This window comes from Alcanivorax sp. DSM 26293 (assembly GCF_900107995.1).
GTDB lineage: Bacteria > Pseudomonadota > Gammaproteobacteria > Pseudomonadales > Alcanivoracaceae > Alcanivorax.
The window spans coordinates 1-225,521 of sequence record NZ_FNUM01000004.1 but is presented as its reverse complement, the minus strand read 5'-3'; the positions used below and the strand labels follow the sequence as shown (position 1 = coordinate 225,521).

220 protein-coding genes, 1 tRNA gene and 5 pseudogenes (1 of these 226 running past the window's edge) are annotated in these 225,521 nt (G+C 58.2%); 130 read left to right on the top strand and 96 right to left on the bottom strand.

The features are described 5' to 3' along the window. Positions 1 to 671, top strand: partial view of a GMC family oxidoreductase gene (locus tag C4S63_RS09520; RefSeq protein WP_035248738.1) — the end only. The gene continues 931 nt to the left of window position 1, outside the view; the window shows 671 of its 1,602 coding nt (coding positions 932-1,602); its start codon lies off the left edge, out of view; it ends in the stop codon at positions 669 to 671. A 146-nt stretch (positions 672 to 817) separates the two neighbouring features. Here C4S63_RS09520 and C4S63_RS09515 read toward each other — a convergent pair whose 3' ends face one another. From C4S63_RS09515 to C4S63_RS09470, 10 genes are all read right to left on the bottom strand, one after another. After that, on the bottom strand, positions 818 to 1,702 hold the full coding sequence (locus tag C4S63_RS09515; RefSeq protein ID WP_007149555.1) for a metal-dependent hydrolase: 885 nt from the start codon (positions 1,700 to 1,702) through the stop codon (positions 818 to 820). Positions 1,703 to 1,743: 41 nt separating this feature from the next. Continuing rightward, entirely contained in the window at positions 1,744 to 2,610 is an 867-nt protein-coding gene (locus tag C4S63_RS09510; RefSeq protein WP_007150445.1) for an SDR family oxidoreductase, read from the bottom strand. 10 nt (positions 2,611 to 2,620) lie between these two features. After that, positions 2,621 to 4,132, bottom strand: coding sequence for an NAD(P)/FAD-dependent oxidoreductase (locus C4S63_RS09505; protein ID WP_008930244.1), 1,512 nt, complete (start codon positions 4,130 to 4,132; stop codon positions 2,621 to 2,623). After that, entirely contained in the window at positions 4,129 to 5,085 is a 957-nt protein-coding gene (locus C4S63_RS09500; protein ID WP_103917427.1) for an alpha/beta fold hydrolase, read from the bottom strand. Before C4S63_RS09500 ends, C4S63_RS09505 begins: the two co-directional genes overlap by 4 nt. A gap of 174 nt (positions 5,086 to 5,259) precedes the next feature. After that, a complete protein-coding gene (locus tag C4S63_RS09495; protein ID WP_103917426.1) occupies positions 5,260 to 8,340 on the bottom strand; it encodes an Ig-like domain-containing protein in 3,081 nt (1,026 codons plus the stop codon). A 34-nt stretch (positions 8,341 to 8,374) separates the two neighbouring features. Continuing rightward, the gene (locus tag C4S63_RS09490; RefSeq protein ID WP_063509526.1) at positions 8,375 to 9,736 is read right to left on the bottom strand and encodes an OmpP1/FadL family transporter; all 1,362 of its coding nucleotides are present in this window, start codon (positions 9,734 to 9,736) and stop codon (positions 8,375 to 8,377) included. 334 nt (positions 9,737 to 10,070) lie between these two features. Next, positions 10,071 to 11,714: an NAD(P)/FAD-dependent oxidoreductase gene (locus tag C4S63_RS09485; RefSeq protein ID WP_007149384.1), complete on the bottom strand. Its 1,644-nt coding sequence runs from the start codon at positions 11,712 to 11,714 to the stop codon at positions 10,071 to 10,073. Next, a complete protein-coding gene (locus C4S63_RS09480) occupies positions 11,711 to 12,670 on the bottom strand; it encodes an alpha/beta hydrolase (protein WP_008930239.1) in 960 nt (319 codons plus the stop codon). The genes C4S63_RS09485 and C4S63_RS09480 overlap by 4 nt, the downstream gene beginning before the upstream one ends. Positions 12,671 to 12,708: 38 nt before the next feature. After that, positions 12,709 to 13,536, bottom strand: coding sequence for an SDR family oxidoreductase (locus tag C4S63_RS09475; RefSeq protein WP_008930238.1), 828 nt, complete (start codon positions 13,534 to 13,536; stop codon positions 12,709 to 12,711). Beyond that, positions 13,533 to 14,477: a metal-dependent hydrolase gene (locus tag C4S63_RS09470; RefSeq protein WP_008930237.1), complete on the bottom strand. Its 945-nt coding sequence runs from the start codon at positions 14,475 to 14,477 to the stop codon at positions 13,533 to 13,535. Before C4S63_RS09470 ends, C4S63_RS09475 begins: the two co-directional genes overlap by 4 nt. Positions 14,478 to 14,658: 181 nt before the next feature. Between C4S63_RS09470 and C4S63_RS09465 the strand changes: the two genes are divergently transcribed. Next, on the top strand, positions 14,659 to 15,264 hold the full coding sequence (locus tag C4S63_RS09465) for a TetR/AcrR family transcriptional regulator (RefSeq protein WP_035233472.1): 606 nt from the start codon (positions 14,659 to 14,661) through the stop codon (positions 15,262 to 15,264). A gap of 56 nt (positions 15,265 to 15,320) precedes the next feature. Here the strand turns inward: C4S63_RS09465 and C4S63_RS09460 are convergent, their stop codons facing one another. Then, entirely contained in the window at positions 15,321 to 16,367 is a 1,047-nt protein-coding gene (locus C4S63_RS09460; protein ID WP_103917425.1) for an AraC family transcriptional regulator, read from the bottom strand. Between the two features lie 122 nt (positions 16,368 to 16,489). Between C4S63_RS09460 and C4S63_RS09455 the strand changes: the two genes are divergently transcribed. From C4S63_RS09455 to C4S63_RS09440, 4 genes are read left to right on the top strand one after another with little or no spacing between them, the layout of a single operon-like run. After that, the gene (locus C4S63_RS09455; RefSeq protein WP_008930234.1) at positions 16,490 to 16,810 is read left to right on the top strand and encodes a 2Fe-2S iron-sulfur cluster-binding protein; all 321 of its coding nucleotides are present in this window, start codon (positions 16,490 to 16,492) and stop codon (positions 16,808 to 16,810) included. Positions 16,811 to 16,824: 14 nt separating this feature from the next. Next, positions 16,825 to 18,237 (top strand): cytochrome P450, encoded by a 1,413-nt coding sequence (locus C4S63_RS09450; RefSeq protein ID WP_035248723.1) that lies wholly within the window; start codon positions 16,825 to 16,827, stop codon positions 18,235 to 18,237. Beyond that, positions 18,237 to 19,892, top strand: a complete 1,656-nt coding sequence (locus tag C4S63_RS09445; RefSeq protein ID WP_035248722.1) for a GMC family oxidoreductase — start codon at positions 18,237 to 18,239, stop codon at positions 19,890 to 19,892. The genes C4S63_RS09450 and C4S63_RS09445 overlap by 1 nt, the downstream gene beginning before the upstream one ends. Positions 19,893 to 19,950: 58 nt before the next feature. Next, a complete protein-coding gene (locus C4S63_RS09440) occupies positions 19,951 to 21,222 on the top strand; it encodes an NAD(P)/FAD-dependent oxidoreductase (RefSeq protein ID WP_231866109.1) in 1,272 nt (423 codons plus the stop codon). 681 nt (positions 21,223 to 21,903) lie between these two features. Here C4S63_RS09440 and C4S63_RS09435 read toward each other — a convergent pair. Beyond that, positions 21,904 to 22,569 carry a TetR/AcrR family transcriptional regulator gene (locus C4S63_RS09435; RefSeq protein ID WP_035248720.1) on the bottom strand — a complete coding sequence of 222 codons (666 nt, stop codon included), beginning with the start codon at positions 22,567 to 22,569 and terminating at the stop codon, positions 21,904 to 21,906. A 162-nt stretch (positions 22,570 to 22,731) separates the two neighbouring features. On the opposite strand from C4S63_RS09435, the gene C4S63_RS09430 reads away from it, so the two are divergent. The 7 genes and pseudogenes from C4S63_RS09430 to C4S63_RS09405 all read left to right on the top strand — a co-directional run bounded on the left by C4S63_RS09430 (position 22,732) and on the right by C4S63_RS09405 (position 29,940). Then, on the top strand, positions 22,732 to 23,907 hold the full coding sequence (locus C4S63_RS09430; RefSeq protein ID WP_063508267.1) for an acyl-CoA dehydrogenase family protein: 1,176 nt from the start codon (positions 22,732 to 22,734) through the stop codon (positions 23,905 to 23,907). A gap of 56 nt (positions 23,908 to 23,963) precedes the next feature. After that, positions 23,964 to 26,951 carry a peroxisomal multifunctional enzyme type 2 gene (locus tag C4S63_RS09425; protein ID WP_200819534.1) on the top strand — a complete coding sequence of 996 codons (2,988 nt, stop codon included), beginning with the start codon at positions 23,964 to 23,966 and terminating at the stop codon, positions 26,949 to 26,951. Between the two features lie 23 nt (positions 26,952 to 26,974). Next, a complete protein-coding gene (locus tag C4S63_RS09420) occupies positions 26,975 to 28,156 on the top strand; it encodes a lipid-transfer protein (RefSeq protein ID WP_063508269.1) in 1,182 nt (393 codons plus the stop codon). A gap of 148 nt (positions 28,157 to 28,304) precedes the next feature. Then, positions 28,305 to 28,679 (top strand): annotated as a pseudogene (locus C4S63_RS09415) (iron-containing alcohol dehydrogenase); the annotation flags it as partial. Between the two features lie 19 nt (positions 28,680 to 28,698). Beyond that, positions 28,699 to 28,860: pseudogene (locus C4S63_RS09410) on the top strand (integrase core domain-containing protein); the annotation flags it as partial. Positions 28,861 to 29,054: 194 nt separating this feature from the next. Then, positions 29,055 to 29,181: pseudogene (locus tag C4S63_RS17520) on the top strand (LysR family transcriptional regulator); the annotation flags it as partial. Between the two features lie 189 nt (positions 29,182 to 29,370). Further along, on the top strand, positions 29,371 to 29,940 hold the full coding sequence (locus tag C4S63_RS09405) for a LysR substrate-binding domain-containing protein (RefSeq protein WP_231866110.1): 570 nt from the start codon (positions 29,371 to 29,373) through the stop codon (positions 29,938 to 29,940). A gap of 74 nt (positions 29,941 to 30,014) precedes the next feature. Here C4S63_RS09405 and C4S63_RS09400 read toward each other — a convergent pair whose 3' ends face one another. The 4 genes from C4S63_RS09400 to C4S63_RS09385 form a co-directional block, all read right to left on the bottom strand. Further along, positions 30,015 to 30,938: an alpha/beta hydrolase gene (locus C4S63_RS09400; RefSeq protein WP_103917423.1), complete on the bottom strand. Its 924-nt coding sequence runs from the start codon at positions 30,936 to 30,938 to the stop codon at positions 30,015 to 30,017. A gap of 233 nt (positions 30,939 to 31,171) precedes the next feature. Then, positions 31,172 to 31,486 (bottom strand): helix-turn-helix domain-containing protein, encoded by a 315-nt coding sequence (locus tag C4S63_RS09395; protein ID WP_052042919.1) that lies wholly within the window; start codon positions 31,484 to 31,486, stop codon positions 31,172 to 31,174. Positions 31,487 to 31,936: 450 nt separating this feature from the next. Continuing rightward, positions 31,937 to 33,154 (bottom strand): site-specific integrase, encoded by a 1,218-nt coding sequence (locus tag C4S63_RS09390; RefSeq protein ID WP_103917422.1) that lies wholly within the window; start codon positions 33,152 to 33,154, stop codon positions 31,937 to 31,939. 292 nt (positions 33,155 to 33,446) lie between these two features. Continuing rightward, positions 33,447 to 34,310, bottom strand: coding sequence for a YicC/YloC family endoribonuclease (locus C4S63_RS09385; RefSeq protein ID WP_063508272.1), 864 nt, complete (start codon positions 34,308 to 34,310; stop codon positions 33,447 to 33,449). Between the two features lie 148 nt (positions 34,311 to 34,458). Between C4S63_RS09385 and rph the strand changes: the two genes are divergently transcribed. From rph to C4S63_RS09370, 3 genes are read left to right on the top strand one after another with little or no spacing between them, the layout of a single operon-like run. Beyond that, positions 34,459 to 35,175, top strand: a complete 717-nt coding sequence (gene rph / locus C4S63_RS09380) for a ribonuclease PH (RefSeq protein WP_062814910.1) — start codon at positions 34,459 to 34,461, stop codon at positions 35,173 to 35,175. 9 nt (positions 35,176 to 35,184) lie between these two features. Then, a complete protein-coding gene (gene pyrE / locus C4S63_RS09375) occupies positions 35,185 to 35,847 on the top strand; it encodes an orotate phosphoribosyltransferase (protein WP_062814909.1) in 663 nt (220 codons plus the stop codon). Between the two features lie 2 nt (positions 35,848 to 35,849). Further along, the gene (locus C4S63_RS09370; protein WP_103917421.1) at positions 35,850 to 36,467 is read left to right on the top strand and encodes a hypothetical protein; all 618 of its coding nucleotides are present in this window, start codon (positions 35,850 to 35,852) and stop codon (positions 36,465 to 36,467) included. Positions 36,468 to 36,558: 91 nt separating this feature from the next. Here C4S63_RS09370 and slmA read toward each other — a convergent pair whose 3' ends face one another. The 5 genes from slmA to coaBC form a co-directional block, all read right to left on the bottom strand. After that, entirely contained in the window at positions 36,559 to 37,152 is a 594-nt protein-coding gene (slmA, locus tag C4S63_RS09365) for a nucleoid occlusion factor SlmA (protein WP_062814907.1), read from the bottom strand. A 102-nt stretch (positions 37,153 to 37,254) separates the two neighbouring features. Continuing rightward, positions 37,255 to 38,154, bottom strand: a complete 900-nt coding sequence (gene argB, locus C4S63_RS09360; RefSeq protein WP_063508620.1) for an acetylglutamate kinase — start codon at positions 38,152 to 38,154, stop codon at positions 37,255 to 37,257. A 208-nt stretch (positions 38,155 to 38,362) separates the two neighbouring features. Beyond that, positions 38,363 to 40,759 (bottom strand): phosphomannomutase/phosphoglucomutase, encoded by a 2,397-nt coding sequence (locus tag C4S63_RS17610; protein WP_103917420.1) that lies wholly within the window; start codon positions 40,757 to 40,759, stop codon positions 38,363 to 38,365. Between the two features lie 181 nt (positions 40,760 to 40,940). After that, on the bottom strand, positions 40,941 to 41,393 hold the full coding sequence (dut, locus tag C4S63_RS09350; protein WP_062814904.1) for a dUTP diphosphatase: 453 nt from the start codon (positions 41,391 to 41,393) through the stop codon (positions 40,941 to 40,943). Between the two features lie 83 nt (positions 41,394 to 41,476). Next, positions 41,477 to 42,676, bottom strand: coding sequence for a bifunctional phosphopantothenoylcysteine decarboxylase/phosphopantothenate--cysteine ligase CoaBC (coaBC, locus tag C4S63_RS09345; RefSeq protein ID WP_062814903.1), 1,200 nt, complete (start codon positions 42,674 to 42,676; stop codon positions 41,477 to 41,479). A 187-nt stretch (positions 42,677 to 42,863) separates the two neighbouring features. Here coaBC and radC point away from each other — a divergent pair, with 187 nt between their 5' ends. The 14 genes from radC (at position 42,864) to C4S63_RS09275 (ending at position 54,233) form a co-directional block, all read left to right on the top strand. Then, positions 42,864 to 43,538: a DNA repair protein RadC gene (gene radC / locus C4S63_RS09340; RefSeq protein ID WP_062814902.1), complete on the top strand. Its 675-nt coding sequence runs from the start codon at positions 42,864 to 42,866 to the stop codon at positions 43,536 to 43,538. Between the two features lie 161 nt (positions 43,539 to 43,699). Beyond that, a complete protein-coding gene (rpmB, locus tag C4S63_RS09335) occupies positions 43,700 to 43,936 on the top strand; it encodes a 50S ribosomal protein L28 (protein ID WP_035248690.1) in 237 nt (78 codons plus the stop codon). A 21-nt stretch (positions 43,937 to 43,957) separates the two neighbouring features. After that, complete coding sequence (gene rpmG / locus C4S63_RS09330; RefSeq protein ID WP_007151127.1) at positions 43,958 to 44,125, top strand: 50S ribosomal protein L33; 168 nt, start codon at positions 43,958 to 43,960, stop codon at positions 44,123 to 44,125. A gap of 443 nt (positions 44,126 to 44,568) precedes the next feature. Beyond that, on the top strand, positions 44,569 to 44,808 hold the full coding sequence (locus C4S63_RS09325) for a Flp family type IVb pilin (RefSeq protein ID WP_062814901.1): 240 nt from the start codon (positions 44,569 to 44,571) through the stop codon (positions 44,806 to 44,808). A 25-nt stretch (positions 44,809 to 44,833) separates the two neighbouring features. Beyond that, positions 44,834 to 45,286, top strand: coding sequence for a TadE/TadG family type IV pilus assembly protein (locus tag C4S63_RS09320; RefSeq protein WP_062814900.1), 453 nt, complete (start codon positions 44,834 to 44,836; stop codon positions 45,284 to 45,286). Between the two features lie 59 nt (positions 45,287 to 45,345). After that, positions 45,346 to 46,188 (top strand): Flp pilus assembly protein CpaB, encoded by an 843-nt coding sequence (gene cpaB / locus C4S63_RS09315; protein WP_082810715.1) that lies wholly within the window; start codon positions 45,346 to 45,348, stop codon positions 46,186 to 46,188. A gap of 91 nt (positions 46,189 to 46,279) precedes the next feature. Further along, positions 46,280 to 47,350 carry a type II and III secretion system protein family protein gene (locus C4S63_RS09310; protein WP_369826417.1) on the top strand — a complete coding sequence of 357 codons (1,071 nt, stop codon included), beginning with the start codon at positions 46,280 to 46,282 and terminating at the stop codon, positions 47,348 to 47,350. Between the two features lie 4 nt (positions 47,351 to 47,354). Further along, positions 47,355 to 48,545, top strand: coding sequence for a hypothetical protein (locus C4S63_RS09305; protein ID WP_103917419.1), 1,191 nt, complete (start codon positions 47,355 to 47,357; stop codon positions 48,543 to 48,545). Between the two features lie 11 nt (positions 48,546 to 48,556). Continuing rightward, a complete protein-coding gene (locus C4S63_RS09300; RefSeq protein WP_103917418.1) occupies positions 48,557 to 49,717 on the top strand; it encodes a CpaF family protein in 1,161 nt (386 codons plus the stop codon). Further along, a complete protein-coding gene (locus C4S63_RS09295) occupies positions 49,714 to 50,634 on the top strand; it encodes a type II secretion system F family protein (RefSeq protein ID WP_103917417.1) in 921 nt (306 codons plus the stop codon). The genes C4S63_RS09300 and C4S63_RS09295 overlap by 4 nt, the downstream gene beginning before the upstream one ends. Continuing rightward, positions 50,627 to 51,496 (top strand): type II secretion system F family protein, encoded by an 870-nt coding sequence (locus C4S63_RS09290; RefSeq protein ID WP_103917416.1) that lies wholly within the window; start codon positions 50,627 to 50,629, stop codon positions 51,494 to 51,496. The genes C4S63_RS09295 and C4S63_RS09290 overlap by 8 nt, the downstream gene beginning before the upstream one ends. 16 nt (positions 51,497 to 51,512) lie before the next feature. After that, positions 51,513 to 52,184, top strand: coding sequence for a hypothetical protein (locus tag C4S63_RS09285; protein WP_103917415.1), 672 nt, complete (start codon positions 51,513 to 51,515; stop codon positions 52,182 to 52,184). Next, on the top strand, positions 52,181 to 52,453 hold the full coding sequence (locus C4S63_RS09280; RefSeq protein ID WP_062814893.1) for a hypothetical protein: 273 nt from the start codon (positions 52,181 to 52,183) through the stop codon (positions 52,451 to 52,453). The genes C4S63_RS09285 and C4S63_RS09280 overlap by 4 nt, the downstream gene beginning before the upstream one ends. Positions 52,454 to 52,502: 49 nt before the next feature. Then, a complete protein-coding gene (locus tag C4S63_RS09275; protein WP_146063373.1) occupies positions 52,503 to 54,233 on the top strand; it encodes a hypothetical protein in 1,731 nt (576 codons plus the stop codon). Positions 54,234 to 54,419: 186 nt separating this feature from the next. Here the strand turns inward: C4S63_RS09275 and C4S63_RS09270 are convergent, their stop codons facing one another. Then, on the bottom strand, positions 54,420 to 55,613 hold the full coding sequence (locus C4S63_RS09270; protein ID WP_062814891.1) for an acyl-CoA desaturase: 1,194 nt from the start codon (positions 55,611 to 55,613) through the stop codon (positions 54,420 to 54,422). Between the two features lie 172 nt (positions 55,614 to 55,785). After that, positions 55,786 to 57,765, bottom strand: coding sequence for a hydantoinase/oxoprolinase family protein (locus C4S63_RS09265; RefSeq protein WP_103917413.1), 1,980 nt, complete (start codon positions 57,763 to 57,765; stop codon positions 55,786 to 55,788). 136 nt (positions 57,766 to 57,901) lie between these two features. On the opposite strand from C4S63_RS09265, the gene mutM reads away from it, so the two are divergent. The 3 genes from mutM (at position 57,902) to C4S63_RS09250 (ending at position 59,813) form a co-directional block, all read left to right on the top strand. After that, positions 57,902 to 58,711: a bifunctional DNA-formamidopyrimidine glycosylase/DNA-(apurinic or apyrimidinic site) lyase gene (gene mutM, locus C4S63_RS09260; protein ID WP_103917412.1), complete on the top strand. Its 810-nt coding sequence runs from the start codon at positions 57,902 to 57,904 to the stop codon at positions 58,709 to 58,711. Between the two features lie 168 nt (positions 58,712 to 58,879). Next, positions 58,880 to 59,248, top strand: a complete 369-nt coding sequence (locus tag C4S63_RS09255) for a hypothetical protein (RefSeq protein WP_062814888.1) — start codon at positions 58,880 to 58,882, stop codon at positions 59,246 to 59,248. A 28-nt stretch (positions 59,249 to 59,276) separates the two neighbouring features. Next, positions 59,277 to 59,813 (top strand): porin family protein, encoded by a 537-nt coding sequence (locus tag C4S63_RS09250; RefSeq protein ID WP_103917411.1) that lies wholly within the window; start codon positions 59,277 to 59,279, stop codon positions 59,811 to 59,813. A gap of 90 nt (positions 59,814 to 59,903) precedes the next feature. On the opposite strand, the gene C4S63_RS09245 is transcribed toward C4S63_RS09250, so the two are convergent. Continuing rightward, positions 59,904 to 60,659, bottom strand: coding sequence for a TetR/AcrR family transcriptional regulator (locus tag C4S63_RS09245; protein ID WP_231874130.1), 756 nt, complete (start codon positions 60,657 to 60,659; stop codon positions 59,904 to 59,906). A gap of 64 nt (positions 60,660 to 60,723) precedes the next feature. Continuing rightward, entirely contained in the window at positions 60,724 to 61,875 is a 1,152-nt protein-coding gene (hemW, locus tag C4S63_RS09240; RefSeq protein WP_103917410.1) for a radical SAM family heme chaperone HemW, read from the bottom strand. Between the two features lie 139 nt (positions 61,876 to 62,014). Between hemW and C4S63_RS09235 the strand changes: the two genes are divergently transcribed. Continuing rightward, complete coding sequence (locus C4S63_RS09235) at positions 62,015 to 62,464, top strand: YaiI/YqxD family protein (RefSeq protein WP_103917409.1); 450 nt, start codon at positions 62,015 to 62,017, stop codon at positions 62,462 to 62,464. On the opposite strand, the gene C4S63_RS09230 is transcribed toward C4S63_RS09235, so the two are convergent. The 5 genes from C4S63_RS09230 to C4S63_RS09210 all read right to left on the bottom strand — a co-directional run bounded on the left by C4S63_RS09230 (position 62,455) and on the right by C4S63_RS09210 (position 66,373). Beyond that, entirely contained in the window at positions 62,455 to 62,994 is a 540-nt protein-coding gene (locus tag C4S63_RS09230) for a hypothetical protein (RefSeq protein WP_103917408.1), read from the bottom strand. The genes C4S63_RS09235 and C4S63_RS09230 overlap by 10 nt on opposite strands. 222 nt (positions 62,995 to 63,216) lie before the next feature. After that, on the bottom strand, positions 63,217 to 63,804 hold the full coding sequence (gene rdgB, locus C4S63_RS09225) for an RdgB/HAM1 family non-canonical purine NTP pyrophosphatase (protein ID WP_103917407.1): 588 nt from the start codon (positions 63,802 to 63,804) through the stop codon (positions 63,217 to 63,219). A 171-nt stretch (positions 63,805 to 63,975) separates the two neighbouring features. Next, positions 63,976 to 64,566: a methionine biosynthesis protein MetW gene (gene metW, locus C4S63_RS09220; protein ID WP_103917406.1), complete on the bottom strand. Its 591-nt coding sequence runs from the start codon at positions 64,564 to 64,566 to the stop codon at positions 63,976 to 63,978. Then, positions 64,559 to 65,761: a homoserine O-acetyltransferase gene (locus tag C4S63_RS09215; protein WP_103917405.1), complete on the bottom strand. Its 1,203-nt coding sequence runs from the start codon at positions 65,759 to 65,761 to the stop codon at positions 64,559 to 64,561. Before C4S63_RS09215 ends, metW begins: the two co-directional genes overlap by 8 nt. A gap of 96 nt (positions 65,762 to 65,857) precedes the next feature. After that, on the bottom strand, positions 65,858 to 66,373 hold the full coding sequence (locus C4S63_RS09210) for a hypothetical protein (RefSeq protein WP_103917404.1): 516 nt from the start codon (positions 66,371 to 66,373) through the stop codon (positions 65,858 to 65,860). A gap of 90 nt (positions 66,374 to 66,463) precedes the next feature. Here C4S63_RS09210 and C4S63_RS09205 point away from each other — a divergent pair, with 90 nt between their 5' ends. Further along, entirely contained in the window at positions 66,464 to 67,765 is a 1,302-nt protein-coding gene (locus C4S63_RS09205; RefSeq protein ID WP_103917403.1) for an MFS transporter, read from the top strand. A 166-nt stretch (positions 67,766 to 67,931) separates the two neighbouring features. On the opposite strand, the gene trmB is transcribed toward C4S63_RS09205, so the two are convergent. The 8 genes from trmB to ftsY form a co-directional block, all read right to left on the bottom strand. Beyond that, a complete protein-coding gene (gene trmB / locus C4S63_RS09200) occupies positions 67,932 to 68,648 on the bottom strand; it encodes a tRNA (guanosine(46)-N7)-methyltransferase TrmB (RefSeq protein WP_103917402.1) in 717 nt (238 codons plus the stop codon). 165 nt (positions 68,649 to 68,813) lie between these two features. After that, the gene (locus C4S63_RS09195; protein ID WP_062814877.1) at positions 68,814 to 69,593 is read right to left on the bottom strand and encodes a thiazole synthase; all 780 of its coding nucleotides are present in this window, start codon (positions 69,591 to 69,593) and stop codon (positions 68,814 to 68,816) included. A gap of 48 nt (positions 69,594 to 69,641) precedes the next feature. Further along, entirely contained in the window at positions 69,642 to 69,839 is a 198-nt protein-coding gene (gene thiS, locus C4S63_RS09190) for a sulfur carrier protein ThiS (protein ID WP_062814876.1), read from the bottom strand. 8 nt (positions 69,840 to 69,847) lie between these two features. After that, positions 69,848 to 70,216 (bottom strand): DUF423 domain-containing protein, encoded by a 369-nt coding sequence (locus C4S63_RS09185; RefSeq protein WP_082810713.1) that lies wholly within the window; start codon positions 70,214 to 70,216, stop codon positions 69,848 to 69,850. Positions 70,217 to 70,608: 392 nt separating this feature from the next. Then, a complete protein-coding gene (gene rpoH, locus C4S63_RS09180; protein WP_062814874.1) occupies positions 70,609 to 71,472 on the bottom strand; it encodes an RNA polymerase sigma factor RpoH in 864 nt (287 codons plus the stop codon). Positions 71,473 to 71,775: 303 nt separating this feature from the next. Continuing rightward, on the bottom strand, positions 71,776 to 72,804 hold the full coding sequence (gene ftsX / locus C4S63_RS09175; protein ID WP_234999979.1) for a permease-like cell division protein FtsX: 1,029 nt from the start codon (positions 72,802 to 72,804) through the stop codon (positions 71,776 to 71,778). Continuing rightward, complete coding sequence (ftsE, locus tag C4S63_RS09170) at positions 72,794 to 73,477, bottom strand: cell division ATP-binding protein FtsE (protein WP_062814872.1); 684 nt, start codon at positions 73,475 to 73,477, stop codon at positions 72,794 to 72,796. Before ftsE ends, ftsX begins: the two co-directional genes overlap by 11 nt. 211 nt (positions 73,478 to 73,688) lie before the next feature. Further along, positions 73,689 to 74,879, bottom strand: a complete 1,191-nt coding sequence (gene ftsY / locus C4S63_RS09165) for a signal recognition particle-docking protein FtsY (protein WP_062814871.1) — start codon at positions 74,877 to 74,879, stop codon at positions 73,689 to 73,691. 257 nt (positions 74,880 to 75,136) lie between these two features. Here ftsY and C4S63_RS09160 point away from each other — a divergent pair, with 257 nt between their 5' ends. From C4S63_RS09160 to C4S63_RS09130, 7 genes are all read left to right on the top strand, one after another. Next, positions 75,137 to 76,465: a pitrilysin family protein gene (locus tag C4S63_RS09160; protein ID WP_062814870.1), complete on the top strand. Its 1,329-nt coding sequence runs from the start codon at positions 75,137 to 75,139 to the stop codon at positions 76,463 to 76,465. Further along, a complete protein-coding gene (locus C4S63_RS09155; RefSeq protein WP_234999978.1) occupies positions 76,462 to 77,880 on the top strand; it encodes a pitrilysin family protein in 1,419 nt (472 codons plus the stop codon). The genes C4S63_RS09160 and C4S63_RS09155 overlap by 4 nt, the downstream gene beginning before the upstream one ends. Continuing rightward, entirely contained in the window at positions 77,870 to 78,469 is a 600-nt protein-coding gene (gene rsmD / locus C4S63_RS09150) for a 16S rRNA (guanine(966)-N(2))-methyltransferase RsmD (protein ID WP_234999977.1), read from the top strand. The genes C4S63_RS09155 and rsmD overlap by 11 nt, the downstream gene beginning before the upstream one ends. 196 nt (positions 78,470 to 78,665) lie before the next feature. Further along, positions 78,666 to 79,190: a methanogen output domain 1-containing protein gene (locus tag C4S63_RS09145; protein WP_103917466.1), complete on the top strand. Its 525-nt coding sequence runs from the start codon at positions 78,666 to 78,668 to the stop codon at positions 79,188 to 79,190. Beyond that, positions 79,190 to 80,164, top strand: a complete 975-nt coding sequence (locus C4S63_RS09140) for a GGDEF domain-containing protein (protein WP_082810712.1) — start codon at positions 79,190 to 79,192, stop codon at positions 80,162 to 80,164. Before C4S63_RS09145 ends, C4S63_RS09140 begins: the two co-directional genes overlap by 1 nt. Positions 80,165 to 80,345: 181 nt before the next feature. Next, entirely contained in the window at positions 80,346 to 81,221 is an 876-nt protein-coding gene (locus C4S63_RS09135) for a metal-dependent hydrolase (protein ID WP_103917399.1), read from the top strand. A 126-nt stretch (positions 81,222 to 81,347) separates the two neighbouring features. Next, a complete protein-coding gene (locus C4S63_RS09130; protein WP_062814866.1) occupies positions 81,348 to 81,584 on the top strand; it encodes a hypothetical protein in 237 nt (78 codons plus the stop codon). A 13-nt stretch (positions 81,585 to 81,597) separates the two neighbouring features. Here C4S63_RS09130 and C4S63_RS09125 read toward each other — a convergent pair whose 3' ends face one another. Together C4S63_RS09125 and C4S63_RS09120 are read right to left on the bottom strand one after the other, a co-directional pair. Continuing rightward, complete coding sequence (locus C4S63_RS09125) at positions 81,598 to 82,419, bottom strand: mechanosensitive ion channel family protein (RefSeq protein WP_062814865.1); 822 nt, start codon at positions 82,417 to 82,419, stop codon at positions 81,598 to 81,600. After that, positions 82,412 to 85,138 carry an ATP-binding protein gene (locus C4S63_RS09120; RefSeq protein WP_103917398.1) on the bottom strand — a complete coding sequence of 909 codons (2,727 nt, stop codon included), beginning with the start codon at positions 85,136 to 85,138 and terminating at the stop codon, positions 82,412 to 82,414. Before C4S63_RS09120 ends, C4S63_RS09125 begins: the two co-directional genes overlap by 8 nt. A gap of 144 nt (positions 85,139 to 85,282) precedes the next feature. Between C4S63_RS09120 and C4S63_RS09115 the strand changes: the two genes are divergently transcribed. From C4S63_RS09115 to C4S63_RS09100, 4 genes are all read left to right on the top strand, one after another. After that, the gene (locus C4S63_RS09115) at positions 85,283 to 85,690 is read left to right on the top strand and encodes a CBS domain-containing protein (protein ID WP_062814863.1); all 408 of its coding nucleotides are present in this window, start codon (positions 85,283 to 85,285) and stop codon (positions 85,688 to 85,690) included. Between the two features lie 152 nt (positions 85,691 to 85,842). Beyond that, positions 85,843 to 86,331 carry a DUF962 domain-containing protein gene (locus tag C4S63_RS09110; protein WP_062814862.1) on the top strand — a complete coding sequence of 163 codons (489 nt, stop codon included), beginning with the start codon at positions 85,843 to 85,845 and terminating at the stop codon, positions 86,329 to 86,331. A 44-nt stretch (positions 86,332 to 86,375) separates the two neighbouring features. Beyond that, entirely contained in the window at positions 86,376 to 87,134 is a 759-nt protein-coding gene (locus C4S63_RS09105; RefSeq protein ID WP_062814861.1) for an AraC family transcriptional regulator, read from the top strand. Positions 87,135 to 87,147: 13 nt separating this feature from the next. Continuing rightward, positions 87,148 to 88,014 (top strand): crotonase/enoyl-CoA hydratase family protein, encoded by an 867-nt coding sequence (locus C4S63_RS09100; RefSeq protein ID WP_103917397.1) that lies wholly within the window; start codon positions 87,148 to 87,150, stop codon positions 88,012 to 88,014. 212 nt (positions 88,015 to 88,226) lie between these two features. Here C4S63_RS09100 and C4S63_RS09095 read toward each other — a convergent pair whose 3' ends face one another. Then, positions 88,227 to 89,195, bottom strand: coding sequence for an AraC family transcriptional regulator (locus C4S63_RS09095; RefSeq protein WP_103917396.1), 969 nt, complete (start codon positions 89,193 to 89,195; stop codon positions 88,227 to 88,229). A 172-nt stretch (positions 89,196 to 89,367) separates the two neighbouring features. Here C4S63_RS09095 and C4S63_RS09090 point away from each other — a divergent pair, with 172 nt between their 5' ends. The 7 genes from C4S63_RS09090 (at position 89,368) to C4S63_RS17280 (ending at position 95,145) form a co-directional block, all read left to right on the top strand. Beyond that, positions 89,368 to 90,660, top strand: coding sequence for an NAD(P)/FAD-dependent oxidoreductase (locus C4S63_RS09090; RefSeq protein ID WP_062814858.1), 1,293 nt, complete (start codon positions 89,368 to 89,370; stop codon positions 90,658 to 90,660). 1 nt (position 90,661) lies between these two features. Further along, positions 90,662 to 91,582: a bile acid:sodium symporter family protein gene (locus tag C4S63_RS09085; RefSeq protein ID WP_062814857.1), complete on the top strand. Its 921-nt coding sequence runs from the start codon at positions 90,662 to 90,664 to the stop codon at positions 91,580 to 91,582. Continuing rightward, positions 91,564 to 92,502 carry an SDR family oxidoreductase gene (locus C4S63_RS09080; protein WP_062814856.1) on the top strand — a complete coding sequence of 313 codons (939 nt, stop codon included), beginning with the start codon at positions 91,564 to 91,566 and terminating at the stop codon, positions 92,500 to 92,502. The genes C4S63_RS09085 and C4S63_RS09080 overlap by 19 nt, the downstream gene beginning before the upstream one ends. After that, positions 92,499 to 93,296, top strand: coding sequence for an SDR family oxidoreductase (locus C4S63_RS09075; protein WP_062814855.1), 798 nt, complete (start codon positions 92,499 to 92,501; stop codon positions 93,294 to 93,296). Before C4S63_RS09080 ends, C4S63_RS09075 begins: the two co-directional genes overlap by 4 nt. Beyond that, complete coding sequence (locus tag C4S63_RS09070; RefSeq protein ID WP_103917395.1) at positions 93,296 to 94,057, top strand: sulfite exporter TauE/SafE family protein; 762 nt, start codon at positions 93,296 to 93,298, stop codon at positions 94,055 to 94,057. Before C4S63_RS09075 ends, C4S63_RS09070 begins: the two co-directional genes overlap by 1 nt. 275 nt (positions 94,058 to 94,332) lie before the next feature. Further along, a complete protein-coding gene (locus C4S63_RS09065) occupies positions 94,333 to 94,923 on the top strand; it encodes a GNAT family N-acetyltransferase (protein WP_082810711.1) in 591 nt (196 codons plus the stop codon). 9 nt (positions 94,924 to 94,932) lie between these two features. Next, positions 94,933 to 95,145 (top strand): hypothetical protein, encoded by a 213-nt coding sequence (locus tag C4S63_RS17280; RefSeq protein ID WP_146063372.1) that lies wholly within the window; start codon positions 94,933 to 94,935, stop codon positions 95,143 to 95,145. 243 nt (positions 95,146 to 95,388) lie between these two features. On the opposite strand, the gene C4S63_RS09060 is transcribed toward C4S63_RS17280, so the two are convergent. Together C4S63_RS09060 and C4S63_RS09055 are read right to left on the bottom strand one after the other, a co-directional pair. Further along, positions 95,389 to 96,018 carry a class I SAM-dependent methyltransferase gene (locus C4S63_RS09060; RefSeq protein ID WP_062814853.1) on the bottom strand — a complete coding sequence of 210 codons (630 nt, stop codon included), beginning with the start codon at positions 96,016 to 96,018 and terminating at the stop codon, positions 95,389 to 95,391. Continuing rightward, the gene (locus C4S63_RS09055) at positions 96,019 to 97,110 is read right to left on the bottom strand and encodes an alpha/beta fold hydrolase (protein WP_062814852.1); all 1,092 of its coding nucleotides are present in this window, start codon (positions 97,108 to 97,110) and stop codon (positions 96,019 to 96,021) included. 213 nt (positions 97,111 to 97,323) lie between these two features. On the opposite strand from C4S63_RS09055, the gene C4S63_RS09050 reads away from it, so the two are divergent. After that, entirely contained in the window at positions 97,324 to 97,554 is a 231-nt protein-coding gene (locus C4S63_RS09050; protein WP_062814851.1) for a hypothetical protein, read from the top strand. Between the two features lie 45 nt (positions 97,555 to 97,599). Here the strand turns inward: C4S63_RS09050 and C4S63_RS09045 are convergent, their stop codons facing one another. Continuing rightward, the gene (locus tag C4S63_RS09045) at positions 97,600 to 98,298 is read right to left on the bottom strand and encodes an HNH endonuclease (RefSeq protein ID WP_062814850.1); all 699 of its coding nucleotides are present in this window, start codon (positions 98,296 to 98,298) and stop codon (positions 97,600 to 97,602) included. A gap of 264 nt (positions 98,299 to 98,562) precedes the next feature. On the opposite strand from C4S63_RS09045, the gene C4S63_RS09040 reads away from it, so the two are divergent. The 5 genes from C4S63_RS09040 to C4S63_RS09020 all read left to right on the top strand — a co-directional run bounded on the left by C4S63_RS09040 (position 98,563) and on the right by C4S63_RS09020 (position 101,971). Further along, positions 98,563 to 99,174, top strand: coding sequence for a hypothetical protein (locus C4S63_RS09040; RefSeq protein WP_062814849.1), 612 nt, complete (start codon positions 98,563 to 98,565; stop codon positions 99,172 to 99,174). Continuing rightward, positions 99,174 to 99,776: a hypothetical protein gene (locus tag C4S63_RS09035; RefSeq protein WP_062814848.1), complete on the top strand. Its 603-nt coding sequence runs from the start codon at positions 99,174 to 99,176 to the stop codon at positions 99,774 to 99,776. The genes C4S63_RS09040 and C4S63_RS09035 overlap by 1 nt, the downstream gene beginning before the upstream one ends. A 61-nt stretch (positions 99,777 to 99,837) precedes the next feature. Next, positions 99,838 to 100,107, top strand: a complete 270-nt coding sequence (locus tag C4S63_RS09030) for a hypothetical protein (protein ID WP_062814847.1) — start codon at positions 99,838 to 99,840, stop codon at positions 100,105 to 100,107. Beyond that, a complete protein-coding gene (locus C4S63_RS09025; RefSeq protein WP_062814846.1) occupies positions 100,104 to 100,361 on the top strand; it encodes a hypothetical protein in 258 nt (85 codons plus the stop codon). The genes C4S63_RS09030 and C4S63_RS09025 overlap by 4 nt, the downstream gene beginning before the upstream one ends. Then, positions 100,358 to 101,971: a PepSY domain-containing protein gene (locus tag C4S63_RS09020; protein ID WP_062814845.1), complete on the top strand. Its 1,614-nt coding sequence runs from the start codon at positions 100,358 to 100,360 to the stop codon at positions 101,969 to 101,971. The genes C4S63_RS09025 and C4S63_RS09020 overlap by 4 nt, the downstream gene beginning before the upstream one ends. Positions 101,972 to 102,061: 90 nt before the next feature. On the opposite strand, the gene C4S63_RS09015 is transcribed toward C4S63_RS09020, so the two are convergent. Continuing rightward, a complete protein-coding gene (locus tag C4S63_RS09015; protein ID WP_234999976.1) occupies positions 102,062 to 102,970 on the bottom strand; it encodes a fatty acid desaturase in 909 nt (302 codons plus the stop codon). A gap of 130 nt (positions 102,971 to 103,100) precedes the next feature. Between C4S63_RS09015 and C4S63_RS09010 the strand changes: the two genes are divergently transcribed. Continuing rightward, positions 103,101 to 104,120 carry an AraC family transcriptional regulator gene (locus tag C4S63_RS09010; RefSeq protein WP_062814843.1) on the top strand — a complete coding sequence of 340 codons (1,020 nt, stop codon included), beginning with the start codon at positions 103,101 to 103,103 and terminating at the stop codon, positions 104,118 to 104,120. A gap of 54 nt (positions 104,121 to 104,174) precedes the next feature. Here the strand turns inward: C4S63_RS09010 and C4S63_RS09005 are convergent. Next, positions 104,175 to 104,251 (bottom strand) — tRNA-Arg (locus C4S63_RS09005). A 271-nt stretch (positions 104,252 to 104,522) separates the two neighbouring features. Here C4S63_RS09005 and C4S63_RS09000 point away from each other — a divergent pair. The 6 genes from C4S63_RS09000 (at position 104,523) to C4S63_RS08975 (ending at position 110,333) form a co-directional block, all read left to right on the top strand. Beyond that, positions 104,523 to 104,852 (top strand): multidrug efflux SMR transporter, encoded by a 330-nt coding sequence (locus tag C4S63_RS09000; protein ID WP_062814842.1) that lies wholly within the window; start codon positions 104,523 to 104,525, stop codon positions 104,850 to 104,852. A gap of 117 nt (positions 104,853 to 104,969) precedes the next feature. Next, a complete protein-coding gene (locus tag C4S63_RS08995) occupies positions 104,970 to 105,659 on the top strand; it encodes a response regulator transcription factor (RefSeq protein ID WP_062814841.1) in 690 nt (229 codons plus the stop codon). 4 nt (positions 105,660 to 105,663) lie between these two features. Beyond that, a complete protein-coding gene (locus C4S63_RS08990) occupies positions 105,664 to 106,746 on the top strand; it encodes a FecR domain-containing protein (protein WP_103917393.1) in 1,083 nt (360 codons plus the stop codon). Between the two features lie 3 nt (positions 106,747 to 106,749). Continuing rightward, positions 106,750 to 109,344 (top strand): CHASE2 domain-containing protein, encoded by a 2,595-nt coding sequence (locus C4S63_RS08985; protein WP_062814839.1) that lies wholly within the window; start codon positions 106,750 to 106,752, stop codon positions 109,342 to 109,344. A 177-nt stretch (positions 109,345 to 109,521) separates the two neighbouring features. Continuing rightward, entirely contained in the window at positions 109,522 to 109,980 is a 459-nt protein-coding gene (locus C4S63_RS08980) for a cytochrome c5 family protein (RefSeq protein ID WP_103917392.1), read from the top strand. Between the two features lie 2 nt (positions 109,981 to 109,982). Further along, positions 109,983 to 110,333: a cytochrome c5 family protein gene (locus tag C4S63_RS08975; RefSeq protein ID WP_231874126.1), complete on the top strand. Its 351-nt coding sequence runs from the start codon at positions 109,983 to 109,985 to the stop codon at positions 110,331 to 110,333. Positions 110,334 to 110,644: 311 nt separating this feature from the next. On the opposite strand, the gene rep is transcribed toward C4S63_RS08975, so the two are convergent. After that, entirely contained in the window at positions 110,645 to 112,666 is a 2,022-nt protein-coding gene (gene rep, locus C4S63_RS08965; protein ID WP_062814835.1) for a DNA helicase Rep, read from the bottom strand. A gap of 74 nt (positions 112,667 to 112,740) precedes the next feature. On the opposite strand from rep, the gene C4S63_RS08960 reads away from it, so the two are divergent. From C4S63_RS08960 to C4S63_RS08950, 3 genes are all read left to right on the top strand, one after another. Next, complete coding sequence (locus tag C4S63_RS08960; RefSeq protein WP_231865991.1) at positions 112,741 to 113,472, top strand: pseudouridine synthase; 732 nt, start codon at positions 112,741 to 112,743, stop codon at positions 113,470 to 113,472. Between the two features lie 180 nt (positions 113,473 to 113,652). Then, complete coding sequence (locus C4S63_RS08955; RefSeq protein WP_062814834.1) at positions 113,653 to 114,183, top strand: macro domain-containing protein; 531 nt, start codon at positions 113,653 to 113,655, stop codon at positions 114,181 to 114,183. Between the two features lie 118 nt (positions 114,184 to 114,301). Further along, the gene (locus tag C4S63_RS08950; protein ID WP_062814833.1) at positions 114,302 to 114,592 is read left to right on the top strand and encodes an antibiotic biosynthesis monooxygenase; all 291 of its coding nucleotides are present in this window, start codon (positions 114,302 to 114,304) and stop codon (positions 114,590 to 114,592) included. A 244-nt stretch (positions 114,593 to 114,836) separates the two neighbouring features. Here C4S63_RS08950 and C4S63_RS08945 read toward each other — a convergent pair whose 3' ends face one another. Next, positions 114,837 to 115,895: an acyl-CoA desaturase gene (locus C4S63_RS08945; protein WP_062814832.1), complete on the bottom strand. Its 1,059-nt coding sequence runs from the start codon at positions 115,893 to 115,895 to the stop codon at positions 114,837 to 114,839. A gap of 137 nt (positions 115,896 to 116,032) precedes the next feature. Between C4S63_RS08945 and C4S63_RS08940 the strand changes: the two genes are divergently transcribed. The 4 genes from C4S63_RS08940 (at position 116,033) to C4S63_RS08925 (ending at position 119,903) form a co-directional block, all read left to right on the top strand. Next, complete coding sequence (locus tag C4S63_RS08940) at positions 116,033 to 117,061, top strand: AraC family transcriptional regulator (RefSeq protein WP_103917391.1); 1,029 nt, start codon at positions 116,033 to 116,035, stop codon at positions 117,059 to 117,061. Between the two features lie 309 nt (positions 117,062 to 117,370). Beyond that, a complete protein-coding gene (locus C4S63_RS08935) occupies positions 117,371 to 117,859 on the top strand; it encodes an NUDIX hydrolase (protein WP_103917390.1) in 489 nt (162 codons plus the stop codon). Positions 117,860 to 117,932: 73 nt separating this feature from the next. Then, entirely contained in the window at positions 117,933 to 118,688 is a 756-nt protein-coding gene (locus C4S63_RS08930; protein WP_103917389.1) for an SDR family NAD(P)-dependent oxidoreductase, read from the top strand. An 18-nt stretch (positions 118,689 to 118,706) separates the two neighbouring features. Then, complete coding sequence (locus tag C4S63_RS08925) at positions 118,707 to 119,903, top strand: acyl-CoA dehydrogenase family protein (RefSeq protein ID WP_103917388.1); 1,197 nt, start codon at positions 118,707 to 118,709, stop codon at positions 119,901 to 119,903. Positions 119,904 to 120,478: 575 nt separating this feature from the next. Here C4S63_RS08925 and C4S63_RS08920 read toward each other — a convergent pair. Further along, positions 120,479 to 121,966, bottom strand: a complete 1,488-nt coding sequence (locus tag C4S63_RS08920) for a YifB family Mg chelatase-like AAA ATPase (RefSeq protein ID WP_103917387.1) — start codon at positions 121,964 to 121,966, stop codon at positions 120,479 to 120,481. 205 nt (positions 121,967 to 122,171) lie between these two features. Continuing rightward, entirely contained in the window at positions 122,172 to 122,420 is a 249-nt protein-coding gene (locus C4S63_RS08915; protein ID WP_103917386.1) for an accessory factor UbiK family protein, read from the bottom strand. 370 nt (positions 122,421 to 122,790) lie between these two features. Here C4S63_RS08915 and glnK point away from each other — a divergent pair, with 370 nt between their 5' ends. The 3 genes from glnK to C4S63_RS08900 all read left to right on the top strand — a co-directional run bounded on the left by glnK (position 122,791) and on the right by C4S63_RS08900 (position 125,916). Then, positions 122,791 to 123,129, top strand: a complete 339-nt coding sequence (glnK, locus tag C4S63_RS08910) for a P-II family nitrogen regulator (RefSeq protein WP_062814825.1) — start codon at positions 122,791 to 122,793, stop codon at positions 123,127 to 123,129. A gap of 72 nt (positions 123,130 to 123,201) precedes the next feature. Continuing rightward, positions 123,202 to 124,461, top strand: coding sequence for an ammonium transporter (locus C4S63_RS08905; protein WP_063510159.1), 1,260 nt, complete (start codon positions 123,202 to 123,204; stop codon positions 124,459 to 124,461). Between the two features lie 255 nt (positions 124,462 to 124,716). Continuing rightward, a complete protein-coding gene (locus tag C4S63_RS08900) occupies positions 124,717 to 125,916 on the top strand; it encodes a class I SAM-dependent rRNA methyltransferase (RefSeq protein WP_103917385.1) in 1,200 nt (399 codons plus the stop codon). A gap of 120 nt (positions 125,917 to 126,036) precedes the next feature. Here C4S63_RS08900 and C4S63_RS08895 read toward each other — a convergent pair whose 3' ends face one another. Both C4S63_RS08895 and C4S63_RS08890 read right to left on the bottom strand, forming a co-directional pair. Continuing rightward, on the bottom strand, positions 126,037 to 127,002 hold the full coding sequence (locus tag C4S63_RS08895; RefSeq protein WP_062814822.1) for a nitronate monooxygenase family protein: 966 nt from the start codon (positions 127,000 to 127,002) through the stop codon (positions 126,037 to 126,039). 93 nt (positions 127,003 to 127,095) lie between these two features. Further along, a complete protein-coding gene (locus tag C4S63_RS08890) occupies positions 127,096 to 127,713 on the bottom strand; it encodes a TetR/AcrR family transcriptional regulator (protein ID WP_062814821.1) in 618 nt (205 codons plus the stop codon). 163 nt (positions 127,714 to 127,876) lie between these two features. On the opposite strand from C4S63_RS08890, the gene creB reads away from it, so the two are divergent. The 5 genes from creB (at position 127,877) to C4S63_RS08865 (ending at position 132,700) form a co-directional block, all read left to right on the top strand. Beyond that, positions 127,877 to 128,548: a two-component system response regulator CreB gene (creB, locus tag C4S63_RS08885; protein ID WP_103917465.1), complete on the top strand. Its 672-nt coding sequence runs from the start codon at positions 127,877 to 127,879 to the stop codon at positions 128,546 to 128,548. Then, positions 128,545 to 129,954: a two-component system sensor histidine kinase CreC gene (creC, locus tag C4S63_RS08880; protein ID WP_103917384.1), complete on the top strand. Its 1,410-nt coding sequence runs from the start codon at positions 128,545 to 128,547 to the stop codon at positions 129,952 to 129,954. Before creB ends, creC begins: the two co-directional genes overlap by 4 nt. A gap of 307 nt (positions 129,955 to 130,261) precedes the next feature. Continuing rightward, entirely contained in the window at positions 130,262 to 131,629 is a 1,368-nt protein-coding gene (gene creD / locus C4S63_RS08875; RefSeq protein WP_103917383.1) for a cell envelope integrity protein CreD, read from the top strand. Further along, entirely contained in the window at positions 131,619 to 131,900 is a 282-nt protein-coding gene (locus C4S63_RS08870) for a tetratricopeptide repeat protein (RefSeq protein ID WP_103917382.1), read from the top strand. The genes creD and C4S63_RS08870 overlap by 11 nt, the downstream gene beginning before the upstream one ends. 125 nt (positions 131,901 to 132,025) lie before the next feature. Continuing rightward, complete coding sequence (locus C4S63_RS08865; protein ID WP_063510154.1) at positions 132,026 to 132,700, top strand: outer membrane beta-barrel protein; 675 nt, start codon at positions 132,026 to 132,028, stop codon at positions 132,698 to 132,700. A 182-nt stretch (positions 132,701 to 132,882) separates the two neighbouring features. On the opposite strand, the gene C4S63_RS08860 is transcribed toward C4S63_RS08865, so the two are convergent. Next, positions 132,883 to 133,524, bottom strand: coding sequence for a TetR/AcrR family transcriptional regulator (locus C4S63_RS08860; RefSeq protein ID WP_103917381.1), 642 nt, complete (start codon positions 133,522 to 133,524; stop codon positions 132,883 to 132,885). Between the two features lie 132 nt (positions 133,525 to 133,656). On the opposite strand from C4S63_RS08860, the gene C4S63_RS08855 reads away from it, so the two are divergent. Both C4S63_RS08855 and C4S63_RS08850 read left to right on the top strand, forming a co-directional pair. Then, positions 133,657 to 134,811, top strand: a complete 1,155-nt coding sequence (locus C4S63_RS08855; protein WP_103917380.1) for an efflux RND transporter periplasmic adaptor subunit — start codon at positions 133,657 to 133,659, stop codon at positions 134,809 to 134,811. Positions 134,812 to 134,822: 11 nt separating this feature from the next. Beyond that, entirely contained in the window at positions 134,823 to 137,900 is a 3,078-nt protein-coding gene (locus tag C4S63_RS08850; RefSeq protein WP_103917379.1) for an efflux RND transporter permease subunit, read from the top strand. Positions 137,901 to 138,159: 259 nt separating this feature from the next. On the opposite strand, the gene C4S63_RS08845 is transcribed toward C4S63_RS08850, so the two are convergent. Then, entirely contained in the window at positions 138,160 to 138,633 is a 474-nt protein-coding gene (locus tag C4S63_RS08845) for a hypothetical protein (protein WP_103917378.1), read from the bottom strand. 77 nt (positions 138,634 to 138,710) lie between these two features. Here C4S63_RS08845 and C4S63_RS08840 point away from each other — a divergent pair, with 77 nt between their 5' ends. Then, positions 138,711 to 139,724, top strand: coding sequence for a transporter substrate-binding domain-containing protein (locus tag C4S63_RS08840; protein ID WP_197461838.1), 1,014 nt, complete (start codon positions 138,711 to 138,713; stop codon positions 139,722 to 139,724). A gap of 25 nt (positions 139,725 to 139,749) precedes the next feature. Here the strand turns inward: C4S63_RS08840 and C4S63_RS08835 are convergent, their stop codons facing one another. The 4 genes from C4S63_RS08835 to C4S63_RS08820 all read right to left on the bottom strand — a co-directional run bounded on the left by C4S63_RS08835 (position 139,750) and on the right by C4S63_RS08820 (position 143,070). Then, a complete protein-coding gene (locus tag C4S63_RS08835; protein WP_062814812.1) occupies positions 139,750 to 140,433 on the bottom strand; it encodes a hypothetical protein in 684 nt (227 codons plus the stop codon). After that, positions 140,423 to 141,880 (bottom strand): ATP-binding protein, encoded by a 1,458-nt coding sequence (locus tag C4S63_RS08830; RefSeq protein ID WP_062814811.1) that lies wholly within the window; start codon positions 141,878 to 141,880, stop codon positions 140,423 to 140,425. The genes C4S63_RS08835 and C4S63_RS08830 overlap by 11 nt, the downstream gene beginning before the upstream one ends. Positions 141,881 to 141,913: 33 nt before the next feature. After that, positions 141,914 to 142,381 (bottom strand): response regulator, encoded by a 468-nt coding sequence (locus C4S63_RS08825; RefSeq protein WP_231874124.1) that lies wholly within the window; start codon positions 142,379 to 142,381, stop codon positions 141,914 to 141,916. 266 nt (positions 142,382 to 142,647) lie between these two features. Continuing rightward, positions 142,648 to 143,070, bottom strand: coding sequence for a PaaI family thioesterase (locus tag C4S63_RS08820; protein ID WP_062814809.1), 423 nt, complete (start codon positions 143,068 to 143,070; stop codon positions 142,648 to 142,650). 137 nt (positions 143,071 to 143,207) lie between these two features. On the opposite strand from C4S63_RS08820, the gene C4S63_RS08815 reads away from it, so the two are divergent. The 8 genes and pseudogenes from C4S63_RS08815 to C4S63_RS08780 all read left to right on the top strand — a co-directional run bounded on the left by C4S63_RS08815 (position 143,208) and on the right by C4S63_RS08780 (position 152,989). Further along, positions 143,208 to 143,501 (top strand): hypothetical protein, encoded by a 294-nt coding sequence (locus C4S63_RS08815; RefSeq protein ID WP_062814808.1) that lies wholly within the window; start codon positions 143,208 to 143,210, stop codon positions 143,499 to 143,501. 67 nt (positions 143,502 to 143,568) lie between these two features. Next, positions 143,569 to 144,801: a TolC family protein gene (locus tag C4S63_RS08810; RefSeq protein WP_062814807.1), complete on the top strand. Its 1,233-nt coding sequence runs from the start codon at positions 143,569 to 143,571 to the stop codon at positions 144,799 to 144,801. 92 nt (positions 144,802 to 144,893) lie between these two features. Then, the gene (locus tag C4S63_RS08805) at positions 144,894 to 146,114 is read left to right on the top strand and encodes an efflux RND transporter periplasmic adaptor subunit (protein ID WP_103917377.1); all 1,221 of its coding nucleotides are present in this window, start codon (positions 144,894 to 144,896) and stop codon (positions 146,112 to 146,114) included. A 181-nt stretch (positions 146,115 to 146,295) separates the two neighbouring features. Then, positions 146,296 to 149,439 carry an efflux RND transporter permease subunit gene (locus C4S63_RS08800; protein ID WP_103917376.1) on the top strand — a complete coding sequence of 1,048 codons (3,144 nt, stop codon included), beginning with the start codon at positions 146,296 to 146,298 and terminating at the stop codon, positions 149,437 to 149,439. 291 nt (positions 149,440 to 149,730) lie between these two features. After that, complete coding sequence (locus C4S63_RS08795; protein WP_103917375.1) at positions 149,731 to 150,525, top strand: restriction endonuclease; 795 nt, start codon at positions 149,731 to 149,733, stop codon at positions 150,523 to 150,525. 86 nt (positions 150,526 to 150,611) lie between these two features. Then, the gene (locus C4S63_RS08790) at positions 150,612 to 151,583 is read left to right on the top strand and encodes a 5'-nucleotidase (protein WP_103917374.1); all 972 of its coding nucleotides are present in this window, start codon (positions 150,612 to 150,614) and stop codon (positions 151,581 to 151,583) included. A 54-nt stretch (positions 151,584 to 151,637) separates the two neighbouring features. Next, positions 151,638 to 152,197, top strand: a pseudogene (locus tag C4S63_RS08785) (non-canonical purine NTP pyrophosphatase). Next, positions 152,198 to 152,989: an SIR2 family protein gene (locus C4S63_RS08780; RefSeq protein WP_200819532.1), complete on the top strand. Its 792-nt coding sequence runs from the start codon at positions 152,198 to 152,200 to the stop codon at positions 152,987 to 152,989. A 163-nt stretch (positions 152,990 to 153,152) separates the two neighbouring features. On the opposite strand, the gene C4S63_RS08775 is transcribed toward C4S63_RS08780, so the two are convergent. Next, entirely contained in the window at positions 153,153 to 153,596 is a 444-nt protein-coding gene (locus tag C4S63_RS08775; protein ID WP_062815511.1) for a MarR family winged helix-turn-helix transcriptional regulator, read from the bottom strand. Positions 153,597 to 153,691: 95 nt separating this feature from the next. On the opposite strand from C4S63_RS08775, the gene C4S63_RS08770 reads away from it, so the two are divergent. Continuing rightward, complete coding sequence (locus C4S63_RS08770) at positions 153,692 to 154,138, top strand: hypothetical protein (RefSeq protein WP_103917373.1); 447 nt, start codon at positions 153,692 to 153,694, stop codon at positions 154,136 to 154,138. 33 nt (positions 154,139 to 154,171) lie between these two features. On the opposite strand, the gene C4S63_RS08765 is transcribed toward C4S63_RS08770, so the two are convergent. Together C4S63_RS08765 and C4S63_RS08760 are read right to left on the bottom strand one after the other, a co-directional pair. Continuing rightward, positions 154,172 to 154,834, bottom strand: coding sequence for a cupin domain-containing protein (locus C4S63_RS08765; RefSeq protein ID WP_103917372.1), 663 nt, complete (start codon positions 154,832 to 154,834; stop codon positions 154,172 to 154,174). A gap of 187 nt (positions 154,835 to 155,021) precedes the next feature. Then, positions 155,022 to 156,851, bottom strand: coding sequence for an ATP-binding protein (locus C4S63_RS08760; protein WP_082810748.1), 1,830 nt, complete (start codon positions 156,849 to 156,851; stop codon positions 155,022 to 155,024). Positions 156,852 to 157,266: 415 nt separating this feature from the next. Between C4S63_RS08760 and C4S63_RS08755 the strand changes: the two genes are divergently transcribed. From C4S63_RS08755 to C4S63_RS08745, 3 genes are all read left to right on the top strand, one after another. After that, complete coding sequence (locus C4S63_RS08755; RefSeq protein WP_103917371.1) at positions 157,267 to 157,533, top strand: PepSY domain-containing protein; 267 nt, start codon at positions 157,267 to 157,269, stop codon at positions 157,531 to 157,533. A gap of 5 nt (positions 157,534 to 157,538) precedes the next feature. Further along, positions 157,539 to 158,057 (top strand): cytochrome b/b6 domain-containing protein, encoded by a 519-nt coding sequence (locus tag C4S63_RS08750; RefSeq protein WP_062815517.1) that lies wholly within the window; start codon positions 157,539 to 157,541, stop codon positions 158,055 to 158,057. A 328-nt stretch (positions 158,058 to 158,385) separates the two neighbouring features. Further along, entirely contained in the window at positions 158,386 to 159,534 is a 1,149-nt protein-coding gene (locus C4S63_RS08745; RefSeq protein WP_103917369.1) for a zinc-binding dehydrogenase, read from the top strand. 155 nt (positions 159,535 to 159,689) lie between these two features. On the opposite strand, the gene C4S63_RS08740 is transcribed toward C4S63_RS08745, so the two are convergent. From C4S63_RS08740 to C4S63_RS08725, 4 genes are all read right to left on the bottom strand, one after another. Beyond that, the gene (locus C4S63_RS08740; protein WP_160052744.1) at positions 159,690 to 160,502 is read right to left on the bottom strand and encodes a MipA/OmpV family protein; all 813 of its coding nucleotides are present in this window, start codon (positions 160,500 to 160,502) and stop codon (positions 159,690 to 159,692) included. A 16-nt stretch (positions 160,503 to 160,518) separates the two neighbouring features. Beyond that, positions 160,519 to 161,268, bottom strand: a complete 750-nt coding sequence (locus tag C4S63_RS08735) for a DUF1223 domain-containing protein (RefSeq protein ID WP_103917367.1) — start codon at positions 161,266 to 161,268, stop codon at positions 160,519 to 160,521. 194 nt (positions 161,269 to 161,462) lie between these two features. Then, entirely contained in the window at positions 161,463 to 163,070 is a 1,608-nt protein-coding gene (locus tag C4S63_RS08730) for a GMC family oxidoreductase (protein WP_103917366.1), read from the bottom strand. Positions 163,071 to 163,266: 196 nt separating this feature from the next. After that, a complete protein-coding gene (locus tag C4S63_RS08725; RefSeq protein ID WP_063510133.1) occupies positions 163,267 to 163,629 on the bottom strand; it encodes a hypothetical protein in 363 nt (120 codons plus the stop codon). A gap of 226 nt (positions 163,630 to 163,855) precedes the next feature. Here C4S63_RS08725 and C4S63_RS08720 point away from each other — a divergent pair, with 226 nt between their 5' ends. Together C4S63_RS08720 and C4S63_RS08715 are read left to right on the top strand one after the other, a co-directional pair. After that, positions 163,856 to 164,743, top strand: a complete 888-nt coding sequence (locus C4S63_RS08720) for a metal-dependent hydrolase (protein WP_062815523.1) — start codon at positions 163,856 to 163,858, stop codon at positions 164,741 to 164,743. A 220-nt stretch (positions 164,744 to 164,963) separates the two neighbouring features. Then, on the top strand, positions 164,964 to 165,884 hold the full coding sequence (locus C4S63_RS08715; RefSeq protein WP_103917365.1) for a DMT family transporter: 921 nt from the start codon (positions 164,964 to 164,966) through the stop codon (positions 165,882 to 165,884). Between the two features lie 4 nt (positions 165,885 to 165,888). On the opposite strand, the gene C4S63_RS08710 is transcribed toward C4S63_RS08715, so the two are convergent. Next, the gene (locus tag C4S63_RS08710; protein WP_234999975.1) at positions 165,889 to 166,932 is read right to left on the bottom strand and encodes an SDR family NAD(P)-dependent oxidoreductase; all 1,044 of its coding nucleotides are present in this window, start codon (positions 166,930 to 166,932) and stop codon (positions 165,889 to 165,891) included. Positions 166,933 to 167,004: 72 nt separating this feature from the next. Here C4S63_RS08710 and C4S63_RS08705 point away from each other — a divergent pair, with 72 nt between their 5' ends. The 3 genes from C4S63_RS08705 to C4S63_RS08695 all read left to right on the top strand — a co-directional run bounded on the left by C4S63_RS08705 (position 167,005) and on the right by C4S63_RS08695 (position 168,991). Continuing rightward, positions 167,005 to 167,640, top strand: coding sequence for a TetR/AcrR family transcriptional regulator (locus C4S63_RS08705; protein WP_103917463.1), 636 nt, complete (start codon positions 167,005 to 167,007; stop codon positions 167,638 to 167,640). Positions 167,641 to 167,711: 71 nt separating this feature from the next. Beyond that, entirely contained in the window at positions 167,712 to 167,984 is a 273-nt protein-coding gene (locus C4S63_RS08700) for a hypothetical protein (protein WP_103917364.1), read from the top strand. A 161-nt stretch (positions 167,985 to 168,145) separates the two neighbouring features. Continuing rightward, positions 168,146 to 168,991 (top strand): lysophospholipid acyltransferase family protein, encoded by an 846-nt coding sequence (locus C4S63_RS08695; RefSeq protein WP_234999974.1) that lies wholly within the window; start codon positions 168,146 to 168,148, stop codon positions 168,989 to 168,991. A gap of 34 nt (positions 168,992 to 169,025) precedes the next feature. On the opposite strand, the gene C4S63_RS08690 is transcribed toward C4S63_RS08695, so the two are convergent. Beyond that, positions 169,026 to 169,388 carry a DUF6164 family protein gene (locus tag C4S63_RS08690; RefSeq protein ID WP_103917363.1) on the bottom strand — a complete coding sequence of 121 codons (363 nt, stop codon included), beginning with the start codon at positions 169,386 to 169,388 and terminating at the stop codon, positions 169,026 to 169,028. A 125-nt stretch (positions 169,389 to 169,513) separates the two neighbouring features. Further along, positions 169,514 to 170,014 carry a DUF2938 domain-containing protein gene (locus C4S63_RS08685; RefSeq protein WP_103917362.1) on the bottom strand — a complete coding sequence of 167 codons (501 nt, stop codon included), beginning with the start codon at positions 170,012 to 170,014 and terminating at the stop codon, positions 169,514 to 169,516. Positions 170,015 to 170,077: 63 nt separating this feature from the next. On the opposite strand from C4S63_RS08685, the gene C4S63_RS08680 reads away from it, so the two are divergent. Beyond that, entirely contained in the window at positions 170,078 to 170,500 is a 423-nt protein-coding gene (locus C4S63_RS08680) for a helix-turn-helix domain-containing protein (protein WP_062815528.1), read from the top strand. Positions 170,501 to 170,566: 66 nt separating this feature from the next. Here the strand turns inward: C4S63_RS08680 and C4S63_RS08675 are convergent, their stop codons facing one another. After that, positions 170,567 to 171,466, bottom strand: coding sequence for a metal-dependent hydrolase (locus tag C4S63_RS08675; protein ID WP_103917361.1), 900 nt, complete (start codon positions 171,464 to 171,466; stop codon positions 170,567 to 170,569). 119 nt (positions 171,467 to 171,585) lie between these two features. Between C4S63_RS08675 and C4S63_RS08670 the strand changes: the two genes are divergently transcribed. Then, complete coding sequence (locus tag C4S63_RS08670) at positions 171,586 to 172,662, top strand: AraC family transcriptional regulator (protein WP_103917360.1); 1,077 nt, start codon at positions 171,586 to 171,588, stop codon at positions 172,660 to 172,662. 53 nt (positions 172,663 to 172,715) lie between these two features. On the opposite strand, the gene C4S63_RS08665 is transcribed toward C4S63_RS08670, so the two are convergent. Further along, positions 172,716 to 173,117 (bottom strand): MAPEG family protein, encoded by a 402-nt coding sequence (locus tag C4S63_RS08665; RefSeq protein ID WP_103917359.1) that lies wholly within the window; start codon positions 173,115 to 173,117, stop codon positions 172,716 to 172,718. Between the two features lie 216 nt (positions 173,118 to 173,333). Here C4S63_RS08665 and C4S63_RS08660 point away from each other — a divergent pair, with 216 nt between their 5' ends. From C4S63_RS08660 to C4S63_RS08645, 4 genes are all read left to right on the top strand, one after another. Further along, positions 173,334 to 174,293 (top strand): MBL fold metallo-hydrolase, encoded by a 960-nt coding sequence (locus C4S63_RS08660; RefSeq protein WP_103917358.1) that lies wholly within the window; start codon positions 173,334 to 173,336, stop codon positions 174,291 to 174,293. A 238-nt stretch (positions 174,294 to 174,531) separates the two neighbouring features. Next, positions 174,532 to 176,331: an ABC transporter ATP-binding protein/permease gene (locus C4S63_RS08655; RefSeq protein WP_063509816.1), complete on the top strand. Its 1,800-nt coding sequence runs from the start codon at positions 174,532 to 174,534 to the stop codon at positions 176,329 to 176,331. Between the two features lie 104 nt (positions 176,332 to 176,435). Further along, on the top strand, positions 176,436 to 177,308 hold the full coding sequence (gene yghU, locus C4S63_RS08650; RefSeq protein WP_103917357.1) for a glutathione-dependent disulfide-bond oxidoreductase: 873 nt from the start codon (positions 176,436 to 176,438) through the stop codon (positions 177,306 to 177,308). Positions 177,309 to 177,510: 202 nt separating this feature from the next. Next, positions 177,511 to 178,182, top strand: coding sequence for a hypothetical protein (locus C4S63_RS08645; protein WP_103917356.1), 672 nt, complete (start codon positions 177,511 to 177,513; stop codon positions 178,180 to 178,182). A 68-nt stretch (positions 178,183 to 178,250) separates the two neighbouring features. Here the strand turns inward: C4S63_RS08645 and C4S63_RS08640 are convergent, their stop codons facing one another. The 4 genes from C4S63_RS08640 to C4S63_RS17510 all read right to left on the bottom strand — a co-directional run bounded on the left by C4S63_RS08640 (position 178,251) and on the right by C4S63_RS17510 (position 181,493). Then, complete coding sequence (locus C4S63_RS08640) at positions 178,251 to 179,708, bottom strand: YdiU family protein (protein WP_103917355.1); 1,458 nt, start codon at positions 179,706 to 179,708, stop codon at positions 178,251 to 178,253. Between the two features lie 73 nt (positions 179,709 to 179,781). Further along, positions 179,782 to 180,264 carry a nucleoside deaminase gene (locus C4S63_RS08635; RefSeq protein WP_103917354.1) on the bottom strand — a complete coding sequence of 161 codons (483 nt, stop codon included), beginning with the start codon at positions 180,262 to 180,264 and terminating at the stop codon, positions 179,782 to 179,784. A gap of 35 nt (positions 180,265 to 180,299) precedes the next feature. After that, positions 180,300 to 181,154 carry a tyrosine-type recombinase/integrase gene (locus C4S63_RS08630; RefSeq protein ID WP_234999973.1) on the bottom strand — a complete coding sequence of 285 codons (855 nt, stop codon included), beginning with the start codon at positions 181,152 to 181,154 and terminating at the stop codon, positions 180,300 to 180,302. A gap of 24 nt (positions 181,155 to 181,178) precedes the next feature. Then, positions 181,179 to 181,493, bottom strand: a complete 315-nt coding sequence (locus C4S63_RS17510) for an Arm DNA-binding domain-containing protein (protein ID WP_234999972.1) — start codon at positions 181,491 to 181,493, stop codon at positions 181,179 to 181,181. 367 nt (positions 181,494 to 181,860) lie between these two features. Between C4S63_RS17510 and C4S63_RS08625 the strand changes: the two genes are divergently transcribed. Next, a complete protein-coding gene (locus C4S63_RS08625; RefSeq protein ID WP_103917461.1) occupies positions 181,861 to 183,237 on the top strand; it encodes a cytochrome ubiquinol oxidase subunit I in 1,377 nt (458 codons plus the stop codon). Further along, complete coding sequence (locus C4S63_RS08620) at positions 183,234 to 184,235, top strand: cytochrome d ubiquinol oxidase subunit II (protein ID WP_234999971.1); 1,002 nt, start codon at positions 183,234 to 183,236, stop codon at positions 184,233 to 184,235. The genes C4S63_RS08625 and C4S63_RS08620 overlap by 4 nt, the downstream gene beginning before the upstream one ends. Before the next feature lie 100 nt (positions 184,236 to 184,335). Here C4S63_RS08620 and C4S63_RS08615 read toward each other — a convergent pair whose 3' ends face one another. Continuing rightward, positions 184,336 to 185,193 (bottom strand): arylamine N-acetyltransferase, encoded by an 858-nt coding sequence (locus C4S63_RS08615; protein ID WP_103917352.1) that lies wholly within the window; start codon positions 185,191 to 185,193, stop codon positions 184,336 to 184,338. 155 nt (positions 185,194 to 185,348) lie between these two features. Between C4S63_RS08615 and C4S63_RS08610 the strand changes: the two genes are divergently transcribed. Continuing rightward, positions 185,349 to 185,879, top strand: coding sequence for a GNAT family N-acetyltransferase (locus C4S63_RS08610; protein WP_103917351.1), 531 nt, complete (start codon positions 185,349 to 185,351; stop codon positions 185,877 to 185,879). Between the two features lie 56 nt (positions 185,880 to 185,935). Here C4S63_RS08610 and C4S63_RS08605 read toward each other — a convergent pair whose 3' ends face one another. After that, positions 185,936 to 186,829: a haloalkane dehalogenase gene (locus C4S63_RS08605; RefSeq protein ID WP_103917350.1), complete on the bottom strand. Its 894-nt coding sequence runs from the start codon at positions 186,827 to 186,829 to the stop codon at positions 185,936 to 185,938. A gap of 212 nt (positions 186,830 to 187,041) precedes the next feature. Continuing rightward, positions 187,042 to 187,995 (bottom strand): aldo/keto reductase, encoded by a 954-nt coding sequence (locus tag C4S63_RS08600; RefSeq protein ID WP_103917349.1) that lies wholly within the window; start codon positions 187,993 to 187,995, stop codon positions 187,042 to 187,044. Between the two features lie 235 nt (positions 187,996 to 188,230). On the opposite strand from C4S63_RS08600, the gene C4S63_RS08595 reads away from it, so the two are divergent. Then, a complete protein-coding gene (locus C4S63_RS08595) occupies positions 188,231 to 189,136 on the top strand; it encodes a recombination-associated protein RdgC (protein ID WP_103917348.1) in 906 nt (301 codons plus the stop codon). 100 nt (positions 189,137 to 189,236) lie between these two features. On the opposite strand, the gene C4S63_RS08590 is transcribed toward C4S63_RS08595, so the two are convergent. Both C4S63_RS08590 and C4S63_RS08585 read right to left on the bottom strand, forming a co-directional pair. Next, positions 189,237 to 189,791, bottom strand: coding sequence for an ATP-dependent zinc protease (locus tag C4S63_RS08590; RefSeq protein WP_103917347.1), 555 nt, complete (start codon positions 189,789 to 189,791; stop codon positions 189,237 to 189,239). A 71-nt stretch (positions 189,792 to 189,862) separates the two neighbouring features. Next, on the bottom strand, positions 189,863 to 191,356 hold the full coding sequence (locus C4S63_RS08585; protein WP_103917346.1) for an NAD(P)/FAD-dependent oxidoreductase: 1,494 nt from the start codon (positions 191,354 to 191,356) through the stop codon (positions 189,863 to 189,865). 101 nt (positions 191,357 to 191,457) lie between these two features. Between C4S63_RS08585 and C4S63_RS08580 the strand changes: the two genes are divergently transcribed. The 6 genes from C4S63_RS08580 (at position 191,458) to C4S63_RS08555 (ending at position 196,158) form a co-directional block, all read left to right on the top strand. Continuing rightward, a complete protein-coding gene (locus tag C4S63_RS08580) occupies positions 191,458 to 192,267 on the top strand; it encodes a triacylglycerol lipase (protein WP_234999970.1) in 810 nt (269 codons plus the stop codon). Next, the gene (locus C4S63_RS08575) at positions 192,260 to 192,475 is read left to right on the top strand and encodes a DUF1653 domain-containing protein (RefSeq protein ID WP_062815549.1); all 216 of its coding nucleotides are present in this window, start codon (positions 192,260 to 192,262) and stop codon (positions 192,473 to 192,475) included. The genes C4S63_RS08580 and C4S63_RS08575 overlap by 8 nt, the downstream gene beginning before the upstream one ends. 172 nt (positions 192,476 to 192,647) lie before the next feature. Continuing rightward, the gene (locus C4S63_RS08570) at positions 192,648 to 193,997 is read left to right on the top strand and encodes a DEAD/DEAH box helicase (RefSeq protein WP_062815550.1); all 1,350 of its coding nucleotides are present in this window, start codon (positions 192,648 to 192,650) and stop codon (positions 193,995 to 193,997) included. A gap of 176 nt (positions 193,998 to 194,173) precedes the next feature. Next, the gene (locus tag C4S63_RS08565) at positions 194,174 to 194,815 is read left to right on the top strand and encodes a paraquat-inducible protein A (RefSeq protein WP_231874151.1); all 642 of its coding nucleotides are present in this window, start codon (positions 194,174 to 194,176) and stop codon (positions 194,813 to 194,815) included. Then, the gene (locus C4S63_RS08560) at positions 194,805 to 195,329 is read left to right on the top strand and encodes a paraquat-inducible protein A (RefSeq protein WP_103917345.1); all 525 of its coding nucleotides are present in this window, start codon (positions 194,805 to 194,807) and stop codon (positions 195,327 to 195,329) included. The genes C4S63_RS08565 and C4S63_RS08560 overlap by 11 nt, the downstream gene beginning before the upstream one ends. Next, on the top strand, positions 195,316 to 196,158 hold the full coding sequence (locus C4S63_RS08555; RefSeq protein WP_063509803.1) for an intermembrane transport protein PqiB: 843 nt from the start codon (positions 195,316 to 195,318) through the stop codon (positions 196,156 to 196,158). The genes C4S63_RS08560 and C4S63_RS08555 overlap by 14 nt, the downstream gene beginning before the upstream one ends. 95 nt (positions 196,159 to 196,253) lie before the next feature. Here the strand turns inward: C4S63_RS08555 and C4S63_RS08550 are convergent, their stop codons facing one another. The 4 genes from C4S63_RS08550 to C4S63_RS08535 form a co-directional block, all read right to left on the bottom strand. Then, a complete protein-coding gene (locus C4S63_RS08550; RefSeq protein WP_062815553.1) occupies positions 196,254 to 196,649 on the bottom strand; it encodes an endonuclease domain-containing protein in 396 nt (131 codons plus the stop codon). A 201-nt stretch (positions 196,650 to 196,850) separates the two neighbouring features. Then, entirely contained in the window at positions 196,851 to 197,603 is a 753-nt protein-coding gene (locus C4S63_RS08545; protein WP_062815554.1) for an SDR family oxidoreductase, read from the bottom strand. A 208-nt stretch (positions 197,604 to 197,811) separates the two neighbouring features. Next, positions 197,812 to 198,489 carry a histidine phosphatase family protein gene (locus C4S63_RS08540; protein ID WP_063509801.1) on the bottom strand — a complete coding sequence of 226 codons (678 nt, stop codon included), beginning with the start codon at positions 198,487 to 198,489 and terminating at the stop codon, positions 197,812 to 197,814. Beyond that, complete coding sequence (locus C4S63_RS08535; protein ID WP_103917344.1) at positions 198,489 to 199,319, bottom strand: SDR family oxidoreductase; 831 nt, start codon at positions 199,317 to 199,319, stop codon at positions 198,489 to 198,491. Before C4S63_RS08535 ends, C4S63_RS08540 begins: the two co-directional genes overlap by 1 nt. A 137-nt stretch (positions 199,320 to 199,456) precedes the next feature. Between C4S63_RS08535 and C4S63_RS08530 the strand changes: the two genes are divergently transcribed. Further along, positions 199,457 to 200,383 (top strand): LysR family transcriptional regulator, encoded by a 927-nt coding sequence (locus C4S63_RS08530; protein WP_103917343.1) that lies wholly within the window; start codon positions 199,457 to 199,459, stop codon positions 200,381 to 200,383. Between the two features lie 116 nt (positions 200,384 to 200,499). On the opposite strand, the gene C4S63_RS08525 is transcribed toward C4S63_RS08530, so the two are convergent. Next, entirely contained in the window at positions 200,500 to 200,973 is a 474-nt protein-coding gene (locus C4S63_RS08525; RefSeq protein WP_103917342.1) for a helix-turn-helix domain-containing protein, read from the bottom strand. A gap of 115 nt (positions 200,974 to 201,088) precedes the next feature. Here C4S63_RS08525 and C4S63_RS08520 point away from each other — a divergent pair, with 115 nt between their 5' ends. The 6 genes from C4S63_RS08520 to C4S63_RS08495 all read left to right on the top strand — a co-directional run bounded on the left by C4S63_RS08520 (position 201,089) and on the right by C4S63_RS08495 (position 208,676). After that, positions 201,089 to 201,814 carry an SDR family oxidoreductase gene (locus C4S63_RS08520; protein WP_103917341.1) on the top strand — a complete coding sequence of 242 codons (726 nt, stop codon included), beginning with the start codon at positions 201,089 to 201,091 and terminating at the stop codon, positions 201,812 to 201,814. Positions 201,815 to 201,963: 149 nt separating this feature from the next. Continuing rightward, positions 201,964 to 202,554, top strand: coding sequence for a 2-hydroxychromene-2-carboxylate isomerase (locus C4S63_RS08515; protein WP_103917340.1), 591 nt, complete (start codon positions 201,964 to 201,966; stop codon positions 202,552 to 202,554). Between the two features lie 279 nt (positions 202,555 to 202,833). Then, positions 202,834 to 203,841, top strand: coding sequence for a hypothetical protein (locus C4S63_RS08510; protein WP_103917339.1), 1,008 nt, complete (start codon positions 202,834 to 202,836; stop codon positions 203,839 to 203,841). A 408-nt stretch (positions 203,842 to 204,249) separates the two neighbouring features. Further along, on the top strand, positions 204,250 to 207,168 hold the full coding sequence (locus tag C4S63_RS08505) for a DEAD/DEAH box helicase (RefSeq protein WP_103917338.1): 2,919 nt from the start codon (positions 204,250 to 204,252) through the stop codon (positions 207,166 to 207,168). Between the two features lie 182 nt (positions 207,169 to 207,350). After that, complete coding sequence (locus C4S63_RS08500) at positions 207,351 to 207,662, top strand: hypothetical protein (RefSeq protein WP_146063371.1); 312 nt, start codon at positions 207,351 to 207,353, stop codon at positions 207,660 to 207,662. A gap of 189 nt (positions 207,663 to 207,851) precedes the next feature. Next, complete coding sequence (locus C4S63_RS08495; RefSeq protein ID WP_146063370.1) at positions 207,852 to 208,676, top strand: hypothetical protein; 825 nt, start codon at positions 207,852 to 207,854, stop codon at positions 208,674 to 208,676. A 189-nt stretch (positions 208,677 to 208,865) separates the two neighbouring features. Here C4S63_RS08495 and speE read toward each other — a convergent pair whose 3' ends face one another. Then, a complete protein-coding gene (gene speE / locus C4S63_RS08490) occupies positions 208,866 to 209,726 on the bottom strand; it encodes a polyamine aminopropyltransferase (protein WP_062815564.1) in 861 nt (286 codons plus the stop codon). A gap of 207 nt (positions 209,727 to 209,933) precedes the next feature. Here speE and speA point away from each other — a divergent pair, with 207 nt between their 5' ends. The 3 genes from speA to C4S63_RS08475 all read left to right on the top strand — a co-directional run bounded on the left by speA (position 209,934) and on the right by C4S63_RS08475 (position 212,927). After that, positions 209,934 to 211,814: a biosynthetic arginine decarboxylase gene (gene speA / locus C4S63_RS08485; RefSeq protein ID WP_103917335.1), complete on the top strand. Its 1,881-nt coding sequence runs from the start codon at positions 209,934 to 209,936 to the stop codon at positions 211,812 to 211,814. Positions 211,815 to 212,127: 313 nt separating this feature from the next. After that, positions 212,128 to 212,472: a Rieske 2Fe-2S domain-containing protein gene (locus C4S63_RS08480; RefSeq protein WP_103917334.1), complete on the top strand. Its 345-nt coding sequence runs from the start codon at positions 212,128 to 212,130 to the stop codon at positions 212,470 to 212,472. Continuing rightward, positions 212,472 to 212,927 carry a DUF4112 domain-containing protein gene (locus tag C4S63_RS08475; RefSeq protein ID WP_062815567.1) on the top strand — a complete coding sequence of 152 codons (456 nt, stop codon included), beginning with the start codon at positions 212,472 to 212,474 and terminating at the stop codon, positions 212,925 to 212,927. The genes C4S63_RS08480 and C4S63_RS08475 overlap by 1 nt, the downstream gene beginning before the upstream one ends. Before the next feature lie 118 nt (positions 212,928 to 213,045). Here C4S63_RS08475 and C4S63_RS08470 read toward each other — a convergent pair whose 3' ends face one another. Beyond that, complete coding sequence (locus C4S63_RS08470) at positions 213,046 to 213,714, bottom strand: DUF523 domain-containing protein (RefSeq protein WP_103917333.1); 669 nt, start codon at positions 213,712 to 213,714, stop codon at positions 213,046 to 213,048. 38 nt (positions 213,715 to 213,752) lie between these two features. On the opposite strand from C4S63_RS08470, the gene C4S63_RS08465 reads away from it, so the two are divergent. Next, a complete protein-coding gene (locus C4S63_RS08465) occupies positions 213,753 to 214,715 on the top strand; it encodes a 2-hydroxyacid dehydrogenase (RefSeq protein WP_103917332.1) in 963 nt (320 codons plus the stop codon). Between the two features lie 147 nt (positions 214,716 to 214,862). On the opposite strand, the gene C4S63_RS08460 is transcribed toward C4S63_RS08465, so the two are convergent. Then, positions 214,863 to 215,669: an SDR family NAD(P)-dependent oxidoreductase gene (locus tag C4S63_RS08460; RefSeq protein ID WP_103917331.1), complete on the bottom strand. Its 807-nt coding sequence runs from the start codon at positions 215,667 to 215,669 to the stop codon at positions 214,863 to 214,865. An 89-nt stretch (positions 215,670 to 215,758) separates the two neighbouring features. On the opposite strand from C4S63_RS08460, the pseudogene C4S63_RS08455 reads away from it, so the two are divergent. Then, positions 215,759 to 216,016: pseudogene (locus tag C4S63_RS08455) on the top strand (secondary thiamine-phosphate synthase enzyme YjbQ); the annotation flags it as partial. 88 nt (positions 216,017 to 216,104) lie between these two features. Here the strand turns inward: C4S63_RS08455 and C4S63_RS17635 are convergent. Then, positions 216,105 to 216,470, bottom strand: coding sequence for a YecA family protein (locus C4S63_RS17635; RefSeq protein ID WP_103917330.1), 366 nt, complete (start codon positions 216,468 to 216,470; stop codon positions 216,105 to 216,107). 88 nt (positions 216,471 to 216,558) lie between these two features. Between C4S63_RS17635 and C4S63_RS08445 the strand changes: the two genes are divergently transcribed. Further along, positions 216,559 to 216,774, top strand: a complete 216-nt coding sequence (locus C4S63_RS08445; protein WP_103917329.1) for a helix-turn-helix domain-containing protein — start codon at positions 216,559 to 216,561, stop codon at positions 216,772 to 216,774. A gap of 239 nt (positions 216,775 to 217,013) precedes the next feature. Here C4S63_RS08445 and C4S63_RS08440 read toward each other — a convergent pair whose 3' ends face one another. From C4S63_RS08440 to C4S63_RS08410, 8 genes are all read right to left on the bottom strand, one after another. Beyond that, positions 217,014 to 217,265 (bottom strand): HigA family addiction module antitoxin, encoded by a 252-nt coding sequence (locus C4S63_RS08440; protein ID WP_103917460.1) that lies wholly within the window; start codon positions 217,263 to 217,265, stop codon positions 217,014 to 217,016. Positions 217,266 to 217,297: 32 nt separating this feature from the next. Then, positions 217,298 to 217,462 (bottom strand): hypothetical protein, encoded by a 165-nt coding sequence (locus tag C4S63_RS17450; protein ID WP_200819531.1) that lies wholly within the window; start codon positions 217,460 to 217,462, stop codon positions 217,298 to 217,300. 186 nt (positions 217,463 to 217,648) lie between these two features. Continuing rightward, the gene (locus tag C4S63_RS08435; protein WP_103917328.1) at positions 217,649 to 218,401 is read right to left on the bottom strand and encodes a M48 family metallopeptidase; all 753 of its coding nucleotides are present in this window, start codon (positions 218,399 to 218,401) and stop codon (positions 217,649 to 217,651) included. A gap of 5 nt (positions 218,402 to 218,406) precedes the next feature. Beyond that, complete coding sequence (locus C4S63_RS08430) at positions 218,407 to 221,712, bottom strand: type I restriction endonuclease subunit R (protein WP_234999969.1); 3,306 nt, start codon at positions 221,710 to 221,712, stop codon at positions 218,407 to 218,409. Next, positions 221,703 to 222,608, bottom strand: coding sequence for an Abi family protein (locus tag C4S63_RS08425; RefSeq protein WP_103917327.1), 906 nt, complete (start codon positions 222,606 to 222,608; stop codon positions 221,703 to 221,705). Before C4S63_RS08425 ends, C4S63_RS08430 begins: the two co-directional genes overlap by 10 nt. 363 nt (positions 222,609 to 222,971) lie before the next feature. After that, positions 222,972 to 224,237 (bottom strand): DUF6161 domain-containing protein, encoded by a 1,266-nt coding sequence (locus C4S63_RS08420; protein WP_103917326.1) that lies wholly within the window; start codon positions 224,235 to 224,237, stop codon positions 222,972 to 222,974. Between the two features lie 14 nt (positions 224,238 to 224,251). Next, positions 224,252 to 225,070, bottom strand: a complete 819-nt coding sequence (locus C4S63_RS08415; RefSeq protein ID WP_103917325.1) for a hypothetical protein — start codon at positions 225,068 to 225,070, stop codon at positions 224,252 to 224,254. A gap of 124 nt (positions 225,071 to 225,194) precedes the next feature. After that, a partial coding sequence (locus tag C4S63_RS08410; RefSeq protein WP_146063369.1) for an integrase core domain-containing protein occupies positions 225,195 to 225,521 on the bottom strand: 327 nt, incomplete at its 5' end.

Here is a 225,521-nt window from a genome sequence, read left to right as displayed (position 1 = left end):
GCATGTCACCGTTTTTTATACCTCGGCTGATTAGTGCCTTCTACCAGTATTTTCGTCATCGGCGCGGCTTTCTTGCCAGTAACGCGGCGGAAGCAGGGGCTTTTGTCAGCCTGCTCAGCGAGCCGGATCGTCCGGATGCTCAGCTACACTTTTTACCGGCTTATCTTCGAGATCATGGACGTCAGTTGACGCCAGGGTTTGGTTGTACGATTCATGTGTGCCAACTCAGGCCTAAGAGTCGAGGACAGATTCGATTGGCCAATAGCGATCCATTTGCTGCGCCTTTGATAGACCCAAACTATCTTTCTCATCCTGACGATATTCTTGTGCTCCGTGAAGGCGTGAAACTAGCCAGAAAAGTGTTTCACAGTCATTCTTTCAGCTCTGCTTTTGGCGGTGATGACGAACCGGCTTCCAGCGTGGAGAGTGATGACCAGATTGACGCGGATATTCGCCAGCGCGCTGAAACAATCTACCATCCCGTCGGCACTTGCCGAATGGGTAGTGATGAAAAAGCGGTGGTGGATGTCCGTCTGCGGGTAAACGGTGTGAAGGGGTTGCGTGTCGCCGATGCCTCGATCATGCCACTGTTGATCAGTGGTAATACGAACGCGCCATGTATGATGATTGGCGAGCGAGCGGCACAATTCATTCTAGAGGATGCGCAATAAAGATCGGCTAGAGAAAAGCTATGATAAAAGGTGTAATGCCGGAGTTGCATGGAAGCAATTCCGGCATTTTTTTGTGTGTCTTTTAGCAAACGGTGGTGACAGAGTCGTCAACTATTCAGAGGTTCCCTAAACCCCCTTGAGCATTATTATGCCGCCGGATTGCTATACAGCTCATGCAGTTGGCCACCTTCAGCGAACAACTTCTCACGCCACAGTTTTTCCAGCCCTTTGGTGTCATGTTGATCAGGGTGGAAATCCGGCTGAATGAACTCAGGAAGGCGCGAAAGGATTTGCGATACAAACCCGTTACGACCTAGCAAAATATTCAGACCTTTAACATTATCGCTGATGTTGCCGAGCTGGCCGTCTTTGACAAGCATCCAGCTCCAGGTGATGCCCAGCATCGGCAGCAAGACGACCATCGAGGCGAGGGCTGCAGCCACGCGCTCTGTACGGCTGTTACCAATAAGCTCATATACGTCGTAGGCAACAGATTTGTGTTCCAGCTCTTCGAGCGCATGCCACTGCCATATTTTGAGCATTTCAGGGTCTGCCTGGCGTACAAAATTCTCGTCTTCAAGCAGCTGCTCGGCGAGAAGCGCAGTAAAGTGCTCCATAAACGTGGTGGCGGCTAGCCGAGTGCTCGGCGGCAACTTCTCTAGTATGGCCAAGCCAATTTTGACAAACCGATCTGGCGACTGCATGTCATAGCCGTACTCGGCGAGAATCTGGTTCAGCCTGTCGTGCTCTCGTCCGTGAATGGCCTCCTGCCCCATGAAGCCCGATATGGCCGCCCGTAGAGATTCGTCCTTAACCTGACCACGAAAGTGTCTAACGGACTCCATGAAATAGCGTTCACCAGGTGGGAAAAAACCGGAGAGCATGGCAAAGAAAGTCGTTGCTGTGGCATTTCCAGCATAAAAATACTTTGGAATGGAATCCGGAAATTGAAAATTGATATGACGCGGTGGAATGCCCACCAGTGCGCCGCTGAGTTTCTTAATGCTTTTTACCGTATTAGACGAGCGCATATCGCCTCCAATCAATAATGTGATAGTTAAAGAGAAAAATGTCAGGCCATGCCCTGATGCGTTTTTTTATTTTTGCTGCTTTGCTGTTTTTTAAACATAATTTCAAGCAAGCGTTGGTAGCCTGTGGGTATCAGTCTCTGTGTGGTGTCCAGCATGACCGCGTCACCGCCTACCAAAACTCTTCGCCGGTTTTTCCGCACGCCTTTCAGGATGGTTCTAGCGGCAGCTTCGGGTGTGGTCATGGCAATTTTTTCGAACATGCTGGCAATCTCTTCTTTGTCGCCCATGTTCATGCTGCCCATGTCTCCCATGCGACTATTACGCGCGATGTTGGTCTTTACTCCACCTGGATGAACGCAAGTCGCGCTGACAAGGCCGCCCGCGATATCCAGCTCTTCACGTAATGATTCTGTAAATCCGCGAACAGCAAATTTTGCGGCGTTGTAGGCTGACTGGGTTGGAACACCGATAATGCCGAAAACGCTGGAGATATTGACGATATGGCCTTCACCTATTTTCTGGAGATGGGGAAGAAATGCCTTTGTACCGTATACGACACCCCAGAAATTGATATTCATCAGCCATTCAAAGTTTTCATAGCTCATGTTCTCGACGGTCTCACCCAGTCCCACACCGGCATTGTTCATGATGAGATTTACTTTTCCGTGTGTTGATACGGTATCTTCCGCGTATTGATAAACCGCATTTTTGTTGCTGACATCAACAACATGAGTGCTGATGTTGACGGCGTAGCCTGCCAGTAATTCGACCGTCTTCTCTAGGCTTTCTTCGCTGATATCAGAGATCGCTAAGTGGCAGCCTTCTTTTGCTAGAGCAATCGCCGTGGCTTGCCCGATGCCCGACCCGGCGCCAGTGATCGCCGCGACTTTTCCTGAAAATGATTTCATCGTTGCGCCTCTATATTGATGTGTTGCTCAGAAGTTTTTGGACGAGATTGCGTTTCGTTTTATGTAGGTTTGTCGTTTCGAATTTAAGGTGGCCATCATTCATTTTTCCATAACGAAGCGCCGGCAGGTCGTGAAGATAATCGTTGAGGTTTTGCCAAGGATCTTTGTTGCCTTGGCGTGGCAGGCGGTCATCAGCACGTTGAATGTAGCCAGAGCGAAGGTTGAGAAAGTTGACATCAGAGCCACACCCTTCCTCGTCGATAGGGGTCACCTTTTCTGCGCCTGTCTTGCGCATATGCTTGAGAAGCCGACAAACAAATTCGGAGGCAATATCTGCCTTGAGGGTCCAGGACGCGTTGGTATAGCCAAAGACCAGTGCCATATTAGGCACTTTTTCCAGCATTAAGCCTTTGTACATCATGGTGTTTGAGAGATTGACGTGCGTACCATCAACACGTAGCTCTGCGCCGCCCAACATTTGCAAATCCAGACCGGTAGCTGTGACGATAATATCGGCAGGTATCCAATCCCCAGATTCCAGTTTTATACCGGTTTTGGTGACATTTTTTATATGATCCGTCACCACGGAAGCCTTGCCTTCACGAAGCACCTTGAACAGATCCCCCTTGGGAACTGCGCACATTCGTTCCTCCCATGGGTTGTAGTGAGGTTGAAAATGCTTCATGTCGATATCCGGCCCCAGTTGTTTGCGAGCAGCGGCCAGCAGTAATCTGCGGATCGCTTTGGGCTTACGAATCGATAGGTTAAATACGGTTCTCTGCAGCAGGATATTGCGTGTGCGCGCCATGCGGTAAACAAGCATTTCTGGCAGTACTCGGCGCAGGTTTTTCGAGATGAGATCTTGCTCAGGGACGGAGGCAACATAAGTAGGGGAGCGCTGTAACATGGTGACATGCGCAGCGCGGTCGGTCATCGCGGGCACCAGTGTTACGGCGGTGGCGCCGCTGCCGATCACGACAACTCGCTTACCCGTATAGTCGTAGTTATCTGGCCAGTGCTGCGGGTGAATTACGTCGCCGCCAAAGCGATTGATTCCAGGAATTTTCGGTGTGTAGCCGGCGTCATAGTTATAATAACCGGTACAGTTGAGGACAAACCCAGCGGTGAAAACTTCTTCTTCACCGGTTTCCTCGTTCAACGCGGTAACCGTCCAGCGATTGAATTCGCTGCTCCAGTCCTCGGCAGTGACTTTCAGGCCAAAATGAATTTTCTTGTGGACCTGATGATGCTCAGCGGTTTCTTCGATGTAATTGCGAATAGAGGGGCCATCGGCAAGCATCTTGGTGTCTGTCCAGGGCCGAAAGTTATAGCCGAGAGTGAACATATCTGAGTCTGAACGGATACCAGGATAGCGAAATAAATCCCAGGTCCCACCAACGCGCTTGCGTCGCTCAAGGATGCCATATCGTAAATCTGGGCACTTGCGGCTCAGATGACAAGCCGCACCGACGCCTGAAAGGCCCGCGCCAATGATCAGCACGTCGAGATGTTTATGTTTCATGGTGTAAGTCTCCGATCGGTGGAGCGTATGTGGATACATTGCGGGTCAAGGTGCTGAAGAAAGTCCAGTACTGCTCCGGTAAAAATACTGTTGCGGTCACCCGCTACCATATGACCCGCTTGGCCGATCACTCGGTACTTGGCATGTGGCACTAAGGCTAATAGTTCCTGGGCTCCTGCTTCGCTGAGTACATCACTGTGATGGCCGCGGATTAGTAATATCGGTAGTTTGAGTCTGCTCGCTGCACGATTGAGTCGCGCTCGACAGAACATGCCTTCATCTCCTTCAGGGATTACCGCGTGATCGAGAAACGCTGGATCCCAGTGCCAATGGAGGCGGCCATTAGCGTCCTGGCGGAGATTTTTTCGTAAGCCCTGTGCGTTTGATGGTGCTTTGCGTGTTGGGTTATAGGCAGCCACGGCATCTTGAACTTGGCTCAATGTGTCGAACCCGTCAGGGTGGCGGCGCATGAACTCAATCACCCTCCGAACGCCTTTGGTCTCAAGCCGCGGGGCCACATCCACTAATACCAGCCCGCGACAGTCCAAGGGGGGCTCTTCTCCAAGGGCTAGCATGGCCGTCAGTCCGCCCATTGATGCACCAACGATATAGGGTGATGAGGGAAGAGACTCAATGATCGCTCGGAGGTCCGTTACCAGCGCGCTGGCGCTGTAATTACCTTCAGGGCACCACTGGCTTTGACCATGACCTCGTGCATCAATGCAGGTAGCACAGTACCCAGCTCTGGCCAGAGCTGTTGCCGTGTGTGCCCAGGCATGGCGTGTCTGTCCGCCACCATGAAGCAGGAGCACCTGCGGTGATTGCGGATCTCCGAACTGGGTCGCACGAAGAACCAACCCGCCGTTTCCAAGAAATTGTATGTCCCTGCCAGACTCAGCCGAGAAACTTGAAGCGTTCAAGTTGAGCTTTGTGGGGATATCGTGAGGATGCATAGTCATCAATAGATATTTATTTGGCTAAACAACCAAATAGTAGCGTCTCATCAGCTGAAAGAAAAGTCCTATTTGTCGATACAGCTGATCACTTTCCTGTGTGGCTTAAGGGTAGGACATAAAAAAGCCCCCACTTAGGAGGGCATGAAAGTGCATAAGCACAAGGGGAAGATGTTAAAAATCCTTCACCGGCAAAAAGGTGAAGGTAAGGTCAACGCCGAGGGGAGGAACTTCCAGCTCGACACCGGCCAAGCCGATGTTAAGGAGGTCAATTTTGGCCGGTATGGTTAGAGGGTCGGGATTGCGGACTTTCAGAATCAGGCGGCCATCGTCAACAAAGCGCAGGGGGCCTTCCAAGGTGACTCCGGTGATAACCTTACTGCGTATGTCATGGCCGAGCTCAATAATTAGCCGTGGCTCTAACTCTGGCGCATCCACCATGAGGTCAAACGTCGTACTAAACCAGGGGCCATCTGGGGTTTCGGTAATATAGCCCGTAATCGGTTGATTATTTTCGTATGCAAGCCGAAGCACCAGGGGGCCGGTATCTAGTGGTATCGTGATTAACCCCAACGCACGAGCTTCCAGAAATACACTGGTCGTTGGGAGAACGGTAGGGAAGACTTTGGCAATGACGGCGCCGGTGACTTCATTTGACGTCATGGGATCGCTATCGATTAGACGGCGATTGACGCGGACATCCGAGTCATAATGGCTTACACCCGCTTGTAATGCACCTGACCCGACAAAGGCAAACTTCTTTTCCGGGCAATCGTCGCCTATGCTGCAGCCAATGTTGGCATTGGTTATTACACCTGACCTGCTTTTTAGCCTAAGCTGCAGGTAGTTGGCGTCGGCAACTGCTCCGCCGTTACCGTCGGGCACAGCGCCTTGCTCGTTGTCATCTATGCTAAGAGTAGCGTTAACATCTGCGACAGGGAGTGAACGCAAGGATACACGTGTGATGCGGTCATCCTCGCCGGTGACTACGAAATGGTTGATTAGGTCGGGCCCCCCTTCTCTAAGTTTTGGCGCTGTAGAGCTAGACTGAGAAATTTGACGTGTTTGTAGTGGGGCTCCATCAATAGAGCATATGGCATTGGTGCCACAAATTGGCGACGCCTTCTCAGAGTGCAGGGTATAGCGGTAAAGCTCATCAACCTGCCATGCGGTGTCTGGGAAAAATTCGATCCGTTGTTCAAGTACTTTGAAACGACCGTTGATGGGATTCCACGCGTTATTGTCAGCATCGAAGTGTTCAACAACAAATGTTTGCTCATTAACCGTTTCGGTGTCGATACTGCGGCTAAAGATAACCCTGATGCTGAAATCCTTAAAGAGGTTTGGTATTGGATAAAGCGGATCGCTATTTTGCCCGCCGACGCATCGACCATTCCGCCAGTTATCGCGATTACCCGTAAGGATGGCACCGGTTAACGCACATGGGTAACCGGGGAAAACGGCGGCGACAATAGGCGCGCGTAATTCATTGGTGTTGCCATTGGGAAGAACGAAGTCCGGTAGACGAATGTCAAGGGTTTGGTCCTGGTTAAGTTGGTTGCCCTGCGTATCTCTAAGCATACTGGACAGGCTGATCTGGATGTCTTTTCCATGTTGAAGGATATCTCCCCCGATGATGATGGTGGCGCCATCGTGTCGCATTGGGTACGTCTTTACTACATCATCAACAGAAACCTGTACAGCACCGTCAAGGAAAACCGAAGCTGGGTTCAATGGTTTGTTGAAGTTCAGGATAACGGGGTCACCAGGTCTTGCATTGGGTTGGAACTTTTCCCCCGGAGCCCAAGACTGCAGCTGCAAAGGCCGAGTGTCTTGGCTTGGGGTAGGCGCTTGGCGCTGGTTTTGATAGGCCTCCATGCGAAATGAGAGTAGGCCAGATGCCTTCTCCAAGCCCAGTACTTCAGGTTCAACAACACTGACCGCATCCAGTACCAGCACACCATCTTTCACAACGGCTAAACCCGCCACCTGCACATTTAGCAGATTCTGGCTGAGAGCCGCATTGGGCTCTTGACCTGCGGCAGTCATTGCTGCATCCATATTGAGCAGGGCATAGCGGGGGAACGATGGGGAATCACTGAATGGATTCGGGATCAGATACCCATTAGCGTCGCTGAGTATCGTGATGGTGACTTCACCGGTTTCCAGCCCGGACGGTATTTCGCCCAGTATATTGACGTCCACGGGGGTGCCTCGGAGTACGGAACCAGCGGGTACTCGCAGTGGAACGGCATTAGGAAAGTTGGGAGCAAAAGCCAGATCTGCAGCTAGATCCCCGCTCAACCCGGTAAATGATTCATCTCCCAGCACAAAGGATTGTACTGGCACCTGATTGATCGGGTTGCCGGTTAAAGTTGACACTAGTTCAGGTTGCTCAGCTCCAAGGCTACCAACTTTTAGAACGGATGTAGCACGGGGAAGTGTGGTTTCCGGAACAAAAGTCCGATTGTACTCCGGCAACTGTTCACCGGTAGTCTGGGCCCGCAGCCCAGCAATCGTTAATGTGTGTTCCACAGGTTTCAGATCCTGGTCAGGATCCAGTGTCAGGTAGCGGCCCTGCAAAAATAGCGATGCGGGAACCAACTTACCGAGGTTGTCACGAAGTTGAACCGATCCGGTTTCGCCATATGCTGTACTGGCCGGATCAACCGTCTGATTAAACGACATCCTGAAGGTGCTCATGTCGTTGGGATGGCTGGCATCATCAATCGACTCTAGCAATGACGGTTGGTCTAGAGGCGTGGCTGAAAGCAGGGTGAAAGAGCCGCTTCCCATGGTTTGCGATGCGCCGGCTTGACTGCCTGCAGTCCGAAACCGAACGCGGGCCACGGAGTTATCATCAATGGCTCCAAGGCCATCATCGTTGACAACCAGATGGTACGCTTCCGCCGGAGCCAGCCGCGATTGAGGATACAGGGCCAGGCCTCTGCCATTGTCTACCACCTGATAGTCAACCATGACGGTATTCCCATCAGTATCACTGACCAGCTGTAGGCGTGAGTCAATGTCATCAATAACCTCTTGCTCAAGTGCAGAGGAAAATCGCAGGATTACTGGCGCGGTAGCTGGAACCTCGGTCTGGCCAGGATAAGGGTAAGAAAAAATTAATGTCTCTGGTGTGCTCCAGGGATTGCTTACATCGCCCTGATCGCCACCGCACCCGGTCAGAAGGGCTGCTATGGCGACCGCCAGACTAATCAGAAACTGGTGGATTGTGATGGGGTTATTATTCATTGCTCTTCTCCTGGTATTAATCGCATGCCTGTTGTTAAAACTTTAGCGACAGGGAGGAAGAAAATACGTTTATTTCACCATCAGCCCTTACCGTTTCATAAGGGGCTGGATCGGTGGAAGAGTTGATGGAGGTCAATTCGAAATCAGCTTCATCCAGCATTTGATACTGGTAAGCGAAGGAGAGTTCTAATGGCATATCTATTATTGGCGCGCTGGACAGACGGTAGCTGGCACCCAGACCGAAAACCTTTTTATCGGTGTCAAGATAGTTAACGTCCTGGGATCGGCTGGATTTTAAAGGTGAGTCCTCCAGGGCTGCGCCGGCAAAGAGTTTCATGGACTCCGACCACTGATAGCTAACGCCAATTCGGGGAATGGTGATGTCGTCAAACGCTAGATTAGCCTGATCGCGAATAGTATCGTCGGCAAACTCGCTTTCAAGCGCAGACCAATTGTGCTGCTCAATGCCTGCCGTCAATTCGAATTTGCCAACGGGAAGCAAAATGGCTGCGCCGAGAACTTCAGGTTGATAGGTATCAATTGTACTAAGCGCTAGGCTCAGGCCTGGTTCAGGGATAACTCCCGGCACAACCACATTGGCATCCACGGATACCTCATAGCTACTTTCCCCCCGCCAGAAAAGAGCCAGCTCCATCTTATCCATTCCAAAAGGCATGCACTCGCTTGTACCGCAAAACATTTCTCCAGAGCGGATATTGATACCTAGTGCCGGTGATAGGGATGGAGAGGCTTCCAGGGAAAGTTTTTCAGAGTCTGTGTTGCCGCCAAGGTCTGAAACTGCTTCCAGGTTGGCTTTGGCCTGGAGGGTAAGACGTGCTGATGCGCCGACGTCAACGCCCCTCAGGACGTTGCTGATAGCGCCACCAAAGGCGAGATAAAGTGGCTGAGATTCATAGCGTAGAAACTGCCCTTTCTGGCTGGTATTGGCCTGATAGGGCAATAGGTTGGATGTGTATTGGTCTACACCCACGTTCAGGCCAAAGTAAATGGGCTTGTCGATGCTGGAAATGCCGGCGACGCGGCTTTTGAAGCCGATTAATAATAGTTCGGAACTGGTGTCAGAGAGGATATCATTCTCTCGCTCCAAAGGGTCTGTTCCTCCCAGTGATTTGGCACGTAATTCCTGGTCGCCATACTGCACAATGACTCCCAGTTCGCCCTCCGGGGAGCGGGCCATGGCGGCCGGGTTGTAGTACACCGACCAGCTGTTGGATGCAAAAGGACTGAATGCCAAGGCAGTGCCGGCATTCATTGGGCCTAGCCCATAAGTGCTCGCTCCGTCGCCAGCACCGCCAATGGCCAAGCCGGGTGAGAGCAATGCTGTAGTGCACGTGAAGAAAAGGAGAGGTAACCGTTTTGTTTTTTTTGCAGACATTTCAGGCTCCTAAAGGGGGCTGTTCTGGTTATAGATGGTGAGTTGTTCTGATTTTCTGTTTGTTTGGTTAAACAACCAATATTGGTCTCAGGCTTAGCTGTCTGTGTCCATGACTGTAATGACGTTGTGCTCTGGCGCTCCGGTAATGTCACACATTAATGCGTGACGCCCAGTCGTCGTCTATGACGAGATGCCGTGTTCTGTTGCTGACCAGGCATGGGTTATCGAGTGGTGTAACGCCTCCTGGGCAGCGCTAAAGCGCACGGTCAACTGGATCTGGAGAGCTCTGCTGGCGTGACATGTACAAGCAGGCTCCACACTTTCTCTGGCACAGTCACTGAGAATTGTTATCTGTTTGTTTTGCCGGAATGCCCTTCTCTGGCAGCTGGGGATGTGGCTCACAGGCTTGTCTCCCGCCGTCGTGTCTGCTGGGAGTGTGCCCGGCCAGTACACTGAACCGGTAGTGATCCATCGGTAAATGCTTGGCTCGCCACAGCATTTCCAGAGAGGTAGAGGGCCGCAGCATTGGCGCGTCACCATGATGGTCGAAGTAATAACTGTTCGACAGCGCGCAGTTGTGGTTAAGGAACACGGTGTTTTGCTGGCGTTTCTGGATATTGCGGAAATACGCGTCATGGACGGACTGACGTATTTCCACTTGGCTGGCTCCACGTCGGTTGGCTTCGCGAATACAGCGAGAGAGGTGGATGGCATTCCCTTCGACCATCTTGAAGTAAGAGGTGCCGATAAGGGCATAGGGACCGAGCATGATGTAAAAGTTCGGGTAGCCCGGAATGGTCAACCCTTCATAGGCCTGGTAACGGTAGTCATGCCAGAAATCGCCCAAATTGATGTTGTTGCTGCCGATGACGTCGAACGAGGGAATATTTCCTTTCTCGAAGGTTTTGTAACCGGTGGCGAGGATCAAGGTATCGATACGCCGTGAGCGGCCGTCCTGGGTGGTGATGCCGCGGGACGTAATACGCTTGATCGGGGTCGTGACAAGCTCAACGTTGTTTCGGGCAAAGGTTCGGAAATAGTCGTTGGAAAACGTTGGCCTTTTGCACCCGAAGCCGTATTTCGGTGTCAGTGCTTGCCACAGGTCCTGGCGGTTGGGCAGCTGTTCGCGCAGGTTGTTTATGCCCGCCTTTTCACACATGCGAACCAGCCAAGGGGCCTGCCGGTAATATATTGCGGAAAGCACCATCAGGGTTTCGCTGACGGTGTCGGTAGCGCCGCGAAGGCTGCGTTGCAAGCCCGGTACGGTTCGGAACAATACCTTGAGCCAGCCAGGCAGAGTCTGATCCGGCTTCTTCAGCACCCAGATGGGGGTGCGCTGGTAGACGTCAAGTTGACGAGCCTGGCGGGCAATTTTCGGAATCAGTTGCACTGCAGTGGCGCCAGTGCCTATTACCGCTACTCGCTTGTCACTAAGATCAAGGTCATCTGGCCAGCGTGCAGTGTGAATGACATTGCCCTGGAACGTATCAAGCCCTTCAATATCTGGCATCTTGGGTGATATCAAACCGCCACAGGCCGAGACAATATGGCGTGCACTAAGTCGCCTGCCATCCGTAAGATCGATCAACCAGACATGGCTGTCGAGATCAAAACGGGCGCTAGCGACTTCGACACCAAAGCGAATCAGTGGGTAGATGCCATACTTGCTTGTTACCTGTCTTGTATACTGGTAAAGCTCGTTTCCCGGCGCAAAAACGCGAGACCAATTTGCGTTTTGTTCGAAGGAAAATGAATAGGTAAACGAGGTAATGTCGACAGCGATTCCCGGATAACGGTTGTCGCGCCAGGTTCCTCCCACATCCTTGCTTCGCTCAAGGATCAAGATATCTTTGATGCCATCGGCACGCAGCTGGATTGCCGCACCAATTCCAGAAATTCCCGCGCCGATGATAATGACTTCATGATCAGGAGTAACGCTGGGACGAGGGTTATGGATTGCAACAGCAGCCATATTCATGATGCAACCTCAACTATGGCGCTATCGCTAGCATTGACCGTTTGGGATGGGGCTTTGCCGACGTTATTGCTGGTCAGATACTTTTCCAGAATTCGGACGATGGTAGGGAAGTCCTGCTTTGCCTCTGGTAGCAAAAAGGTGAATACGGGCCACACGTGCGGCATATCATCGCGCTCCAGAACCTGCACGGGCACCCCCGCATCTCGCGCGCATTGTGCTGCTGCATGGGTATCGTCGCGCAGACACTCTTCGCTACTGACAGTGAAAAGTAGAGGGGGCAAGCCGGTGAAATCCGCGGTGATTGGTGAGGCATACGGGTGAGCGGGGTCCGCGCCGGCCAGATAGATATCCGTTGCCACCTCAATCATGCCATGGGAAAGCATGGTATCGCTGTCGCTATTCGCCTGTCTGGACATCAGGGTGCCTCGCGCATCCGATGCCGGCGAAATGGCGAGGGCGCAAGCCGGCATTTTCAGCAGCTGATCACGGGCACGCAGCAATGTGACTAACGTCAGGTTGCCTCCCGCAGAGTCTCCCGCAATGACCACAGGGCGAGGGTCTGCGATCAGTTCACGATACACATTAAAGGCGTCATCCGTTGCTGCCGGGAAGGGGTGCTCAGGGGCTAGTCGGTAATCCGGAAGAAAGACCCGCGCATTCAGGGCGTGAGCCAAACGGCCACAAAAGTGGTGATAGGTATCAAGCCGCCCGCCGATGAAGGCGCCACCATGCAGGTAGAGTATGGTGATTTGTGGGTCTGCGGTGCCTAGCCAGTGGCCAGCTATTCCTGCAACCTTGCCTCGCTTGAGTCGCACTCCGCGTGGCAGCAGAGAGGGGGCCAAAGGCGCGTTCATCACCCTGCGAAGATGTCTTACCAGTTTGTCCGGGTCGCGTATATCACGCTTCATGCCGGCGCGAAAAAGTAGCTTCAAAATTGTTGTAGGAATGGAGGCCATATTGAATTCCTTGCGTGTTTCGTTTCCACTAATGCGGTTTAATCAGCCAGCATTCTGTAAGCTTCGCCAATCGCGCGGGCGTATAGTCGTGGCGTCAGGCGTTTCAACCGCCAGGCAAGCCGGCCGTCAATTTGTGGCAGCATGTAAAGCTCACCTCGATCAAGGGCACTGAGGGTCTGTCGGGCCACCTGGTCGGCGTTGGTGAGGGCATAGCGGGTCATCGCTGAACGGGCAAAGTCACGGCGACGTTCAGGCAGGCGCCCATTCTCGACGATATTGGTCGGGACCACGGTTGGGCACAGGGCCGTGATTTTTACGCCGGTACCGGTCAGTTCAGAAGACAGCGTTTCGGACAGGGCCAGCACCCCCGCCTTGGTGACGTTGTAGGCGGCCATTTCCGGGGCGGACCCGAATGCGGCAGCAGAGGCCACATTGATGATGCCTCCATAGCCCAGATCGCGAAGCTGAGGGGCAAAATAATGGCAGCCGTGAATAACTCCCCATAGATTGACGTTCATGCACCAGTGCCAATCTTCAAGTGACACCTCGCCGATTGGGCCACCGAGGCCGACGCCGGCGTTGTTGATTACCAGGGTTACCGGCCTGCCGAGCAAAGGCTCGGCATTTTCCGCCAGGTATGCCATCTGTTTTTCATCGCCGACATCACACCCCAGGGCTACCGCGTGAGTACCGAGTGCTCGCAGGCTGATCGCCACCTGTTCGGCGCGCTCTTCATTGATATCGACACACAGTACCGAACCGCCTCGACGGGCAACTTCGTAAGCAAAGCTACGACCGATGCCGCTACCCGCCCCGGTGATGACAGCTGCCGCCTGAGTTGACGGGTGCAAGGGTTTCTTTTTCATGCCTGCCCCCATGCGGGTTCAGGTTGTGGCGTTTCGAATGTACCGTGTACATTGTTGGCTCGGTGGTCTCTGAGCGCTTGATAGGCCTTATGAGGGTCGCCAGTTCTTTCGTAGGCGCGTTTCCAGATCCGGATTACATCACGGTTATCGTCATCCCACGGGTGGAAAGTGGGGGAGAAATAGGGGGGCACGCCAGCGAGTACCTTGGAAAGAATGCCGGGACGCCAGAACAGGACTTTGGTCATTTTGGCGGCGGACCACAAATTCAGAATTTGACGATCCTTGTAGAGCAGATAGGTCTGGTTGCCGATCATAATGGGGAAGCCCAGGGCAATGGCCAGTAGCATGCCACTGATACGCAGTCGGTAACTGCGGTAGCCACCACCACTGGCATCGACGAAGACGTCATAACTGACGCTCTTGTGCTCGGTTTCTTCGACAAAGTGCCAGTAGAGCATGGCACGCAAATCCGGGTGGGTTTCGTCAAACAGCTCCGGGTGCTCAAGCAGTACCGAGGAAATAATGGCCGTGAAATGTTCAAACGCCGCTGCGATGGAGCTCTGCATATCGTCACTGAGGCGGTGTTGGAGTTGCTTACGGATCAGCTTGAACACGCCTTCAACCTTGTCGATGGGAACCCCGTGTTGCACGCCGATGGCGTTCATTTCATCGTGCTCACGAGCATGAATGCGCTCCTGGCGAATGAATTCTTTAGCTGCGTTCAGCACTTCTGGATCGTCAAGCTTGCCAAGCTGCCGTCTTGCAGAATTCATCACCCAGCGTTCACCGTCGGGGACGGCGGCGAGAATGGCATTCATCCAGTGAGTGGACCACGGGTCGTTGCGAAACCAGTGGCGAGCCACGTTTTCGATGTTCATGGGAAAGTGAATGTCACGGGTTACAACCTCGTCGTAACCAATCTTGCGGTTTGCCAGAGCCATTGGATCGCTCCCAAGTAAAGTGCATTCATTGGACTTTATTTGTATGACCAACCAAATTCAAGATTATAAGGTAGACAGCGTGTTTTTATCTGTATAGATCGAATAGTGCCATCGGCCAGGAAGGCTGGGCCGACTTTAAAAGGAATGCTAGAATCAAAGGCTTACAGCATGGGAGTGCCTTGTGGGAAGAAAGAAAAATCAGGTAACGCCGGTGGCGGAGGCGGATCGAGTGTTTGTGCTCGGTGCTGCAGCTCGTCTATTTCGTCAAAAGGGGTTCGATAAAACCACCGTTAAAGAAATCGCCGAGGCTTGTGGCATGCTGCCTGGCAGCTTGCATTACCGTTACCCCTCCAAGGAAAGCATTCTGGTCGACTTGATGCGCCTTGCGCTTGAGCAAGCGTCTACGGCCTTGTCTGAGGCCATTCGGGGGGAAAGTGAGCCGCTTGAGCAGTTGCGTCAGGGGATCAATGCTCACCTTGAGTTGCTGGTTGGTGGGTCGGATATGGTCTATGTCCTCCTTTTTGAATGGCGCTCCTTGCAGGGCCAGTCACGCAAGGAAATGATTGATCTACGAGACAGATACGAACTTCTTTGGTCTGCTATGATCCAATCCTTGTCCTCTCAAAACCTGATTCGTGCGGATGTAGATCGTGATCTTTTGCGCCTTATCGGCTTGGGAGCGTTAAATTGGGTCGCAACATGGTTTAACGAGGGCGGGCGGTATACCGTAAAAGATATCGGTGACTTTGTGTGGGTGGTAATTAAAGACGGTGTGCTCAAGCGCTAGACGATCTATTGAATGAGAAGTCATGACCAGCGCTGATTGCTGACTGTCAGCACGGCTTATGTGCCCGTCCTTTGTCTGTACTGATCAGGAGTCTGACCAAACCAGCGTTTAAACGCCCGTCTGAAGCTGGCAGTGTCATGATAATTCAACAGTGTAGCGGTTGCTTCGACCGAGAGCTGACTCTCGCATAAATAGCTTGCTGCTTGCCTGGATAGCACTTCATCGCGAATCTTTCTGAAGCTGCTGTTTTCTTTCTTGAGCTTCCGTGCAAGGGTGCGTTTGCTCATGAAGAGGGAGGCGGCGGCTTCATCTTCACTCAGTGTCCCGGGTGGTCGGAAAAGCATCATTTTCTGTAGCCGAGTCCGATAGTCCGGTTCAGGGTTCTGAAGGCGCGCAAGCATGGATTCGCACTGCTGAAAGGCCAGATGATAGCTTTCATGATTGGCTGATGCGTTCGGCTTTCGACATAACTCCATTGCTAATTTTAGTTTGAAGTGATTGCAGTCGAAGTAAACTTTGCCTGGTAAATACTCCCGGTACATGTCCTGGTAGACGGGGGCTGGATGGGGGAAATGAACCTCTGATTCATACAATGGGCGACCTACGATGAACTCGCCAATTTCAAAAAAAGCCTTGATCACAGTATCTGCCAAGCAGCGCTCCACGTCGTTGTCCATCGCTACCTGAAAGCTCACAACACATTCCAGATAATCCTCAGTGTTTTGCAGGTTCACCTGAATAAAGCTTGCTCGCGTAGGCAGGAAAGTGTGAACGGCTTGCAGCGCGGTATAAAGGTCGGGGCTGCTGTTAGCAACAAAGCCCATCACCCCATGGGTTGCCGGGGTGAGGCGCCTGCCCAACCGCAAGCCGAACTCTGGTTTACCGGATAGATCCAAAGCATTACGCAAGATCTGCATCTGTTGGGTTGCGGTGAGTCGACTCTCATCTTTGAGTAATTGCGTAACATCCACATCTGTTTTGCGCAGGAGTCGGGGCAGCTCTCGTGCACTCAGACCAAGTTCACGGGCGATAAGGCGTGAGTAGTTCGATGGGATATCAGCATCCACGCTTTGCAAGCTATCACTCTGCGTAGTTATTGCCATTAGCCTCTCCTCGGAAAGTCATTACTGTCTTTAAATGTCCCCGTCCTGTCAAGAAATGTCCTCGCTGGCATGCCGCTATATAGCCAATCTTCAGGTTAGACATAAATACTAGGAGACGCGCTGTGGGAAAAATTATCTTTATTGAACATGACGATACCGAGCATGTGACGGAATTCAGGGCGGGTTCTACGCTTATGCAAGTTGCGGTTGATAACGCCGTGCCAGGTATCGATGGTGATTGTGGCGGCGAGTGCGCCTGTGGTACCTGCCACATGATTGTTGCCGATGAGTGGTTCGGCAATACCGGAACGGTTGGTGACGCGGAAGAACAGATGCTGTCCATGACCCCGGAGCGGGCGAGAACCTCGCGTCTGGGCTGCCAGGTAGAAATTACTGAGGCGATGGACGGTATGACCGTGCATTTGCCTGAATTCCAGATGTAAGCAGGGAGAAAGCTATGTCAACAAAAACAAGCTCAAGCAACAGTTTGCAGACCAAGGTTTTCAACGTTTCGTCGAAAGTGGTGCCAATGCATTTTCAGATTAAAACCATGAAAATGTTGATGAAGGCAAAGAGAAAGGCCGTGGGTTCTCGCTCCACACAAATGGAGTTTGTCGAAACTCCCCTGCCTGATGTTAGCACCTTGGCACTGGAAGATATCGACACCAGCAACCCTTTTCTGTATCGACAAGATCAGTGGCGCGCCTATTTTAAGCGGTTACGAGATGAAGCTCCGGTACATTACCAGAAGAACAGTCCATTCGGGCCTTTCTGGTCAATAACGCGCTATGAAGATATTTTGTTCGTCGACAAGAGCCATGAACTGTTTTCCTCTGAGCCGCAAATTATTCTGGGTGATCCACCGGACGGACTATCGGTGGAAATGTTTATCGCCATGGATCCGCCCAAACATGATGTACAGCGCCGAGCGGTGCAGGGCGTCGTTGCTCCGAAAAACCTTAAAGAAATGGAAGGGCTGATTCGTTCTCGTGCGGCGGAAGTGCTAGACAGCTTGCCTCTGGATAAACCTTTCGATTGGGTGCCGGCGGTGTCCAAAGAACTGACTGGCCGTATGCTCGCTACGTTGCTGGATTTCCCTTATGAGGATCGTCACAAACTCGTTGAATGGTCTGATCGTTTGTCTGGCGCGGCATCCGCCACGGGTGGAGAATTTACCGACGAAGATGTCATGTTTGATGACGCGGCAGATATGGCGAGGGCGTTCTCCAGGCTGTGGCGAGACAAGGAGGCGCGACGTGCTTCCGGCGAAGAACCCGGTTTCGATTTGATCAGTATGCTGCAGAGCAACGAAGATACAAAAGACCTGATCAATCGGCCGATGGAGTTTATCGGGAATCTGGCGCTGCTTATTGTTGGTGGAAATGATACCACTCGCAACTCGATGAGTGGTGGCGTGCTGGCTTTGAATCAGTTTCCCGAGGAATTTAGAAAACTGAAGGCAAAACCGGAGTTGATTCCGAATATGGTTTCGGAAATCATCCGTTGGCAAACCCCGTTGGCGAATATGCGCAGGGTTGCTACCCAGGATGTTGAGCTTCGTGGTCAGACCATCAAGAAAGGGGACCGGGTGTTAATGTGGTATGCCTCGGGAAACCGGGACGAACGCAAGTTCGAAAACCCTGATCAACTTATTATTGATCGCAAGGACGCGCGAAACCATATCTCTTTTGGTTACGGCATTCACCGTTGCATGGGTAACCGCTTGGCCGAGCTGCAACTTCGCATTCTGTGGGAAGAGTTACTGAAACGCTTCGAGAATATTGAAGTTGTTGGCGAGCCCGAGCGTGTGCAGTCTAACTTCGTGCGGGGCTATTCCAAATTGATGGTCAAGCTGACGGCAAAAAGTTAATGAAATGTCTGAGCGGGGTGTCGCCTGAAGCATTCGATTATGTGGTGGTCGGCGCGGGCTCTGCTGGGTGTGCGGTTGCAAGCCGTTTGTCCGAGAGCGGCCGCTATTCGGTGCTGCTGCTTGAAGCCGGACCTGAGAGCCGCGGTAACCCTTTTGTGAACATGCCGTTGGGTTTCCTGCAGCTGATGTTCAGCCGCCGATTCAATTGGCAGTTCAATACCGAACCGCAGCCCCATATGCATGACCGTGTCTTGTTCCAGCCGCGGGGCAGAATGCTTGGTGGTTCTAGTGGCATGAACGCGCAGGTCTACATCCGCGGGCATGCCTGGGACTACGACGAATGGGCGCGGCAGGGCTGTGATGGGTGGTCATACACTGATGTTCTACCTTACTTTCGTAGATCCGAACATTTCGAGCCGAAGCTGAACCCGGCCGAGGTTGAATTTCATGGCCTCGGAGGTCCGCTCAATGTTGCCGAGCGCCGTTACACCAACCCGTTAAGTGCGACCTTCGTTGAGGCAGCGAGGCAGGCAGGGTACCGGCTCAATAGGGACTTCAACGGTAGTGAGCAGGAGGGAGTGGGGTTCTACTACGCTTATCAGAAAGACGGCATGCGGTGCAGTAATGCGCGCGCCTATCTCGAACCCGCCGAGGAGCGTTCCAACCTGACGGTTCGCAGCGGCGCGCATGTTACCCGTGTGCTGCTTGATGGCACCCGTGCCACCGGTGTCGAGTACCGAAGCGCTAAGGGGCTGGTGCAGGTCAGTGCCGGGCGCGAAGTTGTGCTCTGCGGCGGAACGTTCAACTCGCCGCAATTGCTAATGTTATCCGGCATCGGTCCGCGTGAGGAGCTGTACCGGCATGGCATTGAATTGCGTCATGTCCTGGAGGGCGTTGGACAGAATCTACAGGACCATATCGACGTGTTCGTGCGCGCCAGAACGCGCAGCCGCCAGAGTATCTCGATGCATCCTAGCTACTGGCTAAAGGGCCTGGGGGCACTGCTGCAATACCTGATCGGTCGGCGCGGTGTGCTGTCCAGCAACGGCGCCGAGGCAGGCGGGTTCATCCGCTCCCGGCCGGAGGAGGCGATACCCGACCTGCAACTACACTTTGGCCCTATGCTGTACGCCGATCACGGGAGGGACATGAAGGTCGCAATGAGTGGTTATGGCTACATAGTGATGATCTACGGACTTAGGCCATTGTCGCGTGGGCGGATTGGTTTGCACAGTGCTGATCCGTTCACTGCCCCGTTGATAGATCCCAACTACATGGCCGAATCCGCCGACGTCGAGCAGCTCGTTCGCGGGGTACGTCTGGTGCGTAAGATCTTGGCGCAGCCTGCATTCTGCTTGCACCACGAAGTCGAGATGTCGCCAGGGTCGGAGCTGCAGAATGATGAGGACCTGGCCGCATGGGTGCGGCGTAGCGGCGAGTCCGCCTACCATCCAGTCGGAACCTGTAAGATGGGTGTGGATCCGATGGCGGTGGTCGATTCGCGTCTGCGAGTGCACGGCCTGCGATCCTTGAGGGTAGTTGATGCCTCTATCATGCCGACACTGGTCGGCGGTAACACCAACCAGCCGGCAACCATGATCGGCGAGAAGGGAGCCGCGATGATACTTGAGGATGCTGAGATGCTCAGCAGTTAGGCATCCTGTGCGTGCGCGATCGATATCGCGGCCTCTTGCTCACCTGCGGTGTTGGGATATGAAAATACGCTTCCAAGGCGCACAAAAGAGACAACCTATGGTTAACAAAAAGAAAGATACGACAGTCATCGTTGGTGGTGGACATGCAGCCGGTACGCTCTTGACAGCCTTGCTGCAAAAGAAATATCAGCATGAGGTAGTACTGGTGAGCGATGAGCCTCATCCTCCCTACCAGCGTCCACCTTTGTCCAAAAGTTATCTTGCAGGAGAGGTTGATCAGTCGTCTCTGTACCTGAAGCCGCGTTCGGTGTATGAGAATGCGGGGCAGCAGTTGCGGCTCGGTGTGCGCGTCGAAGGGATCGACCGATACGCGAAAAGCATCAAGTTGTCGGATCAAAGCACATTGAAATACGATCGATTGGTTCTGGCGACGGGGTCACATGTTCGTCGCCTTAAAGCGCCCGGATCAGATTTGAAAGGAATACACTATCTGCATGATATCGCTGACACCGATGCTCTGCGCAATCAATTAGTGCCGGGTAAACGCCTGGTCATCGTGGGCGGCGGTTATATTGGCCTTGAAGTGGCTGCCAGCGCTATCAAGAAAGGTGTTAATGTCACGGTCCTGGAAGCCGCCGAACGCTTGATGCAGCGTGTTACGGGGCCAGAAATGTCCACGTTTTTCTACGCCAAGCACACTGCTGCTGGCGTTGATGTGCGTCTTGGCACGGCGGTAACTGGCTTCGAAGCGGGTGATAAGGGGCGTGTGGCAGGCGTGACCTTGGCCGATGGTGGCAATGTTCCGGCTGATATCGTGCTCGTATCAATAGGTGTCATACCGGAAACTACATTGGCCGAGAACGCTGGCCTACTCTGCGATGACGGTATTGTCGTGGATGAATTTACCCGCACTGATGATCGCGACATCTTGGCAATCGGCGACTGTACCCGCCACCGGAATCTTTTTTTCGAAAAGATGCAACGGCTTGAGTCTGTTGCCAACGCGGTTGATCAAGCGCGTACGGCGGCGGCGACCTTGATGGGCGAGGAGATGCCCTACGATAGCGCACCATGGTTCTGGTCGAACCAATATGACGTCCGCTTACAGATGGTTGGGCTGTCGCAAAATCATGATCAGCGGGTGCTGCGCGGCACCACCAATGATAAGGGATTTGCGGTGTTCTATCTGCTCGAGGGCTCTGTCATTGCTGTTGACGCGGTCAATCTGCCCATTGCTTTCATGGTGGGCAAGCAGTTGGTCCAGCAACGCAAGAGCGTTAGCGCTGACGCATTGAGTAATACGGATATCGAGCTGAAGTCTTTAATCTGAAGCATGCGAAGTGCGATCAGTAACCGGTCATCCTTTCGTGGTATCCCAATAGAGATTCCGGTTTAAAGGAGGGATCCACTGGCATGGCCTCCTTGAGAGCATCGGCTGGGTAAATTGTAGTGAGATAGTTAATTTGACACTACATCTGAATGTACGATCACTCATTGGGGCCTAAGGTGGATGCCTGTGTGGAAAGGAAAATATTATAGAGTGTTGGAGTCTCTTCAGTGGGACGATCCTGGCTGTGCTGGCGATTTTCCATCGTTCGATGACTTGTCGTGAGGGCTGCGATACACTGCTACTCGCTAGGGGTTCGGGCCCCATCTTCAGGTTATTTTTGATGGGCTAACCGTGTTGGGCAACACCTTTTTCGACTTTGTACTTTTATTTAAATCAGCTGGTTAGGCTGTATTTCAGTCCGGCTTCTGTAACCGTACTGAAAGTGTAGTAATTGGTGTAGCCAGCCTCTTCCCTGTCTTGGAAATTCCACTGACTTTGCCCATAAACACCTGTGCATCAGTCGTAGCGATACTCGGGTACCTTTGTATTATTGGCGTATGCTCAACTGAGGATACCCCTGTCTGCCATTATCGCTGCTAGCCAGGGGCGAAATGCTGTGACATATCGAGTATTGGATAAGCGATACGTTGACATAAACATGGCGTGCTGAGATAGCTACCGTCAAACATCAGTCAGCGGTAGATCCCACCTGGGTGGATAAGGGGGCGGTGTCGTTACGCCCGCCCTAGCTCGCAAGTGAAGGGCAAGCGTGTCACACCAAAGCTTCAGATAACGGTCAAACAGCGCCTTGTCCGCAACGATGTGCAGGTCCTGTGCCATGCCGCGCAATAGCCATTGCGTCAACATCATCATCGAGCGCACATCGGTATCTTCCTTGGTGGCCTCCAGGTAGTGATCGGCTGCGTTACCCACGATGAAATAACTGGATGTCCAGACGCGCTGCAAAATGGCGGCGAGTTCCTGATCGTGCTGGCTGGCGGTCAGTAGCTGCATCAACGGGATGTATTCCGGTTGATCAAAGACATTTTTCCAGGCGCCAAAGATCAGCTCTTCCAGTCGGTCCTCAGAGCCGTGCAGCTTGGCAATGGCTTTGCCCAGTTGAATATATTGCTGGCGAATCAGTTGCTCGGCAGCAGCGGCAATCATGGCGGCTTTGCTGTGGAAATGGTGTAGCGGTGCTCCCCGGGAAACGCCAGCGACCTCGATGATGCGACTCACTGTCGTGCCTGCAAATCCGTCCTTCTCAAGACACGTGAGTACCGCCTGGATGATGCGTTCTCGCATGGCATCGCTACGTTGTTCCTGGGTTCGTCGCTGTGCCTTCATGACGTTATCTGCCTGTTGTCGGGTTTGCTTTCTCTGGCGTAGGATGCTGATTCTAAACGATATATAGCTTATGCGCGCGAACGATTAAAAACAAGTTGAACGTACGTATTGTAAGTTATAGAGTTCTTGTCATGTTTATGAATCAACAGTGGAAAACCTGTAATGAGTGACGTGCATGTACCGGCGGCTGTGTCGCCAATGATTCCCCGTACCCTGTTCAATGAAGACCATGAAGCGTTTCGCGCCACCGCTCGACGTTTCTTCGAGACGGAAATTGCCCCTTATCACGAGAAGTGGGAAGAGCAGCAGCATCTCGATCGCGAGCTGTGGAACAAGGCGGGTGAGCTTGGGCTGCTGTGTGCCACCATGCCCGAGGAATACGGTGGCTGCGGCGTTGACCGCCTCTACTCGATGATTCTTATGGAAGAGCAGGCCCGGGTGGGTGATTCGGCCAGCGGCTTTGCGCTGCATTCGGACATTGTTGCCAACTACATCAACAACTTTGGCTCCCATGAACAGAAAAGCCAGTGGTTGCCCAAAATGGCCACCGGTGAAGCGGTCACTGCCGTGGCCATGACCGAGCCGGGTACCGGTTCCGATCTGCAGCGCATCAAGACCACTGCCACCCTTGAGGGTGATCACTATGTGGTGAATGGCTCGAAAATCTTTATCACCAACGGTTACCTCTGTGACATGGCGGTGGTGGCGGTGCGAACCGGGCCGGCGGATCTGGGAGCACAAAGTGTATCCCTGATGATTATCGAGGCGGATCGCGAGGGCTTCTCCAAGGGCAAGCCGCTGAAGAAAGTGGGCATGCGCGGGCAGGACACCTGCGAGTTGTTCTTCGACAACGTCAAGGTGCCTAAGGAAAACCTGCTGGGCGCCGAGGGTATGGGCTTTATTGCCTTGATGAAGGAGTTGGCCTGGGAGCGGATGATGATCGCCATCATCTGTGCGTCGGCTGCCGAGCATGCGCTGGCAACCACCGTGGAATATGTGAAACAGAGGCAGGCGTTTGGCAAGCCGGTGGCGGCGTTCCAGAACACCCGTTTTGAACTGGCCGAGATGCGTTCTGAAATCCAGATTGCGCGGGTCTATGTGGATCGCTGTATGGAGTTGGTGGTGCGCAATGCCTTGTCCCCCGAGGCAGCCTGTGCGGCCAAGTACTGGGTGTCCGATTTGCTCAGTAATGTGGTTGATCGCTGTGTGCAGCTACACGGTGGCTACGGCTACATGCTCGAGTACCCCATCGCCCGCGCCTATATCGACACCCGTGCCAACCGCATCTACGGCGGCACCAACGAAATCATGAAAGAACTCATTTCCCGCTCTATCTAAAGATTTTCCCGGGCTCGCGCGGCAAGTGGGCCCGGGAATGAAAAGAGGAAAGCATCATGGCAGAACGTCGTTTTGATGATCGTGTGGCCATCGTCACCGGTGCCGGGGGCGGGTTGGGCCGCCAGCATGCACTGACCCTGGCCGAGCGCGGCTGCAAGGTGGTGGTTAACGATCTGGGTGGTAGTGCCCACGGTGATGGCAAGTCATCGTCCGCCGCAGACAAGGTGGTGGAAGAGATCCGGGCCATGGGGGGAAAAGCGGTTGCCAACTATGACTCCGTGGAAAACGGCGAGTCGATAGTGCAGACCGCCCTGGATAACTTCGGCACCGTGGACATCGTGGTCAACAATGCTGGCATCTTGCGTGATGTGAGCTTCGCCAAGATGTCGAAGCAGGACTGGGACCTGGTGCTAAAAGTCCACCTGGAAGGCTCCATGAGCGTGACCCATGCGGCCTGGCCGATCATGCGCGAGAAGGGCTATGGCCGCATCATCATGACCACCTCGGCAGCGGGCCTGTATGGCAACTTCGGTCAGGCCAACTACTGTGCCGCCAAGCTGGGACTGGCCGGGCTGGCCAACTGTCTGGCCGAGGAAGGGCGCAGCAAGAACATTCATGTGAATACCATCGCGCCGATTGCCGCCTCGCGGCTGACGGAAACCATCATGCCGCCGAATCTGCTGGAAAACCTGAAGCCGGAAGCGGTCAGCCCACTGGTGGCCTGGTTGTGTCATGAAGACTGTGAAGAGACCAAGGGCATCTTCGAAGTGGGCGCCGGTTACATCAGCAAGCTGCGCTGGGAGCGCACCCAGGGCAACAACTTCCCGCTCGGCAAGGCATTCAGCGTCGATGATGTGGCCCGTCGCTGGGACAAGATCACCGATTTTACCGACGCGGATCATCCGTCCAACGTCAACGAATCCTTCTCGCCGATCCTCGACAACATCAATAATCCGTCTCTGGGCGGCAACGAGTTCATCGATCTGGATGTGGCCAGCAAGGAAAGCGTCGAGCTGGAATCGGCCTATGATGAAAATGATTTGTCGCTGTACGCGCTGAGTGTTGGCGCCGCCCGTGACCCGCTCGATAAAGATGAACTGAAATTCGTCTACGAGCTGGGCGGCAATTTCCAGGCGTTGCCCACCTATGGCGTCATGCCGCAGATCGGCGCGATGCTGAAAGCGGCGAAGGAAGGTGCGCTGACCTTGCCGGGGATGAACTTTGGTTTTGACCGCTTACTGCATGGTGAGCAGTACACCGAGATCAAGCGGCCACTGCCGCCGCATGCCAAGCTGAAACACACCTTCAAATTCAAGAAGGCGCTGGACAAGGACCCGAACGCAGTCGTCACCTTCGCCATTACTTCCACCGACGAGAACGGTAACGAGGTGGCCTACAACGAGATGACCTCGTTCGTGAAAGGTGCCGGTGGCTGGGGCGGTGAGCGTGGCGATTCCGGCGAGATCAATGTGCCGCCCGCCCGCGAACCGGATGCGGTGATCGAGGAAAAAACCGACGCCAACCAGACATTGCTGTACCGCCTGTGCGGTGACTGGAACCCGCTGCATGCGGACCCGGCGTTTGCCAAGGCCTTTGGCTATGACAAACCGATCCTGCACGGGCTTTGTACCTTTGGTTACGCGGGCCGCCATGTGATCAAGGCGTTCAGCAATAACGATGGCCGTTACTTCAAGAGCATCAAGGTGCGCTTTGCCAAGACGGTGTTCCCGGGTGAAACCCTGGAAACACGCATGTGGAAGGAATCCGATAACCGCATCATCTTCGAAACCTGGGTGAAAGAGCGTAACGAGGTGGTGCTGAAGAATGCCGCCATCGAGCTGTTCTCCGAGATTCCGGCAGAGGCGCCGGTGCCGGAGCAGGCTTCCGCCGAGGAAGATTCTGCGCCGCAGGTGGAGCAGGCGGTGACGCCTGACGATGTGTTCGCCGCGGTGGCGACCTACATCGAGCAGAAGCCGGAACTGGTCGACCAGACCGGCACCAGTTTCCTGTTCGAGTTCAGCAATCCGGATCAGCAGTTCTTTATTGACCTGAAAAATGCACCGGGCGCGGCAGGGCCGGGCACGATTGACAAACCGGACGTGACCCTGGCACTGGACAGCGAGCACCTTTCCACCGTGTTTGGTGGCGATCTCGCTGCCGTGCAGAAACTGTTCTTCGGTGGTGAGCTGAAAATCTCCGGCAACGTGATGGCCTCCAACAAGTTGACCGTGTTGCAGGACATGGACCCGAAACTGGCCGAACAGGAACGCGACAAGCGTGTGGCTGACGGTGGTGGTTCACAAGCTGCCGCCGCACCGGTCGAATCGCAGGAGCCGACCATGGCGGATGTGTTCAGTGCCATCGGCCACTTCATCGCCGACAACCCGGACCTGATCGAGAAGACCGGCACCAGCTTCCAGTTTGCGTTCAGCAACCCGGATCAGGATTTCTATATCGATCTGAAGAATGCACCGGGCACCGCCGGGCCGGGGCAACTGGACAAGGCGGATGTGACGCTGGAACTGGATACCAAACATGCGCCGACCCTGTTTGGCGGTGACCTGGCCGCCGTGCAGAAACTGTTCTTCGGTGGCGAGCTGAAGATCGACGGCAATGTGATGGCCTCCAACAAGCTCACCGTGTTGCAGGGCATGGACCCGAAGCTGGTGGATCAGGCGCGGGACAAGCGACTGGCCTCCGGCCAGCCGGACACCGCCGCCGCGCCACCGAAAAAGCAGAAAGAACCGCAGGCGGAAAAAGTGCTGCCGCAGCTGGCGGAAAAATTGTCCGCCATCGGCGGGCAGGGTGGTGTATTGCAGATCAAGGTACAACGCCCTGACAGTGCCTGGTTTATCGACCTGTCCGATTCGTCGCCTGCTGTCTCCAGCGGCGAAAAAGACGCTGCGGCGGTGATGACACTGGACGACGGCAAGCTGGCCGATCTGATTACCGGCAAGGTGGCCTTGCGCGCCCTGTATCAGCAAGGCGACATGCGCGTGGACGGTGATCTGTCGCTGGTACGCAAACTCGAACAAATCCTGTAACACCCGAATTCGGAGAAACGACAATGAAACGTAGAGTGAATGTAATCGGTGTCGGGATGACCAAGTTTGCCAAGCCCGGTGCCAGCGATGATTACCATGTGATGGCAAAGGCTGCAGGCCTCGCCGCCATGAAGGATGCCGGCATCCAGTACAGCGATGTGGAGCAGGCGTTCTGCGGTTATGTCTACGGCGATTCCACTTGTGGTCAGCGCGCCGTGTATGAGCTGGGATTGACCGGTATTCCTGTGGTCAATGTGAACAACAACTGCTCCACCGGGTCGTCGGCCCTGTTCCTGGCCCGCCAGGCCATCGAGGGCGGCTTGGCCGAATGTGTGATTGCGCTCGGTTTCGAGAAAATGGAACGCGGGGCGCTGGGCTCCAAGTTCAATGATCGCGAAAACCCCATGAGTCAGCATGCGCAGGTGATGATGGATGCGCAGGGTTTCAACCAGGCGCCGCCGGCGGCACAGATGTTCGGTGGCGCGGGCCGCGAGTACCGGTGGCAGCACGGCACCAAACGGGAAACCTTCGGCAAGATCGCCGAGAAGGCGCGCCGCCATGCCGGCAACAACCCCTACGCGCTGTTCAACCAGGTGCTGTCGCTGGAAGAAATCATGGCGTCCGACGAGGTGTTTGATCCGCTCACCCGCTTCCAGTGCTGTCCTCCCACCTGTGGTGCCGGTGCGGCGATCCTGTGCTCGGACGAGTTCGCGAAAAAGCATGGCATTGAGAATCCGGTGTATATCGCCGCCCAGGCCATGACCACGGATTTCGCCAGCAGCTTTGACGAAAAATCCATGATCAAGATGGTCGGCTACGACATGACACGCGCGGCTGCAGAGAGTGTGTACGAGCAGGCCGGCATTGGTCCGCAAGACATCAATGTGGTCGAGTTGCATGACTGTTTTACCGCCAATGAGCTGCTCACTTATGAAGGCCTGGGTCTGTGCCCGGAAGGCGGTGCGGAGCAATTCATCTGGGATGGTGACAACACCTATGGCGGCAAGTATGTGACCAATCCATCCGGTGGCCTGCTGTCCAAGGGCCATCCGTTGGGCGCCACCGGGCTGGCGCAATGTACTGAGCTGGTGTGGCAGTTGCGCGGTCAGGCGGACAAGCGTCAGGTAGACGGTGCACGGGTGGCCTTGCAGCATAACCTCGGTCTGGGTGGTGCCTGTGTGGTAACCATGTATCGCAATGACTGAGTACCGTAAAGACTGAACTGTCACATACAGGGTGCCGGCCTGCCGGTTCGCAGGCCGGCTTCCCTGTTAAGGAGGTCCGGGATGAATGCGGTAACGACAAAAAGTAAAAGCAAGGTAGTAAAGGCCAGCTTCTCACCGCGCCGGTCTTGGCTACGCCCACGGCATTGCCCACAACTTCGGCGCCCACTATCACACGCCCCATGGCCTGGCGAATGCCATTGTGCTGCCTCACGTACTCGAATATTCCGCCCCCGCCTGCATTGAGCGCCTGGCCGAACTGGCCCGCGTCAGCGGCCTGGAGCAGGGCGGTGAAACCGATGAAGCGCTGGCAGGAAAATTCATCAAACGTGTCCGCGAACTGAAACAGGAGCTTGGCATTCCCGAGAAGCTGGACGCATTGCGCAGCGAAGATGTTCCCGACATTGCCAGGGCTGCATTGCAGGAAGCGCATTTCAGTTATGCGGTACCGCGCTATATGAATCAGACGGTGTGTGAGGCACTGTTGAAGAAGATGCAGGCCTGAGGTTTTGTGGAAACGGGGACAACGATTTAATCGAACGACATGGCGCGAGTGGCTGGATCTCCACGAGTTCACCTGCGTTGCCCATGCCCAGCTATTAACCACACAGTGGCGGTGGCAATACAATAACGGATGGCCCAATTCGGCCATTGGCGGAGTGCCTCCGGCCCGATTGCTACAGTGACTCTATACTCAAACGAGCGATGAAAAATGGGTGGATTACACCTTCATGGATTGCTTCCTCAGTGAGCCCGTAGAACGATTCTGCTTTCCGTGATAGACGTCGGTGACACGCATGAATCACTAAATCTGGCACCCCTCCGCGCTTCATGCTTTCATGATCAATACCGAATCAGCCATTAGCGCAGCTAATTAGTCATGAAAGAGAACCTGAACGATCTGATCGCCTTTATGGCCGTGGCTCGGGAACAGAGCTTTACCCGCGCCGCCGCCGGGCTGGGTGTGTCCCAGTCCCCTCAGTCAGACCCTGCGTAACCTGGAGGAGCGGCTGGACCTGAAGCTGCTCAACCGCACCACCCGCAGCGTCACCACCACGGAAGCCGGCGACCGGCTGCTGGAACTGGTAGGGCCGGCGCTGGACGATATCGACGCCGGGCTGGCGGAGCTGCACTCGCTCAAGGGCAAACCCGCCGGCACCGTACGCATCACCGCCGATGAATTTGCCGTCTCCACCGTGCTGTGGCCAGCCCTGCAGCCCCTGCTGCGTGACCACCCGGATATCAAGGTGGAACTAAGCGTGGACTATGGACTGGTGGATATTGCCAAGGAACGATTCGATGCCGGGGTACGCCGCGCCGGACTGATTGCCAAGGACATGATTGCAGTACCGATCTGCCCGCCGATCCGCATGGTCGTGGTGGGCTCACCGGACTACTTCAACCGACACACGCCACCGCAAAAACCCCAGGACCTGGTGGCACACAACGCCATCAACCTGCGCCTGCCCACCCAGGGCGGCGTCTTCCCCTGGCTGTTTCAGGTACGCAAGAAAGAAGTGAAAACCCACACGGAAGGACAACTGGTATTCAACAGCATCCTGCAAGTGCTGCAAGCGGCCAAAGACGGCATGGGCCTGGCCTACCTTCCAGAAGCCCTGGCCCAGCCGGGACTGGACGACGGCAGCCTGATCTCCGTGCTGGATCGCTATAGCCACACCTTTCCCGGCTATCACCTCTATTACACCAGCCGCCGCAAGGCCTCCACTGCCTTTGCCATGGTGGTTGATGCCTTGCGCCTTACCTGAGAGCTCTCGAAACCAATCGACCGAATATAAAAAAGGGCGACCAACCTGGCCGCCCTTGATGCTGTCGCGATGTGTTACAAGTGATCCTGATAAAACTGCTGCAGTTTTGCCAACGCCTGATCCACCGCTTGCGGCTGATCGTACAGGTCATAATGGCTGGCACCATCGACCACCAGCAGATCCTTGTTTTTCGACGCCGCACGGCCATACAGCTCGTAGCCATCCCGGTGAGAACCGAAGGCCCCGGTCTTGCTGCCGATGATGACTTGCAGCGGCTGGGTCAGCAGATGCTCAGCCAGATGGAACGCATCGAAGGCCACTGCCGGTGCCAGCCCTGAGAAACGCAGCTTGTTGGGGGAACCCGGCTGCTGCCCGCGCGGCGTGGTGTAGTAATCCACCGCTTCCACCACATCAATATCGGTAATGCCTGCCTGCTCACACTCGTCTTTCGAGTTGGGAATATAGCCGGTGATCAGCGGCTCCGCCCCACGGGCCTCGGCGGTACGCTGCTGGCCAATGGCCTCCAGGGTCTGGATCGCTGCATTCGGGGACATATCCCCCTCGCGCATCAGCCGCCCATAGTTGGCCGCCACCACGGTGCCCACCGCCTTGATACGACGCTCCGTCATGGCCGCATGCACGGCATAACCGCCACCGCCACAAATACCCAGCACCCCGATGCGGCTCTCATCCACAAAATCCTGGGTCACCAGATAGTCCACCGCACAGCGGAAGTCCTCCACCCGGGTCGCCGGGTCTTCCAGAAAACGTGGCTCGCCACCACTTTCCCCCTGGAAGGACGCATCAAACGCCAGCGTCACATACCCAATTTTCGCCAGCCGGGCGGCATAGATCGCACCGGAGGTCTGCTCCTTGCAGCTACTGATCGGGTGCGCACAGATAATCGTGGGGTACTGCCGGGACGCATCAAAGCCTTCCGGGAAGTACAGATTGGCGGCCACATCGACATTACGGTTCTTGAAGCTCACAGCTTTCATGGTCTTACCCTCTTGTGAATCCATTAGGTTGGTCAGTGACTATGGGATTCACGGTAGCAAGCGGGGATTGTTCTGATTAGATGGCAATTTAAGGAAGGGGTTATTAGCTTAGCCAATGAATTAAGGCAGTACTACATTTTCGACACTGCGCTTTACTGCATGATGCAATATCTTCCCAGATCTCTTATTTCGTACCCCAAAGGGGGGTAGGCCAGCTCCATGTCTACGAGCACCTAAACCCCACTCTCAATCGCCAAACTAGACCGCATCATCGCCTTGTCTCGATCTGACGGAGCACCAAAAAGCTTGTGGTAGTCGCGGCTGAACTGGGACGGGCTTTCATAACCGACCAGGTAATCAACGCTGGCCACGTCCTGCTCGCTGAATAGCAGCCGCCAGGCTTCCTGCAAACGCACCCGCTCCTGGAACTGCACCTGGGTTAGCTGGCTGATGGTCTTGAAATGCCGATGAAAAACGCGGGGCTTATATTCGGCATAGCGGTCAGCTCCCCGACTTTGAAAGACTTTTGATAATTCGCATGCATCCAAGTCGTGACCCGACCGATGCGAGTGATGTCGCTGTCTTTCTGCCGATTTGGTGTAACGCCGCCGCCCCCCCCCCAGCGGCGAGCACAACAGGCTCCAACAAATTTCCCTGCGTATAAGCGGCGCCATCTTTTCGCAAGCGGCCAGTATCTTGAGCGGTTATAGATTGACTAAACAACCTGGCTGGCAAAAATGAATCCGAGGCAGAAGCGACAACCTGTGGCGCTAGGGAGCTGGATCAGGTTAAAAGATTATGCATAAGCCATTGGGCGGCGCAGGGTAGCAGGACAGCGATTCGTGGCCACATTTGCTGTTGTGTGATGCAGGCTGCTGATTGTCCAGAGGTGTCCAAGCGAGTCCATCAAAATCCCGATTCTTTGTATAGGTTGTAGTTCAGGGTCTTGGCTTATGGTTGTCGATAGTCAATAAATACAGCCTAAACACACCTGTACATCATAGGTGTATTAAGGCTTCTATGGCGTTGGCTACTCGCTGGTGAGCTATTTTTCGCTCCTCAAAATAATCATACCGATCATAAATCCCCTCAACCCCCTTCAGCTTGTGATTCAAACACCTCTCCGCCACATGGCTCGGCACACCTTCCGCAGCTGCGAGGCTGCGGAAGGTGCGTCGCAGGTCGTGGATGGTGAAGTGTTCCAAGTCGTCCATTTTGTTGGGTGGCTGCACCTTTCGGCCAGGCTCTCGGCCAAATAGCTTGGAAATGGCGCGATTCAGGGTGTCAGGGCCCATGTGGGGGCGTTTGCTGGCCCGCCTGGCAGGGAACACATACGGCGAGCCGCAGGCGTGGCCATGCAGTACCGTTAGCCACTCGATGGCCTGGGTTGGCAGGGGGATGGTGATCGCTGCGCCAGTCTTGCTGCGGTCTTTGGAGAGATCCCAGATTCCGGCCTCGAGGTCGAATTCTTCCCAGCGGGCCTCGCATAGCTCGCTTTTTCTCACGCCTAGCACCAGGAACAAGCAGCAGGCCCGATAGTTGTCTCGACCAAAGCTGCTGATGTGCTCCCGGAAGACCCCAAAGGAATGTTCGATTTCTTCCAGCGTCAGGGTGCGCTCCCGGCTGGCTTCGACGCCGCCGGCGTCGCTGACGGTGAAGGGACTGGCCGGGTTGTTCTGGCACAGGTCCAGTTTGATGCCATGACGAAACAGCTGCTTCATGTACATCAGGGTGTCATTGGCGATGGTGGGGCGGTTGCTGCGCTGAACGCGCTGCAGGACTGCCCGGATATCCCTTGGGGTGACGTCGGCAATCGGGTAGAGGCCGATCACCGGGTGGATTTCTTTCTGGTAGATGCGCTTGGGGATGTTGGGGTGTTTCAGGCGCCGGGACAGATCGGTCTCATGCCAGTCCTGGAAGAGGTCTTTGACGGTGCGGATGTCGGGCTGGACAACTTTGGCCCTTTCCTGGATTGGGTCGGTGCCCGTTCGGATGCCTTGCTTGGTCAGCACAGCGGCTTCCCGGGCGTCACCCAGGGACATCTGGGGGTATTGGCCCAAGGTAATCTCGTGGCGCTTGCCTTGGGCGCTGTAGCGCAGCATCCAGTAGGGCGTGCCTGACTTGCGCACGCAGAAATAGAGGCCGCCACCATCGGTATGCTTCTTGGGGGCCTGCTTTGCCAGGGACTTGATCTGAGTGGCGCTGAGTTTGCTCATTTTGACCTTGTGGCGTTTGAGCCTATAAAAACAGGCTGCCCACCACTTTTTTTTTGTTGATTAAAGAGAAAAATTCTCTGTTATCAATGGTATGCAGGCAGTCTCTTGATGGCTGCCCACCATTTCAGGTCAATATAGGTGTCAGGGAGGGAAAAGTCACGTTTTTGCCCACCATTTTGCCCACCACTTTTGTCTGGATAGTGGTGGATGGCAGTGGATTTCCATGGATTGAGTTTCGAATTTAATTCTTTAAAAACAACGTATTAAATACGATTATGGACTTACCTGGATTTTACTCGATATTCTGGATCTGCTCCCGCATCTGCTCGATGAGCACCTTGAGTTCCACCGCCGCCGCTGTGGTTTCACTGTCCACGGACTTGCTTGCCAGGGTGTTGGCTTCGCGGTTGAGCTCCTGCATCAGAAAATCCAGCCGGCGACCGATGTGGCCGCCCTTCTTGAGGATGCGGCGCACTTCGCTGACGTGGGTCACCAGCCGGTCCAGTTCTTCGTCCACGTCCATTTTCTGGGCCAGCATCACCAGTTCCTGCTCCAGCCGGTCCGGGTCCGGCGAGTCGATCACATCCTGAATGCGGGTACGCAGGCGCTCCCGCTGAGCGTCCTTGATGCGGGGAATGGCGGCTTTGACGATCTCGATCTGGGTACCGATGCCATCCAGCCGGTCGACGATCAGCTGGCCCAGTTGCTCCCCTTCCCGGCGGCGGGTGTCGACAAGGGCTTCCAGGGCCTCATCCAGCAGGGACAGGGACTCGTTCTGTAGCAGCTCCACATCCAGCTGGCGGGTACTGAGAACGCCGGGGTAGCGGAGGATTTCCATGGGATTCACTTGCCCCGGGTGCTGGACGATGTCGCCCACCCGGCGGGACACGTCGGAAAGCTGTTTGACCAGCTCCTCGTTCAATTCCAAGGATGCCTCACTGTCGTCCTGCTGGTAGCGCAGGGTCACTTCCACCTTGCCCCGGGCCAGGGCCTTGCGGCATTTCTCGCGCACGCCGTTTTCCAGGGCGCGCAGCGCATCGGGCAGACGCGGGCTCACTTCCAGGTACCGGTGGTTCACGGCTTTGATCTCCCAGACCAGGCTGTAACCTTCCAGATGACGGTCGGCGCGGGCAAAGGCGGTCATACTGCAGATCATGGGTGAACCTCGAAACAGCTGTTGGGACGGACCCATAGTCTAGACCACAGGGCCCGGTGTGGCCTAATAATGCGCCAGGCAGGCAGACCGGCCCCTGCCTTTGCTACAATGGCGGCCCTTTTGCATTCTAGATACTTCAGGAGTTTCCATGCGTCCTTCCGGCCGAGCCCACGATCAGCTGCGTGAATTGAGCTTTACCCGCAACTACACCGTTCACGCCGAGGGCAGCGTGCTGGTCGCTTTCGGTGATACCAAGGTGCTCTGCACTGCGTCCGTGGAGGAGGGTGTGCCGCGCTTTCTGAAGGGCAAGGGCCAGGGCTGGATCACCGCCGAGTACGGCATGCTGCCCCGTTCCACTCACACCCGTTCCGGTCGCGAGGCATCCCGGGGCAAGCAGGGTGGCCGAACCCTGGAGATCCAGCGACTGATCGGCCGCTCCCTGCGTGCGGCGGTGGACATGAAAAAGCTGGGTGAGCGCACCATCTTCCTGGACTGCGACGTGCTGCAGGCCGATGGCGGTACCCGCACGGCTTCCATTTCCGGCGCCTGCGTCGCTCTGGTGGATGCCTTTACCCACTTGCTGGAAACCAAGAAGATCAAGGATGACCCGCTCACCGGGTTGGTCGGTGCGGTATCCGTGGGGGTCTACAACGACGAGCCGGTGCTGGATCTGGATTATGCCGAAGACTCCAATGCCGGTACCGACATGAATGTGGTGATGACCCAGCAGGGCGGCTTTATCGAGATTCAGGGGTCCGCCGAGGGGGCCCCCTTCACCCGCGAACAGTCCGATACCCTGCTGGGCCTGGCGGAAAAAGGCATTGGTGAAATCATTCAGGCCCAGCAACAGGTGTTAGGTTGGTAAGGACGGACCATGAAGAACTACAAGAAGCACTTTCTGCGTTTTGCCCAGGAGCGTGAGGCGCTCAAATTCGGTGAATTCACGCTGAAATCCGGTCGCAAAAGCCCCTATTTCTTTAATGCGGGCACGTTCAACACCGGAGAGGCCCTGGCCAGGCTGGGTCGCTATTATGCGGACGCCATCGTCGCATCCGGGCAGGAATTCGATATGCTGTTCGGTCCGGCCTATAAAGGCATTCCGCTGGTGGCCGCGGTGGCGGTGGCACTGGCAGAGCACCATGGCCGGGATCTGCCCTGGGCCTTCAATCGCAAGGAAGCCAAGGATCATGGCGAAGGCGGATGGCTGGTAGGGGCACCCTTGCGGGGCCGAGTGCTGGTCATTGATGATGTGATTACCGCAGGCACCGCCATTCGTGAAGTGGCGGCCCTGTTCGAGAAAACCGAGGCGACCATGGCGGGGGTCATGGTGGCGCTGGATCGTCAGGAGTGTGGCAAAGAGCCTTCCGAGGCCGGCAAGGGTCTGTCGGCGATTCAGGAAGTGGAACAATCCCTGGGGGTGCCGGTGGGCAGTATCGTGGCGATGAACGATATTATTCACTGGCTGGAGCAGCAACCGGACAGTGAGCCCATGGTGTACCGTATGCGGCAGTACCGGGAGCGTTATGGAGTGGAATAATAATGAGAAGAATTGCTCTGGTTCTGGTGCTGATGGTGTCTGCGCCTGCCTTGGCGGGTACCGGCCAGCGTGCCAGTGAGCGCATGCCGGAAGGTGCCTATTTTCGGCATTTCAGTGCTGACGGGGTCATGCATCTGAATCGAACCCTGACTAGTGATGCCATTCGCAGCGGTTATCAGCTGCTGGATGAGCATGGCCGCATTCTGGAAGACGTTGAAGGCGTTAACCTGAATGATGAAGAGGCCCGCAAGATGCGCCTTGAGCGCGCGCGCCAGGCCCGTGAAGACAAGGAATTGTTGCGTATGTATGCGGGCCCGGAGGATGCGGTGCGTGCCCGCGATCGCAAGATTGATGCGCTGAACCTCAGCATCAGCTATGAAGAGAACAGCCTGGCCCAGCTGCAGATGAAACTGGATGAGGAGATTGCCGTGGCAGCCCGGAATGAGCGTGCGGGCCGGGAAGTGCCGGAAGTCGTCCAGCAAGCCATTGAGCGACTGAAACGCCAGATTGAGATGACGGAAGAAAAGCTGCAGGAATTTGAAATCGACATTGATGCGGCGAAAAAAGAATTTGCCCCGATCATCCAGCGATTGAAGGAAATCGAGAACGCAGAGTCTTGAACCCGTTCTGCAGAAATCTGCTCCGCAGGCCGGTGATTCGCCGCTCTTGTTCTTCCTGCCGGCGTTGCTTGGCGACAATCCTCCCCCGCCGCTAGTCCTGGTCCCGGAACAGGGTGGGAACCAGCAGTTCCCACTGCGTTTGCCAGTCTTGACTGGGACGGGCCTTGAAACCGGAGCGAACGAACTGGGCAATGCGGCCTTCCACCACCGCCAGTAACAGGTTGGCCGTAATGGTGGGTGTGGCTCGCGTGCGCCTTCCCTCCTTGATTTCCGCCTCGCGCAGCACCTGCTTGAGCTGACTTTCCACCCGATCATAGAATTGCTGGATGCGTTGATGCAGGCGCTCATTTTCGCCGGTCAGGGCATCCCCGGTAAGCAGCCGGGTGATCCCCGGGTTGCGCTCGGTAAAAGCCAGCATCAGGTTCAGGATCTGTTCCACCTGGCTGGTGGCATTGCCATCTTCGGTGATGCGATTGATGCGTGAAAAAATCGCTTCTTCAATAAACTCGATCAGCCCCTCGAACATCTTCGCCTTGCTGGGGAAATGCCGGTACAGCGCCGCTTCGGAGACACCCACTTCCCTGGCCAGGCCGGCGGTAGTAATACGTCCTCCCGGGCCGGCTTCCAGCATATGGGCGAGCGACTGCAGAATCTGCTCTTTTCGCGACGGTTTTTTTTCGGTCATGTAGCGTCGTTCCCTTGTTATATTGTCGACTCTCGCAGAAGCCATGCTTGCCATGGCGACACTTGCCATGTTCGCCATGCAAGCATAGCTGCTACGGGCAACTCAGTTTTTGCTGATCAACGTCCCGATCCCCTGATCGGTAAGAATTTCCAGTAGCACGGCGTGGGAAACCCGGCCGTCGATGATGTGGGCGGTGTGTACCCCGTTTTTCACCGCTTCCAGGGCGCAGCCAATCTTGGGCAGCATACCACCGTGGATGGTGCCGTCCTTGATCAGTTCATCAACCCGTTCGGCGCTGAGGCCGGTGAGGACTTTGCCCTGTTTATCTTTCAGGCCTGCCACGTTGGTGAGCAGAATCAGTTTTTCGGCGCGAAGCACTTCCGCCATCTTGCCGGCCACCAGGTCCGCATTGATGTTGTAGCTGACACCGTTGTCATCCACGCCGATGGGGGCGATAACCGGAATAAAATCGCTGCCGGCAATCAGATCGATAATGGTGGTATCAATGCCCTGAACTTCGCCCACGTGGCCGATATCGACAATTTCTGATGTCTGCAGGGCCGGGTTGTTTTCGTCCTGGGCCTTGAGGCGCATCTTGCGTGCCTTGATCAGTCTTCCGTCCTTGCCAGTGAGGCCGATGGCCTGGCCACCGTTGTGCTGAATCAGGTTGACGATGTCCTTGTTGACCAGGCCGCCGAGGACCATCTGTACCACATCCATGGTTTCCTGGTCGGTGACGCGCATGCCCTGAACAAATTTGGATTCCTTGCCCAGCCGTTCCAGCAGACTGCCGATCTGTGGACCCCCGCCGTGGACGATGACCGGGTTGAGCCCCACCTGTTTGAGCATCACTACATCACGGGCGAAACTGTTTTTCAGTTCGTCGTTCTCCATGGCGTTGCCGCCATACTTGATCACCACCGTGGCGCCGGAAAAGCGCTGAATGTAGGGCAGCGCCTCGATCAGAATCCGGGCGGTATCGTGGGCACTGTTGGTGTCCATTACGTCTCCTTGGGCAGTAGCGTTAGCCGGGAGTTGAAAGTTTAAAGCGCAAAGTTGAAACGCGAAGACAGCACCACGCTAACCGGTAAATATTTTGCTCCGCGTTTTGTGCTTGGTGGAAACGCTGGCAGGGCCTGTCCGAATACGAAACGCCGTGCCCGCGCTTTTCAACTTTGAACTTTCAACTCCTCGACGGCTTGATTCTAACTCAAAACGGTAATTTCAGGGTGTCATCCACAGCCTGCAGATGTTTGCGGAACTGCTCCTTGACCCTTTCCAGGGCGTCTTCGTCGCGGCCTTCAAAGCGGGCTACCAATGAAGGCGTCGTGTTGGAGGCGCGCACCAGGCCCCAGCCATCCGGGAAGTCCACCCGCAAGCCGTCAATGGTGGTGGGACGGCCGCCGGTAAAGTGTTCGGCGCGGGCGGTCAGTGCGTCCACCAGGGCAAATTTGTTCTCCTCGCTCACATCAATGTACAGGGCCGGAGTGGTGAGACCGGTCTTCAGGCCATCGAACACCTGGCCGGCACTGTCATCCTGAAGGGACAGGATTTCCAGCAGACGGGCGCCAGCGTACAGGCCATCATCACAGCCGAACCAGCGGTCGGCGAAGAAGATATGGCCGCTGATCTCGCCAGCCAGGGGCGCGCCGCTTTCCTTCATTTTTGCCTTGATCAGGGAGTGGCCGGTTTTGTACATCATGGGGCGGCCACCGTTCTTGCGGATGATGGCCGGCAGGGCCCGGCTGCATTTGACGTCGAACAGGATGTCGGCGCCGGGGCTGCGTCCCAGAAGATCTTTGGCGAACAACATCAACAGGCGGTCTGGCCAGATGATTTCGCCGCTGTTGGTGACCACGGCGACCCGGTCGGCGTCACCGTCGAAGGCAAGGCCAAGGTCCAGGTTTTCCTGTTGCACGATGCGGATCAGGTCGGCGAGGTTATCCGGGTTGCCCGGGTCGGGGGCATGATTGGGGAAGTTGCCGTCGATCTCTGTGTACAGCGGCGTTACCTCACAGCCCAGTTGCTTGAACAGCTGTGGCGCCAGTTCCCCGCCGGCACCGTTGCCGCAGTCGATGGCGATCTTCAGTGGGCGTGCCAGAACGATATCGCTGGTCACATCGGTCAGGTAGCGGTCAGTGATATCGCGTTCTTCCTCGCGCCCTTTGCCCTCGCTGAAGGCCTTGTTGCGGATGCGCTCCTGAAGGGCGGTGATGCGATCACCATAGAGGGTATCGCCGTTGATAACGATTTTCAGACCATTGTGGCTGGCGGGGTTATGGCTGCCGGTCAGCATGATGCCGCTTCGGGTTTCCAGTACTTCGGTGGCGTAGTAAAGCACCGGGGTGGGCACCAGGCCCAGATTGATCACATCGCGGCCGGATTCCAGCAGGCCCTTGATCAGGGATCGGCTCAGCTCCGGGCTGGACAGGCGTCCGTCCCGGGCTACCAGCACGGTCTGTTGGCCAGCCTCGCCAGCTTCACTGCCGATGGCGCGGCCGAGCAGATAGACGCCCTGGGCGGTAAGGGTATCGCCGGCCACACCGCGGATGTCATAGGCGCGGAAGATACTGTCTGGCAGGGCTTCGCCCTGTTCCTCATCCATCAGCAGAATGCCGTCGTCGCTTTCTTCCACGACGACCAGATCCTCGGATTGCCGTTGGGCTGCCGGCCGATGCGGGCCGCCACGTTTGCGGAGTTTGCCGGCCATGCGCGCCTGGGCGTCATTGACCGTGGCGAACAGGGGGAAGTGAAAATGGTTGCGGGCGCTGACACCGGGTTGGCGGGCCAGTTCGTCGCAGTAACGGACCAGTTCCGCGCAATCCTGCTTGAGGAAGCGGGCCATCAGGCGGTTGACCACCAGCGTGCCAAGTAGCAGCAGTACCACGCCCAGGGCCACAACCAGGGTACTGACCACCATCAGATTGCTTTCGGTGGGCGGCAATGTGAGCGTCACCGAGACGGGGCCGACTCGGGTGTCCACACTGGCACCGGTGTTGCTGCCGGGCTGATTGAACAGGTTGCTGCCGCCGAACTGGACTTGCAACTGGCTGCCGACGGGGGCCAGGTCTTGCAGAAGGCTGGCCAGGTTGCTGAGGGGTAGTTGCAGCAGCAGGGCGCCATTTTGCATCCGCGTGGCTTTCACCAGAATCAGGGTCGGGGGCTGGCCGGCAATGATCACCGGGCCGGGGGACTGACCAAGCCGCACTTCCTTGAGCAGTTCCTGGGCGGTATAGCTGAAATCGTCGGTATTTGCGCCCCGGCGGGGCACCAGCTGAAGGTTGGCATCCGGAACCCACTGGTGATGGCGGGCGTTGAACTCGGCAACGGTGTCGTCGGACAGCGCCTGGTCCACATCGTTACGGCTGGCCAGTAACGACAGCTGCGTCTGATAGTGCTGGATATGGTTGTGTGTCAGCTTGGCAATGGACTGTGCAAGCTGGCTGGCGTTGTCTTGCTGTTGTGCCGCTTCGGCCACCCTGGTCTGATAGAACCAGGTGGCTCCCCCTGCCACCAGGATCGCTACCAGGGTTGCAATCAGTAATGGCATCAGTGGTTTGAAGACGCTGACGTCGGCGCGTTTGTTGTTGTTCTTGTTGTTGCCCATATCCCCTCCGAATTAGACCCGAACCCGTGATTTCAGCGCGGCGCCGGAGGCAAGCCCCTGCCACGCGGCACTACGGTTTTCAGTCGATGATATTCCTTGATGCGGTGTTGCTCCCGGGAATGCCTTTTGACGACGGATTTTCATGCCATTGCTCCACGCTGAAGGCATGGGTTCAGTTGGCTCAGTGGCGGCCGCTGTGGCCGAAACCGCCGCTGCCCCGCTCACTGTTGGTGAAAGTCTCCACCTGTTCCAGTTGCACCTGCATCACCGGCACGATGACCAGCTGGGCGATCCGCTCGCCGGGTTCCACGGTGAAGGGCTGGCTGCCCCGGTTCCAGCAGGACACCATCAGCTCGCCCTGATAATCAGAGTCGATCAGGCCCACCAGGTTGCCCAGCACAATGCCATGTTTATGGCCCAGTCCGGAGCGCGGCAGGATCATGCCGGCATAGCCCGGATCACTGATATGGATGGCCATGCCGGTGGGCAGCAGTTCGGTTTGCCCCGGTTCCAGCAGCAGTGGCGCCTTGACCATGGCCCGAAGGTCCAGGCCGGCGGAGCCGTCAGTGGCGTAATGGGGGAGTGGAATACTGTCGCCCAGTCGGGAGTCGAGCACGCGGTATTGCAGTTTCATGATGGTTCCTGTTGGTCGGGGATCACGCTTCGCGCGCCGGACATCGCGGTCGAGTGATGTCGGGAGTATGGCGCGCCTCAGCGCTAGTCTTTATACCGTATGGCAATCAATTCGATCAGTTGCTTGGCGATCTGCGCCTTCGAGGCCAGTGGCAACACCTTGTGACCCCCGGGCCAGATGACGGTAAGGGCATTGTTGTCGCTGTTGAAGCCCACGTTGCTGCCGGAGACGTCGTTGGTGGCGATCATGTCCAGTTTCTTGTTGACCAGCTTGCCTTGAGCGTAGGCGACCACATCGCGGGTTTCGGCAGCGAAACCCACGGTAAAGGGGCGCTTGGCGTGTTCTGCCACCGACGCCACAATGTCCGGGTTTTTCACCAGTGTCAGATGAATTTCTTCGGTGGATTTCTTGATCTTGTGGTCGGCGGTGACAGTGGGGCGGTAGTCGGATACGGCGGCAGTGGCGACAAAGACATCACATCCTTCCTCCACGGCTTTCATGCAGGCGTCATACATCTCTGTTGCCCGGGTCACGTCCACACGGTCTACCCGGGAGGGGGTAGGCAGATTAACCGGGCCGGCGATCAGGGTCACCCGGGCGCCGGCTTCGGCGGCGGCTTCAGCCAGGGCGAAGCCCATCTTCCCGGAGCTCTTGTTGGTGATGTAGCGCACCGGGTCAATGGCTTCACGGGTGGGGCCGGCAGTGATCACCACATGCTTGCCGGTGAGCAGCTGGTAATCAAACACCTCGGCGGCTTGCTGAAGGATTTCCAGGGGTTCGAGCATGCGCCCGGCACCGACTTCGCCGCAGGCCTGGCTGCCACTGCCGGGGCCAAATATCTTGATGCCCTTCTCCTGAAGGATCAGCAGGTTCTTCTGGGTGCTGGTGTCGGCCCACATCTGCTGGTTCATGGCCGGAGCGATGGCGATGGGGGCGCCGGTGGCCAGACACAGGGTGGCGAGCAGGTCGTTGCCGTGGCCATGGGCCAGGCGTGCCATGAAATTGGCTGAGGCCGGCGCAATCAGCACCAGGTCTGCCCAGCGGGCCAGCTCAATGTGGCCCATGGCCGCTTCTGCGGTGGGGTCCAGCAAGGTGGTGTGTACCGGGTGGCCGGACAGGGCCTGCATGGTGAGAGGGGTAATGAATTCGCAGGCTCCCTGGGTCATTACCACGCGAACCTGGGCGCCCACATCCTGCAGGCGGCGAACCAGATCGGCGGCTTTGTAGGCGGCGATGCCGCCGGTAACTCCCAGAAGAATGCGTTTGTTCACCAGACGATGCATGACGAAATCCTGCGCAGCGATAGCGACGGTTACGGCAGTGGCTTACAGCAGCAAGGGCAAATCACCGGTGCCGTGGAAGCCGGAACCCTGCTATTACATAGGCTGCATAGGGTAGCACTAAGGTATGAGTGCTGCCCACTTCACAATGATATGGAATATCAAGGCGTTACGGGAGAAAGGAAACTCCATGGCAATCACTGACTGGCCCACGGATGAAAGGCCGCGCGAAAAGTTGCTGGTGCGAGGGGCGGAATCGCTGAGTGATGCGGAGCTGCTGGCCATTTTTCTGCGCACCGGGCAGCAGGGCATGACCGCAGTGGATCTGGCGCGAAGCCAGTTGACAGCGGGGGGTGGGCTGCGGGCCTTGCTCGATGCAGGCCCGGAGCGAATGGCCAGGTTGCCCGGCATGGGTGCCGCCCGGCGGGCCCTGTTGCTGGCGGCGCTGGAGCTGGGGCGCCGCTATCTGGCGGAGCCGCTGGAGCGGGGGTTGCCACTGGATAACCCGGAAAAAGCCGGGCAGCTACTTACCGCTCGTCTGCGTGGGCTCCCCTATGAGGTGTTTGCCTGCCTGTTCCTGGACAACAAGCATCGCCTCATTGCCTTTGAGCAGCTGTTTCAGGGCACCATCGATGCGGCGGCGGTTTACCCTCGGGAAGTGGTGCGTCGGGCCATGGAGCATAATGCGTCGGCGGTGATTCTGGCTCACAACCATCCTTCCGGGGTAGCCGAGCCCAGCCAGTCCGACCATGCCATCACGCGCCGGCTGGTGGACGCCCTGGGGTTGATGGATATCCGGGTGCTGGATCATCTGGTGATTGGTGAGGGGGGATGGGTGTCTCTGGCCGCCCGTGGAGCCCTGTAAAGGATCTGGGCAGGGGGCATGCTTGCGGTAAGCCCCTGAATTCTGGTGTACCCGGTGGAATATCCGAGATTTCGCTTGAAACTTGACCGGCAGATTGGTATAAAACGCGCCTTTTCCGGGGCTCTACCGTCCCCCCGCAAGAAGATTTACGGAGCAAGACAATGTCCAAGGTTTGCCAGGTGACCGGTAAGCGCCCTGTAACGGGCAACAGAGTTTCTCACTCGAACATCAAGACCAAGCGTCGTTTCGAGCCGAATCTGCACCACCATCGTTTCTGGGTTGAGTCCGAGAAGCGCTTTGTGCGCCTGCGTGTGACCTCCAAGGGCATGCGTATTATCGACAAGAAGGGTATCGACGCTGTATTGGCAGATATCCGTTCTCGCGGCGAGCGTGTTTAAGGCTAATTAAGGAGCTAACCCATGGCCGGTCCTATTCGTGAAAAAATCCGCCTGGTGTCCTCTGCGGGCACGGGGCACTTCTACACCACTACCAAGAACAAGCGTCTCCATCCTGAAAAGATGGAAACCAAGAAGTATGATCCGGTAGTGCGCAAGCACGTGGCCTACAAGGAAGCGAAGATCAAGTAACGATCTTTTTGCTGCCTGCCTGGCAACGGACATAAAAACCCGGGACTTTGTCCCGGGTTTTTTTATGTCCGGAATTTTTCACAAGGAGAGGGAAAGGCGTGGCATGAGTGGCGCGTGAAGGGCGGAATCGTTGTTCGGGAGAAGACATTTTCAGCAAGATATATACTTACTATCACAAAGTCGCCTGAATGTCTGTCAAGCAAGTGCAATTCTATGCTTTTTAAACGCCGTTCGTCTGTTTTGCAGGCCCGAATGGGGCTTTATACATGCCTTTTGCGACACTCTGGTGCTACGTTTGCACAAACGAGGAGCATCGCAACAAAATGTTACGCAGCAAAATTTGTGATGCAGTTCACATATGCATAGCATTAAAGTAGAAGTTCACTTTTTCGCATATGCATTCACGCAATGTTCATACTAAGGGACGTGCAACGGAGAGCGCTATGAGTACCTTGAATGAAATGTTTCGTTTGTTGATGATCCGCCTGTACACCCAGCTGCCCGGGCGTGCTCGCAACCAGCGTGGCGCCAGTGCGCTGGAGTATATTGTATTGGCTGCTGCCTTGATCATCATTATTGGTGTGGGCATTAACGCTGTAGGTAGCGGTGCGATACAAGACGCCTTCCAAAATTTATTTGATAGTGCAGGCCAAGGTGGTGGTGGCGCCCCAGCGTCCTCTTAGTATCGGCTAGGCCGGAGTTGACCTGATGAATCGGAAAGAGTTCGGAGCAGTAGCTCTAGAGTTTCTGATGCTCTTCCCTTTTGTCATCGCAATGCTTTATGGCGCAGCGGTATATGGATTGACTTTTTTTACCCAGTACCGCATGCAGGCAGCCGTGGATACCGCGGTATCCACGGCGTTGTATGTGGATCGATCCGATATACAGGCCAGTAGCCTTGAGGTTGCAGTAACGCAGCGCGGTAATACTGCGCTGGCTGGTCTGGTGGCGCAGTTGCCGGAAAATTTGAGAGATAAACTGAATACGAATTCAGCCTGCGGGTTGGAAAGCATTGCAGGGGGGGTGCAAGTGCTTAACTGCAGCTTGGTATACCCCAACTATGAAACCAATCCGATAGTGCCGGTGCTCAGTTTTGGTGTGCTGGGGGATTTTCCTCCGCTACCGGCAAGTTTGAGGGTGGAGGCTCGCGCCGCGTTCTGATTGACTGGATGCGGTTCAGCTCAAGAAGCAACATTTGACAGGGATGTTCCGGAGAGAACATGGGATCAAGACTGCTCTACATGCTGCCGGCGTTGGCTGTGGCATTGGTTGCGCTGATACTGGCGCTGGTGGGATTAAGTCGCGACCCGGCACCGTCGCTGGTAGTTCGTGAGGCGTCGCCCGAGGGGCAGGTCCGTGACCAGGAAGCTCCCAGTTATCGGTACTGGGTGGTCACCGAGAGCCTGAATATCGGTGACACCCTCGATGAAGAGGCACTGGCGGTGGTTTCCTCGCCGGCCCCGATTCCCAATGTGCTGACCGCCGATGAAAAGGTGGCAGGCAAGGAATTACGTCAATACGCCCGTCCGGGCGAGCTCCTTTCCCGAAATCACCTTGAACCTGGTGGCACCCTGCCAAGCACCCTGCCCGCAGGGTTTCGTGCCGTGGCAGTGGGGGTCGATGATGTGGTGATGGCAGGTGGTCTGCTGCAGCCCGGTGATCTGGTCGATGTGGTGGTGTCGTTTCAAGAAGCGGACCGGGATGACCCGGCGGCCATGGTGCTGTTGCGGAGCCTGCAGGTGCTGGCGGTGAAAGGGGCCATGGCGGCAGCCAGCAGTGATCAGGACCGCGAGGCCCAGCGTCGCAATAACACCGTGGTGCTGGCTGTGCCCAAGGACAAGGTGCCAACACTGCTGCTGGCTTCTGAGGAAGGCACATTGCGATTGGCGGTACTGGCCAGTGAGGACAAGGCTGCTGACGACAGCGACGAAGAAAAGAAAGCCAAACCGGTTTACTACAAGGATCTGTTCCCGGCGGCCCGCGCACCAGCACCACGGGCGACACCGGGCCAGAAAGTGGAAGTCTATGAGGGATCAGAGTCAAGGAGCACCTATGTGCGTTAAGGGGTTGTGGAAGAGAGCCGGGGCGCGACTGGTTCTGTGGTTCTCCCTGTCGCTTGCCATAGTGGCGCAGGCGGACACTCTGAAAGACACCATGCGAGTGGCTCCCGGGGACCAGAAAGTCCTGAATTTCCCGGAAGCGGTGGCCAAGGTGGCAACCTCGGATCCAACGGTGGCGGCACTGACCGTGACTGGGTCGGAGGAATTGTTGCTGACCGCCAAGGCGGAGGGCTCGGCGGTGATCTCGGTGTGGCTGAGAGGCAAGGCCAAGCCACTGCGCAGCACAGTGGTGGTGGCGACCACGCTGGGATCCTCTCTGCCTTTTGGTACCCAGGTACAGACAGATATCCGTGTGCTGGAAGTCAGTCGCTCGGAGCTCAATCAACTGGGCATGAGTTACAGCAATGTTTTCAATGATGGCCAGTCAGCCGTGGGAATTGCGCCGCCAGGGACCGGGTTTCAGGTGCCAGGGGTGGTGCCGGCCCCTTTGAGTTCCGATGGCTTCAATCTGTTTGGCTTTGGTCCCAATTCGGTTCTTGCCATCAATGCGCTGGAAGCCGGGGGCTTTGCCTATACCCTGGCCGAACCTTCCCTGACCAGCCTGTCCGGGCAAAGCGCCAGCTTTCTGTCCGGCGGTGAATTCCCGGTCCCCATTCGGAGTGACAACACCGGCATACAGATCGAGTTCAAGGAATTCGGTATTGGCTTGAGCCTGACTCCAACCGTGATCGATGCGGGGCAGATTATTCTCAAGGTTGCGCCAGAAGTGTCCGAACTGGATTTTTCTGCGGGGGTGGAAACCGGCGGCGTGGCGGTACCGGGCCTGCGGGTGCGGCGTGCGGAAACCACGGTGTCTCTGGCGCCCGGTGAGACCTTTATCATCAGTGGCCTGGTCAGTCGGAATACCATCAACAACAGTGATCGTCTGCCGGGGATTGGCAATATTCCCCTGCTGGGGGCGTTCTTCCGCTCTTCGCGCATCGAGAAAAGTGACAAGGAACTGGTGATGGTGGTGACCCCTCACCTGGTGACGCCCCAGCAGAGTACGGAGCCGCCAGTGACGTTGCCTGGCGCGGGCTATCACAGCAGTAGTACTGGCTGGCTGGATATGGCCACGGAAAGCCGCCGGGGTTCCCAGCCAATTCGCCACGGCCTGAGCTGGTGATGCTATGAGTGAACATGACATTGTTCTTTCTGTTGTTGACGATGATGGAATCGAGGCCTGGCTGGAGCGGGTGGTGGATGAGCCGTTCCGCCTTGAGCAGGTCAGCCGAAGCGATCTGACCAGGGTGCTGCGCTTGCTGGAGGCCACCACTGCCCATGTGGTGATGGTGGAGATTTCCGAAGCGGATATGGATCAATCACTGGCCATCATCACGGCCCTGACCAGTGCTCGCCCCTGGGTCACCGTTATCACCGTCTGCGCCCGTGCCAACCAGGAATTGCTGCTGCAATCCATGCGTGCGGGAGCGCGGGATTGCTTTGTGGCCGGGAGCGAGGCGGGAGATGTCCGTGACCGCCTGCGCCGGCATCAGTTGTTGAGGGTGGGTCACTATGATGACCAGGTTCGCTCCGCAACCAACAACCTGACCCTGGTCGCGTCAGCCAGCCCGACGGTAGACACCCGCTTTCTGGCACAGAATGTTGCCCTGGGGCTGAACCGCCTGTTTCCCAACGAACGGTGTCTGGCCATTGATACCCAGCCCGCCGAGCGCGGTATTTTCTACCTGGATGTGCACAACGAATACACGTTGGAAAATTTGCTGGCCAGTCCGGAGACCCTTGACGAAACCCTTATCGGTACGGCACTGGAAGAGTATCGGCCGGGATTGCGACTGCTGGCCGGCGGGATTGATAGCCGTGAGCTTGAAGGGGATCGAAGCGCGGATCTGTTTATTGCCCTCAATCATCTGATGCAGATGTTTGATCGTATCGTGATCAATGTGGGCACCCTGGAGAGCCGCCATTGGGTGCGTGCCCTTGGCATTCACGCTAGTCATTTGCTGATCACCATGCAGCCACTGGTGGACCAGGCCCATGCGGTGCGGACCCTGGGCAATGAGTGGCGTTCCCACCTGGGCCGCGACGGCCAGGTTCACCTGGTTGTGGATGGGATGGAAGGCAAGGTCCCGCCGGGACTGGATGAACTGGCAGAGACCGCCGGGGTAAACCTGCTAGGTGGGCTGCCCATGGACTGGCGTCACCGCTTGATGGCCATGAACAGTGGCTTGCCGATTCAGGAGCAATCTCCCCGTTGCCGCTATAGCCGCGGCCTGCAGACCATGGTTAACAAGCTGGAATCACAGCAGGGTGTGAGCGCTGGTGAGAGCTGGTGGCAACGACTGCGTAGCAACGGATAGCAGGAGCGCTTGTGGCGGGACGGATCGACGCAGAATACCAGCAGCTCAAGGATCGCACCCATCGCTGGGTGGTTGAGCGGCTGGATGAGGAAGGCATCGAGGTTGGCAATGCCAGCCGTGATCAGCTTGCGGATTTTATCCGTACGGCGGTGGGGCAGCATATCGCCCTGAACCGGGTGCCTCTCTCAACCCAGGATCTCAATCAGCTGGTCCGCGATACCCTGGACGAAGTGACCGGTTATGGCCCGCTCGAGCCTTTGCTGGCTGATCCGCGCATAAACGACATCCTGGTGAATGGCCCGGACAGCGTCTTTATCGAAGTCTCAGGGGTGCTGCAAAAAGCATCGGTGCGTTTTATCAATGATGACCATGTGGTGCGTGTCATTCGTCGTATGCTGGCGCCCCTTGGGCGTCGACTGGATGAGTCCAGCCCCATGGTGGATGCCCGCCTGCCGGATGGTTCCCGGGTCAATGCCATTATTCCGCCGCTGGCGCTAGACGGCCCCAGTATCAGTATCCGTAAATTTACCGGTAACCATCTAAGCGCCCAGCAGCTGATAGACAGCGGCTCTCTCACCGATGCGTGCCTGGATATCATGGTCAAGGCGGTGGAGTCGCGGCGCAATATCATCATCAGTGGTGGTACCGGTACCGGTAAAACCACCATGCTGAACATGATCAGTCAGTACATTCCTCGTCAGGAGCGCATCCTCACCATTGAGGATTCCGCTGAACTGGTGCTTAACCATCCTCACGTGGTTCGCCTGGAGACCCGCCCGGCCAATACGGAAGGCAAGGGCCGAATCAGTGCCCGGGAGCTGGTTATCAATGCCCTGCGGATGCGTCCCGACCGGATCATTCTTGGTGAGGTGCGTTCCAACGAGATCATCGAATTACTGCAGGCAATGAATACCGGCCACGACGGCTCCATGAGTACGATCCATGCCAACAGTACTCGTGATGCGCTGGTGCGTATCGAGACCTTGCTGGCGGTGAGCGGCTACGAGGCCAGCGAGACCGCCATTGGCCGCCTGATTGGTTCTGCCCTGGATGTCATCATTCAGCTGGAAAGATTGCCGGATGGCCGCCGCCGGGTCAGCGAGGTTGTGGCGCTGACGCCAACGGAAGATGACCTCTACCACATGGACTACCTGTACAGGAGTCAGGCATGAGTGCGGTAGAGCTGCTGGGAATGGCGCAGCTGCTCGGCATTATTGCCGTGGTTACTGTGCTCATGCAGCTCGTCTGGTTCCGCTATCGGCAGCGCAGCTTGCTGACTGAGCGCGTGCGGCAACGTTTGCAGCAGCGTATGGAAATCGGTGGTGAACCCGGTCAGGTGCGAGTGGTGGCGGGTCCGCTGGAACGGCTGTTATTGCGGGCGGATATCCGCCTGTCAAGAGTGCAGCTATCACTGCTTGGTATCATTATTTTCCTGATCGTGGTGATGGTGCTGGCTTCTTCGGGTTTCATTGCAGCTGGTGTGGTGCTGGCGCTGATAGCTGCGAGTCTTTGGATGTACTGGCGGTTCCGTTTCCAGCAGCAACGCCGGATGATTTTTGAATCCCTGCCGGGAATCATGGAATCCACATTGCGCTACATGAGCGCCGGCCGTTCCCTGGAGGCCTCGTTAATGGAGTCCTTCCAGGATGCGCCGCCGGTATTTGCGCCGCTGACGTTCAGGCTGCGCAGTGCGATTGAGGCCGGGCGCGATTACACCGGTTTGTTTGATGACTTTTCCCGGCTTTACCAGGTGTCTTCCCTGGTGCTGGTGTCCATTGCGCTGCGCACGTCCGCCCGGTTTGGTTCGTCGATCCGTCCGGTTCTGGAGCAGGTGGCCACCTCGTTACGCTCCCAGCAGGAGCTGCGCCGGGAGTTCCTGGCGTCTACGGCGGAGACCCGGTTTACCGCCGGCGCCTTTACCTTGCTGCCGTTGGGCATGGCTGCCTACATGATGCTGATAAACGAAAAGTATGCCGAGGTCCTGCTGAACACGGACACCGGGCATACCATGCTGATGATCGCTGGCATCTTGCAAGGGTTCGGTGTGCTGGTCATCTGGCGGATGATCCAGGGGGTGGGCCGTGAATAATGTGCTGCTGATCCTCGCCATCCTGCTGTCGGGTCTCTCCTTGTGGCTGGTCTACAAGACCAGGGACTGGGCATTGCGGGCCCGGGTTAACCAGCGTTTGCAGGATAGTGGCAATCACCGTGAGGATGAGGATCGGGGGTTCTGGTTATGGACACTCTCCAGTGCTCTGACGGAGTCATCGATTGCGTCGGGGGATTATCAGGAAATCCGGCAGGCTCTTGGGGGCATGGGGAAAAGCCGTGAGCAGTCCCAGGTTATTTATCTGTTGTTCTGCTGGCTATTGCCGGTACTGGTGGCATTGGTAGGTTTTCTGGTGTTCGGTCTGCTCGGCGGGCTGTTGGCATCGGCGGCGGGCTTTATTGTGCCGCGGCGGGTGATCCGCGGTATGGGGGCCCAGGCAGAGCTGAGACAGAACCTGGAAGCGGTAGAGCTTTGCCACATGACGCGAATGCTGATGGAGGCCGGGCTGTCCCTTGAGCGTGTAATGCGCATTATCGGTCGCCAGGGGCGTCCCCTTTTGCCCATTCTGATCATGCGAATAGACCGTTTTAACCGGCTCATGAAATCCGGCGCGGAGCGAACCCAGGCACTGGATGAACTGGGTGATAACAAGCGTATCCCGGTACTGCGCAGCTATGTGGTGTTGATGAAGCAAAGCAGTCAACTGGGGGCGGGCGTATCTGCCAGCCTGGACCAGATTATTGAAGAAGCCCAGAACGTGGAACGTAACCGCATTCGAGAGGAAACCAACCGGATTGGTGCCAAGATGACGGTGGTGATGATGGCATTCATGCTGCCGGCCCTGTTTATCTTGATTGGCGGCCCGGCGGTGATTTCCATCGCGGATGCATTGGCACGATAACAAAGGGAGTAACAACATGCGTGGCATGGTTTGGGGAGCACTGATACTGCTGGCGGGATGCGCACACCAGTCAGCGCCGGAGTCGGCCCCGGGAACAGTGGATGTGTCGTCAATTGCCTGCAAGGAAGCACTGCAGCCAGAGCAGCGTGTGGATCTGGAGATGGTCGATACCTTGATGGCCAAAGGACGAAATTATGCGGCGTTGGCGCAGCTGGAAAGCAAACCCATGGGCGCCATTGATCACTGGTTGCGTTATGGTCAGTTGCTGGCCGCCTCCGGCAAGCTGGATTCTGCGGAGCAGGTCTACAGAGCATTGGCCAATCGCTGTGATGATGGCCGCAGCCGTCATGGCCTGGGCATGGTGTTGCTCAAGCGTCATGAAATCATTGCGGCGCTGTCCCATCTGGAGCGGGCGCGCAGCTTGGCACCGGCAACCTCCCAGGTGCGAAATGATTACGGCTATGCGCTGATGCTGGTAGGGCGCTACGAAGATGCGGCTTTCGAGCTGAGAACCGCATTGGAACTGGCGAACGGCAAGGGCCCGGTTCGTCAGAATCTGGCGGTAGCCTATCTGATGACGGATGATCATGGGGGGCTGAAAGCGTTACAGTCCAACTACGGGTTCTCGGATGAGGAAATTGCCTATGCCGAGAAGCTCAGTGAACAGTTCGGGAGGACCCGAAAATGAAGAAACTGGCCTTGATTCTGTTGTTGCCGGGAACCTTGGTGGCGGCGGAGCCTCAGCAAGCATACAGCTTTGGTGTTTCCGGACAGGTTGTCACCAATGAGTCTGAAACGGTCACTGACTGGTTGCTGAACCAGCAGCGAGATTCCCGACCGGCAGGCCAGAGTGAGCTGTCTGCTCCGCTTTATGTGGACACCCAGCGCCGTCTGGCAAATTCCTTCCGTACCGCGATTCCGGACAGTTTTGGTGAACAGACCCGAGACGATAATTAACCGTCTCCGGCAGCGCGGGGCCCTGTCAGTCATCACCCCGCTGTTGCTGTTGATCGTCATTGCCCTCACGGTGATGGCGCTGGATGGCGCACGCCTGTACAGCTTGCGCAGCGACATGCAGGCGCAGGTAAATGTGGCCGCCCAGGCTGCAGCCGGTGCGGCTCAGGCATGCGGTGGACAAGCGCCCAGTACCGCGCTTGTCCAGCAACGCGCATTGGCTGCGGCGGTTGCCCAGGGGTTTGAGGGGTCTGATCAGGACCTGAACGTTCAGCTTGGCGTGATTGCGGATGCCAGCAGTAGCGGTGTGGTGGCTTTCGAGCCGGTGAATCTCATTGAGCGCAGTAATGCGGTACTGGTGAGTTACACCCGCACCGAGCCGATTTCCATGTTGTTGCCAAAGTCTGTATTTGGTGGCATTTCTCTCTCCGTGAATGCGGCGGTTCGCAAGGAGGTGGTGGCCACGGTCAGCGCGGCCGGCGGCACTGTCGGTTTGGGCGGTGATGCCACCTTGCTGGGCAGTCTGCTGGGTGTTGTGCTAAATCAGCCGGGTTTTAGTTTGGACCCGACCGACCTCAACAGTCTAGAAAATGCCACTGTGCAGTTGGGCGATTTGCTGACCGCCACTGGCGTCAATGATCTGGTCGACCTTCTGGGTCTTGATGCGTCTGAACTGGCGGCGGCGATTCGTGATGTGGGCACAGCTACCGCGCCAGTTGCGGATCTGCTGGATAGTATTGTGACTGCACAGGGAATAGAGACCATCAAAGTGGGCGACATTATCAGTGTGGTAGAAAATGCTTCCGTCCCGTCGTCCAGTGAGTTCCCGGTCTATGATCTGGTCATCAGCCTGGTGCTTAATCTGGCTGAGCAGCAGCAGGCTGGAGCCGGTGGGTTGTTGTCGTTGCCACTCAATATTAACAACCTGTCCGTCCCGCTTATTGCCGATATCAATACGGTAGACCTGGGCTTGAATGTGGGCGAGCCACCCACGGTGGCTGTTGGTCCGGCTCGTCAGGATGAGGATGGCGAATGGGTGACCCGTTTTTATGCGCCGGACGTGACGTTGCAGCTATCCGCACAGGTGGAGTTGTTGCCGATCAACTTGGGCCCTCTCCTCTCCCTTTCTCTGGCGGATTTAACCGTTCCGTTGGCGGTGAATGCGGGGGGCGGTGAGGGTCAGCTGATTTCCGCTGATTGTGCTCGGGGAACCTCCAACTCGGTAGAGTTTGGCGTCAACCTTGAGCGTGAAATCGCGCGTATTGTAACCGGGCGGCTGACGGCGGCGGGAGAATTGCAGCCAGAGCGGTTGGAAGCGAATGTTGGTAGGTTGTCGCTGCTGTCCGGGCTGCTGCCTCCCATAGAAGGCATTCTTTACCTTAACGCGGAAGTGGACGGAGAGGTTCCGGGCATTGAAGAAACAGTATTTCTGGATCCGCGTTATGATTTGTATTGTGACCCGATTGAGGGATGCGATCAGTCCCAGTACAACGATTTGGGCGATGGTTTGTCCGGCCTGGATCTGGAAATAACGGTTCATGAAGCGTCGCTGCTTCGAAGTAGCTTCGGCTTGATCAATTTGACGCCGCTACTAGACCCTATTCTGGATCCTGTGCTTGAGTTGTTGAGTGATGTCATATCCAGTCTGGCTGAAGGGTTGATAAATCCATTGCTGCGAACGCTGGGTGTGGGCCTGGGTGGCATCAGCGTCAATGTGAGCGCGGCAAACCAGGATGGAATCCAGCTGATCGAGAATATTGCGGTGGAAGAGCCGGAGCAGTGATCTGCTTTCCCGGCAAAGCCACAAATGACGAGACCCCATGATGTTCAGGCTCGTGTGTATTCGCGATACATCGTTTCGGTTGTGACTTTGCCCGCAGGATATTGAGTCTTGCATGCTTTACCGGGAACCACAAAAAAGGCCGCATTGTGCGGCCTTTTTTGTGGTTCCCGGGAATGGAAGGAAGTATCAGTGCGATACCGCGGCCGGCCGATAGCGGGTCAGCTGATCGGCAAACTCCTGCAGGGCAGCAATGCCGGATTCGCGGGCATCGTGATACCACTGCTCCAGGGCTTCCACCATTTCTGAAGAGTTGCGGCTGGTCTGGGACCAGATGTCCTGCAGGCGCAGGCGGAACTGGTAGATGGCATCCAGGGTTTCATTGCTTTCCGTCAGGGTCTGCAAACGTTTTTTCTGGCCCGGCTTGATCAGGCTGATGTCGCGGTGGAACAGGGCGTGGGCGCGGGCATACAGGTCGCGGGTGGCGTCGCAGGCGCGGGCTTGCTCCTGCTTGAAGACCGGCACGATAACCGTCCTGCGGTAGTTGGCCATCACCTGGAAACGGTGCTGCATGATGCCGCGCAGGGCATCCAGGTCCACTTTGCTGGCGCTTTTCTCGAAAGCGGGTTTGGGGGCGACTTTTTTCACCTTGGCCAGGCCCACCATTTCAAACAGGCGTATCCAGGCCCAGCCCATATCAAACTCGAAACGGCGCACTGACAGTTTGGCAGAGTTGGGGTAGGTGTGATGGTTGTTATGCAGTTCTTCGCCACCGATGAGAATGCCCCAGGGAGAAATATTGCGAGATGCATCCGGGCATTCGAAGTTGCGGTAACCCCAGTAATGGCCGATGCCGTTGATAACCCCGGCGGCGAAAACGGGGATCCACATCATCTGGATGGCCCATACGGTGATGCCGGCGGCACCGAACAGTAGCAGATCGATGACGGCCATCAGTGTGACGCCGCCCATGGGAAAGCGGGAATACACGTTGCGCTCAATCCAGTCGTTCGGACAACCCGCCCCGTATTTGTTCAGGGTTTCCTGATTTTCGGCTTCCTCACGATACAGTTCGGCACCTTCGCGCAGCACTTTCTGGATGCCTTTGACCTGCGGGCTGTGCGGGTCGTCTTCGGTTTCGCATTTGGCGTGATGTTTGCGGTGGATGGCGGTCCACTCAAGGGTGTTCTGGCCGGTGGTCAGCCACAGCCAGAAACGGAAAAAGTGCTTCAGCACTGGATGCAGGTCCAGCGCACGGTGGGCGGAATAGCGGTGCAGGTAAACGGTGACGCCAACAATGGTGATGTGGGTCATGACCAGGGTGATCAGGATCAGGGCACCCAGGCTGGGGGCCAGCAGGCCGTTGCTCAGATAATTCAGCATGAAAATCGCACAAGGTAAAAACGGAGATCCTATTGTGCCCAGTCCGGGTGACAGGCAGAAGACGCCGAATAGGTCAAATTCGGACTTTCGGGCCAAGGGTTGGCCAGGGGCGGATGAACGGTAACAACGACAGGGCTGAAGCCGGGTCGGGTGCCGAATCCGCCTGGCCTCTTCAGGTCCCCGGGCGGGTCAGCAAGAGGTGCCCTTGTGCATCCACGGATGCCTGCCATTGCGGAGCCAGCCAGGTTGTTCCTACGGCTTCAGCGATCAGCGCCGGCCCCTGTATGGTCTGGCCGGGGCCCAAAGTGTCGCGGTGATAAATCGCCACTTGCTGATCCACGCCGGGTAGCCGGGTATGCCGGATTGCCTCGCCAGTGCGGGAAGGCAGTGGTGGCTGGGCGGGCGGGGTGCGTATGGCCTGGCTTTGTACCCGAATATTCACCTGCTGCACCGGCAATGCCAGACGGTGACCGAAGCGCACCTCATGGGCGTCGTGAAACAGCGCTTCCCGTTCTGCGACAGTGGGCTGCCAGGGAACCTGTAACACCGACGATTGGCCCTGATAGCACATATCCACAAAAACGTGATGCTGGATCTGCTCGGCACCAACGCCCTCGCGGATCAATTCCGCACTGCCCTGGCGTTGCAGGGTGGCAATGCGTTCCCTCAAGGCGGTATCGTCGGCGCCATCTGGCAACGCCTGGAGCTGTTCGCGCTTGCGAGGGGCGTACACCAGTCCTTCAGCGGACAGCACGCCGGCCCGGCGGGGAACAAGTGCGCTGCGCATGCCCAGATTGTCCGCCAGGGCGCAGACATGCAGGCCGCCAGCGCCGCCAAAACTGAGCAGGGCAAAATTTGCCGGGTCAAAACCTTTCTGGATGGAAATCACCCGGAGTGCCTGGGTCATGTGCTCATTGGCCAGTGCCAGCACCCCTTCGGCGGTCTCTTCCACACCCAGGCCCAGCTGTGACGCCAGTGTTTTCATGGCATGGCGGGCGGCAGCGGTATCCAGTGTCAGAGAGCCACCCAGAGCGAAGTCCGGCTGCAGCCTGCCGAGCACCACATTGGCGTCAGTGATCGTGACTTGATTGCCGCCTCGGCCATAGCAGGCGGGGCCCGGATCGGCACCGGCGGAGTGGGGGCCCACATGCAGCAGGCCGGCATCATCCACATAGGCCAGTGAACCGCCACCGGCGCCAATGGTATGCATGTCCACCATGGGGACCGCCACCGGATAGGGGCCAATATGGCCCTGCTGGGTAAGACGCAGGTCGCCGTCCAGGAGGGCCACGTCGGTGGACGTGCCGCCCATGTCGAACGTCATCAATCGGGGCTGCCGGAGTTGCTCCCCCAGGCGCCTGGCGGCGGCGAGACCGCCGGCAGGGCCGGAAAGCAGCAGATTGACCGCCAGCCCGGCGGCCTGGTCGGAAGCAATGGTGCCGCCATGGGATTGCATGATGGCCAGAGGCGCGGGGTCTGTGGCCTGCTGAAGTCGCTGCAGATAATCTGCCACCTTGGGGGCCAGCCAGGCGTTCAGCCAGGTAGCCATGCCGCGCTCGTACTCTCCCCGAGTCGGCAGAATGGCATGGGACGCACTGACCGGCAGTCCGGCTACCTCCAGGGCCTGGCGGATGCGTTGCTCGTGGGCGGGGTTGAGATAGGAGAACAGCAGGCACAGAGCCACGGATTGGGGCTGATGAGCGAGCACCTTTTCTACCAGTTGCGTCAGGTCCGCGTCACTGAGCGGTATGACTTCCTTGCCCCGGGCGTCGAGCCGGGCAGGGCTGCCTTCAACCTTCACTGTGTCCAGCATCGAGGGCGGTGGCGTCGGTGTCAGGTTATAGAGCTCGGCTCGGTTCTGACGGCCAATGCGCAGAATGTCTTCCAGCCCCTGATTGGTGATCAGTACTGTGCGTGCGCCTTTGCCTTCCAGTGCCGCATTGGTGGCCACGGTGGTGCCGTGAAGGATGGCCAGCTGGCCCGCGGCCATGGCGTCCTTGAGTCCAAGCTCGGCGATACCTTGCAGGATGGCCTGCTCGGGAGCCGAGGGGGTGGACAGCACCTTGTGGATACGCGGCTCGCCGTCGCCGAGCAGCACAAAGTCGGTAAAGGTGCCGCCGGTGTCGACACCGAGCCAGTAGGAAACGGACATAGCAGTTAATAGTGAACAGTGAAAAGTTAACAGCGACAAACAGGGCGCATCTGTTGGCCCCGGTGGTGCTACCATACCCGAAGCGGGTGAATTTTAACTATTCACTGTTAACTATTAACTATTCACTGCTTTCTTCATGCCCGAATTACCAGAAGTGGAAACCACTCTCAGGGGCATTCGCCCCCACCTGGAAGGCCGCATCCTGAGCGCCGTTACGGTTCGTGAATCCCGGTTGCGCTGGCCTGTCAGTGAGGCGCTCTATGGGCTGAAGGATTGTCCGGTGATCGCCTTGCGTCGTCGCGCCAAGTACCTGCTGATTGAGCTGGAGGCCGGACAGTTGATGATCCATCTGGGCATGTCCGGCACCTTGCGAGTGGTGGACGCGGCATTGCCATTGCGCAAGCATGACCATGTGGATCTGCTGCTGGACAGCGGCAAGGTGCTGCGTTTCAACGACCCCCGTCGTTTTGGCAGTGTGTTGTATCAGCCGGGCGCTGAGCCCCATGCATTGCTGGCGGCCCTGGGGCCGGAGCCGCTGGGTGAGGATTTCCATGGTGACTGGCTGTTCCGTCGCTCCCGGGGGCGAAAAGTGGCTGTGAAAAGCTTCATTATGGACAACGCCACGGTGGTCGGGGTGGGCAATATTTACGCGCAGGAAAGCCTGTTTCTCGCTGGCATTCATCCGTCCCGGCCAGCAGGGCGTATTTCACGTGAGCGTTATCAGCGTCTGGCGGATGCCATCAAGGCTGTCCTGGCTCGGGCCATTGAGGCCGGTGGCACCACCCTGAAAGACTTTACCCGCGCCGATGGCCAGCCCGGCTATTTTGCCCAGTCACTCCATGTCTATGGTCGGGCGGGCCAGCCTTGCTTGCAGTGCGGGACCCTGCTCAAGGCCGATCGTCACGGTCAGCGGAGCACCAGCTACTGTCCGCAATGTCAGCGCTAGGGAAAAGCGCATGGCCTGGGCCTGGCCGTTGGTCATGAATTGACCATCCAGGCTATTGCTGGGCTACGAACAAAGGTGTAGATTGTGATGCAATTGTCGGAATATTAACGACTTAGCTGAAACAATGTCAGCGATACTTTAACTATAAAAATACAAGAGGGATTCACCATGAAGCGAGCAAAGCGCCCGGTAGTGGCATCTGTTCTCGCCTCCACCCTGGTGCTGGGTGCAATGACGCCGCTTGCTACCCATGCCCGATCCATGGGGGACGTGGATAATCGCCCAGGCGAGGTGGCCATGATCGGGGATGCCCTGATTGCGCGCCCGATAATGGCGGCATCTACGGCAGTGGGCTTTGTGCTCTACACTGTGACGTTGCCAGTCAGCCTGTTGGGGGGGAATGAGGATGAAGCCGCAGAGAAGCTGGTGAAAGCGCCAGCCCGAAGTACTTTTCTGCGTTGCCTCGGTTGCACACCGGCCCAGCACGATCAGCTTATGGCTGAGAAAAAAACCAAAGAAGCTCAAGAGAACAAGTAAGCCGGTAGGCTGATTAAAAGGAGTTAATATGAGAAAACTTTGTGCCTCACTGGTGTTGTGCGGTATCGGCGTGGTATCTGCCAACGCCAATGCCGAAGGGTATATTGCTCTGGGTTATGCGCAACTGGATCACAGTGATCGTTCCTTTACCGATGGTGAATTCGATACGGGTAATCTTGTCGCCCGTCTGGGTGCGGACATTTCTCCCTATTTTGGTGCCGAGTTGAGACTGGGTACGACCGTCGTCAAGCATGAAGAGACTTTTCGTGGCGCGGACGTGGAGTACAAGCAGGACTATTTTTACGGCGCATACCTGCGCGTGAAATGGGATAACACGACTTCACTGACGCCTTATGCCGCCTTGGGCGTGGCGGGTGGCCGGGAGCGTCTGGACAGCAACGTTATCTCCGGGCGCGATAACTGGAATGATGTTTCCTATGCCGCCGGTGTGGATATGGATCTGACAGACCGCATCGGCATCAACGCGGAATATACGCAATATCGTGATGACGAATACGATATCAGTATTGACGGGCCTTCCGTTTCGGCAGTGTGGAAATTCTAGCCTGCGGCATCTCCTTGTGAGCATCCTGCATAAAAAAACCCGCTTTCGCGGGTTTTTTTATGCATTCATTAAGTGGCAGAGAGCGGTCGGTTAGCCCAAAGATAGGCAGTGATTTTTGTCGCTGCAAAGATCGCTGAAAAGCGTGCCACAGAGGTCGTCGACTTTTTGGTCGAGCGCACCATCATCAAAGGGGTCATCTGCCAGCGGTTGCCACTGCATGGCATTGAGCTGCAGCTGGATATTGCGCAGCAGCATCCGGTAGGGATCTTTCAGGTCATACATATCCAGAATGCCTTCCGCATGGATCAGGGTGTGCATGCCCATGCTCATGGACCACTGGCCGATGCTGAAAGCCAGTGGCGCCAGGCCATGGGCTTCCAGTTCACCGTCCTTGATCGCGTCCTTGACCACCTGTTCCACCATGCGGCCGATGGGTTGGGTTGCTTCCAGTAGTTGTTCCCGGCGACTGGCGGACGCTGCCTGCCAGACCACTTCGGTCATGACATATTGTTCCAGCCGGAAGTGTTCCGGGTAATGCTGGGCAAACAGGGCATAGGCCACGGCAAAGGCCAGCATCTTGTCACGGGTGCTCAGGTCGGAGTCGGCGACGCGCTGGAAGTAATCCCGGCGGGTGGTGGTCAGTTCCGTGCAGACGGCGATCAGCAGATCTTCTTTAGAGGCGAAATGATGATAAAGGGTGCCGGTGGCAAAATTGCAGCTGCGGGCAATGGCCGCCATTTGAATGCCGAGCAGGCCTTCATTGCACAGTTGCTGGCGAGTGGCTTCGATAAACAGTTGTTCGCGTTCTGCCAGCGCCTGTTCGCGCCCGCTCCGTGTCTTCATCATAGTCGGTATCTATCGTGATGCATGGAAACAATGTTGAATAGCATTGCAGGGTGGTTCAAGCGCTTTACGACAGCGCCTCGGCCAGCCTTGCCAATACCCCGTTCAGGTGGTGCATGCCCTTTTCGGTGCAATGCACTCGCTGATCGGTGATCTCCAGCAAGCCCTGTTGCCGGAGTTCCCCCAGATAATGAGTCCATTGTGCCGCAGGAAGCCCCGTGTTGTCCTCTACAGTCTGTAACCGGACTCCTTCCACCAGTCGCAGCCCGTTCATCAGGGCTTCGAATAGCCGGTCTTCCCTGGCCACGGGGTGATACTGGCGACGGGCCTGCTGCGCATCAGCCAGGTAATCTTCTGGCTTGCGGGTTTTCTGATAGCGGTGAATGGTGCCGTGGCGGGTGTCGGTGATCTTGCCGTGGGCGCCGGCCCCGATGCCCAGATAGTCGCCGAACTGCCAGTAATTCAGATTATGGCGGCAGGCGTGACCGTCCCTGGCAAAGGCGGAGACTTCATAGCGTTGGTAGCCCTGGCTGGCGAGCAGCGCAAAGCCTTCCTGTTCAGTATCGGCCATATGGTCCGGACTTGGCTGATCCGGTGGGGAACGGAAGAAGACCGTGTTGGGCTCGATGGTCAGCTCATACCAGCTCAGGTGAGTCGGTTGCAGCGCCATGGCCTGTTGCAGATCGTCCAGCGCCTGTGCCCGGGTCTGACCGGGTAGTGCATGCATGATATCCAGGTTGAAGGTGGTGAAGCCGGCCTCCCTGGCCTGGTGGGCGGCCTGGATTGCGGCACTGGCGTCATGGATCCGCCCCAGGGCCTGTAGATGGGTGTTATTGAAACTTTGCACCCCGATCGACAGCCGGTTGATGCCGGCTTCGCGAAAGCCGGCGAATCGGCCGGCTTCCACGGTGCCGGGGTTCGCCTCCAGGGTGATTTCAGCCTGTTCACTCAACACCAGCCGTTGCCGGATACCCTGAAACAGCTGCCGATAAAAATCGCCGGACAGCAGGCTTGGCGTGCCACCGCCAATAAAGACGGTTTTCACTGTCCGATCCCCGATCAGCGGCAGGTCCTGGTCCAGGTCCGCCAACAATGCCCGCAGATAAGCCGCTTCCGGCAATTCGCCCCGCTCATGGGAATTAAAGTCGCAATATGGGCACTTGCGTACACACCAGGGCGTGTGGATGTAGAGGGAGAGCGGCGGGTTCTTGAGGGGCATGAGGACAGTGAGCAGTTAAAAGTGAACAGTGAACAGCTAAAATTCACTGGGTTCGGGTATGGTAGCAAACTGCTGGGGTGGAGGTGTGTGTCTTTTGACCTTCGCTGTTAACTATTCACTATTAACTGTTCACTGATTTATGCATATCTGGGTAGATGCGGACGCCTGTCCGCGGCCGGTGAAAGAGGTGTTGTTTCCGGCGGCGCAGCGGGTGCAGATTCCCTGCACCCTGGTGGCCAATCAGCCGGTGGCAGTGCCTCGCTCTCCGTTGATCCGCGCCATTCAGGTGGGGCAGGGATTTGATGTGGCGGATAACGAGATTGTTCGCCGTTGTCAGCCGGGGGATCTGGTGGTCACCCAGGATATTCCGCTGGCGGCGGAAGTCGTGGCCAAGGGGGCGGAGGCAGTGACGCCCCACGGGCACTGGCTGGACAAGGATACCGTGCGCGAGCGTCTCAACATGCGCGATTTCATGGAGGAGATGCGTTCAGCCGGTATGCAGACCGGTGGGCCCAACAGCTACTCCAACCAGGACAAGGGGCGTTTTGCCAATGCCCTGGATCGCTGGCTGGCCCGTATTCAGAAGTAGCTTGTCAGGCCGGCCTGGCCCCAGCTCAGGTCGTCGCCACCGTCCCGGCGCACGTCTTCTCCGGCCCAGCTATGTTGCCAGCCCGCGTGCAGGTCCAGAGCCGGCAGTACCTTCCAGCGTAGTTGTACCCCCGCTTCCCGGTGGTTGGGGCCGTTATAGCCTTCACTGGCATAGCCATCATCATAGGTCTGGGTGAGATACAGCTTGCCTGTCCATCCCGGGGCCAGTTCGCGTTGACTGTGCACGGTCAGGGCGTAGAAAGCTCCGGACGCCTGTTTGCTCCAGGTGCCATCCAGTGACAGGGATAACCAGGGCTGGATCGGTGCAGAAAACCCGGCACCGGTTTCCACGTCGTCCGGCCCCTGTGGATGGAACTGCAGGTAGGTGACGTTGAGATAGGGGCTCCAGCGCTCCACGTATGGCGCGTATTCAACAAAGAGATTGTTTTCCCGGTAATCACTGCCGTTGGCCCAGCCTTGCCATACCCCGGCGGTAACGTCCCGGAGGGTCAGATCAACCCCGGCGGTCACCAGAGGATTGCTGTCCAGGTTGTCCCGGCCTTCGGTGACATAGCGGCTTTGTCATTGTGAATGGAAGGTGCCTTCCAGGCCGCTGCCCTGGGCCAGCGAGGTAGCCAGAGCCAGAATGCTGGCAGCGACAGGCTGCTGTTTTGTCATAGTGGCATCCCTGCAACAAGTGAAAACCATACTAGCAGTCAAGCGCGATATACGGGTGAAGGGGTCTATCGACGCTTACTGCAGGGCCTGGATCAATTGGGCCATGGCCTTGCCCCGATGGCTGAGTGCGTTTTTCTCTTCCGCCGGTAACTGGGCGGCGGTGCAGTTCTTTTCCCTTACAAAAAAGTGAGGGTCGTAACCAAACCCCTGGTCGCCCGCCGGTTCCAGGACAATTTCCCCATTCCAGATGCCCTGACAGATCAATGGCGTGGCATCGTCCTCGTGGCGCATCAGCACGATCACCGCCACATAACGGGCGTCACGGGAGACGTCCGGCGCATCCGCCAGCATTTCCACCAGCAGGGCATTGTTCTTGGCGTCGGTGGCGCCAACCCCGGAAAACCGGGCTGAATACACCCCGGGGGCACCATTGAGCGCTTCCACTTCAATCCCCGAGTCATCGGCGATAGCGGGCAGGCCGGTGTATTTGCTGGCATTGCGGGCCTTGATGATGGCGTTTTCCACAAAGGTGGTGCCGGTTTCCTCCGCTTCCGGAACGGAAAATTCACTCTGGGCCACCACCTGGATATCCAGTGGCTCAAGCAGGCGCTGCATTTCGGCGAGTTTTTTGGCGTTGCCGGAGGCGAGAACGATTTTTTCCATGAAAAACTCCTGACGTCGTTAGCGGCGAGGTTCAAGCTGCAGGCTACAACGCGAATCCGGGTTTCGTCTGTTTTGTCATACAGGAGCCGCGCCGAGAATGTGGGCGCGGCTCCGGGGTTTAACCAAAAAAGAACCTACAATCGCGTTGCAGCTTGAGGCTTGCTGCTGCTTTTAAACCGTAACCCGATAAATCGCAATTTCCCCGAACAGATTGGGCCAGAGACGTGCCAGTAAACCGCTGCGATGGTGGCGGTTGATCACCTGGCGTTCCAGGATGCGGATGTTGCTTTTTCGGCAATGGGTTTCGAAATCCTGCACGGTGCACAGGTGGATATTGGGGGTGTTGTACCACTCGTAGGGCAGTGCGGAAGACACTGGCATGCGCCCCTTCAGGCCCAGGTAGGCGCGGACCCGCCAGTGACCGAAGTTGGGGAAGGTAATGATCGCCTCGCGACCCACGCGCAGCATTTCGTTGAGGACCTGATCCGGGCGCAGTACTGCCTGCAGAGCCTGGGTCATTACCACGTAATCGAAGCGGTGATTCTGGAAGTTGCCCAGCCCTTCGTCCAGATCCTGCTCCAGCACGTTGACGCCTTTTTCGAAGCAGGCCGCCAGGTTGTCCTGGTTGATCTCCAGACCATAACCACGGATCTTTTTGTGCTGTTTTAGATGGGCCAGCAGGGTGCCGTCGCCGCAGCCCAGGTCCAGCAGGCTGGCGTCCGCGGGGATCCAGTCGCTGATCAGGTGCAGGTCATCACGCATGGTTGCCTGCCTCCACAGGGTTTACGCCATTTTCCACCTCGTTGGCGACCCTGTGCATGTAGGCGCCGAACAGCTTGGTGTATTCAGGGATGTCCAGCAGGAAAGCGTCATGCCCCTTGGGGGTGTCGATTTCCGCATAGCTCACATCGCGGCCGGCGTGGACCAGGCCGTTGACGATTTCCCGGCTGCGCTCCGGCGCAAAACGCCAATCGGACGTGAACGACATGACCAGAAACTTGCACTCCGGTTTTGCCAGGGCGGTTTCCAGGGAATTATCGAATTCCCGGGCCGGGTCGAAATAATCCAGCGCCTTGGTCATCAGCAGGTAGGTGTTGGCGTCGAAGTTGCGCGAGAACACTTCCCCCTGGTGGCGCAGATAGGATTCCACCTGGAATTCCACGTCGAAGCCGAAATGAAAGCGACCGGCACGCAGGTCGCGGCCGAATTTCATGCGCATGGCGTCGTCGCTCAGGTAGGTGATATGACCCACCATACGCGCCAGGATCAGCCCCTGCCGGGGATAGGTATCGTGGAGGTAATAGCGACCGCCATGGAAGTTGGGGTCAGTGAGAATTGACTGGCGCGCGACTTCGTTGAAGGCAATGTTCTGGGCGGACAGTTTCGGGGCCGCCGCAATGACTACCGCATGGCTGAGCCGATCCGGATAGTCGATGGACCACTGCAGCGCCTGCATGCCGCCCATGCTGCCGCCGATCACCGCGGCCCAGCGGGAGATGCCCAGCACATCCGCCAGCCTGGCCTGGCTGTTGACCCAGTCCTTTACCGTCATCATGGGAAAATCCGGGCCCCAGGGCTGGCCGGTGTCCGGGTTGATGGAAGCCGGCCCGGTGGAGCCGTGACAGCCACCCAGATTGTTCAGGCTCACCACGAAAAAGCGGTTGGTATCGATGACCTTGCCCGGGCCGATGCAGGTATCCCACCAGCCGGGGCGTTTGTCATCCGTGCTGTGATATCCGGCGGCATGGTGATGGCCGGACAGGGCATGACAGATCAGCACCGCATTGGAGGCGTCGTCGTTGAGGGTACCGTAGGTCTCGTAGACCAGCTCATAGGACGAAAGAGTACGACCGCACTCCAGTTCGAGAGCCGTATCAAAGGACAGCGTTCTGGGCTCGACCAGACCGACGGAGTCTTCGGCAGCCCATGGAGCATCTTGGGGGATCGGTTGCGGCATGATGACTCGCTTGCTAAGGATGCCGCAAAGTCTAAAGCCCGCTCGGTAGCCGTGCAATCGACTACCGGGCGGCAGGGCGTGTAATTTGCCTGTGATTCAGGCCAGGGGAGAGAAATGATCCTCTTCGCCCTGATTGCGGATTTCGATGTGATGGTCCAGAGCCTGATGGACGCGATTGCGTTCATGCTTGCGATCCACATCGATAAGAATCAGATAGTTGCCGTTCTTCACGGATTGCAGGTAGGGGGACAGATGGTGATTGGCATGGGAGATGCCGCGCAGTCCTCCGGCCCAGGCGCCGAAGCAGGTGAAGAACAGGGCGGTGAGTAGCCATACGCCCAGATGGGCGTCCACGCCCCAGGGGTCGATAAAGGCAATGGCATAGCCGGCGATGAGACCGATCAGCAGGCCGCGAGTGGCGCCACTGTAGCCGTTGCTCATGATGTCGGTATCTTCCCAGGGGGTGGTGGCATTGATGCCGTGACGATCCAGCTCGCCCGCATCCCGGGCCATCACGTGGATGCGTTCACCACCGATGCCGGCGGTGTCCAGGCGGGAGATCGCGTTGCGAACCTGTTGCAGGTTGGGGACGAGATAGTAAACCCGATACATACGTCTTACCCTCCGTCGTTATATGTTGGGTTCACGCTAAGCCTGCCACAGTGAGGGCCGGGTCAAAAAGTGATCAAGATGGGGTGAAGCATGGCAAAACAGGATCTTCTCGAGCGCCTTTATGCCCAGGTGGCCAACGAGGAGGATGCGCGAACCTGCAAGGACATCAGTGATGCCGCCTGCCGGGAGGTGCCGGGGAATTTCTTTCGCATCATCAGCGCCAATACCCTGACCAAGATCGGCGATCTGCTGATCAACCCGAAAACCGTGCTGGCCTGGTTGATCACGGCGGTGGGGGCCCCCTCGTCCCTGGCGGCATTACTGGTTCCCATCCGGGAGTCGGGCTCGCTGATTCCCCAGTTGATGATTGGCGCCATGGTGCGCCGCTATCCGGTACGCAAGGGGTTCTGGGCACTGGGGGCGGCCCTGCAGGGGCTGGCAGTGCTGGGGATGGCTGCCGCGGTGTGGATGCTGGAGGGCATGCAGGCGGGCCTGATGATTGTGGGCTTGCTGATCCTGTTCAGCATCAGCCGGGGCTTCTGCTCGGTGGCAATGAAAGATGTGCAGGGCAAATGTATTCCCAAATCCCGCCGCGGTCGCCTTACCGGGTTGTCTGCGACCCTGTCAGGGGCCATTACTTTTGCACTGTCGCTGGTGATTTTCCGGGGGGATTCCGATCCCACCATGGCCTTTTACAGTGCACTGCTGACAGCCGCAGGGGTGGCTTGGCTGATCGCTGCCGTGGTGTTCTTCACCGTGGACGAATTTCCCGGGGCCAGCGAAGGGGGAAATAACGCCTTCAAGGAAGCCGTTGCCAGCCTCGGCCTGCTGAAAAACGATGCCCCTTTCCGGCGTTTTGTTATCACCCGGGCCCTGCTGATGGCGTCGTCGCTGGCCTCGCCGTTTCTGGTGCTGGTGGCCCAGGCCCAGGCCTCGCTGCCACTCCTGCTGGGCAGCTTTGTGCTGGCATCCAGCCTGGCCAGTGCCGTCAGCGCCACCGTCTGGGGGTATATGGCCGATACCTCCAGCCGTAATGTGATGGTGCGCGGTGGCGGGCTGGCGGCGCTGGTCTGTCTGCTGGCCGGCGGGCTTGCCGCCTGGGGGCCGCAGACTGATTGGCTTCACTGGCTCTATCCCCTGGCCTTCTTTGTGCTCGCCATCGCCCATGCCGGCGTGCGCATCGGCCGCAAGACCTACATGGTCGATATGGCCGGTGGTAACAAGCGAACGGACTACACCGCCGTCAGTAATACCGTTATCGGCTTTCTGCTGCTGGCAGTGGGTGCCATCAGTGCCGGGGTGGCGATGTTGGGTAATGACTGGGCCTTGCTGGTGCTGGGGATGATGGGAGCGACAGGGGTCGTCAGTGCGAGATTGCTGAAAGAGGTTTGAGGAAGGCAAGCTTCAAGTTACAAGCTGCAACGCGAGATCCGGTCCGCTGCCAACCCGGCAACATACTGCTCCGCGCGGAAAATCCGTTGGGATTGCGGGCAGAAGAGCGTTTCCGTTCGGAATGGCCTGGCCCGCGCCTTGTAGCTTGAGGCTTGTCGCTTGCAGCTCAGCCCTTCTCAAACAACAGATCCCAGACCCCGTGCCCCAGTTTTTCCCCGCGCCGCTCAAATTTGGTTTCCGGGCGCCAGCTCGGCCGTGGTGAGAACTGCCCGGCGCCGGCCAGGTTAGTGAAGCCGTCGGCGTCGTTCATCACGTCCATCATATGCTCGGAATAGTTTTCCCAGTCCGTGGCCATGTGCAGCACGCCACCGGGTTGCAGCTTGCGTTGCACCAAGGCTACCCAGGCGGGCTGGACGATGCGGCGCTTGTGGTGCTTTTTCTTGTGCCAGGGGTCGGGGAAATAGAGTTGCACCCGGGCCAGGCTGTTATCCGGGATGCACAGCTCGAGAATCTCCACCGCGTCATCGCAGTAGCTGCGCAGGTTGCTCAGTCCGCGCTGCTGGATTTCCATCAACAGGGCGCCCACGCCCGGGCGATGCACTTCAATACCGATAAAGTCCTTGTCCGGATCGGCCTGGGCCATATCCGCCAGGGAGTGTCCCATGCCATAGCCGATTTCCAGCACCCGGGGCACATCGCGGCCAAAAACGGTCTGCGGGTCCAGCATGCCATCCGCCCGTTCCAGGCCAAACTGTGGCCAGAGATTGTTCAGGGCGTTGCGCTGTCCGGCGGTAAGGCGGCCTTCGCGCAACACAAAGCTGCGTACCTTGCGCATGACCTTGCCGGTTTCCGGGTCTTTATCCTGTTTGATGAAGTCGAGCATGGGATTGCCAGGTGAGTTGAGCGGGGGGCGATTGTAGCAAAAACCGTGGCCCGGAGGAGTTCACGTCATCTTGATGAACGGAGGGGGATTATGATCCTGCAAGTCATGGTATTGAAAACCCATTCCCCCTGGCGCCGACTCTCCCCCAAGATCGGCGCCATTTTTTTATCGACTGATACCGTCCAGCGGCGAGGAAGCAGACGCGTAGGCCTTACGGGGCATGCGTCCTGCCAGGAAAGCTTCACGCCCGGCTTCGATGGCTTTTCGCATGGCCGACGCCATCAATACCGGCTTCTGCGCATGGGCCACCGCAGAGTTGAGCAATACCCCATCGCAGCCCATTTCCATGGCAATGGCCGCATCCGAGGCGGTGCCGACGCCCGCGTCCACGATGATTGGCACTTTGGCGTCTTCCATGATCAGGCGGATGTTGTGGGGGTTGAGAATGCCCAGCCCGGAACCGATCAGTGAGCCCAGTGGCATGACCGCCACACAGCCCATGCTTTCCAGTTCCTTGGCCACAATCGGGTCGTCATTGGTGTAGACCATGACGTTGAAGCCATCGTCGATCAGTTCCCGGGCGGCCTTCAGGGTGTGCGGAATGTTGGGGTACAGGGTTTTTTGATCGCCCAGCACTTCCAGCTTGACCAGGTCGTGGCCATCCAGCAGCTCCCGGGCCAGCTTGCAGCAACGCACCGCATCCTCGGCGGAGAAGCAGCCGGCGGTGTTGGGCAGGATGGTGTATTTGTCCGGGCTGATGAAATCCAGCAGGTTGGGCTCATCCGCATTCTGGCCAATATTGGTGCGACGAATGGCCACGGTGACGATCTCCGCGCCGCTGGTTTCGATGGCCTCGCGGGTTTCGTCGAAATCCTTGTATTTGCCGGTGCCGATCAGCAGTCGGGAGGAATAGGTGTTACCGGCAATGGTCAGCAGGTCGGACATGGGGGCCTCGGAGTCAGGTTACTGCGAATGGAATAGGGTCGGGCAGTGTCAGCCACCGCCAATAGCATGGACAATCTCCACCACGTCACCGTCTTTCAGGGTGAAATCGCCATGCTGGCTTTTCGGAACAATATCCCGGTTCACTTCCACCGCCAGCCGGCGGCCGGTTAGGTTCAGTTGTGTCACCAGATCCGCAATGGTGGTGCCATCCAGGGTCAGGGTATCGCCGTTGACGGTAAGCTTCATGATAGAGATCAAACTGCCTTGAACAGGGACCAGGCCAGCATCAGCCAGCCGATGATCAGCGCGGTGCCGCCCAGCGGGGTAATGGCGCCGAGCCACTTCTGACCGCTGAGCACCATCACATACAGGCTACCACTGAACACCAGGGTGCCGGCAAACAGTAGCCAGCCAGCGGTGACCATGCCGCTGGCGCCAAATGCCTTGGCCAGTAGCCCGCATAGCAGCATGGCCAGAGCATGGTAGAAATGGTACTCGCTGGCGGTGGACCACACGGCAAGCATGGAGTCGTCCACGCGGGATTTCAGGCCATGGGCACCAAAGGCGCCGAATATAACGGCCAGCGCGCCGTTCAGGGCGCCGAGTACGAGCAGAATTTTCATGCATTGCTCCGCTGTGGCGGTCATGTCGGGTGCCGCCTCGGGTTGCATAGTGTACCGGAATTATCTCGCCGTCGGGATATTCAAGGCCGCTGTAGGAACGGAGCGTAACGGAGTAACGCACGTAGTGCAGTGCGGCCCGAAGGGTGAGCGCAGCGAATAACACCCCTTGAGGTGCGAACCGGATGTAATGAGGCAGCAACGGCTTAAATTTATTGCAACCGTTCTTGTATAAATCTGTCCAGCCCTGTGATTCCTGATCGCCCTGCGGTCGATTTCCACGCTGGCGCGCGGTTCGCACCTCAAGAGGTGCTCCTACAGGGGGCTAGTGGAACGCGTTGGGGCCTGTAAAAAAGGCCCCTCGAAAGGGGCCTTGCATGTGACTTGCTGCGGAGTTACGCCGCGATGGCGTTGCGCAGTTTCTTGATGGCGTTGTTTTCCAGCTGGCGAATTCGCTCGGCGGACACGCCGTATTCGTTGGCCAGATCCTGGAGGGTGGACTTCTGGTCAGCCAGCCAGCGACGTTCGAGGATGTCGCGGCTGCGTTCGTCCAGTGCCATCAGGGCAGAGCCCAGCTGGCGGCTTTCCCGTTCCTGTTGATCCTGCTCGGCCAGCAGATCCGCCGGATCGCTGTTATCGCTGTGCAGGTAAGCGGCCGGGGAAACCACAGTATTGTCATCATCATCACTGGTGGGGCCGTCGAAGCTGGCATCATAGGCGCCCAGCCGGCCTTCCATTTCCTTGACCTGGGCGGCGGTAACGCCCAGATCGTCAGCCACCCGTTGCGCCTCTTCCATACTCAGGCGTCCCAGCTGTTTCTTCTGGCCACGCAGGTTGAAGAACAGTTTTCGCTGGGCCTTGGTGGTCGCCACTTTCACGATGCGCCAGTTCTTGATGACGTACTCGTGAATTTCCGCTTTGATCCAGTGCACGGCAAAGCTCACCAGACGCACACCCTTGGTAGGGTCGAAACGCTTCACCGCTTTCATCAGGCCCACGTTACCTTCCTGGACCAGGTCGCCCAGAGGCAGGCCATAGCCGGTGTAGCTGCGGGCGATATGGACCACAAACCGCAGATGGGCCAGAACCAGGTTGCGGGCGGCATCCAGGTCCTGCTCGTAGTAATACTGTTCTGCCAAACGTTGTTCGTCGTCTGCGCTGAGCACCGGCACGGCATTAACGGCTCGCATATAGGCGTCCAGGTTGTTACCCGGTACTGCCAGCATAAGCGCCTGTGCCTGAGTGGAAGGGGTTGTCATGCGCGTTGTCTCCTCGTTGAAGACCGATGTCTATCCATGTGTGCCATGATATTAGCACTCGGTTGATTGGAGTGCTAATAGGTAAAAAGGTTCCCGGCGATTAAGCCAGTCGATGGGCAAGTATCGAGTCTAGACCGGCCATGTGAACCGGGGATGAACAAGGAATTGGACTCGGACAAAGGAGCAAGGTTCCGGGGGGGAGGCTGCTGTAGGAGCGGCGCTTGAGCCGCGAACATGCTTGCCACAAGCCGTGCCAGGCATTCGCGGCTCAAGCGCCGCTCCTACAGGGGGGCTGGGGGTAGCTCAGAAATTCGGCTCGATATCGCCCAGGTGCCGGCCCACCGCCAACCAGGCGCCCAGCAGCCCGAGGATGCCACTGAAAGCAGGCAGGACGATCAGGCTGGATGCGGCCATGGCGGTGAGTGATTCATCACTATTGTACAGGGCCAGCAATTCGTCGATGGGCCCGCCCAGCCACCACAATGCCACCTGTACCAGGATCACAGCGGTGGCGCCGCCGGCGAAACCGAAGCAGAAACCGGAGTACAGGAAGGGCCGGCGCACGAAGCCGTCGGTGCCGCCGACGATCTTCACCACCACGATTTCCTCCCGGCGGCTTTCGATGGCCAGGCGGATGGTGTTCACCACCACCAGCACCACGGCGGCGGCCAGGGCCAGGGTGAGGGCCGAAATCAGCCGTTCGCCCAGCTCGATCAGGGCGTGCAGACGGCGCACCCACTCCACATCCAGCTGAACCAGATCCACCCCGTCGGCCTCCGCCAGGCGGTTTTCCAGGGCGCGCAGGGTAACCGGGTCGGTCTCATCCGGGTATACCACGATCAGCGGTGGCAGCGGGTTGTCCGGCAGGGCTTCCAGCACCTCGCCGAAGCCGGACAGGGCCTTGAATTCTGCCAGCGCCTGTTCCCGGGTGATGACCTCGGTGCGGGTAATGTTGTCGAGGCCCTGCCAGTCCCGGGCCAGCTGCCGCTGGCGCTGCTCGCTGATGTTCATGTCCAGAAACACGGACAGGTGGGCATTGCCGTCCCAGCCGCGGGTAATGGCACGGGCATTGTCCAGCAGCACCGCCAGACCGGCGGGCAAGGCCAGGGCAATGGCGATCACCAGGATGGTCATGGCACTGCTGGCCCGGGCCGCGTTGAGCCGCTGCAGCGCATCCCGGAAAGAGTCCTGATGGTGCTGGCGCCAGCTGCGGAAGCGGTCCTGCAGGGAGGTGCGTGCACTGTGGGCGCCGGCCACCCGGCGCACCCGCTCCGGCTTCTGGCGGTTGGCCTTGATTGGAGTGGCGTTCCTGGGCCCCTTGTTAGCTGCCATGGTGCCCCCCTTCATCGCCATCGTGGATTAGTCGGCCTTCACGCAGGGTCAGCAGGCGATGGTTGTAGCGGGCGATCAGGCTCAGGTCGTGGGTGGCAATCAGCACGGCCACGCCTACCCGGGCGAAGTCCTTGAACAGATCCATGATCTCCTCAGAGAGGGCCGGGTCCAGGTTACCGGTGGGTTCGTCCGCCAGCAGCAGCGGCGGCTTGTTGACCACTGCCCGGGCAATGCCCACCCGCTGTTGTTCGCCGCCGGAGAGCATGATGGGGTTGAGCTTTTCCTTGTCCAGCAGACCCACCTTGTCCAGGGCGGCGCGTACCCGCTTGCCGATATCGCTGCGGGCGTAGCCGGCGATGATCAGTGGCAGGGCCACGTTGTCGAACACGGTGCGGTCGAACAGCAACTGGTGGTTCTGGTGAACCATGCCGATCTTGCGGCGCAGCAGGGGAATATGGCGGTTGCCGAACCCGTTCAGGTTCTGGCCTTCGATGAACACCTGACCCTGGGTGGGGCGCTCCAGCATCATGATCAGCTTCAACAGGGTGGATTTGCCCGCCCCGGAGTGACCGGTCAAAAACGTCAGCTGCCCGGCAGGGAGCGTGAAGCTCACCTTGCTGAGTGCGTCTTTGCCATTCGGGTAGCGTTTGCTGACCCGGTCAAACTGAATCATGAGAGTCCTTCGGACAGTTATGCTGTTGTAGAAGCGCGTTCACTGTGCCCTGTGGGTATGAGGCGCGAACAAGCCCGGGTTGCGAGGAGCGAGTTGAAAGTAGCGAAAAGCAAAAGGTTCTGTCTTTTCGAAACTCGCTTCTCGAAACTCGCAACTGTCGGGCTTCGCGCCTCAAGCGCCGCTCCTACGGTGCTATTGGCGAAGGGTGTTGCTACCCCGCCACATCTTCAAACAACGCCTGCACAAACTCTTCCGCATGGAAGGGGCGCAGGTCTTCCAGTCGTTCCCCGACACCGATAAAACGAATCGGTAGACCAGTGCGTTTGGCCAAGGCAAACAGGATACCGCCTTTGGCGGTGCCGTCGAGCTTGGTCAGTGCCAACCCGGTCACGCCGGCGGCATCGCGGAACTGCTCGGCTTGCTGGATGGCATTCTGGCCGGTGCCGGCGTCCAGTACCAGCAGCACTTCGTGGGGCGCGTCCGGAATCAGTTTCTTCATCACCCGGGTGACCTTGGTCAGCTCTTCCATCAGGTTGCCGCGGGTGTGCAGACGGCCGGCGGTGTCGGCGATCAGCACGTCGGCGCCGCGGGACTGGGCGGCCTGGACGGCGTCATAGACTACCGAGGCGGAATCCGCGCCGGTGTGCTGGGCCACCACCGGGATGTCGTTCCGCTCGCCCCACACCTGCAACTGCTCCACCGCGGCGGCGCGGAAGGTGTCGCCGGCGGCCAGCATCACGTTCTTGCCTTCCGCCTTGAAGCGGCAGGCCAGCTTGCCGATGGTGGTGGTCTTGCCGACCCCGTTCACGCCCACCATGAGAATCACATAGGGCTTTTTATCAGCGTCGATCTTCAGTGGCTGGTCAACCGGAACCAACAGTTTGCGCAGCTCGTTCTGCAAGGATTCATAGAGAGCATCCGCATCCACCAGTTCCTCGCGGCTGACCTGGCCGGTCAGCGCCTCGATGATTACATCGGTGGCTTCCACGCCCACATCGGCGACCAGCAGCTGGGTTTCGATTTCCTCGAAAATCTCGTCGTCGATTTCCTTGGCGCCTACCAGCAGGTCTGCCAGGCCCTTGCCCAGACCCTTGCGGGTCTTGCCCAGGCCCTGCTTCATGCGGGTCCAGAAGTTGCCGCCCTCGTCACTGTCATCCGCCGTTTGGGCCTGATTTTCAGCCTGCGGAGCCGGGGTGACAGGGGCCGCTTCCGGCTGGGGCGTGGCCGGAGGCGTCGGCTCGGTTCGGGGCTCTCCGGGGCGGGTCGCTTGCGACTCCGGCTCGGCTCCTGTCTCATTCAGTTCGTCGGCATCCACACCGGTAAACATGCGCTTCCAGAAACCGGTCTTTTTTTCTTCCGGCTTCGGGGCGTTGTCGTCGTCGCGGGAAACTTCGTCGCTCATGTTCAGTCTTATCCAATCGCGAAGAGGGTAAATCGGGCCTCTTCCTTTGCAATGAGGCTGCAAGGACAGGGCAGTAAACCGGTATGCTGGCAGCCTGAGTTCGACAGACTGCCGGCCGGCGATAAATAAAATGCGCCCTCCTGCAGGCTTTGCGTTTGTCTGGCGGGCTTGCAGCAGCCTGACAGCGAACGCGCGGCTATCCTAACACTTCGCTCACGGGGGAGCAGCTTCCGGGGGCGACACAATGAGGACAATGCATGAGACAACTCATGGTGGCACTGGCGGCCATTCTCTGGAGTCTGACCGCCCGGGCCGAGCTGCCCACCCATGCCTTTACCCTGGATAACGGCCTGAAAGTGCTGATCCGTGAGGATCATCGGGCACCCGTGGTGACCGTGATGGTCTGGTTCAAGGCCGGCAGCATCGACGAAGCGCCCTATGAAACGGGACTGGCCCATGTGCTCGAGCACATGATGTTCAAGGGCACCGAGCGACTGGGGCCGGGGGACTTCTCCAAACTGGTGGCCCGCTATGGGGGCAGTGACAATGCTTTCACCAGTTATGACTACACCGCCTATTTCCAGCAGTACGAGGCGTCGCGGCTGCCGCTGGCGCTGGAACTGGAAGCGGAGCGACTGGGCAACCTGAAGATCGACGACGACGAGTTTTACCGGGAGTTGCAGGTGGTGCTGGAAGAGCGCCGCACCCGTACCGACGACAACCCCAATGCCCTGGCCTGGGAAAAATTCCAGGCGGTGGCCCGGCCGGGTACCGGTTATGCCCACCCGATCATCGGCTGGCGTTCGCTGCTGGCCCAGTTGCAGCCGGAGCAGGCGCGCAGCTGGTATGACCGCTTTTATGTGCCGGGGAATGCCACCCTGGTGGTCGCCGGTGATGTGACCCGCGATCAGGTAGAGCCGCTGGTGCGCCGCTTCTTCAGCGATCTGCCCGCCGGTACCACCCCGCCGCGGCCAATACAGACGGTCAATCCTGCCGCTGGCGAGCGGCGTCTGGATCTGGCCATGGCGGTGCAAGTGCCCGCCCTCTACATGCTCTATAACGTGCCTTCCCTGGTCACCGCAGAACAGAAGCAGGACTTCTACGCCCTGACCATGCTCGCCGGTGTTTTGGACGGTGGCATGAGTGCCCGCATCGAAACCGATCTGGTGCGCGGTGAGAAGCTGGTGGCCGGTGCCGGTGCCGGCTACAGCGGCATCCAGCGCGGCGATGGCACCTTTACGCTGACAGCGACTCCCAATCCGGGTGTCACCCTCGAGCAGGTAGAACAGGCTCTGCGCGAGCAGATCAAGACCCTGCAGACCACCTTGCCCAGTGAAGATGAAATGGCGCGGGTGCGGGCCGGCGTGCTGGCCAGCCAGGTGTTCGAAAAGGACTCGGTGATGGGGCAGGCCATGGAGTTGGGCATGCTCAGTACCCTGGGTCTGGATATCGAACTGGCCGAGCAATTTGAGGAACAGTTGGGCAAGGTCACTGCGGAAGATGTGCAGCGGGTGGCCCGCCAGTGGCTGATACCGGAACGGCTGGCCGTGGCCCATGTCGTGCCTGCGCAGGAGGAGGAGCAATGATGCGGTTACCAGCAATCATGGGGGCTGCGGTGGCGGTGTTGATGCTCAGCGCCTGCGCCAGCTTCCCGACCACGGAAAAGCAGGTGGCGGCCAGCGAGCCCCAGGCGCCGCAGCTGGATATCCAGTCCTGGCAGACGGACCAGGGCGCCAAGGTCATGTTTGTGCAAAGCGATGCCTTGCCCATGCTGGACATTCGTCTGGTGATGGCGGCGGGCAGTTCCCAGGATGACGGCTTGCCCGGGGTGGCGTCCCTGACCAGTGCCCTGATCGGCCAGGGTGCGGAGGCCTTGAGTGTGGATGACATCGCCCGGGGCTTTGAAGATCGTGGCGCCAGCTTTTCCTCCAGCAGTTACCGGGACATGGGCATCATCAGCCTGCGAACCCTGTCGGCGGCGGAATATCGCCAGCCGGTGGTGGCGCTGTTCAATCAGGTGATCGGTTCGCCCAGCTTTCCCGAGGAGGCCCTGGATCGTCTGCGGACGCGCGCCATGCAGGGGCTGCGCATGGAGCAACAGGTGCCCGGCCCCCAGGTCAGCAAGGCATTCATGAGCACGGTGTTTGCCGACCACCCCTATGGCCAGCCCAGCGAAGGGACGATGGAGAGCCTGCCGAAGATCCAGCGCCAGCAGCTGGTGGATTTCTATAACACCTATTACGCCGCTGGTAATACCGTGATCGCCATGGTGGGTGACCTGTCCCGCAGTGAAGCCGAGGAAATCGCCGCACAAATCAGTGCGGCACTGCCGGCGGGGCCGGCGGCACCGGAGTTGCCCCGGGCCGAGGCACTCAGCGAGCGGAAACGCGAGCACATCCATTTCCCCTCCGCCCAGACCCATATCCTGCTGGGCAACCAGGCCACCTGGCGGGGCAACCCGGATCACGTGGCGCTGCATGTGGGCAACCAGATTCTCGGCGGTGGCGGTTTCGCGTCCATTCTCACCGATGAAGTGCGCCAGAAACGGGGTTATGTGTACGGCATCGGCAGCGGCTTCTCGGCCATGGCGGCGGGCGGTCCCTTCCAGGTGCAGTTCAAGACCGCCAACGAGAATGCCGATGAGGCGCTGACCCTGACCCTGGACCTGATCGACACGTTCGTTGAAGACGGTCCCAGCCAGGCGCAACTGGAACAGGCGCGGGCCAATATCCTGGGCAGCTTTGCCCTGAGCACCGCCGACAACAGTGACATTATCGGCCAGCTCGGCGCCATCGGCTTTTACGGTCTGCCGCTGGATTACCTGCAGTGGTTCAACCGCCAGGTCCGCCAGGTCACCGTGGAAGATATCCGCGATGCCTTCCGCCGAACCCTGGATGTGGACGATTTGGCCATCGTCAGTATCGGCCCCGAGGCACCACAGGTCCTTGAGGATCAGGACAATGAGAACGGCGGGGAGAAGGACGCGGACAGTGGCGAATAGAGGTTCGACTCGCAAAGGCGGCGCTACCAGCAAGGGGCAGGTGCGCATCATTGGCGGAGAGCGTCGCGGTCATCGGCTGCAGTTCGTGGATCAGGGGGGCGATCTGCGCCCCTCTTCGGACCGCATGCGCGAAACCCTGTTCAACTGGCTGCAGTTCGAGTTGCCCGGCCTGCGGGTACTGGATCTGTTTGCCGGCTCCGGGGTGTTGGGCGCAGAGGCCCTGAGCCGTGGCGCCCAGCGGGCCGTGCTGGTGGAAAAAAAACGCGAACGGGCCGCCGATCTCAAACGTCAGTTGTTGCCCCTGTTCGACGATCGTATCCACATCCACAACGCCGATGCCATGCAGTGGTTGGCCAGCAGTGCCTCGCAGTTTGATCTCGTGTTCGTGGACCCACCCTACGATCTGGGCCTGGCGGAACCGGCCTGTGCCGCGCTGGAATCTCACGGGTTGCTGGCGGACAAGGCCTGGGTCTATGTGGAAAGCCGGCGTCACGGAGAGGTGCCTGTGGTGCCGGCAAACTGGCAGCTGTACCGAGAGAAAAGCGGGGGCGATATTTTTGCCCGTTTGTTTCTTCGTCAGACAGTTTGATTCCCATTCGTCGGTTTCTGACGGGGCAAGCGGACCGGCGGCGCACAAATGGGGGTAAATGGTATACACGAGTGTGACTGTGTGATTGATGTCACAGTAGTGGCGATGAATCATAGATATGAAGCCATTGGGGGAGATGGCTGCCAACGACGGTATCACCAACCCGTCACCGGCTCATGGGAAGACGGGGGCAAATATGGAAAAGAACTTGGAACGGATTCAGGTTGCATCAATCGGGTTGGACAAGGATCGATTCTTGCGCCAGTTGCTGGGCTACCTGGCCGAGTCGTTGCAGGAAGTGACCGGTATGGACCAGGCAGAGGGATTTATCTCTCTGGTGGGCCAGAAAATCGGCGACGAACTGAACGCGCATTATCTTCAATCCCTGAAACTGACCAAGCTGGATCGTCACCAGATTGCCGCCGTGCTGGTGGATCTCAAACGTCGTATCGATGGCGATTTTTATCTGATCCATGCGGACGAGCGACAGCTGGTGCTGGGCAACCGTCGCTGCCCGTTCGGTGACAAGGTCATCGGCCGTCCCGCCCTGTGCATGATGACGTCCAATGTATTCGGTGTGATCGCCGCCGAAAATGCCGGCTATGCCCGGGTGGATATCCAGAAGGCCATTGCCAATGGCGATGGTCACTGCCATGTGGTGGTTTCCCTGGATGGTAACGACATGGAGGCGGGGCGGGAGTATTTTCGCTCCGGGGAGTGATGCCACTTTCTGCGGATTGCCGGGCATTGATCGATGCGCTATCCATGCCGGTGTTTGTGGTGCATGGTGACGGTAGCCTGGAATGGCTGAACCGAAGAGCGAGACAGTTGCTGGCCGGCAGTGCTCCGCAGAGCATCAAGAGTCTGTTGGCCTCCCCTTCGCAAAGTGATGCCTTCCTGCGCGTAATGCGTCGCAACCAGTCATTCTCCCACCTGGCACTGCACCTGCGGGCGCCGCTGCAGGACAGCTACATTGCCAGCACCCGTATTGCCCGAGAAGGTGAGTTTCTCGATTGCTGGTTGCTGGAGCTGTTGCCCCGGCAGCTGGTGGTAGGCGGCATGCATCAACTCTCCCAGATGATCCAGCGGACCACGGCGCTGAAAAGAGAGCGGGCGGTAGCGGAAAAAACCGCGCAACTGGCGCTGACTCAGGCGTCCCGGGATTCCCTCACCGGCATTGCCAATCGCCGGGCCTTCGATGAGTGTCTGGCAGCCGCTCTGGTCAAGGCAGACCAGCAGCAGGACTGGCTGTCGGTAATGATTGTGGACCTGGACTATTTCAAGGCCATCAATGACACCCACGGCCACGACCTGGGCGACCAGGTGCTCAAGCGGGTGGCACGGTTGCTCACTGGTGCCATCACCCGCCGTGGTGATCAGGTGGCCCGCATCGGTGGTGAGGAGTTTGGCGTGTTGCTGCCCGGAGCAGATGTGCATGCCTCTTTGAAAGTGGCCTGGCGGCTGGTGATGACGTTGCGTCAATACAATGCCGGTTGCCCGGCTGGCGACAGTTGGCACCCGGTCACCTTGTCCGTGGGGGTGGCAACCCGCTGTCCCGATCAGAGCATCAGCGGCCGTGACCTGATGCGCCAGGCTGACCGGGGCCTCTATCTGGCCAAGGAGCGGGGCCGTGACCAGGCGGTGCACGCGGTCCCGTCCGCGCAGACCGATCCTCCCCTGGCGGATACCCGCTAGGCAGGCAGGCGACAGCCAGACCGGAGAGCGTGACGGGCAGGAACAACGGATGTGTGACAACACACAAAGGCAGGGCGGTTGCCGGCCATTGCGGGCCACCGGAAACAGGAAATGGCGCAACCTGCACTAGTGTCCCATTTTGCGCTGGCGAATACTGTGAGCCTATGCAGGAGGATTTGCCATGAACAATAAAGCGGTTGCGACGTCGCCGAGCGCGCCTAAAAAACTGAATAACAGTGATATCCAGCCCCGCAAGATGGATTTTTCCTTCGACCCGGCCATGCCCCGGTACTGGTTCGATAATGACCAGTTCAAGACCATTTTGCTGACGGCCCTGTCCTGTACCTTCCCGGAAGGGGAGCGCTTCTTTGTGCGCTCCGTGCGTCATTACCAGAAGCAGCTCCGCGATCCGCTGCTGCGCGAGCAGGTAAAAGGGTTTATCGGTCAGGAGGCCCACCACGGCAACGAGCACGATGCCTTCAACCATTTCATGGAATCCAAGGGTGTCCCCACCCGCAAGGTGGATGAGTTCGTCAATCGCGGCATGCGCTTCATGGCCAAGCACCTGTCACCGCAACGGCAACTGGCCAAGACCTGTGCGCTGGAACACTTCACTGCCATGCTGGCGGAGTTGATGCTGGAACATCCGGAATTTTTGAAGGGCATGGATGAGCGGATGTTGCCGCTCTGGTTATGGCATGCGGTGGAAGAAAGTGAACACAAGGCGGTCGCCTTTGATGTGTACCAGGAGCAGGTGGGCAACTACTGGGTACGCACCTCGGAAATGGCGTTTACCACCCTGGAATTCATCAGTTTCACCATTTTCCACTACCATCAGCTGCGCAAGGGCATGGACGACCCTACCGACTGGCGCTCCGTGCGCGGCGGCGTGAACTGGTTGCTCGGCAAACCGGGTTGGTTGCGAAAACTGGGTAAATCCTACCTGGCCTATTACAAACGGGATTTTCACCCGGCCAAGCGCGACAGCACCTTCCTGCGCAAGCAGGGTTTGAAGAAGCTGTCCCGGATGCTGGATCGATCGGATCTGGCCGGCTGAAGGCGAGCGTAACGGGTTCGACAGAGTGGGCCGGGGGATGACCTTGGGCCCGCTGACCCTGCCCGGGTCTTCATGTTTTCCTGTCGCACAGGCGTGTTACGGTGGCAAGACACCACGGAGGTGTTTATGCGCTGGTTTAAGACCCTGAAAGACATGCTTTTCCCCAATCGTGATCCTCACGATGAGACGCCCGACCCGGAGCGGCGGGACTACCACCCGGCCCATGAAGGAGACACCCCGGAGGATCTCCACCGTGGCCGGCATCGTATCAAGGAGACCTTTACCAGCCACTGGGACCTGGACTACATGCCCCGGGAGGAGCTGGAGGACGTGTTGGCGAAAAACCGGGACGAGAAAAAATAATCGTCCCTTCCGGCTATTGCTGGCTGCCGCCGCGCCGCGGGCGAGGAATCTGCTGTTCCTGAAAGCGCCGGGAAACCCGCACCACAATATCGCTCTGGAAAGCCTTCTCGTAATGCACGTCCAGCACGTAGGCCTTGGAGCGCAGGCGAATGGCGAGCATATCGCCGATCTCCACTTCCTCGATGGCAAAGGACACCGGTTTTTTCAGGTAGGCATAGCGGCTGGTGACAATCACTTCCTCAATAATCCCTTTCGCCACGTCCAGGTCTGCATCCAGGCCCACGTGAAAGTCGGTGACGATCATCATATCCAGTTCCCCGGAGTTGCCGGAGGCCACCACATCGGTGATGAAACGGGAGTTGGGAATGGTCACCAGGTTATCGTCCAGGGTCTGCAGGCGTACGGTGCGCAGACCGATGGAGACGATCTCCCCGTACACATCATCAAAGCTGACCCGGTCACCGACCCGGAAGGGGCGGTCGAACAGCAGCAGCAGGCCGGCCACCAGGGAAGCCGCAATGTCCTTGAGGGCGAAGCCCAGGGCCACGGCGATGGAACCACCGGCGGCCAGCATGAATTCCTTGGGGGGCTGCAGCACGCCGATGATCAGCGCGGCGGTGCCCACGGTGTAGAGCACAAAACCGATCAGGGTGGTGATCTGCAGAATCAGAAAGCGCCGGGTGGGCAGCTTTTCGGTGATCTTCAGGCTGGCCTTGCTGATCCCCCAGTTCAGTGCCCACAGCACAAAGCCGCCGATAAACAGCAGCAACAGGGCGTAGATGTTGAACAGCTCAACCACCACCGCCAGATCATTGACGATATTGCCTTCATTCATTGAGCAAATTCTTCCTTGTCAGGTAACTGATCACCTGCTGATACCACAGGGGTTTCAGCCGGTAGCGGCCATCCTCGGATTTATTCAGGAAACCGGCATCAAAGCCGCCCTTGAGCGCGTAGCGCACCACATTGCCAGGCAGGTTGGTCACATGGCTGATTTCCTGGCTGGTCAGATTTTCATGGGTGGCGATGGCGGCATACACGAACAGGGCGTTCTCGCCCATGCTGTCGAGAATGCTGGCTGAAGGAGGCGTGGGCAGCCCCACCAGCACCTGCCGGCCATGGGGTTTTACCGAGGTCAGCCAGAGCCGCAGGGCCACCATGGGATTGCCGCGACAGGCATCCCAGAGCAGGCTGAAATAGCGTTGCTCCGCGTTGCGGACATTGCCGGCTTCCGGCCCCCGGGAAGACAGCAGTACCTCGTCGTAGCGAACCCGATGACCACTGAGATGGTTGCGCGCCAGAATCAGTGAGCGGATATCGGTCTGTCCCCAGCGCTTCACTTTCACCACATTACGGAACTGGTAATCACGGCCGAACACATTGCACAAATAGGCCCAGCTCTGGTTATTGATCATCAGCAGCCAGAACACATTATCCAGCCGCGCATTGACCAGGCTGAGTACGGTGCGCCAGCCTTCCAGGCCACCGATTTCCTTGAGAAAGAAATTCTGGGCCTCGTCCAGCACCACCAGGGTGGGCTGGCGTTCCTCGTCACTTTTCACCAGCGCTGCCGGGCCCTCGTTGGCCAGATCCACATCCAGGGCGTCACCGATCAGGGCGAGGATGGCGTCCGGCTCAATGGTTTTGGCGGGCACCGTGAGCGTGATCAGATTGAGGCCCTTGCAGCTTTCGGCCAGCGCCCGCTCCAGCCGGTCGATGCTGACCGTTTTGCCACACCCCTTTTCGCCGACCACCACCTGGGCATTTTCGTCGGTCTTGTCCTCGTGCCAGCGCTGGATATTTTTTTCCATGGCGGCGACCAGTCCGGTGTCCACGAAGGGCGTCTTGCTGCCTTCCGGCAGACCGGTGGCGAACCAGCGTTCGTAATGTTCATCCACCGGCTGCTCATTGTCGGGGTCTTCTTCGTCATTGTTGATGCGAGTGCGCAGCCGGAAAAGGCGCGCCTTGAAGCGCATGTACCAGTCAAAATCCACCAGCACCCGATCGACAAAACCCACCAGGAAACTGGCCAGGGCAACGGGAAGCAACAGGGGGGCAAACAGCCAGAACAGCGCCGGAGTGAGCAGTTTTTCTGCCAGCGGGTCCAGCCGGGACGGCAGGATGGCCTGCAGGCAACGCTGATAGTCCTGGGGGCGCAGCGCCAGCAGTCGGCCCAGGCCCCAGTAAATGGCCACCAGCAAGATGCCCAGGCAGACGTAATAGAGCAGAGACGGGCCCAGGCTCTCCCAGACCACCAGCAGGGGAAGCCAGGGCAACACCAGCCAGCGGGAAATGAAACGGGCGTGGTCGTGAACCTGTCGGGACTGGTCGCTGCTCAGGTAGGCGTTGGCGCTTTGTGCCACCCGGATGACCAGCCATTCACCGATCAGGCAGAACAAGCCGTAAATGACATAGAGTCGGGCCAGCGGTAACAGCCAGACCAGAATGCGGGTGGAAGGGGTGTCCAGTGGTGCGGTGAGCAGGTCCAGAATCACCCACAAAAGCACCCAGGGAAGCATCGGCGCCAGGCCACTGATCAGACGGCTGGCGTTGCGCAACCAGCGGCGCTCGCCACTGGCACTGACCACGGACTCGTGCAGGCTGAGGGCCCATTGGCGGGTGCGCCGGGCCAGCCGAATCAACAGCATGAAGCCGGCGATACCCAGAATCAGCGCGACACTGTTCTGCACCAGCGGCAGGAAGTGTTTGTCCTTGGCCGTTTCCTGCAAATCCAGGTTGATCACCTGGGCCGTATCCAGCAATCGCTGGCCGATGCGTTCGCCTTCGTGCCGGAGTAATGCCGGAGTCTGCGAGGGGCCGCCCATGGCATCAATCTGGCTCCACAGTGAGCGGCGCTGCCACAGGTCGGCGCGCAACTGGCGAAGCTGACCCTGGATTTCCAGGCGAGTGCGCAGCAGGTCGCGCCATTGCGCGGTGGGCTGGGGCGGAGGGGTCAGGGCCGGGCTCTGGTACCAGAGCTGGTCCAGCCGTTGCAGCGCCTGCTTGGGTGACGGCCCAAGCATGGGAAGTATTGCCCAGGTCTGCTGCACATGCTCGCGGAGCACGTTGGCGGCCAGTCGGGCGGGTTCGGAGACATCCTGGCCGTCGCTCAGTGCCTCCAGGTGCTGGTAGAGCCGGGCCAGGGTTGCGAAAGACTGGCGCTGGGTATCGGGAAGTTCGATGAAGCGCTGGCGCAGGGCATACAGTGTCTGGTCCTGGCGGCCCAGCTGTCCGACCAGGGTATCAATATCGTTTTGCAGGGCCTGACACTTGTTGTCCGGCAGGTTGCGTTTGGCCGGTTTCGGCGCGGGCAGGGCGGCGGTTTCGCCAAGGGGCTGGCCAAGCAGATGGGTCAGTGTTTCAGGAGCGGGTACCTGACCATTCAGATAGCGCTGCAATTGTTGCAGGTCTTCTGCCTGCTGCTGTTTTTCCTGCTGGAGCTGCTCCAGGGTCTGGCCGGCGGCTTCACAGGCAGCAACGCCATTGGCTTGCGCCGCGGCGGACAGGGCCAGAAAAATGACAGCAGCACAGAGCCGTAAACAGGGCGATACCATTCGCAATTCCTTTTCCTCAGCAAGGCCCATTGTAGGAACCGGTAGCCACCCCGTCATCCATTGATATTCCCCATGGGCTATCGACAGGCTATTGACGGTAGCACAGTGGTATAGTCAATAAAGGCTCAATCCAAGGAGACAGCCATGAGCGAACTAACGGTGCGGTCCCTGATGGCCAAACATCCGGCGGCGGTGAAAACCGGCACGGAGCTGACTGAGGTGGTGGACATTCTGCTGCAGCACAAATTCACCGGTCTGCCAGTGGTGGATGATCACAACAAGGTGGTGGGCTTTGTGTCGGAGCAGGATTGTCTGCGCAAGTTGCTGATATCCAGCTATCACTGCGAGGGCAGCCTGGTGGTGGAAGAATTCATGCATGGCGAGCCTCTCACCGTGCATGAGCAGGACTCGGCGGTGAACGTGGCCGAGCTGATGGTCACCCAGAAGCCCAAGATCTATCCGGTGGTGGACGACAAGGGCATTCTGGTGGGGTTGCTCACCCGTGAGCAGGTGTTGCGAGCCCTCAAGGACAGCCGGCGAGGTTGCGACTGACCCGGTCCTGAATCAGCGATGGGTCGCCGGTCAGCAGGAATGCCAGACGCAGGCGCTGTTCCCGATCAGTGATGACCCCTGCGTACAATCCCGCGTCCAGGCCGGGCGCTATCTTTCATGGCAGCTCAAAACAACAACTCGGGAGAGCTGTCATGCGTAATCTGCAAACCTTTCTGGCCGATTATGGCGAGAGTCATCAGAACCCGGTCAACCAGTGGGTTCATATCCTCTGTGTGCCAGCTATTTTTGTTTCCACCCTCGGGCTGTTCTGGCTGTTGCCGCTGGGGCAATGGCTGGGCCTGGAGGGGGCCGGGGCCTATTGGGTCAACGGCGGCACCCTGCTGGCGGCGATCTGCATGCCGTTTTATTTTCGCATGTCCCTGGGCATGACCGTGCTGATGGCCGGCTGGCTGGCGGTGTCCCTGGCGATCATCGTGGCGGTGGATCGCAGCGGCCTGTCCTTGGCCTGGAGTGCGGCAGGGCTATGGCTGCTGGCCTGGGCGGTGCAGGTATGGGGCCACAAGGTGGAGGGCAAGAAACCCTCCTTTGTGGATGATCTGGTGTTTCTTCTGGTCGGCCCCATGTTTGTCAGCATCGAGCTGGCACACAAGCTGGGCGTTGGCCGTCGCCTATCGGCCTGATCGCCCATTGCCCGCCCGTGGCCGGGCGGGCATGATCGGCGGTTATGAATGACAACGCCTCATCGTCACCGGATGTGCCGCTGACTCCTCTGTTTCTCTGGCAGGGTGGCTGGCTGATGGTGATGCCTGCCATCGATAACCAGCCCCACCAGCATGTGGCCGCCTCCCTGTTGGTGGGGTTGAGCCAGCCGCTTCGGGTCACGGTGGATGGCCGCCCGTGCCAGCAACAGGTGGTGCTGGTGCCCCCGGATGTGCCTCAGAGTCTCAACAGTCAGGGGCCGGTGGCGGTGGTTCACCTGGATCCGGATGAGCCGGCCTGGCGGGCCCTGTCCCGTCTTGGTGGCCTGGATGACAGGCAGCAACGCTGGTGCTGTGCCCAGATTGCGGCTCTGGTGCGCAACGGCAGTGAAGAAAACGCCCGGCTCTTTCTCCAGGGCCTGCGGGCGCTTGCCGACCCCCTGCCTCTGGACCCTCGAATCGCTGACGCCTGCCGCCGGATGCGTGCCGCAGAGGCGGTGCCTGCCATGGATGCCCTGGCAGAGCGCGCCAATCTGTCTGCCTCCCGGTTCCGGCACCTGTTTCGTGAACAGCTCGGCGTATCCCTCAAACGTTATCAGCTGCACCTCAAGTGCCAGCGAGCGCTGGCCTTGTGGCGTAGCGGCATGAATTTCACTGAACTGGCGGTGGCCGCCGGCTTCTACGATCAACCCCACCTCAATCGCACCCTGCGCGCCATGTTCGACGCCCTGCCATCGCGGTATGCTCGGGGTCTACCGGTGCAGGTGGTGCACCTGAAAGAATAACGATGGAGGCTCCATGGATTACCAGCATATTTCCACCGATCTGGATGAACAGATTCTTACCATTACCCTCAACCGTCCCGATCGGCTGAACGCTTTTACCCTGCGCATGAAGGATGAGCTGGTCCATGCCTTTGCTGAAGCGGACCGCAATGACGCAGTGCGCGCGGTGATCGTGACCGGTGCCGGCAAGGTGTTCTGTGCCGGCATGGAAATGCAGCCGGAAGAGGGCGGCAATGTGTTTGGCTACGATGAGGCCGAGGGCATGGACCCGCCCCTGGAGCAGATTCGTGATTCCGGTGGCGAAGTGTCCCTGGCCATCTACAACTGTCGCAAGCCGGTGATCGGTGCGATCAATGGCGCCGCCGTTGGCGTGGGGATCACCATGACCCTGCCCATGGACATTCGTCTGGTGGCGGCCAACAGCAAGATCGGCTTTGTCTTTACCCAGCGGGGGTTGACCCCGGAAGCCTGTTCCTCCTGGTTTTTGCCGCGGGTGGTGGGCATCCAGAAAGCCATGGAATGGGTGATCAGCGGTGACATCTTCATGGCCGAGGAAGGCGTGGCCGCGGGGCTGTTCCACAGTGCCCATGACAAGGGTGAAGTGGTGGACGTGGCGCGCTGCATTGCCCGCAAGCTGATCGCCAAGAGCTCCCCGGTGGCGGCGGCCCTGGCCAAGCAGATGCTGTGGCGCAATCCCAACTTTGCCCACCCCATGCAGGCCCATGCGGTGGAGTCAAAAATGATCTACTGGTCCAATGAATTCTGGGACGGTCGCGACGGCTTTACCTCCTTCCTGGAAAAACGCGAGCCGCGTTTCGAAACGGCGATGGCGGATATTCCGCAGCAGTTCGATTTCTGGCATGAGCCGGAGCTTGGTTAACAGGGCGCCCGGAATATTTTCTGCGAAGTCCGTGTTTTGTAGGGGCGCCGCTTGAGGAGGGATAGCAGTTTCGAGTTGCGAGTTGCGAGTAACGAGAAGCGAAAAGCACAACCGGTTTTGCGTCTCGCTTCTCGTTACTCGAAACTCGTTACTCGCTTCGCTTGTTTCGCGCCTCAAGCGGCGCTCCTGCAAAAGACGGGGCGAAATCGGCGTTATCGTTTTTCTTCGCGGTAGTTTGCCGGCGTCATGCCGGTCCAGCGTTTGAAGGCCTTGGAAAAGGCGCTTTCATCGGAAAAGCCCAGCTTGTCGGCGATATCGGCCAGCCGGGTGCCGGCCTGTAATTCCGTCTCCGCCATCCCTTGCAGTAACGCATCACGCAGCAGTTTGAAGCTGCTGCCTTCCTCTCCCAGTTTGCGCACCAGATGGCGCCCGCTCATGGCCAGCTGCTCGGCGACCTTTTCCTTGCCCCAATGGGGATGCTGGCGGAGCAGGTCGCGGACGGTGGCACTGAGAGACTGGCTGCCCAGGTTGTCCAGCAGCTGGTCAGCCAGGGTGCGCAGGTGATGACACAGGGACGGGTTGGCATGGATCAGCGGCATGGTCAGGTCGCTGGCGGGTAGCACCAGGGTGTTGTGCTCCGCCGCAAATCGCACCGGCAATCCGAGCAGGGACTGGTAGCGGCGATTGTCGTCCAGCGCCGGGTGAGCGAAGGTCATGCGGCTGGCCTGTAACTGGTTGCCGGTGGTCCAGCGGGACAGTTGCAGCAGCGCGGTCATGGCCGCCTCCACCCGTTCCGGCTGACGTACGCTGTACTGGGGTTGGTAACGAATCTCGCATTCGCCCTGGTTCACCCGGTAGGAGAAGATCCCCCCTTCGCCGACGATGGGGTAGTAATCCATCAGCGAATCCAGGGCGTCTTCCACGGTGTCGCAGCTCATCAGCACCATCCCTACGGTATCCAGGTGGCCGACCTGCAGGGCCAGCCCGAACTGGATTCCCACCAGTGGATCCTGGGCCTGCTCGCAGAAGCTTTCCCAGATCTCTCCCTGCAATGCCAGGCTGACTCGGTCCTGTTCGCCGACCGCCTTTTGCAGTTTGGCGGGCAAGGCAAAGCCCAGCTGTTGAGCCGCCTGGCTGATCGCCTGGGTAAAGCGCACTGTCACGGTGGGGGTGTGCGTCATGGGGGCGCCATAGTGGTAAGGAGTGATATCCGGTCCCGAATTAACCGTGGCAAGGTCCCGAATTGGCCGTGAGCCTGCAGCCGGTCGACCGTAAAGTAGACATCATACCAAATGCTGAGTCCAACTCGGCAAACCCCGGATCCGGGAAATAATAATAGTTATCGGGACAGCCATGTACGCAGTGATCGGCGCCGGCCCCATGGGCCTTGCCACCGCCAGAAACCTGAGCAAATACGATATTCCTTTCATCGGGTTCGACCTGAACAGCGATGTGGGCGGCCTGTGGGATATCGATAATCCCCACAGCACCATGTATCAGTCTGCCCATCTGATCTCCTCCAAGGGCATGACCGAGTTCAGCGAATTCCCCATGCCGGATGAGGTGGCCACCTACCCGCATCACAGTGAGATGAAGCGTTATTTTCAGGCCTATGCCCGTCATTTCGATCTTTATCGGCACTACGAATTTTCCACGCGGGTGGTGCGGGTGGAACGAGAGGGCGATGGCTGGCAGGTAACCACCGAGCGCGACGGAGAAACGCAAAGCCGTCACTTCCAGGGCGTGTTGATTGCCAATGGCACCTTGCACAAGCCCAATCAGGCCAGTTTGCCGGGCAAGTTCGAGGGGCAGTTGATGCACTCCTGCGAGTATCGTGATGCCTCGGTGTTTGACGGCAAACGGGTGCTGATTGTGGGGTGCGGTAACTCTGCCTGCGATATTGCCGTGGATGCGGTGCACCGGGCGGCCAGTGTGGACCTGTCCGTGCGCCGGGGGTATTACTTCCTGCCCAAGTTTATCGGCGGGAAACCCACCGACAGCATCGGGGGCAAGATCAAGTTGCCCCGGAGTCTCAAACAACGCCTGGATGCCAGGCTAATCCGTCTCATCGTCGGCAAGCCCAGTGATTACGGACTGCCGGAGCCTTCCTACCGGATGTATGAATCCCACCCGGTGATCAATTCCCTGGTGCTGCACCACCTGGGTCATGGTGACATTACCCCCCACGGCGACATCGTCGGGGTGGTGGGCGACACGGTAACCTTTGCGGATGGCCAGTCCCGGGTTTATGACCTGGTGTTGATGGCCACCGGTTACAAGCTGGATTACCCCTTTATCGATGCCGGGGAACTGAATTGGCATAACGCGGATGCGCCGCAGCTGTATCTGAACGTGTTCCATCCCCAGCACCGTAACCTGTTCATGATGGGCATGGTGGAAGCGGCTGGTCTGGGTTGGGAAGGGCGTAATGAGCAGGCGGAAATGGTGGCGCTCTATATCAAGGCCAGAGAGAACAACCATCCGGTGGCAGAGGCGCTGGAACAGAAAGCCACCGCCGAAGCCGGCCAGACGCTGGATGGGGGCTTCGACTATCTCAAGCTTGAGCGTATGGCCTACTACGTGCACAAGGACAGCTATCGCAAGGCGGTTAACGCCCACATCGCCGACCTGAAACAGGGGGTGTGAGGTGGAGGTGCAGTTCAGTAGCGAGAATCTGCTGATTCTCAATGTGATCCTGGCATTTATGATGTTCGGGGTGTCGCTGTCACTCACCGGTGAGGATTTTCGCCGGGTGCTCAAGCGCCCGGATGCGCCCATTGTCGGTCTGCTTGCCCAGTTCGTACTGCTGCCCGCGGCCACCTGCCTGACCACCTGGTTCTTCGAAGTGGATCCGGAAATGGCCCTGGGGATGATTCTGGTGGCGTCCTGCCCCGGAGGCTCGTTCTCCAACATCATGACCTGGCTGGCCCGGGCCAACGTGGCCGTGTCGGTGAGCATGACGGCAGTCTCCAGCCTGGCGGCCATGGTGATGACGCCGTTCAACTTTGCGCTCTACGGCTGGCTCAACCCGCATACCCGGTCGATGCTGACAGACATCCAGCTGGACAGCATGAACATCCTGATCCTGGTGGCGCTGGTGCTGGGCCTGCCGCTGCTGGTGGGAATGATGACCGGCAAACTGTTTCCCCGTTTTGCTGCCAGGGCGGAAAAGCCCATGCGGGTCATCACCTTGCTGGTGCTCTTGTTGTTTGTCGGTGTGGCCTTCGGCAACAACATGGAGGTGTTTCTGGCCACGGCGGATCGCATTGTCATCCTGGTGGTGTTGCAGAACCTGCTGGCCCTGGGCATGGGCGCCTTCGCCGGGGGACTCACCGGCCTGCCCCGGCAGGACCGCCGAGCCATCACCATGGAAGTGGGCATCCAGAACTCCGGTCTGGGGCTGGCCATCCTGTTTACCTTTTTCCCCCAGGCCAGCGGCATGATCCTGATTGCCGCCTTCTGGGGGGTCTGGCACCTGATTTCCGGTCTGCTGCTGGCCTGGTGGTGGTCGCGGGGCCATGACGATCGCCAAAACCGCGAGGAGGCATCATGCAACGACGCATCCTGATCACCGGTGCCGCCGGCTACATTGGTAGCCAGGTCGCCCGTCGGCTGAGCCAGGACCACCATGTGGTCGGGGTGGATATCCGGGCGGATGACAGTGCCGATTTCCCGTTTTTTGTCATGGATATCCGTGACCCGGACCTGAAGCACCTGATCCGTGAGCATGGGATACACCAAGTGGTGCATCTGGCCGCGGTGCTGGAGGATTCCGGTGACCGGGCCCGGGATTTTGATATCGATGTGAATGGCACCCGCAACGTGCTGGACGCCTGTGTGGCGGCGGGCGTGGAACAGCTGGTGGTGACCAGCTCCGGCGCCGCCTATGGCTACCACCCAGACAACCCCGCCTGGCTGGATGAGGAAGACGCCCTGCGCGGCAATCCGGAGTTTGCCTACTCGGATCACAAGCGCCAGGTGGAAGCCCTGCTGGCGGAGTATCGTCAGAGCCATCCGGCACTGAAGCAGCTGGTACTGCGTCCGGGTACCGTGCTGGGCGCCCACACCCGCAATCTGATTACCCGGTTGTTTGAAAAGCCGCGCCTGGTGGCGGTGGCCGGTTCTGCGTCGCCGTTCGTGTTCATCTGGGACCAGGATGTGGTGGAGATCATTCAGAAGGGAGTCCTGGAGAGCAAAGCTGGCTGTTATAACCTGGCCGGAGATGGGGCCCTGAGTCTTCACGAGCTGGGCCGGCTGCTCGGCAAGCCGGTGATTTCCGTGCCCGCCGGGCTGATTCGTGCCGCCCTGTGGCTCGGCAATCGGCTTGGATTGACCCAATACACCCCGGCGCAGGTGAATTTCCTGCGCTACCGACCGGTACTGGCCAACCGACGTCTCAAGGAAGAATTCGGTTATGTCCCGCGCAAGACCTCGGAGCAGGTGTTTCGCTTCTATATGGCCGGCCAACAACCGAGGAAGCAGCCATGAAAACCATACTGATTACCGGCGCCGCCTCCGGTCTTGGCTGGGCACTCTCCCAGCAGGCCTTTGCGCTGGGCCATCGCGTCATCATGACGGATATGAATGCCCTGCAACTGGGGGCGCGGGCTGATGCCCTGGCCAAGGAGGATCCGTCCCGGGTGAGTTTTCACCGGCTGGACGTGACCGACAGTGAGGCAATCACCCGACTGGTGGCCTTGCTCAAGGAAAAGGAAGGTGGCCTGGATGTGCTGATCAACAACGCGGGTATCACCCACCGCTCTCTGGCGGACAAGACCGACCTGGCCGTGTTCCGCAAGGTCATGGCGGTGGACTGGCAGGCGCCGGTGGAAATGGCCGTGGCCTGCTTGCCGCTGCTCAAACGCAGTGGTGGCGGTATCATCAATATCGGTTCCATGGCCGGCTGGATGCCGGTGCTGGGTCGGGCCGGGTATTGCAGCGCAAAAAGTGCCCTGAGCCAGTTTTTCGAAGTATTGCGAGGGGAAGTGGCCCAGTACGGGGTGCATATCCTGATGGTCTATCCCAGCTTCCTGGATACGCCCATTGAGGCCAATGCCCTGGGCCATGATGGCCAGCCCGCTGCGCACCCCCGCTCCATGGTCGGTGCCATGCAGACCCCGGAGTGGATGGCCGAGCGAGTGTTCGAGGCGTACTACCGCAAGAAAAAACGTCTCTTCCCGGACCGCTTCACCTGGTTTGCCAGCCTGCTGTGGCGGCTGGCCCCGGATGTCTATCAGCGCATGATGGTGCGCAAGTTCGCCTCCGAACTGGAACCCCATTAATGGTCGACATGATCACCCTGCCCTGGCTGTTGCTGGGGCTGTTCATCTTCCTGGCCTTCACCACCGAAGCGGCCACCGGCTTCGGCAGTATCGTCATCGCCCTGTCCCTTGGCGCCCTGGTGCTGCCGATCACGGAGATCCTGCCGGTGCTGGTGCCGCTCAATATCGTCATGAGCAGCACCCTCAGCTGGCGGCATCGCCATGCCATTCACTGGCCCACCCTGTGGCAACTGATTCTGCCGTTGATGGTGATCGGGACCCTGGCCGGTTATGGGCTGCGTCCCTGGCTGGGCGACCAGGTGCTCAAGCATGCCTTCGGTGTGCTGGTGCTGTGGTTCAGCGGTCGGGAACTGTGGCGTATGTGGCGCGGTGCGATGGCGACGGTCCATGGAGTCCTGTGGGCCCGAGTGTGGATGTTCATGGCGGGCATCACCCATGGCCTGTTCGCGTCAGGCGGCCCTTTACTGGTCTATGCCCTCAGCGGTCTGTCCCTGGACAAACAACGCTTCCGCGCCACCCTGATTCTGGTATGGCTGGTCCTGAACAGCCTGCTGACCCTGGTGTTCCTGCTGGATGGCAGTCTGCTGCCGGCGGCGCCGCGCATTGCCATGCTGGTACCGGTGGTGGTGGTGGCCATGGTGCTGGGGGAAGTGCTGCACCACCGGGTCGACGAGCAGCGGTTTCGCCGGGCCGTGTTTGTGGTGCTGGCGGTGACCGGCGCGATCCTCGCCTGGCCGGGGAGAGTTCAGCTCGCTGGTTAGGGAGGGTCTGGCAAGTTCCCCGGAAGTCGGCATTTCTACGAAGCCCCTGTAGGAGTACCTCTTGAGGTGCGAACCGCGCTTGCGCGGAAATCGACCGAAGGGCGTTCAGGCCATTCAGAACTCGACAGGTCTATCCAAACACAACCAGCTCACCTCTGACCCAATACGGATTGGATGGGAGCCTGAAGCTCCTCTATCCTCCAAAAGGCAATTTTCCTTTCCTCTGTCATCATGCTATTGGTTTGCTGTCGTCCGTTTTATCTCCAGGAGCTGCCATGTCCCATGTGGAAATTCGCCCTGTCACCGGTTTTGCGGTGGAACCCTGGCTGGATGAACTGGCCGAGTTGCGCATTGAGGTCTTCCGGGATTTTCCTTACCTGTATGAGGGGAATCGGGAGTATGAGCGCCGCTATCTGGATCGCTACGCCCAGTCTGATCGCAGTGTTTTTGTGCTGGCGCTGGAATTCAACCGGCTGGTAGGCGCGGCCACGGCGTTGCCATTGCTGGAAGCGGATGAGGAGTTCCAGGCCCCGTTTCGGCAACTGGGCGCGGAGCTGGGCTCGGTGTTCTATTTCGGCGAGTCGGTGCTCTTAAAGCCCTACCGGGGTGAAGGAATCGGTCACCGGTTCTTTGATCTGCGAGAACAATATGCGGCGGATTTCGGATTCCTGCATACCGCGTTCTGCGCGGTACAACGGCCGGAGGATCACCCCCTTCGCCCGGACGATTACCGGTCGCTGGATGATTTCTGGCGGGGCCGGGGCTATTTCCCCCAGAACCAGCTGGTAGCCCATTTCGACTGGACCGATGTGGGGGAGGCGGCGCCAAGTCGCAAATCCCTGCAATTCTGGTTGCACAGTCTTTAGCGACCTTTCGTGACGTTCAATGACAACCGGCAAGCGGGGCCGGGCATGCGCGCAAGGGATATGGCGGTGAATCCGTGGAACGTGATCTCTTTTCGGGCGGCTTTTTCTCCTGCCGCTGCTCAGGCAATGGTGTGCCCGAACGTATATTTCCGGGTTGCGCTGGTTCGTTTGTCTGGCATTGCCATCAATCTTTCACCCATTTGGGCGATTAACCGTCATTGAATGCCTCCTATACTCGAGACTTCGGGCGTGAATTTCTTGTGAAGGGGGCTTCATGGAGCGGTATTCAAGCACTCATCGCCACTGGGGAGCGCGTCTCGCGCGGCAGGCGATCATCATCGTACCGTTGGCGCTGCTGGCGGTGGGCGTGGCAGTGATCGTAGCGGGGTAGTCTAGGGAACCTCTGAATAACTCCTTGCATGCTCAGCGTGGCCTGAAGCGTGCAAGGAGTTATTCAGAGGTTCCCTAGATCTTCTGCATCAACACCACAGGATTCCCTGTCAGCGTCACTTCCCAGCCCTGCTGCCGGGCCAGCCAGGCGAAGGTCTCCGGCTGCCAGAAGCACACGTGGGTGGGGTCGCGGCGATAATGCCAGTTGGGGAAGGCATCATCGTCGATCAGCCAGCGGGTCATGATGCCCAGCCAGCCGCCCGGTTTCACCAGGCGGGCAAATTGCTGCCACTCCCGGGCAGGGTGATGCAGGTGCTCCACCACCTCCGTGCAAGTCACAAAATCGTATTGCGAGTCCAGTTGTCCCCGGTTCGGGGCATAGATCGGATCATAGGTCTGGCAGGAAAAACCCCGTTCTTCCAGCATCTGTGCCAGTGCCGGGCCCGGCCCGCAGCCAAAGTCCAGGCCGCCATCGCCGGGCTTCAGCCGCTCGCAAAGCGGGTCGGCCAGCTGGGCCAGAAAGCCCCGGTATCCGGGGTCCGCCGGGTTATTGTCATGCAAGTCGTACTGGGCCTTTTCCGTGTCCGCATCGGGCAGTCTGGCCGGGTCTTCAAAGGTCAGCCGACAAGTCTCGCAGCGGAAATAGTCGCGGCTTTCTACCCGGGCAAACGGCCGTGCCGGGCTCTCACAGAGCGTGCATCGCATTTACGCCTCCAGCCACCGCTGGATGCGCGCATAGGTACGGCTTTCCTCAATCATGGTCATGTGCCCCATCTGGTAGAACAGCTCCCGGGTCAGCCGTTCCGCTTCAGGGTAGAGGCGCGTGGCCAGGCCGCTGTCCACGGTCACCAGCCAGTCCCCGCGGGGTTGGGGGTGGCCCGGCTCGCTGACACTGCCGGCGATGAATAACTGCTCCACCTGGGTATCCAGCGGCACCTTGCTGCTGGGACGGGACTCGTCCAGAGGCCGGTCACGCCACTGGTCTTCCAGGACATAACCGAAGCGCAGGTCGCGGATGCCATCGGAGCGCAGGTTGGCGAGCCGCATCAGGGGGCGTGAATACGGTGTGGCGCCGAGCAGACGGTTGGCCTGGTTGCCGGCACGCTCCAGCAGAGCGCCCTGGTGCGGCGACCCCAGGCAGGCCAGATGGGTGACCTTGTCGGTCCAGGCGTCGCCGCGCTGGCGGCCCTGATGCAGGGCGCTGCGGGCCACCAGTCCGCCCATGGAGTGGCCGATCAGAATCACCCGCTGCGGCAGGACGGTATGCGCCAGCAGCCCTGCCAGCTTGCGGCCATTATCGGAAATATGCAGGCCGGTGTTATAGCGCAGGTAGCGGACATCGGCTTTCAGTTCGGTGCGGGCCCAGTGGTTGAAGGCATCTGCCGCCGGGTTGCTCCAGCAGGCATCGTTCATGCACAGGCCATGCAAAAAGACCACAAGTGTGTCGCCCTGAACCGGGCCGGTGGGCAGTAATGTCATCCGCAGGGCATAGGGACTGTTCTGTTCCGCCAGCAGTTGCCCGAAAACCCCGTTGACGATGCTTTGCAGATCCAGGCTGTCGCGCAGTTCCCGGTTCGGGTCCGCCAGCAGGTCGGCCATGCCTGCCACGTTGCCCGCCTGGCGGAAACCGTAGCGAATCAGGTTGTAGACCATCGGTGCGGGGGTGTAATCGTTGCCGCGCAAGCCAAACGGGTTGGCCACAGCACCATGAATATCCTGTACCACCTGGGTGATTTCATTGCCTACACGGGTGACCAGTTGCGCCAGTCCGCCCACATTACGGCCTAATTGTTTCATGGGTTCTCCTTGTCCTGACCGCATCATAGCAGGGAGTGGCCGGCCTGTCGGAACCCCTGGAGTGGGCGTGCGTAAATGGCTGCATCCGCACAAGACAGGCAACGTAATGATTCGTAAAATGGCCCTGCTTTGCGCGTTAATTCTTGGGTTTTGACGTGGGATGGCTTTACAGTCAGGGATGTTCGAATCACTGATACTTCAAGGAGTGAGTCTATGCGTACTTTCGGTAAAGTAATTCTGGCTGCCCTGTTTGCCTTTTCCGCCCTGCTTGTCGGGTGCGACAGTAACGATGGGCCGGTGGAGAAAGCCGGTGAAAAAGTGGATGAAGCAGTAGACTCCATGAACCCGCAAGGTCCCATGGAAGAAATGGGCGAAGATCTCGATAACGCCTATGAAAGTGCGGAAGAATCCGCAGAGAGCATGAAGGACGCTGCCGAGCAATAAAAGCCGCGTTTTCATGTTGAAAAAGCCGCCTTCGGGCGGCTTTTTTTATGGGCGCTTTTGGGCCACCTGGCAGGTCGCCAGCAATGACTCAATGGCCTGTTGTTCCGGTGGCGTTATCAGCAACTGATAGCGCTGTTTGATGCCTTGCCAGTGTTGCCCGTACTGGCACCAGTAGCTGCGGTTTTCCGGTAGCCACTGGTCCGGGCTGCTGGCCCCTTTACTGCGGTTGGCGCTGGCTGACACCGGCAACAGGTTGGCGGGGTCATTGGCAAACTGGCGTCGCAAGCTCTCATCCCAGCGATCACCCCCATGGCCGTGTGCATGGCGCAGGGGGACCCGATGATCGATATCCAGCTCGCTGGCGGAAGTAAAAACGGTGTCGCTGTAAGGGTCATGCCAGCGACCGGTGGCCACGGTGCAACGGTCATCCCGGGTAAAGGTAACCGGCACCTGGCTGGTGGCAATCAGTATCTCTGCGCGGGTGTCCTGGCAGTCCCCATCCTGGTCCAGCCAGTGGGGCCAGTCCTTGCGTTCGTAGAGACCGGAAAAGGCCCGGTTCTGCTCGCGGGCTTCCTGTTCCGCTTGCTGTTGCTGACGATGCAGGGTCAGGCAGGGTTCACGGTGGCAATGATAGCTGCCGGTGGCCCGGTCGATGTGTCCGCCCTGGCTGTCCAGGCCGCCGGGATGGCTGTGGGCAAGACTGGCGATCACGAAAAGCAGGGCAGCGAAAGGGCGGGTGGGCAATGGAGGTCCTGCAAGAAAAGCGATGATCTGACTAGGATATCAGCGTACATACCGGTAGGCGATATCTTACAGTGCAAATTCAGGCAACCATCCGGTAGCAGCAAGATACAAACGGCAACGAGGCAAAACGAAATTCCACTGTGGATAGCACCGGCCCGCCGCTAGAGTGATCCTGCCGGGTTTTGGCCGTCGAATGCGCGTGCCGGAACCGGGTTTATGAGTTGCAGTGCATATTAAGCAGTAGCAGTTGCAGGAGTTTCGGGTATGGCAAGCCAGTCGGAAACGGATCGTTGGCGTCAGCAGGAGTTGGCACTTACCGCCGTGGAGCATCGCCTTCAGGCGCTGGGTGAGTATCTGGCGGTGTATCGCGCCAGCTATGCCTCCAGTGGTGAGGGGCGACATTACGCCAGGGTGCGGATGCTGCGTCAGGACATCGGCCGCTTGCGTGCCTGGTGGTGGTACCTGCATGCCACCCGCAGGGGGGCGTCCTGGTTGCCTCTGTTGCACCGCCTGGTGGACTTGCTGGCGATGTTTGTCAGTCCGGTTCGGCGGGGTGGACGGCGGCGCCATTCTTCCGGGATGTTGCGTCATCTCACCAGTCACAGCCTGATTGAGCGAGCCTACGCGGCATTGGAGGAGGATATGCAAGGGCAGTTGCTCACCGTGCGACTGGCCCAGTACCAACGCCCCACCGATAGTCGTAGCCGGGAAATCAGCCTGCTGCAGCATCAGCTGGAGGAAGTGGCGGCCCTGCGGCGATGCGGGCTGCCTGAGCCGCGCCGGCTCACGGCCATCTGCCATATCCTCTATCGGGTAATGACGGTGCGCCAATGGCTGGGCCTGCAGTTGCCACTGGCCAACCAGGTGGATCGTTGATGTTGGCTGCGAATCGACTGGCTCCGGCACTGGAAAGCTTGCCTCGGGTATTTGCCCTGTCAGACCTGAAGCAATTATTGCCCGGGGAAGAAGATCAGGCTCTGGATGTGGCGCTGCGCTGGCTGGAAGCGGGGGTCATCAAGCAGGTGGCACCGCCCCGCCCGGTTTTCTTCAAGGTCATCCTGGGTGAAGAACTGGACGAGGTGGATCGTTGTCGAGCCTTGCTGCGGGCCTTTCCCTCCCTGGTGATGGTGGCCGGCTCGGTCCTCTGGCGCCAGGGGCTCAGTGCCCAGCGTGATACCTTGCTGGAGTGTTGTGTGTCGGAAAAAGAGCTGAGCTGCAACTTGCCGGGTGTTGCCCTGCGCTGGCGGCCGCCGGCCTGGTGGGTGGCGGTGAGACAGGCCGGCGGTATTGCCGGTGATCATCACGGCGTGGCCATGCTGACCCCGGAAATGGCCCTGGCGGATGCCGCGGCGTTCCGGGATGTGTGGATGCCCGACCGGGATGCGGTGGACTGGAATCAGTTGTCCACGGCCAGACTCAGCGAAGCCACCCAGCAGCTGTTGCCGCTGCGCGACGAGGGCGCGAGCCGTACCGTTTGACGCGCCCCGGCAGACTGGTATTAAATGAGAACCATTATCAGTATTTCAGGGTTCTTCTCCCATGTGGTTTGCCGTTCTGGCCACCCTGGCCAGCGTTGTCCTTTTTTATCTCAGTGATCGCCAGCAGCGCTGGCTGAAGCAACCGCTACCAGCCATGGTGCGCCTGCTGGCTGTATTGCTGCTGGCTGCTGCCACGGCGCTGTGGATACTCAGTCTGGGGGTAGGCGTAGGGCTCTTTGTGGCGCTCTGGGTGTTTGTCCTGCCGGCGATGCTGTTGCCGTTGATGGCCGGTCATTACCGCGACAGCTTCCAGCGGAGGGTGCGCGGATGAGATATGCCCTGGGCACCGTGCTCAGTCTCCCCCTGTCCCTGATGCTGATCGGCCTGCTGGCGGCGGCTCTGCCGATGCCGTGGCAGGAGTGGCTGGTGCTGCAGTTGGTTGCCGCCGTGCTGCTGTGGATGTTGCTGGTGCTGCTGGTGGCGCTGCCGGCGAAGGCCAAACCGATTCTTGTGGCGCTGGGGGTGGCGAATCTGGCCGCCTGGCTGGCCCTTCAGGCCACCCCGCTATATGGAGTCGGGGCATGAAGGGTGAGCGTTTGCGCCGGATGGTCGATCTCCATGCCTGGGTAGGCATGGTCAGTGGTCTGGCACTGTTTGTGGCGTTTTTCGCCGGTGCCATCAATGTGTTTCATCATGAACTGCATCATTGGCAGGAGGCCCACTACGGGGAACCGGCTTCTGTGCCCATGGGCATGGACGGGTTGCTGGAACAGGTCACCGGTCAGTATCCGGATGCCCGCAAGCGGTTGTACCTGCTGCCGGATGCGGAAGATCCGGGGGTCATGTGGTTCGAGTCCTCGGAGGGCGACTGGGTCACCGCCCATGCCACGGACTTCAATGCCGAGGGAGTCCGCGAAGACGTGCCCCGCTCGGCCCTGGCGGATTTCATCAACGAGTTGCATTTTGCCCTTGGCATTCCCAATCCGGGCTGGCCGATCAATATCGGCATGACCTTCATGGGCCTGATCTCGGTGATGTACGGGGTCGCCCTGTTCAGCGGGTTGCTGATCCACTGGCCGAAAATCCGCAAGGAATTCTTTGCCCTCAAGCACGAGGGCAACATGCGTCGTTACTGGAAAAACCTGCATAACGTGATCGGCATCATCAGCTTTCCGTTTCACCTGATCATGTCGGTGACCGGGGCCGCCATGGGCATGTTCACCGTGGTGGCGGTGCTGTTGGGGGCGCTGGTGTTCGGCCCCCAGTTGCGCGGGGTCATCACGGAAGAGACAGAAGTATGGCCGGCGGTGGACAGCCAGGGCGACACCGTGACCATGCCGTTGATGGAAGACGTGTTGTCCGCGGCCCGCAATGAACTTCCGGATCTGACCGTGGACTGGCTGGAAATCCGCGGCTACGGCGATGCCGCTGGCTGGATCGATGTGGCCGGCTCCGTGCCCGGGTATCTGGGGCACCATGCCCACGTGGTCCTGGACCCGACCCTGGGACCGTTACGGGTGATTGCGCCAGAGCAGCGCAGTTTCAACTTTGCCAGCTTGTCCCCGGTTTACTCCCTGCACTTCGGTGACTACGGGGGCTTGCTGGTGAAACTGTTGTACTTCGCCCTGGGGTTGCTGGGCTCCTTGCTGTTTGTCTCCGGCAACATTCTCTGGTGTGAGCGTCGCTCGGACCGCACCGGTCCCGGGCGCTCATCGGCCTTTCTGTTACGTCTGACCCTGGGCGTTTGTGCCGGCGTGGTGATCGGCATTGCCTTCAGTTTCCTGGCCAGCAAGCTGTTACCCCATACCCCGCTGGCGGGCCTGGTGGCCGTGGCGGAACGGGGGGTGTTTGCCGTTATCCTGGTATTGCTGGTGGCCTGGAGTCTGCGCGCGTCGCCGTTGCGGTTCAGTAGTCAGATGCTGCGTATGGCACCATTCTGTTACCTGGCCATTCCCCTGTTGCAGACTGTGCTGGAAGGCAGCCATGCCTGGCTGGAAGCGGATAACCGTCTGGTGAATCTCTTGTTGCTGGCGGTGGCAGCCTGCCTGTGGGTGGTGCGGCGCCAGTTCCGCAAGCGGATCCGTCAGGCTGAGCCGCACCCCCTGTGGGTGGGCAAGGTTTCCGGTGATAACCCCAAGCACCTCACTGAAACCGAGCGGGAAGCCGGTACGGTGGCGTCGGATTCAGCGTCTTGACGTCGATGACCGCAGAAAAAAAGGGCCGGAAAATCCGGCCCTTTTTTATTGGCAGTCCGTTTGTTTGAGACGTGCCGGGACTGTGCAGGCTCAATCGGCAGGCATCTGCTCAGCGGTGTTTGAGGGCGCGACCGGCAAGCGGGAAAATATGCCGATGATTGGCGTGCCCTGGGCCTGAAGAATCGGCGCGATGTCCCGATGCAGAGCGTGATAACGGTAAAAGGGCACTCGCGGGAACAGGTGATGGATGGAATGCAGGTTTTGTCCCAGCCAGAACCACTCCAGCGGTTTCATCCAGCGTGGCATGATCAGGCTGTTGGTATTGCGGTAGCGCTCGCTGACCTTGTAAGGATGGTGCGGGCGATAGGCAAACCAGTAGGCCGTGAAAAGGCCGCCGAGATAGTAGCCAAGCAGAATCACCGCCACGGTGCCGGGCTGGTCGACCATGGCCAGAAAGGCAATGCGCCAGCCCAGCGAGACCACCAGCTCGGCGCTGTAAATCAGCTTTTCTTTCAGTGATGCACTGCCCCAGCTGTGCTGCACAAAAAAGGTATTCTGCACCCACTGAAATCGCAGTCCGGCTGCCAGAAAGCCAAGGGGCCCGCTCTGCATTCCGCTGATAATGAAATCCGGGTCCTTGTCCGGCTGGTTGGTAAAGCGATGATGGGTGAAATGTTCGATGCGGTGTGAGGCATAGGGGATGGCGATGATCGGCGCCACCAGATACCCGCACAGGTCATTGACCCATTTATGTCTGTCGTTATTTCCATGGATGTTGCCGTGGGCCGCCTCATGCAATGGGGTGTAGGACATATACGTCAGTGCCGCGACCAGCAGACAGGCGCCCCAGGCGGGCAGGGAACCACTGGCGAACAGGGCAAGCGTGGCAACGAAGGCGGCTACCACGGCGGCGGTCAGTAACATTGTCGGCCAGGCGGTTTTCCCCATATAGTGCTTGGCGCAGGCAATGGCCTGCTTGTTCAATGCGGCTGAATCCATGGTGTTGCCTCTTGTGGGTATCATCAGCCTCAACACTACGGTGCCGCGACAACAGCCGGAATAGCCACCGTGGCCAATCGCCCTGCATTCGTGGCCAGAGTGTGACCGGGCGGTATCTGCGGGATCGCTAATGCAGCATTCAGATGACAAGTTCCATCCCGTGGCCATCAGTCAGGTCATGCTCAACTTCGCCCAGCGTCATGGCATTGACCGGCAAACCTGCTTGCTGGGCACTGGCATTGCCGAGGCCGAATTGTCCAGCGGCGAAGGGCTGGTGACCCGCACCCAGGAAATGCGTCTTATCGAAAACCTCATGCTGGCCCTGCCATCTGTAGGGGTAGGGGGTTTTGAGCTGGGCCTGCAATACAACCTGGCCACCTTCGGGGTGTGGGGATTTGCCCTACGCACCTGCAAGACCCTGCGCGATGCTGTCACCCTGGGCATACGCTATCTGCCGCTGAGCACCGCCTACTGCCGGATTTCGGTCTGTGAGGAAGGCGATATCTTTGGCGTGATCTTCGACCCGGACCCGATACCGCCCCACCTGCGCCAGTTTCTGCTCGAGCGGGACATGGCCACGGCGATCAATCTGGTCAGGGAAATCACCCTTCAGGGGGTGGCGTTCCAGGGGATTGAGTTCACCGGCGAACCGGATGTGGCGGACTCCGTGGTGTCGTCGCTATGTGGTCTGACGCCCACCTTTCATGCCCGTGCCAACCGGCTCCTGGTCAACCGTGCCGGGGCCAGCCAGCCGTTCCCCGGCTATGATCCGGTGCTTACCCGCATGCTTGAACAGCAATGCCGACAGCGTATGGAGACCGTGGAAAGCAGTGGCATTGCCGGTAAGGTGCGCCAGAAACTGCTCGGCAACCTGGGGCTGGGGGCGACGCTCAATGACATGGCCGGCGAGCTGGCACTGTCTGCGCGCAGCCTGCGCCGCAAACTGGAACAGGAGGGCACCAGCTACCGGGACCTGGTCGAAGAAGAGCGGCGCCAACTGGCACTGCAGTTGCTCAGGAGCACCGCCATGAAAATTGAGGAAGTGGCTGCCCATCTGGGCTACACCGACGCCGGGGGATTTGTGCGCGCCTTTCGGCGCTGGCAGGGCTGTTCACCCAGCGAGTACCGGTCGGAGGGGGCAGGGGAATAGCCGGTCAGGACAATAAAAAAGGGGCGTCCTGAACAGGAAGCCCCTTTTTTAATATGGCACGCCCGAGAGGATTCGAACCTCTGACCTTTGCCTCCGGAGGGCAACGCTCTATCCAGCTGAGCTACGGGCGCAAAACCGGTTGCAGAGGGTTGAACGAGGTTGCTCCGTTCCGACCGTCTGCAGATGAAGAACTTGGGGGTTCAACGGGCGCGAATGATAGCCGGTTGTGGCGTTGGCGTCCATGGATGGGATGCAATGTGGGCGCAGATGCTTATAATCTGCGCGCGATGTGCCATCTGGGCCGTCACCACTCCGCAGTCTGCCTCTTTCGGGTTTCCGGTAGCGCTGCCTTTCCTTACGAGCCCGTGTCCGTGAAACGACAAGCGTATCGGAGGAAACAGGATGAACCTGTACTGGATTGTGTTATTACTGGCAGTGATTGTGGAAATCGCCTGGGCAATGAGTCTCAAGTGGATCCAGATGCAGCCCGGAGTCGCGTCCATCGGCACGTCGCTGGTGCTCACCGCGCTCAATATGCTGATGCTTTCCTATGCCATGAAGGGCATACCGGTAGGCACTGCCTACGCGGTCTGGACCGGTCTCGGGGCGGTGGGGATCACCCTGCTGGGCATCCTGTTCTTCAAGGATCCGGCTACCCTGTCGCGTCTGGCCTTCATGGGGCTGGTAGTGATCGGTATCGTCGGCCTCAAACTGACCGCATCGCCAGCCTGATGGTGCTTTCGGCCTCGCACGTCGGTGCTGTCCATTTTACAATCTTTTCCCGTGATACCCCTGATAAATCGGTACCCTCTTCGGGCAGATGTTGGCCGCCAACTGATGGAGAAAACTGTGCGCATTGCTTATCTGGAAGATGACATGGCTCAGGCTGAGCTTGTCACTCACTGGCTTAAGGAAGCGGGCCATAACTGTATTCACCTGGCCAGCGGGCGCGAGTTCATGTCCCTGTTACGGCGCGACACCTTCGACATCCTGGTGCTGGATTGGGAAGTGCCGGATATGAACGGCTATGCCGTGCTGGAGGAAGTCCGGGCCAGCGGTAACCGCACGCCGGTGCTGTTTGCCACTCAGCGTGACGACGAGTCTTCCATTGTGGGGGCTCTCTCCCAGGGCGCGGACGACTATATGGTCAAACCTACCAAGCAAGCGGAATTGCTGGCCCGGATAGCCGCCCTTGGGCGCCGGGCGGGGGTATCGGATATGGATGATGAAACGGCCCTGACAGTGGGGCCCTGGACAGTGGACCGATCGCGACGGCAGATTTTGCTGGCGGACGAGCCGGTGAAGCTCACCGACAAGGATTATGAGCTCGCCAGCTATCTGTTCCAGAATGTGGGCAAGCTGATGAGCCGTGCCCATCTGCTGGAAAAGGTCTGGGGCATCATGACCCCGATCGAATCACGAACCGTGGATGTGCATATCAGCCGCATCAGACGCAGCCTTCAGATTCGCCCGGAGCAGGGCTACCGCATCAAGACGGTCTACCAGCATGGTTACCGTCTGGAGCCGATTGAGGAATAACGCTATGAGGGTCTGGTTGTGTGCAGCCTTGCTGCTGGGACTGACGACTGCCGCAGCAGCATCGGACGACTGGCATTACACGCTGCGCCCCGGGGATACCCTCTGGAAGGTCTGCCAGCAATTTGCCCAGCAACCGGCGTCCTGTTGGCGAGATCTGGCCAGCCATAATTCCCTGGCCGACCCTCACAGCGTGGAACCGGGCCAGAATCTGCTCGTGCCGATCGCCTGGCTCAAGGAAAAGCCGATCCCGGCCCGCGTGGTTGCGGTGACCGGTGAGGTGATGCTGTATCCCGCCGCCGGCGGCGAGGCCCGACAAGTGCAGAGCGGGGAGCAGGTGGCCTTCGGTGATGCGCTGGAAACCGCCGCCGGCGGCAGTGCCCGCCTGGAGTTCGCTGACCAGTCCGAAGTGGTGATCAAGCCGGCCAGCCTGCTGGTGGTGAATCGCTATCGCCGTTTTCTGGATCAACAGGGCGAGCAGACCGAGCTACGCCTTGAGCGAGGCAATATCCGTAACCGGGTAACCCCGGCAAGCAACGACGATCGCACTTTCAAGGTCTTCACCCCCGGTGCGGTGGCGGCGGTGCGTGGTACCGAGTACTACGTGAGTGTGGATGCCGGTGAAACCACCCGCAACGAGGTGGTGGATGGCCGGGTGGATGTCAGTGCTCGTGGAACCCGTCGTGATGTGCAGGCCGGCTTCGCCACCCTGGCAAGACTGGATGAGCCGCCTATCGAGCCGGTTCCCCTGTTGCCTGCGCCGTCGGTGGAGCTGACCGCTTCCCATCAGGGCGTCACAGCGGTATGGCCCACCCAATCGGATGCGGCCAGCTACTGGCTGGAATGGTATCGCCAGGACGACAAGGCACTGTTGGGGCAGGCGTCCCTTCAGGCGGGCCAATGGCAGCAGGCGCTGCCGGAGGGCGATTATGGCCTGCTGGTACGTGCGGTGGATGAGAATGGTCTGCGTGGCCACGAAAGCTGGACCGATTTCTCCATTGAGGCCCCCCCGGAGCCTGTGGCGGAAAAGGATTCCAAATGGGACCTCTGGGTCTTCCTCGGCGGGGCCGCATTGTTGCTGGCGCTGTAATAGATGCGTTCGCGCCTCAATGCCTATCAGCGTCGCTATCTGGCGGAACACATTTCGGTGCTGTTTCTGGTAGTGGGTCTCTGTGCCCTGCTGAGTATCAGTGGGGCCTTGTCTTTTATTGATCGCTACATCTACGACAACCTTCTCAAAACCCTCCCTGACGACCCCTCCCCGGATCTGGTTATCGTCGGCATTGACGAATACAGCCTGCGGGAAATTGGCCGCTGGCCCTGGGATCGTAAAGTTCATGCCCGGCTGATCAACCGCCTCACCGAGATGGGCGCCCGGGCGATACTGGTGGACCTGATCCTGTCCGAGCCGGACCGCAACAACCCGGATTCCGATCTCGCCCTGGTGCAGGCCATGGCGGCCAATGGCCATGTCTACCTGCCGGTGCACGTGGAGCAACTGCGCGCTGGCGGTCAGCTCATCGAAGTCCTGCCCTATGCGCCTTTTGCCCGGGCTGCCGCAGGTTTGGGCCATGTGGACCTGGAACTGGACAGCGACGGAGTGGCCCGTTCCGTGTATATGCGCTCCGGTATCGGCCAGGCCTGGTGGCCCCATATCACCCAGACCCTGCTGATTCAGGAGGGGATGCTGCCGGAGAACACCTTCCCGGCCAACAAGGGCGAAGAGTTCTCCGGGCTGGCCAATGTGCGCCGTTACCATCGCTATTTACCCTTTGTCAGCGGGCCCAACAGCTATCCGCAGGTATCGGCGGTGGAGCTGCTGGATAACCTGATCCCGGAACAGCTGATCCGTGACAAGATCGTGTTGATTGGTGCCACCGCAGCCGGTCTCGGCGACATGTTGCCCACCCCCATGGCCAGTCAGGGGGAGTTGATGGCCGGCGTGGAGGTCAATGCCAATCTGCTGGATGCCCTGCGCGCGGATCGCTTGATCCGGGAACTGCCCATGAGCAGTGTGCTGGTGTTGGGCACCATGCTGGCCCTGCTGGCGCCGCTGCTGCTGCCCTATGTGCTGCCGCGCTGGAGTATTCCCCTGGTGGGCGGGGTGATTTTGCTCTGCCTGCTGACAAGCATGGTGGTGCTGATCGTGCTGCGCCTGTGGTTCCCGCCCTCCGGGGCCATGGCGGCGGCGTTGATGGCGTACCCGTTGTGGACCTGGCGACGTCTGGAATATTCCCTGTCCTACATGCGTCATGCCCTTGAGCGGTTGTCCGAATACAGTGACCTGAACCAGCGGCTGACACGGCCATCCAGCCTGGAGCAAATGGGGCGCATGTTTGACCAGGTGTTACCGGTACGTGCCTGGCGGCTGCTGGGCGGCGAGAAACCCTGCCGGGGTGGTGACAGTCTGCCGGCGGCCACCTGGAAAGGCGCTCTGGCGCGCCAGTATCGGTTCAAGCATGCCGGCCGCCGCTACGAACTGGACCTGGTCTGGCATAAAGCCCTGCATGCGGACACCTATGATTACTGGGTGCGGGCCATGCTGGTGCGAGTGCGTACCCATGCGCCCACCGTCGGGCCCCGCTATGAAGTGCTGGAAAAACATATCGACCGTCTGCGTCGGGAAGAGGATCGCCAGGAAGCCCTGACGCGGTTCTTCCAGGTAACCCTGGCGCAAATCCGTGAAGGGGTGGTCATTGCGGATGCCTGCGGGGTGATCGTTTACGCCAATCCCCAGGCCTCCTTTCTGCTGGGGCTGGAAATAGGGGCCCTGGATGCGGGGCAGCCCACGGTCACAGACCTGGGCAGAGAGCTGGAACTGCGAGAACACAGTTGGGATGAGCTGCTATGCCAGGCGTTGGCGGAAGGCCGTACCCAGCTGGAATGCCGCAATCGTCAGGGAGCCGATCTCTACCTGGATATGCTGCTGGTGCATGCCGGTGACAATCCGGGGCGGATGATGATTATCTCCTTCAAGGACATCAGCGATGTGAAACAGGCCATGCGGGCCCGCTCTGAAATGCTGGATTTCCTCTCACACGACCTGCGTTCCCCCATGGTATCGGTGTTGGCGCTTACCGAGAAAATGCGTCAGCAGGGTGAGGGTCAGTCCCTCGGAGAGTTTCTCGACAACGTGCAACATTATGCCCAGCGCAACCTGAACATCGCCGAGCAATTCCTCCAGCTGGCGCGGGTGGAAGCGGTGGAATCGGTGGAAATGAACGAGCAGGACATGCTTGATGTGGTGGAGAGCGCCATTGATATGGTGCAGATCCAGGCCCAGCAGGCGGAGATCACCCTGCGCTTTGATTACGACCCCCATCAGGAGGTCTGGGTGCTGGGCAATAACGAATTGCTCGAGCGTCTGATGGTGAACCTGCTCACCAATGCCATCAAATACAGCCATGCGGGGAGTTCCGTGGACGTGCGCCTGTATGCCCGGGAGGAGGCCGTGGTCTGTGAGGTCCGTGACCGGGGAGTGGGCATTCCGCCGGAATTCCAGGAGCGACTGTTCCAGCGCTTTAGCCGGGCCAGCACCAGCGGCGGCGCGCGTACCCGCGGGGCGGGCATGGGGTTGCGCTTCGTCAAGGTGGTGACCGAACGCCATGGCGGCGACATCCAGGTGGACAGTGTGGTCAACGAAGGCAGCCGCTTCACCCTGTCATTACCCCGTATCGAAATACACTAGACCTGTTCGCTGCCGGGCCGGGCAGTCATGGCATGGCGCACCGGTTTTCCCCTGTCGCAGGACTCCCGGCCACAGTCGATACATCAAGCATTTTGTCCCTACGCCCTGAGCGGGTATAATCGCCGGCGCAGCGCCCTCGGGCGAAACACAGAGAATAGAGGTGGAATCGTGAAAAAGATGCTGACTGCCAGCCTGGTACTGGTCGCTACCCTGTTTGCCGCCGGTAGCGTGGCTGCAAAGAGCACCAAGGAAATCTCCCCTTACCCGCTGGGTGAGCGCTCTGTATTCAGCGAGCGAGCCACCGCCGAGCGTCTTGAGCCGGTAGGGTCTGTGTGCGTCGAGGGTGATGAGTGCGGCAGCGCTGCCGCTGCCACAGAAGAAGTGGCCAGTGGTCCGCGCAGTGGTGATCAGGTGCATCAGTCTGCCTGCGCCGCCTGTCATGCCACCGGTGCAGCCGGTGCCCCCAAGACCGGTGTGGCTGCGGAGTGGAGTGCCCGTATTGCCAAGGGCAACGCCACCCTGGTCAAGCATGCCATCGAAGGCTTCAACGCCATGCCGCCCAAGGGTATGTGCATGGATTGCTCTGACGACGAGATCAAGGCCGCCGTCGAGTACATGGTCGAGCAGAGTCAATAATCTTGCTGCGTTCCCTGGGAATCCTGCTGTCGGCCCTGTGGCTGGCAGCCTGTTCCGACGATAGCGCCCCGGCCGCCGCTGCGGATGTTTCGCAGGCGCGCGACGGGGCGCAGTTGTACCGCCAATACTGTGTCACCTGCCACGGCTCCGGCGCACTTGGCGCTCCCAAAGTCGGCAAGGAACATCGCCTCTACTGGTCCCACGAAATCGAAGAAGAAGGTTTCGACACCATCGTCAGCGAGGCCATCGCCGGCATCAACTCCATGCCCCCCCGTGGAGGCTGCTTCGACTGCAGCGACGAGGAAGTCCGCAACGCTGTCATCTACATGCTGCAGCTCAGCGGCGCCAAGTAGACTCCTGATTCTCCCCGTGCCGTAGGAGCGTCGCTCGCGGCGCGATAGCCAGGGGCATTCTGCCCCAAGCTGTTTCGAAGCCGCTGTAGGAGCTCCTCTTGAGGGGCGAACCGAGCGTAGCGAGGCAGCATAGCTTGGCGGGATCGCAAGCTATGCTATTCCTGATCACCCTGCCGGCGATTTCCAGGCTGATGCGTGGTTCGCCCCTCAAGAGGAGCTCCTACAGCGGCGGCGTAGAAAGCGTGGAGGTGTTTGCAAGATACGGGTATCGCGCCGCGAGCGACGCTCCTACGGAAAGGGGGTGGTAAGGTTCAATCCAGTAACGCCCGAAGATTGGCGATGCTGGCTTCTGCCACCGCATCTTCCTTGGCTTCATCCTTCTGAATGCCGATGCCCAGATAGTCGATATCCTCCTGGGGCATTTCGTCCACGAAGCGGCTGGCGGTGGTGTCGATTTTTTCGCCGTACTGTTTGCGGGTCAGGGCCTGGGTCATGGCCAGGGTTTCCCGGGCGCGGGTGATACCCACGTACATCAGTCGGCGTTCCTCGACGATGTTGTCTTCTTCGATGCTGGTGCGGTGGGGAAGGAATTCCTCTTCCACGCCCATCATGTAGACGTGGGGGAATTCCAGCCCCTTGGACGCGTGCAGGGTCATCAGTTGGACCCGGTCGGAGTCGTCTTCTTCCTGTTGCTGCTCAAGCATGTCCAGCAGAACCAGTTTCTTGATGACGGATTCCAGGTCGCTGGCACCGTCTTCTTCGTCTTCCTGCTTTTCCAGCATGCGTTCAATGCTGCGCACCAGTTGCCAGATATTTTCAATATTTTTTTCGCCGATGCGCGGACTGGAGGCGTTCTGCATCAGCCAGCCTTCATAGTCCATGTCGGTGATCAGTTCCTGCACTGCCTGCAGGCTGTTGTGGCCGAAACAGAACTGCCGTTTGGCATCCAGCCAGGCCTTGAACGCCTGCAGCTTCTCGGCAGCCTTGGGGCTCATGACGTCACTGAGGGCAATGTCGTCACAGACATGGTAAAGCCCCTGTCCTCGCTTCAGTGCCCACGTAGCGAGTTTTTCCAGGGTGGCCGGGCCGATCTCCCGGCGCGGAGTGTTGATGATGCGCAGGAAGGCGTTGTCGTCGTCCGGATTCACCAGCAAGCGCAGGTAGCACATCAAATCCTTGATCTCGCTGCGCGAGAAAAAACTTTTTCCCCCGGATACCTTGTAGGGAATCGACAGACTCTGCAGTTTCATTTCCAGAATCCGTGACTGGAAATTGCCGCGATACAGCACCGCAAAGTCCTTCCACTTCAGACCCTGTTGAAGACGGCGGTGGAAGATGTCGCTGGCAATCCATTCGGTTTCCGCTTCTTCATCGCGCAGGGCGGAAAAGCGGATCGGCTCACCGTAGCCATAATCGGACCAAAGGCTTTTTTCGAATTCGTGGGGATTGTTGGCGATGACCGTGTTGGCGGCTTTCAGGATGCGACCGGTGGAGCGGTAATTCTGTTCCAGCTTGACCACTTTCAGGGTCGGCCAGTCCTGCTGCAATTGCGCCAGGTTTTCCGGGCGGGCACCGCGCCAGGCGTAGATGGACTGGTCGTCATCGCCCACCACGGTGAACTTGCCCGCCGGCAGGGTGAGCATCTTTACCATTTCGTACTGGGCGCCGTTGGTGTCCTGGTATTCATCCACCAGCAGGTACTGGATGCGGTTGCGCCACTTTTCCAGGATGCGCGGTTGTTCGCGGAACATGCGCGCCGGCATCAGGATCAGATCGTCGAAATCCACGGCATTACAAACCCGCAGCATGCGGTCGTAACCGCCGTAGGCCATGGCAGCGCGCAGATCCTCATCGGTCTCGGCGGTACTGACCGCTTCTTCCGGCAGCACCAGGGCGTTCTTCCAGTCGGAAATCCGCTTGTGGATCACATCCACCGCGTCCAGATCCCGTTCCGATTCTCCCTGGCGCAGAATCTCTTTGAGGATTTCCTTGCTGTCGGCGCCGTCGAGGATAGAGAAGCCGCTGCGCAGGCCGCAGGCCTTCAGCTCTGATTTGAGAATACGCAGGCCCAGGTTGTGGAAGGTGGAGACAATCAGCCCGCGGGTCAGGTCCCGGCTCACCAGCGACTGTACCCGCTCTTTCATTTCCCGGGCGGCCTTGTTGGTAAAGGTCACCGCGGCGATATGGCGGGCCGACATGCCCCGTTCCTGGATCAGCCAGGCGATCTTGCGGGTGATCACGCTGGTCTTCCCGGAACCCGCCCCGGCCAATACCAGCAGAGGGCCATCGGCGTAATGCACGGCTTCCTGCTGGCGGGGGTTGAGCTTACTCATAGGGCTCCGGAAAAGCTGGGGGGTGACATCGGGCCGCTATGATACCAGCGATGGCCCTGCACTCCAGACACCTTATGTCGGTTATCATGACGGTTTCCCCGGTAACGGTTTTGCCCATGCGTCTGGACTATTTTCTCGCCCACAGTGCCGGCCTCACCCGCAAGGAGGCCAAACAGCTGATCAGTCGCGGTGCGGTCACCGTGGAAGGTGAGGCGCGCCCGAAAGCCAACCTGCAACTGCGGGACGGGCAGGGTGTCTGGCTGCATGGTGAACCGGTGCAATTGCCGGGCCACCGTTATCTGATGCTGCACAAGCCGGCGGGGGTGGTGTGCTCCACGGATGACCCGGAGCATCGCACCGTACTGGACCTGCTGCCTGCGGAGCTGCGCCAGGATCTGCATCCAGCGGGCCGCCTGGATCGGGACACTACCGGTCTGGTGCTGTTGACCACGGATGGCCAGTGGTCCCACCGGCTCACCTCGCCAAATCACCAGTGCGACAAACGCTACCGGGTAACCTGCGCGGATCCGGTCAGCGACGAAGACCTGCAGGCCCTGCGCGACGGCATCCAGCTGCGCGGTGAAGACCGCCCCACGTTGCCCGCCGGAGCGGACCGTGTGGATGCGCATCAGTTGCTGCTGACCATTCACGAAGGGCGTTACCATCAGGTCAAACGGATGCTGGCGGCGAGGGGCAACAAGGTGGTGGCCCTGCATCGTGAGCAGATCGGCGAGATCGCGCTGGATGTGGCGCTGGCGCCGGGGGAGTTCCGGGCCCTGAGCGAGGAAGAGATTCACAGTCTGTAAGGTTTTCCGCAGGAGCGTCGCTGGCGGCGCGATAAACCCGGTAGCGAGTAACGAGTTTCGAGAAGCGCAAACCTGTCCTGCCTGGCATCCGGTTTGGCCTTTCGAAACGCGCTTCCCGCAACTCGAAGCCGATTGGACCGCCCGCTACGCTCCTGCGGAAAAAACGTAAAGGAGGTTGCCATGACACAGCGCCAATTCGATGCCGTCACCGTGGAAACCGTGCAGGGCGATATCGCCAACCAGCCGGATCTGGATGCCATCGTTAACGCTGCCAACGCCGAGTTACGCATCGGCGGTGGGGTGGCCGGTGCCATTCACCGGGCTGCCGGCCCGGGTCTTGAGCAGGAGTGCATCCCGCTGGGCCCCATTCGCCCGGGCGACGCGGTGATCTCCGCTGGTCACAACCTGCCCAACGCCCATGTGATTCATTGTCTCGGTCCGGTTTACGGACGGGATGAACCGTCGGACCAGTTATTGGCGTCCTGCTATCGACAAGCGCTGATGCTTGCGGACCGGAACGGCATCGCCGGGCTCGGTTTTCCGGCGATTTCTACCGGGATATTCGGTTATCCGTTGGCGGAGGCAGCGCAGGTGGCGTTGCAGACGGTCCGTGATACCGCACCAACCCTGGAAACGGTGCAGCGGGTGCGCTTCGTGCTGTTCAGCGATGCCGACCTTGCCGTTTTCGACAGGGCATTAAAGGAGCTGTAGGAGCGTAGCGCAGTCACGTATCGCATTCCGCGCGGCCCGAGGGAAATACCGTGCTGTCATAGCGAAAGAGGGAGGTGTTCGCCATGCGAGCATAGCTCCTACAAAACAGGGAGAGTCAATGTACGCCGTGATTTTTACCGCCACCGTGGGCGATCAGGACAGCCGCTACCGGAAAATGGCCGGGCAGTTACGGGATCTGGCCATGGCCGATTTCGGTTGCACGGATTTCATCAGCGTCACGGAAGGGGAGCAGGAAATTGCCCTCTCCTATTGGCCGGATGAGGTCTCCATCAAGGCCTGGAAACAGCAGGCCGAACACCGGGTCGCCCAACAGCTGGGCCAGGAGGGCTGGTACACACACTACAAGGTGGAAGTGGTGAAAATCCTGCGGGCCTATGACGGTCCGTGAATCTCCGCCAAGGAGCGTCGCTGGCGGCGCGATCACCAGCGACGTTTAAAGCGAAGCCGCTGTAGGAGTTCCTCTTGAGGGACGAACTCGAGCCTGAGCGAGGGAGCGGGCTATGCGGGCATCACCATGACTCTGGCGACGCCCGGCACTCCTGATCGCCATGCGGGCGATTTCCACGCTGACGCGTGGTTCGTCCCTCAAGAGGAACTCCTACAGCGGCTTTGTAGATGCTGCGGGAGCTTGCTTAGTTCAACTGCCCCTGCAATTCCATCACATCCACAGTCCGCTCCCGGTTAAGGGGATCGACCAGGGTGCTGGCATCCTGATAGACGCGCGGGGTCTTGTAGAGCATGGCCACCGCTTTGACATGGCTGGGGCAGACATAACGTTCCGGCATTTCCCGCTGCAGCCAGGCGCGCACTTTCGGGGCCTGATCGGAGCCCATCTTGGGAAACAGGTGGTGCTCCACATGATGGCTGAAGTGGAAATGCAGGGGATCGATCCAGCGCCAGGCGCGCACGCTCATGGAATTGTCCACCGGGTGGTTGTTGTCCATCTGCGGGCGCAGCATGTGGTTGGTGAGAATGTAGCTCTGGCCGATGAAGTTGATGATCATCATCGGGATCAACACGGTGAAGATCGCCAGAGGGCCGGACACAATCGCCAGGGCAATCCACGCCGCCATGCACAGGTAGGACTGGAAGATCGCCTTGCCACGATTGAAGCCTTTGAATTCCTCGCGCTTGCGGGTCTGCATGCGCAGCACCAGCTGGCCGTGGAACATGAAGGAATAGAACAGGAACAGGAAGCTGTACCAGGTACGGCCACCCGGGGCCAGTTTGGTGAAGTTGGCGGTCGCCGGGTGTTTTTCGTAACGGTACAGGGTGCCGAAGGAATCCGGATCCTTGTCGCCCAGGTTGGTATGGGCGTGGTGGGCCACGTTATGCCAGCGGCGCCAGAATTCCGGGGGGACCAGTGCCGGGCCAAAGCCGATCCAGCCGAGGAAGTTCTGCATGCGCTTGCTCATACCCAGCGCACCATGCAGCACTTCGTGGGCCAGCAGGGCCTGGCAGGCCAGGGTATGGCCGGCCAGGATGGCCAGCAGCAGGTTGCCCCACCAGGGCAGGCTCAGCATCAGGATGGCGGCGATGCTGCCGATGATGATGGCGCTCATGGGAATAAACCACAGGGCGCGCAGCGGACGGGCCTTGAAGGTGGAAGGGCCCAGATCCTTTTTCACGGCGTCGCGGATGGCGCGGGCGTCATCGGCGCCGAAATGACGGCTGTAAGCAGGTTCTTGCATGGGTCATGTCCTTGGCGGTTCAGGCCGGGAAATTCGGATGCAGGCATTCTGGTGAACCGGGGTGCCGGAACGAAGTGCAGGGCTGGACAGAAATCAGTCATTTTCGGACAGGGGCAAAAGTAGCGTATAGTAAGCGCATGAATCACGAGCGCTTTATACAACTGGACCCTGGTACCGGCCGTTCCCCGGTCCCCGTCAACTATGTGCGAAACCTGGTGGAACTGATCGCCGAGGTGGGCGTGGATACCCGGCGGTTACTCTCTCAGGTGGGCCTGAGCGAGGATGAGGTCTATAACCCGGAACCCGCCCTGCGGTTCGAGCAATTCCGCAGGGTCATGGTGGGCGCCCGTGAAATGACCGGTGATCCGGCCCTCGGCCTGGCGCTGGGGCAGCAATTGACCCTCACCGCCCATGGCCTGCTCGGCTATGCCGCCATCAGCAGTGCAGACCTGGGCGATGCCCTGCGGTTGCTGGAGCGTTATTTCCGTACCCGTACCCGCCTTTGTGTTCCCCGTATCGAGCCGTCCCAGGAAGGCGTGCGTTTCTGCCTGGTGGAGAGTGTGCCGCTGGGGGATATCCGTGAAACCTACCTGGAGGTGGTGGTGGCTGCGGTGGTGGGTGGCATCCGTTATCTGCTCGGCGCTCGATTCCAGGGGGCGGTGCTGGAGCTGCCGTACCCGGCCCCGGCCCATGCGGACCGCTACCGGGAATTGCTGGCCATGCCAGTGGAGTTCGGTGCCGACGTGGCAGCGTTGCGGCTGCCCAAGGCGCTGCTCAGCGAGCGCTTTACCCTGTCCGACCCGGCGTCCCGGCAGATGGCTGCGCAGAAATGCGAGGAAGAGTTGCAACGCCTGGAAGCGGACCAGGACTGGGCCAGCCGTGTCCGTGCCCGGCTGATGCAGGCGGAGGGCATGCTGCCCAGTCTGGAACAGCTGGCCAGCAATTTTCACGTTACCTCCCGCACCCTGCGCCGTTATCTCAATGCCCTGGGAGTCAGCTATCGGTCCCTGCTGGAAGAAGTGCGTATGACCAAGGCCATGGGCTATCTGCAGGCCAATATCACCGTGCAGCAGGTAGCCTCGAAACTGGGCTACGCGGACCCCAGCAATTTTGCCCGCGCCTTTCGCAAATGGACCGGCCACCCGCCCAGCCACTTCCAGCCGTAAATTTTTTTACCACTCAGGCCACTGAGATCACTGAGGTAAAACCTCAGGGCGGCCAGCTGTGGGGGGAATGGGTGCCTGTAGGAGTTCCCTTCCAGGGGACGAATCGCGTGACGCGATGCGGCAACCTGTCTTCTTCAACAAACCCGGCGCAACCGGATTGGGTTTCCCCAATTTCTTTCGCGCTGACGCGCGCGGTTCGTCCCCTGGAAGGGAACGCCTGCATAAAGGTATTCCCTGGCCTTTTCCCTGTAGCAATCCCTTTCTCATGACGATAGTGTTCCTGTCCGCGTCAGCCGAAAACAGCATCCCATGAGCAATAGCGAACCGGTCCTTCTGGTCAGCCGGCACAACCAACCCCGCGGCAGTTGCCAGCGTGGTCGCATGCAGCGCCAACGGCTGATTCATCGTGCGTCCTACGTGGTGGTGCGTGATCTGGCCGGGCGTGTCTGTGTGCAGCAGCGTGCCGAGGACAAACATTTCTACCCCGGCCGCTGGGACCTGGCTGCCGGCGGGGTGATGCGACCCAATGAAACCGTGCCCCAGAATTTGTCCCGGGAGTTGTTTGAGGAAGTGGGGGTGCAGCGGCACTTTTCCCGTTGGCAGTGGTTTTTCTTTGCCAACCCGCAGCACCAGGTCTGGGGTGCCCTGGCGTCCGTGGTGGTGTGCCCGGATGCGGTGTCCCTCAGTGATGAAGTGGTAGCCGTCAACTGGCTCCCCGCCCGTCAGGCATTGGCACTGGCTGATGCCACGCCCGATACCCGCCATGCCCTGACCTTGCTGTTGTCATCGTCCTGCTGAGCGTTTTCGTCCTTGTGGCCGACAGGCTGGCTGGGTAGCGTCTCTTTCTGATGCAGAAGAGGGTGAGAAAGGTATGTCCCAGCGATTCAGTGTGGCCGGCAAGCGAGTTCTGATTACCGGTGCCTCCAGTGGCTTCGGTGCCCACTTTGCCATTGCTTTGGCCGAGGAGGGTGCCGACGTGGTGCTGGCGGCGCGGCGGGTGGAAAAACTGGAAGCCACCGGCGAAGCGGTAAGGGCTCTAGGCCGTGAGGCCACCGTGGTACCCATGGATGTGAGTGATCACAGCAGTGTGGAAGCCGCCTTTGCCGAGATGCCGGCGGTGGATGTGGTGGTCAACAACGCCGGCGTGTCCCATGAGGGGCCCTCCGACGAGCTCAGCGAGGAAGACTGGGACCGGGTGGTGGATACCAACCTGAAGGGCGTCTGGGCCGTGTCCAAGTTTGCCATCCAGCAATGGAAGCGCGATGGCCGTCCGGGAAGCCTGATCAATATCGCCTCCATCCTTGGCCTGCGTGTGGGTGGCCGGGTGGCGCCCTATACCGCCTCGAAGGCGGCGGTGGTGCAGCTCACCAAATCCCTGGCGCTGGACTTTGCCCGTTACAACATCCGTTGCAATGCCATCTGCCCCGGCTATGTGGAAACCGATATCAACCGGGACTTCTTCAATAGTCCGCTGGCGGAAAAAATGCTCAAGCGGATTCCCTATCGCCGCCTGGGACAGATCGACGAGCTGGTCGGTCCCCTGTTGTTGCTGGCGTCGGATGCGTCGTCCTACATGACCGGGGCGGTGATCGCCGTGGACGGTGGCCATCTCTGTAATACCCTTTAACCTGACCGAGGACAGATCATGGATTTCTCCCTGAGCCCGGAGCTGGAAAGCCTGCGCCAGCAAGTGGCCGCCTTTGTGGAAGCGGAAATCATGCCGCTGGAAAACGACAAGGCCAATTACGACGACCATGAAAACTTCAAGGAGAGCGTGGTCGATGCCCTGCGTGACAAGGCGAAAGCGGCAGGCCTGTGGGGGTTTCAGTTGCCGAAAGAGCGGGGCGGTCTGGATGTGGGCGTGGCGGGTATGGCGGTGCTTTACGAAGAGGCCGCCCGCAGCCCGTTCGGGCCGGTGGTGTTCAACTGTGCACCGCCGGATGACGGCACCATGATCCTGCTGAACAAGATTCTTGATGACCAGCAGAAAGCACGCTGGTTGCAGCCGATGATCGACGGCAAGGTACGTTCCGCCTTTGCCATGACCGAGCCCGATGGCGGTTGTGGCTCGGACCCGTCCCTGACCTATACCTCCGCCACCCGGGAGGGGGACAACTGGATCATCAAGGGCCGCAAGTGGTTTATCACGGGCGCAGAAGGGGCCCAGACCTTTATCCTGATTGCCAAGACCAGCGACGACCCGCGCAAGGGCCTCACCGCTTTTCTGTTTGATGCGGACCAGCCCGGCTGGGAAGTGGTGCGGCGTATTCCCATCATGGGGCCGGAGGAGCATGGCGGTCACTGTGAGCTGAAGTTCGATGGCCTGGTGATTCCCGACGAGAATCGCCTGCTGGAAGTGGGCGATGGCCTCAAGGTCACCCAGATCCGTCTTGGCACCGCCCGCCTGACCCACTGCATGCGCTGGCTGGGTCTGGCCAAGCGGTGCATGGAAGAGGCGGCCGGTTATGTGGAAAACCGCATGAGTTTCGGGACCACCCTGGCCGAGCATGAGGGTGTACAGTGGATGCTGGGCGATGTGGCCAAGGATATCGAAGTGGGCCGCCTGCTCACCATGCAGGCGGCCTGGAAGCTGGACCAGGGGGATTTTGCCAAGAAGGAAATCTCCATGGCCAAGATCCATGTGGCCGATACCCTGCACAAGGCCGCCGATACCGCCATCCAGCTGTGTGGTGCCCGTGGCTATTCCAAAGACACGTTACTGGAGTGGATCTACCGCTACGCCCGTCAGGCCCGCCTTGTCGATGGCGCGAGCGAAGTGCACAAAATGGTGCTGTCCCGTTTCTACCTGAAGGAGAAGCGGGAGTTCTTCAAATGGGGTTAATGGTTGCCAGCTAACCCTTCCTCTTCCCCTGTCGCTGCACGCCCTTCCCCTTGGCGTGTTAGGCGGCAGGGCGGGTTTACCTTGAGCAGGTAGCCCTGTTCGGTGCTCCGTCAGTTGTAGCTTCCCCCTCCAATCTCTCCTGGCGGTTTGTTGTGTCTGACGCCGTTAGGTTTGACTGGAGCTTACCCGATACTTGCCCGCCGGGCGGATCACAAATGTCAAATTTGATGGTGCTTGTTTTTTCATAGTTGTGATAGCCTGCAAAAAATTGACGTGATGTGTGTCACGGATTTTGGTCGGTCTCGGCGGCCAGAAACGGGCAAAGTCGCAACCGGTCCCATGGACTGGGCGGCCGTCGTTAACAATAAAAAAGGCGCACTCCTGTGGGGGAAGTTGCGTGGTTGCCATTTAACGGGTTGTGGGGAAATGCATCATGCTGGATCAATACACTAGACAGCTTTATCTGGAGAGGCTTTTTAGGGGGGTGCTTATCATCGTGCCCCTGTCATTGCTGGCCGTGCTGGTGGCGATCCTGATCGCCGGCTGACCCGGCGTCAGGAGCCGGAGTCGGCTCATTAGGTGTCGGCGACGGATTGCCGGTAGCTGAGGGCTTCGCGCAGGTGATCCCGGTCGACGGTGTCGGTGCCGGCCAGATCGGCGATGGTGCGCGCCACCCGGGCACTGCGATGCAGGGCCCGGGCAGACAAGCCCATGCGGGTCATGACATTGGCCAGCCAGTCCCGGTGGGGGCGCAGCAACGGGTCCAGGTCATCGCTGCCCAGTTCCCGGTTCAGGCGTTGCTGACGTCGCCATTGCCGTTGCCAGGCGTCGCGGACCCGGGCGCGAACCATGTCGCTGGTTTCTCCCTGCCGGTCCCCCAGCAGCTCCTTTGCTTCCACGGCGGGCACGTCCAGATGCAGGTCAATGCGGTCCAGTAACGGACCGGACAGTTTGTTCTGGTAACGCTTTGCCTTGTCGCACCGATAGCCACAGCCCTTTTCCGGGTCACCCAGATACCCGCAGGGGCAGGGGTTCATGGCGGCGATCAATTGAAAGCGGGCGGGGAAGGTCAGTTGTTGGGCGGCACGGGCGATACTCACCTCGCCGGTTTCCAGCGGTTCCCGTAATACCTCCAGCACCCGTCGATCAAATTCCGGCAATTCATCAAGAAACAGGATGCCGTGGTGTGCCAGGGAAATCTCCCCGGGCCGCGGGTGGCTGCCCCCGCCCACCAGGGCCGTGGCGGATGCGGTGTGGTGAGGGGCCCGGTAGGGGCGTTGATGAAACTGGTCGGCCGGACGCGGCTGCTTCAGCGAATGGATGGCCGCCACTTCCAGGGCCTGTTTCGGGTGCAAGGGAGGCACCAGGCCAGGCAGGCGGGAGGCCAACATGCTCTTGCCCGCTCCCGGAGGGCCGCTAAGCAGCAGGGAATGCCCACCAGCGGCGGCAATTTCCAGTATCCGTTTGGCAGCCGCCTGGCCGCGGATTTCCGACAGGCAGGCGCCCTGGAACGTGTTGGCTTTGGGGGCGGGGTGCGCGTGCTGTGACAGCAGGCTCTGGCCGGTCAGGTGGGCGGCCACCTGGGCCAACCGGTCACCGGCGACGGTAACGGCGCCGGCCAGTGCCGCCTCGTCGGCATTGTCGCGGGGAACAATCAGGGTGCGGCCGGTATGTTGGCAGGCCAGGGCACAGGGCAGCATGCCGGGGACCTGGCTCAGGGCGCCATTCAGCGCCAGTTCCCCGATGAATTCGTACTGGTTGCCGTCCAGCTTTCCGAGCTGACCGCTGGCCAGCAGGATGCCCAGGGCAATGGGAAGATCAAAACGACCGCCGTCCTTGGGCAGATCCGCCGGGGCCAGGCTGACGGTAATGCGCCGTTGGGGAAACTCAAAACCACTATTGACCAGCGCCGAGCGTACCCGGTCCCGGCTTTCCCGCACAGCGGTGTCGCCCATGCCGACAATGGTGAAGGCGGGCAGGCCCGGCGCCAGATGAGTCTCCACCCGCACTTCCCGGGCCTGGATTCCGAGCGGGGCGCGGCTGTAGAGCAATGCGTGCGTCACGGTTCCTCGCAGAATTCAGGGGTTGCGAGGCAGTGTACGGGGAGGAGGTGGCGGTACGTGTGCGAGGTTGGCGGCGGCAGATGTAGGAAATCGGACTTTCTGTAGAGGCTATGCTTGCATGGCGAACAACGGCAATCGCGAGCAGCTTCGCATGTCGTAGATCCCCTGGGGGGCAAGCATAGCTCCTACGGGAAAATACCGGGCGTCAGGCGTCCGGGTTTTTCTCCAGCTCTGCCACCTGTTTCTCAAGGGCTTCCAGCTTTTCCCGGGTGCGCATCAATACCTGCTGCTGAATATCGAACTCTTCCCGGGTGATCAGGTCTAGCCGGCTGACGGCCTCTGCCAGTACGCTGCGCACATTTCGCTCCACCTCGCTGCGCAGGCCGCCCAGATCGGTGGGCAGGCGCCCGCTGATGTCGGCCATCAGGCGGTCGATAAAGGGTTGGTCGCGCATCTCGAATCTCCATCGGGGGCAGGACCCATGGTTGGCCAGGGCCGCTGGCAATGCGGTCTGTGGCGATGGTCCTTGTATTGGTGGACGGATGGTAGCACGGTGTCCGGGGGCGCGGCACCGGCGGTGCAGGGCAGAGGCGATGCACCAAGTTGGAACTCGCCCCAAGGTGGTGCGCTATAATGGCGCGCCGAACCGATTCCTTGAATCGGAATCGGTGTGTAACTCCCTGAAAATGTATGACTTTCTAAATCTGGCATGGGTCGTGCACTTGTAGGGTCAGAGCGTTCGAGCAAACTGTGGATCGGGAACCATAACGGGGCTCGAAGTGAAACGGACGACACCGGACGCGGTGAAAGCTGAGGAGAATGAAATGAAACTGGTTACTGCCGTAATTAAGCCGTTCAAATTGGATGACGTGCGTGAAGCACTCTCCGAGATCGGCGTACAGGGCATCACCGTTACCGAGGTGAAAGGCTTTGGACGCCAGAAAGGTCACACCGAGCTGTACCGGGGTGCCGAGTATGTGGTGGATTTTCTGCCCAAGGTAAAAATCGAGGTGGCCATCGCCGAATCCTCTCTGGATCAGGTGATTGAAGCCATCGCGAAAGCTGCCAATACCGGCAAGATTGGTGACGGCAAGATCTTCGTTACCACCCTGGAGCAAGCCATTCGTATCCGTACCGGTGAGACCGGTGAGGACGCGATTTAAAGTTTTACCGTGTTGTAAATCGACCCATGCCAGGGTTTAGAGAACACGCTTCCATTTTCGGAGGGTTGCATTGTGGAAAATCAAATTTTTGAACTTCAGTACGCCATGGACACCTTTTATTTTCTGGTGTGTGGCGCATTGGTAATGTGGATGGCTGCCGGTTTTGCCATGCTGGAAGCCGGTCTGGTGCGTGCGAAAAACACCACCGAAATTCTCACCAAAAACGTGGCGCTGTTTGCCATTAGCTGCATCATGTACCTGGTGTGTGGTTACGCCATCATGTACGGCGGCGGCATCTTCCTGGACGGTATCGAAGCCTTCGATCTGGCCGGTGTGCTGAGTGCCTCTGCGGAGAACGGTTTCGACGGTGATTCCGTCTACTCCGGTGCCTCTGACTTCTTCTTCCAGGTGGTGTTCGTGGCGACTGCCATGTCCATTGTCTCCGGTGCGGTTGCCGAGCGCATGAAGCTGTGGGCCTTCCTGGTCTTTGCAGTATTCATGACCGGTGTGATCTACCCGCTGGAAGGTTCCTGGACCTGGGGTGGTGCCGACGTGTTTGGCATGTACAACCTGGGCGACCTGGGCTTCTCTGACTTCGCCGGTTCCGGCATCGTTCACATGGCCGGTGCTGCTGCTGCCCTGGCGGGTGTACTGCTGCTGGGTGCCCGTAAAGGCAAGTACGGTCCTAACGGTGAAGTGCACGCTATCCCCGGTGCCAACCTGCCGCTGGCGACCCTGGGTACCTTCATCCTGTGGATGGGCTGGTTCGGCTTCAATGGCGGTTCCGTACTGAAGCTGGGTGATGCTGCTAACGCACACTCTGTGGCCATGGTGTTCCTGAACACCAACGCTGCCGCCGCTGGTGGTGCTGTTGCTGCCCTGATCGTTGGCCGCATCCTGTTCGGCAAGGCTGACCTGACCATGCTGCTCAACGGTGCGCTTGCCGGTCTGGTTGCCATCACTGCCGAGCCGTCTACCCCGACTCCGCTGCTGGCTACCCTGTTCGGTGCCGCTGGTGGTGTGCTGGTAGTGTTCAGCATCCTGACTCTGGACAAGCTGAAGATCGACGATCCGGTGGGTGCTATCTCCGTCCACGGTGTGGTGGGTCTGCTGGGTCTGCTGCTGGTACCGGTTACCAACGCTGATGTGTCCTTCTCCGGCCAGATCATCGGTGCCGCTACCATCTTCATCTGGGTATTCGTGGCCAGCCTGATCGTCTGGGGCATCCTGAAAGCCGTCATGGGCATCCGGGTTTCCGAGGAAGACGAGTACGAAGGCATGGACATCGCCGACTGCGGCATGGAAGCCTACCCGGAATTCGTGAAAGGTTAATCCTTCACAACGACTTCCTTGAAATGACAGGGCGCCTTCGGGCGCCCTTTTTTTGTTTTCAAAAAAGGGTCGCGGAGCGTTTGCAGGGCGAGAAAGGTCGATTAGGCGTTACGAGGTACGAAGAGCGAGTCACGAAAGCAAAGCCCTGCGTCCGCGAAAGCCAGGTTTTCGCTCCTCGCTCCTCGAGACTCGTATCAGAGGCGTTTGTCCCCTGTGCTATGATGCCCCCTTTTCCGCCAGCTGCCTGCCGACACCATGACCGAAACCACTGTTATCCGCCTACGCAAGAATGAAGAGCGCCGCCTCAAGGCCGGCCATCTGTGGGTCTATGCCAACGAGATCGACACCCGCCATACCTCGCTGCGGGATCTGCCCGCCGGCGTTGCCTGTGTGGTGGAAGACAGCCGCGGCAAACCGCTGGGCCGGGCCCTGCTCAGTCCTCATTCACTGATTGCTGCCCGTCTTTACAGTCGGGATGTGAAGCAGGAGCTGTCGCGCAGCTTCTTCAAGAAGCGCATCGAACAGGCTCTGGCCCTGCGCGAAACGCTGTTCGAGGAACCCAGCTACCGGTTGATCTTTGGTGAAGGCGACGGCCTGCCCGGTCTGGTGGTGGATCGTTTCGGTGATGTACTGGTAGTGCAGACCGGTTCCGGTGCCATGGAAGCGCATCTGGATACCATTGTCAGTGCCCTGGATGCGGTACTCAGCCCCACGCATATCATTGCCAAAAACGAAGCGGCGGCCCGGGAAATCGAGGGCATGGAGCGCTACACCAAGGCATTGAAAGGGGATCTGGTTGACGAAGTGTCGCTCACCGAAAACGGCGCTCACTTTGTGGCACCGTTGGCGGAAGGACAGAAAACAGGCTGGTTCTATGATCACCGCAGTGCCCGCCAGGCCATGGCGCCATTGGCCAGGGGAGCGCGGGTGCTGGACGTGTTTTCCTACTGCGGCGGCTGGGGTGTGCAGGCAGCACTGGCAGGAGCCGAATCCGTGACCTGTGTGGACGCCTCGGAAACTGCCACCGACTATGTGCACCGCAATGCCGAGCTGAACGGGGTGGCGGACAAGGTGGGCAGCATCCAGGGCGATGCCTTTGCCGCCATGAAGCAGCTGATCGCCGATGGCGAAAAGTATGATCTTGTGGTGCTGGATCCGCCGGCCTTCGTGAAACGCAAAAAGGATTTCAAGAATGGCCTGGCCGGCTATCACGCCATCAACGAGCTGGCCCTGCGCCTGATCAAGCCGGGCGGCTACCTGATCTCGGCCTCCTGCTCCATGCACATGCCGGCGGACCGTTTGCTGGAAGTAATCCACAGCAGTGCTCGTCACATTGACCGCAGTGTGCAGGTGATCGGTTATCAGGGGCAGGGGCCGGACCATCCGGTGCACCCGGCCATTGTGGAAACCTCCTACCTGAAAAGCTGGTTCTGCCGGATCAATTTCAGTCTGTAACGGGTGGTTTCTGCGGTGCCTGTCAGGATGAATGCCAGCCACGTGACGCTCAGGCTGGTTGATTAAACGAAAAAGACTCGCCCGGAAACCGGGCGAGTCTTTTTGTTTTCGGGCAAGAGTCTACCCGGCGAAAAGCGCCTGTTTCGCCGCAGCATATTCTTCGGCGAGACGGGCCACCATATCGCCAGTCCTTTCCACCGCGTCGATGGCACCAATCCCCTGACCGCAACCCCAGATATCCTTCCAGGCTTTCTTGTCGGTGTTGCCACCAGAGCCGAAGTTCATGGCGGAGGGATCACTTTCCGGAAGATTGTTCGGGTCCATGCCGGCGTTGATGATGGAGGGCGCCAGGTAATTGCCGTGCACACCGGTGAACAGGTTGCTGTAGACGATGTCTTCCGCGCGGCTGTCCACAATCATCTGCTTGTAGCCCTGGGCGGCGTTGGCTTCTTCGGTGGCGATGAACATGGAGCCGATGTAGGCCAGGTCGGCGCCCATGGCCTGGGCGGCGAGCACGCTGCGGCCATTGGCGATGGAGCCGGACAGGGCCAGCGGGCCGTCGAACCAGGTGCGCAGTTCCTGAATCAGGGCAAAGGGAGACAGGGTGCCGGCGTGGCCTCCGGCACCGGCGGCCACGGCGATCAGGCCGTCGGCGCCTTTTTCGATGGCCTTGCGACCGAACCGGTCATTGATCACATCGTGCATTACCATTCCGCCCCAGCCGTGAACCGCCTGGTTCACTTCCACGCGGGCGCCCAGCGAGGTAATCACCATCGGCACTTTGTATTTCTCGCACAGCTCCAGATCCTTCTCCAGCCGGTCGTTGGAGCGGTGCACGATCTGATTGACGGCAAAGGGCGCGGCGGGCTGGTCTGGATGATCCCGGTCCCAGGCAGCCAATTCCTCGGTAATGCGGTGCAGCCACTCGTCCAGTTGCGACAGGGGGCGGGCATTGAGGGAAGGAAAAGAGCCGATGATGCCGGCTTTGCATTGAGCCAGCACCAGATCCGGGTTGGAAATGATGAACAGGGGCGAGCCCATCACGGGCAGGCGCAGGCGATCAGCGATGGAAGAGGGCAGGGACATGATGGGTTCTCCGCTAATTGATTTACCCTGTAAAATTTACACCGTATAAGTTAAAGATCAAGTCCTCTCTGCCCATGGGGCTGAGCGAATCGGTCAGTGCTCCAGAGAGGGGGGGTTAACGCGCATACCCGCATACAGGGTACGCATGATCTTCTCGCGCAGGGTGTCGCCATCCATGCCGCGCAGGCCGCTGGCCAGTTCCAGGACCACGATGCCGTGCAGGGTGGCCCAGAACATGTAGCCGATCAGCTGGGCGTCCCCCTCCAGCAGGCCGGCCTCAATCATCTCACGCACATAGCCCACCATGGTCTCCTGGGCGCGGAGATTGGCTTGACGCAACTCAGGGTAACGTTCTTCGTCGGGTTGCGTGAAAGAAAAGATCAGTTGGTAGGCCGCCGGGTAGGTCTTGGCAAAGGCCACGTAGGCATCCCCCACGGCCCTGGCCTTGGCTCGGGCATCCGGGGCCTGCTGCACTGCCTGCTCCAGGCTGGCGGAAAAGCGGTGGAAGGCTTCCGCGCGCACGGTAGCCAGGATTTCGTCCTTGTCCTGGAAATAACGGTAGGGCGTCATCGGGCTGACCCCAAGCGTGCTGGCGATCTGGCGCATGGTCACATTCTGGGGCCCCCGTTCAATGAACAGCCGGGTAGCCACATCACAGACCCTGTCGCGGAAAGCGGCAATTTCTTCGTCGGTTTTGGGCTTCTTCGCCAAGGGGGATGCTCCGCTGCCAGGGGGTTGAGCTTACAGTGTAAACGAAGAGCGGGCCGTCACCGAAACCCACTTGCCATATGCCGGTTGGGTGAACAGTGACATCCTCCCTTGGGCCGTTCGGACTCTGTGGTTATGATGCCAGTGTCTTGGCAGGGGAATGGCTGTGAGCCGAATCTTGATTGTGGATGATGAGCCGCGCATCGCGGAGCCGCTGATGTTTGCGCTGGAGCGCGAGCATTTCGCGGTGGACCACGTGCCGCTTGGCCAACAGGCTCTGGAGCATCTCGCCAGCCGGGTGTTTGATCTGGTGGTGCTGGACGTGGGGTTGCCGGACCTGAACGGTTTCGACGTACTCAAACAACTACGCCAGTCCAGCCAGGTGCCGGTGCTGTTTCTCACCGCCCGTCAGGATGAAGTGGATCGCATCCTCGGGCTGGAGCTGGGTGGCGACGATTATGTGACCAAACCGTTCAGCCCCCGGGAAGTGGTGGCCCGCATTCGTGCCATTCTCAAACGACTTGCTCCCCACGGGGACGCGTGCGCCACCGACCTGTGGAAGCTGGACGAAGCCGGTGCGCAGATTTTTTTTCGTGGCACCGCGCTGACGTTGACCCGCTCCGAATTCCGCATCCTTTCCGCGCTGCTGAAACATCCCGGGCAGGTTTTTACCCGGTCGCAATTGCTGGATATTTGCGACAGTGATGAAGACAGTTTCGAGCGCAGTGTGGATACCCATATCAAGACCCTGCGTGCCAAGTTGCGACCGCTGGATGGCGAGAGGCTTATCGCCACCCGTCGTGGCATCGGCTACTACCTCGAGAGCCATAGCCAATGAAACTCGGGCAGCGCTTGCTGGTGTTCTATTTCCTGATTCTGGGGGTGGTGAGCTGGTTTGTGCTCGATCTGGTGTTCGGTCAGGCCAAACCACTGGTGCGCCAGTCCGCCGAAGAAACCCTGGTAGATGCGGCCAACCTGCTGGCGGAAATTGTTGCCGAGGATGCGGAGAGCGGCGAGATCGTGATTACCCCGTCACTGCGCCAGGCCCTGAATCGTTATGCCGGGCGTACACCGGATGCGGATATCTGGGGCCTGAAAAAAGACCGTATCCATACCCACATCTATATCACTGGTCCCACCGGTACCGTGTTGTTCGATTCCCGGGGCAAGGATGAAGGTGAGGACTTCTCCCGCTGGAATGATGTGCATCTGACCCTGCAGGGTCGCTACGGGGCACGTACTACCCGCACGGACCCTGAGGACCCGTCTACCTCGGTCATGTATGTGGCCGCCCCGATCCGCCACAGCGGCAGCCTGATCGGGGTCATCAGCCTGGGCAAACCGGGGCGTGCCATCGAGCCTTTTGTGCAACGGGCGGAACGGCATCTGTTGCTGTATGGCGGTGCGGCCCTGTTTGGTTGCCTGCTGCTGGGGGGACTGCTGGCCTGGTGGCTCAGCCGTCGGGTCAATCGCCTGCGAGGCTATGCGGAGGCGGTGGCCAATGATGAGCGCCCGGCGCCGCCGGCATTTCGTGGCAACGATGAGATCCGCGCTCTGGCCGATGCCGTTACGGCCATGCGTCGTCGACTGGAAGAGCGTGCGCGGCTGGAAGATAACGTCAGCCTCCTGACCCATGAAATGAAAAGTCCGCTGGCGGCGATCCGTGGCGCCGGAGAAATTCTCCAGGATGAGATCCGGGATCCGTCACTGATCCGCTTTACCGATAACGTGATTCATGAAAGTCAGCGGCTCAGCGATCTTCTCGATCGGCTGCTGGCCATGGCCAGACTGGAAAAGCTGGAAAGTCTGCCGGACCGCAAGCGTCGCGTCTCAATTTCCCCGTTGGTGGAAGAATGGCAGCGCAGCCGCTATTCGTTATTGGCAGAAAAACAGCTGGATGTGAGTGTCGCCGGCAGCGACCTTCATGCAGAAGCCGATACCCTCAAACTGGCCCTGTTCAACCTGCTCGATAATGCGCTGCGTTTTGCCAGTGCGAGAACCACACTCGGGGTACAGGTGGAAGGCAACGCACTGAGCGTGACAAACATCGGCCCGGCGATACCAGACTATGCGTTGGCGCGCGTTACCGAGCGCTTTTATTCCCTGCCGGCCCCGGGCCATGACAAAAGCTCCGGCCTGGGCCTGGCGATGGTCAACGAAATTGCCACCCTCCACGGCGGCAGCCTGACACTGGCAAACACCGACAACGGCGTCCGCGCCACCCTGACCATCCCCCAGCACTAACATTTCTACAAACCCGCTGTAGGAGCTCCTCTTGAGGTGCGAACCGCGCTTGCGCGGAAACCGCCCGCAGGGCGATCAGGCCTTTCAGATCTCGATAGATCTTTCCAGAATAGATTGCTACCGGATCGGATCTTCCATCGCATTCGGCTTCGCCCCTCAAGAGGGGTTCCAACGACCAAGGTTTGGAGTTTGTTTTTCCTTGTGGCATCTCACTCCTCGCTCCTCGAAACTCGCTTCCCCACACAATCCCCACAAAACCCTCAACCTGGCTTCGCACACTGGTCTCTCCATATGAGGGAGAGGAACCATGCGACCCAACCTGTTATTGAAAATGCTCACTATCGCCGGCCTGCTGATGGTGCTGGTCATCCCCCTGTTGATGATCCAGGACAAGGTCAGCGACCGTAGCCAGGAAGCCTGGCAGGTAAAACAACAGATCGCCCGTCAGGTCAGCGGCGAACAGCAGATCAGTGGCCCGGTGATTGTTACCCAGCGTGTGCGCAAGCAACTGGTGGAAAAGACGGATTGTCGCCGCGGCGACAGCTGCACGGTGGTGGAAAAACGCACCGTACTGGAGAGCCAGATTCCCGATGCCCTGAATGTGGATGGCCAGTTGCAGACGCAGATGCGTTACCGGGGGATCTATGGCACACCGGTCTATCGCAGCCTGTTGCATCTGAAAGCGGTATTTCCTGCCAATTGGCAACAGGTCAAGCAACCGGAACAAGTGGTGCTGTCGCGGCCATCCTTGCTGGTGTTGCAGATCAGCGACCTTCGCGGCCTGGTGGAGCGGCCGCAGATCCTGGTCAACGATGTGCCTCTGGCGCTGGTGGAAACCGAACAATTGCCCGCCGGGCTGGGTGCCAATGCGGTGGCAGTGCAATTGCCGGATGACCTGTCCGGTGCCTTCACTGTCAAGGTGCGGTTAAACCTGAACGGCACCGAATCCCTGGCGGCACTGCCGCTGGCCAAGGAAACCCGCATTGGCCTGCGTGCGGACTGGCCGCACCCGAGTTTTGAGGGGCTGGTATTGCCCGTGGAAAGAGAAATTAACGCGGAAGGCTTCACCAGCCAGTGGCGCACCAATAGCCTGGCGGCGGCCAGCGCCATTCTCTGTGCCCGCGGTGATGGCGCCTGCGGTGACGCTAACCAGGCGCTGCGGGTAAGGCTGGTGCAGCCGGTCACCGGATTGCTTTCCAGCGAACGCGCGCTGAAATACAGCTATCTGATTGTGGGCCTCACCTTTGCCGCCTTTTTTCTGTTTGAAATATTGCGCCGTTACCCATTGCACGCCATGCAATATCTGCTGGTGGGTCTGGCGCTGGCCATGTTCTACCTGCTGCTGGTGGCGCTCAGTGAGCATATCGATTTTGCCCTGGCCTACCTGGCGGCAGCGTTATCGTGTTGTGCGTTGATCGGCGTCTACCTGATGGCGGTACTGCGATCACTCCAGGCGGGGTGGAGTTTTGCGGTCAGTTTGTTACTGGTGCAGGGGCTCATCTACGGCATCCTGATGGCGGAAGATTACGCCTTGCTGTTGGGGGCCCTGTTGTTATTTGCCGCCCTGGCGATGGTGATGCTGGTGACCCGCAACCTGGACTGGTATGCCTTTGCCGTCCCGGGCAAGGCCGTGGCAAAAGCAAAAGCGGCACAGGCGGAACCGAATGAGCCCTAGTCGCATCGTGCGTTTGCTGAAGGCCAGTCGACGCTATCCCTCCCAGCGTCGGGGTTTGCTGGAACGGGCTCTGCGCCTGTGCCAGCAGGCCCTGGCCGCTAACGCCGGGGATCGTGATGCCCTGCTCTGGCTGGGGATTATCTGGTGGCAATTGGGGGCAATCAATCGGGGCAGAGCCATCCTGAACATAGTAAGAGTCGACGAAGGAGACGTTGGCGGTTGCTGGCCGGAAGAGCTCTGTTGGTCAGGCGAAACGGGGAAAGCGATGTGAAACCAACGGTAACCTTGTGGATATTGCGGTTTTTTTACAATTGGGTTACTACTTAATGCGGACCAGGGGAGCCAAGAAAGGCTCAGGAAGGCCTTGGCCCTTTTTTATTAATCAGGGAGAAACCTATGAATAAGAAAACTTCAGTGTTTGCGGTTGCCGCGCTTGCCGGTGCCATCAGCCAGACTGCCATGGCTGAAGCGCCTTCTTTCAATTACGTGCAGTTCGACTATGTTGTATCCGGTGACTCGGAAATCAGCGAGGGTGGCTTGTCTGAGTCGTTTGATCTTCAGCAAGGTTTCGGGCTGCAAGGCGGTTTCGAAATTGGTGACTATGTCATGGTCATGGGGCGCCATATGTCCCTGGACTATGAAGATGACCTGGGTTTTGCATTGGGTGAAGCTGACAATGCCGCGTTTAACGACATGACGTTTATCGGTGTCGGGGCGCATCTGCCGGTGGCAGACATGGTCGACATTTATGGTGCAGTCGGTTTCAGCCGTCCAACGTTCATTGGTTTTGCCGGTGAGGGTTATGGCCTGGAAGTCGGCGCCCGAGCCAACTTCGAAATGGTGACCGCATCACTCTGGTACAACATGGGTGAGACGGATACCAAGGTCGGTACGGACTCCCTGGATATCGATCCGGAATTGCTGGGTCTCGATGTGGCCATCTCCTTTGCCCCGGACGCGCCTGAGCTGGTGCTGGGGTATGTGGATGCGACCCACGAACTCAAGATCGATAACGATAAACTTGATCTGGATTACGATCACTTCTCCATTGGCGTAAGAAAATCCTTCTGATCGCCCTGACACGGGATCCGCTTGCGGATCCCGTTTTTCTTTATTGGCAAAAAACGTTCTTTCGCTATTTCCTGATCGATAACCTGTTTTTAAAAAAGAGGCCGCGCTCCATCCAGGAGTGCGGCCTCTTTGTTTACAGTGTCGAAGTGTTATTCCGCGAATGATCAACTATCCACGGTTAATTATTCACTGCCTTTCCCATAGGCCCGCAAAAACAACTCCACGACCTGTTCCGCATGGGGCTGCGCTTCGCTGGCCGTCATCGGTGGCTGGTAGCCAATCATGACGCGCATATGCTGGCAGCCCTGCAGCAATGCAAAGAAATTTTCCGATGCCTGTTTGGGGTCCGTAACCTCAAGCTGGCCGGCAGCGTTGGCGCTGCGGATCAGGTTTTCCATGGCAGTAAGCGTGCGCTGCGGGCCCGCCTCGAAAAACAGCCGTGACATTTCCGGATCCTGCGTGGCCTGGCTGTTCATCAGCCGTTGCAGTTTGAGCGTATCCGGGCTGTGGATCAGCTCAAGGAAGCCCAGGCCGATCTTGGTGAGGGTGGTGCGCAGGGGCTGATTGCCATCCAGCTCGAAGATCGGCACTGGTAGCATGTTCTGGCATTTCGCCTCGATGGCCGCGGAAAATAACGTTTCCTTGTCGCTGAAATGGCTATAAACCGTCAGTTTGGAAACCCCGGCTTCCTTGGCCACCGCATCCATGCTCGTGCCCGCAAACCCTTGGGAGAGAAAGAGTGTCTCTGCCACATCCAGGATGGCAGCACGTTTGGCCGGATCCTTTGGGCGGCCACGGGCGGCTGGGGTTGAGGTATCAGTCATCGCACTCACATTTCAATACTGGACGGTTTAGTTTAATAAAATTACTATACTCGACAGTATAGCATAAAGGGAAGGCAACCTCGGTGGCTTTCAAGGTAAACACGGGTTAGCAAAGGGTAGAGGGTAGCTGCCATGTTTCGTTCACTGTTGATACCGGGTCTGGTCATCGGAGTCGTTGGGGCTCTCGGCCTGCAGGGCTGTTCCGATACGGAATCCGGCAAAACCGAAGCACCGCGTCCGGCGCTGGTGGTCCAGCCGCTGACCGCCGGAGCCAGCCAGGACGTATTCCCCGGCGAAGTGCGGGCCCGCTACGAACCGGAGCTGGGTTTTCGCATTGCCGGCAAGATCAGCCAGCGCAAGGTGGACGTGGGCGATCGCGTCAGCAAGGGCGATGTGCTGGCCACCCTGGATACCGATGATGTGAACCTGCAGCTGGATGCAGCCCGTGCCCGCTTTGCCTCCGCCCAGGCCGATCACAAGCTGGCCCGCAGCGAGCTGGACCGCCACCAGGCCCTGCTTGAACGTCAAGTCATCAGCCGCTCCCAGTATGACAGTGTGGAAAGCCGCTTCGACGCGGCCGAGGCCCAGCTGCGTCAGGCCCGCGCCAACCTGAATGTGGCCCGCAACCAGACCGACTATGCCACGCTCAAGGCACCCAAGGACGGGGTGATTGCCCAGCGTCTGGCCGAGGCCGGTCAGGTGGTGGCTGCCGGTCAGCCGGTGTTTGTGCTGGCAGTGGATGGCGACCGGGAAGTGCGTATCGATCTGCCGGAGCAGGACGTGGGTCGGTTTGTGATCGGTATGCCGGTGGCCATCGAGCTGTGGTCCCGCAAGGGCAAGGTATTCCCCGGCACCCTGCGGGAATTGTCCCCGTCGGCGGATCCGCGCTCGCGCACCTTCGAGGCCCGGGTGGCTTTCGATAACGACGACGTGGGCGCCGACCTGGGCCAGTCCGCCCGGGTGGTGGCCAGCGGGGCCGCCGGCAATGGTGTGCTTACGCTGCCTCTTGCGGCAGTGACTGCGGAGGGGGAGAAGCGCTATGTGTGGGTGGTAAACCCGGAAGATGCCAGCCTGATCAAAACCCCGGTGGAAACCGGTGCCTATGGGGCGGAAACCATTCCGGTGCTGTCCGGGCTGCGCGCGGACGCCTGGGTGGTGGCGGCAGGGACGCATTTGCTGCGAGAGGGGCAGACGGTGATTCCCGTGGATCGCCAGAACCGGCAGATTGACCTGGCGGCAGCAGACACGCCGGCCCCTGCCGATGATGCCGGGACGGAAAGCGAATAGGGAGCGCCACCATGTCATTCAATCTCTCGGAATGGGCGCTGAAAAACCGCGCCCTGGTGCTCTACGCCATGCTCCTGCTCGGTGCCATGGGGGCCATTTCCTATGCCAACCTGGGGCAGAGCGAAGATCCGCCGTTCACTTTCAAGTTGATGACCATCAATACCCAGTGGCCCGGTGCCAGTGCGGAAGAAGTCTCCCGGCAGATTACCGAGCGAATCGAAAAGAAATTGATGGAAACCGGCGACTTCGAGCGGATCACGTCCTACTCCCGTCCCGGTGAATCCCTGGTCATGTTCATGGCCCGGGACGAAATGCGCTCCAAGGAAATCAAGGATCTCTGGTACCAGGTGCGCAAGAAAGTGGGCGATATCCGTCATACCTTGCCCCGGGATGCACAGGGGCCGTTCTTCAACGATGAATTCGGTACCACCTTCGGCAATATCTATGCGCTGACCGGCCCGGGTTTCGACTACGCCATCATGAAAGACTACGCCGACCGCCTGCAGCTGGCTCTGCAGCGCGTGGAGGACGTGGGCAAGGTGGAGCTGGTCGGGCTGCAGGACGAAAAGATCTGGGTAGAAATTTCCAACACCAAGCTGGCGTCCCTGGGCATTCCCCTGGTCACCGTGCAGCAGGCGTTGCAGTCGCAAAATGCGGTGGCCGACGCCGGCTTTTTTGAAACCCCCAGCAGTAGAGTGCGGCTACGGGTATCCGGGGAATTCACCAGTGTGGACGATATTCGCCAGTTCCCCATCCAGGTGGATAACCGCACCCTCAAGTTGGGTGACATTGCCACCGTTTATCGCGGCTTCAGTGATCCGCCCCAGCCGCGCATGCGCTTTATGGGCGAGAATGCCATCGGCATTGCCGTGTCCATGAAAGACGGTGGAGACATTCTCAAACTGGGTGAAAACCTGGACAAGGCTTTTGCCGAACTGCAGAAGAGCCTGCCGCTGGGCATGGAACTGCGCAAGGTCTCTGATCAGCCGGCAGCGGTGGAAGCCGGGGTCGGCGAGTTCGTACAGGTGCTGATGGAAGCCCTGGTCATCGTGTTGCTGGTGAGTTTTTTCTCACTGGGCTGGCGTACCGGCATGGTGGTGGCGTTGTCCATCCCGCTGGTGCTGGCCATGACGTTCGCGTCCATGAAGTATTTCGATATCGGCCTGCACAAGATTTCCCTGGGGGCACTGGTACTGGCCCTGGGGCTGATGGTGGACGATGCCATCATTGCGGTGGAAATGATGGCCATCAAGATGGAGCAGGGGTTCAGTCGCCTGAAAGCGGCCGGCTTTGCCTGGAAAAGCACGGCGTTTCCCATGCTCACCGGCACCCTGATTACCGCCGCCGGGTTCCTGCCCATTGCCACGGCGGAATCCAGCACCGGTGAATATACCCGCTCGATCTTCCAGGTGGTGACTATTGCCCTGCTGGCTTCCTGGATCGCCGCGGTAGTGTTCGTGCCGTATCTCGGGGAAAAACTGCTGCCCAACCTGGCCAAGCGGGATGCCAGCGGGGATGTGCACGATCCCTATCAGAAACCCTTTTATCAGCGTTTCCGTGGCGTAGTGGAATGGTGCGTGCGTTATCGCAAAACGGTCATTGGTCTGACCGTGGGTATCTTCGTGTTTTCCCTGCTGCTGTTCAGCCTGGTGCCCCAGCAATTCTTCCCGGCGTCCAACCGGCTTGAGTTGATGGTGGACATGAAACTGGAAGAGGGCGCGTCGCTGGCCGCCACCCAGGAGCAGGCCCTGCGTCTGGAAGCCATGTTTGGCGAGAATGAACAGATCGAGAATTACGTGGGCTACATGGGCAGTGGTTCGCCGCGTTTTTACTTGTCGCTGGATCAGAAGTTGCCGGCAGCGTCGGTGGCCCAGTTCGTTATCCTGACCCGCAATATAGAGGATCGGGAACAGGTGCTGAGCTGGCTGGAGGAAACCCTGCGACGGGATTTCCCCACCGTACGCAGCCGTGTGTCGCGGTTGGAAAATGGTCCGCCGGTGGGTTACCCGCTGCAGTTCCGGGTCTCCGGGGAGCACATTCCCCAGGTGCGGGAACTGGCCCGGCGGGTAGCGGCCCAGGTCCGCGATAATCCTTACACCCAGAACGTGCACCTGGACTGGGAAGAGCCCAGCAAGGTGGTGCGCCTGAACGTGGACCAGGACCGGGCCCGGACGCTGGGAATTACCACTGCCGATCTGTCCACGGCCCTGCAGGCATCCCTGTCCGGGGTGGCGGTGAGCCAGTACCGGGAAGATAACGAGCTGATCAATGTGGAAGTGCGCGGCGACAGTCACGAACGCCACGCTCTGGGTTTGCTCGGCAACCTGGCAGTACAAACGCAAAATGGACGCAGTGTGCCCCTGAACCAGATTGCCACCCTGGAGTATGGATTCGAGGAAGGGATTATCTGGCACCGGGATCGACTGCCCACAGTGACCATCCTGGCGGACGTGAAGGGCGATGCCCTGCCGGCCACCCTGGTCAATCAGATCATGCCGCAGCTGGAAGATGTGCGCGCCGACTTGCCGCCGGGCTACCTGCTGGAAGTGGGGGGCACCGTGGAGGAATCCGCCCGCGGGCAGAAATCCGTCAATGCCGGCATGCCGCTGTTCATCCTGGTGGTGATTACCCTGCTGATGCTGCAGCTGCGCAGCATGCCGCTGTCGCTGATGGTGTTTATCACTGCGCCGTTGGGGCTGATCGGGGTGACCTTCTTCCTGCTGATTTTCCAGAAGCCATTCGGGTTTGTGGCCATGCTTGGCACCATCGCGCTGGCGGGCATGATCATGCGGAATGCGGTGATCCTGGTAGACCAGATCGGCCAGGATATGGATCAGGGACTCAGCACCTGGGATGCCATCATCGAATCCACCGTACGCCGTTTCCGCCCCATTGTCCTGACTGCGCTCACTGCGGTACTGGCCATGATCCCGCTGTCACGCAGTGTCTTCTTCGGCCCCATGGCAGTGGCGATCATGGGTGGACTGATCGTGGCAACGGCACTGACTCTGCTGTTCCTGCCGGCCCTCTATGCCGCCTGGTTCCGGGTCAAGGAAGAACACGCCCCCGCCGGGCACAACGAACGCTGATGAAATGCCGGTCATCACCGGCTTCCCCTTGGCCCCGGTTCTTCCGGGGCTTTTTTTTGGCGAAAACGCCCACGGTTTTTGAAAAGGTAGGGTGCACTGAGCCAGGGTTCAAATCCTTCAGAAAGATCCCCTGTAGGAGCGTCGCTCGCGGCGCGATAACCCGGCGCTGGCGAGTTACGAGAAACGAGTTTCGAAAGTCAAAATCTGCAAGTTGCGAAGTCAGGTTTTCGCTCCTCGCTCCTCGTTTCCCGCAACTGGGCTATCGTGGTGCCACCTCGATAGTCAGCGCCTCGCTCCGCCCCTGATGCGCGGCCCTGACACAGCGCAGGCTGAATGTTCCTTCCCGATCAAACCGCCACGGCAACGTCACCGTGCTGCCCGGTTCACTCAGGCGGGTGTTGGGGTAATCCTTGCGCAGATCCGGCATTAATTTATGTATCAGCGCCTGGTCGCGCAGGGCCGCGTCATCGCCCAGGGCAAACAGGTGCCAGTCATCACTGCGGTTTGTCAGGCGTAACCGCACACTGTGTTGATGCGGGATATCCAGGCGGCTTGGGGTCCAGGAATTGTAAAAATTCACGGACACGATGGGGAAATCTGCCGGGTTTCGCAGTGCTGTGCCCGCCGCCATGGGGATCTCGTCTGGCAGAAAGCCATGGGCCCCGCTACCCTGCGATAGAGACAGCGTGCCGGCCAGCAGTAAAACAACAGGGTATTTCAGTCGGTCAGGCATGGCATCGTGAATGAAGTGGAGGGATCTCTGTGAGAATAAGAATACGTGTTTTGTTGATGGCGTGCCTGTGCGCGTGGATGGCGTCGGCCAGTGCCGCTCCCCTCACCGTGGCCGTGAAGGCCTCACCGCCGTTCAGCTTTCAGAATGGGGATCGCTGGGATGGTGTGAGCGTGGAGCTATGGGAGCAGGTTGCTAAAAACGCGGGTTATGAGTATCGCTTCCGCCCCTATAAAACCGTGGCGGAAATGCTGACGGCGGTGGAACTGGGCCAGGCGGACGTGGCCATCGGTGCCATCAGTGTCACCGCCGACCGGGAGCGGCGTCTGGATTTTACCCAGCCCATGTATCGCGCCGGCTTGGGCATTGCCACCCGCACCGAAGCCAGCGGCTGGATGGCGACCCTGCACGGCCTGTTTTCCTGGAAGTTTTTCTCCGCCGTGCTGGCCCTGGGCCTGGTGTTGCTGCTGGTGGGGTTGCTGGTGTGGCTGTTCGAGCGCAAGAAGAACCCGGAGCAGTTTGGCGGCTCCGCCGGCCAGGGGATCGGCAGCGGCTTTTGGTGGTCCGCAGTGACCATGACCACCGTGGGCTATGGTGACAAGGCACCGGTCAGCGCCGGTGGCCGGGTCGTCGGCCTAGTGTGGATGTTTGTCAGCATCATTACCATTTCCGGTTTCACCGCCGCCATTGCCTCCAGTGTTACCGTTAATCAGTTACAGACCCGGGTGGCCGGGGCCGGGGATCTGCCCAGAGTGGAAACCGCCGTGGTGGAGGCCACCAGTGGTGAGCAATGGCTGGTGGGCGAAGGGCTCAACTACCGGACCTATCCGAATCTGGAGAAAGCCATGCGTGCGGTGGTGCTCGGTGAGGTGGATGCCTTGGTATCGGATGCCCCGGTAATGCGCTACATGCTGCGCGAGCGTGAGGCTTCCCAGGTGCTGGTGTTGCCCAAGCTGGTCCGGGAAGAAAGCTATGCATTTGCCGTGGCCAATGGCAGCCAGCTCCGTGAGCCTATCGACCAGGCCATGCTCGAAATTCTCCCTTCCGAGGAATGGCGCAAGGTACTGAACCGCTACCTGGGTGCCGACCAGTAGCCTCTGACCTCATCCCTCACAGGCCTCAGGCGTCGCTGTCATTGCCAAACAGCGGCGCCAGACTGGCCAGTTCTTCTTCCAGATTCCAGTGCATTTCCCGTGCGGTGACATTCAGCAGCACCAGCGCATTGATGGGGGCATCGGAGGTGCGCTTGCCGCGCAGACGCCGCGTAAAGCAGCGGTTCAATTCATTGAGCGCCGCATAGCGTGCATTCAGTTCTGCCAATGGGTCCTGGCTATCCAGGCGATCCGCCATATGCTGTTGCAGCAGGAAGAGGCTGGCGGAACGCACCAGGGTTTCACTGGCGCTGCTGAGGGGCAGATGGAACCGGGCCATGGGCCGCAGGAAGCGGGTATGGGGGCAGTCACTGAGAGCGCAGATCAAACCGAACAGTGAACTTAACGCCCGCTGCAGCGTGGTGGTCTGCCGGTACTGACGCTGCGGGGTGTCCACTTCCACGGTAACAGTCTGAAACGAGTCACCCAGCGCGGATTCCGGCAACAGAAAAGCCAGATTGAGGGCGATGGGGCAGTAGCGATGTGTCTCCTTGTTCAACGGGCAGTGGCTGCACTGATGATAAGTCAGCGCTGCCCAGGCCGGCGGCGAGAAACGGTCGGGGATGGCGATGGCATCATCGACAAGCTCGATGGGAATGCGTTGTTGAACGCCTTCCGGTGTGGTGAGGGTGTACACATAATCAGGCGGCATGGACGTTGTCAGACTGCTTCAACGGCAGCTTGATGATGAAGGTAGTGCCCGTGCCAGGTGTGCTTTCCACAGTCATGATGCCGCCATGGTGGCGAATGATGTCATGACAGATCGACAGGCCGAGCCCGGTCCCCTTGCCGATGGGCTTGGTGGTGTAGAAAGGTTCGAAGATCTGTTCCAGATGCTCGCCCGGAATCCCGGGTCCGTCATCGGTAACCGTCAGTGTGCACCACGCGTCATCACAGTCCGCGGCAATGGTGATGGTGCCTTTACCCTCAATGGCCTGTGCCGCGTTGACGAACAAATTCATGAACACCTGGGAAAGCTGACTCTCCGAGCCGGGAATCAGTGGCAGGGATTCCAGATTGGCGTGGCTGACATGAATGCGGTTTTTCAGTTCATGCTTGGCCAGGTTCAGTGACGTGGCGATGCAGGTGGCGATGTTGGTCGGAGAGAAGTGTTCCGGCTGATTGTGAGAGAAGTTTTTCAGATCGCGGATAATTTGTTTGATGCGCTCAATGCCCTCGCTGGTTTCGTCAATCAGCGCCGGGTGGTCTTCCAGGATAAAGCGCAGTTTTTTTGCCTCGATCTTCAGGCCCGCCTCGGATTGCAGAAATTGCTCAAATTTTTCTGCGCTGATGCGCTTTTGCAATCCGGTGATCACCTTCGACATGGTGTCCAGGTATTCCCGGGAACGGTTCAGATTGGAAGACAGCATGGCAATCGGATTGTTGATCTCGTGGGCGATGCCCGCGGAGATCGTGCCAAGCGACGCCATTTTTTCCGAGTGCAGCAGCATGGTTTCCACATGGCTGAGTTTCTGGTCTTTCTCTTTCACTTCCTGAATCAGTTGATTGTTCTCGGTTTTGATATCGGTAATGTCCGTACCAAAATAGATAAAACCGTCATCCTCGTCGGAAATATAGGAAAGCGGAAACAGGAACATGTTCATCCAGTAAAGGCTGCCATCTTCCCGCTGGTTGCAGACTTCCCCATTCCAGACTCCGGACGCCGCATGCTTGCATTGCATCATGGGCAGGCCGCTGTCCTGGCTGTCCGGGTGATGGATGCTTTCGTGTTGACCGATCAACTGGGAAAAGGCGTGACCGCTGAGAGACAGAAACTTGCCGTTGGCAAAGGTAATGGTGCCCCGGTTATCCGTGGTCAGCACACAGTATTCATCGATGATCCGCGCCAGGGGGCCGAGCAGGGTCTTGTTGAGTTTGTACTCATCCGCATTCACTTCGATCAAATGCAGCTTGCGTCCGAAACGGTTATCCGTCAGGGACGCAAACTCCGACAACTTGGCTTCCACATTGATGGACGTCCGGTAGGTCTTGTAGAGAAAGAAGATGATGATCAGAAGAATAACGGTGGAAGACACCAGGAAAAGGCCCTGTGCTTCCATGCCGAAGCCGATATCGGCTTTGCCAAGAATGCTTTCCATGAAACGTGTCGTCCTGTATTCGGCTAGCGGCGGTTAGCCCTCGTAGCCAAGACTGCGCAGGGTCTGGCGTTGTTCGCGAACGGTCTCCGCCAGGATGCGGTTTTCCAGCAGGATATCGCGGAACTTGAGGCCTTCGCGAATATTGCCCAGCAGTTGTTCGTCATCCCAGGGCTTGGGAATAAAGCGGAATGCGCCGGCCTTGTTGATGGCAGACATGACCGTTTCGATATCGATGACCCCGGTGAGCAGAATGCGGATGGTATCGGGCTGCAGGTCACGGAGTTCCTGCAGCAACTCCAGGCCATTCAGCTCGGGCATCATGTAATCGGTAATCACCGCATCGAAAACCGTGGTGCGGGCCCGGCGCAGGGCTTCCCGGGGATCCTGGTAGGTTTCCACGTCCCAGTCGGTGTACATGTTGATGGTCCGTTTGAGGGCCTTGAGGATGTAATCCTCATCATCAACGAGCATGACCTGATACATATTCTTATCCTCATTCATGCAGCTCCGGGCGTGGCAAAACCGGGTGAAATAGCAGGAATCGCCCGCCGGACCGTCACCTTTGACGATACCCGCGGGTCTCTGCGCTGACAATTGATGGCAGGTTGAGGAAGGTTCCGGTCATGCTGCCTGTTCTGCCGTTTGTCCGGCATGGACAAAACAGCGGCAAATCAGGGGGAAAACGCCCCGGTAACCGGGGCATTGCAAGGCGTTATGCAGGGAGTCTTCCCCATATGCAAAAAGCGGGAAGGTTCACGAATGGCGCGCTAACGGACGGTGGTAATCGCCTTGGTCACAGAACCGGTGGCAATCAGGCGCTCTTCGCCGCTGGCATTGACCGCCAGGGCTTCCGCCCGCATGGCCGCCAGGGTGCGGCCCAGACGATCCAGCCGGGCGCGAATCACCACGGTTTCCCCTTTCATGGCCGCACGCAGCACACTGCTGTGGGTTTCCACCGTCACCGGTTGCTGGTCGGCGGATAACGACGGCACCACGGCAAAGAAGCAGGCCACGTCCATCAGTGCATAGACGATGCCGCCGTGCAGGGCACCCATGGGATTGGTGGTGAACTCGTTGACCGTAAAACGCACCTCACTGCGACCTTCGCCGGCGCTGAGCAGTTCCAGTTCGCAGGCGCGGTGCAGGGGGTGGGCAAGAACGGAATCACGGACTTCTTCCAGGCGGCTCATGATATCTCTCGTCAGAAAGGGGGCCGTTACTGTGCCGTCTGCCGCCGCGTCTGTGAATGACCGGATGAAACTAAATGCCTTGACCGGGGTCTTCTCTCTTTGCAGAGTAGACCCTCCCCTAACCCACGGCAGGCACCATGAAAGCACTGGTCTGGACATTGCTGCTGATCATCTGCACACACGTGCTGGTGCTTGATGCCATGCATCATGAGCACGATGCCGACGTGGCCGTGGAACAGCTCGATGATGCCCCTGTCCCGCTGGACGTGCTGGATGCCGGCGGGGACCACTGCTGCCAGTGCCATGGCTTCATGGCCAGTATGGAATGCGCCCCCGCCCGTTTGCCTGCACCGCCGGCAACCGTCCTGGCGTTGCGACCCCCCTTGCCGGACGCGCCGGCGGATAATCCGTTTCGCCCTCCCATCGCCTGATCGCCTTTCCGAGCCCGAGTTGCGCCTGAGCGCGACAGATTCCGGATAATCGATCAGGAGCTTTCCCATGGAAAGTCTATCCCCCGTAGTGCGCGGTTGCGCACTGCTATTGCTGCTATGCGCCACTCGGCTGCAGGCAGACACCCCCGCCGGCCAGTGGGCCGGCTGGCTGCAACAACAGATCAACAGCCTGCCCGCCAGCCGTGCCATCAATGCCGAACAGGAACGCTGGCTGGCGGAAAACCGTGATGCGGCGCAGCCGCTCTACAACCCTGCGCTGAACATCGGCTATGAAGACAGCGCGGAAACCACCCGAACCCTGGGGCTCAGCCAGACCCTGGACTGGTCCGGCAAGGCGCGCGCCCGCCGCGATGCGGTGGCGGTGCGCGACACCCTGGCACAACTTCGCGCCGACAAGGCCCGCGCCAGCTTGCTGGCGGACAGCCTCAATGCGCTGGTGGCCTTCGATGCCGCCCGTGCCCGGCTGGCTGCCACTCGCGCCCAGGAGCAGCAGCTGTCCGCACTCAGTGAGTTGATCCGGCGCCGTGAACAGGCCGGAGATCTGGGGCAGGTGGATGCGCAACTGGCCTGGCTGTCCCTGGCCCAGGCCCAGCAGACCCTGGCGGAAGCGGAAAGCGATGCCACGGCGGCGGCGACCCGGTTGCGGCAGGTGTTAGCCAGTGCCCAGCCGGGCCGGCCCCTGCCCGCGGCTCGCCATTGGCAAGCGGTGGCAGTCAGTACCGATACCTCGCAACGGCTGCCGGTTAGCTTTGATCTGCGTCTGGCCCAGCAGCAGCTGGCTCTGGCCGAGCAGGGCGCCACCCTGGCGAGCCGTCAGCGCCGGGCCGATCCCACGCTGGGGTTCAGTGTCGGCCAGGAAGGCGACGACAACCTGTGGGGCGTGGATATCAGCCTGCCGCTGAAAATCTTCAATACCGGTAACGATCGCTATCAGGCTGCCCTGGCCGACAGCGAGTCCCGCCGCGCCTTGCTGGAGAAAACCCGCGCCGATATCGCCGCCCAGCTCGACGGCGCCCTGCGCGATTACCAGCAGCGCCGTGAGCGCTGGCAAACCTGGCAGCAACTGACCGGCGACACCCTGGCCCGCAGCGACGCGCTGCTGGAACGGGTCTGGCAACAGGGCGAGCTCACCACCCAGAGCTACCTGCAGGCTCTCAACCAGCGCCTGGATACCCGCCTGTCCGGTATCGCCCTGCGCGAAGCCATGCAACAGGCCTGGATCGAATGGCTCCAGCAAAGCGCCCAGCTTAATGACTGGCTGAATAGCCTCGCTAACTAACAATGCCGTAGGAGCGTCGCTCGCGGCGCGATCACAAACGTATGGAATCGCGCCGCGAGCGACGCTCCTACGGGAAAATTTGGAAATTTTTTATGAAAACCAAAACACGTTTCAAACAATCCCCACTGGCCCTTGCCCTGCTGGCAACCCTGGCCAGCCCCGTCTGGGCAGAAGAAGACCACGCCCATACCCACAACGAAAGCAACGAAACACAGCAGCATGCCCGGCAGCCGGCACCGGACGGCAATGCCGATCATGATAGCCATGGTCACGGCGACGCGGCCAAAGACACCCATGAGGAAGAAGCAGTCCTGGAGCTAACCGCCGACCAGCAAGCCATGCTCAACCTGCAAGTCATCACCCTGCAACCGCAAACCAACGCCACCCAAACCCTCACGGTCCCGGCAGAAATCATCAGCAACCAGTACCGTACCTGGGTGGTGCCGGTGCGCATCGATTCCCAGGTGCAATCACGCAGCGCCACCCTGGGCCAGCACCTGAAAAAGGGCGAGCCCATTGCCACCCTGTTCAGCCCGGCCATGGCGCAACTGCAAAGTGATTTGCAGGTGGCGGCCGATGCCTGGCGGCGGGTGAATAATCTGGGGCGTCGCACCGTGGGTAATCAGCGCTATCTGGATGCCCAGGGTCAGTACCAGTCCCTGCGCGCCCGCGCCAAAGGCTACGGCCTGGATGATGACGCCATTGCCGCCATCGAAGCGGGCAAGAGTGAAAAGGGCGTTTACACCCTCACCGCCCCGGACGATGGCCTGGTGCTGGAAGATGCCTTCCAGCAAGGCCAGTGGCTCACCGCGGGCAGTGCCCTGGTCACCCTGGTGGATGAATCCGAACTGTGGGCCGAAGCCGCGCTTCCTCCCACCCCCGGATTGCAAATCGCCACCGGCACCCCGGCGCGGGTCATCGTGGGTGACACCACCGTGGATGGCCAGGTGATCCAGTCCGGCCACCGCCTCAACCCGGTCACCCGCACCCTGGCCGTGCGCGTGGCCATTCCCAATGCGGGCCATCTGTTGCACCCGGGCATGTTCGCCGATGTGGCGTTGTCGTTAGCCGCACCCGAGAACGCGCTCACCGTCCCGGAAGAAGCGCTGACCCGTGGCCCCGATGGTGATTGGCAGTTGTTCGTGGAAGAGGAGCCGGGCCATTACCAGCCCGTGGAAATCCAGCTCAACGGCCAACTGGCAAACCGTCGCATCGTCACTGGCATTGAGCCGGGCACCCGCGTGGTCACCCGCGGCGCCTTTTTTCTGGCCAGTGAAATGGCCAAGTCCGGTTTCGACATCCACAACCATTAATTTAATACACCGGTGATGATGCCATGTGCGGCCTCTCTGGAAGGTCCCCTCTCCCTTGAGGGGAGAGGGACAGGGAGAGGGTGAGAGGCTCCAAACGCAGATCAATGATCCAGCGTTGCTCCCCAGTCTTCACATCCAGAAGCGCCGCAGCAAAAAACACCGGCAGGTCCAGGAGACCACCATGTTCAACAAACTAATCGACTGGGCGGTAAACAGCCGCCTCATTGTATTGCTGTTACTGGTCATCACCATCGGCGTGATCGGCAGGCAACTCCCCAACCTGAAACTGGATGCCTTCCCGGACGTTACCAATGTGCAGGTACAGGTGAACACCGAAGCGGAAGGCCTGGCCGCGGAAGAAGTGGAGCAGCTGATCACCTACCCCATCGAGGCGGTGATGTACGCGTTGCCCCAGGTGGACGAGGTGCGCTCCATTTCCAAGACCGGCCTGTCCATCGTCACCGTGGTGTTCGAGGAAGGCACCGATATCTACTTCGCCCGCCAGCTGGTGTTCGAAAGGCTGCAGGCGGCGCGGGAAGATATTCCCGAAGGCGTGGGCACCCCGGAAATGGGCCCCAACACCTCCGGGCTTGGTCAGGTCTATCAATACCTGCTCACCGCCCAACCCGGCTCCGGGGTGGATGCCATGCAACTGCGCAGTCTTAACGACTGGGTGGTGAAGCTGTTGCTGATGCCGGTGGGCGGCGTCACCGATGTGCTCAGCTACGGCGGTGACGTGCGCCAGTATCAGGTGAACGTGAATCCCACCCGCCTGCTGGCCTACGACCTGACCCTGCAACAGGTCATGGACGCCATCGCCGCCAACAACCGCAACGCCGGCGGCTGGTATCTGGATCGCGGGGCCGAACAACTGGTCATCCGCGGCATGGGCTGGGTGGGCAGCGGCGAGCAGGGGCTCGGCGACATTGCTGCCATTCCCCTCAAGGAAGTGGACGGCACCCAGGTGCGCGTCAGTGACGTGGCAAAGGTGAAATTCGGCGGCGAGATCCGTCAGGGCGCGCTCACCATGACCCGCCGCGCTGCCAACGGCGAACCGGAAGCGTTGGGCGAAGTGGTGGCGGGCATCGTGCTCAAGCGCATGGGGGCCAACACCAAGGCCACCATCGATGGCATCAAGGATCGCGAAGCGCGCATCCGCCAGGCCCTGCCCGACGGGGTGGAATTCCAGGTGTTCTACGACCAGGCCGATCTGGTGGAAAAAGCCGTGGGCACTGTGGTCACCGCCTTGCTGCTGGCCTTTGTGTTTATCGTCATCGTGCTGGCGCTGTTCCTCATGAATCTCCGCGCCACCGCCCTGGTGCTGTTGTCCATTCCTCTGTCCATTGGCCTGGCGCTACTGGTCATGGCCAGCCTGGACATGTCCGCCAACCTCATGTCCCTGGGCGGCCTGGCCGTGGCCATCGGCATGCTGGTGGATGGCTCCGTGGTGATGGTGGAAAACATCTTCAAGCACCTGAGCCGGGTAGAGGGCAGCCACGACCAACCGGGCGGCATCGCCCTGCGCGTGAAGGACGCCGCCCAGGAAGTGGCCCGCCCGGTGTTCTTCGCCGCCAGCATTATTCTGGTGGTGTTCATGCCCCTGTTCGCCTTCGAAGGGGTGGAAGCGAAAATGTTCGTGCCCATGGCTATCAGCATCATGCTCGCCATGGCCGCCGCCGTGCTGGTGGCGTTGATCGTGGTGCCGGCCCTGGCGGGCTTCCTGTTCCGCCACGGCGTGGAAGACAAACCCAACCGGCTGATGCAGTGGCTGGAAGCCCGCTACCGCGCCGTGCTGGCCAGGGCCATGCAGGCGCGCAAAATGGTCATCGGCGGCGCGGTAGGGCTGTTCGCCCTGGCGCTGGCCACCACGCCTTTTATCGGCACCGAGTTCGTGCCGGTACTGGAAGAAGGCACCCTGGCCCTGCGCGTGACCCTGGCGCCGTCCTCCAGCCTCGATACCGCGTTAGCCGTGGGCGAAAAACTGGAACAGGAAATCATGACCTTCCCGGAAGTCACCTATGCACTCAGCCGGGTAGGGCGCGCGGAAATCGGCGGCGATCCGGAGCCGGTGAGCAACGTGGAAATCTACATCGGCCTCAAGCCGGTGAGTGAATGGGAAAGCGCCAGCAGTCGTCTCGAGTTGCAGGAAAAAATTCAGCAAAAGCTCGACGTGCATCCGGGCCTGTTGCTCAACTTTTCCCAGCCCATCGCCATGCGCGTGGACGAACTGCTCTCCGGCGTCAAAGCCCAGCTGGCCATCAAGCTGTTCGGCCCGGACCTGGCCGTGCTTCAGGAAAAAGGCGAAGCCATCACCCAGGTCGTGAAAGCCGTGGACGGTGCCACCGACGTGCAACTGGAACAGATAGCCGGGGAAGCCCAACTGGTGGTCACCCCGGATCGTAACGCCCTCAGCCGCTATGGCCTTAGCGTCAATCAGGTCATGGATCTGGTCAGCAATGGCCTCGGTGGCGGCAGCGCCGGGCAGGTGATCAACGGCAACGAACGCTACGACATCTATGTGCGCCTGGAACAAAGCGCCCGCAACAACGCCGAGGCCATCCGCAACCTGCGCCTGAAAGCCGCCGACGGTGCCTGGGTGCGCCTCATGGAGGTGGCGGATGTATCCCTGGTGTCCGGCCCGCCGCAGATCAGCCGCGACGACGTGCAACGCCGCGTAGTCATCCAGGCCAACGTGGCCGGTCGCGATATGGGCTCCGTGGTAGCCGACATTCAAAGCGCCATCGATACTGACGTGGACCTGCCCGCCGGCTACAGCGTGGATATCGGCGGCCAGTACGAAAACCAGCAGCGTGCCCAGCAACGCCTGGCCATGGTGGTGCCCGTGGCTGTGGGCCTGATCGCCCTGTTGCTCTACTTCGCCTTCGGCTCCGTGGCCCAGGCCGCCCTGATCCTGGTCAACGTGCCCCTGGCCCTCATCGGCGGCATCCTCGCGCTGGCAATCAGCGGCCAGTACCTGTCCGTGCCCAGTTCGGTGGGCTTTATTACTTTGTTTGGGGTAGCGGTGTTGAATGGGGTGGTGATGGTGGAAGCCATCAATCATCGCCTGCGCGATGGCGAAGCGCTGGAGACGGCGATCTTCGAAGGTGCCGTCTCGCGGCTACGCCCGGTATTGATGACGGCGCTTACCTCCATGTTGGGGCTGATTCCCATGTTGTTGGCGACGGGCGTGGGCAGTGAAGTGCAGCGGCCATTGGCGGTGGTCATTGTCGGCGGCCTGGTGTCGGCCACGGCGTTGACGTTGTTGGTGTTGCCGAGTCTTTATGGGGTGTTTTCGAAGGAGAAGGTGGGGGAATTACAGCGATAAGCCGTTATCCCCGGCCTTGCGGGCCGGGGATAAGGTCCCGTTTTTCACCCGCGCGCACGTTGAATTTGTAGGATATGGCTTACAGAAATTTGTAAGTAGCTGAGATAAGGTTGTTTTTCCGAAAAGCGGATGCAAGAAAAGTCTGTTGAGAGTGATTTCTGCTTGTAGGGCAAGTCACTGATTGGTAGTCAATTTTTTGGGGTTCTTGGGCCAGGCTAGATCGGAGATATACAGCAAAGTGATATATCGCATCTGCAATTGACTAAACTGTTAGCCATCAGGAGTCTAGATTTGAACCTTAGCGGCACTGCAATCATCGAATGTCAAAAATGCTCCAACGAGCTCGCTATTGATGGTTCGGACATTTGTATGGATGCGGTTAGCTCCGAGGAACGAGGAATGGGGCCTGAGGTTGGTTATGAGGGAGAGCTCGAATGCGAGTGTCCAAAATGTGGTAATAACGTGTTGATTCGCCATAGTGCTTGGGAATACCCAGTCGGTGCATTGAACTACAGCGAAAATGAAGTCGAGGGTGGTCAACTAATCGAAGGATTTAAAGACTTGGACTTTTCTTTTCAAGAAGAGATCTATTCTTTTGATGAAGAATTTGAGCTGTATCTTCCTGAAAAAAAGATAATAATCACCAACCTAGAAACCAGTGTCGATCTCCTACTGGCTGAGCTAGCCCGATCTCCAGATTTAATTTATAGCATAGCCTCAAGAAAGTTCGAGGAGTTGATTGCTCATATCTTCAGTAAGCAAGGATTTTCCGTTGAGCTTACCAAAAAAACGAGAGATGGTGGCCGCGACATAATAGCACTGCGTAATGACCTTGGAATACCAGTTAAGTACCTCATCGAATGCAAGCACTACGCTAAGAAAAACCCAGTCAGCGTGGAAGTTGCACGTGCATTGTATGGCGTTCAGCTCCAAGAGGGCGCCAATAAGTCTGTCATTGCTACAACCTCCTATTTCACGCGTGACACAAAAAAGTTTGTAACTGCACAAAACACAACAGAGTGGCACATGTCGCTAAAGGATTACCAAGACATTGTGGGCTGGCTGAAAAGCTCTAGTAATGGCTAACAATGCGCTTTTGTCGGAAAAAATTTTTACCGCTTCGCAGCTCTATAATGTCAGCAAATCTTGGCGTCAATGTTTAAGGGGGCTATATGCCATATCCAATTGAAAGGAAGTTGGTTGTAGCAGTTTCATCGAGCGCTCTATTTGATTTATCTGAGTCACATTCGGTTTTTATTGAAAAAGGGCCGAAAGCCTACAAAAAGTTTCAAGAAGAAAATTTAGATAAGGTTCTTGAGAAAGGCGTTGCGTTTCCTTTTATTAAAAGATTTTTGAAAATTAATCATAGGTTTCCTGAGAAGCTGCCGGTAGAGGTTGTTTTATTGTCAAGAAATTCAGCCGCGACAGGAAAAAGAGTTTTTAGATCAATTAAACATTATGATCTTGATATATCTCGTGCAGCCTTCATGGAAGGAAAGTCGCCTTTTGAATATATTCCTGCATTTAACGCATCTCTCTTTCTTTCTGCAAATGAAGAGGACGTTCAAAATGCAATTGATGCTGGGTATCCTGGTGGGGTGGTTTTGCCTAGCAAAACAGTCAGTGATGACGAGAATGACGAACTAAGAATTGCATTTGACTTTGACGGTGTTATTGCTGATGACGAAGCAGAGGCAATATTCAAGGGTGGAGACCTTCCTGAGTTTCATGCATATGAGGTCGCAAATTCTGAAACACCTCACAAGCCTGGACCGCTGGCAGATCTTTTCAAAAAACTATCTTTCCTTCAAAAGCTAGAAGATCGTGAAATTGAAAAAGATAGAAATTATAAAAGAGCGCTAACTACTGCTATCGTAACAGCTAGAAATGCACCAGCTCATGAGCGCGTCATTACAACCCTGGAGGACTGGGGTGTCAGCGCCAATGAGATGTTTTTCCTTGGTGGGATGGAGAAAGATAGGATCTTATCAAAATTAAAGCCACACATGTTCTTTGATGACCAAAAAAGTCATTTGGAATCAAAGGCTGGTGATATACCAATGGTGCATATACCGTTTGGTATTGCGAATGTACAAAATAAACAGGCAGAGGCAGAGGCAGAGGCAGAGGCAGCGGACAGCTAATGCTGCGCGCTGCTTTGGGCATTAAAGTGCTCCCCACAGATAACAGAGCAAACTATGCTTGAAATTCGCTTTCTCTCACAGAACCAATTCAAAGTCGCCGAGGCTAGAGTAATCCTCAAAGATGCTGGAGTATCCGTTGTTCCAATATCTAGTAAAGTTGAGGAATTGCAGACCGAAGACTCCAAGCGTTTGGTCAAGGACAAGGCGATTAAGGCCTTCAAGCAAGTTGGTCGCCCGCTTTTTGTCGAGCATACGGGTCTATACATCAATTATATGAACGGCTTACCAGGTGGTTTGACTCAAATTTTCTGGGATAACCTCCAGGCGGACAAATTTTGTGAAATCTTTGGAGTAGACTCAAAAAACACGCTGGAAGCCAAAACGGTTATTGGATTTATTGATGGCCAACAGTTTTTTTCTTTGAAGGCTCGATTCGAGGGACTGTGGCTCCTAAACCGCGTGGTGATAGATCGTTTCAGTGGGATTGTGTGTTTGTTCCAGATGGCTATTCATCGACCTTCGCGGAAATGGGCGATCAGAAGCACGAAATCTCAATGAGAAGGCGGGCTTTGGACCAATTTTCTGAGTTTTTGAAAAAGCGAGGTATGGTTTAGATGCAGGAATTAGCGGCTGCTATCAGGTCAAAGAAAGCCGTTTTGTTTGCGGGTGCCGGTCTCTCAATGAATCTTGGTTTGCCTTCATTTGGAAGTCTGATCGACAAACTTGCTAGTGAGATGGGGTTCGATGCTGAAGTTTTCCATAGTTGTGGAGATTATCTGGCATTAGCTGAATTCTACTATCAGAAGAAGGGAAGCTTGGGGCCGCTAAGAAGTTGGATGGATACCACTTGGCACTCAAATGATGTCGATCTCGAAGGATCTGAAATACACAAGACCATTGTCGGGCTGGATTTTCCAACGATTTATACAACGAACTATGACCGCTGGATTGAGAAGTCATTCGAGCTGTGGGGTAAAAACTATTGCAAGGTTGCAAGCGTTGCGGATCTCGCTGCAGCACATGATTCCTTGCCACAGATAGTGAAATTCCATGGCGATTTCGACAATGACGAATCTATCGTGCTGACTGAATCTAGTTACTTTGACCGACTGGATTTTGAATCACCTTTGGACATCAAGCTACGCAGCGACGTACTCGGGAAAACAGTGTTATTTCTCGGATACAGTCTATCTGACATAAACATCCGGTACTTATTGCATAAGCTGCAAAAGCAGTGGTCACAATCAACAAATGGTAAAGGGCGTCCGAAATCTTACATTTTTCTCACAAGGCCAAATGTCGTCCAGGAAGAGTTGTTGAGGGCGAGGGGGGGGCACTCCCATTGTTGCGGAATCGGACGATCCCAAAGAGGCAACTTCATCGTTTCTCCGGGAGTTGTTGCATGAGGCGTACGGAAAAACTGCCACGCTTTAACAACGCGCTGTTGTAGTACTAGGAACACTAGAGGATCCGGGGTCGGGATCCGAGGTCTTGCCCCGTGCTTCAGGTGGCAAAAGGCAAGACCTGGTCTCAATGTTGGCTTTCCTGTTTTGGCTGCGGGTCAGACCGTTATCGGTCCATAGAGACAGCGATTCGTTTAAGCACAGACAGTGTTGTTTCTAGTTCTTCCTTACTCATGTCCTTTGAGCATATGGTTGCCCAACCCGACTGCTTTTCATCCAGCTTTAAATATACCGTTTTCCCACGCTCCGACAGGCTTATCAGTTTTGCGCGCTTGTGGCCTGGATTGTCCTGGAAAACCAGAAGTTCATCCTGCTGCATGGCATCAACCAGTCGTTGTACGGCTTGTCGTGTCAGTCCCATGCTTCTGGCTATTTGCGGCACGGTTTGCGGTTCACCCGCGAGGGAAAGCGCCCCCAGAATCTTCCATCGGGCACTCGTAATGCCATACTCCGAGCCCATATCGTCACCTTCACTGACAAGCAGCCCGCCCAGCTTGAAGACTTCAAGTACGATTTCGGTGAACACCGGGCCTTTCTGTGGGTCGTTCATAGGCGTCCCTTCTGTAAATTGACAACATGTTGACAAGCTGAGTGGCTCTTTAGCACAATGACAACATGTTACCAATTTCCCTGCCGGAGGAAACCATGGCGTCTCTGCTTCATCGCCTTGCCGCAATTATTGCCTTCTTGTGCATTGCCACGTTCTTTTCGGCAACCATTCTCGTTGAGCTTTTCGGTAACGGAGAAGCCATCGCAACCCTGAAAAGCCTCATTGTCTGGCCAGGCTTGTTGATTCTTGTTCCTTCCATTGCATTCACTGGCGCGAGCGGGTTCGCTCTGGCTAAAGGCAGAGGCGGAAAGCTGGTACGACAAAAGCAGAAGAGAATGCCGTTTATTGGCGCCAATGGAATATTGGTGCTGATTCCCTGCGCGGTAGTGCTTGATCATTGGGCATCCCTGGGGGCTTTTGATACTGGTTTCTATGTGGTGCAAGGCGTCGAATTGATTGCCGGTGCCATCAATCTCATTTTGATGGGAATGAATATGAGAGATGGCCTTGGGTTGACTGGAAGATTGAGACGGTCCGCGTGAACAAAAGAAATTGGGGGCACCCCCAATTGGCATTTACAAATGCCCCACCTTCACATAAATCAACGCCCCGTCTTCTTTCGTAAACGGCGTATGCCGACTCAGGTGAGGGCTGCGCAGCCAGCTGCCTTTGGGGTAGCTGCCATGCTCGTCATAGAAGGTGCCGTCCAGGACAAGGATTTCTTCTCCGCCCCAATGCTGGTGTGGCTGGAACTGGGTATGGGGCGCCCATTTTACTAGCGCTACATGCTCGCTTTTGAAATCGTGCAGGGGCATCACCGTCAGCCCCTCCACGAGCCCCGGTCGCCAGGGCGTGTTCAGGGTGTCGATCACTGTTGGCTCGGTGTCGTCCTGATCAAACTGATGCAGCTTGACCAGAATCGTTGCGCCTTCCTTGCCGATGCGCGGGGTGTGAGAGGTGCCAATGGGGTTACGCACGTAGGTGCCTGCCGGGTAGTCCTGATGTTCATCCGAGAACACCCCCTCCAACACCAGAAACTCTTCGCCGCCATCATGGGTGTGGGAGGAGAACGCACTGTGCGGGGCATAGCGCACGATTGAGGTGGCCCGTGCTACTTCGTCGCCGATCCGATCCAGCATCATGCGCTCAACGCCGGGCATGGGTGACGCCACCCACTGGTAGTCCGTGGGCCGAATGACGACGCGTTGTTCGAAATCTGCATTGAGTAAGGTAGTCATGATGCGCTCTTTAAAAATGGCGGGTGCCCGTGTCTGCCAGTATAAAACCTGCCGTTTACCCTGGCGCAGTAAAGCGTGTTCTCTGTTTCAAATGCGTGAAAGGATGGGATAAGGGGCTCCTGTGAATTGGCGGTGCTTCCGAATTAAGTTTATGCGTGTGCCTGACTGAAAAATCTTGCGCCTCTGTTTACGCTACCAGTGTCATCGCGCGCAGAGGTACCTCCAGTCGGCAGAGGCATCCTGTGTTATTGTCGCTTTCCCATCCTACCGTGGCGCCAATTTCCTGAGCTCGGTGACGGATGTTGGCAAGGCCCATACCGCGTTGTTGCATTTCCTCTGATAGCCCCGGACCTTCATCACGGATTGTCAGGATGAGTATGCTGCTGTCGTTAGCATGATGAATTCTGCAATCAAGGTGCGCTGTGCCAGTGTCTGCATGCTTGATGATATTGGATGTTAGCTCGCGCAGGATGCGACTGAGGTGGTAGGCCTTGGTCGGGTCTGCAGGGGTGTCGGGTATATCGCCGAGGCCGTTGTAATGAAACTGAATGCCGGCGTGGCTCAGCCGGTTTTCGCTTTCAGTGATGGCGTTGGCGATTAATTCATTGAGTGGAATGATATCCTGTCTGCTCTGATTCACGGTTTCCCGAAGCGACGATAGCGCTTCCCTGGCAAGTGAAGATTTTTCATGTTCGGCTCGGGAATGGAGGATAGAGAGCAGTTTTGCACCCACGTCATCGTGCAGATCTCGGTAGACCTTCTGGCGCTCCTGTTGTGCATGGTTGTAGAGGGCAAGTGCATGGTTTTCTGCATAGCTCTTTTCCAGTGAAGCGGAGATTTCCGCCACGCGGGTTTCCAGCTGACTGTTAAGGGTTTCACTGTGATTCAGGGCGCGCACGAAAGTCCGAACCAGATGGGCGAATATCAGGATAAGGAGGACGGCAAAGCCGTATTGCATGAAGGTGCCCTCCGGTAATCTACCTGGCTGCTGTGCTGCTGCCTGAAAGGCATAGATGTCATGTAGCACTAGCAGGGAGATCACTAGGAAGCCGGGAATCAGTAGAAGTAACTCCTTGCTGCGTTTGCGGATTGCGAGATGGGTTCCGATGACGAGAAGGTAGATCACCAGAGCCAGGTGCATGCCATGAACAAAGGTGATCACCAGGGTGTGCAAGCGCATGGGCATGATGAACAAGACAATACCGGAAAGAATCAAGGCAGCGATGGCGAGAATTTTCAAGCGCGGCCTGTCTAGTTGCATCAGCCGGTAAAGAAACATAAACAGGAAGAAGCCGGACAGGTCCACACAGTAGAAGACGAAGCGTAACCAGGTCCCATGATTTATTGGGGCAAAAGGAACCGCCATATAGAACATTACTGCTGACCAGCTAAAGCAGAGCAGAGAAAAGTAAAGGTAAAGCCGATCACTTCGGCGAAGCAACCAGATGAACAGGGTGAGGCTGCCCATCACAATGCAGGTGACCATGCTCCACTCTGCGATACGAATTTTCTGGAATACAGATTGTTGGTAATGACTTTGCAATACGGTCTGATCGCCGATGATCAGTGGAGACAGAACGGCGTTGGGTTCACCGCTACGAATACGAATGATGAGCTGATTGCCGGAGTCCAGCCAGTAGGCAGCAGGAAGTCGGGTATAGAAAGGATGGTTCCAGCCGGTTGATTCCCTGCCATCCAGACGCTGCGTGCCGGCGACCATGTGTCCGTTCAGAAAGATACTTATATCAAAGACATGGTTACTGACAAGCAAGCTATCACGCTGAGCATCGGGCAAGGAATCCAGATTAAAGCGAAACCAGAATGTGCCATGAATCTGGGAATAAGAGCCCGCAAATGGCAGTGTGGTGTCTTTCCAGTCTCCGTCAGGGAGTTGGCTTGTGGGTTTTTCCGAATAGAGATACTGACCCTGGGTAATGCGGGTGAAGGCAGTATCTGCAGAAAGTAAGCCGGAATACAGCAGTGAAGAGAGGAGGAACCATAGACAGATTGTACGCATTGGGGTGTTTGTTTGTTGTCAGTAGACTGACAATTTACCATGTTTATTCGTAGTGAAGGGAGAATTATTGCGAGCCAGTAGATGGCTACATCTATAGAAATAAGTAAAAAATAAAGAGAACCCAGCAATGGGCATTTAAAATGCCCCTCCTTCACATAAATCAACATCCGTCCTCTTTCGTAAACGGCGCATGCCGAATCAAGCTAGGGCTGTGCAGCCAGTTGCCTTGTGAAGGGTTTGTTAATGTGTCGCACAGTGCAGGCCAAGGAAGGCATGCTTCGGCCCGTATGGGCCCTGCCAGGGAACTTTGCGGCTTGTTGCTTGCCTGAAAAAATATGGCAAACTTGGTGGCCGTGCCGTTGGATGACGGTCGTTACAGTTTCCTTGTTTTCAACCCCTTAAGAGGAAAGAAATTATGCGTATCGTTCTCGTTTCATCATTGCTTGCCCTGAGTGCCGCTGCCGTTGCGGGTCCTGAGTGCCAGGAGAAAGATCGTACAAAATGGATGGATAAGGATGCTTTCGAGCAGAAACTGGTTGACGATGGCTACAAGGTCAAGGTGTTCAAGATCACTGATGGCGATTGTTACGAACTGTATGGCTGGAATGAGGAAGGCAAGAAAGTCGAGATTTACTATGATCCGGTCACCGGCGATACACTGAAGACCGAGATTGAGGACTGATTCAAATGGCTACTGTTCAGGTTTGGGATCCGCTGATCCGGATTTTTCACTGGACGGTTGCTGTTGTCTTTGTCGCCAACTATTTTTTCAATGAAAAAGGTGGCGATCTCCACGTGACTTTGGGTTATACCGCAGCGGGTATGTTGGCGTTGCGGTTTGTCTGGGGGTTTGTGAGCCGTGGTGCCGCACGCTGGTCTGATTTTTTCCCTACACCGTCACTGCTGGTTTCACACTGGCGCAGTCTTCTGCGGGGTGAGGGTTATCGTCGGCTAGGCCATACGCCACTTGGTGCCGTGGTGATGATCCTGATGATGTCGTGTCTGGCAGGACTCGTCACTACCGGATATATGATGGAAGAAACCGACATTTTCTGGGGGGTGGAATGGGTGAAAGACCTGCACTGGGGCTTCGCTACGACATTGCTGGGTTTGGTTGTTCTTCACATCCTGGGGGCGTTGTATGAAAGCTATCGCCTCAAGGAAAACCTCCCCTTGTCCATGATTACCGGGCGCCGTCGCCGCTAGTAGGCATTAGCCGGATTTTACGTGGCGACTAGGTCAATGCGTTCCCGCTGCTTGGGTCGTCCAGAGTAGAATGCCAAACGATAAACACTAATTGACAGTACCCACACACTGGCAGTAGAGCGCAAATGATTAACAGCAAAATATAATTTTTATCGCAATGCTGATACTGCCAAAGGTTTGAACAGCAGACCCATTACCGCTACGCCACCTTCCACGCTGATGCCTCAATGAAGGCGGCCCCATTTGGCTCCATACGACCTGTTTCCCCGTGCCTGTTGCGCGACACTATGAGCATGCCAATCAAGTCAGCCTGCCATAAGGAAAAGCCATGAAAGCGGTTGTTTGCCACCACGGTGACTTTGCGGTCCAGGATGTGCCCGAGCCGGAACCGGGAAAGGGACAGATACTTTTGAATGTGTTGCGTTGCGGCATCTGCGGGTCGGATCTGCATGCCCGTCATCACGCGGATGAACTGGCGGAGGCCACCGAGCGGGTCGGTTACCCGCACATCATGCGCAGCCATGAGCATGTGGTGTTGGGGCACGAGTTTGTGGGCGAGATCGCGGACTACGGCCCGAAGACCCATCGCCGCTGGAAGTCGGGCAAGCGCGTTGTGGCCATGCCCATGCGGCGCAATAACGGAATGGCGCATCTGACTGGCCTGTCCACCCAGGCCCCCGGCGCCTATGCCGAACGGGTGCTGGTGGAGGAATCCCTGGCCTTTCCTGTCACCAACGGTATTTCCGATGACCATGCGGCGCTGACCGAGCCCATGGCGGTGTCCCTGCATGCGGTGAACCGCTCCGAGATAGGCCGTCGTGACACGGCCATCGTGATTGGGTGCGGGCCCATTGGTCTCGGGGTGATTGCCATGCTCAAGGCCAGGGGGGTGCGTCATATCGTCGCCAGTGATCTTTCCCCCACGCGCCGCAAGCTGGCCAGGGCCATGGGCGCCCATGTGGTGGTGGACCCGTCCCAGGGCAGCCCCTATGAGGGTATGGAAAAGCGCGGCTTTATTGTGAATGCGCCGCAGCTGTTCGATATGGCCCTGGATGGCATGGCCATGCTGCGCATGACGCCGTTGCCCTGGGAGCCCCTGTGGCGGGCGGCGGAAGTGGCCGGCGTGACTAACCCGAAGCGGCCGGTGATTTTCGAGTGCGTGGGCATTCCGGGGATGATCGAAAGTATCGTCGCGGATGCGCCGTTACGCTCCTGCATCGTGGTGGTGGGCGTCTGCATGAAACAGGACCACTTCTTCCCGGTGAATGCCATCAACAAGGAAATCGATCTGCGTTTTACCCTGGGCTACATGCCCATCGAATTTCGCGATGCGTTGCACATGATTGCCGAAGGCAAGGTGAATGTGGGGCCAATGATTACCGGTACGGTGGGGTTGTTCGGCGTGGATGACGCCTTTACCGCGTTGGGTAATCCGGAGCAGCATGCCAAGATCCTGATTGATCCGGGCAAAGCCTGAGGAGAGAGTGAGTCGCCACGCTGCTGAAATGAATGCGCGGATGGAGCGGGTTCGACCTGCCCACGGTCATGGATAAGACAATCCCGCGTCGACTCTCTTTTTCAGGGCGTTGAAGCGGGATGGTTTATTTACAGGCAGTGACCGTTGCTGGCGTATCACCAGAAATAAAATATTCCGCCTATGGCGATCGAAGTGAGTGATCGATCATCAATGATGGGGCTGTCGGAAATTCCCTCGCCAAGATAATCCTCTTTTACCACAGCAAGAAAATGCCAGTGTTTTCCCGGTGTCCAGATAGCGGTCAAGGCGGCCTGATAGTTCAGTGAGCTATGTTCGCCATAGACGGGCCGGCCGGGAGCGGTTTCATCGTCGTCAACCCCGTAAAAATGCTCCACCAATTGACCGTCTTGCCAAACCAGTCCCAGTGAGGGCGCGATGGTGACATCTCCCCAGTTGATCCCGCGGCTGACAGTGACACTCGCTTCCAGGCCATCGCTCTCATTGCCGATATCTTTCAGCACGTTGGCAGAGAGTTGATACATGGCATGCTGATAGTCATAAGACAACCCGGCGAAGACGGTGCGCTGTGTCGTATCGATGCCGTTAAGTTCGCCATTGTCCGCAAAGCCTGCGGTGACTTCATAGAAGCGTGGCGTGACGAGCAGCCCCAGTACGCTATTGTCTTTTTTGAAGAGATCCAGGCCTGCATCAAGCCCTTCCACGCTGAAGCGTTTATAACGAAGGGAGAAATAGGGGAGCCCTTCGTGTTGTTCATCGACACCGACAAAAGGCCGTTCGGTGATTGACGTTGTGGCGCCGATGCCAAAGTGGCTGGTGTCATCCAGTGGAGCCCGGGAAAGCGGCGTGTTGATGGCGGTCGGGGCTGCTGCGGCCAACGAAGCGGAAAGACACAGCAGGCTGGCGGCGATGTTACGAATACATGCCGAAGGATATGTGTTGGCAAACATGGAGGCTCCGTGGACGTTAATTGATGGTGGTTGTTGACGGCAGTAGGCCGCCGACGGCTTGCACGGGCCGAGGGTCGCTGCTCTGGCTGATCCAGGCCACCAATCCGATGCGTTGTTGGCCATGGTCGGGTGGCGACGGCAGTGTGACTTTCATCATGGAAGATGACATGGGGTGGTGATGCCACTGCAAAACAACGAAGTCGTGTTGCAAGGTTTTGCCCCGATTCTCTCCGCGTTGTATCGAGGATATCAGGCCGAGGCCGATCCACGCCGTATTCAAGCGTGCGTCATCGGGAAGGGTGCCGTTGAATGTGGCCTGCAAGGTCGGGTGCTGGTAGGTAACAGATAGAGAGCCCACCTTTTTCTGTGACAGGGAATCCTGCCAGTTTCGATGGCGCTGGAAAAATCCGCGCCACTCATTGCCGTTGATAAAAAAGCCGGGTGTGTAGACGCGACTGACATCTTGAAGCTGAGCGTAGCGACGTTGTCGCTCACTGAAGGCCGGGCTGGCATAAGGATCAGCCCAGCCGATGTAATCCCAGTAATCCACGTGAAACGCCAGCGGGATAAACGTGGAAAAAAGGCCATCCTGTTTTCCCAGGGATCGGACAAACCGGTCGGCCGGCGGACAGCTGCTGCAGCCCTCGGAGGTATAAAGCTCAATCAGTGAGACTTGTTGTTCGCCACTGCTGAATGTCAGGGGCATGCTGCCGGCGTTTAGCATGGCAGGCACGAGAAAAAGAAACAGGCTAAGCGGCGCTCGCATAAGAGATGTCCAATGTCATCCGTTAGCCCTTTGATGTCAGTCAGCAGCGTTCGTTACAGGCGGGGTTGGACGAAAGCCCCGAGCGATTCTGGCTGGGGGAAATTTCACAGAAAGAGGGGGGGTGTTCGTGAGCCATTTGCAGCATTTATGTAGGCGCGGGATGAGCGCCCCGGCGGCGGGGCGCTCAGGTTTTTTTATTCCTGGCGGATCCGGCTCTTCCCCCGAATCATATCCACTGCTTTCTCCGCAATCATCATTGCCGGCGCATTGGTGTTGCCGCCGATCAAGGTGGGCATGATGGAAGCATCGATCACGCGCAGGCCTTCAATGCCATGAACGCGCAATTGCGGGTCGACCACCGCCTGCTCATCGGTGCCCATCTTGCAGGAGCCCACCGGGTGGTAGACGGTGTCGGAACGCTGTCGGATGACTTCGCGGATGTCGTCGTCGCTTTTCACGTTCTCAGTGAACATGTCTTTCTTCATCCAGCGCTTGAGTGATGGGGCTTCCATGATTTTCTGCGTGATTTTGTAGCCTTGCACCATGTCTTCCAGGTCCTTAGGATCGTTTAGGAAGGCCGGGTCGATAAGAGGAAGATCGTCCGGGTTGGCGCTGGCCAGTTGCACGCTGCCGCGGCTGCGCGGCCGTAGCAGACAGACATGACAGGAGTAGCCTTGGGTGAAGTGCATCTTGCGGCCGTGATCATCCACCAGGGCGGTGACCATGTGCAGTTGAATATCCGGGGCCGACAGATCCGGCCGGGTTTTCAGGAAGGCGCCGGCTTCGGCGAAGTTGGAGGTCCACAGCCCGCGCCGTTCCTTGCGATAGGTACCCATGGCCATTAGCGCCCGCCACATGCCCGCCGGTGACAGACCAAAAGTGGCCGGGCTGTCGGTGGTGTAGCCGAAAATGAAATCCGGATGATCCTGCAGGTTCTTGCCCACGCCGGGAAGATGATGCACCACGGGGATGTTGTGCTTTTTCAGTTCCTCGCTATCGCCCACCCCGGATAGCATCAGCAGTTGCGGGGACTGAAAGGCCCCGGCGGACAGCAGCACTTCCTTGCGGGCCGAGGCGGTGTGCAGCTGCTTGCCTTGCTTGAATTCCACACCCACGGCACGTTTGCCGTCGAAGACAATGCGCTGAACCTGGGCGTTGGTTTCCACGGTCAGGTTGCTGCGATCCATATGCGGGAACAGGTAAGCCCGGGCACTGCTCCAGCGTTCGCCGTCTTTTTGGGTGACCTGATAGACCCCGGCGCCTTCCTGCTCGGCGCCGTTGAAGTCATCGGTAATGGGGATATCGCATTCCCGTGCAGCGTCCAGAAAGTAGTCCTGGAACGGGTTGCCGGTACGGCTGTCGCTGACCCAGAGCGGACCGTCGGTGCCGTGGTAGTCGTTATCGATACGTTCGTTGTGTTCATTGAGGCGGAAATAGGGCAGCACATCCTTGTAGGACCAACCGTCATTGCCCAGGGCCGCCCAGTGATCGTAGTCCTCGCGATGGCCACGAATATAGACCATGGCATTGATGGCGGACGAACCGCCCAGGCATTTTCCCCGGGGCTGGAAGCCCTGGCGACCATTGAGGCCTTTTTGCGGAACCGTTTCCAGCACCCAGTTGTTGATGGGCCTGGAGAGCATGGCTACCGCACCGGAGGGCACATTGACCAGCAGACCGTCCCCCTTGCCACCGGCTTCCAGCAGACAGACGCGGGTGTCCGGGTCTTCACTGAGCCGTCCGGCCAGGGCGCAGCCGGCGGAGCCACCACCGATGATGAGGTAATCGAACTCGTTGTCCATGCGGGCTTCCTTTTATTGTCTGTTATTCGCGGTGGGTGCCGTTCGAGGATCGCGGCGGTGTTGCTCAGCGGTTTGCGTCAGCGGTATCAGCATGGATCCCTGCGCTCGACAGACAGATTAGCACCGGGGTTTTCCGTCAGTAAGTATTGTTTGTGTGACGGCTGTAGCAGGTCGCGATGGCGGATAGCCGCTGTTATCAGCGGGTAAATTCGAGGCGTGTTTCGCCCAGGACTTCACAGGCTTGAAGGATTCTGCCTTCCAGTTCGATATGGTCGCCGGGCTTCAGATCAATCTGGATGTCCCCCACGGTTTTGCTGTCTCCATGAATGTTCAGGGTTCCACTCTGGCTGTCAGTAAGCGTTACCCCGTTCACGCGGCGTTTGGCTCGGAGGAGGTAAGTCAGGGGTGTGTAGTTACCCCGGCAGCTGACAGTCAGATTGAAGGTGTGCGTGGTCTCGATGGCGCTGTGCAGGATGTCCAGCCTGCAGTCCTGCTCGTCGGCCACAGCGGGCAAGGCGGCAAGTGAGAGCAGGGCGAGTGGCAGGAGCGGAAGGTGCATGGCAGTAAACGGTATCCGGGGACAATAGAGGGTACCCCGAAAACGCGTTGCCGGGTAAGCGGCTGCCGGGCAAGGGAACGTCGCAAGAGCCCGCTGAATGGCGCTTTCTGATGCAAGTTTTGTCATCGTGCCAAGTGCTCCTGCGTATGTTTAGATGAGAGCCATTCTTTTCCCGGGCACGGGCCGTGTGTGTATGCCTCGGGCGTGATGATCAATGGAGATAACAATGAAAAAACTGTCTGCAGCGCTACGTCTGGTAACCGATAACACCCGGGCAACGCCCATGTTGGTACCGACGCGCAGGAGCCTGCGATTCAATCTGGACCCCAGGCGAATTTCCGACTGGCACACTGCCGGTGGGCCGGTGCTGACGGCCTTCCTGAATACCTTTTCCACCGTTCTGCCGGTGGGCGAGCGCTTTTTTATCGACAGTGTGCGGGCCTACCGGGACCAGATTACCGATCCCGAGCTCAAGAAGGCGGTGACCGCCTTCATCGGCCAGGAAGCCATGCACGGGCGCGAGCATGAAGAATATAACGATGCCCTCTTTGCGGTGTCGTCAGTGGCGCCGAAGTTCGAGCGCCTGGTGGAAGGTGTCCTGAAGAGGTTCAACAAATACAGTGCGCCGGTCTCCCTGAGTGGCACCATCGCCCTGGAACACTTTACCGGCCTGCTGGCGGATAGCGTGTTGAGTGATCCTCGGGTGGTGGATGGCGCTGATCCCGCCTATGCCGCCTTGTGGCGCTGGCACGCCCTGGAAGAAACCGAGCACAAGGCCGTGGCGTTTGATGTCTGGACCGCGGTCATGGGCAAAGGGGTTGGGGCCTACGGGCTGCGCTGTTTCGGACTGGGCCTGGCCACGGTGGTGTTCTGGGGGCTGGTGATTCCGGTGTTCCTGGAAGTGCTGCGTGAGCAGGGCAAGCTGACGGACTGGAAGGGCTGGCAGAAGTTTTTCCACTACACCTTCGGTGATATCGGCATGCTGCGTAAGCAGATTGGCAACTACCTGGACTACTTCCGCCCGGGTTTCCATCCCTGGGATCACGACAACCGTGAGTTGCTGCTGCAGATCGACAGCTTTTTGGCGGAGCAGGAAGCGGCCGCCTCCGCCTGACGTTTCCCGCCGTTAAATCATCGGCTGGCATCACGGAGTAACCCTGATGTCAGCCTCTTCCCCTTCTCTCTCTCCCTGCCCATTAACGATGTCTCCTGCCGGTTGCATCGCGAAATATTCTGCGTTTCAGTGGTTGCTGAGAGCCCATGGCAAATGAGGCTTGCGTGTTGGTGCGTTGATGGTCGCCCGGGTCACCTGTTGCCGGGCGACAGGAGGGCAAATGGCGCGCGTGAGCACAGCCCTGGTGATTGTGGCAGCCCTGTGCTGGGGTCTGTCCGGCGGCCTCGGTGGTGTGCTCATGGCCGAAGGCTGGGGCGCCTTGCTGGTGTCTTTCTACCGGGGCACCATCGGACTGCTGTTTGTGCTGGTCTGGCTGGCTCTGCAACCCGCCGGCCATGGCCTGAGGAGCCGCCGACTATGGCTCTGGTCCACCATTGCCGGCCTGGGGGTGGCGGGTAATTTCGCGTTCTATTTTCTCAGTATTTCCCGGGGCAGTGTGGCCGTGGCCGCGACCTTGATGTATTGCGCCCCGGTGTTTGTGTATCTGGTGTCGTTTGTTTTTCGCCTGGAGCAGCCTTCACGGTTGAAACTGGCCGCCATGGCCGTGGTGATGCTGGGTATCGTGCTGTTGACCCGGGTCTACGACATGGGCGGAGACGGGCTGACCATGATGGGTGTGGTTGCCGGTTTACTGGCCGGGCTCAGCTACGCGGTCTTCATTTTCGGATTCAAGTATGCCGCGCCCCATGGCAGTCCCCAGGCGATTCTCTCCATTGCCTTTGCGGTGTTGGTGATGCTGCTGATGGCGCCGGCCAATGCCGGGCAGATTGTGGCAGCGATCCGTTCTCCCGATTGGCCGCTGTTTGCCGGGCTCGGTGTGCTGGGGGCCGGATTGTCGTTTGTCATCTATGTGATCGGCCTCCGGGATGTGCCGCCGGCGGTGGCGTCCATCGTGGCCATGGTGGAGCCGGTGACCGCGTCGTTGTTCGGCGTGGTGATCTTGCAGGAAAGCCTGGCCGCGCCACAGGGGGTCGGTATGGCACTGATTCTGATGGCGGTAACGGCCTTGAGCTTTTATTCGCGCTCAGGCCGTCTGCCGTCCCGCTGGGGTGTCCACGGATCAGGCCGGGCCTGTCAGTGAATTCCTAGGCCCGGTGCTGGCTGTCTCTGGCACGAAAGGGTGCCACCTTGCTGTCGTTGTGACCCTCTGCGGTGTCCATGTGGCGGTTTTCGCCGCGCGCCTTGCGCGACACATAATCCGCCGGCGGTGTTTCAAACAGGCTCTGGTAGCTCAGGTTGACGATGGACTCGGAGGTTTTCGGTAACAGGTAATACATGGCCAGGGCGCCCTTGCCGAAGATGCCCAGTTTGCGTTTGTTCTGGGTGATGACCACATCCAGCAGCCAGTTCACCGCCGTGTCCGGTGACATGACCGGCAGGTAATCATAGATTTTGGTGGGCGCAATCATGGGCGTGCGCACCAGCGGATAGTTGATGGAAGAAAACCGCAGGTTGGTATGGGCATATTCATTGGCGGCCACCCAGGTCCAGCCTTCCAGTGCCCACTTGGAACCCAGATAGGCGGAAAAACGGGCCGGATTGGCCTGAACCCCCACGGTGGACACATTGATGATATGGCCCTCATCACGGGCTTCCATGACGGGCAGCAGGTTCATGGCCAGACGCAAGGCGGCAAAATAATTGAGCTGCATGGTGCGCTCGTAATCGTGGAAACGGTTCACGGTAAATTTGATCGAGCGACGGATGGAGCGGCCCGCGTTATTGATCAGGATATCCACATGACCGTGGTCGGCCAGGGCCTGCTGGCAGATGCGGTCGCACTCATCCAGGTCGGTGAGATCGCCCGGGTAGATAAACGCCCGGCCGCCCCGTTTGCGGATCCCGGTGGCAATGGCCTCCAGCTTGTCCGCATTACGGGCCACCAGTAACAGGGTGGCGCCGGCATCAGCCAGTTTGTCGGCCACGCCTTCGCCAATGCCGGAACTGGCACCGGTGAGCAGAACCACTTTCCCCTGCACCCGGTCGCGAAGGGCCTGTCCGGGGGTCAGCAGGCTCCTGGCGTTCCAGGCCCAGTGGTGGCGGAGACGGCTGAAGTAGGGGCCGATTTTGGGGCGTCTGAACTGGATATCGTTGGCCATGGGGGACTCGCGGTTTGTAGTGATGGTCATCGTGCAGTCATTCTAATCTGAGCATATACTCGGAAAAACTCGGATTTGCTGACCGGAGCGGGGGGCGGGGATATGCGCACAGGAAATTGGCAAGCCACTGATTTTTCGATAAAAAAAGAGCCAAAGCAGGCGCGGTCAAAAGCCTCCGTCGCCGCCATGGTGGAGGCCTGCGCTCGGATTCTGGAGCGCCATGGGTATGCGGGGCTGAGCACCAATGCCATCGCCCAGGTGGCCGGAGTCAGCATTGGATCGGTGTATGAGTATTTCCCGGGCAAGGAAGCCGTGGTGGCGCGCCTGTCCGAGGCGCTGCTGGCGGAAACCACGTCCCTGCTGCATGACCGCCTGGACCTGACCAGTAGCCGCAATGACCTGCCTGTGGCCATGCGCCATTTTCTGGGCGCGCTGTATTCGCTGATGCGCCGGCAGCGCAAGCTGTTACGGGTGTTGGTGTTTCAGGTGCCCTATCTGCACCAGTTACCGGCCACCCGGCAATTGCAGAAAGACTTGCAGCAGGTGCTGCAAACCGGGCTACAGAAGACCCGTCAGCATTATCAGATGAGTGTTCACCCGCACACGCTCTATCTGATGGCGACGTCCACGGCAGGCAGTTTGTTGCATCTGGTATTGATGGCGCCGGCCGGGCTGGATCATGAGGCGATCCTGGATACCCTGGCCAGGAAGTTGTCGGAGTGGCTGATAGCAGGTTGAATCTCTCCCGGGCCGGCTCTGTTATCACGGGCGCCAAGCGAAATGATGATGGCGGATTTTTGGGACAACCCATGAAAGAACTTGAGCAGGCAGAAGACGATTTCGCCCAGCAGGCGCTGGTGGAAGCGGTGGAAAACCAGATCGCCGATGGTCATCCCCGCGAGGCCGGTCTGGTGATCATGGACCTGATTGGTCAGGGCGTCGACCGCGACGATGCCCTGGTGAAGATGGCCGATGTGCTGGCGGCGCAGATTGCGCATTCCATGCAGGAAGACCGCCCCTTTGACGTGAACGCCTACGCCCGCGATCTGCTGCAGCTGGCGGCAGCGGCTACCCCCGAGTAATTGCGGGTCCCCCGCGGAGCTTCCTGCCCGATTCCCCTGTTCTGCCACCATTGCCCGTTCTGACTGGCCGGAAAGGGCGGATCTGCCATGGTAACCCGCCGTTATAATGCTAGGCTTGCGCACCCTGGCGATGCGGCCAGCGAACACACACTGAGGTAATCGTGTCCGATATTGAGATCCCCATTGAAGATTTCCGTCCCCCGTCCCTGCGAACCATGGCCCGGGTGACCGCCCTGCAGCGCCGCTATTTCGCAGCAACGCTGGAAGGGGCGGAAAATGTGGATCCGCAACGACCGGGGCTGTTTGTGGGAAATCACGCGCTGATGGGCGTGCTGGACTCCCCGCTGTTTGTCTACGAGTTGTATCGGCAGACGGGCGTGTTTCCCCGTTCCCTGGGCGATCATTTCCATTTCCCGACGCCGGTATGGGGCAAGCTGGTGACCCGTTTCGGCGCCGTGCCCGGTACCCGTGAAAATTGTCGCCGGCTGATGGAAAGTGGCCAGCATGTGCTGGTGTTTCCGGGCGGCGCCCGGGAGGTGGCCAAGCGTCGGGACGAGATCAACAAGCTGGTATGGAAGAAGCGTACCGGGTTCGTCTATATGGCCATCGAGCAGGGGTTCGACATCATCCCCTTTGCGTCACTGGGCTGTGACGAGGCCTACGACATCGTTTATGACGGTGACGATTTTGCCAACGGCTGGCTCGGCAAACGGTTGCTGGGCAACGACAAGGTCAACTCGCTGATGCGTGGCGGCGACTTGTTTATGCCCTTGGTGAAAGGGATTGGTCCCACCCTGCTGCCCAAGGCGGAGCCTTTCCATTTTTCCATCGGCAAACCCATTCCCACGGCGCACCTGCAAGGCCAGGAAAACGATCCCGCCGTGCTCTGGCAATTGCGTGAACAGGTCTCGGATGCTATCACCAGCATGCTGTCGAGCATGGATGAAGCGCGAAAAGCCCAGCCGCGTCCGCTGTGGCGAAAAGTGTTGGGTGCCCGCAAGCACTGAACAACGACGGCGAGAAAGGGCGAAAAGCAACGCCCTAGCCCAGAGTGAGGAACGGCAGCAGCGTTACCAGCAATAGCGCCAGCACGGCCACCAACAATCCCACCACGCGCATTGGCTGTTCACGCAAACGCCCACCCAGCGTCGGCGCTGTGCCTTCCCGTTGTGCTTGTTCATAGGCTTCTCGCTGGCGGCGGGCACGGTCCTGCTGATAGTCGGCCAGCAAAGCCTTGGCGCGCTCGCGATCTTCAGGCTGGGTCAGCCAGATGCCCCCGGAGGAAATCCCCCACATGCTCGGGGCCGTCTCATAGAACAGGATCTGGTTTTGTTCCAGCAAGGCGCGCACTTCGTCGGCCTCGTCATCGGGAACCCGGCGCAGATTCAGCAGTAAGGTGGTCATGGTGCTCCTGATTATGTGTCCTGGCCTGCCCGGGCGGAAGCGGCATGGCGCAGAGATGTCTACAGGATACATGGCCGCAGGCCCCAATGGTTACCATCGCGAAGCGTTGCTCCCGGGTCTCACTATCAGTTCAGCAAACCGTGTGACACCCAGCCACCCAGATACAGGCCCAGGCCGAATACCGCATGGGTCAGCAGGCTCTGCAGGCGGGCAGCGTTGGGGGCCGGCGTGCGGGAGGCGGCCATGCCGGCTCCCATGCCCGGCTGCATCAACAGAAACGGCGCGGCAACGGTGCCAATACCCACCAGCAAGGCCGGCCCCAGGGTGGGCTGCTCGATCCAGCTTTGTCCTGCTATACCCAGAAGAATTCCCGCGAAGGCCAGGCCGGTCAGATAATGGGCCAGCCAGCCGACGGCCTTTTCACCAGGCATGGCGGGCGATGCGGCAATGGCGGTGTGGCGGAATTGCCCGTGGCGCATATGCAGCAACCAGCGGCCCACCATGGCGTAGTTGGGTGGGGCGACTCCCAGCAAGGGCTGGCGTAGCCAGCTCCAGGCATCCATGACCAGGGTGGCGCAGAGACCGATGACGATCAGGCTGGGTAAAAACGCGATAACGTTATCCATGGGGCTTCCTCAAGATGACTTTGCTGATACTCTGCAACTTGAAGCTGGCTTGAGGTCAAGGTCGTGTTGGATATTACCGAAGTGGTGCGCCGGTCCGGCGTGCCGGCGTCGACGCTGCGCTATTACGAAGAGAAAGGGCTGATCCTTTCCACCGGGCGACGGGGGCTAAAGCGAATCTTTGCTCCCGGCATACTGGATCAATTGGCGCTGATTGCCCTGGGGCGGGCCGCAGGGTTTTCACTGGATGAAATCGGCGAAATGTTCGATGCCGGGGGCGAGCCCAGCATTGACCGGGATGCCCTGTCGGCAAAGGCCGATGAGCTGGATGACACTATCCGCAAACTGTCAGCCATGCGTGATGGCCTGCGCCATGCAGCAAAATGCCCGGCTCCCAGTCACCTGGAATGCGGCCAGTTTCGGCGCTTGATGAATATCGCCTCGGCGCGGATGAAAGTGGAGAAAAAACGCGGCGGTCAGGAACGGTAAAAACAAGGACGGGACGAGGGCACCCAAATTCCATGGGTGCCCCGGTCGGTATCACTTGTTGAAGACTCAGCCCCAGTCACCCAGCCATTTCTTCTTCGCTTTCTCCACCAGACCCCGGGCGTCGTGATTCCACGGATGGAACCTGGGGCTGTAGAACTTGAAGTAGGAGGGCAGCAGCTTGCGGAATACGCCGGGGCGGCCCCACATGTAATTCACCGCACCCAACCAGGATTTCATGTTGCCCAGCTGGCCGTCTTCTTTCATCAGTTGCACCAGGTGCACGGCAGAGAACACCGGGAACAACACGCTGACGATCATCATTTCCGTGACGCGGGTGAACTCACTGCCACCAATGGCCTTGTAGACATCAAAAGCCACCGCCTTGTGCTCGGATTCCTCGATGGCATGCCAGGCCCAGATCGGCGCGATGCGCGGGTCCATCTCTTCCAGGGCGTCGTATTTGAGCAGGAACTCCTCGGCCATCAGCGCGGTGAAATGCTCCACGGCCACGGTGTGGGCGAGCTGCCGTTCCGGGCTCAGATACTTGCGCATGAGATTCATGAAACCCAGGATTTCCCGCTCCAGCCGGGCCAGATCCACCCCGCGTTCCTGCAGGAAACCATTCATGAGTTCGTGCTCACGGGAGTGGTGGGCTTCCTGGCCGATGAAGCCCTTGATGGCTTTCTTCAGTTCCGGGTCGGTGATCTGATCCTGGTAATGGCGCACCGAATCAATGAAAAAACGCTCCCCGGGCGGGAAGCTGGCGGACAGGGCGGCCAGCAGCAGGGTTTTCGCCGGGTCGTTGTCCCACCAGTAGCGCGGCATATCGTTCGCCTCGCTGAAGGCGAACTGGGGGCGACGCACCTTGGGAATCATGTTCTTGGGTGTCTTGCTGGCGACGGTGCGTACGGTACCGATGAGGCCTTTGCGTTTCTTGTCCTGATTGATGGGAACAGTGGCATTCATGGTCGTGCTCCTTGCGGCCGTTTACGGCCCTTCTGTCTTAATATGGCCCATACGGTACTGGTTTCGGGGCAGGGGGCGTGAGATTCTGCACGGACATTGTACTTGTCATCGGTGGCCAAATGCCGCAACGCGAACTCCTGACAGCCACGACTGAACAACTGGCATCGCTCCCGGCCTGGGTGCGTCAGCGCAATCAGTCTGCCACCTACCCGCGTGCCTTCATGGAAGCGGCAGTGGAGAGTGGCGCCTCCCGGGAGCAGCTATTGCAGATTGCCGGTGTTGCCTCCGAGCAGATTGATGATCCTGCCGGGCGGTTGTCCTTGCACGAAACCTGGATGATGGGGGCGGCGGCACTGTCACTCACGGGCAATGGCAGCCTGGGGTTTGCCTCTGGCGACCGCATGCCCCTCACCGCCCACGGCAACCTGGGCTATGCCCTGATGTGCGCCGGAAGCCCCCGTGAGGCCATCACCATTCTGGAACGCTTCTGGCATCTGCGTGGGCGCGGGGCGCGGTTGATGGTAAGTGAAAGCGAGAATCGCCTGTTGATGGAACTGGTGATGGAGCTGCGCGCGCCGGACGCCCTGCGCGACATGCTGATCAGCTCCATGCTGACCAGCATGTATCGGGGCATGGAATTTCTGATACCACAGCTGCCCGAGCAGCGGGAGATCTGGGTGTATGGGCCGGCGCCGGCGGGGTTTGATCGCTGGCGGTCGCTGCTGCCGACGGTCCGTTTCGGCATGCCCCAGGCCGGCATTTCCCTGACGGGGGATATCACCCTGCTGGATCAACCGCTACCCACCGCCAATCCGGAAGCCCTGTCACTGGCACTGGCCCAGTGCGAACGGGAAAGCGCGCTGGTGGATGACGACGATGACATCCTGCGCCGTGCCCGTGCTGCCCTGATCCCGGGTGCCGACGGGTACCCGTCTCCAGAGGCCCTGGCCGATAGTCTGCACCTGACGCCCCGCACCCTGCGGCGGCGCCTGCAGGAACAGGGCTACAGTTACCAGCAGCTGCTGGAAGCCGCCCGCCGGCGGGACAGCTGCCAGATGCTGGCGGACCCGGACCTGGAAATTCGCCGCATCGGGGAAGCCCTTGGCTATGGTGACCCGGCCAACTTCACCCGTGCCTTCAAGACCTGGACCGGCCTGTCTCCCCGCGAATGGCGCAAGCGCCAGGATGATGGCTGATTCAGGCTCCCGGTGCGGGATTGCGGGTCTCCCCTTGATGAAGCGGGAATGGATTACATCAAGGCAACCGCCAGATACAGCATCAGGGCGACCTGGGCGAGGAACAGGCTGGCGCGGACAAATACAAGCGGAAAGCTGGTGCCGATCAGGTGCACCAGGCTTTGCCCGATGCGTGCCGCCACAATGAAGCCTGCCACCGCGTTGACGGTCTCGCTCTGACCCGTGGCCGCGGCAACCAGTACCAGGGCGGCAAACAGGGGCAGGTTTTCCAGGCAATTCAGGTGGGCAGCCTTGGCGCGAATCAGGATGGCCGGGTCATCAACCGGGTTGCCCCGCTCCCAGTGATTGGCGGCTTTATTGCCGGTGAGTACCAGCGGCAGTCGGTAGGTGGCGTAGCTGAGCGCCAGAATCAGCGTCCAGACGATATAAATCAGCAGTGCAGTCATTCCGGTCATGGTGTGGCCCTTTCACGCATAAAAGGTCAGCGTGGAGAGGGGAGGGGCAAGATGGCGTGAAGTGCCCGTTTACCTGTGGGGACGCGATGGCGATCTATGCGTGTCCCCGATTGGCGCCACCCGCTTGAAACGGCAGACTGGCTGACCAAAGGTCGGGTGGCTGCCCCGGGTTGCGTGGCCTATAGTCGTTGGACTCAGCGACCTCGGGAGCCACGCATGACGTTCCAGACTTTTGACGACCTCGGCCAGCAAATTACCCGTATCGATACGGCCATGGTGCACGAAGGGCTGGCGGCCTGTTATCTGCTGGGCGGTGGCGACGAATACGCCATCATCGAAACCGGTACTCACAACACCGTGCCGACCATTCTTGCGCTGCTCAAAGAGCGGAATATTGATCTGGCAAAGGTAAAATACGTGATCCCGACGCATGTGCATCTGGACCACGCCGGTGGCGTCGGTGGTCTGATGCAGGCGTTGCCCGCGGCGACCTTGCTGGTACACCCCCGCGGCGCCCGCCACATGATCGATCCGGCAAAACTAAAGGCTGGTGCCACAGCGGTGTACGGTGAGGCCAAGTTTGCCGAGATCTACGGCGATATCATTCCCGTGGATGAGCGCCGGGTGCGCACCATGGACGACGGTGATGAAGCCACCGTGGGGGATCGCAAGCTGGTCTTCATCGATACCCCCGGGCATGCCCGCCATCATTTCTGTGTGTATGACCCCACGTCCAGGGGGATTTTTACCGGCGACACCTTTGGCCTGTCCTATCCACCCCTGACCACCGCCAAGGGGCCCTTTATCTGCCCGACCACCACCCCGGTGCAATTCGATCCACCGGCCCTGAAAGCCTCCATTCGCACCTTGCTGGCCCTGAAACCCGAGCGAATCTATCTCACCCATTACGGCATGGTGGAAAACCCGCAGCCCCTGGGCGAGCGGCTGCTGACCATGGTGGATGACTATGTGGCGCTGGCGGAAACCGTGGCGGTAACCAGCGATGCGGATGCGCTGGAAAAAGCGTTGATGGTTGCCATGAGGGAGTATCTGTTTCGCAGCGCCCGGGAACATGGCTGCGACATGTCCGACGAGCAGCTGGACGCGGTGCTGGGGCTGGATATCCAGCTCAACAGCCAGGGCCTGGCGGTGTGGCTGCAGTCCCGTTCCCGTTAGCCCGACGATGAAAACCGGCATGCCCTAGCAATGGCATTATTTGTAGGAGCGTCGCTGGCGGCGCGAACCGGAACGAAGTGCATAACCCGGCGTTAGCAATCGCGCCGCGAGCGACGCTCCTACGGAAAGCCGGAAAATGTTTCATTAACGGTAATAGGGTTCCCGGGCGCTCCGTCATCCGATTGTTGCCCGCCATGTTGTTATACTGCGGGCTCTTTTCTCCAAAGCAGGCCTTGTTATGCGCGGTATGAGCCAGGATGTGACCCCCAAGCCCATCGACTGGTCCGTGCTGAAAACCCTGTTTCCCTACCTGCTGGAATTTCGCGCCCGCATTGGCCTGGCGGTGCTGTGCCTGGTGCTGGCCAAGCTGGCCAGTGTGGGGCTGCCGTTTATTCTCAAGCATATCGTCGACGGGCTGGACGCCAAGGATGTCAGTGAGCTGATTACCCTGCCGCTGGGGCTGTTGCTGGCCTACGGCGTGGTGCGGTTTTCCAATGTGTTGTTTGGTGAGCTGCGCGATACCTTATTCGGCCGCGTCACCGAGCGCGCCATGCGCCGGATTGGCCTGCAGGTGTTTCGTCACCTGCACACCCTGGATCTGGATTTTCATCTCAATCGTCGCACCGGCGGCCTGTCCCGGGATATCGAGCGGGGCACCAATGGCATCAGTTTTCTGCTGCGCTTCATGGTGTTCAATATCCTGCCCACCCTGCTGGAAATCGGCATGGTCATCGGGCTGCTGCTGTGGAATTACGATGTCTGGTTTGCCCTGATTGTGGCGGTGTCGGTAGCCGCCTACGTGGGCTTTTCCGTGTTCGCCACGGAATGGCGGCTGGCCTTTATCCGTGAGGCTAACCAGGCGGAGTCCTCCAGCAGCACCCGCGCCATCGACAGCCTGCTCAACTATGAAACGGTGAAATACTTCACCAACGAGGATTTTGAGGCGCGCCACTACGACGAAAACCTGGAGCGCTGGGAGCTGGCCCGGGGCAAGAACCGCCTGTCACTGTTTGCGCTCAATGCAGGGCAGTCCCTGATTATTGCCGTGGCGGTGACCGCCGCCATGGTGCTGGCGGCAGTGCAGGTCACCGACAAGGTGATGACCCTGGGTGACTTCGTGCTGATCAATGCCTTCATGATGCAGGTGTTCATGCCGCTGAATTTTCTCGGTTTCGTGTACCGGGAAATGAAAGGGGCCATGACCAATATTGAAAACATGTTTGCGGTGCTGGACGTGAAACCGGGCGTGGTGGATCGCGATGACGCCACAGAACTGACCGTGGCTGACGGCGAGATCCGTTTCCATGATGTGCACTTCGGTTATGGCGATACGCGGGACATTATTCGTGGCGTCAGTTTTACCGTGCCGTCCAAACAGAAGGTGGCGATTGTGGGCAGCAGCGGGGCGGGCAAATCCACCCTCTTCAAACTGCTGTTTCGCTTTTATGACGTGAGCAGCGGAGACATCACCATCGATGGCCAGTCCGTTCGCCAGGTCAGCCAGCGTTCCCTGCGCCGACAGATCGGCGTGGTGCCCCAGGATACGGTGCTATTCAATACCAGCATTTTCGAGAACGTCCGTTATGGTCGCATTGACGCCAGTGATGATGAGGTGCGAGAGGCCATTCGTCTGGCCTACCTGTCCGACTTCATCGCCTCCCTGCCGAAGGGCGAGAACACCATGGTGGGTGAGCGGGGCCTGAAACTGTCCGGCGGCGAAAAGCAGCGGGTGTCCATCGCCCGTGCTTTGCTCAAGCATCCGCCCATTATGGTTTTTGATGAAGCCACGTCGTCGCTGGACAGTCACTCCGAAAAGATCATTCTCAAGGCCATCGGTGAGATTTCTCATCAACAGACCACCCTGGTGATTGCCCATCGCCTGTCCACCATCATGGATGCGGATCGCATCATTGTGCTGGATAACGGCCAGGTGGCGGAGCAGGGCAGCCATGTTGAGTTGCTGGCCCGGGGCGGTTTGTATGCGCACCTTTGGGAAGTGCAACAGCATGAGAGTGAGTCGACCGATCGATTAATTTGAAGCGTTTGTCCATTTTTTTCAGCTTGTTCCGGGCGCCCGGGCTGGCCATGATGAGACAACATTCAACGTGCACAGGCCATGCCTGTTATCGATCGGGAGCAACTATGTCTGACCCCACCTACACCCCACCTCGCGTCTGGAAATGGGACCAGGCTAACGGCGGTGCCTTTGCCAATATCAACCGGCCCATCGCCGGGCCCACCCATGACAAGGCACTGCAAGTGGGCAAGCATCCCCTGCAGCTATACTCCCTGGCGACCCCCAATGGCGTAAAGGTCACCGTGATGCTCGAAGAGCTGCTGGAAAAAGGCCACAAGGACGCGGAGTACGATGCCTGGTTGATCAATATCCAGAATGGCGATCAGTTCGGCAGTGGCTTTGTGGAGGTGAATCCCAACTCCAAGATTCCCGCCATGGTGGATCACAGCGTTACCCCGCCGCGTCGGGTGTTCGAGTCCGGCAATATCCTGCTGTATCTGGCAGAAAAATTCGGCGAGTTTCTGCCCGAGGAACCGGGCAAGCGTACCGAAACGTTGAGCTGGCTGTTCTGGCAAATGGGCAGTGCGCCCTTGCTGGGAGGCGGCTTCGGCCATTTTTATGCCTATGCCCCGGAAAAGTACGAATACCCGATCAATCGCTACACCATGGAGATCAAGCGCCAACTGGATGTGCTGGATCGTCAGCTGGCGGAAAACGATTACATTGCCGGCGATGAATACACCATTGCCGACATGGCGATCTGGCCCTGGTATGGGGCGCTGGTGACCAACAAGGTCTATGAGGCGGCGGAGTTTATCGAAGCGCACACCTACAAGAATGTGTTGCGCTGGACGGAGCAAATCCGCCAACGTCCGGCGGTGGAGCGTGGCCGTAAGGTAAACCGGGCCTGGGGGGAACCCTCCAGTCAATTGTGGGAGCGGCATGACGCCAGCGACTTCGGGCTGCGCACCCTGGACAAACTGCAAGGTGAGCAATAGCAAACTCCAGGGCTTGCTAAAACGTAGGGTGCACTGAGCCTAAGGCGAACTGCACCATTCAAACGCCGGATCGGTGCAGTTCGCCTTAGGCTCAGTGCACCCTACGCAAGGTGTTACGGTTGGTGTTTTCCGGTAACCCGTTGGCGCGCTGGCCGTGATTCCACTGGTGTGATGGCGCGTTGTCTTGCGTTAATCTCACTCCATGACCACGTCGCCAACCGCTGCCCGTCTGGCACCACTGGCCTGGGCCACTGCCCTGTTGCCGCTGGTGACCATGCATGTCTGCTATCTGCTTTCTGCCAGTGAGCAGCTGGTCCCCTGGTGTCTGCCCTGGTTCGAGGGTTGTACCAGCATTTCCCGCGCGTCCCGTTCCGGCACGGCCTACTTCGCTTTCAAGGCGGGCATGTTGCCTGCCTGTGTCTGCATGGTGTTGTTCTGGTGGTGCAATCGCCAGTGGCTGCGACAGCTGGGGGTGGAGCCCCGGCTCTGGTGGGGGTTGGGGATGCTGGCGGCCCTGCCTCTGGCTCTCTATACGGTGGTGCTTGGCCACGCGGGGGATACGCCCTACCTGCTGCGTCGGATCGGTGTCGTGGGGTTCTTCGGGCTGACCTACCTGGCGCAACTGGGATTGAGCGCCTCCCTGCGTACCACGGCGCTATCCCGGGCGGGCCGCAGGCTGTTCGCCCTGAGCGGGTTTACCCTGCTGGTGGGGATCACGTCAGTGATTCTGGGGATGATCTGGCCGGAACACTACGACAGCATGGACGATGGGTTCGAGTGGGTGCTGGCCGTGCTGATCAACCTGCATACCTTGTGGGTGGCATGGCTATGGCAGCGCAGCGGCTTCTCCGTCACGTTTTCATCGACCCCCTGACCTGATCGCGATCCAGACTACGGCGTCTTTTGTGGGCCGGGCAAATCCAGGGTCGGGCCAACCGGTTATCAGGTGCCGCAAAAAGTCTGACAAACACGCTCTTCCGGTGCGGGCGGCTGTCGATAGTGGTCGTCCGGGTCGCGGTCCCCATAGGGGTCGGCCAGCGCGTTCAACAGTGATGTGGTGACAGCCAGGTCACCTTGTTCAGCGGCGATCAAGGCGTCTTCCACACGATGGTTGCGGGGAATCACCGCCGGGTTGTGATTGCGCATCAGGCACAGGGACGACTTGAGCGGTTTGCGGTTGCGACCCAGGCGAACCTGCCAGCGCTGGTGCCAGTTGATGAAGGCATCATCCTGATAGTCGCGGTGTTCCGGGAAGGTCTCGCGGGTGATATCGCGGAAGGTATTGGTGTAATCCGCCCGCTGGGTTTTCATCCATTCCAGCAGATCGGTAATCAGCTTTTCATCCACCGGGTCATCACCGAACAGGCCCAGCTTCTTCTTCATCATCGCCAGCCATTTTTCACTGTAACGTTGGTTGAAGGATTTGATCACCGCGGTGGCTTTTTCGATGGCGCTGTCCACATCCTCGTCGATCAGTGGCAGCAGGGTCTCGGCGAATCGGCTCAGGTTCCATTGGGTGATGGTGGGCTGATTGCCATAGGCGTAGCGGCCCTGGTGGTCGATGGAACTGAACACCGTGTCTGGATCGAAGCTGTCCATAAAGGCGCAGGGGCCGAAGTCGATGCCTTCGCCGCTGAGTGTCACGTTGTCGGTATTGAGCACCCCGTGGATAAAGCCCACCCGCATCCAGTGAACGATCAGATCCAACTGGCGCTCCATCACCGCATCCAGCAACGCCAGGGCCTTGTTGTCGCTGGCCTGTTGGTCCGGGTAGTGGCGGTTCAGGGTGTAATCCACCAAGGCTTCCAGCAGGGCCGGGTTCTGTCTGCCCGCGGCATACTGGAACGTGCCTACCCGCAGGTGGGATGCTGCCACCCGGGTGAGAATGGCGCCGGGCAGGGCGGTTTCCCGTAATACGGATTCGCCGGTGCGGACCACCGCCAGACTGCGAGTGGAAGGAATACCCAGCCCATGCATGGCCTCGCTGATGATGTATTCGCGCAGCATGGGGCCCAGTGCCGCGCGGCCATCACCGCCCCGGGAAAAGACCGTGCGGCCGCTGCCCTTGAGCTGGATATCCCGGCGGGCTCCGTCCGGTGTCATCTGCTCGCCCAGCAGAATGGCGCGACCATCGCCGAGCATGGTCAGGTTGCCGAACTGGTGGCCCGCGTAGGCCTGGGCGATCGGGTCGCTGCCGTCGATCTGTTCATTCCCGGCCAGAATCGCTGCCCCGGCCGGGCTGTCCAGGGCCTCGCCGTCCAGTCCCAGCTCCCCGGCCAGGGCCCGGTTGAACAACACCATCTGCGGTGCTTTCACCGGCTGCAGGGGGCAGCGGGAAAACAGGTCTTCCGGTAGATGGGTGTAACTGTTGTCGAACTGGAAACCGTAGGGGGGGGTCATTGTGGGCGCTCTGCTAACCATGAGGGCTACAGGTTAACAGGCCGGGCTGGGCGGGGTCATTGGGTGTGAGGGGTCAGTAATCCTCCCGGTCCTCACTGGCCTGCCATAACTGGAACGCCGTTAACCGTTGCGGATGCTCAACCTGCTCAGTGGCCAGTTGTCGCTGTGCGGCAGGGAGAGCCAGCTCCTGGTAGATAAACTGATCATCAAAACCGATACGGGCCGCGTCGGCCTGACGGTTCAGATAAAACAGCTTGTCAGGCCGTGCCCAGTAGATGGCGCCCAGGCACATGGGGCAGGGTTCGCAACTGCTGTAGATCACACAGCCATCAAGCTGGTGGCTGCCCAGCCGATGACAGGCCGCGCGGATCGCCTCCATTTCCGCATGGGCCGTCGGGTCATGCTTGCCGGTTACCCGATTGCAGCCCTGGCCGATGATGGCGCCATCCTTGACCACCAGTGCCGCAAAGGGCCCGCCCAGGCCCCGGCGAACATTGTCCTCCGACAGGGAGAGCACCGTCTTTATCAGGATCTGGTGACTCAGGCGCGGTTCCATGGCGGGAGCTCCGGGGTCTTGTTGCCAGGCTGTCGTTACCGGCGAGTGACCTTGCCAATCACCGTGTTGTCCAGATAGTCCGCCCAGGCCTGTAGCATCTCCCGGCGTTTTTCCAGGTAGGCCTGGCGGTCATTCTGTTCATCGCCGGTCTGGTTGAGCAGTTGTGACTGGATCTGCTCGGCCTGGTAGCCCAGTTCGCCCAGCGCGGTGGCCGCCAGGGTGCGCAGGTTGTCGGTGGACACCGGGGTGGTGCGGGTCACTTTCTTCAGGGCGCCGGTGAGGGTGCTGGCGCCCAGGTGCTTCTTGCGGTCACGGGTACCGGGGAAGATGTATTCCTGGCGGCCGGTGAGCGGTTCCATTTCGCGCAGCAATTCCACCGCCTGACGGGGCAGGGGAACGGTGATGATTTTGCTGCCGTCCGGGCTGTCGGTGCTTTTACGGCGGATGCGCCATTCGCCGGCATCCAGGTCCATGTCGGACCAGCGGGCGTTGACGATTTCGCTGGGGCGGGCCAGTAACCAGACGGTGAGTTTCAGCGCCGCCGTGGTGGTGGTACGGCTCCATTGCCCCAGTACACCGCTGGCCAGATTGAACAGCTGCTCGCGGGTACTGACCAGGAATTCCGGTTCGGTGCCGGAGCCGGTAAGCCGCCGGCGCAGGGCGCTGGTCTGCTGGTAGCCGGCCACGCCGGTGTCGCGGGCATGGGTATAGACCCGTTTGGCGATGCCCAGTACCCGCTTACCCTTGTCGAGATGGCCTTCGGCACCCAGGGCTGCCGCCAGAGACTTCAGATCTTCCGGTGTCACTTCACTGACAACTCGCTTGCCGATACTGGAGATCAGATAGTTTTCCATCTGCCGCTTGGTGCGGCGGAACTGTTCTTCGGACACTTCAAACCGGTAGACCCGTTCCAGCTAGTCCCGTGCCACCGCCTCGAAGGTTTCCACCGAGGGGCTGAAGACCTCCCGTTTCTCGCAGCGGGTGAGCGGGTCGGTGCCGTCGGCGATCAGCTCCCGGGCCTCGTCGCGAAGCTGGCGGGCGAAGGCCAGTGTCACCTCCGGGCAGGGGCCCAGGGTGATGACCTTGCTGCGGCCGTCGAACCGGTAGCTGAATTTCCAGGTACGGTTACCGTTGGCCTCTACCAGCAGGTAAAGCCCCTTGTCGTCTCGGAGCTTGTAGTCTTTTTTCAGGGGTTCGGCGTTGCGGACATCCGCGGAAGTCAGGGCCATGGCTCGCTGCAGTCAGGTTATTGTCGTCATCGCGGCAAAAAGCGATGCAAGGTTACAGACAATAAGCTACCCAGCTTTGCCGGTGCGTTCAATTGCTGTGGGGTAAGCGTTGCTGAGGCGGCGTTGCGGTATGTAAATAAGGCCTCCTCACAGCCACGGCTACCTGCGCAAACGCCTGTTTACATGGGGTAGCGGTTCTGCAGAAGAAGCCTGGAGGTGCCTGTGTTGATTTATTGTAAGGAGAGGCGCGCATTCACCCGCGCCATTTGTCAGAGCGTTGACCTGGGGCAATTTGTCATCTGGCCGTTGTGCAAGGATGTGCTAGCCTGAAAAGCATCAACAGCCCCTGATTAGGGAGGGTATGCCCGTGGAGTTCGATCCGTTCCTGCTGGCCCGGCTGCAGTTTGCGGCCAATATCAGTTTCCATATCCTGTTTCCCACTATCACCATCGGCCTGTGCTGGGTGTTGTTCTATTTCCGGTTGCGATACACCTTTTCCGGTGACAAGGCCTGGGAATACGCCTACTTTTTCTGGGTAAAGATCTTTGCCCTGAGTTTCGCCCTGGGGGTGGTGTCCGGCATCACCATGAGCTTTCAGTTCGGTACCAACTGGCCGGGCTTTATGGAGCGCGCCGGGAATATTGCCGGCCCCCTGCTGGGGTATGAAGTGCTGACCGCATTTTTCCTGGAAGCGTCTTTCCTGGGCATCATGCTGTTCGGCAAGGACCGGGTGTCCAACCGTACTCACCTGATCGCCACTGCCCTGGTCGCCGTGGGCACCTCGTTTTCCGCCTTCTGGATTCTCAGCCTCAACTCCTGGATGCAGACCCCGACGGGCTACCGGATCGAGGATGGCGTGTTCTTCGTGGAAAGCTGGTGGGAGGTGATCTTCAACCCCTCCTTCCCCTATCGCTTCGCCCATATGTTCACCGCGTCCCTGCTGACCGCGGCCTTCCTGATCATGGGAATCAGCGCCTGGCGGGCCATGCGCGGCGTGGATGGCCCGGCCACCTGGAAGGTGATGCGCACCGGCGCGCTGATGGCTGCCGTACTGGCACCGCTGCAGGTATTTATCGGTGACCTGCACGGCCTCAACACCCTGGAGCATCAGCCCGCCAAGATCGCCGCCATGGAGGGCATCTGGGAGACGGAAAAGGGTGCCCCGCTGACCCTGTTCGGCTTTCCCGATGAGGAAGAGAAGACCACCCACATGGCCATCAAGGTGCCCAAACTGGCCAGCTTCATTCTGACCCATGAGTGGGACGGTGAAGTGCTCGGGCTCAATGAGTTCGAGGGAGAAGCCCCGCCGGTGGCGCCGGTGTTCTGGGCGTTCCGGGTGATGGTGGGCATCGGCATGTTGATGGTGCTGGTGGGCTGGTGGTCGGCCTGGCGGCTGTTCCGCAACCGGGATGAAAACCGCGACACCCAGACCTGGCTGCTGCGGGCCCTGTCGGTGATGACCTTCTCCGGCTGGGTCGCGGTGCTGGCGGGCTGGTACGTGACCGAAATCGGTCGCCAGCCCTGGATTGTGGATGGTCTGCTGCGCACCTCCGAGGTGGTGGCGGATCACAGTAGTGCCACCGTTGCCGGCACCCTGTTCGGCTATGTATTGCTGTACCTGTTCCTGCTGGTGTCCTACATCGCCACCTTGCGATATATGGCCACCAAGCCGGCGCGTTCCCTGACGCTGACTCCTCAGCAACGGGCCATGAACGATGCGGAAACTGCCGAAGGAGGCGCATGATGGATCTGGGATACTGGCTTCCGTTGTTCTTCGCCGGCGCCATGGGCCTGGCGCTGCTGATCTATGTGATTCTCGATGGCTACGATCTGGGCATCGGCATGTTGCTGCCTTTCGCCAGCGATGACGAAAAGGATGTGATGGTGGCGGCCATCGGCCCGTTCTGGGATGCCAACGAAACCTGGATCGTGCTGGGGGTGGGGATCCTGCTGATTGCCTTTCCCCAGGCGCACTCCATTGTGCTCACCTCCCTGTACCTGCCAGTGACGTTGATGCTGATGGGGCTGATCCTGCGCGGGGTGGCGTTTGATTTCCGGGTCAAGGCCGGCGACAAGCACAAGGCAAAGTGGAACCGTCTGTTTGCCTTCGGCTCGCTGGTCGCGTCCCTGTGTCAGGGCTGGATGCTCGGTGCCTTTGTCACCGGGCTTACCGGCGATGCCACCAGTACGCTCTTTGCCGCGCTGATCGCACTGGCCCTGCCGGCCCTGTACATCATGCTCGGCGCCGCCTGGTTACTGATCAAGACTGAAGGCGAGCTGTTCAACAAGGCGGTGCGCTGGGGGCGTATGGCGGTGTTGCCCATGGGCGGCTTCCTGCTGCTGATCTCCATCGCCACCCCGCTGGTGAGCAGCGCCATTGCCGACAAATGGTTCACCCTGCCCAATGCCATCGGGTTGATGCCCATCCCCATCGCTACTGCCCTGGCCTATGCGGGACTGATCTGGGTATTCAACAGCAAACAGATCCTGCACAACGGCTATGGCTGGCTGGCGTTTGTGGCGCTGATGGTGATGTGTGTGCTGGCCAGCATCGGTCTGGCCTACAGCCTGTTCCCGGATATTGTGCTGGGGCGGATCTCCATCTGGGAAGCGGCCTCGGCCACGGAGTCCCTGCTGTTCACCTTCTGGGGGGCGATCATCGCCTTGCCCATGATCCTGGCCTATACGATCTTTATTTACCGGGTGTTCCGCGGCAAGGCCATGCACCTGAGTTACGAGTAGCGATTCGCCTTGTGAACAAGGCTCCAACGGAGGGGTGCCGTACCCCTACCCAACCGTTGGAGCCTTGCTCGCAAGGCGAAGTTTTTCAAAACAATTTCCATTACCGGAACAGGGATTTCTCTTTAAGGACTTTCTCCAGGTTCTGTCTCTCAATCCCCGCCATATCAATGGCAAACACGCCTTGCAGTAAGTCCCATAATTCTGCCACCGACGCGATCGTGTGCTTTTCACTGCGGCCATCCGGGAACCGCACCGTATAAAGATCATTGAGCAAGGTATGGCGGCGATCTTCGCCGGTGCGCACGGCAATCAGGTTATTCACAAATTTGGACTGGGGATGGCAGGCCACGTACCAGTTGGCCATCTCGAAATCCACGGCGCCCTGTTGCATCAGATCGAAGCGATAGAGCAGGCGCCAGGGCCCTCCGACCTTCACCCACAAGCTGTAACCCTGCTGATCCACGTCCACCCGGAACGGTTCCAGGGGAGTGCGTTGGGAATCACGGCAGTGGAGCTGCAACGGTGCGGTGGGTGTCATGCCGCCGAATCCCACATCGCTGAGATAGTCCTCACCGTCAATCGTTACCAATAGCAGCATATGGGAGCGCGGTGGCCAGGCATCCTCCGGCTGGTTCCAGTACACCCGCCCGGTGATGCCGCGGGCCTGGAAGCCCAGCGTGGTAAGCACCTCGAGAAACAGCAGGTTATTCTCGAAACAGTATCCACCACGACGCTGGTGAATCAGCTTGTCCATCAATGCCGGGCTATCCAGCGGCACCGCACGGCCCAGTAATGGATTCAGGTTCTCGAAGGTGATGGTCTGCAGGTGCAACTGCTGCAAAGCCTTGAGGGTGTTCAGGGTGGGGGCTCTGTCCCCCTGAAAGCCGATCCGCTGCAGATAGGCATTGATATCCAGCGTCATGGTGTGGATCCGGTTGGAAAAAGATGAGCCCAGCATAAAACCTGAACTCAGGTTGATGTAAAGCCTTCTATCCGTTATTTAAATAACAGTGTTTTCTGAAAAAATCAGGACAAAACGATAAACCGGTAGCAGTCGACAAGACGCCTTCAGGGTAGGCTTTTGCAGAACAGGGACGGCGTGGACGCAAGGCGATGAAAGTCTCAGTGGCGACGGACAGGCTCACCTTTACCCCGCTCACCGATGCGGACTTGCCGGTGCTGCACGACTGGCTGGGGCGGGAGCATGTCAGCCGCTGGTGGGGGCCGCAGCGCAGTCTGGACGAGGTGGTGAGAGACTACCATCCGGCCCAGCGCTGTTTCGGCGGCGTCATGTTTTTCCTGATCCGTCTGGATGCAGAGCCACTGGGCTTTATCCAACGCTACGCGCCCATCGAGCATCACCATGAAGGCTGGTGGCTGGAGATTGATGATCCGGGCGTACGCGGGGTGGATGTGTTTCTTGCCAGCGAAAGCCACCTGGACCACGGGCTTGGCAGCACGGCGGTGGCCGCCTTTGTGGACAGGTTATTCGAAGACCCCCAGGTCACCGAGATCATTGCCGACCCGGCTCCGGATAACCTGCGGGCGGTTCACTGTTTTCGCAACGCCGGCTTTATTGCCCGCCAGGTGGTGAAGACCCCGGACGGGCCGGCCCTGTTAATGACTCTCCCCCGGCCCGAATAGCCAGCTCCAGGCAATACGCTGGACACCTATGCCCTGGTGCGCAACACGCCAGCCGGCTACGACTCAAGCCCGGCAATCAACGCATTCACCGCCCGGGCAAACTGCACCGGCGAATCTTCCTGCAGAAAATGACCGCCCACCAGGGTCTGGTGGGGCTGACCCTTGGCGCCGGGAATGCGCTCTTGCATGAACTTGTCGCCACCCCGGGTGATCGGGTCGCCATTGCTGAAGGTGGTCAGGAAGGGCTTGTGCCACTGTTCCAATACTTTCCAGGCGTTACGGTTGGCGTCGCTGGCCGGGTCGTCCGGGGTGACCGGTACCAGCTTCGGAAAGGCCCGGGCGCCGGCCTTGTACTTCTTGCTCGGGAAGGGCGCATTGTAGGCGCGTCGCTCATCCGGCCCCAGCTTTTTGAAGGTGCCGCTGTCGATGATCCGGGCGATGGGAAACACCGGGCTGTAGAGCGCGAAATTCTTCCACAGTTGAAAGGCTTTCGGCACCTTCTGGTCGCCGGTGGGCAGCATGCCGTTGCCGACCACAATGGCCCGAAAGCGCTCCGGATTCTCCGCCGCCAGGCGCAGGCCCAGCAGCGATCCCCAGTCCTGGCACACCAGGGTGATATCGGTCAGGTCCAGCTGCTCCAGCCAGGATTGCATCCAGTCCATATGGCTCTGGTAGCTGTAGGCGTTGAGGTCGGTGGGCTTGTCGGACTTGCCGAAGCCGATCAGATCCGGAGCCAGCACCCGATGGCCGGCGGCGGCGCAGATCGGAATCATGTGTCGGTACAGGTACGACCAGGACGGCTCGCCATGCATCATCAGCACCGGCTTGGCCTCCGCCGGGCCTTCGTCCAGATAATGCATGCGCAGGCCGCCCACGTCCGCATAGTGGGGCTCGAAGGGGTAGTCCAGCAGTCGTTCGAAACGGGAATCCGGAGTGCGCAGAAAATCCATGGGTCATCCTGGTGAAAATGAAAACCCAAGGATGGCCGTTCCCGGCCGCTGGTGACCATGTCTTCCCGGGCCAAAGGGCGTGAAGAAATGAGGAGGGGAAGGGTGACGTAGGGTGCCACTGAGCCTGAGGCGACCTGCACCATGACCACGGTGGTGACGGTGCAGTTCGCCCTAGGCTCAGTGGCACCCTACGGTTTAGCCGGGCTTTGCGGTTATTCGTCCCAGAGACCGTCCAGGGTGTAATCGCTGCCAGGCTGGGCCCAGAAGCCGCCGTCCACGTAGCGGCGGTGACGGTCCAGCTCGGCGATGGCCTGCATGTCGTCCCCGCTGAGCCGCAGGTCGGCGGCGGCCAGGTTCTGTTGCAGCCGTTGCGGGTTCACCGATTTCGGGATCACCGCCGTACCCCGCTGCAGGGCCCAGGCAATCAGCACCTGTGCCGGGCTGGCGTTGTGGTTGTCGGCGATGTCATGGAGGATCGGGTCTTCCAGCAGCACCGGTTCATCCTCGGCCTTGAGGCCGTCCGGGCGGTCGGAGGAGCCCAGCGGGGAATAGGCGGTCAGGTGAACGCCCTGTTGCTGGCAGAAGCGCAGCATCTCTTTCTGCTGCAGATAAGGATGCAATTCGATCTGGTTCATGGCCGGTTTCAACCGTGCCTTGCCGATCAGGTCTTGCAGCTTTTTCACGCTGAAGTTGGAGACGCCGATCTGTCGGGTCAGGTTGTTATCCACCAGTGCTTCCATGGCGGCCCAGGTCGTTGCCACGGGCAGATCATTCAAAGACACCATGTCATCGCCGGACTCGGGAAAGGGCACGCCCTTCTTCAGGGCCACCGGCCAATGCATCAGGTACAGGTCCAGATAATCCAGCTTCAGGTTATTCAGGGTGGTTTCCAGGGCCGGCTGCACATCCTCCGGGGCATGGTCGCTGTTCCACAGCTTGGAGGTAATCCACAGGTCCTCGCGCTGTACGGTGCCGGCGGTGAACACCTCCTGCAGCGCCTGGCCGATTTCATCCTCGTTGCCGTAAATATGGGCACAGTCGATGTGCCGGTAACCCATCTCGATGGCGGCCTTCACGGCCTCGTAGACCTCGCCGGGCCGGGATTTCCAGGTACCCAGTCCCAGTTGCGGCATGGTATCGCCGTTGGCAAATGTCAGTGTTTTCATCACCTGCTCCTGTAGATGCTGTGTGATCGTCCCGGCCGCTTTTGGCAGCCGGAAAGGGGAAAACAAATACCCTACCCACAGAGACCCCCAACAGGTACCGCAGTTCCTGCCGGATCCTTGTCCGATTCTCCGGAATGAGCGCTTGAGCCGCCTGAGCCATTTCGCTACTGTGGCCAGCCTTTCTTTTCTGTACGGCGGCGCCTTTTCTCGTCGCCCCTTGCTTGGAACCTGTTTTATGTGGATCAAGAATCTGGTTGTGTTTGTGGGCGAAGAGGTCTTTCCTTTCTCCGTGGCCGAGCTCGATGAAACCCTGGACCAGAACCGCTGCCAGCCCTGTGGCTCGCAGACCCTGCGCACGGAAGGCTTTGTGCCGCCCCTGAAAGGGCAGGACCCGATGGTCTATGCGGTGGACGGCTTTATCTACTGCACCTACCAGGAAACCTCACGCTTGCTGCCCGGGCCGGTGATCAAGGAGCTGCTCGACGAGAAGGTGGAGCACATCCAGGACGAGGAAGGCCGCAAGGTGGGGCGTAAGGAAAAGGCGGATCTGCAAGAGCAGATCACCTTCGAGTTGATGCCCCGCGCCTTCACTCGCTCCCGTCGTACCTCCCTGCTGATCGACACGGAACGTAAGCGGGTGATGGTGGATGCCTCGTCCGCCAGCCGCGCGGAGGAAGTGGTGGCCTGCCTGCGCAAGGCCATCGGTACCCTGCCAGTGGCCTACCCGGCGCCCAACTCCGCCCCCTACACCAGCTTCAGCAACTGGCTGAAAGACACCAAGCTGCTGCCGGAAGGCTTCACCCTGGGGGATCGTTGCGAGCTGAAAGGCACCAAGGACGAAGGCGCGGCGGTGAAGTTCACCGCCGTGGATCTGGGCCAGGAAGAAATCCTCGCCCACCTGGAAACCGGCATGGTGGCCACCCGTATCAATCTGGCCTGGCAGGATTCCCTGGAGCTGGATATCAACGACAAGCTGGAAATCAAACGCATCAAGGCGCTGGATCTGCTGCAGGAAAATATCGACGCCATGGACGCGGACGATGCGGTGGCCGAACTGCAGGCGCGGATCAGCCTGCAGGGCAATGTGCTGCGCGAGGCGCTGGATGGGTTGTTCGGGTATTTCGAGGTGAATCCGGCCTGATCTGAAGCCGAAATCCCCGCCGTAGGAGCGTCGCTTGCGGCGCGATAGCAAACGCCTTTAATCGCGCCGCGAGCGACGCTCCTACGAGAGGGTGTGCGGTTCAGTCCTCAATGTCCTCGTCGTCTTTCTGGTCCTTGTCCAGTTTGACGATGGAGCCTTCATCACAGTCCGGGGAATGGGTGAAGGTCTGTGTCACGTCCAGGTACCCCAGATGGGACAGGGTGCGGCGACCCAGCAGTACCGGATAGATCATGTCCGAGCGGTCGTTCAGGGTGAACTGCTCTTCGTAGATCGTATTGCCCATGCACAGATTCATCAGCACCACCGGACGACGTTCTTCGCCACCGGCTCCCCGAATGATCACCTTGCGGTAGCGGGGCTTTTCGAAGGTCTTTTCCACCTTTTTACCGCTGGCCTCATCGTGCACATCCACGGTAAAGCGCACCCAGTCGTCACCGTCTTTTTCAAAAATTTCCACATCGGTGGCATGCAGTGACGAGGTCAGTGCGCCACTGTCCAGCTTCGCTTTCAGCTCCACACCCCAGGGTTCGATGGTGGTCTTTTCCACCCAGCCAAAGACCGGACGGTCGGCAGCCAGGGCTTGTCCGGCCAGCAGCAACAGGGCGGGGAACAGGGCAAGTGTCAGGCGAGGCATGGCATCTCCTTGATGATTCAGGTCGAACAGTACGACCGGTAATGGACGGTCCGGTTCCCCGGCTGTCCCGATCAGACCGGGCCGGGGTCGAACTGGTACTTGTCCGGTTCGAACTTGCGGGTGCGCATCCAGTACTGGAACGTGAAGCTGGGCCACAGGGTGCGGTTTTTCCCGAATTCGTCCAGATACCAGCTCTCACAGCCCCCGGAGGACCATACTGCCTCGTCCAGTTGCGCCTGCAGACGCCGGTTGAAGCCCGCCTGCACCTCCGGCTTCACGTCCAGGGAGCCGGCATCTTCACGGAGCAGTTTGTTCACCGCCTGCATCACATAATTCACCTGGGCCTCAATCATGAACACGATGGAGGTATGGCCGAGCCCGGTATTGGGGCCCAGCAGCATGAAGAAATTGGGGAAGCCGCTCACCGAGATGCCCAGGTAGGCTTCCATGCCGGTCTCGTTCCAGGTGTCGCGAATTTCCTCGCCGCCCTTGCCGATGATCTGCATGGGGCCGATGGGGTCGGAGACCTTGAAGCCGGTGCCGTAGATAATGCAGTCCACCTCCCGCTCCACACCTTTGCCATCGACAATGCTGTGGGCCTTCACTTCCTGGATACCGTCGGTCAGCACCGCCACATTGTCCCGATTCAGCGACGGATAATATTCATCGGACATGAGAATGCGTTTGCAGCCGATGGTGTAGTCCGGGGTGACTTTCTTGCGCAGTTCCGGGTCCTTGATATTGCGGCGGATAAAGTGGCGACCATACAGCTCCGCCAGTTTCATGGCGCGCGGGTCCACCGCCAGGCCCAGCACCCGGCTTTCCATCCACCAGTAGATGCCGCCCCGGAACAACTTCTGCGTCATCGGCAGGGTCTTGAACAGCAGCTTTTCAATTTTGGTCATGCGCCGGTCCGGTTTGCTCAGTACCCAGGGCGGGGTGCGCTGATACAGATCCAGCTGCTCGACCTGCGGGGCAATGCGCGGCACAAACTGGATGGCACTGGCACCGGTGCCGACGGCAGCCACGCGCTTGCCGGTGAGATCGTAATCATGGTTCCAGCGGGCGGAGTGGAAGGCCTCGCCCTGAAAGTTCTCCAACCCTGGCAGTTTCGGATAGGCGGGGATACTCAGCGCGCCGATGCCGGACACGAAAATGCGCGTGGTCAGTTCGGTGCCGTCATGGGTGGTCACATGCCAGATCTGCTTCTGCTCGTCGTATTCGGCCTTCTCCACCTCGCAGTTGAAGCGCATATGTGGGGTGACGCCGAACTTGTCGGCGCAGCGCTTCAGGTAATCCCAGATTTCCTGCTGGGGAGCAAACATCCGCGACCAGCGCGGGTTGGGGGCAAAGGAATAGGAATACAGGTGGGAGGGCACATCGCAGGCGCAGCCCGGGTAGATATTGTCCCGCCAGGTGCCGCCGATATCCCCGGCCTTTTCCAGCACCACGAAATCGTCGTAGCCCGCCTCCTTGAGCTGAATCGCCATACACAGTCCGGAGAACCCGGCACCCACCACAATCACCTGATGATCGGCACGAGCCGCCTTGTTGTTTTTGCTCATTGTGCACCTCCCTGGTTATCACCATCATGGCGTAAGGACTCAGACCCGGCCACCGCTGTTGCGCATTGCCAGCACACCGTTACCGACGATAAACAAAGCGGATGCGCCATGACCCGGGCGCGGCCCCGGCCCGCGTCATGACCAAGGTGGTCTCCGCCACGCCGGTTACGATGGGGGTAGAGAACAACGAGGAATTTGCGATGACAGAGAAGCCATCCGCGCCCTCCCTGGGGCTGTTACTGGGAGAAAGCCGGGCCATGCTGGCCTACGGACGCTACCTGCTGCGTGGCCTGGGCCATCGCCAACTGCCCGCCGGCAATGGCCAGCCGGTGCTGGTGCTGCCCGGCTTCGGCGCCAGCGATGCCAGCACCCGCCCCCTGCGCCGGGCGCTGACCCGGCTGGGCTACAGCGTTTACGGCTGGGCCCAGGGCACCAACCTGGGCATGAACAGCAAGCGCAAGGCCATGCTGGTGAGCCAGCTGCAGGCCATCCAGACTCGCCATGGCCAGCCCGTGGCGCTGATTGGCTGGAGCCTGGGCGGGGTGTTTGCCCGGGAACTGGCGCGAGCCTACCCGGACCGGGTCAGCCAGGTGTTCACCCTGGGCAGCCCCATCAACGGCGACCCGGAAGCCAACAATGTGACCACCCTGTTCAACCTCTTTAATCCCAAGCGGCCACCACCGGATCGGGAAGCCTTCGAAGCCCGGATTCCGGCGCCGCCGGTGCCCTGTACCGCCATTTTCACCAGGCAGGATGGCATTGTTTCCTGGCAATGCAGCCAGGAAGAAGACGGCCCGCTTACCGACAATGTGGAAGTGCAGGGTACCCACGTGGGCCTGCCCTGGAATCCCCAGGTGCTGGCGGCCATCGCCGAGCGTCTGGCCCGCAACCCGGAGAAGGGCAATGAGTGAGCTGCAGCCGGGCCGTTACCGGCACTTCAAGGGCAACGAATACCAGGTCATCGGCACCGCCACCCATTCCGAAACCGGCGACACCCTGGTGGTCTATCGCCCGCTCTACGGCGACCAGGCCCTGTGGGTACGCCCCCTGGCCATGTTCACCGAAACCGTGGAGCGGGACGGCAAGGTCCAGCCACGCTTCGCCCGCATCGGCGATTAGCGTCCCCGGCCCCGTTGGAGCCATGCTTGCATGGCGAATGGCTGTCAGGTTTCGCAATGGGTTCGCAGGAAACAAAACCTTATTCGCCATGCAAGCATAGCTCCTACCGCAATAAGGCAGTCATTCGCCGAGATAGTCGTTACAATGGCCCCTCGATAGCGGAGCCCATTGCATGACCACTTTTGCCGACCTCAATTTGCACGAGCGCCTGATCAAGGCCCTTGGCGAACTGGAAATCACCACCCCCACGCCGGTTCAGGCCTCAGCCATCCCCGAGGCACTGGCCGGCCACGACCTGCGTGTGGTGGCCCGCACCGGTAGCGGCAAGACCGCCGCCTTCATGCTGCCCCTGCTTCACCAGCTGCTGCAGCACTCCCGGCCGCGTACCGATACCCGTGCCCTGATTCTGCTGCCCACCCGTGAGCTGGCCCAGCAGACCCTCAAGCAAGTGGAGGCCCTGGGCCGTTATACATTTATCAAGGCCGAGCTGATCACCGGTGGCGAAGACTTCAAGGTGCAGGCCGCCAAGATGCGCAAGAATCCGGAAATCCTCATCGGTACTCCCGGGCGCCTGATCGAGCACCTGGAAGCCGGCAACCTGCGCCTGCAGGATCTGGAAATGCTGGTGCTGGACGAATCCGACCGCATGCTGGACATGGGCTTCAGCGATGACGTACTGCGCCTGGCCGCAGAATGCCGCGCCGAGCGTCAGACCCTGCTGTTCTCCGCCACCAGCGGCGGCAACGCCATGGAGAAAATGGTCGCCTCCACCCTGCGCGATCCCAAGTCCCTGATGCTGGATTCCGTGCGCGACCTGAACGAATCCGTGGTCCAGCAGGTGATCACCGCCGACGACGTGAAACACAAGGAACGTCTGGTGCAGTGGCTGCTGGCCAACGAGACCTACGACAAGGCGGTGGTCTTCACCAACACCCGCGAGCAGGCCGATCGCCTGGGTGGTGTGCTGGTGGCCTCCAACCTGAAAGTGTTTGTCCTGCACGGGGAGAAAGACCAGAAGGACCGCAAGCTGGCCATGGACCGCCTCAAGGCGGGCGGCGTGAAAGTGCTGGTGGCCACCGACGTGGCCGCCCGCGGTATCCATGTGGACGGCCTGGACCTGGTGATCAACTTCGACATGCCGCGCAGTGGCGATGAATACGTCCACCGTATCGGCCGCACCGGCCGGGTAGGCGGCGAAGGCACCGCCATCTCCCTGATTGCGGCCCACGAATGGAACCTGATGGCGAGCATTCAGCGCTACCTGCGGCAGAACTTCGAATACCGTCTGATCGAAGCCTTGAAGGGCAACTTCCTGGGACCGAAAAACCTCAAGTCCAACGGCAAGGCCGCCGGCAGCAAAAAGAAAAAGATGAAGAAAAAAGCCGATGCCAAAAAGGGCAAGAAGCCGGCCAGGAAAAAAGCCGTGGCAAAGAAAAACTCACGGACCAACAAACCGGTGCCGGATACCAACAGCGGTTTCGCCACCGTGAAAAAACGCAAGAATCCCGGGCCGCTGGATTGAGCCATGGCATCCCGGTGTTACGGGAGACGGGATAAATAACGAGGCCGCGCCCGGCAATGGGTGCGGCCTCTTTGCGTTTAGCGGGCTTTATAAAACCCGGTAAAATTCCTGTGCCCCTTCACAGTCTTCCGGTGCCCGTGTCGTCATGCTGTTACGGTAATCGCAAGGAGGTGGCCGTGCCGAACAACCAAGCCGTGGAGACCATGACAGCACCTGCGCTGCAGTGTCCGGATTGCGGCACTCACCTTGCCGAGCCCTCCCGGCAGGCGCGAGGAGCCTGGCGTTGCCCCCGCTGCGACTGCCAGTTAAGCGGGGCCTGGTCGTTGCGTCCCGATTCCCTGCTGGCTTTGACTGTGTCCACGGCGGTGCTGTGGCTGCCGGCATTGATCCTGCCACTGATGCGTCTGGAAAACCTTGGCCTGGATCGTGAAGCCAGCCTGCTCGACTGTGTGGTGCGGCTTATGGAGGGCGTCTACCTGCCCGTCGGCCTTCTGCTTCTGCTGACCCTGGTGATCATGCCGGCGGTGAATTTGTTATCGGCAGGGCGGTTGCTTTGGGCGGCCCGAGCCGGGAGCCCGGGAGGAATGCCGGATCCCTTGTGGATGAGAATGTACCGGCACAGTCGCGAGTGGGCGATGACGGATATTTTCCTGCTCGGCATTCTCATCGCCATGACCAAGCTCGGCGACATGGCCAGTGTCACTCCCGGCCCAGGCCTGTTTTGTCTGGTGGTGGCGGTGCTGTTACGCCTGATTGTGGAAACCCTGGCGCAGCCGGATCAGCTGCAACGGTTGCTGGAGGCTCGCCATGAAACCTAACGCCCCTGCGGCTCAGCAGCGAACCCTGGCCTGGTCACTACTGGTGGCCGCCACCGTGTGGCTGGTGCCCGCCAATCTGCTGCCGATCATGGCGGTCACGGAAGCCGGTCGCGGCAAGCCCACCACCATTGCCGACGGTATCTGGCAGCTGTTTGAAGCGGGCATGCCGGGCATTGCCATCATCGTGTTTGTGGCCAGCCTGCTGGTGCCGCTGTTCAAGGTGTTGGTGCTGGCGGTGATCTACTGGCGTGCGGCCCGGGAGAACAACCCGCTGCTCAGTACCCGGGCGTACCGACTGGTGTACTGGATTGGGCGCTGGTCCATGCTGGATGTCTTTGTGGTGGCGCTGCTGGCGGCGGTGGTGGAATTCGGAAGCCTGGCCCGGGTGGAGCCGGGGCCCGGTGTGCTTGCCTTCGCCCTGGCGGTGGTACTGACCATGCTGTCCGCCCATGCCTTTTCTCCCCAACAACTCTGGTTGCAAGACACTGACGGAGCGGATCATGGATACACCTGAAGTGAAACATTCCCGCTGGCCTTCGCCCATCTGGCTGGTGCCCCTGGTCAGCCTGCTGGTGGCCGGCTGGCTGCTGTACGACCAGCTGTTGCAGCGTGACGTGCAAATCGAAATCACCTTTGAGAATGGTTCTGGCATCAAGCCCGGGGTGGACCTGCGTTACCGGGGTGTGCCGGTGGGAAGCGTGGATGAAATCGTGCTCAGCGATGATCTGAAACACGTGACTGTTCACGCCAACCTGAACCGGGACGCGGAAAAACTGGCCCGGGAAAAAAGCCGTTTCTGGATTGTGGAACCGGAGCTGGGCATCGCCGGTGCCCGCAACCTGGATACCCTGGTGTCGGGCAAATACATCGCGGTGGAGCCCGGCGACGGGGAACCGGAAAAAACCTTCGAAGGCCTGGAAACGCCACCGGAACAGCAGCCCAACCTGGGCCTGAAAGTGACCCTGGTGGCCGATCATCTGGGGTCCCTGAAAAAGGGCCGCCACATTTACTACCGTGACCTGCAGGTGGGCACCATCGGCGACAGCGAACTCAGCCAGGACGGCCGCTTCGTGGAAATCCAGGTCATCATCGAACCGAAATACGCCAAACTGGTGCGCAGCAATACCCGCTTCTGGAACAGCTCCGGCCTTACCGTGGATATCGGTCTGTTCAAAGGGGCGGAAGTGCAGGCCAGCTCCCTGGAAAATTTACTGCGCGGCGGCATCAGCTTTGCCACCCCACCGGAACCGGGCCCCCTGGCGCAAGCAGGGGAGCGATTCGATCTGTACAAACAGCCGGAAGAAGATTGGCTGGAGTGGGCGCCGATTATGAAGTGGCAGTAGGGGAAGGTATGAGGTGCAGGAAGGCTAAGTTATGAATTCTCTCCTTTAGCAATTATCGCTACCCCTTTGTCGAGGTGGCAGAAAATGCGGCAAGGCTAGTCGTCTTTTTCTCCACCTCTCTGGAGAGTCCCCTCTCCCTTGAGGGGAGAGGGACAGGGAGAGGGTGAAACGGCCTTGAAGATCTCTTCCAGAACCGCATCAGTATTCTGCAGGATGTCATTATTCCAGAATCGCATCACGCGATAGCCTTCCGCTGTTAACCAGTCATCACGTTCTTGATCTGCCGCATTATCATTGTGCTGCCCTCCATCGGCTTCAATAATTAGCCGCTCTCCAAGGTGAACGAAGTCAACAATATAGGGGCCTATCGGCTGCTGGCGACGGAATTTCTGTCCATTTAGCCGATGGGCTCGCAGGTGTTTCCATAGCAAGCGTTCGGCGTCTGTCATGTGGCTTCGCAAATTCTTTGCGAAGCGGTGACGGTAGTCCATTACTCTGCCTTCTGTGCTTCCTGCACTTTGTAGCTTCACCCTCTCCCTGTCCCTTATTCGCTGCGCTCACCCTAAAGGGCCGCCCTTCGGGCGTTACTCCGCTGCGCTCCGTTCCCCTCAAGGGAGAGGGGACCTAATAGATAGGGCGAGGTTTAATGATTGGCCGGATCACTTTTCCAGTCCTTGTTGAAGCCCGCCGCCCTACATCATTTTTCCAACCATCTTTAACGGCAAATTCCGCATGGCAAACCCCAGCGGCCCCCAGGGCCAGCCTGGTACCGATGCGTTCTTCGGTTCTTTTTCGATGGCTTTTACCAGAGCCTTGCAGCCGGTTTCCGTGTCCACCAGGAAGGGCGTGTTCTTTACCTTCTCGTTGATTTCGGAACGGATAAAGCCCGGGAAAATGGTGGTCACCTTGATCGGGGAATTCTGCAATTCCACCTGCAGGCCTTCGGCCAGCATGGCCACGCCGGCCTTGGTGGCTGCATAGGTGGTCAGGTTTTTCTTCATGCCGCGCATGGCGCTGATGGAAGAAATCATCACCAGATGGCCGCTGTTCTGGGCGCGGAAAATTTCCATGGCCGCTTCGGTCTGGGCCAGCGCCGCCACGAAGTTGGTTTCCGCGGTTTGCCGGTTGGCATAGAAGTAACCGGTCCCCAGGGGCTGACCCTTGCCCATGCCCGCGTTGATGATGATGCGATCAATGCCCGCCAGTTCGGTGCGGAAGGCATCGAACACCGCAAACACCTGATCGTAATCGTTCACATCCAGCGGTTTGATCAGCACGGTGATGCCCGGATGCTTTTCTTCCAGCTCGGCCTTCAGGGTTTCCAGCCGGTCCATGCGCCGGGCACACAACGCCAGGTTGCGCCCCATGGCCGCAAACAATCGCGCCATCCCTTCGCCCAGCCCGGAGCTGGCACCGGTGATTAGAATATTCTTGCGTGTCGGCATTGTTATCCCCTTGCTAATGGCTGCTGTAGGAGCGCCTCTCGAGGCGCGAACGACAACGTTTGTGTCGCCTGGCTATCCTTTCTGAAACCTGTCGAGCGCTGGAATTCCTGATCGTCCTGCGGACGATTTCCGCGCTGGCGCGCGGTTCGCGCCTCGAGAGGCGCTCCTACAGCAGCTTCGTAGAAATGTTGAGGTTATCAGGTCGCACCTATCGATACGTCACCTGCTCGCTCGGCAGATGCAGATGTTCGTTCACCGAGACTAGCCTTGGCTTGCCGGCATTCACAAGCACCCGGGTCACACTGGTGTTGATCAGGGTGCGGTTCCAGGTGATCAGGGCCTCGTCGGTGAGGCCCATCAATCGCTGGATAATCACGCTGATGGCGCCGCCGGAGGTGAACACCAGGGCGCTGTCGCCGCTGCTCAGGCTGTTGCCGAGACTATAGGTGCTGGCCAGCACCCGCTCGCGGAAAGCGGGCCAGCTCTCACTGTAATCGCCGTCGCCGGTCTGCCAGCGGCGCAGGGCCTGCTCGAAGCGGGCCTGGAAGACCTTGCGCGGGTGATCCTGTTGCGCCAGCCACTGGGTCAGCGCCGCCCGATCGGAGGCCAGGGGCCAGTCCACGGCCAGCAGTTCGCTGTGGTTGTATTCGTTGAAGCCGGTATCTGTGTGCCATTCCTTGGCCAGGCCCAGTTCCCCCAGGGTCGCTTCGGCGGTTTCCACATGGCGACGCATGGTGCCGCAGATGGAGCGGGGCACCCCCAGATCCTGATTCTGCAGGGCGCGGCCAAGAATCCGGCTCTGCTCCCAGCCCATCTCGGACAACTGATCATAATCTTCCTTGCCGAAACTGGCCTGGCCGTGGCGGATCAGGTAGATCACCGGCATCAGGCTTTCTCCGCTTTTTCCAGCTTGCCCTGCAGTCGTTCGGCGCCCTTGAGCATCACCCGGTTGAACACAAACGGCAGGAACCGCTTCATCCAGTAAGCCCGACGACCGCTCTTGTGGGGCAGCAGGAAGAACTGCTGTTTGGCCACGGCTTTCTTGATCGTCTCGGCGATCTGGTCGGCGGTGAGCTCGTCACTGGAAAGCAGCTTGTCCACAGTTTCGATCATGCCCGGTTCCGGGGTACGCATGGACTCGTGCAGATTGGTGCGGAAGAAACCCGGGCACACCACCGTGGTATGAATGCCGTAAGGCGCCAGCTCGAAGCGCAGGGTTTCCGACAGGGAAATCACCCCGGCCTTGGTCACGTTATAGCTGCCCATCACCGGCGCGTGCAGCAGTCCGGCCAGGGATGCGATATTGACGATATGGCCATGGCCCTGGCGCTTCATCATCGGCACGAACACCTTGCAGCCGCGCACCACGCCTTTCACGTTGATATCGAAAATCCAGTCCCAGTCAGCCATGTCGCCGCGATCAATCCGGGCGGCACCGGCCACCCCGGCATTGTTCACCAGCACATCCAGGCCGCCCCAATTCTGCTCCAGCCACTCGCGGGCGTTGTTGAAACTGGCCGCGTCGCGCACATCCAGATACTGGAATTGCAGTTCGCCGGGCAGATCCTTCAGGGCCGCCAGGGTTTCCGCAGCGCGCTCCTGGTTCACATCGCCGATCAGCACCCGGGCGCCATCGCGCAGCCAGGCTTCGGCCATGGCGCGGCCGAGTCCGGAGGCGCCGCCGGTAATCAGGATGCGTTGTGGGGTCTGGCTCATGGTGTGTCCTGTTGTCATGGTGGTTTCGGTCGCGGATTGTGCGTTAACCGGCATCGGGGGGCTTATCCATTGACCGATGCTAGTGACGGCGTTTCAATTAATCCAATGAATCCTCGCAATGATCAAAGATAAACGCCATGCATGTGTCGCGCTTCGATCTCAATCTTTTCGTGGTCTTCGATGCCATCTACACTGAAGGCTCCCTGACCCGCGCCGCCAAGGTGCTCAACCTGACCCAGCCGGCGGTGAGTCACGCCCTGGGGCGCCTGCGCGACCGCCTGGACGACCCCCTGTTCGTGCGCCAGGGCAGCCGCATGGTGCCCACCGCCCGGGCCCGGGCCATGGTCAGCCCGGTGCGCCACGCCCTGGGTGGCTTCCAGCGCTGCCTGAGCGATGAGGGCGGTTTCGATGCCAGCGAGGCGGAGCGCACTTTCGTGCTGGGCCTGCGCGATGGCCTGGAAGGTTGCCTGCTGCCGTCGCTGATGGCACAGCTCATGGAAGACGCCCCCGGGGTACGTTTGCAATCACTCACTATCAGCCGAAAGCAGATGGCTACGGAGCTGGCCAGCGGCCGGCTGGATCTGGCCTGCGACGTGATGCTGGCCCTGCCGGAATCCATCGAGCATGTGCCGGTCCTCAGCGGCCCGCTGGTGGTGATGATGCGTGAGGGCCACGAGCTGGCCGATGACATGGACCTGCCCAGCTACCTGGCGGCCCAGCATGTGCTGGTGTCGTCCCGCCGCGAAGGCCCGGGCCTGGAAGATTTCGGCCTGGCCCGGCAGGGCTACCGGCGCCATATCCGCCTGCGCTGCCAGCACTACCAGGCGGCCATCAGCACCGTGCAGAACACCGACCTGCTGCTCACCCTGCCGGCCACCCTGGCCGGTCGCCTGTCCCGCAAGGGCATGGTGATCAAAGCCTTCCCCGCCGACCTGCCCGGCCTGGAAATGCACCTCTACTGGCACCGCGACCAAAGCGCCGACCCGGCCCACAGCTGGTTGCGGCAGAAGGTGTTGGCGCTATTGAAAGAACAGCAGGAGCAGTTAACAGTTAACAGTGAATAGTTAACAGCGCGCGGTATCGCGCCAGTGTTGCCCAAAGCATAGAGGCCGCGTCCCAGCGATGGGCGCGGCCTCTATGGTTGCAGGCAAAGAAAACCTTTCCCGCGAGCAGTTAACTATTAACTGTTCACTAAAATCTGCCCCGCCCAATACGGGTTTTCTTCCACCCGAATATCCGTGGGCTTCACCGTGTCGCCGCAGTGGCTGCATTGCAGTTGCGCTTCCAGGGGTTCGCCGCACTGGCGGTGGTAGCGAATAAGGGGGGCGCCGTGCTCGCCGGCCAGGTGCTTGTCGCCCCATTGGGCCAGGTGCACGATCACTGGGTAGAGTTCTTTGCCCATGGCGGTGAGCCGGTATTCATGGCGCAGGGGGCGCTCCTGGTAGGCCACCTTGTCCAGCACGCCGCCCTCGGTGAGCTTGCGCAGTCGGTCGCTGAGCACATGGCGGGTGACGCCCAGCCGTTGCTGGAAATCATCGAAGCGGCGCACGCCCATAAAGCAGTCGCGCAGCACCAGCAGCGTCCAATTGTCGCCGATAATGGCCAGGGTGCGGGCCAGGGAGCAGGGCTGTTGATCGATGTCTTGCCAGCGCATGATGAACCTCCGGGTACGTGTTCTGATCATACCGGCTTGACCCGTTCCCAAAAAGAACCGACTATAAGTTCCAAATGGGAACCAACTATGCGCCCTGCCAATACCAGGAGGCAATATGCCTGAATCCGCCGTGGTCGTGATCGGTGCCGGTGATGCCACCGGCGGTGCCATCGCCAAACGTTTTGCCCGCGAAGGCTACACCGTCTGCGTCACCCGCCGTACTGAAGACGCCCTGGCGCCCCTGGTGCAGGAGATCGAACAGGCCGGCGGCAAGGCCCGTCCGTTCGGCTGCGACGCCCGCGATGAAGACCAGATGATCGCGCTGTTCGACACCATCGAAGATGAAGTGGGGCCGGTGGACGTGGTGGTGTTCAACATCGGTGCCAACGTGTTCTTTCCCATCCGCGATACCACCGCCCGGGTCTATCGCAAGGTCTGGGAAATGGGAGCCTTCGCCGGCTTCCTGGCCGGTCGCGAAGCCGCCCGTGTGATGGTGCCGCGCCACAAGGGCACCATCATCTTCACCGGCGCTACCGCCTCGGTGCGGGGTGGCAAGGGGTTCTCTGCCTTCGCCGGTGCCAAGTTTGCCCTGCGCGCCCTGGCCCAGAGCATGGCCCGGGAACTGGGACCGGAAGGTATCCACGTGGTGCACCCCATCATTGATGGTGCCATCGACACCGCCTTTATCCGCGACACCTTCCCGGCCCTGTATGCCAAAAAGGATCAGGATGGCATCCTCAACCCGGAACATATCGCCGACACCTACTGGATGCTCCACCAACAACCCCGCGACGCCTGGACCCACGAAATCGATCTGCGCCCGTGGATGGAGACGTTTTGAACAACGCAACACGCAACACGCAACACGCGACACGCGACACGCGACACCAAAATTCTGCCGTAGGAGCGTCGCTGGCGGCGCGATAACCCAACGTCTGTAATCGCGCCGCCAGCGACGCTCCTACGGAAATTCCTGAAAGGACCAAACCCATGACCCAAAAAATCGAATTCCTCTTCGACGTGGGCAGCCCCACTGCCTACCTGGCCTGGAGCCAACTGCCCGCCCTGTGCGAGCGCACCGGCGCCGAGCTGGTGTATGTGCCCGTTCTGCTGGGCGGCATCTTCAAGGCCACCGGCAACAACCCGCCCGGTGCCGTGCCCGCCAAAGGCATGTACATGATGCGCGACCTTGCCCGCTACTCAGCGCGCTACCAGGTGCCGCTCACCATGAACCCGCACTTCCCGGTGAACACCATCACCCCCATGCGCATCATCACCGCCGCCATCGGCACCCCGGAACAGGATGCGGTGATCACCGCCCTCTACAACGCCATGTGGCGCGAGCCCTGCAAACTCTCCGAGCCGGAAGAAATCACCCGCGTGCTCACCGACGCCGGCCTGGATGCACAAGCCTGGCTGGAAAAAGCCGCCAGCGACGAAGTGAAAGAACAGCTCAAGACCAACACCGAAGCAGCGGTAAAACGGGGCGTGTTTGGCGCGCCGACAATGTTCGTGGGCAACGAGATGTTCTTCGGGCAGGATCGGCTGGATTTTGTGGAAGAAGCAGTCAAAGGCAATTAATAGTTAACAGTGAATAGTTAATAGCGAAAATCAAAAAACAGCAGTCGAATGGCCGGTGCGGACGTAGCCTGCCTCTGTAGGAGCTATGCTTGCATGGCGAACCGGCGATCCGATTGATAAGGCCGCAAACAGCAATGCCTCCATCGCCGTTTGTGGCCAACCCTTAACCTTCCACCAGTCCCGGCCAACGTCGCGCGCACCCATTGCGATGCCGTGCCTGCAAAATACGCAACTATTTGCTATCGTCGCCGATCTTTTGTCGTTGACGGATGCGGGCTGATGCTGAAATGGGTTTACGGAGTATTATTTGCCGCCTTTGTCGCGATGGTGGTGGGCGGCGCGGTCAGCAAGGCTAGGGATTCATGGCAGGCCCAGCAGCGCGCCATCACCATGATGCAGGAAAGCCAGCAGCAACAACGGCAGAAGGTCGACGAAATCCGCGACCGCATTGCTCGCACCCAGGCCCAACCCACTCTTAGCGACCACGATCGCTGGCTGATTGCCCACCTGCAGAAAACGCTCGGTCGCCTGGATACGGTCGTCGACGGCCAGCAAACCCACTCCACCCAGCTCTATCGCGGCTTACTGCGCACCTGGCTGGGGTATGCCTTTCTGGGTATCGCCATGGTGGTGCTGGCGTTCTGCCTGCTGGTACGCCCCAGCAAGGCGCTTACCCGGGAAGAGAAGCAGTGGCTGGCAAGCAACCCCCGCGACATCCCCGGCCTGCTGCTCGACCCCGGTGCCTACCGCAATAATGCGGCGCCGGTTCGCGGTGGCAGCAACTTCGTCACCGCCCGCATCAAACCGGTCAAGGCCGACCTGTTACGCATCACCCGCAGCCGGGCACTCAAGGGCATGGGGCTGGCCTTTATCATCGCTCCCCAAGGCGGCCTGGCGGTGGAGCTCTACTACATTGCCGATGCCCTGTTCGTGTCCCATATTCCCTTCTCGCAAATGACATGGGGCGGCACCATGCAAGCGTTTACCCTGGCCGGCCTGTTCGTGCTGTTCTCCACCACCAGCAACGCCCGCCTGGACCGACGCCAGCAAACCATCACCCTGCCCGGCGACAACCGCACCCTGGCGTTCAATGAAGTGGAATCCGTCCAGCTCAACCAGGTACTCACCACCGGCGAACGAAGCTTCGTCAACAGCCAGATCCAGCTAAACCTGCACAACGGCGAATCCCTGTCCCTGCTCAGCCACGGCGGCAAGGAACAGATCTACGTGGACCTGATCCGCACCGCCCTGTTCCTGGATAAACCGGCGGTGATCCCGGAAGCCTAGCCACCCAGCCCTCATCCCTCTTCCGTTGGAGCTTAGCTCGCAAAGCGAAGGGGGCGAGATAGGTATGGAGTAAGGGGGTGAATAGCTGGGGGCTGCGGGTTTTGCTTTTTCGTTATCAATTCTCAACTATCAATTATCAATTGCTTTCCCTGCGCGTTTCCTTATACGCAGATATTGTGTAGATTCGGAGCTGGATCACAAATAAAAACCGGTCAGCCAGGGTGGCGTGGCCTGCGAAAGCGAATCGGGGGAAGGGATGCCTGTCTGTTTATCTTTATGCTGGCCTGCGGCTGGCTCCCGCCATTATTTTTCTTCTTTGGCTCGGCGCACAGGGTAAGACCTGCCCTTAATTGCGCGCGGAAGTTAATAACGTATTAGATATTAAAAAAATGTAACAGAGGTGGGCTGATGGGCTTTCAAGATACGAATGATTATGAAACCGTTATTAACTCTTGGAGAAATAATAGTATACGCTTCATGGCCGCATCAAAAAAGAGCGATAAAAAAGGCTTTAGGAAACCCCAGTTGGCCGCAATCCATTCATCACTAGCACACCTGATAAGCTCCCCTAGAACAACAGCAACGATCGTAATGCCAACGGGAACAGGTAAAACTGACACAACAGCAGCCATAATTGTTGCAGGGAAATTCGAAAGAACACTGATAATTGTTCCAACAGACGCTTTGAGAACCCAGACAAAAGAAAAACTCGAATGTCTAAAGACATTAAGGGATATCAATGCGGTAGATGAAAAAATATTAAATCCCATAGTTGAAACGATCACAGGGAATATATCTGTCGATCAACTTGCCCGCTTAAGAGAGGCAAATATTGTTGTGACAACTCCCGCAACGACATCTTTGTTTGGCGAAGAAACTTTGCAGGAGTTCACAAAAATATTTAGTCATTTAGTAATAGACGAAGCTCATCACGCAGCAGCTAGAACATGGAGAGATATAAAAATAGCATTTAATGGAAAGCCGTGCCTTCAGTTCACTGCAACACCATTCAGAGAAGATGGGCAGGATATTGGAGGAAAAATAATATTTAACTATCCTTTGTCTGAAGCGCAAAAGGATGGTTATTTCCAAGAAATAGAGTTTCATTCTGTCAGAGAATACAATCCTGAAAAATCAGACGAGGTAATAGCAGAAAAAGCTGTGAGTCTTCTGAGGTCGGATTTAAGCGAAGGGAAGAATCATATATTAATAGCTAGAGCAAGCACCCAAAAGAAGGCGGGATCAATATACGAAATATACAAAAAATATTCAGATTTAAGTCCAATATTAATACATAGCAATTCTGGAGAAAAAGCAAAAGCATTGGCAGATATAAGAGAAAAAAAGCATAGAATAATTGTTTGCGTGAACATGCTTGGGGAAGGGTTTGATCTCCCTGAATTGAAAATTGCGGCACTGCATGATCAGCACAGAAGTCCTAATATAACACTTCAATTTATAGGCAGGCTCACAAGAACGCAAAGCAAGCTTGGTAGTTCAAAGTTTGTCGCAAATATCGCAAACCAGAAAACGGAAAAGCAGATATCAAATCTTTATAGAGAATCATCGGATTGGGGGAAAATAGTAAAAAATATCAGCAAAGAAAAGATAGAAAGACAAATAAAGAAAGATGAGCTGATGTCGGGGTTTTCAGAGTCACATGATAACTCAGAGATATTTGAGATAAATCCAAACCCTAAGATAAGCGCGATTGCATATAGAGTAAAAATATCAAATTGGGATCCTGATAATTTTAATGATTTAAGTTTTAAAGATTCTTATATTGAGTATAAATCAATAAGCAAAGACAAGAAAATATTAATAGCTGCAATAAGGCACGAACAAAGTCCGGAGTGGGCGAAAACATCAGAAATAAAAAATACCTCGTGGGACCTTCTTGTTGCTTACTATAAAAATGAGCATGAGACGCTTTTTGTTCACTGCTCAGGAAATGAAAAAACAAGAGATAGGTTAATAAAAAAAATTACTAAAGGCTATAAAAGAATTAGAGGGGAGGTCCTGTTTCGTTCACTGTACAACATTGATAGATTGAAAATTCAAAATGTAGGTCTAAATAGAGCGCGAAGAAATCTTAGATTCACAATGCATGTGGGGACGGATATAAAAGAAGTTATATCTGAAATTGAAAAAGGTACTTCGATAAAATCGAATATTTTTTCGACAGGCTTTGAGGAGGGGAAGCCGACTAGCATTGGGTGCTCCCATAAGGGGAAGCTGTGGGAAATGAATGCTGATGGCATAGACTATTGGATTGACTGGTGCGATAAGGTATCAGAAAAAATTAATGACGAAAATATTACCATGGAGAGCATACTCCATAATACAATGCGTGCAGAAAAAATCACTTCATGCTGGCCGAAAAATATAACCTTTTGGGATTGGCCTAATGATATAAAGGTCGAGACAGAAAAAAAGATAAAGCTAATTATAGATAGCAATCCTCATCTTATTGAGGATATTGAAATTAGTGATCTAAAAATAATAGAAGATACGCGTATAGAGATATCAATAACAGCAAATAATGAAGAGCACTATATTAGCCTGATTCTTGAAGAGGATGGATTTAGATACAAAGCAAAGGATATTGATATTACTCAAGGGGTGGACCCCGTGCACCTAGAGGACTTCTTAAATGAGCATCCTTTGTTTTTAATGACCAATAAAGGAGAGATTATTGATGGAAACTACAGATACTTTAGCCCGGCTTCGATAAACACTAAGATCCCACTTGAACAGATTCAAACATGGGACTGGGGTGATATAGATATTTCAAAAGAGTCTATGGGGAAAAATAATAATCAAAACACTGTTCAGTGGTACGCATTTAAAAAAATAGAAAATGATTACGATATCATTTTTAATGATGATGGAAGTAGAGAAATTGCAGACCTGATAGGAATTAAGGAAAGTGGCAATAAGATATTTGTTGATTTGTATCATTGTAAATATATGAACAGAAAGGATAAGCCAGGCGCGAGAGTGTCAGATCTTGATGTCGTAGCAGGGCAGGCAGTCAGGTCGCTAAAATGGGCCCACAGTGCAGACAAAATATTCTCTCAAATGATATACAGGTACCAGAAAAGCATTGCATCGGGATTTGAGCGTGTTTTGAAAGGGACAATTGATGATATTGATGAGCTGCGGCTAAAAAGCCATCATTGCGATGTGGTTGTTAATTTTAACATTATCCAACCTGCGGTAAGGAAGTCTTTGATTACTGACGACCAATTAACAATATTGGGGAGCTGCTTCACTTATATTAAAGACACAACTGGAAATGGCGTTAGGGTCATATGCCAAGATTAAAAAAACCAAACCATGTGCATGGATAATGGGAGAGTAAATGAGGGTTAGGTCTTTCCCCGTGCTCTTCAAGCTCTTAGTGGTCGGTATATCTAAACGAAAATGCCCTTGCTCCAAACGAAGACAAGGGCATTCTTAGTACGTGAGGGTCAGATCTCCCATTTCCCATCGAGTGCGATAAAGTTATGAGAATTGGAATACCTGACCTGGTAGGCCTGATTGAAATGAATAAAAGCTCATTTTGTGGTTGCAAGGCTTCATTCTTGATATCCGCTTTGTTGTCGATTATTTGGGTTGAAAAAGATAACCTTGTGATTTTCTTTGTTCTTCTTTTTGGTTTGTTTGTTGCAGTGAATGAAGTCTTATCTTTTTTAACGGATAGGCCCATGTATTTAATGACATCGCAGATCCCGGGGGAAGGTAAGCTAAGTCTAGAGAGGGTTGTTTCTTTTATTCTTCATCTTGCTGTGATTGTTATCGCTATTGTTATTTATTGAAGGGGCAAAATCGGGGACACTCACATATTGGAAAATTTCTTACATCCGAGATGGCTATTCGCTGACGGGCGCTAATTTTTGTTGGTGAGTTAACTGATGGGTTTTCTTGCCAAGTCTGTGCGTGTCCCCTTTTGGCTGTAAGTCGGTTCTCCAGAATAAGTCGTTGTTCAGAGTGAAGCAGGGGGTAAAGTGAAGTTATTAATGGGGTTGCTTTTCTTGTTTTTTTTGGTGGGTTGTGGTGATGGGGTGGAGGTCGAGAGAGACGCTTACTCTGATCCTGATAAGGTGTTTGATGAAGCCTTGCAGGCCCATAAAGACGGTAAATACGAGGAGGCTCTGAGAAAACATATCTGGTTTCATCAATACGCGCTTGATTACCAGCTTTCTTTATCTGGAGTTAGGCTGTCATATGCCTTGAGCGACTGGCGCTGTTTGGGCACTAAGTACCCTGATGCGTTAGTCGCTTTGGAATACTTTGTTGATAAGGCAGAGGATGAAATCAAAGATGGTGGCGATATTTATTCTGTCTTTCATGATTTTGAATCTATCAATGAGGTTCTCGGCAATGAGGAGCGAACAATTGCTCTCTTTGAGTGGCTAGACAGAAATGATGGGCGTTTGGCGGAGAAGGTTTCCAATTTGGCTCGTCAGGCATTAATAGATGCTGAGAAGTACACCCTGGTAGGGAAATATCTTGACTCAGAGAGAGAGCTGGATATGCAGCTGATGCAGCTGGACGTTGTAAGTAACTTTGATGTTCCGGGTGCTAAGGATGGCGAAATGGAAGCCTATGCGTATGAAAGTTTCTCTGAAGAGATCCAAACTATGGTCGCGATTCTGGCGAAGAATGGCCGCCTTGATGAGATTGAGAGGGTGTCGAGAAAGGTCGAAGAGAAGTGGGATAATGAGGACTTTAGAGCGCAATTGGAACTAGCCCGGCGTGGGGTTTTCCCAGAGCGAAAAAAGAACAACAGTGCCTGCTGTTGCCAGAGTGAATGTGATGATAGTGAATAATGGGAGAGGATGAGGGTCAGAGGATGAGGGTCAGGTCTCCCATTTCCCAAAAGATTTCTTCATAAAAAAATGCCCTTGCTTCCATCGAAGACAAGGGCATTATTTTTTCAACTTTCAACTTTCAACTTTCAACTTTCAACTTTCAACTTTCAACTTTCAACTTTCAACTTTCAACTTTCAACTTTCAACTTAGCCCTTAATCGCCTTCTCCATAAACGGCGGCAACACCAGCGCCCCTTTATGCTGGGCGGCAGTGTAGTACTTCGTCTCAAACCCTTTACCGGTCGCATCCGCTTCGCGGAATTGGCTCACGTCGGTGTTCTTGCCGGCCATGGTGCAGCTCCACCAGCCGCTGGGGTATACCGGCTGCGGGAAGGGCAGGGTCTGGGTGGTGGTGAAGCCCGCTTCGCGCATGTTGGCGTGCAGGTCCTTGATGATGGTATCGCTGTGCAGCAGCGGGGATTCGGATTGCTGCACGATGATGCCGCCATCGGCCAGGACGCGGTGGCAATCGCGGAAGAAGTCGGCCTTGAACAGGCCTTCCGCCGGGCCTACCGGGTCGGTGGAATCCACAATGATCACGTCCACGCTGCCGTCTTCACAGTTGCGCATGTACTGCACGCCGTCTTCGAACAGCAGCTCGGCGCGGCTGTCGCCGTTGGACTCGCACAGTTCCGGGAAGTATTTCTCGGAATAGCGGGTGACCATTTCGTCGATGTCGATCTGGGTGGCTTTTTCCACGCTGGAGTGACGCAGCACTTCACGCAGGGTGCCGCAGTCGCCGCCACCGATGATGATGACGCGCTTGGGGTTGGCGTGGCTGAACAGCACCGGGTGCGACATCATCTCGTGGTAGAGGAAGTTGTCGCGGGTGGTGAGCATGGTGGCGCCATCGATGGTCATCAGGTAACCGAAGGTGTCGGTTTCCCACATCTCGATGTGCTGATACTCGGTCTGCACTTCTTCCAGCTTTTGTTTCAGGCGCAGGCCGAAAGCGGTGCCGGCGGTGTCGAAGTGCTCGTAAAACCAGTTGTCTTTGGTGCTGCTCATGGTGGTTCCTGATGGCGTGGTGTGGGGGCTGACAGGCGTGGAGCTTCTGCCTTCGTCATGCAAGCATGACTTCCCACAAAAACCTAGCCTCTCAGGGCCGGATTGTAAGGCTTGCGTCTCCCATGTAAAGCAGGAAAAAGGGGTGCGAGTGCGGCGCCCCGGCAGGCATAATGCCCCCAGACAACACCCCTTATTTCAGGACAGGTAATGACCGACAGATCTCCCTTGCCCGCCAGCGACATCTATAACGTGGATCGCTGGGGCGACAGCTACTTCCGAATCGACGACCAGGGCCAGCTGTGTGTGCGGCCCAATGGCGAGCAGGGCGGCCAGGCCACGCTGGAAGCGGTGCTGGAAAGCTGCCGGGTGGCCGGGTTGCGGGCGCCGGTGTTGGCGCGTTTTTCCGGGATCCTTCGCCAGCGGGTCAAGCTGCTGGCCGGGGCCTTCCGGGAGGCCATTGAGGGCAACGACTATCAGGGCGGCTATACGCCGGTGTATCCGATCAAGGTGAACCAGCAGCGCCGGGTGGTGCACGAGATTCTGCGCGCCCGCGAAGACGGCGAGCGCATTGGCCTGGAGGCAGGTTCCAAGCCGGAGCTGCTGGCCGTGCTGGCCCTGTCCAACCCGGGCGATACCATCGTCTGCAACGGCTACAAGGACGCGGAATACCTGCGTCTGGCGCTGATGGGCGAGAAGTTGGGCTTTCACGTGCATATCGTGGTGGAGAAGATGTCCGAGCTGCCGGCGCTGCTGTCGCTGGCGGATGAGCTGGGCGTATCGCCGCGCATCGGCCTGCGGGTGCGGCTGATGAGCATCAGCAAGGGCAACTGGCAGAACACCGGGGGCGAGAAGTCCAAGTTCGGCCTGAGTGCGCCGCAGCTGATGGCGGCCATCGAGCATTGCCGTGCCGCCGGGCGACTGGACTGCGTGAAGCTGCTGCATTTCCACCTGGGCTCCCAGGTGGCTAATATCCAGGACATCAAGGCGGGCATGCGCGAAGCGGCCCGTTACTACACCGAGATGCGCGCTCTGGGCGCGGCGGTGGAAACCGTGGATGTGGGCGGTGGCCTGGGGGTGGACTATGAAGGCACTCACTCCCGTTCCTATTGCTCCATGAACTACGGGGTGGGTGACTATGCCCGCCATATCGTGCAGACCTTGCAGCAGCAGTGCGCCCAGCACGGCCTGCCGGAGCCCAACATCATCTCCGAATCCGGCCGGGCGCTGACCGCCCACCACGCGGTGTTGCTGGTGAATATCACCGACCAGGAGCAGATGGCCCCGGTGACGGTGGAGGCGCCGGCGGACGACGACGTGGCCGAGCTGCATCAGTTGTGGGAGCTGCAAGGGTTGCTGGCCGGCGAGCCGGGCAATCTGATCGAGCGTTTCTCGGAAGTGACCGGTGCCTGGCAGGACATTCACCAGCGCTATATTGCCGGCGACCTGGGCCTGGGCACCCGCGCCCGGGGCGAGCAGCTGTATATCAACTGCCTGCTGGCCCTGCGCGGCCGGTTGAACCCGCTGCGCAAGCAGCAGCGCGAGTTGCTCGACAGCCTCAACGAAACCCTGGCGGACAAGTTGTTCGTGAATTTTTCCGTGTTCCAGTCGGTGCCGGATGTGTGGGGGATCAATCAGGTCTTCCCGGTGTTGCCACTGTCCGGCCTGGACAAGCCGGCCACCCGCCGGGCGGTGATCCAGGACATTACCTGCGATTCCGATGGCCGCATCGACCAGTTCGTGGATGGCGAAGGCGTGGAAGCCACCTTGCCACTGCCGGAACAACTCAACGGCCACCTGGGGATTTTCATGGTGGGTGCTTACCAGGAAATCCTCGGCGACATGCACAACCTGTTCGGCGACACGGATTCCGTGGATGTGGACGTGGAAGCCGATGGCGCCATCACCCTGAGCCATGCCATTCAGGGCGACACGGTGAGCTCCGTGCTGCGCTACGTGAACTACGATACCGACAAGTTGTTGGGAGCCCTGGAGCAACATTGTCGCCAGGCGCATTTGAGCGACGGCGAGCAGGAAACCTTTATCGGGCTGGTACGCGAAGGCCTGGCCGGGTATACCTATCTGGAGTGATAGGCGCCAATCTTAAAAGGCGTTTTCCACGAAGCCGCTGTAGGAACGGAGCGTAGCGGAGTAACGCACGTATTTCCGTGCGGCCCGAAGGGTGAGCGTAGCGAATAACGCCTCTCGAGGCGCGAACCGAGCGTAGCGAGGCGACAGAGATTTCCGGGATTCCGCAATGCTATGAATGAAGCCTGTCGAGCGCTGTAATGCCTGATCGCCCTGCGGGCGATTTCCTTGCTGCGCAAGGTTCGCACCTCGAGAGGTGCTCCTACAGGGGCTCGTCACTCACAACTGATTTTTCCAAGCCAGCAAGGAGAGCAACATGCGTTATGAACTCTGTGCCAGCCAGGACCTCCCGCAAGGGAAAAGCCGTGCGATGGAAGCCGGTGGTAAAAAACTGGTGGTGTATCACCTGAGTGATGGTTTTTATGCCACTCAGGCCCGTTGTACCCATATGTTTGCGTCCCTGGGCAAGGGCAAGATCGTCGAGGACAAGTGTGTTCAGTGTCCGCTGCACCGGGCGCGGTTTGATATCCGTACCGGCGAAGTCACCGAGTGGGCCAACTTTCCCCCCGGTGTGCAGTTGTTGAATGTGGTGCGGGGCGAGAAAGCCCTGGAGACCTGGCCGGTCACGGAAGAAGACGGCCACCTGTTTGTGGAGATGTAATGGCAGCAAGGACAGAAGCCCAGCAACGGGCAACCCTGGAGCGGCTGGAAAAGTTCAGCCGTTTTACCGACAGCAGCATCGGCATTCCCTTTACCAAATTTCAGATCGGTGCCGAGGCCATTATCGGCCTGGTGCCGCTGGTGGGTGATGCGGCCGGCTTGGTGTTATCCAGCTATGTGCTGATCGAAGCGCAGCGGGCCGGGGCCAGCAAGAGTGTGAAGTTGCGTATGCTGCGCAATATCGGCATCGACTTTCTTGGCGGGCTGTTGCCGGTGGTGGGCGATGCCTTCGATGCCATCTACAAGGCCAATACCCGCAACACCAAGCTGCTGAAGAATTACCTGGAAAAGCAGCTCGAAGTGGAGCCGCCCCCGCCACCATTCCCCTGGAAGACCCTGATCGGGTTGTCCATCCTGTTTGCCGTTGTCACCGGTGGGCTGACGCTGATTTTCTGAAGCGTGAGCTCCCTCTTGTTGTTGGAGCCTTGCTCGCAAGGCGAAGGCCCGATGAAACGAAAACCTTCGCCTTGCGAGCAAGGCTCCAACGGTTGTGGCGGGGAGGGGAGAAGAGCGCTCAATGCATCGCCTGCCCGAGTTTATCGAGATAGTGGCGCAGCCCGCTGTGCAGTGGTTCGTCCAGTTGTTCGCTTTGCGCCTGCATGGCATTGAGCCACTGGCCCTGGTGATCGTTGTGGTGCCACTGGTGGTAGCAATATACCTGTAGCAGAAAACTCTGCAGAAACGCGGGCTTTTCCAGGTCGCTGTCGTTGGCCAGGGGAATGCGCGGAAATAATTCGTGGAGCTTGCGGGCGAAGGCGCCGGAGGCCATGCCGATCTGCTGGCCTGTGGTGTTGTGCACCGGGGTGCTCAGGTGGCCGCAACTGGGGGAGCGGGCTTTCAGGACAAACCCGCTGAGCGGTTCCCCGAACCGGGAGGCCACGTCTTCCAGGGCGTCGGTGACATCCTGCTGCGGATTGTCCACGCCCTTCACGCGAAGGGTGTCATCCACCTGCACTACCTGAATGGGCGGGCGCGGGACCGGCAGGCCAATGGCCACTTCCGGACAGGTATCGCGAAAACGCAGAAGCGGACCGAGCTGGTGAACCAGGATGGCGTTGTGCTTGTGGTCGCCGTCGTAGCGAACCTTCTGGCCGAGCAGGCAGGCACTGACGCCCACCACCGGTTTCTGCCAGTCATGCTGTGGCAGGGTGAAGCCCATCTTCTCCAGCAAATCCGTTAGCATGGAACACCTCCCTTCTTCCCCGATAAAGGTGACCGAACATGCAGGGCGTTTTTCTCGACACCGATACCCTCAACCCCGACGAGATGGACTTCGCCGCCCTGGAGGCGTTGATGCCCTGGACCTTCCATCCGCTGACCCGTCCGGAGGAGCGGGTGGCGCGGTTGCAGGATGCCCAGGTGGTCATCACCAACAAGGTGGTGCTGGATGCGGCGATCCTGAAAGCCTGCCCGTCCCTCAAGCTTATCTGCATTTGTGCCACCGGTACCAATAATGTGGACCTGGAGGCTGCCCGGGAGCGGGGCATTACCGTGTGCAATGTGAGCGGTTATGCGCGGGCCTCGGTGGCCCAGCACACCTTGACGTTGATGCTGTCACTGGCCACCCGCTGGCATCAGTACGACCGGGATGTGAAGGCCGGTGCCTGGAGCCGGGCGGCCCAGTTCTGTCTGCTGAATCACCCGATCATGGAGCTGGCCGGCAAGACCCTGGGGCTGATCGGCCACGGGGATCTGGGCCGGGAAGTGGCCCGGCTGGCCGAGGCGCTTGGCATGCAGGTATTGGTGGCGGAATCCTTCCGGCGCCATGGTGGCCAGTCCGGGCGGGTGGCGTTGGCGGAGTTGCTGCCGCAGGCGGATGTGCTCAGCCTGCATTGCCCGCTGACGGCGCAGACCGACAAGCTGGTGAATGCGTCCTTTATCGCGCAAATGAAGCCCGGCGCCTTTCTGATCAACACCGCCCGGGGTGGCCTGATTGATGAACCGGCGCTGGCCGATGCCCTGCGTTCTGGCCACCTGGGCGGCGCCGGCCTGGACGTGCTCAGCAGCGAACCACCGCCGGTGGATCATCCGTTGCTGGCGGCGGATATTCCCAATCTGATTATCACCCCGCACAACGCCTGGGGCACGAGAGAGTGTCGACAACGCTTGCTGGACGGGGTGGTGGAAAATATCCGCCAGTGGCAGGCGGGCAGTGCGATCAATGTGGTTAACGCCTCTCCGTAGGAGTGTCGCTCGCGGCGCGATAACCCAACCCCAGAAAAATCGATTTTCCACAAGGCTACAGAGGGCAAGAAGGGGCTTTGTGTTGAGCGTGCTTTTGTCCTGGCTTGGAATCGCGCCGCGAGCGACGCTCCTACGGCCGGGGTTGGGTCAACCTTTCTTCTTCAGCTGGCTGGCCAGCAGTTTGTCCATGCCCCGGAACAACGGTTGCGGCAGTTTGGTGGCCGGGCCGGGAAGGGCGGCGAGTAGCACGCTGCCCAGTTTGCCCATGGGGCGGGCGATGCGCGCCGGGCGTTTCTCGCAGGCTTCCACGATCCAGCCGGCGGCTTTTTTCACGTGCATCATCGGCATGTATTTGTAGATGGCGGTACGCGATGACATGGGCGTGCGCACCATGGGGAAGTACACCACCGTGGTGCTGATGCCCTGATGGCCCATCTCTGCCTGCAGAGAGCGGGTGAAGGATTCCAGGGCGCTCTTGCTGGCCAGGTAGGCAGAAAAAAGAGGGATGGGCACCTGGGTGGAGAGGCTGGAAATATTCACCACATGACCATGGCCCTGGTCGAGAAACCGCGGCAGCAGCTTCAGGGTCATGGCCACAGCGCCGATGTAGTTGAGCTGTACGGTGCGCTGGTAATCGTGCAGGCGATCCAGGGACTGCTCGATGGGGCGACGGATGGAATGGGCCGCGTTGTTCACCAGCGCATCGATACGCGGTTGCTCGGCGAGAATCCGTGCGGCGCAGGCCTCGATGGCCGCGTTGTCGCTCAAGTCGCAGGGGTAGATAAAGGCGCAGCCACCCTCTGTTTCGATGACTTCCTGAACCTCACGCAGCTGTTCTTCCCGGCGTGCCACCAGGCACAGGGTGGCGCCCCGGCGCGCCATGATTTTTGCCGCCTCGGCGCCGATGCCACTGGAAGCGCCGGTGAGTACAATGGTCTGGCCATTCAGTTTCATGCATGCCCCTTGAATGCTGTGCGATGAAAACGCAGACCTTCGAGTCTGCCGCTTCCCGCAGCCGGGGCCAAGGTCCAAAGGGGACGAAGATGTGGTTTCAGAAAACGTTGACGCTGGCGGCACAACGCCGTGGTTGTCACCTGGTGACCCGTGAGGTGCTGCAAGGCTTGCCGGAGCTGGCAGAGGTGAAGGTGGGCTTGCTGCATCTTTTTATCCAGCACACCTCCGCCTCGCTGACCATCAACGAAAATGCCGACCCGGATGTGCGCGGCGATCTGGAGCGGCATCTGAATGTGATGGTGCCGGAAAACGCGCCTTACTATGAACATACCCTGGAAGGCCCGGACGTACGGGTTATATAGCTGGCCCTAATCGTATATGTACATATGAAGAGATATGGACATGAAAGGCCTTCCTGATAGGTCAAATCCAAAATTACTCATTTTGCGCTGACAGCCAGGCGTCAAAGAGAGGCTCTGCCACTGATATGTAATCCCAGATTTGCAGGCTTTTGGCGAGGTCAATAATTTGCTGGTGCGTACACAAGTGGTCTGAGAGGACAGAATATAACGGATGGTCTTGGTTTATTTGGGATAGATAGGAATTCGCCCAGTCCTCAAGCCTCTGGAATTCGACGGAATTTTCGGCTGGCGAGCCGATCGGGTATGGAAGTGCTTGATTGATGACGTTATAGAAAGCCTCTTGGTAGATGGAATCTGCCGGCAACTGCCTGTTAATACAGCATTTTTTAAACTTTTTTCCGCTCCCACATGGGCAGGATGAATTTCTTTGGATGTGCATAGTTCCCTTAACATGAAAATGAGCATTATAGTCCGTGGATGAATAGGCATCAAAAAATGATAGTCCTCACTTTTAAGGTGAGACTTTCATGCAAGATGCTCGTCTACAGGCGTTTGGCTCAAAGGTTAGGGCCTTGCGTAAGGAGAGAGGGCTGTCCCAGGAAGAACTTGCGAGTCAGGCTGGCCTTGATCGTAGTTATATGGGCCATATTGAACGTGGCGAGAAGAACATCACCCTGCTGAAAATTCATCAAATCAGCAACGCGCTTGGTGTTTCCCCGAGCGAGCTTCTTTCGGAACAGTAACACTGCCCATTCATATAAGCTTGGAGGCGGAAATGAAAATCTCTGCCATGGTGGAAGTGGAGTCTGTCGTTAAGGTTCTATGCGACGTATGTGGGTCCTCCGCTTCTTTCCTGCCTGATCTAACTAACTATGAAGTGGTCAAAGACTAGCTTTATAGCCAGGCTTTTTTATTGTGAAATCCAGGCGGTTTCGTATGCGAAACGATCTGGTAGCGGGGTCTACCGGTACCGGTGAACAGGCTATTTCCTGTCTTGCTGGGACGCCCACAAGTCATAGTTGGCTTGCAAAGCAAGCCATGCACGCGCAGTGCCGGCCCCTGCCAATTCAAGCTGTTCAGCCAGATCAGAGCTGATGCCTGCCTTGCCGTTTAACACGCTCAGCATATCGGCACGAGATATTGAGAAACGGCTTGAGGCCTCGGTTACGGATAGACCCAAGGGTGCCATCACCATTTCTTTCAGGACTTCTCCTGGGTGCGGATGGTTGTGCATAACAACCTCACCGTGTCTTGATGGGTTCACCATCACTCCCCCATCTCAGAAGCTGAAGGCAGGGCGAGCTCATCAGCATGAGCACCATGCGCGTCGAGATTTTTCAGCAAATCGATCTCCGAGAAAGGAGGGTTCTCCTTGCGAGGAGGCTTTCTCACCGCATCGCTGTTTTTTGGGCGTTCTACCTCTGGTTTCATGGCTTTGGCTCTTCTGACAAGTACCCAGGAGCGGACAGTATGTGATCAGTCGATCAAGCTGTCTATTACAAGGGGGAATGATCCCCTTGTGGGAAAGGAGATTCTGTAATGCCGCCCCCTTCGTTATCGGCATGCTCATGATAGCCCTCTTCTTCCACTTGGTGTGTGCCGGCGCGTCGTTAGCCGTTACAAGTCCAATATCCGGCTGGCCATGCCGTCCAATCGCTCCTTGGTGGCTTCCCACGTTGGCATTACCTGTGCCATGAGCCGATAAAACCTCTCGCTGTGGTTGTGTTCGGCGATATGGCAAAGCTCGTGCAGGATGACGTAATCAATACACTCTCTTGGTGCCTTAACCAAATGGGGGTTGAGGGTGAGCCTGCCATTTGGTGAACAGCTTCCCCATTGAGTTTTCATAGTCAAAACGCGAATGGGAGGGCGGCCGGGCACCCAGAGTGTCTGCTCCAATAAGGCGTCTAACCGCTTGGAAAAGGTTTCCTTGGCGCGTGCCTTGTACCACTCGGCCAGAAGTTCACGTACCTTCTGAGGGCTTTTTCTTCTTACAGAAACTTCCAGCTTTCCGCGCAGTAGTTTGACGGTTGGAGCCCGATTAGGTGCCTCAATCACCTTGAGAAGATACTGTTTGCCAAGGTAATAGTGGCTTTCACCACTGATGTACTTGCGTGGCGTGGCGTGTTCCATCTGTCTTCGGAAGTCGCGCAGTTGCTCGTAAATCCAGCGCCCTCGTTTCTTTACGGCCATCAGGACAGCGTCGTTACTTGTATTGTGGGGCACCAAGGCCATTACGCGACAGTCAGGATGAACCTTGATCAGGACTTTTCCCGTGGCTTTCGGCCTCTCGATGCGCTCAAAGGAAATGTGCTCGTCGCCGTAGCAAAAATGCAAGCGTTGCCCAGCAGTTCTGATCGGAACTCCCATCAGATTTACATCCCACTCAAGCCGACACGGGTAATCTGCACTACCATCTCCACGATTTTTTTTGCCTGGTCCATGCCGCCACCAATGGCTTTGCACTCCTGGAACATGCGAGGAAGAAGCTTCTTGCGAATATCGGCTTCGATGTTCTGTGGGTTAATGGAGTTTTCCGCAACAGACGCTTCCACAGACTGGTCGACATCAAAGGCGAGCTTCACCCATTTGTCTTGGATTTGTTGGTCCATGACAGCTAAAGCTTCGGGCAATAGTTTCTTGAATACGCCAAAATACGCCTGAGCATGGCGATTACCGGAAAAGGCATCCGGAATATCACTCAACTTGCGGTCCCGGACCTGTTCTTCAAACTCCTGGAACAGCATGTATTGCTTAAGGGGGTGGTCAAACAGTTTCTCGGCTTCTTCAATTGCCTGGCGCAGAAGTTTGGAGAACGCCTCCTGTGCGTAGGGGTCGTCTCGAAGGTCCTGCTCGATCATTCGGGTTACACGAGTCTTGATGATATCGGTTTCATTGCGGGTTTTCTCTTCGCTCCAGTCTTCCGGTTGCGGTTTTTGGCCCATCTTGCCGACTTCATACACACCGCCAGGTTCTTTGACATCTACGCCGACGACATGCTTGTCCAGAAGCTTTTTTACCTGCTCAGCATATTCGTCATAGTCGACCTTTTCGCCGGCATCTCGTTGCACCATTTGGCGCAGGCTGGAGAACTGCTTGACGGTCTCCTTGTAATGGCGGCGATCGTCATCGCTAAAGCTCTTGTCTTCGAAGAAGGTTGCTGATTGCAGGGCCACTTTAAGGCAACTGGCGAAAGCAGTTAAGGCCTCATAGAAGTCTTCACGCACCTTGAGGTTAACATCTACCAATTCACCCTGTTCACCAGCCTTGGAAGACGTGTTTTCCTTAATCTTCGGTACCAATACCTGGCGAAGTTGCTCAATGTCGTTCTTATTCTTGACGCCGTCAAAAATCGCCCAGAGTTGCTTGTATAGCTGTGGCAGGCGTTTGTACTCGGTGCTCATCTGGCTGTAGAGGCCGGCAATATCGTTAATGTCGTAGCCGCCTTGGGTGCGCGAGGCCAGATCCTGATACTTCTGGATAGTGGTATCCAGCTCAGCAAGAATGCCGCGATAGTCGATTAACAGGCCAAACTTCTTCTTGGGATGTAGCCGGTTAACCCGGGCAATAGCCTGAATCAGATTGTGCTCCTTAAGTGGCTTGTCGATGTAGAGCACGGTATTCCTTGGCTCATCGAATCCCGTCAGCAGCTTATCCACCACGATCAGTATCTTGAGTGAGTCATCCTGTTCAAATCGCTCAACCAGGTGCTTGGTGTAAGCCTGATCATCCTGGCTACCCACGTTGTCCTTCCACCACTGGGAGACCTCCGGTGTGGCAGCTTCATCGACAGCCGTATTGCCCTCCCGTGTGTCTGGTGGGCTCATTACCACCGCTGATTCAAACAAACCGGCTTCATCCAGGTATTGCTTATACTTGATAGCAGCAGCCTTGCTATCGCAGGCGAGTTGCCCCTTCAGGCCCTCATCAATGTTTTTGACGAAGTGGTTGGCAATATCCAATGCAATCATCCGGATTCGATCGTCAGCACCATACACCTGACCTTTGCGGGCAAATTTTCTTTTCAGGTCGGCTTTCTGTTCATCTGATAGCCCCTCGGTGATGCGTTCAAACCAGCTATCTATGGCGCGCTCATTCACATCAAGGTCAGGAATGCGCTCTTCATACAGCAGCGGCGTAACAGTTTTGTCTTCCACGGCGCGCTGCATTGTGTAGGCGTGCACGATGGGGCCGAACTTATTGGTGGTCTTGTCATCCTTGAGCAGGGGCGTGCCGGTAAAGGCCACAAAAGAGGCATTAGGCAGGGCTTGCTTCATACGGATATGGTTTTCACCGCCCTGGCTGCGATGCCCTTCATCGATCAGCACGATAATATCCGCGCTAAGATTGACGCACTCAGGGAGCTTGGTGGCGGTGTTGAACTTCTGGATCAGTGAAAAGATGATTCGCTCAGTGCCCTTGCCAATCTGCTCTGCCAAGCGCTTGCCAGAGGTGGCCATCGCTGCGCTCTTGTCTTTCTTGCCCGCCAGCTCGCCACCCGAGGCGAAGGTTTTGCTGAGCTGCGTCTCCAGATCCACCCGATCAGTGACAACCACAATGCGGCACTGCTTCAGGCTATCGTGCAGAATCAGTGCCTTGCTTAGAAAGACCATCGTGAACGACTTTCCCGAACCTGTGGTGTGCCAGATAACACCGCCCTCACGGCCTCCTCCAGGGGTACGGGTATTGATGCGCTCGATCAGCCGCTTGATGCCGAAAACCTGTTGGTAGCGAGCTACGATCTTGCCGGCCTTCTTATCGAAAAGGGTAAAAAACCGGGTCATCTCCAGCAGGCGAGCAGGGCTGAGTAGGCTAATCAGCAGTTGATCCTGGCCGGTTACCGCCAACTCGCCCCCGGCGATCAGGTTTTGATACCACTCCAGGTCGGCTGCAGGGCGATGGTTAAACAAGCTCGCAAGCTGCTCACTCGACAGAACCCTGTTCTTGATAGCAGCCATATCGGCATCAGTAATATCTTCCTCTCGCCAGGCCGACCAGAATTTGGCCGGGGTGTGGCAGGTGCCATAGCGGCCTTCGTTGCCGTTAATGGAAAGCAGCATCTGGCTGTAGGCAAACAGCAAAGGGATTTCGTCGTGCCGCTGATTGCGCAGGCTTTGCGAGATACCCTCGTCAATGGTTGGCCCTTTCTTCGAGCTCCCGTCCGGGCGCTTGGCTTCAATCACCACAAGCGGAATACCATTCACAAAACAGACGATATCCGGACGGCGTGATTCCACGCCACCAGACCGGGTAACAGTAAATTCCTCAGTAACCACGAAGCTGTTGTTGGCAGGGTCGTGCCAGTCAATAAGGGCTATGGTCGGGCTGGCTTTCTTGCCATCAACAAATTCAGTAACGGATATGCCGTACAGAAGATGGTTGTAGAGGCGTTCATTGGCAGTGAGAAGCCCTTCGTTCAAGGCCGGGCTGCATACCTCGGCAATCAGGTTGTCGATGGATTTTTCCGATAGCGGATAGCGTTTTCCTGAAAAGGTGAAAGTGCGTTTCTGTAGCTCGGCACGTAGTTCCTTGCGCAGCACTACCTCATCGGCCTTGCCGTCACGGGCCGCCAGGGCTTTCTCAGGAGAAATAAAAGACCAGCCCAGGTTAGTAAGCAGCGTCAGTGCTGGGAGTTTGGCACTGTATTCTTCCTGGAATTTAATATTCGGTTTTATTTCCACAGGGGGTGATCCTTCCAATCTTCCGGTATGCCCATGGCAAGACGGTATGTATTGGTTTGTGTAATAGGTGTCAGCAGCCTATCTATTTGTACTGCCCACTCATCGCCATTGCCCGATTGTCGCAATAAATAACGCAGCATCAGCAGGATATAGAAAGGCCTGTCATTCCGTGGGGTTACAGGGGGCTGCCACTCTGGCTCCTTTGCTTTATCGGGCCGAATGGCCAGCTCCCGATTCCAGAGACGACTATGGTGCGCACAGACATTACGGACATATGTCAGAGTATGCAGCCAGTCTCCCAAGCGTTTTGGGTGCAGGTTAAAGTAGGCCGCTACAGCTCTTTTATCGGGATTTTTCAATCCTTTGTAAAAGAAGGATAAAGCACCAAAGCTCATGACTTCAGTCAGCATCCATACGGGTAATGTTGGAAAGCCGTTGTATCTTTCTTTGTAATGGCGAACAAACTGATCGGAGGATCGGCTGGCTTCCATTTCCAGTTTTTTTAGCCAATTAAAATGATCAAATTTCGGATGGAAATTGGCGGCGACTGTGTGGCCAAAAGCGCCGTAAGTATGCCCCATGTGGTAGGTGATGCGCGTACGAACAGCCACTTCGACCCGTTCAATGGCGTCCATCACTAGAGCGCGCAAATGCCTGTCAAATTCATATAGCTCCAGTACCTGATCGAAACCTGTCCCGGCAATAAAATGATTTTCTGGCTGGCCGTTCTTATCCCGTAAACGGAAAGGAAACCAATAACCACTGAGGCGGTAGTAACTGATGGCAGACAACTTTAGCAAGGCATCAGCCTGATCGTTAATCACCAAGCCACGGTTTTGCAGGTGAGACAGTTGCTGCTCAAAGGTAAGCGCAGGTTTTTTGTACTGTTCAGGCATGCCTGCCTCCGAAGACAATGCGTTGTAAGCAGGCATAAAAAAACCGCCAAGGTTGCGCGTTACCCTTGCAGGCACTAAGCGTGGCGGTTGTGTTGGTGCGATTATAACTTGCCGGCTTGCGGCGTTGCAATGCGGAACTCGAGCCTGGAGTTAGCCAGCTGAAGCGGGTGCCCGGACAATAACCGGCAGGCCAGACATGAGAAAACCGCCTTTTGAGCGGTTTTCTCGCCCCGGGCAGCAGCCAACTGAATGACCCTGTGAGGGGGGGGTTGTGCCAGAAATAGCCCGGCATCAGATGCATGTTGTCAACCGACGGTTGACGGCACTGCTGAGAGAAATATGTGATTAACCGGTTGAAAAACATCAGCTTTTTACCCGGGAAACGCCAGCAATGATGTCTGCCGGACTAGGCATGGTGGGCCCGTGGTCACCGCCAAGCAGGCCAGAATCGGCGCGGCTGAACAGGGCCTGGAGCACAATATCCCGTGAATCAGTATCCAGGGCGCCTTCATGAATCAAGGCCAAATACAGGTGGGTGAGCTGTTCCCGCTCTTCGGCATCACGTTGTAGATGGAAGGCGCTGAAAGTCAGTTTTGACAACATTCTGATCAGGAACACAGCAGCGGCGGCAGTAGCGCCAAATAAAGCGACACCTTGCAAGCTCTGCAAGCCAAATGGCACAGGCTCTTTATGTAGCCAACCCCAGAAGAAACAGCCAGCTCCCGCGATAGTTGCAACAGAGGTTACGATCAGGAGGCAGGCCCACAGTAACCCTTGAAAATTCAGGTTCCTGGCGCGATTTGCCCAGTAAGTGGCAGGCGCGGCCAGACGCAGCTTTTCCCGATAAAGCTCTTCAAGCTCCTGAACACGACTGACCGCATGATCTGCCATTTTATTAAAGAGCGCTGAATGATCGTCAATGGCCTCGTCCGACCGCTCTTTGTGATGGGTAAACCATTCTGCGGTCTGCTTCTGTATCCGACCAAACCAGCCCTTGAAGTCTTCCTGCGTTCCATCTTTCCAGGAATCGATCTCGTTCCGAAATTCCACTATCTCGGATACCAGCCTGTTGCGCTCATCTTCAAGGTCATTCCTAAGAGTTGTGAATGATTTTTTCTCTGCGTTACGGCGCTTAACAAGATGTGAGCGGTCTTGAAAGTAATACTCATAGGCCATCAATATGCCTGTAAAGGTATTCAGTGATGGCGGATTCCCATGTAGGTGGGCTCGGTTATTGATTATGGCGTCCAAGAAAGCATTGCCTGATTCCTGTGAGTACTCGAAGGCAGCGAGCATGGCTTCTGTGAAAGCATTTCCGCGATATATCCAGTTCTGAGTGGCCCAGTTCGTGAATTGCTGCTTTGATTGCTGGAATTTCTGATTCACCTGATTGATGTTTGAGGGTTTGGGGTCCGAAGACTCTGCTTCCTCAAAGAATTTAAGTTGATCCAGAAAGGCCTTGATGTTCTGGGGGATTGATGGAAGTGCTCCTGTAAGATTCTTCCCAAGCTTTGCTTTTGCCTCGGACCAATATTGTACTTCCGCCTCTAGTAAGGAACGCGCTTCTTCCGAGGTTTTCAGTGTGAAAGTCTTACCAGCCCTATCCCTTATAGATAAATTTATATCCATTAGATGAGTCCTTGTTATTCTATGGGCACGGAAATTCGTGACTTCGCGACAACAACATTGTTCTTAATAGCGTAGCACTCCACAACGTGTTCGCCTTTGAAGTCTGCTGTCTCGTTATTGGACTTGGTTCCAGTATCGACAAATATCTGGCCGCGAATACAATCGCGCCGTTGCGCTTCTTCTCCTCTATTCAGGACTTTCCATTTCAGAGTATACGGGGGTGGAACGTCGCATGAGGTAACTGTGAACTTGAGCCTTCTTTTGGGAGTGATCCGAATGCCCGTGGTTAGCATTGCTCTCAACGCTCCGGCTCTAAATCCATCCTGTTTGATAACATCACAGTCCATGTCTATGCCATAACGAATGTCTATGGAATGTTCATCTTCGATAAATTGCTCGGTATTCCGCCAGGTATGAGAAGATTTTAGTGCATTATCTTGGATTGCAGCAGGGAAAGGACGCCCAAAAACTTTCTTCCATTTCTGATTGGCGATGTTCTCAGTGCCAGATTCTATGGCCTTCAATGTGAGTTTGTAGGCCTTTCTGGCTTTACGTTGGAACTTCTTTCTTACCTTCACATCCTGGTTGCTTCCAAGCGCCTGGTAATGGTCCTGGTTGGGCTGATTCATTAAGAACTCGAAGAAGTCGCGGCAAAGCTCGCCGTAAGAGGCTTCACCCTTGTTGTCATATGTGTCGGTGGACTTCAGAAAGTTATAAGCCAGCGTGTCAATCAGTAACCCACCCATATAAACGCCGTGCTTGTTCTTCCATGCTCTTCCCATCTTGCACAGCTTTCTAAGATTCTTGTTCTTTTGGTCCACAAACTCCTTCATTGCCGCTATTTCATGCCGTGGCTTGGTGGTTCTCCATCTGCCGCCCTTGTGGGTGTCCGGGAATTGATATTGCAGAATGCCATCATCCCCCTGTTCCTCGAAGACGGGCAAAACTTTGTAGTGGTCAACTAATACCGGACAGTGATTTAGGTTTTTCTTCGGCCACCGCAGGGGCGATCCCGCCGTTGTAGCTGTGAGGCCTGTGGTAATTGTAGTAACCCATCAGATAGTCACCGATATCTTTCTTTGCTTCGGGCAAGTTGCGGTAGCCCATCGTAGGCACCCACTCTGATTTGAGGCTGCGGAACAGCCTTTCCATTGGCGCATTGTCCCAACAGTTGCCCCGCCGGCTCATGCTTTGCTGCATTCGATAGCGCCATAACCGCTGCCGGAACACTCGGCTGGCATATTGGCTGCCCTGATCCGAGTGGAACATGAGTTTCTCAGGTTG

Coding starts and splice junctions, on each gene's coding strand:
- C4S63_RS09020 (WP_062814845.1), top strand. CDS start 100,358: ATGAAGGGTGAGCGTTTGCGCCGGATGGTCGATCTCCATGCCTGGGTA.
- C4S63_RS08750 (WP_062815517.1), top strand. CDS start 157,539: ATGGCTACTGTTCAGGTTTGGGATCCGCTGATCCGGATTTTTCACTGG.
- C4S63_RS08990 (WP_103917393.1), top strand. CDS start 105,664: ATGAGGGTCTGGTTGTGTGCAGCCTTGCTGCTGGGACTGACGACTGCC.
- C4S63_RS08805 (WP_103917377.1), top strand. CDS start 144,894: ATGAAAACCAAAACACGTTTCAAACAATCCCCACTGGCCCTTGCCCTG.
- C4S63_RS08815 (WP_062814808.1), top strand. CDS start 143,208: ATGAAAGCACTGGTCTGGACATTGCTGCTGATCATCTGCACACACGTG.
- C4S63_RS09510 (WP_007150445.1), bottom strand. CDS start 2,610: ATGAAATCATTTTCAGGAAAAGTCGCGGCGATCACTGGCGCCGGGTCG.
- C4S63_RS09325 (WP_062814901.1), top strand. CDS start 44,569: ATGAGTACCTTGAATGAAATGTTTCGTTTGTTGATGATCCGCCTGTAC.
- C4S63_RS09445 (WP_035248722.1), top strand. CDS start 18,237: ATGAAATGTCTGAGCGGGGTGTCGCCTGAAGCATTCGATTATGTGGTG.
- argB (WP_063508620.1), bottom strand. CDS start 38,154: ATGGACACCAACAGTGCCCACGATACCGCCCGGATTCTGATCGAGGCG.
- C4S63_RS08790 (WP_103917374.1), top strand. CDS start 150,612: ATGCCATATCCAATTGAAAGGAAGTTGGTTGTAGCAGTTTCATCGAGC.
- slmA (WP_062814907.1), bottom strand. CDS start 37,152: ATGACCGAAAAAAAACCGTCGCGAAAAGAGCAGATTCTGCAGTCGCTC.
- C4S63_RS09145 (WP_103917466.1), top strand. CDS start 78,666: ATGGAAAAGAACTTGGAACGGATTCAGGTTGCATCAATCGGGTTGGAC.
- C4S63_RS08715 (WP_103917365.1), top strand. CDS start 164,964: ATGGCGCGCGTGAGCACAGCCCTGGTGATTGTGGCAGCCCTGTGCTGG.
- C4S63_RS08765 (WP_103917372.1), bottom strand. CDS start 154,834: ATGACTACCTTACTCAATGCAGATTTCGAACAACGCGTCGTCATTCGG.
- C4S63_RS08810 (WP_062814807.1), top strand. CDS start 143,569: ATGGAAAGTCTATCCCCCGTAGTGCGCGGTTGCGCACTGCTATTGCTG.
- C4S63_RS08900 (WP_103917385.1), top strand. CDS start 124,717: ATGACCGAAACCACTGTTATCCGCCTACGCAAGAATGAAGAGCGCCGC.
- C4S63_RS08710 (WP_234999975.1), bottom strand. CDS start 166,932: ATGACCATCACTACAAACCGCGAGTCCCCCATGGCCAACGATATCCAG.
- rdgB (WP_103917407.1), bottom strand. CDS start 63,804: ATGGAAAAAATCGTTCTCGCCTCCGGCAACGCCAAAAAACTCGCCGAA.
- C4S63_RS08600 (WP_103917349.1), bottom strand. CDS start 187,995: ATGAAAACACTGACATTTGCCAACGGCGATACCATGCCGCAACTGGGA.
- C4S63_RS08865 (WP_063510154.1), top strand. CDS start 132,026: ATGAATAAGAAAACTTCAGTGTTTGCGGTTGCCGCGCTTGCCGGTGCC.
- C4S63_RS09125 (WP_062814865.1), bottom strand. CDS start 82,419: ATGAATGAAGGCAATATCGTCAATGATCTGGCGGTGGTGGTTGAGCTG.
- C4S63_RS09155 (WP_234999978.1), top strand. CDS start 76,462: ATGATGCGGTTACCAGCAATCATGGGGGCTGCGGTGGCGGTGTTGATG.
- C4S63_RS08470 (WP_103917333.1), bottom strand. CDS start 213,714: ATGCTAACGGATTTGCTGGAGAAGATGGGCTTCACCCTGCCACAGCAT.
- C4S63_RS17635 (WP_103917330.1), bottom strand. CDS start 216,470: ATGCACATCCAAAGAAATTCATCCTGCCCATGTGGGAGCGGAAAAAAG.
- C4S63_RS09470 (WP_008930237.1), bottom strand. CDS start 14,477: ATGGCTCTGGCAAACCGCAAGATTGGTTACGACGAGGTTGTAACCCGT.
- C4S63_RS08460 (WP_103917331.1), bottom strand. CDS start 215,669: ATGAAACTGAATGGCCAGACCATTGTACTCACCGGCGCTTCCAGTGGC.
- speA (WP_103917335.1), top strand. CDS start 209,934: ATGACCGACAGATCTCCCTTGCCCGCCAGCGACATCTATAACGTGGAT.
- thiS (WP_062814876.1), bottom strand. CDS start 69,839: ATGAAGCTTACCGTCAACGGCGATACCCTGACCCTGGATGGCACCACC.
- radC (WP_062814902.1), top strand. CDS start 42,864: ATGGCAATCACTGACTGGCCCACGGATGAAAGGCCGCGCGAAAAGTTG.
- C4S63_RS08700 (WP_103917364.1), top strand. CDS start 167,712: ATGAAAGAACTTGAGCAGGCAGAAGACGATTTCGCCCAGCAGGCGCTG.
- C4S63_RS08740 (WP_160052744.1), bottom strand. CDS start 160,502: ATGTTTGCCAACACATATCCTTCGGCATGTATTCGTAACATCGCCGCC.
- C4S63_RS09425 (WP_200819534.1), top strand. CDS start 23,964: ATGGCAGAACGTCGTTTTGATGATCGTGTGGCCATCGTCACCGGTGCC.
- C4S63_RS09460 (WP_103917425.1), bottom strand. CDS start 16,367: ATGGCAATAACTACGCAGAGTGATAGCTTGCAAAGCGTGGATGCTGAT.
- C4S63_RS09505 (WP_008930244.1), bottom strand. CDS start 4,132: ATGAAACATAAACATCTCGACGTGCTGATCATTGGCGCGGGCCTTTCA.
- rep (WP_062814835.1), bottom strand. CDS start 112,666: ATGAGTAAGCTCAACCCCCGCCAGCAGGAAGCCGTGCATTACGCCGAT.
- C4S63_RS09515 (WP_007149555.1), bottom strand. CDS start 1,702: ATGCGCTCGTCTAATACGGTAAAAAGCATTAAGAAACTCAGCGGCGCA.
- C4S63_RS09100 (WP_103917397.1), top strand. CDS start 87,148: ATGGATTACCAGCATATTTCCACCGATCTGGATGAACAGATTCTTACC.
- C4S63_RS08955 (WP_062814834.1), top strand. CDS start 113,653: ATGACACAGCGCCAATTCGATGCCGTCACCGTGGAAACCGTGCAGGGC.
- C4S63_RS09295 (WP_103917417.1), top strand. CDS start 49,714: ATGAGTGCGGTAGAGCTGCTGGGAATGGCGCAGCTGCTCGGCATTATT.
- C4S63_RS09060 (WP_062814853.1), bottom strand. CDS start 96,018: ATGCGATGCACGCTCTGTGAGAGCCCGGCACGGCCGTTTGCCCGGGTA.
- C4S63_RS09385 (WP_063508272.1), bottom strand. CDS start 34,310: ATGATCTGCAGTATGACCGCCTTTGCCCGCGCCGACCGTCATCTGGAA.
- C4S63_RS09430 (WP_063508267.1), top strand. CDS start 22,732: ATGAGTGACGTGCATGTACCGGCGGCTGTGTCGCCAATGATTCCCCGT.
- C4S63_RS17610 (WP_103917420.1), bottom strand. CDS start 40,759: ATGGGCAACAACAAGAACAACAACAAACGCGCCGACGTCAGCGTCTTC.
- C4S63_RS08670 (WP_103917360.1), top strand. CDS start 171,586: ATGCCGCAACGCGAACTCCTGACAGCCACGACTGAACAACTGGCATCG.
- cpaB (WP_082810715.1), top strand. CDS start 45,346: ATGGGATCAAGACTGCTCTACATGCTGCCGGCGTTGGCTGTGGCATTG.
- C4S63_RS08725 (WP_063510133.1), bottom strand. CDS start 163,629: ATGCACCTTCCGCTCCTGCCACTCGCCCTGCTCTCACTTGCCGCCTTG.
- C4S63_RS08605 (WP_103917350.1), bottom strand. CDS start 186,829: ATGGATTTTCTGCGCACTCCGGATTCCCGTTTCGAACGACTGCTGGAC.
- C4S63_RS09130 (WP_062814866.1), top strand. CDS start 81,348: ATGCGCTGGTTTAAGACCCTGAAAGACATGCTTTTCCCCAATCGTGAT.
- C4S63_RS08770 (WP_103917373.1), top strand. CDS start 153,692: ATGGCGTCTCTGCTTCATCGCCTTGCCGCAATTATTGCCTTCTTGTGC.
- C4S63_RS08475 (WP_062815567.1), top strand. CDS start 212,472: ATGGCAGCAAGGACAGAAGCCCAGCAACGGGCAACCCTGGAGCGGCTG.
- C4S63_RS08535 (WP_103917344.1), bottom strand. CDS start 199,319: ATGAGCCAGACCCCACAACGCATCCTGATTACCGGCGGCGCCTCCGGA.
- pyrE (WP_062814909.1), top strand. CDS start 35,185: ATGAAGAACTACAAGAAGCACTTTCTGCGTTTTGCCCAGGAGCGTGAG.
- C4S63_RS08585 (WP_103917346.1), bottom strand. CDS start 191,356: ATGAGCAAAAACAACAAGGCGGCTCGTGCCGATCATCAGGTGATTGTG.
- creC (WP_103917384.1), top strand. CDS start 128,545: ATGAAACTCGGGCAGCGCTTGCTGGTGTTCTATTTCCTGATTCTGGGG.
- C4S63_RS08945 (WP_062814832.1), bottom strand. CDS start 115,895: ATGCAAGAACCTGCTTACAGCCGTCATTTCGGCGCCGATGACGCCCGC.
- C4S63_RS08525 (WP_103917342.1), bottom strand. CDS start 200,973: ATGCGCTGGCAAGACATCGATCAACAGCCCTGCTCCCTGGCCCGCACC.
- C4S63_RS09090 (WP_062814858.1), top strand. CDS start 89,368: ATGTACGCAGTGATCGGCGCCGGCCCCATGGGCCTTGCCACCGCCAGA.
- C4S63_RS08530 (WP_103917343.1), top strand. CDS start 199,457: ATGCATGTGTCGCGCTTCGATCTCAATCTTTTCGTGGTCTTCGATGCC.
- C4S63_RS09055 (WP_062814852.1), bottom strand. CDS start 97,110: ATGAAACAATTAGGCCGTAATGTGGGCGGACTGGCGCAACTGGTCACC.
- C4S63_RS09215 (WP_103917405.1), bottom strand. CDS start 65,761: ATGCCGCAACCGATCCCCCAAGATGCTCCATGGGCTGCCGAAGACTCC.
- C4S63_RS09035 (WP_062814848.1), top strand. CDS start 99,174: ATGTTGGCTGCGAATCGACTGGCTCCGGCACTGGAAAGCTTGCCTCGG.
- rpmB (WP_035248690.1), top strand. CDS start 43,700: ATGTCCAAGGTTTGCCAGGTGACCGGTAAGCGCCCTGTAACGGGCAAC.
- C4S63_RS08440 (WP_103917460.1), bottom strand. CDS start 217,265: ATGCACAACCATCCGCACCCAGGAGAAGTCCTGAAAGAAATGGTGATG.
- C4S63_RS08980 (WP_103917392.1), top strand. CDS start 109,522: ATGCTGACTGCCAGCCTGGTACTGGTCGCTACCCTGTTTGCCGCCGGT.
- C4S63_RS09105 (WP_062814861.1), top strand. CDS start 86,376: ATGAATGACAACGCCTCATCGTCACCGGATGTGCCGCTGACTCCTCTG.
- C4S63_RS08615 (WP_103917352.1), bottom strand. CDS start 185,193: ATGCTGGGCTCATCTTTTTCCAACCGGATCCACACCATGACGCTGGAT.
- C4S63_RS08575 (WP_062815549.1), top strand. CDS start 192,260: ATGAGTGAGCTGCAGCCGGGCCGTTACCGGCACTTCAAGGGCAACGAA.
- C4S63_RS09065 (WP_082810711.1), top strand. CDS start 94,333: ATGTCCCATGTGGAAATTCGCCCTGTCACCGGTTTTGCGGTGGAACCC.
- C4S63_RS08635 (WP_103917354.1), bottom strand. CDS start 180,264: ATGGAACCGCGCCTGAGTCACCAGATCCTGATAAAGACGGTGCTCTCC.
- C4S63_RS08655 (WP_063509816.1), top strand. CDS start 174,532: ATGCGCGGTATGAGCCAGGATGTGACCCCCAAGCCCATCGACTGGTCC.
- C4S63_RS09265 (WP_103917413.1), bottom strand. CDS start 57,765: ATGTCCGTTTCCTACTGGCTCGGTGTCGACACCGGCGGCACCTTTACC.
- C4S63_RS09000 (WP_062814842.1), top strand. CDS start 104,523: ATGAACCTGTACTGGATTGTGTTATTACTGGCAGTGATTGTGGAAATC.
- C4S63_RS08690 (WP_103917363.1), bottom strand. CDS start 169,388: ATGACCACCTTACTGCTGAATCTGCGCCGGGTTCCCGATGACGAGGCC.
- C4S63_RS09075 (WP_062814855.1), top strand. CDS start 92,499: ATGAAAACCATACTGATTACCGGCGCCGCCTCCGGTCTTGGCTGGGCA.
- C4S63_RS09400 (WP_103917423.1), bottom strand. CDS start 30,938: ATGAAAGCTGTGAGCTTCAAGAACCGTAATGTCGATGTGGCCGCCAAT.
- C4S63_RS09500 (WP_103917427.1), bottom strand. CDS start 5,085: ATGCATCCTCACGATATCCCCACAAAGCTCAACTTGAACGCTTCAAGT.
- coaBC (WP_062814903.1), bottom strand. CDS start 42,676: ATGCATCGTCTGGTGAACAAACGCATTCTTCTGGGAGTTACCGGCGGC.
- C4S63_RS08480 (WP_103917334.1), top strand. CDS start 212,128: ATGCGTTATGAACTCTGTGCCAGCCAGGACCTCCCGCAAGGGAAAAGC.
- C4S63_RS09305 (WP_103917419.1), top strand. CDS start 47,355: ATGAGTGAACATGACATTGTTCTTTCTGTTGTTGACGATGATGGAATC.
- C4S63_RS08425 (WP_103917327.1), bottom strand. CDS start 222,608: ATGCCTGAACAGTACAAAAAACCTGCGCTTACCTTTGAGCAGCAACTG.
- C4S63_RS08515 (WP_103917340.1), top strand. CDS start 201,964: ATGACCCAAAAAATCGAATTCCTCTTCGACGTGGGCAGCCCCACTGCC.
- C4S63_RS08950 (WP_062814833.1), top strand. CDS start 114,302: ATGTACGCCGTGATTTTTACCGCCACCGTGGGCGATCAGGACAGCCGC.
- C4S63_RS08595 (WP_103917348.1), top strand. CDS start 188,231: ATGTGGATCAAGAATCTGGTTGTGTTTGTGGGCGAAGAGGTCTTTCCT.
- C4S63_RS08580 (WP_234999970.1), top strand. CDS start 191,458: ATGCGCCATGACCCGGGCGCGGCCCCGGCCCGCGTCATGACCAAGGTG.
- C4S63_RS08445 (WP_103917329.1), top strand. CDS start 216,559: ATGCAAGATGCTCGTCTACAGGCGTTTGGCTCAAAGGTTAGGGCCTTG.
- C4S63_RS08985 (WP_062814839.1), top strand. CDS start 106,750: ATGCGTTCGCGCCTCAATGCCTATCAGCGTCGCTATCTGGCGGAACAC.
- ftsE (WP_062814872.1), bottom strand. CDS start 73,477: ATGATTCAGTTTGACCGGGTCAGCAAACGCTACCCGAATGGCAAAGAC.
- C4S63_RS09435 (WP_035248720.1), bottom strand. CDS start 22,569: ATGAAGGCACAGCGACGAACCCAGGAACAACGTAGCGATGCCATGCGA.
- C4S63_RS08640 (WP_103917355.1), bottom strand. CDS start 179,708: ATGACCCCCCCCTACGGTTTCCAGTTCGACAACAGTTACACCCATCTA.
- C4S63_RS09080 (WP_062814856.1), top strand. CDS start 91,564: ATGCAACGACGCATCCTGATCACCGGTGCCGCCGGCTACATTGGTAGC.
- C4S63_RS08760 (WP_082810748.1), bottom strand. CDS start 156,851: ATGCGTACAATCTGTCTATGGTTCCTCCTCTCTTCACTGCTGTATTCC.
- C4S63_RS08540 (WP_063509801.1), bottom strand. CDS start 198,489: ATGCCGGTGATCTACCTGATCCGCCACGGCCAGGCCAGTTTCGGCAAG.
- rpoH (WP_062814874.1), bottom strand. CDS start 71,472: ATGACAACCCCTTCCACTCAGGCACAGGCGCTTATGCTGGCAGTACCG.
- C4S63_RS08560 (WP_103917345.1), top strand. CDS start 194,805: ATGAAACCTAACGCCCCTGCGGCTCAGCAGCGAACCCTGGCCTGGTCA.
- C4S63_RS09160 (WP_062814870.1), top strand. CDS start 75,137: ATGAGACAACTCATGGTGGCACTGGCGGCCATTCTCTGGAGTCTGACC.
- C4S63_RS09310 (WP_369826417.1), top strand. CDS start 46,280: ATGCGAGTGGCTCCCGGGGACCAGAAAGTCCTGAATTTCCCGGAAGCG.
- C4S63_RS17510 (WP_234999972.1), bottom strand. CDS start 181,493: ATGGCCCTGACTTCCGCGGATGTCCGCAACGCCGAACCCCTGAAAAAA.
- C4S63_RS09120 (WP_103917398.1), bottom strand. CDS start 85,138: ATGGTATCGCCCTGTTTACGGCTCTGTGCTGCTGTCATTTTTCTGGCC.
- C4S63_RS08855 (WP_103917380.1), top strand. CDS start 133,657: ATGTTTCGTTCACTGTTGATACCGGGTCTGGTCATCGGAGTCGTTGGG.
- C4S63_RS08825 (WP_231874124.1), bottom strand. CDS start 142,381: ATGAATGAGGATAAGAATATGTATCAGGTCATGCTCGTTGATGATGAG.
- C4S63_RS09270 (WP_062814891.1), bottom strand. CDS start 55,613: ATGCTGAATTATCTGAGCAACGGCCTGCTGGCCCCCAGCCTGGGTGCC.
- C4S63_RS08780 (WP_200819532.1), top strand. CDS start 152,198: ATGCAGGAATTAGCGGCTGCTATCAGGTCAAAGAAAGCCGTTTTGTTT.
- C4S63_RS08555 (WP_063509803.1), top strand. CDS start 195,316: ATGGATACACCTGAAGTGAAACATTCCCGCTGGCCTTCGCCCATCTGG.
- C4S63_RS09235 (WP_103917409.1), top strand. CDS start 62,015: ATGCATATCTGGGTAGATGCGGACGCCTGTCCGCGGCCGGTGAAAGAG.
- C4S63_RS08570 (WP_062815550.1), top strand. CDS start 192,648: ATGACCACTTTTGCCGACCTCAATTTGCACGAGCGCCTGATCAAGGCC.
- C4S63_RS09050 (WP_062814851.1), top strand. CDS start 97,324: ATGCGTACTTTCGGTAAAGTAATTCTGGCTGCCCTGTTTGCCTTTTCC.
- C4S63_RS09185 (WP_082810713.1), bottom strand. CDS start 70,216: ATGAAAATTCTGCTCGTACTCGGCGCCCTGAACGGCGCGCTGGCCGTT.
- C4S63_RS09490 (WP_063509526.1), bottom strand. CDS start 9,736: ATGTCTGCAAAAAAAACAAAACGGTTACCTCTCCTTTTCTTCACGTGC.
- C4S63_RS09280 (WP_062814893.1), top strand. CDS start 52,181: ATGAAGAAACTGGCCTTGATTCTGTTGTTGCCGGGAACCTTGGTGGCG.
- C4S63_RS08660 (WP_103917358.1), top strand. CDS start 173,334: ATGACGTTCCAGACTTTTGACGACCTCGGCCAGCAAATTACCCGTATC.
- metW (WP_103917406.1), bottom strand. CDS start 64,566: ATGCGTGATGACCTGCACCTGATCAGCGACTGGATCCCCGCGGACGCC.
- C4S63_RS08925 (WP_103917388.1), top strand. CDS start 118,707: ATGGATTTCTCCCTGAGCCCGGAGCTGGAAAGCCTGCGCCAGCAAGTG.
- C4S63_RS09040 (WP_062814849.1), top strand. CDS start 98,563: ATGGCAAGCCAGTCGGAAACGGATCGTTGGCGTCAGCAGGAGTTGGCA.
- glnK (WP_062814825.1), top strand. CDS start 122,791: ATGAAACTGGTTACTGCCGTAATTAAGCCGTTCAAATTGGATGACGTG.
- C4S63_RS09480 (WP_008930239.1), bottom strand. CDS start 12,670: ATGGCCTCCATTCCTACAACAATTTTGAAGCTACTTTTTCGCGCCGGC.
- dut (WP_062814904.1), bottom strand. CDS start 41,393: ATGAAACTGCAATACCGCGTGCTCGACTCCCGACTGGGCGACAGTATT.
- C4S63_RS08960 (WP_231865991.1), top strand. CDS start 112,741: ATGTCGGTTATCATGACGGTTTCCCCGGTAACGGTTTTGCCCATGCGT.
- C4S63_RS08800 (WP_103917376.1), top strand. CDS start 146,296: ATGTTCAACAAACTAATCGACTGGGCGGTAAACAGCCGCCTCATTGTA.
- C4S63_RS08830 (WP_062814811.1), bottom strand. CDS start 141,880: ATGGAAAGCATTCTTGGCAAAGCCGATATCGGCTTCGGCATGGAAGCA.
- C4S63_RS17450 (WP_200819531.1), bottom strand. CDS start 217,462: ATGAAACCAGAGGTAGAACGCCCAAAAAACAGCGATGCGGTGAGAAAG.
- C4S63_RS08735 (WP_103917367.1), bottom strand. CDS start 161,268: ATGCGAGCGCCGCTTAGCCTGTTTCTTTTTCTCGTGCCTGCCATGCTA.
- C4S63_RS08510 (WP_103917339.1), top strand. CDS start 202,834: ATGCTGAAATGGGTTTACGGAGTATTATTTGCCGCCTTTGTCGCGATG.
- C4S63_RS08520 (WP_103917341.1), top strand. CDS start 201,089: ATGCCTGAATCCGCCGTGGTCGTGATCGGTGCCGGTGATGCCACCGGC.
- C4S63_RS08820 (WP_062814809.1), bottom strand. CDS start 143,070: ATGAGCCGCCTGGAAGAAGTCCGTGATTCCGTTCTTGCCCACCCCCTG.
- C4S63_RS08465 (WP_103917332.1), top strand. CDS start 213,753: ATGCAGGGCGTTTTTCTCGACACCGATACCCTCAACCCCGACGAGATG.
- C4S63_RS09030 (WP_062814847.1), top strand. CDS start 99,838: ATGTGGTTTGCCGTTCTGGCCACCCTGGCCAGCGTTGTCCTTTTTTAT.
- C4S63_RS09110 (WP_062814862.1), top strand. CDS start 85,843: ATGCGTAATCTGCAAACCTTTCTGGCCGATTATGGCGAGAGTCATCAG.
- C4S63_RS08845 (WP_103917378.1), bottom strand. CDS start 138,633: ATGCCTGACCGACTGAAATACCCTGTTGTTTTACTGCTGGCCGGCACG.
- C4S63_RS08420 (WP_103917326.1), bottom strand. CDS start 224,237: ATGGATATAAATTTATCTATAAGGGATAGGGCTGGTAAGACTTTCACA.
- rph (WP_062814910.1), top strand. CDS start 34,459: ATGCGTCCTTCCGGCCGAGCCCACGATCAGCTGCGTGAATTGAGCTTT.
- C4S63_RS09370 (WP_103917421.1), top strand. CDS start 35,850: ATGAGAAGAATTGCTCTGGTTCTGGTGCTGATGGTGTCTGCGCCTGCC.
- C4S63_RS09420 (WP_063508269.1), top strand. CDS start 26,975: ATGAAACGTAGAGTGAATGTAATCGGTGTCGGGATGACCAAGTTTGCC.
- C4S63_RS08665 (WP_103917359.1), bottom strand. CDS start 173,117: ATGACCGGAATGACTGCACTGCTGATTTATATCGTCTGGACGCTGATT.
- C4S63_RS08500 (WP_146063371.1), top strand. CDS start 207,351: ATGAGAATTGGAATACCTGACCTGGTAGGCCTGATTGAAATGAATAAA.
- C4S63_RS09245 (WP_231874130.1), bottom strand. CDS start 60,659: ATGATGAAGACACGGAGCGGGCGCGAACAGGCGCTGGCAGAACGCGAA.
- C4S63_RS08730 (WP_103917366.1), bottom strand. CDS start 163,070: ATGGACAACGAGTTCGATTACCTCATCATCGGTGGTGGCTCCGCCGGC.
- C4S63_RS09495 (WP_103917426.1), bottom strand. CDS start 8,340: ATGAATAATAACCCCATCACAATCCACCAGTTTCTGATTAGTCTGGCG.
- C4S63_RS09015 (WP_234999976.1), bottom strand. CDS start 102,970: ATGGATTCAGCCGCATTGAACAAGCAGGCCATTGCCTGCGCCAAGCAC.
- C4S63_RS08895 (WP_062814822.1), bottom strand. CDS start 127,002: ATGTCCCTGCCCTCTTCCATCGCTGATCGCCTGCGCCTGCCCGTGATG.
- hemW (WP_103917410.1), bottom strand. CDS start 61,875: ATGCCCCTCAAGAACCCGCCGCTCTCCCTCTACATCCACACGCCCTGG.
- C4S63_RS08860 (WP_103917381.1), bottom strand. CDS start 133,524: ATGACTGATACCTCAACCCCAGCCGCCCGTGGCCGCCCAAAGGATCCG.
- C4S63_RS08505 (WP_103917338.1), top strand. CDS start 204,250: ATGGGCTTTCAAGATACGAATGATTATGAAACCGTTATTAACTCTTGG.
- creD (WP_103917383.1), top strand. CDS start 130,262: ATGCGACCCAACCTGTTATTGAAAATGCTCACTATCGCCGGCCTGCTG.
- C4S63_RS08550 (WP_062815553.1), bottom strand. CDS start 196,649: ATGGACTACCGTCACCGCTTCGCAAAGAATTTGCGAAGCCACATGACA.
- C4S63_RS09390 (WP_103917422.1), bottom strand. CDS start 33,154: ATGAGCAAACTCAGCGCCACTCAGATCAAGTCCCTGGCAAAGCAGGCC.
- C4S63_RS08870 (WP_103917382.1), top strand. CDS start 131,619: ATGAGCCCTAGTCGCATCGTGCGTTTGCTGAAGGCCAGTCGACGCTAT.
- C4S63_RS08745 (WP_103917369.1), top strand. CDS start 158,386: ATGAAAGCGGTTGTTTGCCACCACGGTGACTTTGCGGTCCAGGATGTG.
- C4S63_RS09025 (WP_062814846.1), top strand. CDS start 100,104: ATGAGATATGCCCTGGGCACCGTGCTCAGTCTCCCCCTGTCCCTGATG.
- C4S63_RS08915 (WP_103917386.1), bottom strand. CDS start 122,420: ATGCGCGACCAACCCTTTATCGACCGCCTGATGGCCGACATCAGCGGG.
- C4S63_RS09485 (WP_007149384.1), bottom strand. CDS start 11,714: ATGAATATGGCTGCTGTTGCAATCCATAACCCTCGTCCCAGCGTTACT.
- C4S63_RS08705 (WP_103917463.1), top strand. CDS start 167,005: ATGCGCACAGGAAATTGGCAAGCCACTGATTTTTCGATAAAAAAAGAG.
- C4S63_RS09250 (WP_103917411.1), top strand. CDS start 59,277: ATGAGAAAACTTTGTGCCTCACTGGTGTTGTGCGGTATCGGCGTGGTA.
- C4S63_RS09285 (WP_103917415.1), top strand. CDS start 51,513: ATGCGTGGCATGGTTTGGGGAGCACTGATACTGCTGGCGGGATGCGCA.
- C4S63_RS09210 (WP_103917404.1), bottom strand. CDS start 66,373: ATGTATCGGGTTTACTATCTCGTCCCCAACCTGCAACAGGTTCGCAAC.
- C4S63_RS08850 (WP_103917379.1), top strand. CDS start 134,823: ATGTCATTCAATCTCTCGGAATGGGCGCTGAAAAACCGCGCCCTGGTG.
- C4S63_RS08835 (WP_062814812.1), bottom strand. CDS start 140,433: ATGCCGCCTGATTATGTGTACACCCTCACCACACCGGAAGGCGTTCAA.
- C4S63_RS08935 (WP_103917390.1), top strand. CDS start 117,371: ATGAGCAATAGCGAACCGGTCCTTCTGGTCAGCCGGCACAACCAACCC.
- C4S63_RS08675 (WP_103917361.1), bottom strand. CDS start 171,466: ATGAATGCCACTGTTCCCATCAATCAGGACAAGAAACGCAAAGGCCTC.
- C4S63_RS09010 (WP_062814843.1), top strand. CDS start 103,101: ATGCAGCATTCAGATGACAAGTTCCATCCCGTGGCCATCAGTCAGGTC.
- C4S63_RS08415 (WP_103917325.1), bottom strand. CDS start 225,070: ATGAAGGAGTTTGTGGACCAAAAGAACAAGAATCTTAGAAAGCTGTGC.
- C4S63_RS09320 (WP_062814900.1), top strand. CDS start 44,834: ATGAATCGGAAAGAGTTCGGAGCAGTAGCTCTAGAGTTTCTGATGCTC.
- C4S63_RS09095 (WP_103917396.1), bottom strand. CDS start 89,195: ATGACGCACACCCCCACCGTGACAGTGCGCTTTACCCAGGCGATCAGC.
- C4S63_RS08435 (WP_103917328.1), bottom strand. CDS start 218,401: ATGGGAGTTCCGATCAGAACTGCTGGGCAACGCTTGCATTTTTGCTAC.
- C4S63_RS08755 (WP_103917371.1), top strand. CDS start 157,267: ATGCGTATCGTTCTCGTTTCATCATTGCTTGCCCTGAGTGCCGCTGCC.
- mutM (WP_103917412.1), top strand. CDS start 57,902: ATGCCCGAATTACCAGAAGTGGAAACCACTCTCAGGGGCATTCGCCCC.
- trmB (WP_103917402.1), bottom strand. CDS start 68,648: ATGCTCGACTTCATCAAACAGGATAAAGACCCGGAAACCGGCAAGGTC.
- C4S63_RS08620 (WP_234999971.1), top strand. CDS start 183,234: ATGATGGATCTGGGATACTGGCTTCCGTTGTTCTTCGCCGGCGCCATG.
- C4S63_RS09115 (WP_062814863.1), top strand. CDS start 85,283: ATGAGCGAACTAACGGTGCGGTCCCTGATGGCCAAACATCCGGCGGCG.
- C4S63_RS09140 (WP_082810712.1), top strand. CDS start 79,190: ATGCCACTTTCTGCGGATTGCCGGGCATTGATCGATGCGCTATCCATG.
- C4S63_RS09440 (WP_231866109.1), top strand. CDS start 19,951: ATGAAAATACGCTTCCAAGGCGCACAAAAGAGACAACCTATGGTTAAC.
- C4S63_RS08775 (WP_062815511.1), bottom strand. CDS start 153,596: ATGAACGACCCACAGAAAGGCCCGGTGTTCACCGAAATCGTACTTGAA.
- C4S63_RS08590 (WP_103917347.1), bottom strand. CDS start 189,791: ATGCCTCGCCTGACACTTGCCCTGTTCCCCGCCCTGTTGCTGCTGGCC.
- speE (WP_062815564.1), bottom strand. CDS start 209,726: ATGAGCAGCACCAAAGACAACTGGTTTTACGAGCACTTCGACACCGCC.
- C4S63_RS09205 (WP_103917403.1), top strand. CDS start 66,464: ATGGCAAAACAGGATCTTCTCGAGCGCCTTTATGCCCAGGTGGCCAAC.
- C4S63_RS09195 (WP_062814877.1), bottom strand. CDS start 69,593: ATGTCCGACCTGCTGACCATTGCCGGTAACACCTATTCCTCCCGACTG.
- C4S63_RS09450 (WP_035248723.1), top strand. CDS start 16,825: ATGTCAACAAAAACAAGCTCAAGCAACAGTTTGCAGACCAAGGTTTTC.
- C4S63_RS08930 (WP_103917389.1), top strand. CDS start 117,933: ATGTCCCAGCGATTCAGTGTGGCCGGCAAGCGAGTTCTGATTACCGGT.
- yghU (WP_103917357.1), top strand. CDS start 176,436: ATGTCTGACCCCACCTACACCCCACCTCGCGTCTGGAAATGGGACCAG.
- C4S63_RS08545 (WP_062815554.1), bottom strand. CDS start 197,603: ATGCCGACACGCAAGAATATTCTAATCACCGGTGCCAGCTCCGGGCTG.
- ftsY (WP_062814871.1), bottom strand. CDS start 74,879: ATGAGCGACGAAGTTTCCCGCGACGACGACAACGCCCCGAAGCCGGAA.
- C4S63_RS09475 (WP_008930238.1), bottom strand. CDS start 13,536: ATGAAAAAGAAACCCTTGCACCCGTCAACTCAGGCGGCAGCTGTCATC.
- C4S63_RS08840 (WP_197461838.1), top strand. CDS start 138,711: ATGGCGTCGGCCAGTGCCGCTCCCCTCACCGTGGCCGTGAAGGCCTCA.
- rpmG (WP_007151127.1), top strand. CDS start 43,958: ATGGCCGGTCCTATTCGTGAAAAAATCCGCCTGGTGTCCTCTGCGGGC.
- C4S63_RS08685 (WP_103917362.1), bottom strand. CDS start 170,014: ATGGATAACGTTATCGCGTTTTTACCCAGCCTGATCGTCATCGGTCTC.
- C4S63_RS09070 (WP_103917395.1), top strand. CDS start 93,296: ATGGTCGACATGATCACCCTGCCCTGGCTGTTGCTGGGGCTGTTCATC.
- C4S63_RS08720 (WP_062815523.1), top strand. CDS start 163,856: ATGAAAAAACTGTCTGCAGCGCTACGTCTGGTAACCGATAACACCCGG.
- C4S63_RS09135 (WP_103917399.1), top strand. CDS start 80,346: ATGAACAATAAAGCGGTTGCGACGTCGCCGAGCGCGCCTAAAAAACTG.
- ftsX (WP_234999979.1), bottom strand. CDS start 72,804: ATGGCAGCTAACAAGGGGCCCAGGAACGCCACTCCAATCAAGGCCAAC.
- C4S63_RS09255 (WP_062814888.1), top strand. CDS start 58,880: ATGAAGCGAGCAAAGCGCCCGGTAGTGGCATCTGTTCTCGCCTCCACC.
- C4S63_RS08940 (WP_103917391.1), top strand. CDS start 116,033: ATGAATCACGAGCGCTTTATACAACTGGACCCTGGTACCGGCCGTTCC.
- C4S63_RS08645 (WP_103917356.1), top strand. CDS start 177,511: ATGACCACGTCGCCAACCGCTGCCCGTCTGGCACCACTGGCCTGGGCC.
- C4S63_RS08610 (WP_103917351.1), top strand. CDS start 185,349: ATGAAAGTCTCAGTGGCGACGGACAGGCTCACCTTTACCCCGCTCACC.